The sequence below is a fragment of the Streptomyces mayteni genome (assembly GCF_054783955.1).
The window spans coordinates 1-180300 of sequence record NZ_BAAGPR010000004.1 but is presented as its reverse complement, the minus strand read 5'-3'; the positions used below and the strand labels follow the sequence as shown (position 1 = coordinate 180300).

Annotated in this window: 153 protein-coding genes, 3 pseudogenes and 1 riboswitch; of the genes and pseudogenes, 77 read left to right on the top strand and 79 right to left on the bottom strand. The window is 72.3% G+C overall.

What is annotated here, in order from left to right; translation table 11 throughout:
* Nucleotides 1–345: 345 nt before the first annotated feature.
* A complete protein-coding gene (locus tag ACYVPE_RS03585; protein WP_461031881.1) occupies nucleotides 346–1356 on the bottom strand; it encodes a stage II sporulation protein M in 1011 nt (336 codons plus the stop codon).
* A 57-nt stretch (nucleotides 1357–1413) separates the two neighbouring features.
* Here ACYVPE_RS03585 and ACYVPE_RS03580 point away from each other — a divergent pair, with 57 nt between their 5' ends.
* Complete coding sequence (locus tag ACYVPE_RS03580) at nucleotides 1414–2328, top strand: RDD family protein (RefSeq protein WP_461031880.1); 915 nt, start codon at nucleotides 1414–1416, stop codon at nucleotides 2326–2328.
* Here ACYVPE_RS03580 and ACYVPE_RS03575 read toward each other — a convergent pair.
* From ACYVPE_RS03575 to ACYVPE_RS03545, 7 genes are all read right to left on the bottom strand, one after another.
* Nucleotides 2312–2950 carry a hypothetical protein gene (locus ACYVPE_RS03575; RefSeq protein ID WP_461031879.1) on the bottom strand — a complete coding sequence of 213 codons (639 nt, stop codon included), beginning with the start codon at nucleotides 2948–2950 and terminating at the stop codon, nucleotides 2312–2314. The two genes, ACYVPE_RS03580 and ACYVPE_RS03575, sit on opposite strands and share 17 nt — an antisense overlap.
* A gap of 64 nt (nucleotides 2951–3014) precedes the next feature.
* Entirely contained in the window at nucleotides 3015–4487 is a 1473-nt protein-coding gene (gene ahcY, locus ACYVPE_RS03570) for an adenosylhomocysteinase (protein WP_461031878.1), read from the bottom strand.
* Between the two features lie 240 nt (nucleotides 4488–4727).
* Nucleotides 4728–5921 (bottom strand): mannose-6-phosphate isomerase, class I, encoded by a 1194-nt coding sequence (manA, locus tag ACYVPE_RS03565; protein WP_461031877.1) that lies wholly within the window; start codon nucleotides 5919–5921, stop codon nucleotides 4728–4730.
* Nucleotides 5922–5989: 68 nt separating this feature from the next.
* On the bottom strand, nucleotides 5990–7150 hold the full coding sequence (locus tag ACYVPE_RS03560; RefSeq protein WP_461031876.1) for an SIS domain-containing protein: 1161 nt from the start codon (nucleotides 7148–7150) through the stop codon (nucleotides 5990–5992).
* Between the two features lie 72 nt (nucleotides 7151–7222).
* Nucleotides 7223–7396, bottom strand: coding sequence for a Trm112 family protein (locus ACYVPE_RS03555; RefSeq protein ID WP_461031875.1), 174 nt, complete (start codon nucleotides 7394–7396; stop codon nucleotides 7223–7225).
* Nucleotides 7397–7537: 141 nt separating this feature from the next.
* Complete coding sequence (locus ACYVPE_RS03550) at nucleotides 7538–8896, bottom strand: phosphomannomutase/phosphoglucomutase (protein WP_461031874.1); 1359 nt, start codon at nucleotides 8894–8896, stop codon at nucleotides 7538–7540.
* A gap of 117 nt (nucleotides 8897–9013) precedes the next feature.
* Entirely contained in the window at nucleotides 9014–9472 is a 459-nt protein-coding gene (locus tag ACYVPE_RS03545) for a DUF3499 domain-containing protein (RefSeq protein WP_461031873.1), read from the bottom strand.
* Between the two features lie 115 nt (nucleotides 9473–9587).
* Here ACYVPE_RS03545 and ACYVPE_RS03540 point away from each other — a divergent pair, with 115 nt between their 5' ends.
* Nucleotides 9588–10049, top strand: a complete 462-nt coding sequence (locus tag ACYVPE_RS03540) for a metallopeptidase family protein (protein WP_461031872.1) — start codon at nucleotides 9588–9590, stop codon at nucleotides 10047–10049.
* 42 nt (nucleotides 10050–10091) lie between these two features.
* Here the strand turns inward: ACYVPE_RS03540 and ACYVPE_RS03535 are convergent, their stop codons facing one another.
* The 3 genes from ACYVPE_RS03535 to ACYVPE_RS03525 form a co-directional block, all read right to left on the bottom strand.
* Nucleotides 10092–11618: a DUF5719 family protein gene (locus ACYVPE_RS03535; RefSeq protein WP_461031871.1), complete on the bottom strand. Its 1527-nt coding sequence runs from the start codon at nucleotides 11616–11618 to the stop codon at nucleotides 10092–10094.
* Entirely contained in the window at nucleotides 11615–15214 is a 3600-nt protein-coding gene (locus tag ACYVPE_RS03530) for a glycosyltransferase family 2 protein (protein WP_461031870.1), read from the bottom strand. Before ACYVPE_RS03530 ends, ACYVPE_RS03535 begins: the two co-directional genes overlap by 4 nt.
* Before the next feature lie 126 nt (nucleotides 15215–15340).
* The gene (locus ACYVPE_RS03525; protein ID WP_132820341.1) at nucleotides 15341–15604 is read right to left on the bottom strand and encodes a WhiB family transcriptional regulator; all 264 of its coding nucleotides are present in this window, start codon (nucleotides 15602–15604) and stop codon (nucleotides 15341–15343) included.
* Nucleotides 15605–16091: 487 nt separating this feature from the next.
* On the opposite strand from ACYVPE_RS03525, the gene ACYVPE_RS03520 reads away from it, so the two are divergent.
* From ACYVPE_RS03520 to ACYVPE_RS03510, 3 genes are read left to right on the top strand one after another with little or no spacing between them, the layout of a single operon-like run.
* Complete coding sequence (locus ACYVPE_RS03520; RefSeq protein ID WP_461031869.1) at nucleotides 16092–16592, top strand: cysteine dioxygenase; 501 nt, start codon at nucleotides 16092–16094, stop codon at nucleotides 16590–16592.
* A gap of 13 nt (nucleotides 16593–16605) precedes the next feature.
* The gene (gene cofD, locus ACYVPE_RS03515; protein ID WP_461031868.1) at nucleotides 16606–17571 is read left to right on the top strand and encodes a 2-phospho-L-lactate transferase; all 966 of its coding nucleotides are present in this window, start codon (nucleotides 16606–16608) and stop codon (nucleotides 17569–17571) included.
* On the top strand, nucleotides 17568–18905 hold the full coding sequence (locus tag ACYVPE_RS03510; RefSeq protein WP_461031867.1) for a coenzyme F420-0:L-glutamate ligase: 1338 nt from the start codon (nucleotides 17568–17570) through the stop codon (nucleotides 18903–18905). Before cofD ends, ACYVPE_RS03510 begins: the two co-directional genes overlap by 4 nt.
* Nucleotides 18906–19297: 392 nt before the next feature.
* Here the strand turns inward: ACYVPE_RS03510 and ACYVPE_RS03505 are convergent, their stop codons facing one another.
* Complete coding sequence (locus ACYVPE_RS03505; protein WP_461031866.1) at nucleotides 19298–20392, bottom strand: LCP family protein; 1095 nt, start codon at nucleotides 20390–20392, stop codon at nucleotides 19298–19300.
* Between the two features lie 101 nt (nucleotides 20393–20493).
* Here ACYVPE_RS03505 and ACYVPE_RS03500 point away from each other — a divergent pair, with 101 nt between their 5' ends.
* Complete coding sequence (locus tag ACYVPE_RS03500) at nucleotides 20494–21507, top strand: glycosyltransferase family 2 protein (protein WP_461031888.1); 1014 nt, start codon at nucleotides 20494–20496, stop codon at nucleotides 21505–21507.
* Nucleotides 21508–21564: 57 nt separating this feature from the next.
* On the opposite strand, the gene ACYVPE_RS03495 is transcribed toward ACYVPE_RS03500, so the two are convergent.
* From ACYVPE_RS03495 to ACYVPE_RS03480, 4 genes are all read right to left on the bottom strand, one after another.
* Entirely contained in the window at nucleotides 21565–23199 is a 1635-nt protein-coding gene (locus ACYVPE_RS03495) for an LCP family protein (RefSeq protein ID WP_461031865.1), read from the bottom strand.
* Nucleotides 23200–23384: 185 nt separating this feature from the next.
* Nucleotides 23385–24872: an LCP family protein gene (locus ACYVPE_RS03490; protein WP_461031864.1), complete on the bottom strand. Its 1488-nt coding sequence runs from the start codon at nucleotides 24870–24872 to the stop codon at nucleotides 23385–23387.
* Between the two features lie 432 nt (nucleotides 24873–25304).
* Nucleotides 25305–26129, bottom strand: a complete 825-nt coding sequence (locus tag ACYVPE_RS03485; RefSeq protein ID WP_461031863.1) for an LCP family protein — start codon at nucleotides 26127–26129, stop codon at nucleotides 25305–25307.
* 339 nt (nucleotides 26130–26468) lie between these two features.
* Entirely contained in the window at nucleotides 26469–27221 is a 753-nt protein-coding gene (locus ACYVPE_RS03480) for a TIGR03089 family protein (RefSeq protein WP_461031862.1), read from the bottom strand.
* Nucleotides 27222–27347: 126 nt separating this feature from the next.
* Between ACYVPE_RS03480 and ACYVPE_RS03475 the strand changes: the two genes are divergently transcribed.
* Both ACYVPE_RS03475 and ACYVPE_RS03470 read left to right on the top strand, forming a co-directional pair.
* Entirely contained in the window at nucleotides 27348–28664 is a 1317-nt protein-coding gene (locus ACYVPE_RS03475) for a peptidoglycan recognition protein family protein (protein WP_461031861.1), read from the top strand.
* Between the two features lie 61 nt (nucleotides 28665–28725).
* Complete coding sequence (locus tag ACYVPE_RS03470; protein WP_461031860.1) at nucleotides 28726–29634, top strand: DNA-3-methyladenine glycosylase family protein; 909 nt, start codon at nucleotides 28726–28728, stop codon at nucleotides 29632–29634.
* A 27-nt stretch (nucleotides 29635–29661) separates the two neighbouring features.
* On the opposite strand, the gene ACYVPE_RS03465 is transcribed toward ACYVPE_RS03470, so the two are convergent.
* Nucleotides 29662–30177 (bottom strand): acyl-CoA thioesterase, encoded by a 516-nt coding sequence (locus tag ACYVPE_RS03465; RefSeq protein ID WP_461031859.1) that lies wholly within the window; start codon nucleotides 30175–30177, stop codon nucleotides 29662–29664.
* A 116-nt stretch (nucleotides 30178–30293) separates the two neighbouring features.
* Between ACYVPE_RS03465 and ACYVPE_RS03460 the strand changes: the two genes are divergently transcribed.
* Nucleotides 30294–31538 carry an LCP family protein gene (locus tag ACYVPE_RS03460; protein ID WP_461031858.1) on the top strand — a complete coding sequence of 415 codons (1245 nt, stop codon included), beginning with the start codon at nucleotides 30294–30296 and terminating at the stop codon, nucleotides 31536–31538.
* Between the two features lie 37 nt (nucleotides 31539–31575).
* Here ACYVPE_RS03460 and def read toward each other — a convergent pair whose 3' ends face one another.
* The gene (gene def / locus ACYVPE_RS03455) at nucleotides 31576–32208 is read right to left on the bottom strand and encodes a peptide deformylase (protein ID WP_461031857.1); all 633 of its coding nucleotides are present in this window, start codon (nucleotides 32206–32208) and stop codon (nucleotides 31576–31578) included.
* Between the two features lie 63 nt (nucleotides 32209–32271).
* Here def and ACYVPE_RS03450 point away from each other — a divergent pair, with 63 nt between their 5' ends.
* Both ACYVPE_RS03450 and ACYVPE_RS03445 read left to right on the top strand, forming a co-directional pair.
* On the top strand, nucleotides 32272–32793 hold the full coding sequence (locus ACYVPE_RS03450; RefSeq protein WP_461031856.1) for a winged helix-turn-helix domain-containing protein: 522 nt from the start codon (nucleotides 32272–32274) through the stop codon (nucleotides 32791–32793).
* A complete protein-coding gene (locus ACYVPE_RS03445) occupies nucleotides 32790–32999 on the top strand; it encodes a DUF6011 domain-containing protein (protein ID WP_461031855.1) in 210 nt (69 codons plus the stop codon). The genes ACYVPE_RS03450 and ACYVPE_RS03445 overlap by 4 nt, the downstream gene beginning before the upstream one ends.
* A 10-nt stretch (nucleotides 33000–33009) precedes the next feature.
* Here ACYVPE_RS03445 and ACYVPE_RS03440 read toward each other — a convergent pair whose 3' ends face one another.
* Genes ACYVPE_RS03440 through ACYVPE_RS03425 form a run of 4 tightly spaced genes read right to left on the bottom strand, consistent with a single transcriptional unit; the run spans nucleotide 33010 to nucleotide 35481 of the window.
* A complete protein-coding gene (locus ACYVPE_RS03440; RefSeq protein ID WP_461031854.1) occupies nucleotides 33010–33438 on the bottom strand; it encodes a nuclear transport factor 2 family protein in 429 nt (142 codons plus the stop codon).
* Between the two features lie 5 nt (nucleotides 33439–33443).
* A complete protein-coding gene (locus tag ACYVPE_RS03435) occupies nucleotides 33444–34151 on the bottom strand; it encodes a hypothetical protein (RefSeq protein WP_461031853.1) in 708 nt (235 codons plus the stop codon).
* Nucleotides 34152–34168: 17 nt separating this feature from the next.
* Nucleotides 34169–35032: a hypothetical protein gene (locus tag ACYVPE_RS03430; RefSeq protein ID WP_461031852.1), complete on the bottom strand. Its 864-nt coding sequence runs from the start codon at nucleotides 35030–35032 to the stop codon at nucleotides 34169–34171.
* 35 nt (nucleotides 35033–35067) lie between these two features.
* Complete coding sequence (locus ACYVPE_RS03425) at nucleotides 35068–35481, bottom strand: ATP-binding protein (RefSeq protein ID WP_461031851.1); 414 nt, start codon at nucleotides 35479–35481, stop codon at nucleotides 35068–35070.
* 185 nt (nucleotides 35482–35666) lie between these two features.
* Here ACYVPE_RS03425 and ACYVPE_RS03420 point away from each other — a divergent pair, with 185 nt between their 5' ends.
* The 5 genes from ACYVPE_RS03420 to ACYVPE_RS03400 all read left to right on the top strand — a co-directional run bounded on the left by ACYVPE_RS03420 (nucleotide 35667) and on the right by ACYVPE_RS03400 (nucleotide 38577).
* A complete protein-coding gene (locus tag ACYVPE_RS03420) occupies nucleotides 35667–36518 on the top strand; it encodes a helix-turn-helix domain-containing protein (protein WP_461031850.1) in 852 nt (283 codons plus the stop codon).
* 11 nt (nucleotides 36519–36529) lie between these two features.
* Nucleotides 36530–36721, top strand: a complete 192-nt coding sequence (locus tag ACYVPE_RS03415) for a DUF397 domain-containing protein (RefSeq protein WP_461031849.1) — start codon at nucleotides 36530–36532, stop codon at nucleotides 36719–36721.
* Between the two features lie 108 nt (nucleotides 36722–36829).
* On the top strand, nucleotides 36830–36958 hold the full coding sequence (locus ACYVPE_RS03410) for a hypothetical protein (protein ID WP_461031848.1): 129 nt from the start codon (nucleotides 36830–36832) through the stop codon (nucleotides 36956–36958).
* Nucleotides 36955–37200, top strand: coding sequence for a DUF7848 domain-containing protein (locus ACYVPE_RS03405; protein WP_461031847.1), 246 nt, complete (start codon nucleotides 36955–36957; stop codon nucleotides 37198–37200). Before ACYVPE_RS03410 ends, ACYVPE_RS03405 begins: the two co-directional genes overlap by 4 nt.
* Before the next feature lie 336 nt (nucleotides 37201–37536).
* Nucleotides 37537–38577: a methyltransferase domain-containing protein gene (locus tag ACYVPE_RS03400; protein ID WP_461031846.1), complete on the top strand. Its 1041-nt coding sequence runs from the start codon at nucleotides 37537–37539 to the stop codon at nucleotides 38575–38577.
* A 38-nt stretch (nucleotides 38578–38615) separates the two neighbouring features.
* Here the strand turns inward: ACYVPE_RS03400 and ACYVPE_RS03395 are convergent, their stop codons facing one another.
* The 6 genes and pseudogenes from ACYVPE_RS03395 to aztA all read right to left on the bottom strand — a co-directional run bounded on the left by ACYVPE_RS03395 (nucleotide 38616) and on the right by aztA (nucleotide 43071).
* Complete coding sequence (locus ACYVPE_RS03395) at nucleotides 38616–39827, bottom strand: glycosyltransferase (RefSeq protein ID WP_461031845.1); 1212 nt, start codon at nucleotides 39825–39827, stop codon at nucleotides 38616–38618.
* 121 nt (nucleotides 39828–39948) lie between these two features.
* Complete coding sequence (locus ACYVPE_RS03390; RefSeq protein WP_461031844.1) at nucleotides 39949–40359, bottom strand: hypothetical protein; 411 nt, start codon at nucleotides 40357–40359, stop codon at nucleotides 39949–39951.
* A gap of 37 nt (nucleotides 40360–40396) precedes the next feature.
* A pseudogene (locus tag ACYVPE_RS03385) lies at nucleotides 40397–40468 on the bottom strand (VOC family protein); the annotation flags it as partial.
* A 296-nt stretch (nucleotides 40469–40764) separates the two neighbouring features.
* Nucleotides 40765–41412 carry a GNAT family N-acetyltransferase gene (locus tag ACYVPE_RS03380; protein WP_461031843.1) on the bottom strand — a complete coding sequence of 216 codons (648 nt, stop codon included), beginning with the start codon at nucleotides 41410–41412 and terminating at the stop codon, nucleotides 40765–40767.
* A 79-nt stretch (nucleotides 41413–41491) separates the two neighbouring features.
* Nucleotides 41492–42241 (bottom strand): annotated as a pseudogene (locus ACYVPE_RS03375) (GH12 family glycosyl hydrolase domain-containing protein); the annotation flags it as partial.
* Nucleotides 42242–42315: 74 nt separating this feature from the next.
* Nucleotides 42316–43071 (bottom strand): zinc ABC transporter ATP-binding protein AztA, encoded by a 756-nt coding sequence (aztA, locus tag ACYVPE_RS03370; RefSeq protein WP_461031842.1) that lies wholly within the window; start codon nucleotides 43069–43071, stop codon nucleotides 42316–42318.
* Between the two features lie 71 nt (nucleotides 43072–43142).
* Here aztA and aztB point away from each other — a divergent pair, with 71 nt between their 5' ends.
* The 6 genes from aztB (at nucleotide 43143) to ACYVPE_RS03340 (ending at nucleotide 48921) form a co-directional block, all read left to right on the top strand.
* Nucleotides 43143–44018, top strand: a complete 876-nt coding sequence (aztB, locus tag ACYVPE_RS03365) for a zinc ABC transporter permease AztB (RefSeq protein WP_461031841.1) — start codon at nucleotides 43143–43145, stop codon at nucleotides 44016–44018.
* Nucleotides 44015–45244, top strand: a complete 1230-nt coding sequence (locus ACYVPE_RS03360; protein ID WP_461031840.1) for a hypothetical protein — start codon at nucleotides 44015–44017, stop codon at nucleotides 45242–45244. The genes aztB and ACYVPE_RS03360 overlap by 4 nt, the downstream gene beginning before the upstream one ends.
* A complete protein-coding gene (gene aztC / locus ACYVPE_RS03355; protein ID WP_461031839.1) occupies nucleotides 45241–46170 on the top strand; it encodes a zinc ABC transporter substrate-binding protein AztC in 930 nt (309 codons plus the stop codon). Before ACYVPE_RS03360 ends, aztC begins: the two co-directional genes overlap by 4 nt.
* Nucleotides 46171–46211: 41 nt before the next feature.
* Nucleotides 46212–47420, top strand: coding sequence for a zinc metallochaperone AztD (gene aztD, locus ACYVPE_RS03350; protein WP_461031838.1), 1209 nt, complete (start codon nucleotides 46212–46214; stop codon nucleotides 47418–47420).
* A 542-nt stretch (nucleotides 47421–47962) separates the two neighbouring features.
* A complete protein-coding gene (locus ACYVPE_RS03345; protein WP_461031837.1) occupies nucleotides 47963–48256 on the top strand; it encodes an ATP-binding protein in 294 nt (97 codons plus the stop codon).
* 14 nt (nucleotides 48257–48270) lie between these two features.
* On the top strand, nucleotides 48271–48921 hold the full coding sequence (locus ACYVPE_RS03340) for a response regulator transcription factor (RefSeq protein ID WP_461031887.1): 651 nt from the start codon (nucleotides 48271–48273) through the stop codon (nucleotides 48919–48921).
* A gap of 31 nt (nucleotides 48922–48952) precedes the next feature.
* Here ACYVPE_RS03340 and ACYVPE_RS03335 read toward each other — a convergent pair whose 3' ends face one another.
* The 3 genes from ACYVPE_RS03335 to ACYVPE_RS03325 all read right to left on the bottom strand — a co-directional run bounded on the left by ACYVPE_RS03335 (nucleotide 48953) and on the right by ACYVPE_RS03325 (nucleotide 50200).
* A complete protein-coding gene (locus ACYVPE_RS03335) occupies nucleotides 48953–49234 on the bottom strand; it encodes a hypothetical protein (RefSeq protein WP_461031836.1) in 282 nt (93 codons plus the stop codon).
* Nucleotides 49231–49488, bottom strand: coding sequence for a hypothetical protein (locus tag ACYVPE_RS03330; protein WP_461031835.1), 258 nt, complete (start codon nucleotides 49486–49488; stop codon nucleotides 49231–49233). Before ACYVPE_RS03330 ends, ACYVPE_RS03335 begins: the two co-directional genes overlap by 4 nt.
* Nucleotides 49489–49561: 73 nt before the next feature.
* Nucleotides 49562–50200: a histidine phosphatase family protein gene (locus tag ACYVPE_RS03325; protein WP_461031834.1), complete on the bottom strand. Its 639-nt coding sequence runs from the start codon at nucleotides 50198–50200 to the stop codon at nucleotides 49562–49564.
* 146 nt (nucleotides 50201–50346) lie between these two features.
* Here ACYVPE_RS03325 and ACYVPE_RS03320 point away from each other — a divergent pair, with 146 nt between their 5' ends.
* Together ACYVPE_RS03320 and ACYVPE_RS03315 are read left to right on the top strand one after the other, a co-directional pair.
* Nucleotides 50347–50946, top strand: a complete 600-nt coding sequence (locus ACYVPE_RS03320) for a TetR/AcrR family transcriptional regulator (RefSeq protein ID WP_461031833.1) — start codon at nucleotides 50347–50349, stop codon at nucleotides 50944–50946.
* Between the two features lie 26 nt (nucleotides 50947–50972).
* Nucleotides 50973–52484, top strand: coding sequence for an MFS transporter (locus tag ACYVPE_RS03315; protein WP_461031832.1), 1512 nt, complete (start codon nucleotides 50973–50975; stop codon nucleotides 52482–52484).
* 31 nt (nucleotides 52485–52515) lie between these two features.
* Here ACYVPE_RS03315 and ACYVPE_RS03310 read toward each other — a convergent pair whose 3' ends face one another.
* The 4 genes from ACYVPE_RS03310 to ACYVPE_RS03295 all read right to left on the bottom strand — a co-directional run bounded on the left by ACYVPE_RS03310 (nucleotide 52516) and on the right by ACYVPE_RS03295 (nucleotide 58356).
* Nucleotides 52516–52755 (bottom strand): hypothetical protein, encoded by a 240-nt coding sequence (locus tag ACYVPE_RS03310; protein WP_461031831.1) that lies wholly within the window; start codon nucleotides 52753–52755, stop codon nucleotides 52516–52518.
* A gap of 80 nt (nucleotides 52756–52835) precedes the next feature.
* Nucleotides 52836–54176 (bottom strand): SLC13 family permease, encoded by a 1341-nt coding sequence (locus ACYVPE_RS03305; protein WP_461031830.1) that lies wholly within the window; start codon nucleotides 54174–54176, stop codon nucleotides 52836–52838.
* A 39-nt stretch (nucleotides 54177–54215) separates the two neighbouring features.
* Nucleotides 54216–57170, bottom strand: coding sequence for an FAD-binding and (Fe-S)-binding domain-containing protein (locus ACYVPE_RS03300; protein WP_461031829.1), 2955 nt, complete (start codon nucleotides 57168–57170; stop codon nucleotides 54216–54218).
* Nucleotides 57171–57189: 19 nt separating this feature from the next.
* Entirely contained in the window at nucleotides 57190–58356 is a 1167-nt protein-coding gene (locus ACYVPE_RS03295) for a pyridoxal-phosphate-dependent aminotransferase family protein (RefSeq protein ID WP_461031828.1), read from the bottom strand.
* 119 nt (nucleotides 58357–58475) lie between these two features.
* On the opposite strand from ACYVPE_RS03295, the gene ACYVPE_RS03290 reads away from it, so the two are divergent.
* From ACYVPE_RS03290 to gcl, 4 genes are all read left to right on the top strand, one after another.
* A complete protein-coding gene (locus ACYVPE_RS03290; protein WP_461031827.1) occupies nucleotides 58476–59240 on the top strand; it encodes an IclR family transcriptional regulator in 765 nt (254 codons plus the stop codon).
* Between the two features lie 116 nt (nucleotides 59241–59356).
* Nucleotides 59357–60181, top strand: coding sequence for a hydroxypyruvate isomerase family protein (locus ACYVPE_RS03285; RefSeq protein WP_461031826.1), 825 nt, complete (start codon nucleotides 59357–59359; stop codon nucleotides 60179–60181).
* Between the two features lie 20 nt (nucleotides 60182–60201).
* Entirely contained in the window at nucleotides 60202–61080 is an 879-nt protein-coding gene (locus ACYVPE_RS03280) for a 2-hydroxy-3-oxopropionate reductase (RefSeq protein WP_461031825.1), read from the top strand.
* A 77-nt stretch (nucleotides 61081–61157) separates the two neighbouring features.
* On the top strand, nucleotides 61158–62861 hold the full coding sequence (gene gcl, locus ACYVPE_RS03275; protein WP_461031824.1) for a glyoxylate carboligase: 1704 nt from the start codon (nucleotides 61158–61160) through the stop codon (nucleotides 62859–62861).
* Nucleotides 62862–62868: 7 nt separating this feature from the next.
* Here gcl and ACYVPE_RS03270 read toward each other — a convergent pair whose 3' ends face one another.
* The 4 genes from ACYVPE_RS03270 to ACYVPE_RS03255 form a co-directional block, all read right to left on the bottom strand.
* The gene (locus tag ACYVPE_RS03270) at nucleotides 62869–65265 is read right to left on the bottom strand and encodes a phosphoketolase family protein (RefSeq protein ID WP_461031823.1); all 2397 of its coding nucleotides are present in this window, start codon (nucleotides 65263–65265) and stop codon (nucleotides 62869–62871) included.
* Nucleotides 65266–65415: 150 nt separating this feature from the next.
* Nucleotides 65416–66405, bottom strand: a complete 990-nt coding sequence (locus tag ACYVPE_RS03265) for a sugar-binding transcriptional regulator (protein ID WP_461031822.1) — start codon at nucleotides 66403–66405, stop codon at nucleotides 65416–65418.
* A gap of 39 nt (nucleotides 66406–66444) precedes the next feature.
* A complete protein-coding gene (locus ACYVPE_RS03260) occupies nucleotides 66445–67422 on the bottom strand; it encodes a transketolase family protein (RefSeq protein WP_461031821.1) in 978 nt (325 codons plus the stop codon).
* The gene (locus tag ACYVPE_RS03255; RefSeq protein WP_461031820.1) at nucleotides 67419–68300 is read right to left on the bottom strand and encodes a transketolase; all 882 of its coding nucleotides are present in this window, start codon (nucleotides 68298–68300) and stop codon (nucleotides 67419–67421) included. The genes ACYVPE_RS03260 and ACYVPE_RS03255 overlap by 4 nt, the downstream gene beginning before the upstream one ends.
* 229 nt (nucleotides 68301–68529) lie before the next feature.
* Between ACYVPE_RS03255 and ACYVPE_RS03250 the strand changes: the two genes are divergently transcribed.
* The 6 genes from ACYVPE_RS03250 to ACYVPE_RS03225 are packed head-to-tail and all read left to right on the top strand — an operon-like array spanning nucleotide 68530 to nucleotide 77907.
* Nucleotides 68530–70062: an ABC transporter substrate-binding protein gene (locus ACYVPE_RS03250; RefSeq protein ID WP_461031819.1), complete on the top strand. Its 1533-nt coding sequence runs from the start codon at nucleotides 68530–68532 to the stop codon at nucleotides 70060–70062.
* 19 nt (nucleotides 70063–70081) lie between these two features.
* The gene (locus ACYVPE_RS03245; protein ID WP_461031818.1) at nucleotides 70082–71023 is read left to right on the top strand and encodes an ABC transporter permease; all 942 of its coding nucleotides are present in this window, start codon (nucleotides 70082–70084) and stop codon (nucleotides 71021–71023) included.
* Nucleotides 71020–72813 carry an ATP-binding cassette domain-containing protein gene (locus ACYVPE_RS03240; protein ID WP_461031817.1) on the top strand — a complete coding sequence of 598 codons (1794 nt, stop codon included), beginning with the start codon at nucleotides 71020–71022 and terminating at the stop codon, nucleotides 72811–72813. Before ACYVPE_RS03245 ends, ACYVPE_RS03240 begins: the two co-directional genes overlap by 4 nt.
* The gene (locus tag ACYVPE_RS03235) at nucleotides 72810–73652 is read left to right on the top strand and encodes an ATP-binding cassette domain-containing protein (RefSeq protein WP_461031816.1); all 843 of its coding nucleotides are present in this window, start codon (nucleotides 72810–72812) and stop codon (nucleotides 73650–73652) included. The genes ACYVPE_RS03240 and ACYVPE_RS03235 overlap by 4 nt, the downstream gene beginning before the upstream one ends.
* A gap of 20 nt (nucleotides 73653–73672) precedes the next feature.
* Nucleotides 73673–75427 (top strand): DUF5605 domain-containing protein, encoded by a 1755-nt coding sequence (locus tag ACYVPE_RS03230; RefSeq protein WP_461031815.1) that lies wholly within the window; start codon nucleotides 73673–73675, stop codon nucleotides 75425–75427.
* A gap of 32 nt (nucleotides 75428–75459) precedes the next feature.
* The gene (locus tag ACYVPE_RS03225; protein WP_461031814.1) at nucleotides 75460–77907 is read left to right on the top strand and encodes a beta-glucosidase family protein; all 2448 of its coding nucleotides are present in this window, start codon (nucleotides 75460–75462) and stop codon (nucleotides 77905–77907) included.
* Nucleotides 77908–77967: 60 nt separating this feature from the next.
* On the opposite strand, the gene ACYVPE_RS03220 is transcribed toward ACYVPE_RS03225, so the two are convergent.
* The 4 genes from ACYVPE_RS03220 to ACYVPE_RS03205 form a co-directional block, all read right to left on the bottom strand.
* Nucleotides 77968–78099, bottom strand: coding sequence for a hypothetical protein (locus ACYVPE_RS03220; RefSeq protein ID WP_461031813.1), 132 nt, complete (start codon nucleotides 78097–78099; stop codon nucleotides 77968–77970).
* Entirely contained in the window at nucleotides 78089–78325 is a 237-nt protein-coding gene (locus ACYVPE_RS03215) for a hypothetical protein (RefSeq protein WP_461031812.1), read from the bottom strand. Before ACYVPE_RS03215 ends, ACYVPE_RS03220 begins: the two co-directional genes overlap by 11 nt.
* Entirely contained in the window at nucleotides 78322–78750 is a 429-nt protein-coding gene (locus ACYVPE_RS03210; RefSeq protein ID WP_461031811.1) for a hypothetical protein, read from the bottom strand. Before ACYVPE_RS03210 ends, ACYVPE_RS03215 begins: the two co-directional genes overlap by 4 nt.
* 107 nt (nucleotides 78751–78857) lie before the next feature.
* A complete protein-coding gene (locus tag ACYVPE_RS03205) occupies nucleotides 78858–80063 on the bottom strand; it encodes a helix-turn-helix domain-containing protein (RefSeq protein WP_461031810.1) in 1206 nt (401 codons plus the stop codon).
* A 200-nt stretch (nucleotides 80064–80263) separates the two neighbouring features.
* On the opposite strand from ACYVPE_RS03205, the gene ACYVPE_RS03200 reads away from it, so the two are divergent.
* Both ACYVPE_RS03200 and metE read left to right on the top strand, forming a co-directional pair.
* Nucleotides 80264–80710, top strand: coding sequence for a PPOX class F420-dependent oxidoreductase (locus ACYVPE_RS03200; protein ID WP_461031886.1), 447 nt, complete (start codon nucleotides 80264–80266; stop codon nucleotides 80708–80710).
* Nucleotides 80708–80931, top strand: a riboswitch (cobalamin riboswitch). (Overlaps the previous gene by 3 nt.)
* Nucleotides 80932–81068: 137 nt before the next feature.
* Entirely contained in the window at nucleotides 81069–83381 is a 2313-nt protein-coding gene (gene metE / locus ACYVPE_RS03195) for a 5-methyltetrahydropteroyltriglutamate--homocysteine S-methyltransferase (RefSeq protein WP_461031809.1), read from the top strand.
* A 49-nt stretch (nucleotides 83382–83430) separates the two neighbouring features.
* Here the strand turns inward: metE and ACYVPE_RS03190 are convergent, their stop codons facing one another.
* The 4 genes from ACYVPE_RS03190 to ACYVPE_RS03175 form a co-directional block, all read right to left on the bottom strand.
* Nucleotides 83431–84462 (bottom strand): ABC transporter substrate-binding protein, encoded by a 1032-nt coding sequence (locus ACYVPE_RS03190; RefSeq protein WP_461031808.1) that lies wholly within the window; start codon nucleotides 84460–84462, stop codon nucleotides 83431–83433.
* Nucleotides 84459–85280, bottom strand: coding sequence for an ABC transporter ATP-binding protein (locus ACYVPE_RS03185; RefSeq protein WP_461031807.1), 822 nt, complete (start codon nucleotides 85278–85280; stop codon nucleotides 84459–84461). The genes ACYVPE_RS03190 and ACYVPE_RS03185 overlap by 4 nt, the downstream gene beginning before the upstream one ends.
* Nucleotides 85280–86380 carry a FecCD family ABC transporter permease gene (locus tag ACYVPE_RS03180; protein WP_461031806.1) on the bottom strand — a complete coding sequence of 367 codons (1101 nt, stop codon included), beginning with the start codon at nucleotides 86378–86380 and terminating at the stop codon, nucleotides 85280–85282. Before ACYVPE_RS03180 ends, ACYVPE_RS03185 begins: the two co-directional genes overlap by 1 nt.
* 79 nt (nucleotides 86381–86459) lie before the next feature.
* Nucleotides 86460–87626 (bottom strand): MFS transporter, encoded by a 1167-nt coding sequence (locus tag ACYVPE_RS03175; protein WP_461031885.1) that lies wholly within the window; start codon nucleotides 87624–87626, stop codon nucleotides 86460–86462.
* A gap of 199 nt (nucleotides 87627–87825) precedes the next feature.
* Between ACYVPE_RS03175 and ACYVPE_RS03170 the strand changes: the two genes are divergently transcribed.
* From ACYVPE_RS03170 to ACYVPE_RS03150, 5 genes are all read left to right on the top strand, one after another.
* Entirely contained in the window at nucleotides 87826–88608 is a 783-nt protein-coding gene (locus ACYVPE_RS03170) for a class I SAM-dependent methyltransferase (protein WP_461031805.1), read from the top strand.
* Complete coding sequence (locus ACYVPE_RS03165) at nucleotides 88605–89432, top strand: Rossmann-like domain-containing protein (protein ID WP_461031804.1); 828 nt, start codon at nucleotides 88605–88607, stop codon at nucleotides 89430–89432. The genes ACYVPE_RS03170 and ACYVPE_RS03165 overlap by 4 nt, the downstream gene beginning before the upstream one ends.
* Entirely contained in the window at nucleotides 89429–90454 is a 1026-nt protein-coding gene (locus ACYVPE_RS03160; RefSeq protein WP_461031803.1) for a GHMP family kinase ATP-binding protein, read from the top strand. The genes ACYVPE_RS03165 and ACYVPE_RS03160 overlap by 4 nt, the downstream gene beginning before the upstream one ends.
* The gene (locus ACYVPE_RS03155) at nucleotides 90375–91421 is read left to right on the top strand and encodes a pyridoxal-phosphate dependent enzyme (RefSeq protein WP_461031802.1); all 1047 of its coding nucleotides are present in this window, start codon (nucleotides 90375–90377) and stop codon (nucleotides 91419–91421) included. The genes ACYVPE_RS03160 and ACYVPE_RS03155 overlap by 80 nt, the downstream gene beginning before the upstream one ends.
* Before the next feature lie 490 nt (nucleotides 91422–91911).
* The gene (locus ACYVPE_RS03150) at nucleotides 91912–96189 is read left to right on the top strand and encodes a putative Ig domain-containing protein (RefSeq protein ID WP_461031801.1); all 4278 of its coding nucleotides are present in this window, start codon (nucleotides 91912–91914) and stop codon (nucleotides 96187–96189) included.
* Nucleotides 96190–96245: 56 nt separating this feature from the next.
* Here the strand turns inward: ACYVPE_RS03150 and ACYVPE_RS03145 are convergent, their stop codons facing one another.
* Genes ACYVPE_RS03145 through ACYVPE_RS03125 form a run of 5 tightly spaced genes read right to left on the bottom strand, consistent with a single transcriptional unit; the run spans nucleotide 96246 to nucleotide 101196 of the window.
* Nucleotides 96246–97247, bottom strand: coding sequence for a glycoside hydrolase family 43 protein (locus ACYVPE_RS03145; RefSeq protein ID WP_461031800.1), 1002 nt, complete (start codon nucleotides 97245–97247; stop codon nucleotides 96246–96248).
* A complete protein-coding gene (locus ACYVPE_RS03140) occupies nucleotides 97240–98199 on the bottom strand; it encodes a family 43 glycosylhydrolase (protein ID WP_461031799.1) in 960 nt (319 codons plus the stop codon). Before ACYVPE_RS03140 ends, ACYVPE_RS03145 begins: the two co-directional genes overlap by 8 nt.
* Nucleotides 98196–99011 (bottom strand): carbohydrate ABC transporter permease, encoded by an 816-nt coding sequence (locus ACYVPE_RS03135; protein WP_461031798.1) that lies wholly within the window; start codon nucleotides 99009–99011, stop codon nucleotides 98196–98198. Before ACYVPE_RS03135 ends, ACYVPE_RS03140 begins: the two co-directional genes overlap by 4 nt.
* The gene (locus ACYVPE_RS03130) at nucleotides 99008–99964 is read right to left on the bottom strand and encodes a carbohydrate ABC transporter permease (protein WP_461031797.1); all 957 of its coding nucleotides are present in this window, start codon (nucleotides 99962–99964) and stop codon (nucleotides 99008–99010) included. The genes ACYVPE_RS03135 and ACYVPE_RS03130 overlap by 4 nt, the downstream gene beginning before the upstream one ends.
* Nucleotides 99961–101196 carry an ABC transporter substrate-binding protein gene (locus ACYVPE_RS03125; protein ID WP_461031796.1) on the bottom strand — a complete coding sequence of 412 codons (1236 nt, stop codon included), beginning with the start codon at nucleotides 101194–101196 and terminating at the stop codon, nucleotides 99961–99963. The genes ACYVPE_RS03130 and ACYVPE_RS03125 overlap by 4 nt, the downstream gene beginning before the upstream one ends.
* A gap of 622 nt (nucleotides 101197–101818) precedes the next feature.
* Between ACYVPE_RS03125 and ACYVPE_RS03120 the strand changes: the two genes are divergently transcribed.
* From ACYVPE_RS03120 to ACYVPE_RS03105, 4 genes are all read left to right on the top strand, one after another.
* Nucleotides 101819–103051, top strand: a complete 1233-nt coding sequence (locus tag ACYVPE_RS03120; protein WP_461031795.1) for an alginate lyase family protein — start codon at nucleotides 101819–101821, stop codon at nucleotides 103049–103051.
* A 203-nt stretch (nucleotides 103052–103254) separates the two neighbouring features.
* Nucleotides 103255–105690: an alpha-L-arabinofuranosidase C-terminal domain-containing protein gene (locus ACYVPE_RS03115; RefSeq protein WP_461031794.1), complete on the top strand. Its 2436-nt coding sequence runs from the start codon at nucleotides 103255–103257 to the stop codon at nucleotides 105688–105690.
* A gap of 69 nt (nucleotides 105691–105759) precedes the next feature.
* The gene (locus ACYVPE_RS03110) at nucleotides 105760–106815 is read left to right on the top strand and encodes a LacI family DNA-binding transcriptional regulator (RefSeq protein WP_461031793.1); all 1056 of its coding nucleotides are present in this window, start codon (nucleotides 105760–105762) and stop codon (nucleotides 106813–106815) included.
* Nucleotides 106816–106930: 115 nt separating this feature from the next.
* A complete protein-coding gene (locus tag ACYVPE_RS03105) occupies nucleotides 106931–110797 on the top strand; it encodes a glycoside hydrolase family 2 TIM barrel-domain containing protein (RefSeq protein ID WP_461031884.1) in 3867 nt (1288 codons plus the stop codon).
* A 25-nt stretch (nucleotides 110798–110822) separates the two neighbouring features.
* On the opposite strand, the gene ACYVPE_RS03100 is transcribed toward ACYVPE_RS03105, so the two are convergent.
* Nucleotides 110823–111893 carry a LacI family DNA-binding transcriptional regulator gene (locus tag ACYVPE_RS03100; RefSeq protein WP_461031792.1) on the bottom strand — a complete coding sequence of 357 codons (1071 nt, stop codon included), beginning with the start codon at nucleotides 111891–111893 and terminating at the stop codon, nucleotides 110823–110825.
* A gap of 95 nt (nucleotides 111894–111988) precedes the next feature.
* Nucleotides 111989–112993 carry a hydroxyacid dehydrogenase gene (locus ACYVPE_RS03095; RefSeq protein ID WP_461031791.1) on the bottom strand — a complete coding sequence of 335 codons (1005 nt, stop codon included), beginning with the start codon at nucleotides 112991–112993 and terminating at the stop codon, nucleotides 111989–111991.
* 140 nt (nucleotides 112994–113133) lie between these two features.
* Here ACYVPE_RS03095 and ACYVPE_RS03090 point away from each other — a divergent pair, with 140 nt between their 5' ends.
* From ACYVPE_RS03090 to ACYVPE_RS03070, 5 genes are all read left to right on the top strand, one after another.
* Nucleotides 113134–114156 carry a LacI family DNA-binding transcriptional regulator gene (locus ACYVPE_RS03090; RefSeq protein ID WP_461031790.1) on the top strand — a complete coding sequence of 341 codons (1023 nt, stop codon included), beginning with the start codon at nucleotides 113134–113136 and terminating at the stop codon, nucleotides 114154–114156.
* A 391-nt stretch (nucleotides 114157–114547) separates the two neighbouring features.
* The gene (locus ACYVPE_RS03085; protein ID WP_461031789.1) at nucleotides 114548–116188 is read left to right on the top strand and encodes a type 2 periplasmic-binding domain-containing protein; all 1641 of its coding nucleotides are present in this window, start codon (nucleotides 114548–114550) and stop codon (nucleotides 116186–116188) included.
* Between the two features lies 1 nt (nucleotide 116189).
* Complete coding sequence (locus ACYVPE_RS03080) at nucleotides 116190–117203, top strand: ABC transporter permease (protein WP_461031788.1); 1014 nt, start codon at nucleotides 116190–116192, stop codon at nucleotides 117201–117203.
* Entirely contained in the window at nucleotides 117203–118141 is a 939-nt protein-coding gene (locus ACYVPE_RS03075; RefSeq protein ID WP_461031787.1) for a carbohydrate ABC transporter permease, read from the top strand. The genes ACYVPE_RS03080 and ACYVPE_RS03075 overlap by 1 nt, the downstream gene beginning before the upstream one ends.
* Before the next feature lie 119 nt (nucleotides 118142–118260).
* Nucleotides 118261–121332, top strand: coding sequence for a glycoside hydrolase family 2 TIM barrel-domain containing protein (locus ACYVPE_RS03070; RefSeq protein ID WP_461031786.1), 3072 nt, complete (start codon nucleotides 118261–118263; stop codon nucleotides 121330–121332).
* Nucleotides 121333–121576: 244 nt separating this feature from the next.
* Here the strand turns inward: ACYVPE_RS03070 and ACYVPE_RS03065 are convergent, their stop codons facing one another.
* The 3 genes from ACYVPE_RS03065 to ACYVPE_RS03055 form a co-directional block, all read right to left on the bottom strand.
* Nucleotides 121577–122566, bottom strand: coding sequence for a LacI family DNA-binding transcriptional regulator (locus ACYVPE_RS03065; protein WP_461031785.1), 990 nt, complete (start codon nucleotides 122564–122566; stop codon nucleotides 121577–121579).
* A gap of 110 nt (nucleotides 122567–122676) precedes the next feature.
* Entirely contained in the window at nucleotides 122677–124020 is a 1344-nt protein-coding gene (locus ACYVPE_RS03060) for an enolase C-terminal domain-like protein (RefSeq protein WP_461031784.1), read from the bottom strand.
* A 24-nt stretch (nucleotides 124021–124044) separates the two neighbouring features.
* Complete coding sequence (locus tag ACYVPE_RS03055) at nucleotides 124045–125358, bottom strand: ABC transporter substrate-binding protein (protein ID WP_461031783.1); 1314 nt, start codon at nucleotides 125356–125358, stop codon at nucleotides 124045–124047.
* Between the two features lie 236 nt (nucleotides 125359–125594).
* On the opposite strand from ACYVPE_RS03055, the gene ACYVPE_RS03050 reads away from it, so the two are divergent.
* From ACYVPE_RS03050 to ACYVPE_RS03035, 4 genes are all read left to right on the top strand, one after another.
* Nucleotides 125595–126560, top strand: a complete 966-nt coding sequence (locus ACYVPE_RS03050) for a carbohydrate ABC transporter permease (protein ID WP_461031782.1) — start codon at nucleotides 125595–125597, stop codon at nucleotides 126558–126560.
* The gene (locus tag ACYVPE_RS03045; RefSeq protein ID WP_461031781.1) at nucleotides 126527–127432 is read left to right on the top strand and encodes a carbohydrate ABC transporter permease; all 906 of its coding nucleotides are present in this window, start codon (nucleotides 126527–126529) and stop codon (nucleotides 127430–127432) included. The genes ACYVPE_RS03050 and ACYVPE_RS03045 overlap by 34 nt, the downstream gene beginning before the upstream one ends.
* Before the next feature lie 11 nt (nucleotides 127433–127443).
* Entirely contained in the window at nucleotides 127444–128043 is a 600-nt protein-coding gene (locus ACYVPE_RS03040; RefSeq protein ID WP_461031780.1) for a DUF624 domain-containing protein, read from the top strand.
* A 303-nt stretch (nucleotides 128044–128346) separates the two neighbouring features.
* On the top strand, nucleotides 128347–128802 hold the full coding sequence (locus tag ACYVPE_RS03035; RefSeq protein ID WP_461031779.1) for a streptophobe family protein: 456 nt from the start codon (nucleotides 128347–128349) through the stop codon (nucleotides 128800–128802).
* Nucleotides 128803–128897: 95 nt separating this feature from the next.
* On the opposite strand, the gene ACYVPE_RS03030 is transcribed toward ACYVPE_RS03035, so the two are convergent.
* From ACYVPE_RS03030 to ACYVPE_RS03020, 3 genes are all read right to left on the bottom strand, one after another.
* Nucleotides 128898–130664 carry a dihydroxy-acid dehydratase gene (locus tag ACYVPE_RS03030; RefSeq protein WP_461031778.1) on the bottom strand — a complete coding sequence of 589 codons (1767 nt, stop codon included), beginning with the start codon at nucleotides 130662–130664 and terminating at the stop codon, nucleotides 128898–128900.
* 52 nt (nucleotides 130665–130716) lie between these two features.
* Nucleotides 130717–131451, bottom strand: coding sequence for an SDR family NAD(P)-dependent oxidoreductase (locus tag ACYVPE_RS03025; RefSeq protein WP_461031777.1), 735 nt, complete (start codon nucleotides 131449–131451; stop codon nucleotides 130717–130719).
* Nucleotides 131452–131631: 180 nt separating this feature from the next.
* A complete protein-coding gene (locus ACYVPE_RS03020) occupies nucleotides 131632–132378 on the bottom strand; it encodes an IclR family transcriptional regulator (protein WP_461031776.1) in 747 nt (248 codons plus the stop codon).
* Nucleotides 132379–132448: 70 nt separating this feature from the next.
* Between ACYVPE_RS03020 and ACYVPE_RS03015 the strand changes: the two genes are divergently transcribed.
* Together ACYVPE_RS03015 and ACYVPE_RS03010 are read left to right on the top strand one after the other, a co-directional pair.
* The gene (locus ACYVPE_RS03015) at nucleotides 132449–133117 is read left to right on the top strand and encodes an RraA family protein (RefSeq protein WP_461031775.1); all 669 of its coding nucleotides are present in this window, start codon (nucleotides 132449–132451) and stop codon (nucleotides 133115–133117) included.
* A gap of 1 nt (nucleotide 133118) precedes the next feature.
* The gene (locus tag ACYVPE_RS03010) at nucleotides 133119–134696 is read left to right on the top strand and encodes an alpha-amylase family glycosyl hydrolase (RefSeq protein WP_461031774.1); all 1578 of its coding nucleotides are present in this window, start codon (nucleotides 133119–133121) and stop codon (nucleotides 134694–134696) included.
* Nucleotides 134697–135149: 453 nt separating this feature from the next.
* Here the strand turns inward: ACYVPE_RS03010 and ACYVPE_RS03005 are convergent, their stop codons facing one another.
* Together ACYVPE_RS03005 and ACYVPE_RS03000 are read right to left on the bottom strand one after the other, a co-directional pair.
* On the bottom strand, nucleotides 135150–137111 hold the full coding sequence (locus ACYVPE_RS03005; protein WP_461031773.1) for a DUF2264 domain-containing protein: 1962 nt from the start codon (nucleotides 137109–137111) through the stop codon (nucleotides 135150–135152).
* Complete coding sequence (locus ACYVPE_RS03000; RefSeq protein ID WP_461031772.1) at nucleotides 137108–138091, bottom strand: hydroxyacid dehydrogenase; 984 nt, start codon at nucleotides 138089–138091, stop codon at nucleotides 137108–137110. Before ACYVPE_RS03000 ends, ACYVPE_RS03005 begins: the two co-directional genes overlap by 4 nt.
* A gap of 247 nt (nucleotides 138092–138338) precedes the next feature.
* Between ACYVPE_RS03000 and ACYVPE_RS02995 the strand changes: the two genes are divergently transcribed.
* From ACYVPE_RS02995 to ACYVPE_RS02950, 10 genes and pseudogenes are all read left to right on the top strand, one after another.
* Nucleotides 138339–139175: an AraC family transcriptional regulator gene (locus ACYVPE_RS02995; RefSeq protein ID WP_461031771.1), complete on the top strand. Its 837-nt coding sequence runs from the start codon at nucleotides 138339–138341 to the stop codon at nucleotides 139173–139175.
* 400 nt (nucleotides 139176–139575) lie between these two features.
* The gene (locus ACYVPE_RS02990) at nucleotides 139576–140430 is read left to right on the top strand and encodes an ABC transporter permease (RefSeq protein ID WP_461031883.1); all 855 of its coding nucleotides are present in this window, start codon (nucleotides 139576–139578) and stop codon (nucleotides 140428–140430) included.
* Nucleotides 140431–140486: 56 nt separating this feature from the next.
* Entirely contained in the window at nucleotides 140487–141350 is an 864-nt protein-coding gene (locus ACYVPE_RS02985; protein WP_461031882.1) for a carbohydrate ABC transporter permease, read from the top strand.
* A gap of 98 nt (nucleotides 141351–141448) precedes the next feature.
* Nucleotides 141449–143110, top strand: coding sequence for a type 2 periplasmic-binding domain-containing protein (locus ACYVPE_RS02980; protein WP_461031770.1), 1662 nt, complete (start codon nucleotides 141449–141451; stop codon nucleotides 143108–143110).
* A 173-nt stretch (nucleotides 143111–143283) separates the two neighbouring features.
* Nucleotides 143284–144123 (top strand): annotated as a pseudogene (locus ACYVPE_RS02975) (alpha-L-rhamnosidase-related protein); the annotation flags it as partial.
* Nucleotides 144051–144269, top strand: coding sequence for an alpha-L-rhamnosidase C-terminal domain-containing protein (locus ACYVPE_RS02970; RefSeq protein ID WP_461031769.1), 219 nt, complete (start codon nucleotides 144051–144053; stop codon nucleotides 144267–144269). The pseudogene ACYVPE_RS02975 and the gene ACYVPE_RS02970, both read left to right, overlap by 73 nt.
* A 522-nt stretch (nucleotides 144270–144791) precedes the next feature.
* Nucleotides 144792–146120 carry a glycoside hydrolase family 71/99 protein gene (locus tag ACYVPE_RS02965; RefSeq protein WP_461031768.1) on the top strand — a complete coding sequence of 443 codons (1329 nt, stop codon included), beginning with the start codon at nucleotides 144792–144794 and terminating at the stop codon, nucleotides 146118–146120.
* A 97-nt stretch (nucleotides 146121–146217) separates the two neighbouring features.
* The gene (locus ACYVPE_RS02960) at nucleotides 146218–147012 is read left to right on the top strand and encodes a LacI family DNA-binding transcriptional regulator (protein ID WP_461031767.1); all 795 of its coding nucleotides are present in this window, start codon (nucleotides 146218–146220) and stop codon (nucleotides 147010–147012) included.
* A gap of 211 nt (nucleotides 147013–147223) precedes the next feature.
* Nucleotides 147224–148357, top strand: coding sequence for a glycosyltransferase WbsX family protein (locus tag ACYVPE_RS02955; protein WP_461031766.1), 1134 nt, complete (start codon nucleotides 147224–147226; stop codon nucleotides 148355–148357).
* A gap of 31 nt (nucleotides 148358–148388) precedes the next feature.
* Entirely contained in the window at nucleotides 148389–148640 is a 252-nt protein-coding gene (locus ACYVPE_RS02950) for an HAD hydrolase-like protein (protein WP_461031765.1), read from the top strand.
* 65 nt (nucleotides 148641–148705) lie between these two features.
* Here ACYVPE_RS02950 and ACYVPE_RS02945 read toward each other — a convergent pair whose 3' ends face one another.
* A complete protein-coding gene (locus ACYVPE_RS02945) occupies nucleotides 148706–149425 on the bottom strand; it encodes a GntR family transcriptional regulator (RefSeq protein WP_461031764.1) in 720 nt (239 codons plus the stop codon).
* Between the two features lie 247 nt (nucleotides 149426–149672).
* Between ACYVPE_RS02945 and ACYVPE_RS02940 the strand changes: the two genes are divergently transcribed.
* The 7 genes from ACYVPE_RS02940 to ACYVPE_RS02910 all read left to right on the top strand — a co-directional run bounded on the left by ACYVPE_RS02940 (nucleotide 149673) and on the right by ACYVPE_RS02910 (nucleotide 156606).
* Complete coding sequence (locus ACYVPE_RS02940) at nucleotides 149673–150905, top strand: ABC transporter substrate-binding protein (protein WP_461031763.1); 1233 nt, start codon at nucleotides 149673–149675, stop codon at nucleotides 150903–150905.
* A gap of 181 nt (nucleotides 150906–151086) precedes the next feature.
* Nucleotides 151087–151890 (top strand): carbohydrate ABC transporter permease, encoded by an 804-nt coding sequence (locus ACYVPE_RS02935; RefSeq protein ID WP_461031762.1) that lies wholly within the window; start codon nucleotides 151087–151089, stop codon nucleotides 151888–151890.
* Complete coding sequence (locus tag ACYVPE_RS02930) at nucleotides 151887–152699, top strand: carbohydrate ABC transporter permease (RefSeq protein WP_461031761.1); 813 nt, start codon at nucleotides 151887–151889, stop codon at nucleotides 152697–152699. The genes ACYVPE_RS02935 and ACYVPE_RS02930 overlap by 4 nt, the downstream gene beginning before the upstream one ends.
* Before the next feature lie 54 nt (nucleotides 152700–152753).
* Nucleotides 152754–153560: a 6-phosphogluconolactonase gene (locus ACYVPE_RS02925; protein WP_461031760.1), complete on the top strand. Its 807-nt coding sequence runs from the start codon at nucleotides 152754–152756 to the stop codon at nucleotides 153558–153560.
* A gap of 32 nt (nucleotides 153561–153592) precedes the next feature.
* Nucleotides 153593–154894, top strand: a complete 1302-nt coding sequence (locus ACYVPE_RS02920) for a family 4 glycosyl hydrolase (protein WP_461031759.1) — start codon at nucleotides 153593–153595, stop codon at nucleotides 154892–154894.
* Nucleotides 154891–155889: an N-acetylglucosamine kinase gene (locus ACYVPE_RS02915; protein WP_461031758.1), complete on the top strand. Its 999-nt coding sequence runs from the start codon at nucleotides 154891–154893 to the stop codon at nucleotides 155887–155889. The genes ACYVPE_RS02920 and ACYVPE_RS02915 overlap by 4 nt, the downstream gene beginning before the upstream one ends.
* A 270-nt stretch (nucleotides 155890–156159) precedes the next feature.
* Complete coding sequence (locus ACYVPE_RS02910) at nucleotides 156160–156606, top strand: peptidoglycan-binding domain-containing protein (protein WP_461031757.1); 447 nt, start codon at nucleotides 156160–156162, stop codon at nucleotides 156604–156606.
* 51 nt (nucleotides 156607–156657) lie between these two features.
* Here the strand turns inward: ACYVPE_RS02910 and ACYVPE_RS02905 are convergent, their stop codons facing one another.
* From ACYVPE_RS02905 to ACYVPE_RS02865, 9 genes are all read right to left on the bottom strand, one after another.
* Complete coding sequence (locus tag ACYVPE_RS02905; protein ID WP_461031756.1) at nucleotides 156658–158043, bottom strand: MFS transporter; 1386 nt, start codon at nucleotides 158041–158043, stop codon at nucleotides 156658–156660.
* Between the two features lie 158 nt (nucleotides 158044–158201).
* Complete coding sequence (locus ACYVPE_RS02900) at nucleotides 158202–158672, bottom strand: RpiB/LacA/LacB family sugar-phosphate isomerase (protein WP_461031755.1); 471 nt, start codon at nucleotides 158670–158672, stop codon at nucleotides 158202–158204.
* Between the two features lie 2 nt (nucleotides 158673–158674).
* On the bottom strand, nucleotides 158675–159625 hold the full coding sequence (locus ACYVPE_RS02895) for a PfkB family carbohydrate kinase (protein ID WP_461031754.1): 951 nt from the start codon (nucleotides 159623–159625) through the stop codon (nucleotides 158675–158677).
* Nucleotides 159626–159680: 55 nt separating this feature from the next.
* Complete coding sequence (locus ACYVPE_RS02890; RefSeq protein ID WP_461031753.1) at nucleotides 159681–160679, bottom strand: LacI family DNA-binding transcriptional regulator; 999 nt, start codon at nucleotides 160677–160679, stop codon at nucleotides 159681–159683.
* 244 nt (nucleotides 160680–160923) lie between these two features.
* Nucleotides 160924–162171 carry a metal-dependent hydrolase family protein gene (locus ACYVPE_RS02885; RefSeq protein ID WP_461031752.1) on the bottom strand — a complete coding sequence of 416 codons (1248 nt, stop codon included), beginning with the start codon at nucleotides 162169–162171 and terminating at the stop codon, nucleotides 160924–160926.
* Nucleotides 162172–162223: 52 nt separating this feature from the next.
* Nucleotides 162224–163006: an ABC transporter ATP-binding protein gene (locus ACYVPE_RS02880; RefSeq protein WP_461031751.1), complete on the bottom strand. Its 783-nt coding sequence runs from the start codon at nucleotides 163004–163006 to the stop codon at nucleotides 162224–162226.
* Entirely contained in the window at nucleotides 163003–164718 is a 1716-nt protein-coding gene (locus ACYVPE_RS02875) for a dipeptide/oligopeptide/nickel ABC transporter permease/ATP-binding protein (protein WP_461031750.1), read from the bottom strand. Before ACYVPE_RS02875 ends, ACYVPE_RS02880 begins: the two co-directional genes overlap by 4 nt.
* Nucleotides 164708–165745 carry an ABC transporter permease gene (locus ACYVPE_RS02870; RefSeq protein ID WP_461031749.1) on the bottom strand — a complete coding sequence of 346 codons (1038 nt, stop codon included), beginning with the start codon at nucleotides 165743–165745 and terminating at the stop codon, nucleotides 164708–164710. Before ACYVPE_RS02870 ends, ACYVPE_RS02875 begins: the two co-directional genes overlap by 11 nt.
* A 15-nt stretch (nucleotides 165746–165760) precedes the next feature.
* On the bottom strand, nucleotides 165761–167320 hold the full coding sequence (locus tag ACYVPE_RS02865) for an ABC transporter substrate-binding protein (protein WP_461031748.1): 1560 nt from the start codon (nucleotides 167318–167320) through the stop codon (nucleotides 165761–165763).
* Between the two features lie 256 nt (nucleotides 167321–167576).
* Here ACYVPE_RS02865 and ACYVPE_RS02860 point away from each other — a divergent pair, with 256 nt between their 5' ends.
* Nucleotides 167577–168569, top strand: a complete 993-nt coding sequence (locus ACYVPE_RS02860) for an Lrp/AsnC family transcriptional regulator (protein WP_461031747.1) — start codon at nucleotides 167577–167579, stop codon at nucleotides 168567–168569.
* A gap of 142 nt (nucleotides 168570–168711) precedes the next feature.
* Entirely contained in the window at nucleotides 168712–169821 is a 1110-nt protein-coding gene (locus tag ACYVPE_RS02855) for a Gfo/Idh/MocA family protein (RefSeq protein ID WP_461031746.1), read from the top strand.
* A 107-nt stretch (nucleotides 169822–169928) separates the two neighbouring features.
* Here ACYVPE_RS02855 and ACYVPE_RS02850 read toward each other — a convergent pair whose 3' ends face one another.
* Genes ACYVPE_RS02850 through ACYVPE_RS02840 form a run of 3 tightly spaced genes read right to left on the bottom strand, consistent with a single transcriptional unit; the run spans nucleotide 169929 to nucleotide 173838 of the window.
* Nucleotides 169929–172013 (bottom strand): dipeptide ABC transporter ATP-binding protein, encoded by a 2085-nt coding sequence (locus ACYVPE_RS02850; RefSeq protein WP_461031745.1) that lies wholly within the window; start codon nucleotides 172011–172013, stop codon nucleotides 169929–169931.
* Nucleotides 172010–172888, bottom strand: a complete 879-nt coding sequence (locus ACYVPE_RS02845) for an ABC transporter permease (protein ID WP_461031744.1) — start codon at nucleotides 172886–172888, stop codon at nucleotides 172010–172012. Before ACYVPE_RS02845 ends, ACYVPE_RS02850 begins: the two co-directional genes overlap by 4 nt.
* A gap of 2 nt (nucleotides 172889–172890) precedes the next feature.
* Nucleotides 172891–173838, bottom strand: coding sequence for an ABC transporter permease (locus tag ACYVPE_RS02840; RefSeq protein WP_461031743.1), 948 nt, complete (start codon nucleotides 173836–173838; stop codon nucleotides 172891–172893).
* 222 nt (nucleotides 173839–174060) lie between these two features.
* Between ACYVPE_RS02840 and ACYVPE_RS02835 the strand changes: the two genes are divergently transcribed.
* Nucleotides 174061–174984, top strand: a complete 924-nt coding sequence (locus tag ACYVPE_RS02835) for a sugar phosphate isomerase/epimerase family protein (RefSeq protein WP_461031742.1) — start codon at nucleotides 174061–174063, stop codon at nucleotides 174982–174984.
* Nucleotides 174985–175034: 50 nt separating this feature from the next.
* On the opposite strand, the gene ACYVPE_RS02830 is transcribed toward ACYVPE_RS02835, so the two are convergent.
* Complete coding sequence (locus ACYVPE_RS02830) at nucleotides 175035–175967, bottom strand: NADP-dependent oxidoreductase (RefSeq protein ID WP_461031741.1); 933 nt, start codon at nucleotides 175965–175967, stop codon at nucleotides 175035–175037.
* A gap of 151 nt (nucleotides 175968–176118) precedes the next feature.
* On the opposite strand from ACYVPE_RS02830, the gene ACYVPE_RS02825 reads away from it, so the two are divergent.
* Nucleotides 176119–177672, top strand: a complete 1554-nt coding sequence (locus ACYVPE_RS02825; protein ID WP_461031740.1) for an ABC transporter substrate-binding protein — start codon at nucleotides 176119–176121, stop codon at nucleotides 177670–177672.
* A gap of 43 nt (nucleotides 177673–177715) precedes the next feature.
* Here ACYVPE_RS02825 and ACYVPE_RS02820 read toward each other — a convergent pair whose 3' ends face one another.
* Genes ACYVPE_RS02820 through ACYVPE_RS02810 form a run of 3 tightly spaced genes read right to left on the bottom strand, consistent with a single transcriptional unit; the run spans nucleotide 177716 to nucleotide 180200 of the window.
* Nucleotides 177716–178234, bottom strand: a complete 519-nt coding sequence (locus ACYVPE_RS02820) for an alpha/beta fold hydrolase (RefSeq protein WP_461031739.1) — start codon at nucleotides 178232–178234, stop codon at nucleotides 177716–177718.
* Complete coding sequence (gene dmpG, locus ACYVPE_RS02815) at nucleotides 178231–179256, bottom strand: 4-hydroxy-2-oxovalerate aldolase (RefSeq protein ID WP_461031738.1); 1026 nt, start codon at nucleotides 179254–179256, stop codon at nucleotides 178231–178233. The genes ACYVPE_RS02820 and dmpG overlap by 4 nt, the downstream gene beginning before the upstream one ends.
* Complete coding sequence (locus ACYVPE_RS02810; RefSeq protein WP_461031737.1) at nucleotides 179253–180200, bottom strand: acetaldehyde dehydrogenase (acetylating); 948 nt, start codon at nucleotides 180198–180200, stop codon at nucleotides 179253–179255. The genes dmpG and ACYVPE_RS02810 overlap by 4 nt, the downstream gene beginning before the upstream one ends.
* Between the last annotated feature and the right edge of the window lie 100 nt (nucleotides 180201–180300).

Sequence of the window (180300 nt, the reverse complement as noted above, 5' to 3'; positions counted from 1 at the left end):
TTGGATCATGGATCCAACTTCAAAAAATCTGGCATTGACTATTTGGCACGCTGTTGAGTTCTCAAGGAACGGACGCTTCCTTCGGTTCCCTCTCGGGTTCCTCCGGGCTTCCCTTCGGTGTGTCCACTACTTTAGAACCAACCCCCGCCGAATTCCAAATCCGGCCCCGGAGAAGCTGTTTCGGGCAAGCCGAAAGAGACCCTCGCGGGTAGAGCGTTCAGACGCAGTGATTGCCACATAGTGTGGCGGGATTGCTTCCATTTGCCTTCCGGACAAGCCGGCGGCTCAGTGGCAGCTCGGAGAACGTTACGCCCCGGTGGCACCCGCGTCAAGCCGAGACGGCGGTCAAGCGGCGACCGGGGCCTCAGCCGCGCGGTCGGCGGCGGCGAGGTCGCCCGTCTCACCGGCTGCCGCGGCCCGCCGGCCCACGACGAAGACGTAGGCCAGGAAGGCCACTTCCGCCAGCACCCCGATCGCGATGCGGGCCCAGGTGGGCAGCCCGGAGGGCGTGACGAAGCCCTCGATCAGCCCCGAGAGCAGCAACACGAACGCCAGGCCGATGGCCATGCCGATGGCGGTCCGCCCCTCCTGGGCCAGGGCCGAGGCCCTGGTGCGCGGGCCGGGGTCGATCACCGTCCAGCCGAGCCGCAGCCCGACGCCGGCCGCCACGAAGACCGCGGTCAGTTCGAGCAGGCCGTGGGGCAGGACCAGGCCGAGGAAGACGTCGAGCCGGTCCGCCGAGGCCATCAGTCCCACACCGGCGGCGAGGTTGAGCATGTTCTGGAGCAGCACCCACAGCACCGGCAGCCCGAGCAGCGCCCCCAGGGCCAGCGAGAGGCCGGCCACCTGGGCGTTGTTCGTCCAGACCTGCGCCGAGAAGGCGGCGGCCGGGCTGCTCGAGTAGTAGGTCTCATAGGAGCCGCCTGGCCTGGTCATCTCGCGCAGCTGCTCGGGGGCGGCCATCGCGAGCTGGACCTCGGGGTTGGCGGCGATCCACCAGCCGAACACCGCGGTCAGCAGCGTGAACACCAGCGCCGTGGGCACCCACCAGCGCCTGGTGCGGTAGCAGGCGGCGGGGAACGCGGCGGTGAAGAAGTGGAGCGCGTCCCGCCAGGTGGCCTTGCGAGTGCCGACCACCGCGCTGCGGGCCCTGGCCACCAGGTTGGTGAGGCGATTGACCAGCGCGGGGTCGGGGGCCGACGAACGGAGCTGCGAGAGCTGGGTCGCCGTCCGCTGGTAGAGCGCCACCAGTTCGTCCACCTCGGCCCCGCTGAGCCGGGCACGCCGACGGCGCAGCAGGGCTTCGAGCCGATCCCACTCGGCTCGGTGGGCCGCGGTGAACACGTCGAGGTCCATGGTCTGAAGCTTGTCAGACGTCGGTGTCAGACTGTCCAGTGGAAGGGGGAATGCCGGATGAGTCAGCTGGTGACGGGCGACGCGGTGGTGCTGGGCCTTCAGCCCGCGCGGCTGCCGAGCCGGGCGATGGCGCTCCTGCTTGATCTGGCCGTGGTCATCGGGAGCTATCTGCTGATCTCGGTGGTGTTGGTGAGCACCGTGTTGCCGCTCGGCCCGGCCACCGCGCAGGCGATCACCGTGGCGCTGCTCATGTTGGTGCTGGTGGGCGGCCCGATCGCGGTGGAGACGCTGAGCAAGGGCCGGTCGATCGGCAAGGCGGCGTTCGGGCTGCGGGTGGTGCGGGTCGACGGGGGGCCGATCCGGTTCCGGCACGCGCTGGTGCGGGGCGCGGTGGGCTTCGTGGAGATCCTGCTGACGGCGGGCACGGTGGCGTGCATCGCCTCGTTGGTCTCGGCCGAGGGGCGGCGGCTCGGGGATGTCTTCGGCGGGACGCTGGTCGTGCGGGAGCGGCTGCCGGGTTCGGCGGCGGCCTCGGCGCCGATACCCCCGCCGCCGCCGTGGCTGGCTGAGGAGTTCGCGCGGCTCGACCTGTCCAGGGTGCCGGATCCGCTGTGGCTCGCGGCGCGGCAGTTCCTGGCGCGGATGGGGCAGTTGCACCAGGGCGTCGCCTGGTCGATGGCGGCCGGGCTGGCCAACGACATGACGGCCTGGGTCGGGGCGGCGCCCCCGCCCGGGATGCCGCCGGCCGCCTATCTGGCGGCGCTGGTCGCGGAGCGGCAGCGGCGCGAGGCCGCGCGGGTCTTCGGTCAGGTCGCGGCCCAGCCGCCGACGGCCTTCCAACCGGCACCGGCACCGGTGGAGTCGGCGCCGGCGGGGATACCTGCGCAGGCCCCGGCGCCCTTCGTGGCGCGGGAGATACCCGGCGGGTCGGAGGCGGCTCCGCCGGCCGGCGGGTTCACTCCTCCGTCGTAGCCGGGCCCGGCATGCCGGGGGACGGCGGGGAGTCCAGGTCGGCGAGTTCGATCCCGGGGGCCGCGAGCACCACGTCACCTGCCAGGTGGACGGTGCCGCGCTCGCCGGTCTGCTGGTCGTCGACCTGGTAGGCGCGCACCGTGAGCGGCCCGGCGTCGGTGGCGTGCGTGTCGGTGCCGAGCAGCGTCCAGGTCTCGTCGTGGGTGCGTGGCGCGAGCACCGGCGGGGTGAGCGCCACCAGCCGGACGCGGGCGGTCGGTTCGGCCGGGGTGAGCCGCAGCAGGTGGGCGGTGGCCACCAGGAAGGCCGGTGAGGCGCCGGTGAAGGCGCGGGCGGCGGCGTTGCCCTCGGTGCCCTCCCCGCCGGTGGCGGCCAACCGCACCCAGGTGACGCCGTCCAGGGCGGCGCCGCGCACCCGCCAGTCGCCGGCGCTGAGTTCGAGGCGGATGGGGCGGCCGAGGTGGTCGAGCGTGAGGTCGACGGACTCGGCGGGCCGGCCGGCGGGGTCGTCGAGCCGGGAGACGTAGCGCCAGCCGGTGGGCCCGGGGGCGCACTGGAAGCGCTCCTCGCCGAGCGGGGTTCCGTCGGCGGGGTCGTGGCGGAGGTAGCGGCCGCGTGGCATCAGGAGGAGGGGGTGTGGAGCGGGGCGCCCGGCCGGCGTGGGGCCGGCCGGGCGCCGCTCGGGATCAGTAGCGGTAGTGCTCGGGCTTGTAGGGGCCCTCGACCGGGACGCCGATGTACTCGGCCTGCTCGGGGCGCAGCTCGGTGAGCCGGGCGCCGAGCGCGTCCAGGTGGAGGCGGGCCACCTTCTCGTCCAGCAGCTTGGGCAGGGTGTAGACGCCCGTCGGGTACTCGCTGGTCTTGGCGAAGAGCTCGATCTGGGCGATCGTCTGGTTGGCGAAGCTGTTGGACATCACGAACGACGGGTGGCCGGTCGCGTTGCCCAGGTTCAGCAGGCGGCCCTCGGAGAGCACGATGATGGTGTGCCCGTCCGGGAAGGTCCAGGTGTGGACCTGCGGCTTCACCTCGTCCTTGACGATGCCCGGGATGTCGGCGAGCCCTGCCATGTCGATCTCGTTGTCGAAGTGGCCGATGTTGCCGACGATCGCCTGGTGCTTCATCCGCGCCATGTCGGAGGCGAGGATGATGTCCTTGTTGCCGGTGGTGGTGACGAAGATGTCGGCGGTCTCCACCACGTCCTCGAGCCGGACGACCTGGTAGCCGTCCATGGCGGCCTGGAGGGCGCAGATCGGGTCGACCTCGGTGACGACGACCCGGGCGCCCTGGCCGCGGAGCGACTCGGCGCTGCCCTTGCCGACGTCGCCGTAGCCGCAGACCACGGCGGTCTTGCCACCGATGAGCACGTCGGTGCCGCGGTTGATGCCGTCGACCAGCGAGTGGCGGACCCCGTACTTGTTGTCGAACTTCGACTTGGTGACGGAGTCGTTCACGTTGATGGCCGGGAAGAGCAGGGTGCCTTCCTTGAACATCGCGTACAGGCGGTGCACGCCGGTGGTGGTCTCCTCGGTGACGCCGCGGATGTCGGCGGCGGCCTGGGTCCACTTCTGCGGGTTCTCGACCAGGGTGCGGGTCAGCAGCTCCAGGATCACCCGGTGCTCGTCGTTGCTGGCCTCGGTGGCCGGGTCGGGGACCGCGCCGGCCTTCTCGTACTCGACGCCGTCGTGCACGAGGAGGGTGGCGTCGCCGCCGTCGTCCAGGATCATGTTGGGCCCGCCGGAGGGGGCGTCGACCCAGGTCAGCGCCTGCTCGGTGCACCACCAGTACTCTTCGAGCGTCTCGCCCTTCCAGGCGAAGACGGGGATCCCGGCGGCGGCGATCGCGGCGGCCGCGTGGTCCTGGGTGGAGAAGATGTTGCAGGAGGCCCAGCGGACCTCGGCGCCGAGCGCCACCAGGGTCTCGATGAGCACCGCGGTCTGCACGGTCATGTGCAGGGAGCCGGTGATCCGGGCGCCGGCCAGCGGCTGCGCCGCGGCGTACTCCTCGCGGATCGCCATCAGGCCGGGCATCTCGTGCTCGGCGAGGGTGATCTCCTTGCGGCCGAAGGCGGCCAGCGAGAGGTCGGCGACCTTGAAGTCGTCGCCGTTCTGCGCGGTCTTCGGGGTCTGCGGGGCCTGAGCGTCGTTGGCGCTCGTCGTCATGACGGCTTGCTCCTCACGGCGGGGAGTGTTCACGGACAGGGTGCGGCGTCGGACGGCAGGCGAAAGCCCGCCCCGCCCGAGGCTTCACGGTCCGTCGGAGGGCCTTCTTACCCCTCGGCCGGGCGGCCCGCGCGGGGCGCCCGACTGCCATCAGCAGCGACGAAATGACTCCGTCGAATCTACACCGGATGGCGTCGGCGCCCCAGCGGCGGCATCGGATCCCGGCCGCGCCCGCGGGGTTCAGGGGGTGGTGGGTGCGGTGGGTGCGGTGGTGGCCCTGAACAGGGTGCCGGCCCCGGCGACGTCCACCGTCTCGTCGGCCCTGACGTAGGCCGACTGACCTGGCGCCAGCGCGAGTTGGGTGCCCTCGCGGTCCCGCAGCGTGATCCGCCCCGCGGTGCAGAGCAGGATGCTCGGCGTGCCGGCGGGCAGGGTCCTGGTGGGCGCGGCGGCGTCGAGGAGGTGCCGGCTCAGCCGGAACTCCCCGATGGGTGCCGGGTAGTTCTGGTCCGGCTCGCCGGTGGGCCGCAGCACGCCGGGGGCGCCGGCCTCGAAGCGGACGACGCGCAGCAGTTCCGGGACGTCGACGTGCTTCGGGGTGAGCCCGCAGCGCAGCACGTTGTCCGAGTTGGCCATGATCTCGACGCCGAAGCCGCTCAGGTAGGCGTGCGGCACGCCGGCGCCGAGGTAGAGGGCCTCGCCCGGCTGGAGCCGGACGTGGTTGAGGAGCAGCGCGGCGATCACGCCCGGGTCGCCAGGGTAGTGGCGGGCCATCTCGGCGTAGGAGACGTGCTCGGCCGCGGTGCCGGCGGCCAGGGCCTCGGTGGTCCTGAGGACGGTGTCCGCCATCGCGACCGGGTCGGCGGTGAGGACGGCGGTGAGCACCTCGCGCAGCGCGTCGCCCTCGGGCTTGGCGCGGAGCAGGTCGGCGTAGGGCTTGAGCTGGTCGACGCCGAGGCCGTCGAGCAGGTCGGCGGTCTCGGCGGGCGGGCGGAAGCCGCAGAGGCCGTCGAAGGGGGTGAGGGCGCAGATGAGCTCGGGCTTGTGGTTGGCGTCCCGGTAGTTGCGGTGCGGGGCGTCGACAGGGACGCCGCGGGCCTCCTCGTCCGCGAAGCCGGCGACGGCCTGGGGCAGGTCGGGGTGGACCTGGAGGGAGAGCGGGGCGTCGGCGGCGAGCAGCTTGAGCAGGAACGGCAGTCGGGGGCCGTAGGCGGTCACGGTGGCCGCGCCGAGCTCGCCCTCCGGGTCGGCGGCGACGACGTCGGCGAGCGAGGCGGGCCCCGCGCCGCGGTCCACCCGGGAGGGGGCGCCCGGGTGGGCGCCCATCCACAGCTCGGCCTGGGGTTCGCCGGTCGGCTCGGTGCCGAGCAGCGTCGGTATGGCGGTGGGCGAGCCCCAGGCGTAGGGGCGGACGGTGTTGACGAGGCGGTCCATCCGGAGTGTTTCCTGTTCGCTGAGCTGTGGGGCTGTGTGGCCGGTCGGGCCGAGGGTGGGGCGCGCGGTCAGGCGCGGGGGCCTGAGGCGAGGGCCAGGTAGACGGCCGCGAAGTCGAGTTGGGCGATCAGCTCGGCGACGACGACCAGCGGGTCCGTGGTGTCGCCCCTGGTGCCCGAGGTCTCCAACTCGCCGAAGGCCGCGCCCTGTTCGAAGGCGAGTTGGCGGGCGGCCGCGGCGGCGCCCGCCGTCTCCTCCTCGGTGCCCGGCAGCGGGCCGCGCAGCAGCAGGACGCGGGCGTGCAGCGGTGCCGGTTCGTCGACGCGGTCGCGGAAGAAGTCGTCGGGGTCGCCGGCGCCCGAGGCCAGGTTCCCGCCGAGCAGCGTGCCGTGCGCGGTGAGCGCTTCGGGGAGCGCGGCGGTGAGGGTGGGGCGGCCGGCGAGGCCGGTGAGGGTGGCGGCGGCGTGCCTGGCCGCGGCGCGGGCGACCGGGCCCTCGCTCCACAGCAGCGGCAGCGCGGCGCCGAACTCGGCGGCCAGGGTCTTGGCCGGATTGCCGTGGGTGCGGCTGGTGGGGCCGCAGCGCTCGGCGACGGCGTCCAGGCTGTCCGCCATGGTGTGCAGCGCGGCGCCGTCCGCCGGGAAGAGGCCCAGCCGGTCGCCGAGCAGCAGCAGCGGGGCGATCAGCGCCCAGCCGGGCCCGGGGGCGCCGGGATGTCCCGCGGGCTCCTGGTACGGCGCCGGGCTGTAGGGGATCGTCAGGTTGCGGCGGTGCTCGGTGGCCTCGGCGAGCGGCGAGCCGGCCGGGGTGACGGAGACGATGGCGCAGCCGCGCCGGTAGGCGGCCTCCACCAGCAGCGCGAGCCCGGGTTCCGTGCCCTCGGCCGAGGTGATCAGCAGCAGGTCGAGGGGGCCGGCCCAGCGGGGCAGCGGCCAGGTGAGGGCGCCGGGCGCGGCGAGCGCGCCGGTGGGGCGGAGCCGGGAGACGCGCAGCCCGTCCTCGGCGAGGGCGTCGAAGAGGTCGGCGACCAGCCGGGCCTCTGGCCCGGGGCCCGCGACCAGCACGGCGCCCGGGCGGCCCTCCGGGTGGAGCCCGGTCAGCTCGGACTCCTCGGCGCCGCGGACGGCGGTGCGGACGTGGGCCCCCGCGGCGGCGACGGCGCGCAGCAGGCCACGCGGGTCGGCGCGGAGCAGCTCCTCGGTGGCGTCGAGCAGCGATTCGTCGATCATGCGGGCTCTCCGATTCGTGCCCGAGACGCGCCCGAGGGCCGGGAGGGACCGCTCGGGTCGTGGCTGCGGGGCTCAGTCGGTCCTGCGGGCCTCGTCCTCGAGGAGGACGGGGATGCCGTCCTCGACGGGGTAGGCCAGGCCACAGCCGTCGCCGGTGCAGACGAGCTCCTGGTCGTCCTCGCGCAGCGACGCGTGACAGACCGGGCAGACCAGGAGGTCGAGCAGGGCGGCTTCGACGAGTGACATGGCTTCCCTCCGAGGCGGCGGCCCGCTCCAGGTCTGTTCCGGGCGGCTTCGTTCTCCGCTGATCACCCTACCCGCAGGGGTGCCGCCCCGGCACCGGGAACCCGGCCGACGGGGGGCACGTCACCGCGGTGTCCTGCCGGGTCAGGCGCGGACGATGGCCAGCACCTCGTCGCGGATCCTGTCGACGGTGGCCCGGTCGCGGGCCTCGATGTTGAGCCTGAGCAGCGGCTCGGTGTTGGAGGGCCTGAGGTTGAACCACCAGTCGGCGGCGGTGACGGTCAGGCCGTCGAGTTCGTCGAGGGTGACGTCGGAGCGGTCGGCGTAGGCGGCACGGACGGCGGCGGCCCGGCCCGGCTGGTCGTCGACGGTGGAGTTGATCTCGCCGGAGGCCGGGTAGCGGTCGTAGGCGGCGACGAGTTCGGAGAGCGGCCGGTCCTGCTCGCCGAGCGCGGCCAGCACGTGGAGCGCGGCCAGCATGCCGGTGTCGGCGTTCCAGAAGTCGCGGAAGTAGTAGTGGGCGGAGTGCTCGCCGCCGAAGATGGCGCCGGAGCGCGCCATCTCGGCCTTGATGAACGAGTGGCCGACCCGGGTGCGGACGGGGGTGCCGCCGTGTTCCCTGACCACCTCGGGCACGGACCAGGAGGTGATCAGGTTGTGGATCACGGTGCCGCCAGGGGACTTGGCCAGCTCGCGGGCGGCGACGAGGGCGGCGACGGCGGACGGCGAGACGGACTCGCCGCGCTCGTCGACGACGCAGCAGCGGTCGGCGTCGCCGTCGAAGGCGAGGCCGAGGTCGGCGCCGGTGGCCTTGACCCGGGCCTGGAGGTCGACGATGTTGGCCGGATCGATCGGGTTGGCCTCGTGGTTCGGGAAGGTGCCGTCGAGCTCGAAGTAGAGCGGGTCGACATCGAGGGGCAGGCCGGCGAGGACGGTGGGGACGGTGTGGCCGCCCATCCCGTTGCCGGCGTCGACGACGACCTTCAGGCGGCGGATGCCGCCGAGGTCGACCAGGGAGCGCAGGTGGGCCGCGTAGTCGGCGAGGACGTCCCGCTGCTCGACGCCGCCCGGCTCGGCGACGGACTCGGGCGCGCCCTCCTCGGCCCACCGCTCGACGAGCGCCCTGATGTCGGCGAGACCAGTGTCCTGGCCGACGGGCGCGGCGCCGGCGCGGCACATCTTGATGCCGTTGTAGCGCGCGGGGTTGTGACTCGCGGTGAACATCGCGCCCGGTCGGTCGAGTGCGCCGCTCGCGTAGTAGAGCTGGTCGGTGGAGCAGAGCCCGATCTCGGTGACGTTCGCGCCGCGGGCGGCGGCGCCGCGGCCGAAGGCGGCGGCGAGCCCCGGGGACGACGGCCGCATGTCGTGGCCGACGACGATGGCGTCGGCGCCGGTGATCTCGACGAACGCGGCGCCGAACAGGTTCGCGAGGCGCTCGTCCCACTGGTCGGGAACCACGCCGCGGACGTCGTACGCCTTGACGATCTGGGACAGGTCCGGCACAGCTGACCCCTTGTCTGGTGTCGGAGGTTGGCGGTGGCGCGAAGGCCCGGCGGCCGGCCTCTCGGGTCGGGTCGGCCGGACGGGGCCCGGCTCCGGCGTCAATGTACCGGGCGCCCGTTACGAGTCAGGGGGCCGGAGGATGCGCAGGTGGCCGCGGCGGGCGACCTCCATGGGGTCGGCGCCTCTCGGTGGCGGGCCCTGGGGCGGCGGGCTCCGCCTGGGCGGCGTGCGGGCGGCCTCGCGGACGGCGTCGGCCAGGGCCTCCAGGTCGTCCCCGCGGGGCCGGGCCGCGGCGGGGTCGATGGCGAGCCTGACGACCTCCCAGCCGCGCGGCGCGGTCAGCCGCTCCGAGTGCTCGGCGCACAGGTCGTAGCAGTGGGGCTCGGCATAGGTCGCGAGGGGCCCGAGGACGGCGGTGGAATCCGCGTAGACGTACGTCAGCGTCGCCACGGCGGGGCGGGCGCACGCGGTGCGCGAACAGCGACGGACGGGGCTCACGATGTTGGACCGTACCGCACTCCTGAGCGGGCCGCGACGACTCCAGGTGGCGTCACCCCGCCGTGTCGTCCTCGACATGCCCGCGCTGTGGTGATTCGTCTCAAGGTTCTGTCTTGTCCCTGGGTCGCTCCCAGGCCGTCGGACGGTCGGCGTTCTGACCGGAGGGCGTCTCGTCCTCTATGGTCGATGGTTGATGGACAAATCCAGCAGCGTCCCCCCCGCCCCCTCGGGACCGACCGGTCACCGGCATCGGGACCGGCACGGCCGTGGCATGCGCGGCCCCGTGGCTCCCCCGCAGGTGCCGTTGGCGGCCAGCCGGGCGGAGACCTTCGACTCCCTGGTGCACGACTCGGCCGAGCGGCTGCGGCGGAGGCTGCCGCAGCTCGGCTCGGTGGACTTCGCCGTGCAGGAGGTGCCCTGGTTGGACGGCGGGGGTCCGGGGCCCGACGGGGCGGACGCGGTGCCGCTCGGCGGGGTGGTCAGGGGGCGGCGCGGCCGCCCGGACCGCATCGTGGTCTACCGCCGCCCGGTGGAGTTGCGCAGCCGGGACCGCGAGGAGTGCGCCCAGCTGGTGCACGACGTGTGCGTGGAGCAGGCGGCGGAGCTGCTCGGGCTGGCCCCGGAGTCGGTGGACCCCAAGTATGGACAGGACTGAGGGGCTGGCCAGGACTGAGGCGTGCCGCCGGTCGGGCCCTGGTCAGTCGAGCAGGACGGACAGGTCCTGCCGGGTGTCGGGGACCTCGACGGCCGAGTGGTCGTCGAGGAGGGTCTGGACGGTGAAGACCCGGGCGTCCTCGTCGCCCATGGTGAGCGTTCTGGCGGCGAACAGCGGGCCGCCGCCGCTCGGTTGGACGGTGATCGCGTAGGTGCCGCCGGTGCCCTCCGGCAGCTCGGGGGTGACGGTGAGGGTGGTCGCGCCGTCCACCGTGTAGGTCTCGGTGACCGGCTCGCCGCCCTCGGTGCCGGCCGAGATGGTGACGGAGACCTCCGCGGCGTCGCCAGGCGCGGTCAGCGCGAGGGCGGTGCCCGAGGTGGTGTTGCCCGAGACGGTGGCCCGCTCCTCGACGGCCGAGGTGGCCGGGATGAACGCCATCTCGGCCGCGTCCTCCTCGCCGCCGACGACCTGGAGGGCGGCGACCACCCGGCCGGACCCTGACCCGCCGGCCGGGGTGAGCACCACGGAACTGGCCTCGCCCTGCGTCAGGTTGCCGAGGTCGAGGGCGGTCAGCTCGCCGGAGCGCAGCGAGACGGTCTCGAAGCCGGCCGGGGTGATGGTGCCGCCGGGGCCGGCCAGGCCGACCTCCAGGGTGATGTCGTCGTCGCCGGGCGCGAACGCCACCAGGCGGACGCCGGTGGCCTCGGCCGGGATGCCGGGCAGCACCACGGGGCCGTTGGCGGCGGCGGTCGAGGGCGTGAGCCAGTCGGCGCCGCGCTGGGCGTCGACGGCCTCGATCTGGGCGCCGATCCGGCCGGTGCGGGCGGTGACGAGCACGGCGAGATCGCCGACCGCCTCGTCGGTCAGGGTGGAGAGGCGGACCGGGACCGTGGTGCCGCCGGGCACCGTGAAGCCCTCGGCGTTGTCGGTCTCGACCCGGCCATCGGGGCCGAACAGCTCGATGTCGACGACGGTGGCGGCGGCGTCCGGGTTGGTGACGTGGACGTAGTCGCCGCGGCTCTCCGCGGTGCTGGCGCCGGCGAACCAGAACTCGGTGTCCGGGGTCTGGCAGGCGGTGCCGAGCAGGCCGCGGCCGTTGCCGGTCTCCACCCGGGTGGTCTGCTGCACGGTCCAGCCGGGGGCGAGGCCGGCCTCGGCGGTGCCGGTGAGCGCGGGCGCGTCGGAGTCGGTGACGGTCACGGTGACCGGGGCGCCGGCCTCCTCGAGCGGCACCACCGGGTCGGACTCGGCCGGCGGCTCCTCGTCGGAATCGTCGTCGACGACGGAGCCCGCGGAGTGCTCGGGGGCCGGCAGCAGCGCGGCGCTGCCCGCCTCGTCCTGCTCGAACCCGGGGCTGAGCGGCGGCGGGGTAAAGGCGGTGTACCAGGTGGTGGCGCCCTCGGAGGCGGTCGGCCGGGGGCAGGTGAGCGCGCTGCGCTCGACCGCCCGGGGGACGCGGGCCTCCAGGGTGGTCGGCTCGACGTCGTCGGCCGGGCGGAGCGCCGCGACGCCGGTGAGGGCCGCCAGCACCGCGATGCCGGCCAGCAGGGACATGGTCGCGCGGTTCACCGCTGGTCGCTCCCGTCACCGTAGTCGCCCGGGTAGTCATAGGGGGCGGGGTATCGCTGGTCGTAACTCTGGTCGTGGCCCCGCTCGTCCCAGCCGCCGTAGCCCGGTTGCTGCGGGATCTGCTGGCCGGTCCCCTGGTATCCGGCGGGGTCCTGGTAGTCGGGTTGCTGGTAGCCGGGTTGCTGGTAGGGCTGGCTCTGGTAGCCGGTGTCCGCCCACTGGTCCTGGCCGGCGGGCTGCGGGACGTAGGCGGGTTCCGGATCCCGCGGCCCGTCGGCCGGCTCGGCCGGCGACCCGGCCGGCGGTGCCGCATCGGCCTCGGCGGCGGCCACCCGGCGGGCGCGGCGGCCCGTCGGGGCCTCCACCGGCGGGGCCTCCTCCTCCGGCAGGTCGTCGTCCAGCTCGCGGCGCCGGCCGGGCAGCGCCAGCACGACGAGCACCAGCAGGGCGAAGCCCTGGACCCACACCCACACGGTGTGCCCGGTGGGCGTCTCGTGGACGACGGCCAGCCGGCCGCCGCCCTCCGGCAGTTCGAAGACCTGGGCCCAGCCGCCGAGGGTGACCGGGGTCAGCGGCCGGCCGTCGAGGGTGGCGACCCAGCTGTCCGAGGCGGCGTCGGCGAGGCGCAGGATGCGGCCGGCCGGGCCGTCCGGCAGGTCGGCGTGCACCTCGACGGCGCCGGCCGGGACGGCGATCGGCTCGGCGGCCTCGCCCTCCGCGGCCCCTTCGCCGTCGGGCGGCAGCACGGTGACCCGGGAGACCTCGCGGCCGACCCGCCACAGGGCGCTGCCGTCCTCCTGGCTGAGCCGCTGGAGCCCGGGGGTGGTGTCGAGGACGCGGTGCAGGCCGCGCGGCGAACCGTCCTTGACCAGCACGTAGCGGATCGCGTAGTCGGCGAGGACGGCGGTCTGGTCGGCGCCTGAGCCGGCCGCGAGGTTGCCGACCACGCGGCCCAGGTCCGTGTCGTCGCCGACGAGTTCGCCGAGCTCGGCGTCGCCGAGCCGGGCGCCCGAGCCGCGGGCGAGGGTGTAGTCGATGTGCTCGGGCAGCGCGCCGTCGGCGTCGCCGGTGCCGGCGAGGACGAGGGTGCGCGCCTGGTCGCGGGCCGAGCTCTCCTCGGCGACGAACGCCGGCACCTGCACCGGGTTGACGCGCTCCAGCGGGCCGGCGGCGCCGCCGAGGATCCAGCCGGCGGCGACCAGCAGCGGGCCGGCCGCCGAGGCGCCGGCGATGGCCACGGCGACCGGTTGGCGCCAGCCGAAGCTCTGCGCGGCGACCCGGTAGCGGGCGCCGTCCGCGCCGAGCACCGCGGCGCACAGCAGGGCCAGGCCGTAGACCAGGGTGGCGGGTCCCGCCCAGCCCTCGCCGTCCGACCAGATCGCGAAGCCGAGGCCGACCAGCGCGCCGGTCCAGGCGGCGAGGATGGCGAGCCGCCGCTCGGTGCGCAGCAGCGCGCCGAGCGCGGCGAGCACCAGGCCGATCAGCAGCCAGGTGCCCCCGGTGCCGGGGCCGCCCGGGTTGATGTTGAGCAGCTGCTGGGCGCTGGCCCGGGCGGTGGTGAACGGCAGCCCGACCTCGCGGAGGAAGTCGGACGGGCTCAGCAGCACCGACCAGGACCAGGGGCCGAGCAGTACGGCCGGGGTGAGCAGCGCCGCGGCGAGCCGCAGGCCCCGGGCGCGGCGGGCGCCTGGCTCCTGACGGGGCGGCAGGGCGACGGCCAGCGCCGCCAGCAGCACGGCCATCGGCCAGACGACGGGGGTGAAGGCGACGGCGCCGCAGAGCAGCAGCGCGCAGGCCCAGGCCGCGCGCCAGGGGCCGCGGCCGCCGCCGGCGAGGCCGGCGGCCGCCACGGCGGTGCGGGCGAGCGGCGGCAGCAGCACGGCGAGCACGGCGGTGCCGATCCGGCCGCCGGCCAGGGCGCCGGTGACGGCGGGCAGGAAGGCGTAGGCGACGCTGGCCCAGGCGCGGAGCAGCCGGGACATGACCAGCGGCCCTGAGGAGAGGTAGGCGCTGACGCCGGCCAGCGGGACGGACGCGACGAGCAGCAGCGTCATCGCGAGCCCCGGGCTGCCGAGCAGCAGGGTGGAGAGCAGCGCGAGCAGGCCGATGAAGGGCGGGGCCGAGGCGTCGCCGCCGGTGCCGACGGGCTGCCAGGTGTCCAGGTAGCGGTCCCAGAGCGCGCCGGCCTCGCCGGGCGCGGGCAGCAGGGCGCCGCCGCTGAGGGCGCCGGTGCCGAGGAGTTCGCGGCAGGCGAGCAGCGAGGCGAGGAAGAGGACCAGGAAGAGCATGGGCCCGGGGCGGCGGGCCAGCCGCCGCAGCCTGGCGAACTGCTCGATCTCCAGGGAGTCGGACTCGTCGTCGCTCGGTCCCGACTCGACGGCGCCGTGTCGGCCGCCGGAGGCGGCGGCGGGTTCCGAGCGCCCGCCGAAGTTGCTGACGACCTGTTCGACGGTGGTGCGGAGGGTGGCGCCGGCCGGCGGGAAGTAGGGGCGGAGCTCCTTGGGGTCGCTGCCCGGGTCGGTGATGGAGCGGCGGCGGCGCCTGGCGCCGAGCACCCGGCCGGGGACCAGCAGGGTGGAGAGCAGCCCGGTGACCTCGTCGAGCGCGCGTCCCGGGAGCTTGCCGACGAGGTAGCCGAGCACCCGCAGCAGGGTGCCGAGGACGAGCCGGAACAGCACCCAGGGCAGCACGGCCGCGCGGGCGTTGACGAGCAGGGCGTAGCTGGCGGCGGCCTTGTCGACGCGGTGCGGGTTGCCGCCGAGCCGGCCGCCGCAGTCGATGGCGCGGCGTTCGCGGGAGGCGGCCTCGGCGTGCCTGACGACGGCGCCAGGGGCGATCAACACCCGGTGTCCCGCGGCCTGGGCGCGCCAGCAGAGGTCGACGTCGTCGCGCATCAGCGGGAGCCGCCGGTCGAAGCCGCCGAGCCGCTCGAAGACGTCGCGCCTGACGAGCATGCCGGCGGTGGAGACGGAGAGGACGGGCCTGACCTGGTCGTGCTGGCCCTGGTCCTGTTCGCGGCGGTCGAGGCCGGTCCAGCGGCGGCCGCTGTTGGCGATGGAGACGCCGACCTCGAGGAGTTGCCTGCGGTCGTACCAGCCGCGGAGCTTGGCGCCGACGATGGTGGCGGACGGGCTGGCGTCGGCCTGGCGGAGGAGTTCGAGCAGCGCGTCGGGGGCGGGTGCCGAGTCGTCGTGCAGCAGCCAGAGCCAGTGGACCGGTTCGCCGTGCGGGAGTTCGGGCAGGTCGTAGACGTCGTTGTTCCAGCTGCGGGTGACCGGGTCCCAGGCGTTCGGCCGTTTGAGATAGGGGAGCTCGTCCGGGGTGAGCACCGGCGCGGTGCGGACCGCCTCGGCCACGGCGGCACCGAAGCCGGTGCGGCGGGCGAGGTGGAGGACGCGCTCGGCGCCGAGGGCGTCGCTGACCAGGGTGGCCGAGGAGTCGGCGCTGCCGGTGTCGGCGGCGATGACGTCCTGGACCGGGCGGTCCTGGCCGAGCAGCCCGGCAAGCACCTCGGGGAGCCAGCGTTCGCCGTCGTGTGAGACGAGCACCGCCGTGACGACGTGCTGGGGGAATTCGGGATGACTTTGCACGGACATCGAGGTGCGGACCCCGGTTCGCTGGACGGTGGTGGACGTCGCACCACACTAGCGGCTGCCGGTGCCCGGGCCCCTCGTCGTGGGGGACCGCCGTCGTGCGGCCGTCGTGCGGCCGTCAAACGGCCGTCAAACGGCGGCCTTCTTCAGGCGGCGGCGTTCACGCTCGGACAATCCGCCCCAGATTCCGAACCGTTCGTCGTTGGCCAGGGCGTATTCGAGACATTCCGAGCGGACCTCGCAGGCGAGGCAGACCTTCTTGGCCTCGCGCGTGGAGCCGCCCTTCTCGGGGAAGAAGGACTCCGGGTCGGTCTGGGCGCACAGCGCGCGCTCCTGCCAGCCGAGTTCTTCGTCCGCCTCGTCGACCAGCAGTTGCTGGAACAGCTCGGTCATATGCGCGCCCCTCGTCTTCTTTGCGTCCCCGTGATGCCGCCGTTATCGATACCGCTCGAACGACATGAGTGAAATTACAAGCGCGGGCTCTGCGCGGACAAGCCACGATCTGCCATTCACCCGATGATTCACCCTGTGGCACCACAGCCATACGGAAAGTGTTCAAATCGCCACAAATTATGCGCGTTCATCCGTCCTGCGGCGCCTGCCGCTTCTCCTTTACAAGGAGGGACGTACCGAGCGCCGGATTTGTTGCAACCGGCGTCGGTCAGCGACGTAGATCACAGCCGCATCACGGATGGGCAACGCGGCACCTGTCCGGTGTCATCCCCGCATAAACCATTCGGGGACCGGAGCGACCGGAAGTGATGAAACAATGGTCCTGGTCGCGCGTTCGGTTGACGGACGGGCGGCCCGACTCGTTCCTGTAGGGCATCCTTCGAGTCCGACTTCGATCACCGAGCTCACCGAGGCGTACCCCGACTCCATGGACAACGACAACGCGATCGCCGGCGATCCGCTGGCGATCCCGCATCTGCTGCCACCCGTTCCCGAGCACCCCAGCACCGTGGCGGAGTTCGCCGCCCTGGCCGGCGCGCTGGCCGGGGACCGCGAGTGTTGGGCGCCCCTGGTGCGGTACGACGCGGCGAGCCGCTGGTACCACCGGCTGCGCACCGGCCCCGGATACGAGGTGTGGCTGCTGAGCTGGGTGCCTGGGCAAGGCAGCGGGCTGCACGACCACGGCGAGTCGAGCGGCGTCTACACCGTGCTGGCCGGCGCGTTGACCGAGTCGACGGTGGGCCGCGGCGGGCGGGTGCTGACCCCGGGCTCGCTGCGGGTGCTGGCGCCGGGGTTCGTGCACGAGATGGTCAACGCCTCGTTGGAGCCGGCCGTCAGCCTGCACGTCTACTTCCCCGGCCTCACCCAGATGCGGATGCACCAACGGGCGCATTCCGCACCCGTGCCCCGTTCGACGGCGGCCTGCTGACAGACTGGCGGGCATGCGACGCATCGTGGTTCTGTCCGGCGGCATCGGCGGCGCCCGCTTCCTGCGCGGGCTCAAGCGGGCCGCCCCCGACGCGGACATCACCGTCATCGGCAACACCGGCGACGACATCCATCTGTTCGGCCTCAAGGTCTGTCCCGACCTCGACACCGTGATGTACACGCTGGGCGGCGGCATCCACGAGGGGCAGGGCTGGGGCCGCGCGGACGAGACCTTCACGGTCAAGGAGGAGCTGGCCGCCTACGGCGTCGGGCCCGAGTGGTTCGGCCTCGGCGACCGGGACTTCGCGACCCACATCGTCCGCACCCAGATGCTGGAGGCCGGCTATCCGCTCAGCGCGGTCACCGAGGCGCTGTGCCAGCGGTGGCAGCCGGGCGTCCGGCTGCTGCCGATGACGGACGACCGGGTCGAGACGCATGTGCTGATCGACGACGGGGTCGGCGGCCGCAAGGCGGTGCACTTCCAGGAGTACTGGGTGCGGCTGCGGGCCGCCGTCCCCGCGCACGCGGTGGTGCCGGTCGGCGCGGACCAGGCGAAGCCGGCGCCCGGCGTGCTCGAGGCCGTGGCCGCGGCCGACGTCATCGTCTTCCCGCCGTCCAACCCGGTGGTGAGCGTGGGCACCATCCTCGCGGTGCCCGGCATGCGCGAGGGCATCGCGAGCGCCGGGGTGCCGGTGGTCGGCCTCTCGCCGATCGTCGGCGACGCGCCGGTGCGCGGCATGGCGGACAAGGTGCTCGCGGCGGTCGGCGTCGAGGCCACCGCGGCGGCCGTCGCCCAGCACTACGGTTCGGGGCTGCTCGACGGCTGGCTGGTGGACACGGTGGACGCGCACGCGGTGAAGGCCGTCGAGGACGACGGCATCCGCTGCCGGGCCGTGCCGCTGATGATGACGGACCTCGACGCGGCCGCCGCCATGGCCACCGCGGCGCTGGAACTGGCCGAGGAGGTCACGGCCGCATGACGAGCGAGCTGCCGGCTCCCGCGTACTCCGTGTGGGCGGTTCCCGGCATCCCCGAGGTGGCGCCGGGCGACGAGCTGGCCAAGCTGATCGCCACGGCCGTGTCGGCCACGGCGGGGCCCACCGGGGGGCCGGCGCTGGTCGACGGCGACGTCGTCGTCGTCACCTCCAAGATCGTCAGCAAGGCCGAGGGGCGGGCCAGGCGGGCCGACGACCGCGAGGCCGCCATCGACGAGGAGGCCGTCCGGGTGGTGGCCCGCCGCGGCCGCACCAGGATCGTCGAGTCGCGGCACGGCTTCGTGATGGCTGCGGCCGGCGTGGACGCCTCCAACACCCCCGCCGGCACGGTGCTGTTGCTGCCGGAGGACCCGGACGCCTCGGCGGCCGGGATCCGGCGCGGCCTGCGCCAGCTGCTCGGCGTGGACGTCGGGGTGCTGGTCACCGACACCTTCGGCCGCCCGTGGCGCGAGGGGCAGACCGACGTGGCGATCGGCGCCGCCGGGCTCGCCGTCCTCGACGACCTGCGCGGCTCGACCGACCCGCACGGCAACGAGCTCGGCGTCACGGTCACCGCGGTCGCCGACGAACTCGCGGCCGCCGGCGAGCTGGTGAAGGGCAAGACGGCCGGGCTGCCGGTGGCGGTCGTCCGCGGCCTGGCCCACCTGGTGGGCGAGGGCCCCGCCACCGCCCGTGACCTGGTGCGGGACGCCGGCTCCGACATGTTCAGGCTCGGCACCTCGGAGGCGGTCAGGGAGGCCGTGGCGCTGCGGCGCACGGTGCGGGAGTTCACGGACGCGCCGGTCGAACCGGCCGCGGTGCGGCGCGCCGTGGCCGCCGCGGTGACGGCCCCGGCGCCGCACCACACCACGCCCTGGCGGTTCGTGCTGCTCGAGTCGGCCGAGGCGCGGCGCGGGCTGCTCGACGCGATGCGCGACGCCTGGATCGCGGACCTGCGGCGGGACGGGAAGTCCGAGGAGTCCATCGCCCGCCGGGTGCGGCGCGGCGACGTGCTGCGGGCGGCCCCTTACCTGGTGGTTCCCTGCCTGGTGGCGGACGGCGCGCACGACTACCCGGACGAGCGGCGCGCGACGGCCGAGCGGGAGATGTTCGTGGTGGCGATGGGCGCCGGCGTGCAGAACCTGCTGGTGGCGCTGGCCGGCGAGGGCCTCGGCTCGGCGTGGGTGTCGTCGACGATGTTCTGCCGCGACGTGGTACGGGCCGAGTTGGCCCTGCCGGCCGACTGGGACCCGATGGGCGCCGTGGCCATCGGCCACGCGGCCTCCCCCCCACGGCCGCGACCGCCGCGTGCGGCCGACGCCTTCGTCACGACCCGCTAGCCGGGCGGCTCCGCCGGCCTGGCCATGCTGGCGGCTGCGCCGCCGCGGGGTTGACCCCACCCACCCGCCCTAGTCCGCGCGCTGTCGCCTGGCGGCGGAGCCGCCGCCGGGCCGAAAGCTCGGCCGTCGGCGACCGCAACTCCGGGCCGAAGGCCAGGCCAGGCCGGCGGCTTCGCCGCCAGTTTGACCCCACCCACCCGCCCTTTTCGCGCTCCGCGCGGTGGCCTGCCGGGCCCGGCCTTTCGCGACCGCGCCTCCGGGCCGAAGGCCCGGGCGTCGGGCGTCACGTCCGCGCGGAGCGCGGAGGAAAGGGCTAGTGGGGGCACCTCCCAGCCGCCAGGCTGGGGGAGGGTGGGGCCAAAACCCCGGCGGCGAAGCCGCCGGGGGCCGGGTCAGCAGTTGGCCGGCTTCGGGTTGGGGGTGGCGGAAGCCGCGGCCGTCGGTGAGGGGGCCGCCGTGGGGTCGTCGGTGCGGAGGGCGGTGAAGAGGCGGTCGCTCTCCGGGCGGTCCCAGAGGACCGTGGAGCCGAGGCCGTCGACCTCGCGGTTCTGGTCGGCGACCGGGACCGAGGTGAACGTGACGTTCGACGTGTCGAAGTCCCGCATCAGGCCGGCCAGTTGCAGCATCTCCTCGGCCCCGAAGCCCGGGTCGGCGGCGACCGAGCCGAGGAGGGCGTCGACCGTGCGCCCCAGCCTGGTCGGGTTGAGCAGCACGCCGTCGTCGATCACCCGGTCGAAGAAGGCCGCGAGGAAGTCCTGCTGACGTGCCATCCGGTCCACGTCGGAGCCGCCGTCGACGTGCCGGGCGCGGACGTAGGAGAGGGCGCCTGCGCCGTCGAGGACGGTGCGGCCGGCGGGGATGTCGAGCCCTGCGCTCTCGTCCCGCATCGGCTCGGCCGTGCACACGGCGACGCCGCCGACCTCGTCGACGGCGCCCGCGAAGCCGGCGAAGCCGACCTCCAGGTAGTGGTCGACGCGCAGTCCGGTCAGCGCCTCCACGGTGCGCACCATCAGCGGCGGGCCGCCGTGCGAGAGCGCCGCGTTGAGCTTGTCCGGGTGGGCGTCGTGGTGCCCGTCCGCGAGGACCAGGTCGTGGCCCGGCAGCTTGGCGTAGCTGTCGCGCGGCAGGCTCACCACCGTCATCCGGTCGCGGGACTCGGAGAGATGGAGCAGCATCACGGCGTCGGCGCAGTAGCAGCCGACGTCGCCCACCTGGTAGCGGCCGCGTTCCGCCTCGGTCAGGCCCTCGCGGGAGTCGGTGCCGATCAGCAGGATGTTGAGGCCGCGACCGGCGTCGGGGCGGTCGGCGAGGCCGTCGAACGGGTCGACGCGGCGTACCCCCTTGGCGGCCGAGTCGACCACGGCGTGGCCGACGCCGCTGGTCAGCAGGGTCAGGGCGGCGAGCCCGCCGGCGAGCCGCAGGCCCCAGCGGCGAGCAAGGCCTCGGCGGCGGTCGAGACGTGACGTCGTGGTGCTGGTGGTGGGCATCCGGGCACCTCCCGCGCCCAAGGTATGTCCATACGATCTTCGACCCGGGGCCGGCGCGCTTCGGGGTCCCCCGTTCGCGGTAACGTGAGCCGGTGACCAGCATTCCGACCCCCGCCGTGTCCGTCATCATGCCGGTGCTCAACGAGGAGCGGCATCTGCGCAGCTCGGTCCGGCACATTCTCGAGCAGGAGTACCCGGGCGAGATCGAGGTCGTGATCGCCCTCGGCCCCTCGACCGACCGCACCGACGAGATCGCCGCCGAACTGGTCGCGGCCGACGAGCGGGTGCGCACGGTCCCCAACCCGACCGGCCGGACGCCGGCCGGGCTCAACGCGGCGATCGAGGCGTCCTCGCACCCGGTGGTGGTGCGGGTGGACGGCCACGGGATGCTGTCCCCCGGCTATATCGCGACCGCGGTGCGGCTGCTCCACGAGACGGGCGCGGCCAACGTCGGCGGCATCATGCACGCCGAGGGCGAGAACGACTGGGAGCACGCGGTGGCCGCCGCGATGACCTCGCGGATCGGCGTCGGGAACGCCGCCTTCCACACCGGTGGCGCGGCCGGCGAGGCCGAGACCGTCTACCTGGGCGTGTTCCGCCGCGAGGTGCTCGAGCGGCAGGGCGGCTACAACGTGGAGTTCATCAGGGCCCAGGACTGGGAGCTCAACTACCGCATCAGGCAGGCCGGCGGGCTCGTCTGGTTCTCGCCCGAGCTGCTGGTGTCCTACCGGCCACGGCCCTCGGTGGCGGCGCTGGCCAAGCAGTACCGCAACTACGGCCGTTGGCGGCACGTGGTGGCCCGCTACCACTCCGGCTCCATCAACCCGCGCTATCTCGCGCCGCCGGTGGCGCTGGTGGCGATCGCCGCCGGCCTGGTGGTGGGCGTGGTGCTGACGCCGTGGGGCCTGCTGGTCCCCGGCGGCTACCTGGCCGCGATCACGCTGGGCTCGCTGCCGGCCGGCAAGGGGCTCGGCCTCGGCGCGCGGCTCCGGATCCCGCTGGCGCTCGCCACCATGCACCTCTCCTGGGGCTGGGGATTCCTCACCAGCCCGAGGAAGCTGGCCCGGCAGGTCATCGCCTCCCGCCGGGAGCCCGTCGCCGCCGAGCAGCCCTGACCGCGGTCCTGGTAGCCGGACCGGGACGCGCCGCGCCCCGGCCGGCGGCCCGCGCGGCTACCAGGTGTAGGCGGGGTTGACCGACATGCAGTCCTTGTCGTCGCCGAAGAGGATGGCCTCGTCGTCGACGGCCTGCTCCTCCTCGCCCGTGCCCGTCTCGCCGCCGGTCTCCTCCTGGGACGGCTCCGGGTAGTCGGCGCCCTCGCGCCAGTCGTTGCCCACGATCAGGGTGATCCCCGCGGCGCTCGGCGATATCCGGACCGCGGAGTGCGGCAGGCCCATGGCCTCGGCCACCGCCTCCGCGTTGGCCTGCTGCGCGTTCGTCGGGTAGAGCACCATGGAGTCGGGCTGCGGCTCAGAGCCGAGATCGGTCGTCGCGCCCGTGTACCCGCGGGCCACGAGCTCCTCGGTGATGTCGCTGGCCCGGCCGTCCGCCGGCGCCTCGCCGGTGGTCACGTCGCCGGTGCCGTTCCGTACCAGGACGGCGACGTCCGCCGCCGGATCCGGGGTGGACTCGGGGGTGGCGGGCTCGTCGGTCTCCGCGGCGTCCGACGCCCCGTCCTCGTCCTCGGCGGGCCGCGCCTCCTGGTCGTCCAGCGGGATGTCGTCCCTGACCAGCGCGAACAGCGCTTCCGCCTCGGCCGGGTCGGGGACCACCGTGACGTCCGGGTTCTCCGGGTCGGGCAGCCACGGCATGGTGATGCTGTTGATCCGGTCGCCAGGCACCGAGCGCAGGTCCTCGCCGAGGCCGTAGAGGTCCTGGACGCTGGCGAGGTCGTTGTCGACGGTCAGCGCGTTGGTGGCGGCCTCGGCCAGGTCCATCAGCTCGCCCGGGTTGGTCAGCGAGGTGCTGCCCTGGAGCTCGTCGGCCATGTTGCTCAGGTACATCTGCTGGCCCCTGGTGCGGCCGACGTCGCCGCCGTCGCCGAACGCGTGCCTGGTGCGCAACCACTGGAGCGCCTGCTCGCCCTCCACGACGTTGTCGCCGGCCGGCAGCCGCAGGTGCGACTCCGGGTCGTCGACATTGGCGTCCACGCAGACCGGGACGCCGCCGACGGCGTCGGCCATGCTGACCACGCCCTCGAAGTCCAGCATCATGAAGTGGTCGATCGGGATGCCGGTCATCTCCTCCCAGGCGGCGACGGTGCAGCCGGGGCCGCCGTGGCCGAGGGAGGCGTTGATCCGGTCGTAGCTCTCGGGGTAGACCTCGCCGGTCTCCGGGTCGGTGCACTCCGGAATGGTGATCATGGTGTCGCGCGGCACGCTGATCAGCGTGATGTTGCTGCGGTCGGCCGAGGCGTGCATCAGCAGCTGCACGTCGGCGCGCTCACCGCCCTCGCTGCCGCCGCCGAGCTCCTGGTTGGCGCCCTCACGGGAGTCGGAGCCGAGCAGCAGGATGTTGAGCGGAACCTGACCGTCCGCGTTGGGCGTGGCGCGGTCCAGGCGGTTGCCGCCCAGGTTCAGGTCGTCCGACTCGATGTTGCCGTTGAGGTGCTCGATGTAGAAGTAGACGGCGCCGGCCGCGGCCAGCACCAGGAACGCGAGCGAACCCGAGGTCCAGAGCAGGACCCGCCGCCAGCGCGGCTTGGGCTTCTTCCGGCCGCGACGCGCCTCGGCGCGCCCGCCGCCTCCGGCGGCCGAAGCCGGCTCGGCCGGTTCGATCGGCTCGGCCGGTTCGGTCGGCTCCGTCACGCGGGGCAGCGGAACCGTGCCGTCGGGGAGGCCCCGCTCGGCGGAACCTCCACCCTCGCCTTCCCCGCGTATACCACTCCTCCGCACGGGATCCCCCACTTCCACTTCCACTGTGATCGGCTCCGCCCGGCCCAGGCGGAGGTCATTCCGTCGGGGCCGGGCGGAGCCAGGTTAAACAGGCGCAGTCAACTTGCGCAGACGCTCTCGTCGTCCGCGGTGATGCTGTCGACGTCGTCCGGCAGCTCCGCCGGAATCTCGATGGGCTCGCCCGGGCCGCGGAAGTCGTTCCCGAGGACCAGCATCATGGGCGTGTCGCCCCGGTCCTCGTCGACCTGCTGGAGCGCCGAGTCCGGGAGGCCCATGACCTCGGCGAGCGTGGCGGCCTGGCCAGCCTGGTCGGCACCGTACTCCAGGGTCGTCGTGTCCTGCGACTCGGGGGCGTTGCTCTTGTTGGTGCTCAGCGGCATGCCCTGGACGTTCTGCAGCCACTCCAGGGTCTGTTGGGCCGCGCCGATCACGTCGCCGCCGTTGTAGACGTCGACCCTGACCTCGGCCGCCGGCACGGGCTCGGCCGCCGCCTCCTCGGCGGCTGCCTCCTCCTCGGCGGCCTGGTTCGGGTCGATGTCCTCCTGGATCATCCGGAAGATCGGCGCGGCGCGCCCCTCGTCCAGGACGACGGTGGCGCGGGCGTCCTCCGGCTCGTCCGGGTTGTCGACCACCGGCACGGTCACGAAGTTCATGTCGGACATCGGGACCCGGCCGACGTCCTCGGCGAGCAGCCGCAGGTCGTTGACGTTGGAGATCTCGTCGTCGACGGTGAGCGCCCGGGTGGCGGCGTCGGCGAGGTCGAGCAGCCTGGTGGGGCTGGAGAGGATGCCGCCGTCGGTGATCTGCCGGGCCATCGAGGCCACGAACTGCTGCTGGAGCTTGATCCGGTCCAGGTCGCCGCCGTTGCCCACGCCGTAGCGGGTGCGGACAAAGGACAGCGCCTCCTCGCCCTCCACGGTGTGCTCGCCGGCCGCCAGGTCGAGCCCGGACTTCGGGTCGTCGATGGGCTCCTCGAGGCAGATCGGCACGCCGCCGACCGCCGACGACAGGTCCTTGACGGCGTTGAAGTCGGCCATGATCAGGTGGTTGATGGTGACGCCCGTCATCTCCTGGACGGAGTTGACGACGCAGCTCGGGTCGCGGCCCAGGGCCCCCATCGACTGGTTGAACCGCACGCCCTCGGAGGCGGGGATGGTCTCCGTCGTGCCGTCCTCGGCGGTGACCTCGCACTCGGGGATGTCAGTGATCATGTCGCGGGGGATGCTCAGCCCGGTGGCGTGCTCGCGGTTGGCCGAGAAGTGCATCAGGATCGTGGTGTCGTTGCCCTCGCTGGCCTCGCCACCGTAGGAGTCGTTGCCGTCGCCGGTGCGGCTGTCGGTGCCGATGAACAGGATGTTCACCGGGTCGCCGTCGCCGTAGTCGGCGGAGACGCCGGCATCCACCCGCGTCAGGTTGCCGTTCAGCCGCTCCCACAGGTACCAGGCGCCGAGCGAGGCGATCAGCACCAGCATCGCGACGGTGCCGCCGAGCCAGGTCAGCACCCGCCTGGTGCGGCTGCGCTTCTTCTTGACGTTCTTGCCGCGGCGCCGGTTGACCGGGGCGCGGCGATCACGCTGCCCTGGCACCGGCTTGTCGCCCGCGTTGGGCGGGGCGCTGCCGCCCGGCGCGGGCGCCGGGGCGCGACGCTGCCGTGGCGGAGTGTTACGCGCGGTGCGTGCGCCCCCCTCGGCCGCCGACCCGACGTCGCCGGTCGGGCGTTGGCCCCGACCGCCGGCACCGCCGGGCCGCCCGGGCTGCCTGGCGCCCGGCAGGCGCAGCTCGTAGTTACCGGTGTCTGGGTTCAGTACCCACTGATCCGCGGGGTCGACATCGCCCGCTCCCCCACGTCCCTGCGCGTCCACGTCTCCGTGCGCCCTCCGTGTGCCTGCTCGAGGATCAGACGGCACACACTAGCCGCCAGGTTCCGCGCGCAGCGATGGCGGTGACGCATTCCACCCCCGTCAGCGACGCCAATCCTCCTGCTCCTCCCTCTTTCTGGGGTTTTATCGCCTTGCTCTTTACCCGCACATGGTGTTCGCCGCCGCGTCATCCGGCGCCGCGAGGGGCGGTCCGCCGTCGTCGGCGGAGACCGGCCGGTCCTCGCGCAGCCGCGTGAACAGGGCTTCCGCGTCGGCCTCGACGAGCGCGGTGCGATCACCCGTTTCCGTGGGAACGGTGAGGAATCGGAGCGCGTCGCGCGGTACCGAGCGAATCTCGCGCAGGAGGTCGTACAGCTCGCGAAGGGAGTTGAGCTCCGTGTCGGATGTGATGGATGAGGTCAGGGCGTCAAGCACTGGCAAAAGTTTGGCGGGGTTGAGCAGCACCCCGCTGCTGACGAGCTTTCTGCCCAGTGCGTCGAGCGTGCAGGGCTCGATTCCGCCGAGGGCGTCGGCGACCCGGCCGACCACGGCGTAGTCGACGATGAGGTGGTGGTCGACCCGGATGCCGGTGAGCCCTTCGAGGGTGCGGATCAGGCAGGCCGCGCCGCCGCTGGCGTAGGCGGTGTCGAGGGTGCCGCGCCGGGCGGCGAGCCTGGTGCCCTCCGGGCCCGCGCAGCGCGGCACGGCGACGCCGAGCGCGCGCGGCAGCGCGACGGCGGTGCCGCTGCTCCGGTCGCCGGCCAGGTGGAAGAGGAGCACGGTGTCGGGGCTGCGCTCACCGGTGCCGATGACCAGGATGTTCTCGGCCTCGCTGCCGGGCGCGCGGGTCGGCCGCTCCGCACGGTGCCGCTCCAGCTCGTCCGCGGTGGTGACGTCCGTGACGATGTTGCCGTCGAGGCCGCGGAGGTAGCACCAGCCGGCGGTGGCCGAGCCGAGCACCAGCAGGGCCACGGCGGCCGCCACCCAGCGCAGCCTGATCCGGCGGAGGAACCGGCGGCGGAGGAACCGGCCGCGGAGGAATCGGCCGCGCGGGACCCGGCCGCGAAGGATCCCGCCGCGCCGAAGCCGGCCCCACCGTGACCCGGTCCACCGTGACCCGGTCCACCGTGACCCGGTCCACCGTGACCTGGCCCACCAGGATCCGGCCCACCAGGACCTGACGCGCCCGACCCAGCGGCGAACGAGGCCCGGCGGCTCCGGTGGGAGCTCCGGGCCTGGGGCGCGGTCGGGCGCGCGGTAGGCGGGCTGTCTCGGCACCCTCATGGTGACGATCCTGCGGGCGCCGGCCCCGGCCGGCCACCGTCAGTGCGCGAAGTGGGTGACGCGCTCACTCTCCCGGCGCGCGGCGAGGGCGGCGACGTCGAGGCGGTCGGTGTTCCGGCACAGCACCACCGAGCCGCCGACGGCCAGTGGGGCGTAGAGGCCGGCCGCGAGGCCGGCCCAACTGTCGTAGCCGGCGAGCGACATCAGCCGGTCGCCAGGGCCGAGGCCGCGCTCCGCGGCGTCGGTGCGGGCGGCCGCGAGCAGTTCGCCGCCGGTGAGGGCGCGGCCCTCGACCAGCAGCGCCGGGTCGTCGGGGCCCGGCGGGTCGTAGGCGGCGAAGGTGTCGGGGTGGCCCGGCACCTCGACCGCGTAGTCGGCGAACCCCTCGGGTGGCTGCGGGAAGCGGCCGCCCAGCGGGCGCAGCGCCAGCGCGATCCGCTCGCCCCGGCAGGCCCTGGCGTCGTCGAGCCGGTCAGGCCCCGCGACCACCGCGTCGGCCTCGGCCGGGTCGCCGTCCACCTCGACGACGACGCCGACGGCGGCGCAGGCCAGCAGCCAGACGGCGGTCTGCCAGTGGGCGGGGAGCAGCAGCGCGAGCCGTTCGCCGCGGCCGACGGCCAGCTGGTCCTGGAGCAGCCCGCCGGTCTTGGCCACCCAGTTGGCGAGGGTGGCCGCGGACAGCTCGACCCGCTCCCCGGTGGCGTCGTCGTAGTAGGTCAGCAGCGGCCGGCCGGGGTCGGCGGCGAGCGCGGAACGCAGCAGGTCGGCGGGGGTGCGGTCGGCGGTGTTCACGGCGCCAGCGTAGTCCGGCCGCGACGGGGCCAGGGTCGCCGGCGGGCCCGCGGACGACCGCGCTCCGCATTCACCCCATAACTCCCTGAATGGACAGATTCGACCGAGTATGCACAAGATCATTTCATGCGTGCACTGCTTGCCTCCCTGCTCGGAACCGCCTGCTCGGCCGCCCTGTTGACCGCCCCCGCCCTCGCCACCGGGCAGCCCACGGACCATGCCCCCGCGCTGCCCCCGACCGGCGGACTCCAGTCGATGCCCCTCGCGCCGATCCAGGACCCGGAACCCGCCCCACCGCCCGCCGCCACGACCGACGACCCGAACGCCGCCGACGCCCAGGGCCTGCCGGCCACCGACACCGAGCCGTTCTCGCTGCTCGGCGTCGTCTGGCAGGACGCCACCGCCGCGCTCGACGGCGAGGTGCTGGTCCGCACCAGGGCCGCCGACACCGGCGACTGGTCCGACTGGCGGCAGCTCGACGCCCACCCCGAGCACGCCCCCGACCCCGGCTCCGCCGAGGCGGCGGGCGCCGAGCTGCGCGGCGGCACCGCGCCGCTCTGGGTCGGCCCCTCGGACGGCGTCCAGGTCCGGGTGCTGCCCGCGGCCGAGCCGCCCGACGACGGCACCGCACCCGACGCCCCCACCGACGGCACCGCCACCGACAGCACCGCCACAGACGACGGCGCCAACGGCGAGTCCGTGACCCACAAGCTGCCCGCCGGGCTGCGCCTCGAACTGATCGACCCCGGCACCCCCACCACGGGCGCCAGGCCGCTCCCCGAGGCCAGGCCCCTGCCCGCCGCCCCGCGGCCGCACGGCGCGACCCTCGCCGCCGCCGACCACACCGCGCCCCGGCCCAGCATCGTGAGCCGCGCCGGCTGGGGCGCCGACGAGTCGCTGCGGGAGGACGAGTTCCTCTACACCGACACGGTCAAGACCCTCTTCGTGCACCACACGGCCGGCGGCAACGACTACGCCTGCTCCGACTCGCCGGCGCTGATCCGCGGCATCTACCGCTACCACGTGGAGAGCCAGGGCTGGCGGGACATCGGCTACAACTTCCTCGTCGACCGCTGCGGCACCATCTACGAGGGCCGGGCGGGCGGCGTCGCCGAGCCGGTTCAGGGCGCCCACACCCTGGGCTTCAACCACAACAGCTCGGGCGTCGCGCTCCTCGGCAGCCACTCGGACACCGCGCCGAGCAGCCAGGCCCGCGACGCGCTCGCCAGGCTCACCGCCTGGAAACTCGGCCTGCACGACGGCGACCCGACCGGCACCAGCAACCGCGAGAGCACCGGCGGCAAGTGGCCGGCCGGCACCATCGTGGAGCTGGACAACGTGTCGGGGCACCGCGACGCCTACGCCACCGACTGCCCGGGCGACCAGCTCTACGACCAGTTGCCCACCCTCCGCACCACCGCCGCCGAGTTCCAGGGCAGATAGGCCGCGACGGGGTGGACGCCCCGCGCCGGCCGCGCCGACCCCGTCGCGTAGCCTGCCGGTCGTGCCGCACCGCGACTGGCTCCCGCCCACCCCCTACGACCTGCGCCGCAGCCTGCTCGTGCTGCGGCGCGGGCCGTACGACCCGGCGTTCCGAGCCGCCTCAGACGGCACGCTGTGGCGGGCCACCCGCACCCCCATGGGCCCGGCCACCCTGCGCCTCGCCGCCGGCGACCCGGCCGTTGGCTGCACCGCCTGGGGCCCGGGCGCCGACTGGGCCCTCGACTCCCTGCCCGCGCTGCTCGGCGCCGACGACGACCCCGCCGCGTTCGTCCCGCACCACCCACTGGTCGCCGAGTCGCTGCGCCGGCACCGCGGCGTCCGGCTGGCCCGTACCGGGCTGGTCTTCGAGGCGCTGGTCCCCTCGATCCTCGAGCAGCGGGTCACCACCGAGGAGGCGTACCGCGCCTGGCGCCTGCTGCTGCGCCGCTTCGGCGAGCCGGCCCCAGGGCCAGGCGCCGAGCTCGACATGTTCGTGCCGCCCGAGCCGGGGACGTACCGGATGATCCCGTCCTGGGAGTGGCACCTGGCCGGCGTGGACCCCAAGCGCTCGGCCGCGGTGGTACGGGCCGCGCGGGTGGCCCGCCGGATGGAGGAGGCGGCCGCGATGCCGCTGCCCGAGGCACTGGCCCGGCTCCAGGCCGTCCCCGGCATCGGCCCGTGGACCGCGGCCGAGACGTTGCAGCGCAGCAACGGGGACCCGGACGCCGTCACGGTCGGCGATCTGCACCTGCCGGGGACCGTCGGCTACGCGTTGGCCGGCGAGCGGGAGGCGGACGACGAGCGGATGCTCGAACTGCTCGCCCCCTACACCGGCCAGCGGCACCGCGCGGCCCGGCTGATCCTGCTCACCGGCGTCGCCCCGCCGCGCCGCGCCCCGCGCCAGCGCCACGCCCGCATCGCCCGCCTGTGACCCCCGGCGGCATCCACCGACCGACGTTCAGCCGGTCCGCTCCTGCCCGGCCCGCAGCTCCTGGATCTCGCGGCGGCGCGCAAGCCGGTGGGTGCGGCGGATCTGGGCCTCCTGGTACCGGCCGCGGTCCCGGTCGGTCTCCGGGATCACCGCCGGCACGGGGCGCGGCTTGCCGTTCTCGTCGACGCCGGTGAACACCAGATAGGCGGTGGCCACCCGGGTCGCCGGCCCCGACTCGTTCCACCGCTCCGCCATCACCCGCACCCCGATCTCCATCGAGGTGCGCCCGGTCCAGTTGACCTGGGCGTGCACCTGGACGAGGTCGCCCACCCGCACCGGTTCGAGGAAGACCATCTCGTCCATCGAGGCCGTGACGGCCGGGCCGCCCGAGTGCCGGCCGGCCACCGCCCCGGCCGCGTCGTCGACGAGCTTCATGACCACGCCACCATGCACGGTGCCCAGCAGGTTGACGTCGTTCGGCGACATGATGTGGGAGAGCGTGGTGCGGGAGGCCGCGGTCGGCTTCCCGGGAAGATCAGTCATATCCTCAGCCTAGACAGCGTCTGGTCAGGCACCCAGTGCGACCGATTGCATCAGATCTGCCACAGTCCGCACCCCACCTCCCGCGGGTCATCCCCGGCCAGGCAGACTGCTGTGTTATGAGCGACTGGCCCAACGGATGGACCGACGACGAGCAGCAACGGAACCGCCGCCCCTCGCCCGAGGGCGCACGGGTCATGCCGCACGTCCAGAGACCCCCGCGCCAGCGCTCGCCGCAGCATGACGCGTACCAGCCGGCCGGCCCTGGGCCCGGCTACGACGCGGACTACAACGAGGGCCAGATCTACCGGGGCGCCGGCCAGGGGCAGGGTCCCCCGCCGCCCACCCCGCCCTACGACGACGAGTACGGCCGGACTCCGCCGCGCCGCCCCCGCTGGGGCCGCCGCATCGGCTACACCGCGCTGGCCCTGGTGCTTGTGCTGGTGACGGTCGGCACCGCCACCTACTTCTGGGCGGACGGCAAGCTGCGGCGCGAGGTCGACCTGTCGGTCGTCGAGGACCGCCCGGAGGCCGGCGAGGGCACCAACTACCTGATCGTCGGTTCCGACAGCCGCGAGGGCCTGTCCGAGGAGCAGCAGCAGGAGCTGCACACCGGCAGCGTCGAGGGCAAGCGCACCGACTCGATGATGCTGCTGCACGTCGGCAGCAACGGCAGCACCATGATCTCCCTGCCCCGCGACTCCTGGGTGACGATCCCCGAGTTCACCGGCTCCGAGTCAGGCAACCGGATCCCCGAGCAGACGCAGAAGCTGAACGCCTCCTACTCCATCGAGGGCCCCTGGCTGCTGGCCCGCACCATCGAGTACAACCTGGACATCCGCATCGACCACTACGTCGAGATCGGCTTCGCCGGCTTCGCCAACGTGGTGGACTCGCTGGGCGGCGTCGAGATGTGCCTCGACGAGCCGATCGAGGACCGGAACTCCGGCGCGAACTTCGAGGCCGGCTGCCAGCGAATGAACGGCGCCGAGTCGCTGGCCTTCAACCGCCAGCGCTACCAGGAGGCCGAGGGCGACCTGGGCCGCACCAAGAACCAGCAGAACTTCCTCGGCACCCTCGCCGACCAGGCCGCCTCGCCTTCCACGCTGCTGAACCCGTTCCGGCTCTTCCCGGTGGCCAACGCCTCACTCGACTCGCTGATCGTCGACGAGGACATGTCGCTCTGGGACCTGCGCTCCATGTTCTGGGGCATGCGGGGCGCCAACCGGATGAACATCCCGGTCGCCGACCCCGGCTTCCAGACGCCGGACGGCCAGTCGGCGGTGCTGTGGGACATGGAGCAGACGACGGCCCTGATGAACCAGATCCGCAACGACGAGGAGGTCCCGGCCGGCCAGGAGTGACCGGCCGCGTCCCCTTTCCGCTCCTCTTCTCCTCAGTTCACCCGCTGGCCCGTCGCCCGGCTCGTGCCGCGCGGCGGGCCAGCACCTCGTCGTGCAGGGCGGCCATCTCGCGCAGCGCCGCCCGACGGTCCCTGGCCGCCAGCCGGTCCAGGTAGAGGCGGCCGTACAGGTGGTCGGTCTCGTGCTGGAGGCAGCGCGCGAAGTAGCCGCGCCCCTCGATGACCAGCGGCCGTCCTTCGAGGTCGACGCCCCGCACCACGGCGTGGTCGGGCCGAGCCAGCGGCACGTAGGGCCCCGGCACGGACAGGCATCCCTCGGGCTCCTCGAGCAGCGTGCGCCGCTCGGCCGGCTCCTCGTCGAGCACCGGGTTGGCGATGTGCCCGACGTGCCGCACCCCCCAGTCGTCGGTCATGTCCCAGACGAAGAGCCGCAGGTCGACGCCGACCTGGTTGGCGGCGAGCCCGGCGCCCTCCGCCACGTCGAGCGTGGCGAACATGTCGTCGACCAGCCGCGCCAGTTCGGGTGAGCCGAACTCGGTGACGTCCCGGCAGGGCCGGTGCAGCACCTCCTCGCCGACCACCGTGATCCGCCGCACGGACCCGCGCACCGCCTCGGGGGCCGGTCTGGGGTACGCGTCGACGGGCTCCCCCTGGACCAACACAGCAGCCATGACAACGTCCTCCTGGGCTCCCGGACTTGACCCGACGCTTTGCAAAGTACCAGACTTTGCAAAGTGACCGAAGAAGACGAGACCACGGCCCCTCCTCCTCTCACCGAACACCCCGTGCGCCGGGCGCTGCTCGACCTGTTGGCCGAGCTCGGCACCGTCACCTCGACCGAGGCGGCGCGGCGACTCGGCCACAGCTCGGGGCTCTGCTCGTTCCATCTGCGGCAGTTGGCCAGGCACGGCCTGATCGAGGAGGCCCCGCACGCCGGCGGCGGCCGGGTACGCCCCTGGCGGCTGCGGGCGCCGGCGGAGCCGGTCGACGCCGGCTTCGACGTGCTGGCCAGGGGTCTGGAGGACGAGAGCTACCAGCGGTGGCTCGCCCACCGCGAAGCCGCGCCCGAGGAGTGGCGGCGTGACGAGGCGTTCTCCGCCGTCGTCCACCTCACGCCGGCCGAACTGACCCGTTTGGCCGAGGAGTTCAGGGCGCTGCTCGCCCCCTACCAGGACCGCCGCGGCCGGCCGGCGGCCGCGGCGCCGGTCGCGGCCGTCACCCGGCTCTTCCCGCTGATCGCGCCGGAGGAGAAGTGACGGACGAGATCCTGGAGTTCCCGGGCGAGGACGACCGGGCCGACGGCCGCCCCCGCGTCACCTGCCGGCTGTGCGGCCGGCCGCTGCACGACCGCGAGGCGCGACTGTGGGGCCTCGGTCCCGACTGCCGCGCCAAGCTGGCCCTGCGTCAGGCCCCGCGCCCACCCGAACGTCCCGTCGAGCAGGACCCGTTGCCCGGCTGCTGAGTGCCGCCTGTCACGCCTCGAACGCCTGGGCCACGGCCAGGCTGTCCTCGTACACGTGGTACCTGGTGACCAGGCCGTTCTCCACGGTGAGGTGGATGGCGAACCGGGAGCGGTAGGGCCGGCCGGTGGGCTTGGCGGTCCCCCGGATCTCGCCGGTGACGACGGCGTCCCCTCCGTCCACCAGGATCCGCTCGACCACCGTGCCCGCCTCCTCGGGGACATGGTGCTCGCCGATCTGCCGGAAGTGCTCGGCGACGTCGGCGCGGGTCGACCGGGCGCGGATCCACGGGGTGGCGGCCCTGCCGTGCTCGCCCTCCGGCCAGTCAACCCGCCAGTCGACGGGCTCGGCGAACAGTTCCGCGATCCGGTCCTGGTCCCCCGCGCCGATCCGCCCGAACAACTCCTGGACGATCTCTCGGGTCGTCTCGTTCGTACTCATGCCGGTCAGGCTATGGGCCGCCGGTTCTGCCCCAGCAGGAAGCCGGTGAACACCGCGCCGGCCGGAGCCAGGGCCACGAAGAGCCAGGTCAGCCCGTGCGCGTCGGTGGTCCAGCCGTCCCACATGTCGCCGAAGTCCTCGAAGAAGAACTCCAGCGCGCCCTTCGCCCCGTCGGTCGCCTCGGAGGCCAGCACGGCGGTGGCGAAGGTCTCCCCCACCAGGATCGTGACCAGGGCACAGAAGCCGGCGAGCACGTAGAGCCCCGGCTGCCCGGGCGCGAGCCTCCCGGCCGGCAGCCCGACCAGTCCGCCGAGCAGCACGGCGAGCCAGGTGAGTTGGGCGACGTCGGGCTCGGTGCCCTCGGTAATCGCCTCCTCGATCAACGCCTCGAAGTCGACGACGGCGCCGGTGAGGAAGCCGTACACCAGGATCAGCACGATCGTGGCGCCGATGGTGAGGAAGACGGCGAGCCCCGGATTGCCGTTCCGCGGCGGCGGCGTCGGCCACCCGGCGCCCGGGCCGGGCGCCATCCCCGGCTGCGGATAGCCGTAACCGTAGCCGGGGGCCGGGGCGGGTTGCGGCGGCTGCGGGAACCCGTAGCCGGGGGCCGGGGCGGGCTGCGGCGGTTGTATCGGGTGCGCCGCCTGTGTGGGCTGGTACGGAGTCGGATCCTGATTCGGATTCGGATTCGGCTGTTGGTATGGGTTGCTCACGGCACTCTCCCCCGAACTCAGCGGTAGACGACGGCGCAGAGCAGCACCGAGTCGTCGTCGACGGTCCACCACCAGAAGTCGTCGCCCGAGGCCGAACGGCACTCCTCGCCATCGGTGTTGGCGGGCGCCGAGTAGACCGCGGTGACGTTGTAGAGCTGGCTGTAGGGCGCGGGGATGGTCCCCTCGCAGTCCACCCAGCTCATCAGGTTGGCGCTGCCGTCCGACATGCCGAGGAAGCACTGGCCGACGTCGAACTGGCGGGTCACGCAGAGGGTGACGGTCTCCAGCCCCGCGCTGTAGGAGAGGTACGACTGGCCCGGGCTCATCCCGCAGTCGGACGTGTACTCGCTGGTCTGGGACACCCAGAGCGCGGCGCCCTCGGCGTCGCAGTTGACCACCTCGGGCAGGTCGGAGGCCCAGGAGACCTCGTCCGTCATCCAGTTGTTGAGGCAGTCGCCCGAACCGACCTGCTGGAACGCCTCGAGCGTCGGGTCGGTCGGAGTGGGCTCCTCGGTCGGGATGGTGGTGTCGGTTCCCCCCGTCCCGTCCGTCGAGCCGCCGCCGTCGGCTCCGCCGATGTCGGTGCCGTCGTCGAAGTCCGGGGTCTCGAAGTCCTCGAGACCCTCCAGGTCCCCCAGGTCGCCCGGGTCACCCAGGCCACCCGGCCCGACCGGCCCCGCGGCACTGGCCCCGCCGCCTCGCGCGTCGGCGCCGGTCGCGGCGGCCAGCCCGAAGGAGGCGGCCACGGCCACCACGATGACGCCGGCCCAGATCCCGAAGCGCTTGCCGCTGTCGTTGCCCTGGTTGCCCTGGTTGCCCTGGTTGCCAGGTCCGGGCGCCGGGGGATAACCCGCACCCGGCCAGCCCTGCATACCACTCATGTTCTTCCCCCGTGTGTCCTGAACAGAACAGCAGGCTAGCAACCTCCGTCGGACCGGCGTTCGAACCAGACGGTCTTCGCCTCGGGCTCCGGAGCGCCGTGGAAGGTGACGCCCCAGGCGGCGGCGAGCATTTCGAGAAGCGCCAGGCCACGGCCACTTTGCGCCTCGTTGTCGGCAGACGAGACGCAGGGCAGCCGGCGCGGAGCGGCGTCCTGAACGGCCACCCGAACCTGGTGGGACCGGATGTCGGTACGGATGGAGAGCCGGTCCGCGGTGGTGTGTTGGTACACGTTCGTTACCGCCTCGCTGACGAGGAGGCGCGCGGTGTCGACGAGTTCGCCGTGCCCGGCGATGGTGAGCAGTTCCGCGACGTGGTTGCGGGCGAGCCGAGGCGTGTCCACGACGTTCGGCGCGGTGAGGCGGTAGGAGCGGGGGGCGATGGTGGTCATGACGGCGGTTCCTTCCCAACACGGCCGGGTGCGGGCCGGGTTCGCTTACTTACCCAACGTGAGGCCATGGAGAACCGTAGGACATCTAGGAAGACATTTGCTACTCGATCGGGAACGGTTTTGATATTCCACCCGATCGTGGAAGAGTACGGAGCGCGAGTGCGCGAACACAGGAGGGGACCACCTTGCCACCCAGGTCGACACCTACCGCCCGGCAGCGACGACTCGGCGCCGAGCTGCGCAAGATGCGCGAGCGCGCCGGCCTCAACGGCGGTGACGCGGCGGCCCTGTTGGACATGGACCGCACGCGGATCAGCAACACCGAGTCCGGCCGCTTCGGAGTGAGCGCCGAGCGGGTGCGGACGTTCGCGCGCGCCTACTCCTGCCCCGACAAGGACTACGTGGACGCGCTCGCGGCGATGGCCGAGGAGCGCGTGAAGGGCTGGTGGGAGGAGTACCGCGGTACCCTGCCGCCAGCCTGGCTCGACCTCGCGGAGCTTGAACACCACGCGAGGGCGATGCGCTCCATGCAGGTGGCCCACATTCCAGGACTGCTACAGACCGAGGAATATGCCAGGACGCTATTCGGCACAGCCGTACCGGAGTTGGCTCCGGTCGAGCTTCGCCGGCGACTCTCACACCGGATGCGACGCCGTGACATCCTGGACCGGGAGGCGCCGCCGAAATGCCTGTACCTCATCCACGAGGCCGCGCTGCGCATGCAGTTCGGTGGCCGTAAAGTCACACACAGACAACTCGAATACTTGGCGGAAGCCACAGAGCGGGACAATGTCACCATTCGCGTCATCCCCTTCTCCGCTGGAGTGTTCCCGAACATCGGAATCTTCGCCCTCTACGCCTCCGGGGCGGTAACAGCGCTGGACACGGTGCAACTTGACTCGGCGCACGGGTCGGTGCTGCTCGACGCGGAGACGCACCTGCGGAACTACCGCGCCACCTTGAATCGCATGGAAGAATTGGCCACCACCCCCAAGGAGGCACGCGATCTGATTCTGCGGATCGCACGCGATATTTGAGGAAGGCAGAGATGTCAGACAACTACTGGCAGAAGTCGTCATATTCGGCGGAGGACGCCAACTGCGTGGAGATGACCAACACGGGCGATCAACTCCGTATACGTGAGAGCGATGCACCTCGCATGGTGATCGCGACCAATGCTCCACGCCTCCGCGCACTCCTCCACAACATCAAGACGCGGCGACTCAGCGGCCTGATCTGAAACCACCTCAGGATCTCCTCACCTTCGCCGCGACACACAGTTGCGACACTCCACTCCGCAGCAATACGGTTGCCCTCTGCCATCGCGTCGAGGCGGAGGGGAGCCCCCATGAACAACACGCCGTCAGCCCCTGAGCCGGAATCCACTGCCGCCGACCGCCTCCGTGAGCGAGTTCGCCAGGTCAACGCCCAGAGTCAGACCAACCGGCTGAGCAAGAACGGCGGTGACCCCAAGTGACGCGCGCCGTCTACCGCTTCGAGGAGTGGGTCGTCGCGCTGGACGACGAGCCCGACGCCGAACCGATGGTCTTCGGCGCCCAGTGCGCGGTCTGCCTTAACGCGTCCGACTCCCTTGCCGACGAGGAGCAGGTCGCCCACTGGGTCCTCGACCACGCCGGGCAGCACCCCTCCCACCACTCCTACCGCGAGCTGATCCAGCGGCCGTTGCGGGCGTGGATGCCGAACGCCGTGAACCCCTGAGGGCCCTTGCGCCATGCATTCTCGTAATCCTACGATTACGGAGAGAGATGGCGCTCGGCATGGAAGCGAGGGGCGAGTGGGCAAGCACGAGAAGGACAAGGAGAACAGCGAGGACGGAAAGCCGTTCACGCCATGGACGCCGCCGTCCACTCCCCCACACCCCGACGGCGGTGCGCCGGGAGGCAGCGGCCAGCACCGAGACGACGACTCGGAAAAGGAATAGTGGACGCTACCGCTGACGGCGAGAGCAGGGCGAGTCCCACGAATGAGTGGGCAGCCGCCTTCCGGGCGTTGCCTCGATCGCTGTTCCTTCCCGATCTGGTGTGGCCGCATGACATGGCCACCGGCGCCAGCGTGCCGGTTCACCGGGTCAAGGATCCGGAGGCCTGGCAGCGGGCGGCCGAGGCGGATGTTCCTCTCGTCACGCAGTGGGACGACGGCGACCACGCAGGGAGCGAGCCGGGCACGGTGCCCACCAGCTCCGCTTCGATGCCTTCGGTCGTGGCCGGCATGCTCGACGACCTCGATGTCGCCCCGGGACACCGGGTGTTGGAGATCGGCACCGGCACCGGCTGGAACGCCGCCCTTCTCGCGCACCGGCTCGGCGAGGAGAACGTCACCACCGTGGAGATCGACGGAACGGTGGCCGAGGCCGCGGAGCGTGCCCTGTCCCGCGCGGGTCTCCGCCCGCGCGTACTGACAGGTGACGGGGCGCTGGGCGCGCCCGGCTCCGGGCTGTTCGACCGTGTCATCGCGACCTGCGGGGTCCGGGAGATCCCCCAGGAGTGGCTTCGGCAGGTTCGCCCCGGCGGGCTCGTCCTCATCCCGTGGGGCACCCACTACTCCAACGCCGACGCCCTGCTGCGGCTGACCGTCGGGGATGACGGCTCCGCCAGCGGCCCGTTCCTGCGGCCGGTCGAGTTCATGAAGTTGCGTGCCCAGCGCTTCACCTGGCCCACCTATCCGGCGGACGGCAGCCTGCCGGTCAGCGAGTTCACCGTCGCCGAAGCGCCGCCCGCCCATGTGGCGTGGCACCCCTTCGCCTTCGCCGCGGGGCTTCGCATGCCCGGGGCGGCACACGCCGTGCAGCCGCTGGACGACGGCCACGTGCTCTGGCTGTACAGCCTGCGTGACCAATCCTGGTCCAGCGCCGAGCGGCGCACCGCTGCCGGCGCGGTCACCCGGGTGCGGCAGGTCGGGCACCGCGGGCTCTGGGATGAGCTGTCCGCCGCCCACCGCTGGTGGACATCGGCCGGTCGGCCAGGCGTCGACCGGCTCGGCCTCACCGTGCTCGGCGGCGGAGAGGTGCGCGGGTGGCTGGACACCCCGTCCAACAGCTGGCACCTCGGGGGCGAAGCGGGCGCGACCGAGGGGTGAGCCGGCTCGGCCACGCCCCGCCCGCGCCCGGGCGGTCGTCAGCCGGCGACGAGCTTCACCAGGTCGGCGACGGCGGTCTCGATCGGGGGCAGGGTCAGCATCGCGAGCCTCGCCCAGCGGGCGCTGGTGGCGATGGCGTGGTCGGCGAGGACGTCGCGGCAGAGGGCGGCGACGGCCTCGGGGCGGGGGTCGGTGACGCGGCGGCCGAGGTCGAGTTGTTCGACGCGGCGGGCGTTGGGGTACTGGTCGCCGAACTGCGGCAGCACCACCATCGGGGTGGCGGTGCGCAGCGACTCGCGGATGCTGTTGAAGCCGCCGTGGGTGAGGAAGAGGTCGACCGACTCCAACAGCAGCGGCTGCGGCAGCCGCTCGGTGGCGTGGACGTGCGGTCCCAGCGCGACCTCCGGGTCCAGCGGGACGCCCCCGGTGGCCAGGACGACGACGCAGTCGTCGAGCAGGGCGACCGCCTCGGCCATGGCCCGCAGCGTGGCCGGCCCGTCCGGGTACGGGTCGGGCGGCGGCGCGCCCGCGGCGCGCTCGTGCGACATCGGGAGCGCGGTGCCGATGGCGGCGAACACCAGGGGCCGGTCGGTGGCGAGTTCGGCGACCCAGTCGGGGAGCGCGCCGGCCCTGGTCACGTCGAGGGTCTGCCGGTAGGCCAGGGAGGGGCCGAGGTGGCGGGAGAAGGAGAGCCCGGCCGGCACGTAGTCGACGCGCCCGTGCGGCACGACGGAGAGCGGGTCGTCGCCGGCCGGCAGGCCGAGCCGGGCGCGGGTGGCGTTGAGCGGTTCGAGGACCTCGGCGGGGTCGAGGAGGTTGGTGGTGCCCGAGGGGGTGGGCAGGTGCGGGACGCCTAGCCGCTCACCGACCAGGCAGGCGCCGAGGTCCATGCCGTCGCGCAGGATCAGGTCGGGGCGGAACTCCTCGGCGAGCGGCAGCGCGATCGCGTAGGAGTCCGCCGCCCCGCCCAGGGCCATGCCCCGGAAGATCGCCCGCATCAGGGCGGCGTGGAACCGCTCGGGATCGTCGGGCGCGGGCTCGGGAACCGCCTCCGGGTACCGCTCGACCCAGGCGGCGGGGTCGAGCGCCCCCAGGCACGGCACCACCCGGACGTCGTCCTCCCTGAACACCCCCTCGACCGCCGGGTCGGCGAGGACCAGCACCTCGTGCCGGGTGGCGAGGGCGCGGAGGAGGGGGAGTTGGGCGCGGCCGTGGGAAGGGCTGCCGATCGTCGTGCACAGGACCCGCAAGGGGGCCTCCCTGTCGCTCTCCGGTGGGCGGGCGACCACCGTGGCACGACGAGGCCGTGGCGAATCCGTTCTCCGCCGGGGATCAATCCGATCGGGGGACCCCGTCAGGAGGCGGCGGCCGTCACGGCTCGCCGATGTGCATGTCGCCGCCGGCCTGGTAGACGCGGGCGTTCCCCGAGGCGGTGGCGCGCTGGTCGACAACGGGCGCGGCGGGCGGCGCGGCCGGCTCCTCGCGCAACTCGGCGAGCAGCGTGCGCAGTTCGTCCGCCACCTCGGGGTGCTCCACCAGCAGACGCCTTATCCGGCCCTGCCACTCGGCGGCCAGCTCGGCCTCGGTGTCGGCGTCGGGTGCGGCGGTCAGCTCCTCGCGGGTGGTGTCCAGTTGGGCGGTGACGGTGGCGGCGCGGTCGGGCCTGACGCGGTGCCAGAGCGCGGCCAGGCCGTCCCTGGTGCGCTGCCAGGCGTCGGTGGCCGCCAGCGTCACGATCGTCGTCCCCGCTGTGCCGGCCAACGCGGCGATCTCCGGATCCACGGGCCTTCCCCTCTCGATGTCGGCTTTCGATGTCGGCTCAGCGCCGGTGGCTGAGCACGTTGACCACCCGACCGTTCGGGTCCCGGACGAAGAAGCGCCGGACGCCCCACCCGGTCCTTGGCCAGGAGGCTGGCCGGTGCCGTCGCGTCCTGGGAGGCCGGGGGCCATGGTGGCTCCCTCCCGGATCGGGTGCGGCACACCCACCCTAGGTCCTGTCCGGCCGGTCTTTCCGGGGCCGCGACGCCAGCTACGGCCACTCGCTGCGTTACCGAATCGCGCGAATACGGCCAAGTATGAGCTGCGATCCGGCGCCTTGCGATTGACCGCATTTGGGGGTACCTCCCAGGCCGCCAGGCCTGGGGGAGTCGCGGCCTGATCCGAAAAGACCGACCGGACAGGACCTGGCTACAGGCCGAAGAGCGGCAGGCACGGTGCGAGGCCGGCGACGGCGACCGGCGGGCGGGTGTCGGCGGTGGCCTCCCAGCCGGCGCGGGTGAGGCGGAAGCGGTGCTCGGTCACCGGCCGGTCCCGCACCACGATCCTGGCGAGGCCGTCGGGTCGGTAGCCGACCCTGCGGGAGACGGTCCCCGAGGCGACGTTGTGGCTGAACGCGCCGGAGATCGCGTCGTCCGCGCCGAGGCCGGCGAAGGCGAGGTGCAGGACGGCGTGCCGCATCTCGGTGCCGATGCCCCTGCCCTGGTGGGCCCGGCCGAGCCAGGAGCCGCTGCCGACCTCGCGGAGCGTGGCGAACTCCTTGCCGCTGAGGGCCTGGAGGCCGACCGGCCGGACCTCGTGGAAGACGACGAGGGGCAGCGACCAGTCGGCCGGGGTCCACGCCCCGAGGGTGCGCCAGTGGTGTTGGAGCACCGAGCGGGCCCGCTCGGCGGGGGGCAGGTCGGTCCAGGGGACGAGGAACGGCATCTCCTCCGGCGGGTGGACGCCCTCGGCGGCGAGCGTGCCGAGGGCGGCCAGCTCCTCCGGCTCGGGGAGGCGCAGTTCGAGCCGGGGCGTGGTCAGGCGCAGGCCGGCGAGCGGCCAGTGGTCGATCAGCATGCGCCGCATTGTGGGGCGGCGGAACGCGGCATGGCATCCGAATTCCGCCGCCCGTGGGACGGGCGCGGGTGGCCGGCTAGTTGACGGAGGCCGAGAACGACGTGACGCCGAGGCCCGTGCCGCCCTGCCAGGGCTCGAAGCCGGCCTGGACGCTGGTCAGGTACCAGGAGTTGGTGGCCATGCCGCGGCTGACGGCGACGTCCACGAAGTCCATGACGTCGAAGCTCCAGCTGCCGATCGCGGACGGCGCGACGAAGGAGATCACCCGGTTGGCTCCGTTGCTGCCCGTCCAGACCTCCCAACTGCGGCCGGCCACCGTGGTGGTGCCGGTCGGGGAGCCGATGGGCTGGATGGGTCCGACGCGGTTGAACCAGATCATGATCTCGGTCTGGTTGACGCCGTTGGTGCGCGGCGTCGGGTCGAGCCAGATGTCGTAGGACGCGTTGTACGTGGCGCCACCGACGTACGTGTACGAGATGCTGCTCGGCGCGCTGCCGATGGAGCTGAGCTGGCGCGGCAGGTTGGTGCCCGGCGAGCAGTTGGCGTAGTGGCAGCCGACGTAGATCGACGGGTACGACTTGGGCGGCCCGTCGGTGGGGACGCTGCCGTCGGCCTGGGTGAGCTGGAAGCCGCTGCCGGTGACGTTGACGCACTGGGTGGCGCCGGTGCCCCAGCGGTTGTTCTGCACGGTGTAGCGGCCCTGGATGGTGGTGGTGCCGTACTGGTCGCAGATCTGGACGTCGGCCTGGGCGGCCGGCGCCGCGGTCAGCAGGGCGCCGAGCGTGCCGAGGACGGCGAGCGTCCAGCGCGGACGCGGGCGGATTCTCATCTTGCTGCTCCCTCGATCGAGCCTGGGGGTACGGGTCGAGGAGCGCTCCCATTGCGTGTCGCCGTCGCGGGACTCTAGGGGGAACTCGGGTCGCTGACAAGCCCGTTCGACAGCTTCGACTCGGGTCGCGGCAGGCCCCACGCCTCGGCCAGCGCCTCGGGGGTGAGGACGTCGGCCGGCGGCCCGGCGGCCAGCGGACGGCCGTCGGCCAGCAGCAGGCAGTGGTCGGCGCGCAGCGCCTCGGCCAGGTCGTGGGTGGCCTGGACGACGGTGACGCCGCGTTCGGCCGCCGCCGCGAGAACGGCCGATATCCGGCGGGTGGCGGCGAGATCGACGCCGGCGGCCGGCTCGTCGAGCAGCAGCACCTCGGACTCCTGGGCCAAGCCCTGGGCGACCAGGGCCCGTTGGCGTTGACCGCCGGAGAGCTCGCCCAACTGCCGCGCGGCGAGGTCGAGGAGCCCGAGCCGGTCGAGGCAGTCGTGGACGACGGCCCGGTCGTGGCGGGTGAGCGGACGCCAGGGGCCGCGGTGGGCCCAGCGGCCCATGGCGACGGCGTCCCGGACGGTGAGCGGCAACGCGTCGGCGGCGGCGCTGCGTTGGGCCACCAGGGCGGGACGTCCCGCGTAGCGGCGGGTGACCGTGCCGGCGGCGGGGCGCAGCACGCCGGCGACGACGCCGAGCAGCGTGGACTTGCCGGCGCCGTTGGGGCCGACGACGGCGGTGCGGCGGCCGCGCGGGAGGCGGGCGGTGAGGTCGCGCAGCGCGGGCGGGCGGCGGGGGTAGCCGGCGGCGACGCCGGTGAGCAGCACCGCGTCGTGGTCGGTCGACATGACGTACCTCACTTCTCGGACTTTCCGATTAGTTGACAATCGTTTTCATTTTCATTGTAGGGTCACTGACCATGGAGTGGTTGTTCGATCCGTTCCAGGTGGCCTTCGTTCAACGGGCGCTCTGGGGCGGGGTACTGGTCTCGATGGTCTGCGCCCTCGCCGGCACCTGGGTGGTGCTGCGCGGGATGGCGTTCCTCGGCGACGCGATGTCGCACGGGATGCTGCCCGGCGTGGCGCTGGCGTCGCTGCTGGGCGGCAGCCCGCTGGTGGGCGCCGCGCTCAGCGCCGGCGCGATGGCGGCTGGCGTCACCGCGCTGGGCCGCTCGCGCCGGCTCTCGGCCGACACGGCGATCGGGCTGCTCTTCGCCGGGATGCTGGCGGCGGGCGTGATCATCGTCTCCCACTCCCAGTCGTTCGCGGTCGACCTGACCGGGCTGCTCTTCGGCGACGTGCTGGCGGTCCGGGAGCGCGAACTCGGCTACCTGGCCGTGGCGTTGGCGATCGCGGCGGTGATCGCGGCGGCGGGCCACCGGTCGTTCACGGCGCTCGCCTTCGACGAGCGCAAGGCGCGGACGCTCGGGCTGCGGCCCGGCCTCGCCCAGGCCGCGCTGCTCGGCCTGGTGACGGTGGCGATCACTGCCTCCTTCCACGTCGTCGGCACGCTGCTGGTGTTCGGGCTGCTGATCGCGCCGCCGGCCGCCGCCGCGCTGTGGGTTCGGCGGATCCCGCTGATCATGCTGGTCGCCGCGCTGCTCGGCAGCGCCGCCACGGTCGCCGGGCTGCTGATCTCCTGGCACGCCGGCACGGCGGCCGGCGCCACCATCGCCGCGGTCGCCGTCGGCTGCTTCTTCCTCTCGGCGCTCGGCTCGGCCGTCGCCGCACGCATCGCACGCACCGCACGCACCACGGACACGGAACAGACGGAACAGACGGGACGGACCTCGTGAACCTCGGCGACCTCGGACACCTCTGGATACGTGGGCGGAAACGGAGGCTGGCGCTGGCGGCCGCGCTGCCGTTGCTGCTGGCGGGCTGCGGGGGCGGCGACGACGCGAACGGCGGCGAGCCGGAAGCGACTGAGGTACCGCACGGCTATGTGGCGGGTGCCGAGGAGGCGGCCGAGCCGCAGCCGCGGCTGGTGGTGGCGGAGGCCGACACCGGCGCGGTGCGGGTCCTCGACCTGACGACCGAGGAGGTCACCGAGGTGGAAGCGGTGGCGGGCGTCAACCGGCTGACGGGCGACGGGCGTTACGGCTACCTGGCCACCGGCGACGGTGCGGTGACGGTGGTCGACGGCGGCGCCTGGACCGTCGACCACGGCGACCACGCCCACTACTACCGGGCCGAGCCGCGCACGGTCGGCGAAGTCCCGGGCGGCGGCGCGCTGCTCGGCGCGCACGCGGACGTCGTCGTCACGGCGCTCACCTACGACGACGGCTCGGTGGTGCTGCTCGACCAGGAGGCGCTCGGCGCGGGCGAGATCACCGAGGCGGCGCGGTTCGACACCGACGCCAGGGCCGCCGCCGTCCCGTTCGAGGGCCGGGTGCTGGTGCCCGGCGCGGAATCGGTCGCCGTGTACGACCGGGAGGGCACCAGGGTGGGCGCGCTCGACGAGCCGTGCCCCGAGCCGGCCGGCGCGGCGAGCACCCGCTACGGCGTGGTCCTGAGCTGCGCGGACGGCGCGCTGCTGGTGACCGTGGACGACGCGGCCGACGCCGACGACGCCGGCGGCGCGTTGGTCGGCGAGCCGGTCCGCTACCCGGAGGGCACCCAACCGGCGGACCGGGCCGGCGAGTTCGGGCTGCGGCCGGGCAGCGGCACCGTGGTCGCGCCGGCCGGCGAGGACGGCGTGTGGACGCTCGACCTCGCCGAGCGGGCCTGGACCAGGACCGGGACCGGGCCGGTCCTGGCGGCGGCCGCGCCGGGCGACGGGGCGACCGTGCTCGCGCTGCCCCGGGACGGGGCGCTCCGCGCATACGCCCTGGGCGGCGCGGAGACGGCGGCGGCCGCCCCGGTCACGGGCTCGGCGCTGGAGATCGACACCAGCCGCGCCTACCTCAACGACCCGTCGGCCGGCGTGGTCCACGAGTACGACTACGCGGACGGCCTGCGGCTCGCCCGCACCCTCGATCCGGGCGTGACCCCGGACCTGCTGGTGGAGACCGGCCGATGAGGGCCCGCATCGCCCCGGCCGTGGCGCTGGTCCTGGCGCCGCTGGCCGGCTGCGCGCCGGGCGGCGACGGCGGTGGCGGGTCCGGCGTGGTGGTGACCACCAACATCCTGGGCGACGTCACCCGGCGGATCGTCGGGGACGAGGCCGAGGTGACGGTGCTGATGGCGCCGGGCGCCGACCCGCACTCGTTCGGTGTCTCGGCCCGGCAGGCCGCCGAACTGGCCGACGCCGAGCTGCTGGTGCACAACGGTCTCGGCCTGGAGGAGGGCGTGGCCCGCCATGTGACGGCCGCCGGGGAAGCGGGCGTGACCACCCTGGCGGTGGCCGAGGAGGTCGACCCGCTGCCGTTCGGCGCCGACGTCGACGGCGAGGCGGGCGAACCCGACCCGCACTTCTGGACCGACCCGACCCGGATGCGGACGGCGGTCGAGGCGATCGCGGAGCTGGTGATCGCCGAGGTCGACGGCGTGGACGAGGCGGCGGTGCGGGCCAACGCGGAGGCGTACGACGCCGAGTTGGCCGAGCTCGACGACTGGATGACGGAGCGGTTCGCGGCCGTCCCCGACGACCGGCGGGCGTTGGTCACCAACCACCACGTCTTCGGCTACCTCGCGGACCGCTACGACTTCGACGTCGTCGGCGCCGTGATCCCCAGCGGCACGACGCTGGCCTCGCCCAGCGCCTCGGACCTGGAGTCACTGGCGACGGCGGTCGAGGCGGCCGGCGTGCCGGCGATCTTCGCGGACTCCTCGCAGCCGGACCGGCTGGCCAGGGTGCTGGCCGAGGAGGCCGGCCTGCGGGTCGAGGTGATCCCGCTGTTCTCGGAGTCGCTGACCGAGCCGGAAGGACCCGCCGGCAGCTATCTCGCGCTGATGCGCGCCAACGCGGACGCCATCGCCGACGGCCTCGCGGCCGGCCCGGCCTGACACCCCCCAACCCCCCCTTTGACAGAGAAGGAGTTCGAACCATGGCCAAGCATGCCTGGCACCGACTGCGGAGAGCCGGAGTGGCGGTCACCGCCGCCGTGGCGGCGGTGGCGTCGCTGAGCGCCTGCGGCGGCGACTCGTCCGACGACGCGCCGGACGACGCGGCCGCGGCGGAGGAGACGGCGCTGAACGTCACCGACCCGCTGGTGCTCACCTACGACGGCGGGATCTACGTCGTCGACGGCGAGACGTTCGAGGTCGCGGCCGACATCCCGCTGGAGGGCTTCAACCGGGTCAACCCGGCGGGCGACGACCGGCACGTGCTGGTGTCCACCTCGACCGGCTTCCGGGTGCTCGACGCGGTCGGCGGCCAGCTGACCGACCTGGAGTTCGCGGCCCCCGAGCCGGGCCACGTGGTGCGGCACGCCGGCCGGACCGTGCTGTTCGCGGACGGCACCGGCGAGGTGACCGGCTTCGACCCGGCCGAGCTGACCGCCGAAGAGCTGCCGGCGGCCGAGACCTACCAGGCGGCCGACGCGCACCACGGGGTGGCGATCGAGTTGTCCACGGGCGAGTTGGTGGTGACGCTCGGCACCGAGGAGGAGCGCACCGGCGTGCTGGCGCTCGACGAGAACCGGGAGGAGATCGCGCGCACCGAGGAGTGCCCCGGGGTGCACGGCGAGTCCACGGCGCTCGGCGAGGCGGTGGTGATCGGCTGCGAGGACGGCGCGGTGGTCTACCGGGACGGCGAGTTCACCAAGGTGGACAGCCCGACCGAGTACGGCCGGATGGGCAACCAGGCGGGCTCGGACGCGTCCCCGATCGTGCTGGCCGACTACAAGCAGGACCCGCGGGCCGAGTTGGAGCGGCCCGAGGAGATCGCGCTGATCGACACCGAGAACGGCACCCTGGAGCGGGTCGACCTCGGCACCAGCTACACCTTCCGCTCGCTGGCCCGCGGCCCGGAGGGCGAGGCGCTGGTGCTCGGCACCGACGGCGCGATCCAGGTGATCGACCCCGAGTCGGCCGAGGTGACGCGGACCATCCAGGTGCTGGACGAGGAGTGGACCGAACCACTGGAGTGGCAGGAGCCGCGCCCGGCACTCTTCACCCGCGACGGCACCGCCTACGTGACGGACCCGGCGACCCGCCAACTCCACGCCGTGGACCTGGCATCGGGCGAGACCACCGCCTCGGTGACGCTGGACGCGCCACCGAACGAACTCTCCGGCGTCGTCCCCGGACACTAGGCCCTGACCGGGCCGGCCCGACCGACGACCCCGTGGCCCGGGGGGCCGGGCATGTGCCCGGCCCCCCGGGCCACGCGGCGGCGGCCACCGGGCCAAGCCTGGCCCGCCCCCTCGGCCCACGGGCGGGTGCACCCGGTCCCGGCCGTGCACGGCACGGTCGGCCAGGCCGACCTCTTCGCCCCACGGCCGCCCCGACTTCAGCCGCGCGGCGGCTGGTCCGGGCCGCCCCGGGCGCGCGGACGCGGCAAAGCCGGCCGGCCCGACGCCTCCGTGGTCCCAGGCCGGGGGTGTCCCCGCCGGCCAGGAGGTCAACCGGCCGGCGGCCGGTGCGGCTCCGCCGACGGCGCCGGAGCGTCGGCGCCGGTCAGCCGGCCGACGGGCAGGCGCGGGCGCGAGGCCGCGATCGTTTCGCCGGGCCGGTGCCAGGCAACGCCCCACGGCCGGAGCCGTGCTGAGCACGGCGCCCGGGCACGGGCGAGCGGCCAGCCGGCCCCCCGGGCCACGGGCAGGTCGCCGCCGGCCGGCGGGGCGGGGCGCTGCCGGTGGTCGTCTCGCGCGAGGCGTACCGGATCGTCCAGGAGGGGCTTTCCAACGCGGCCCGGCACGCCGGCCGGGTGCCGGTCCTGCTGCGGCTGGCGGGCGACGCGAGGGAGTTGACCGTCACCGTGGAGCGGCCGGCACCGGCCCCCGCCGCGGAACCGGGTCGGGCGGGCGGCGGGCGCGGCCTGCCGGGGATCGCCGAGCTGGCGGCGCTGCCGGGCGGCGCGGCGGCGTGGGGGCCGGCGGACGGGACGTGGCGGCTGGTGGCCACGCTGCCGCTGGCGGGTCCGCGGTGACCGGCGGCGGTCGGTTGCGGATCGTCCTGGCCGACGACGAGTCGCTGGTGCGCACGGCGCTCCGGGTGATCCTGTCGGCGGAGGCGGATCTGACGGTGGTGGGCGAGGCGGCGAGCGGGGCGGAGGCCGTCTCGGTGGTCAGGCGGCTGCGCCCCGACGTGGTGCTGATGGACGTGCGGATGCCGGAGGTGGACGGCATCCGCGCCACCGAGCAGCTGCTGCGCACCATGGCGGCGCCGCCCCGGATCGTGGTGGTGACGACGTTCGAGAACGACGCGTACGTCTACGAGGCGCTGCGGGTGGGGGCGAGCGGGTTTCTGTTGAAGCGGGCCGCGGCCGAGGACCTGGTCGGGGCGGTGCGGCTGGTGGCGGGCGGCGAGTCGCTGCTCTTCCCGGCCGCGGTGCGGGAGTTGGCCAGGCGCCACGCCCCGGCGCGTCGGGCCGACGCGCCGCACGGGCGGCTGACGGAGCGTGAGGAGCAGGTGCTGCGGCTGCTGGCGGAGGGGCTGACGAACGCGGAGATCGCGGCCCGGCTCGCGGTGGGCGGGCAGACGGTCAAGACCCATGTGGCGGCGGTGCTGGCCAAGCTCGGGGCGCGGGACCGCACGCAGGCGGTGATCGCGGCGTACGAGCGCGGGTTCGTGGTTCCGGGCGGGGGCGCGTGAGCCGCGGCGCGGTGGGGCGCGCCTGGTGCGGTCAGATCGCGACGTCGGGCAGCCAGTCGACCGTCAGGATGCGGGCGATCTGGTCGCGTCTCGACTCGATCATGTACTCGAGGACGCCGTAGACCTCGTCGGCGTCCTCGATGGTGGCCCGGCGCAGCGTGTCGGCCCACGGGTAGGCGAGGGGCCAACCGGCCTGGTCGGCCTGCCACTCCAGGGTGCGGATCAGGGTGCGGAGCGCGTCCCAGGGGGCGCCCTGGTGCTTGGCGAGCTGTTCTTCGAGGTCGGGGTCGCCGTAGACGTCCCAGCGGGTCACGCAGCGTCTCCGACGCGGCGCCAGGGGCCTTCGCCGAACGCCGCCTGGGCGTACTGCTCGGCGCGGTCGGCGCGTTGGGAGAGCCGCCCGCAGGACCACCAGCGGCGCAGCACGCGGCGGCGGGCCTCGGTGTCCGGTGCCCGGTCGATCTCGTCCCGGGCGCGGTCGCGGTCGCCGAGGTCCTGCATGGCGACGATCTCCTCGGCGGACGGCATCTCGGTGGACGGCGTCTCCGTGGCGGGGCTCGAACTCATCTGGGCCTCCCTCGTGCTGCTCACCCCGCAGCGTATCGGTTCCTGGGGCGCGTCTACCCCGGTGCGCCGGGGTTCAGTCGGCTCCGGCGTCGAGATGGCGGGTGTCGCCGAGGGAGGTGAGCCGGCGGCTGCGGTAGAGGTCGTCCTCGTGCAGGGTGGTGATGCTGCCGGAGCGCACCTGGAAGATGACGTGGTCGAGGGCGTCGAGCGGCATCCGGATCCAGGACGCGACGACGAAGGTCAGGGCGAAGCCGTGGGTGACGACGATCCGGTGTTCGCCGGGGTCGCGCAGGATGTCGTCCATGGCCGCGTAGACGCGGCGGGCGACCGCCGCGTTGGGCTCGGCGCCCGGCACGCCCTCGTCGTACGTCATCCGGTCGCCGACGGCGGGCGGCGGGACGAACCGCCGGTCGAGCCAAGCCTGTGGCCTGCCCTCCGCCTCGCCGAAGGACTTCTCCCGAAGTCCCGGGTGCGGGACGGGTTTCCGGCCGAGCGCCTCGGCGATGGCGTCGGCCGTCTCGCGGGTGCGGCGCAGGTCGGAGGTGAAGACCTCGACCTCGGCGCCCTCGGGGATCCGCGCCCGCAGCTCCCGGGCGATGGCACCGGCGGCCCGGCGGCCCCGGGGCGTGAGCCGCGAGTCGTGCCAGCCGCCGACGACCTTCTCGACGTGGTGTGTCGCCTCGGGGTGGGTGACGACGTGGATCGTGCGCATGGGTGAACACCCTCCCACGAGCCCGGCACGGCGTCCGACGGGGGAACTCGATGGCGGGCCCACCCAAGATATAGAACGCTTGCGTTTCTCCCGCCCGGCCGACTACCTTTGGTACGGAACCGTTCCGTACTACAAGAGGAGGAGTGATGTCCGCCGAACCGTCGTCGTCCCCGATCCGCCGCCCGCGGATGACTCCCGAGCGGGAGCTCGAGCTCCTCACCACCACCGTCGAGGTGCTTCGGGAGGTCGGCTACGAGGCCCTGACGATGGACGCCGTCGCGGTGCGGGCGCGGTGCAGCAAGGCGACGCTGTACCGCCAGTGGCCTGGCAAGCCGCAGCTGGTGGCCGCCGCGCTCTACGCCACCCGCCCCATCGACGCGAGCGTGGTCGACACCGGCACCCTCCGCGGCGACCTGCTGGCCTTCGTCGACATGTTCGCCACGCGGGCCGAGGAGGACACCGCGCTCATCGCCGGTCTCGCCCACATCGCGCTCACCGACCCCACCCTCGGCCGGACCCTCAGGGAGACGCTGTTCGACCCCGAGCAGATCCACGTGTGGGCCTTCTTCGACCGCGCCGTCGAGCGCGGCGAACTGCCGGCCAGGCCGGCGGCGGCCGCGTTCATGCCCCAGCTGCTCTTCGCGGCGGTGCTCTCCCGCCCCCTGCTGGAGGGCCGCTACGCCGACACCGACTATCTCGCCCGTTTCATCGACGACGCCCTGCTGCCCGCCCTGCGGAACAGCTGACCCACCCACTACTGGAGCCCTCCGTCATGCCTCGCACCACCGCCGACGCCCCCGTCGGCACCGTCAAGGCCGCCCCCGCAGCCGACGCCTCGGCGGCGTCACGGCACCGCTGGTGGATCCTGGTCGTGATCGGCCTCGCCCAGCTCATGGTCGTCCTCGACGCCACCATCGTGAACATCGCGCTGCCCTCGGCCCAGCGGGAGCTCGGGTTCACCGACGGCGACCGCCAGTGGGTGGTCACCGCCTACGCCCTGGCCTTCGGCAGCCTGCTGCTCCTCGGCGGCCGCGTCGCCGACCTCTTCGGCCGCAAGATCACCTTCCTGACCGGCCTCGTCGGCTTCGCCGGCGCCTCCGCCCTCGGCGGGGCGGCCGGCAGCTTCGAGGTGCTGATCGCCGCCCGCGCCCTGCAGGGCGTCTTCGGCGCGCTCCTCGCGCCCGCCGCGCTCTCGCTGCTGACCACGACGTTCACCGACGCCAGGGAGCGCGCCAGGGCGTTCGGCGTCTACGGCGCCATCGCCGGCGCCGGCGGCGCCATCGGGCTGCTGCTCGGCGGCGTGCTGACCGAGACCCTGGACTGGCGCTGGACGCTGTACGTCAACCTGGTCTTCGCCGTCGCCGCCTTCGTCGGCGGGGCGATCCTGCTCCAGCGGGCCGCCCGGGACCGCGCCGCCACCCTGGACGTGCCGGGCACCCTGCTGGTCTCCACCGGCCTGTTCGCCGTCGTCTACGGCTTCTCCAACGCCGAGTCCCACGACTGGGGCCACGTCGCGACCTGGGGCTGCCTGCTCGCCGGCACCGTGCTGCTCGCCGTCTTCACCTGGTGGCAGACCAGGACCGCCCACCCCCTGCTGCCGCTGCGCGTACTGCTCGACCGGAACCGCGGCGCGTCCTTCCTCGCCGTGCTGATCAGCGGCGCCGGCATGTTCGGCGTCTTCCTCTTCCTCACCTACTACCTGCAGGCGAGTCTCTTCTACACGCCCATCGAGACGGGCCTGGCCTTCCTGCCCATGGTCGCGGGGCTGATGATCACCGCCACGCTCTCCACCGGCGTGCTGGTCCCCCGCTTCGGCCCCAGGCCGATCGTCCCCCTGGGCATGGGCGTCGCCGCCGCGGGCCTGGTGTGGCTGACCGGCCTCGACCTCGCCAGCACCTACGCCGCCCACGTCATGCCGCCGCTGATCGTCACCGGGCTCGGCATCGGCCTGGTCATGGCCCCGGCGATGAGCCTGGCCACCGCCGGGGTGGCCGCCGAGGACGCCGGCGTCGCCTCCGCCACCGTCAACACCATGCAGCAGATCGGCGGTTCCATCGGCACCGCCCTGCTCAACACCCTGGCCGCCGGCGCCGCCACCGACTACCTGGCCGGCAGGGACCCGCGCGACCCGGCCGTCATGGCCCAGGCCCAACTGGAGAGCTACGCCACCTCGTACTGGTGGTCAGCCGCGTTCTTCGCCGCCGGGCTCCTGGTAAGCCTGCTGCTCTACCGCCGCGGCCGGGTCGAGGAGGACCCGGACGCCGCGCCGGTGATCCACATGTGACCCCGGTCCGTCCGGCCGCGGGTGGGGTCGGTCAGCGCTGCCTGAAGACCAGGAGCAGCGCGGGCCGGGCGTCGTGCGGGTCGGACGGCACCGACTCCATCCGGTCCAGTTGCCAGCCGGCCAGCTCCACGCCCTCGATCACGTCGGACAGCCCGTCGTCGGGCCCGGGCCCCGATGTGGCCAGCGTGACGACCGTCGAGAACACCCGGTGCCCGGCGGCCTTGCGCGCCTCCGCCGCCGCGACGAACTCACGCGCCGCCTCCCGCCACATACCCGGCTCCTCCCGCTCGGCGATGCGTCAGCGTATCCGGGGCCGGCGCGGCCCGCGGGGGCGGGTGCGGTCCGCGCGGGTCAGAGCCAGCCGGGCAGCACGAAGATCCCGACCGCGAGCACGGGCGCGACCACGATCATGCTCATTCCCCAGGTCATCAGCCCTCTGAAGGTCTGGTCCCTGGCCTCCTGCGGGGAGCTGGCGACGACGAGCGCGCCGCTGGTCGAGAACGGCGAGGAGTCGACCACGGACGAGGAGATGGCGAGCGCGATGATCAGGCCGACCGCGCCGACCTGCCCGGTCTGGAGGAACGGCACCGCGAGCGGGATCAGCGCGCCGAGGATGCCGGTGGTCGAGGCGAAGGCGGAGACGCCGCCGCCGATGAGGCAGATGACGAAGGCGGCCAGCAGCGGGACCCCGATGCCGGCGACGCCGTCGCCGAGGTACGCGATGGTGCCGACGCTCTCCATCAGGCCCACGTAGGTCACCACGCCGCAGACGAGCAGCACGGTGGGCCAGGCGACGTCGGCGACGCAGCGCGTGGTGGTGTCGGGCCAGGCCAGGATCAGCACCGTGGCGATGCTGAGGGCCAGCAGGCCCACGTTGAACTCCAACGCCAGCGCGCCGACGGCGAGCAGGGCGATGCCGGCGAGCGTGGCGATCCGCTGCGCGTCGAGGGTGGTGACCTCGACGGCGGACGCGGTGCCGGTGCGGGTGGCGGTGGCGGTGGCCGTGCCGCCCGGCTCGGCCGGCGCGTCGTCGGAGTCGGTCGCCGGTTCGTCGCGCGGCGGCTCGGGTTCGGTCGCGACGCGCCGGCGCAGCAGTTGCCGGCCGCCGAAGAGGAAGAAGGCCACGACACTGAGCGCCGTGTTGAAGAGCAGGGAGCTGACCCAGAGCAGCACGGGGCTGCCGGCCAGGTCGCTGCGGTCGACGACGCCGTTGGTGACGCTGCCGTAGATGCTGATCGGCGAGAAGCCGCCCGCGCTCGCGCCGTTGATGATGAGCAGGCCCATGAGCATCGGGTTGATCCGGTAGCGGGTGGCGAAGTTGAGGCCGACCGGGGCCATCATCGCCACCGCGCCCGGCACCACGGCGCCCACCATGGTGAGCAGGGCCGTGACGACGAACATCACCCAGGGGATCAGGGCGATCCGGCCGTGCACGGCGCGCACGCCGGCGCGGATCAGCCAGTCGACCGTGCCGTTGGACCTGGCGATGGCGAAGAGCAGGGTCACGCCGACGAGGACGACGAAGAGGTCGCCGGGGAAGGCGGCGAAGACGTCCTCCTCCGACCGGTCGAGGGCGAACCTGCCGAGGAGGAAGGCGCCGAGGAAGGCGACCGCTCCCATGTTCACGGAGCGCAGGGTCGCGAGGAGGAAGATGAGGACGAGGCCGACGATGGACGTGAGTTCGATGGACATCAACGCTCCTTGACGAGAGCTCTCGCGGTCCGCGTTCCGCTACGCGTCGAGGCCGGCCAGCGCCTCGCGCACCAACTCGACCGGGTGCCAGGCGGTGCGGCCGGCGCCGTGGAAGATCTGTTGGCGGCACGAGACGCCGGTCGCGGCCACCACGGTGTCCTCGGGTTCGGCGGCGAGCGCCGGGAACAGCCGGTCCCCGCCGATGGTCAGGGATGTCCGGTAGTGCTCGGACTCGAAGCCGAAGGAGCCGGCCATCCCGCAGCAGCCGGCGTCGGTCTCGGCGACCCGGGCGCCGGGGATCCGGCGCAGCAGGGCCATGGTGGCGGCGGTGCCGACCTCGGCCTTCTGGTGGCAGTGGCCGTGGAAGAGGATCCGTCGCCCGGCGAGCCAGGAGTCGTCGCGCAGGGTGAGGCGTCCGGCGTCGATGGCCTCGACGAGGAGGTCCTCGACCTGCCTGACCCGCTCGGCGACGGCGCGGGTGGCGGTGGAGTCGGGGAGCAGCGCGGCGTGTTCGTCGCGCAGCATGAAGAGGCAGGAGGGCTCGCAGCCGACGATGGGTGAGTCGGGCGCGGTGTCCCGGTCGAGGGAGGTGACGAGCGCGGTGGCCTTCTTCTTCGCGTCGGCGAGCATCCCCTTGGACATGCTGGAGCGGCCGCAGCAGCCGCCGCCGGCGAGTTGGACTGCCCAGCCGGCGCGTTCGAGGAGTTCGACGGCCGCCCGGCCGATGCCGGGTTCGGTGTAGGTGGTGAAGGAGTCGGCGAGCCAGGTGACCGTGCCGAGCGGGGCGGCCGTCTCGGGGGCGGCCGGTCGGTGGCGGCGGAACCACCTCAGGAGGCTGACGCGTTGGAAGGTGGGCAGCGGTCGGGCGGCGGTGATGCCGAGGCGGCGGTCGAGGAGGCGTCGCAGGAGGGGGAGGCGTCCTGGCAGGTTGGAGAGCGGGGCGGTGGCGGAGCCGAGCCGGTTGAGGGTGCGGATCGCGGCGAACACCCGCGAGCGGAGCGGGGTGCCGTGGATCTCGTGGTGGTGCGCCAGCGCCTCGGCCTTTAGCGAGGCCATGTCAACGCTCATGGGGCACTCGCTCTTGCACGCCTTGCACATCAGGCAGAGGTCGAGGATCCCGTGCAGCCGCTCGTCGCCGAGCGCCGCGTGCGGGTCGGGTTCCGAGAGCGCCTTGACCAGGGCGTTGGCGCGGCCCCTGGTGGCGTCCTCCTCGTTCCTGGTGGCGATGTAGGACGGGCACATCACGCCGCCCGTCGCCTTCCGGCAGGCGCCGATGTTCATGCAGCGGTCGGCGGCCCCGCGCATGCCGCCGACCACCTCGAAGTCGAGTGTGGTGCGGAGCGGCGGGGCGGGGGGCAGCGCGTCGCGGTCGCGCAGGTTCTCGGTCATGGCGGGCGCGTCGACGATCTTGCCCGGGTTCATGACGCCGTGCGGGTCGAAGAGTCGCTTGACCCGGCGCATGGCCTCGTACAGTTCCTCGCCGAAGATCTCCCGGTTGAACTCGCTGCGGGCCAGACCGTCGCCGTGTTCGCTGGAGTTGACGCCGCCGTACTCGGTGACCAGGTCCCTGACGGCCTCGGCGACGGCGCGCATCGTCGCGACCTCCTCCGGCCTGGTGAGGTCGACGAAGGGGCGGATGTGCAGGCAGCCGACCGAGCAGTGGCCGTAGAAGCCGGCCGTCAGCCCGTGGTCGTCCAGGATCCGCTTGAACCGCGTGGTGTACTCGGCGAGTCGGGCCGGGGCGACGGCGGTGTCCTCCACGAAGGCCAGCGGGCGGCGGGTGCCCTCGCCTGCGGCCATCAGCAGGCCGAGGCTGGACTTGCGGACCTTCAGCAGCGCCTCCTGCTCGGCCGGGGTCACCGCGCGCAGCGTGTGGTAGCCGTGTCCGTTCCGCCGCCACAGCGCGTCGAGAGCATCGAGCCGCTCGGTCAGTTGGGCCTCGTCGTCGCCGGTGAAGGAGACGAAGAGCAGGGCTCCCGGGTCGCCGACGAGGATGTCGGAGAGCCCGGCGAACTCGCGTTTCTTCCGGGACAGTTCGAGGATCGTGCGGTCCATCAGCTCGACCTGGTGCGGCCGCTGGCCCAACGCGTCGGTGGTGGCGGAGACGGCGGCGGGGGCGTCGGCGAAGTGGCCGACGGCGTAGACGGTGCGGGCGGGTCTGGGCACCAGGTCGACCAGGGCGTGGGTGGCGATCACCAGCGTGCCCTCGGAGCCGACCACGAACCTGGCCGGGTCGAACGGGTTCTCCGGGCCGAAGTCCAGCAGCCGGTCGAGCCGGTAGCCGCAGGCACGCCGCCAGAACGGCGGCATGCGGGACCTGATCGTCTCCTCGTTGGCGCGGACGAGTTCGGCGAGCTCCCGGTGGATCCGGCCCTCCAGCGTCGGCGCCGCCGCCCGGCGGGCCCGCTCGGCCTCGTCGACGGGTTCGAACCTGGCGCGTGAGCCGTCGGAGAGCACGACGTCGAGGGCGCGCACGTGGTCGATCGTCATGCCGTACGTGAGGGAGCCGCTGCCCGCCGAGTTGTTGCCGATCATCCCGCCGATGGTGGCCCGGTTGCTGGTGGAGGTGTCGGGGCCGAACATCAGCCCGTGCGCGGCCGCGGCCCGGTTGAGCTGGTCCTGCACGACGCCGACCTCGACCAGGGCGGTGCGGGCCACCGGGTCGATCTCCAGGATCCGGTTCAGGTGCCGGGACAGGTCGAGCACCAGCCCTGGGCCGACGGTCTGTCCCGCCAGGCTGGTGCCGGCGCCCCTGGGCACGATCGGCACGCCGAGTTCGGCGGCGGCCCGCACCGCGGCGGCGACGTCGTCGGCGTGGCGGGGGAACGCCACCCCGAGCGGGGTGATCGCGTACATGCTGGCGTCGCGGGAGAAGAGGTGGCGGCTGTAGTCGTCGAAGGCGACCTCGCCTTCGAGCGTGGCGCGCAGCGCCCGTTCGAGGCGGGCGCCGGCATCGGGGCGGGTGGCGGAGGCGTCGGTGGTGGGGATGGTCATGGCGGTCCTTGCTCCCTTCTCACGCGGTGCGCAGGACGTCGAGGGCGGCCTGGAGGCCGGTGGGTTCGACGGCGACGCCGGCCAGTTCGAGCCCGAGCTGGACGCCGGCGAGGGTGCCGGCGAGCGTCAGGTCGTTGAGGTCGCCGAGGTGTCCGATCCGGAACACCCGGCCGGCGAGCCTGCCGAGGCCGGTGCCGAGCGACATGTCGAAGCGGTCGAGGACGATGCGGCGGACCAGGTCGGCGTCGTGTTCCGCGGGCAGCAGCACGGCGGTGAGGGAGCCCGAGTACTCGCGCGGGTCGGCGCACAGCACCTCGAGGCCCCAGCCGCGGACGGCGGCCCTGGTGGCCGTGGCGTGGCGGGCGTGGCGCGCGAACACCCGGGGCAGGCCCTCCGCTTCGAGCAGGGTCAGCGCCTCCCGCAGGCCGTAGAGCAGGTTGGTGGGCGGGGTGTAGGGGTAGAAGCCGCGTTCGTTGGCCTCGACGACGGGGGCCCAGTCCCAGTACGACCTGGGCAGCCGCGCCGTGCGGGCGGCGGCGAGCGCCTTGGCGCTGATCGCGTTGAAGCCGAGGCCGGGCGGGAGCATCAGCCCCTTCTGCGAGCAGCTGACGGTGACGTCGACGCCCCACTCGTCGTGCCGGTAGTCGAGGGAGGCCAGCGAGGAGATCGTGTCCACCAGCAGGAGCGCGGGGTGGTCGGCCGCGTCGATGGCGGCCCTGATCTCGGGCACCCGGCTGGTGGCCCCGGTCGAGGTCTCGTTGTGCACGACCATGACCGCGGCGATGCCGTGCTCCCGGTCGGCGGCGAGACGTTCGGCGACGGCGGCCGGGTCGACGCCGCGCCGCCAGTCGCCGGGGACGAAGTCGACGACCAGGCCGAGGTCCTCGGCCATCTCCCGCCAGAGGGTGGCGAAGTGGCCGGTCTCGAAGGCCAGCACCCGGTCACCGGGTGAGAGCGTGTTGACCAGGGCCGCCTCCCAGGCCCCGGTGCCCGACGACGGGTAGACGACGACCGGCCCCGTGGTGCCGAACACCGCCCGGAGGCGGGGCAGCAGATCGAGCGTGAACGCGGCGAACCCGGGTCCGCGGTGGTCGATCGTGGGTTGTGCGATGGCCCGCAACACGCGGTCCGGGACGTTGGTCGGTCCGGGGATCTGTAGGAAGTGACGTCCGCTGTGCGCGGTCATTCACCCAACCTCTCTCCTGTGCCAGAGGGCCGCGCCACCAGGGCTGTGCCGTGAGGTGGTACGCTGTGCCGCCACGAAGCACGGGGAGGCTAGGGGCCCGTCAGGGGGGAGTCAAGGGAATGCGCAACGTCCTGAACACACTGCGGGTACTCGAGGAGGTCGCCGCGCGACAGCCGATCGGCGTCGGCGAGTTGGCCCGCGCGCTCGACATGCCCAAGAGCTCGGTGCAGCGGGCGCTGGTCACCCTGAACGAGGCCGGCTGGATCCGCCCCGCGGCCGGGGAGCAGCGGCGGTGGGTGGTGACCACCAAGGCCCTCTCGGTCGGCGGGCGCGCCAGCGGGGAACTCGGCCTGCGCGACGCGGCGGTGCCGGTGATGGAGGGCCTGCGCCGGCGCACCGAGGAGACGATCCACCTGGTCGTCCCCGAGCAGGACCGGGTCGTCCTGATCGAGCGCCTGGAGACGTCCAACCCGCTGCGCATCAGCATGGCGCTCGGGCACGCGCTGCCACTGCACGCCTCCGCCAACGGCAAGGCGGTCCTCGCCAACGGCGGCCCCGAGCTCCTGGACCGGCTGCTGGCCGACGAGTTGCCGCGCTACACGGAGCACACGATCGTCGATCCCGACCGGCTGCGCGCCGAGTTGGCGCTGGTCAGGGAGCGGGGCTACGCCCTCAACCACGGGGAGTGGCGGACCGACGTCGGCTCGGTCGCCGCCGCCGTCCTCGAGGCGCCCGGGCGGCCGATCGCCAGCCTCAGCGTGAACATTCCGATGAGCCGTCTGACGAGGGAGAACGAGCCGGTCTACGGCGCCGCGGTGAGCCGGGCGGCCAGGGAGATCGGCGCCCGGCTCGGCTACGGAGCGGCGTCGCCGGACGCCGGCTGACGGCCCGCCATCTCGCGGTGGCGGGGCGTTGACCGATGGTCGGAGGTGTCGATAGCCTTCGAGGCGTTCCGATTTCGCGAAATCCGTTTTCCACATAGCGAAATGTTCGAGGTGTCGTGGTGGATCCCGCCCGGTTTGAGGTCAACCTCTCGATCCTGTTCACCGAACTGCCCCTGCTCGACCGCCCCGCGGCGGCCAGGGCCGCCGGGTTCGACGCCGTGGAGTTCTGGTGGCCGTTCCCCGAGGCGGTGCCCGCCGACCGCGACGTGGACCGGTTCACCCGGGCCGTCTCCGATGCCGGAGTCTCCCTGGTCGGCCTGAACTTCTTCGCCGGTGACATGCCGGCCGGCGAGCGCGGCGTGCTGTCCGACCCGGGCCGTGCCGGCGAGTTCGCCGACAACGTCGACGTGGTCGTCGGCATCGGCGAGCGGCTCGGCTGCCGCGCCTTCAACGCCCTCCACGGCAACCGGATCGACGGCGTCGCGCAGGACAGGCAGGACGAGGCCGCCACGGAGAGCCTGGTCCACGCGGCGAGGGCGGCCGCGCGGATCGGCGGCACGGTGCTGGTCGAGCCGGTCAGCGGCGTGCCCGCCTATCCCCTGAAGACCGCGGCCGACGCCCTCGCCGTGATCGACCGGGCGCGCGCGGCGGGCGGCGTGGACAACCTGCGGCTGCTGTTCGACCTGTACCACCTGACGGTCAACGGCGACGACCTCGACGCCGTGCTCGACCGGCACGCGGCCGCCATCGGCCACGTGCAGATCGCCGACGCGCCGGGCCGCAACGAACCGGGTACCGGCGACCTCGACTTCACCCACTACTTCGCCAGGCTCGACGCGGTCGGCTACACCGGCCACATCGGCCTCGAGTACAAACCGAGCGGAGCCAGCGCCGACAGTTTCGGCTGGATGTCAGCCGGATCGGGCGCTGAGCGCGCGTGAGCACGGAGGTACCGCACACCATGAGCAGGATCGGATTCGTCGGGCTGGGCATCATGGGCGGCCCGATGGCGGCCAACCTGGTCAAGTCCGGTCACCAGGTCACCGGTTACAACCGAAGCCAGGCCAGGATCGACCGGCTGGTGGCCAACGGGGGCGTCGGGGCGTCGAGCGTCGCGGAGGCCGTCCGCGGCGCCGAGATCGTCTTCACCATGCTGCCCGACTCCCCCGACGTCGAGGCCGTGGTGCTCGGCGAGGACGGCGTGCTGGCCCACGCCGCGCCCGGCACGCTGCTCGTCGACTGCAGCACCATCAGGCCCGACGTCGCGCGCCGGGTCGCCGAGGCCGCGGCGGAGCGGGGCGTGCGCGCGCTCGACGCGCCGGTCAGCGGCGGCGAGCCCAAGGCCGTCGACGGCACCCTGTCCATCATGGTCGGCGGCGAGGCCGAGGCGTTCGCCGCGGCCCGCGAGGTGCTCGGCGCGGTCGGCACCACCGTCGTGCACGTCGGCGCCTCCGGCGCGGGACAGACCGTCAAGGCGGCCAACCAGCTCGTCGTCGCCGGCACCATCGGCCTGGTCGCCGAGGCGCTGGTGTTCCTGGAGGCGCACGGGGTGGACACCGAGGCCGGCCTCACCGTGCTCGGCGGCGGGCTGGCCGGGAGCACCGTGCTCGACGCCAAGGGCCACAAGATGCGGGAGCGCGAGTTCGCCCCCGGCTTCCGGCTCGAACTGCACCACAAGGACCTGGGGATCGTGCAGGGCGCGGCCCGCGAGGCCGGCCTGTCGATCCCGCTCGGCGGGCTGGTCGCCCAGCTGGTCGCCGCGGCCGTCGCGCAGGGCGACGGCGCGCTCGACCACTCCGCGCTGCTGCGGCAGATCACCCGGCTCAACGGCCGCGACTGACCCGCCGGCCAGCGCCCGCCCCCGGCCCACCCCGTGCCCGACCAGTGCCCGATCCGCGCCCGAGAGGAAGTCACACCATGGCCAGAGTTCCCGTCATGCGGGCCGTCGTCGACGTGCTCGCCTCCGAAGGCGTCGACGTGGCCTTCGGCTGCCCGGGAGCGGCGATCCTGCCGCTCTACGCGGAGCTGGAGAAGAGCGACATCAGGCATCTGATCGTCCGCCACGAGGAGGGCGCCACCCACATGGCCGACGGGTGGGCCCGCACCAACGGCCGGGTCGGGGTGGCCATCGGCACCTCGGGCCCGGCCGGCACCAACATGATCACCGGCCTCTACACGGCCCAGGCCGACTCCATCCCGATCCTCTGCGTCACCGGCCAGGCGGTCTCGGGCAAGTTGCACCAGGAGGCGTTCCAGGCGGTCGACATCGTGGCGATCGCGGGGCCCGTCACCAAGTGGGCGGTCCAGGTCAAGGAGGCCGCGCAGGCCCCGTGGATCTTCCGCGAGGCGTTCCGGATCGCCCGCTCGGGCCGTCCTGGCCCGGTGCTGATCGACCTGCCGCTCGACGTGCAGCGGCAGGAGATCGAGTGGGACCCGGAGCTCGACGCCCCGCTGCCGGTGCCGCGCGTCGAGCCGCACCCGCCGCGGGTGGAGCGGGCGCTCGACATGCTGCTCGCGGCCGAACGCCCACTGATCCTGGCCGGCGGCGGCGTGATCCTCGGCGAGGCCCACGAGCCGCTGCGCGAGCTGGCCGAACTGCTCGGCGTCCCGGTGCAGACCACCCTGATGGGCAAGGGCTCCTTCCCCGAGGACCACGCGCTGTTCGCCGGCATGACCGGCATCCAGACCAGCCAGCGCTACGGCAACCAGTCGTTCCTGGAGTCCGATCTGGTGCTGGCCCTCGGCGCCAGGTTCGGCGACCGGCACACCGGCGCGCTCGACGTCTACCGGGGCGAGCGCAGGTTCATCCACGTCGACATCGAACCCACCCAGATCGGCCGGGTGTTCGGCCCCGACCTGGGCATCGTCTCGGACACCCGGCTCTTCCTCGACGCGCTGCTCGACGCCGCCCGCGAGCGCGGCGCGCGCGGGGACCTCGCCGCCTGGGTCGCCAGGGTCGGCGAGCTCAGGGAGACCCTGACCAGGCCGGACGACTACGACACCGTGCCGATCAAGGCGCCCCGGGTGTACCGGGAGATCAACGCGATCTTCCCGCCCGAGGCCTACTTCGTCACGGCGATCGGCCTCTACCAGATCTGGGGCGGCCAGTTCCAGCGCGCCCATCTGCCCAGGCACTACCAGGTGTGCGGCCAGGCGGGGCCGCTCGGCTGGGAGATACCGGCGGCGATCGGCGTGAAGTCCGCCGTGCCCGACGCCGAGGTGGTGGCGGTGGTCGGCGACTACTCGTTCCAGTTCCTGGTCGAGGAGTTGGCGGTGGCCGCCCAGTACGACGTCCCGTTCGTGATCATCATGCTGAACAACGAGTACCTGGGCCTGATCCGGCAGGCCGAGGCCGACGCGTTCGGCATGGAGACCGAGGTCGACATCCACTACGACGAGTACGGCACGGACAACGTGCGGATCATGGAGGCGTACGGCTGCCGCGGCCGCCGCGTCCACGAGCCCGGCGACCTCGCAGGCACCATCGGGTGGGCCCGCCGCGAGGCGGCCGCCACCCGCCGCCCGGTGCTGGTGGAGGTGATGATCGAGCGGGAGGCCACCACCGCCCGCGGTCTCCGGATCGACGCGATGACGGAACCCGAGCCGGTCCCCCACGCCTGACCGGCGCTCAGCCGGGCCAGGTCCAGCCGGCGACCTCGGGCAGGTCGGTGCCGTGCGCGCGGATCCAGTCGTGGTGCCGGTGGTGGGCGTCGGCCATCAGCTGCCGCACCGCCCCGGCCCGCACCGCGAGGCCGGGCACCCGGTCGAGCACGTCCATGACGAGCCGGTAGCGGTCGATGCCGTTGCGGACCGCCATGTCGAAGTGCGTGGTGGTGGTGCCCTCCTCCGTGTAGCCGCGTACGTGGAGGTGCGGGTGGACGGCGCGCCGGTAGGCCAGCCGGTGGATGAGCCACGGGTAGCCGTGGTAGCCGAAGATGACCGGCCGGTCGCGGGTGAACACGGCGTCGAACTCGTGGTCCGACATGCCGTGCGGGTGCTGCTCTGCCGGCATCAGGCGGGCGATGTCGACCACGTTGACGACCCGCACGGCGAGGTCGGGCAGGTGCCGGCGCAGCAGCGAGGCCGCCGCCAGCACCTCCAGGGTGGGGACGTCCCCCGCGCAGGCCAGGACGACGTCCGGCTCCTCGCCGAGGCGTTCGGTGCCGGCCCACTCCCAGAGCCCGGCGCCGCGGGCGCAGTGCGCGCGGGCGGCGTCGAGGCCGAGCCAGTCGAAGGTGGCGTCCTTGCCGGCGACGACCACGTTGACGTAGTCGCGGCTGTGCAGCACGTGTTCGGCGACGGCGAGCAGCGTGTTGGTATCCGGGGGCAGGTAGACCCGCACCACCTCGGGGCTCTTGCTGAGGATGTGGTCGACGAAGCCGGGGTCCTGGTGGGAGAAGCCGTTGTGGTCCTGCCGCCACACGTGCGAGGTGAGCAGGTAGGTGAGCGAGGCGATGGGCGCGCGCCACTCCACCCGGCGGGCGGCGCGCAGCCACTTGATGTGCTGGTTGGCCATGGAGCCGACGATGTGGGCGAACGCCTCGTAGCAGGAGAAGAGGCCGTGCCGGCCGGTGAGCAGGTAGCCCTCGAGCCAGCCCTGGCAGGTGTGCTCGGAGAGGATCTCCATCACCCGGCCGTCGCGGGCCAGGTGCTCGTCGGTGGGCAGGGTCTCGGCCTGCCACGCCTTTCCGGTGGCCCGGTAGACGGCCGCCAGCCGGTTGGAAGCGGTCTCGTCGGGCCCGACCAGCCGGAAGTCGCGGCGCTCCGCGGTGGCTTCGAGCACCTGCTCGACGAGGCCGCCGAGCACCCTGGTGGGCTCGTGCGCGGTGGCGCCAGGCGTGTCGACGGTGACGGCGTGCCGTTCCAGCGGCGGAACCGGCAGGGTGCGCAGCAGCAGCCCGCCGTTGGCGTGCGGGTTGGCGCCGAGCCGCCGGTCGCCGCGCGGGGTGTGCGCGAGCACCCGCTCCCGGGGGCGGCCGTCGGCGTCGAACAGCTCCCGCGGCCGGTAGGAGCGCAGCCACTCCTCCAGCTGCCGCAGATGGGCGGGGTTCTCCCTGACGTGCGCGAGTGGCACCTGGTGGGCGCGCCAGGTGCCCTCGACCGGCAGCCCGTCGACCTCGGCGGGGCCGGTCCAGCCCTTGGGGGTGCGCAGCACGATCAGCGGCCAGCGGGGGCGCTCGCCGGACGCTTCCCCGGCCCTGGCGGCGCGTTGGAGGTGGGCGATCCGGTCGAGTGCGGTGTCCATGGCGCGGGCCAGCAGCCGGTGCACGGTCGCCGGTTCCTCGCCGGTGACGTGGAGCGGGTGGTGGCCGAGGCCGCGCAGCAGGTCGTCGAGTTCGGCCTCGGGGATCCTGGCCAGCACCGCGGGGTTGGCGATCTTGTAGCCGTTGAGGTGCAGGATGGGCAGCACGGCGCCGTCGTGCACCGGGTCGAGGAACTTGGTGGAGTGCCAGGCCGCGGCCAGCGGGCCGGTCTCCGCCTCGCCGTCGCCGACCACGCAGGCGACCAGGAGGTTCGGATTGTCCAGCGCCGCGCCGTAGGCGTGGGCGAGCGAGTAGCCGAGTTCGCCGCCCTCGTGGAGGGACCCTGGGGTGTCGGGCGCGGCGTGGCTCGGCACGCCGCCAGGGAAGGAGAACTGGTGGAACAGCCGGGCCATGCCGGCCGCGTCACGCGTGACGTCCGGGTAGGCGTCCGCGTAGCTGCCGTCCAGCCAGGAGCCCGCCAGCACGGCGGGCCCGCCGTGTCCCGGGCCCCAGACGCAGACGGCGTCCAGGTCGCGCGCCGAGATGGCCCGGTTGAGGTGGGTGTACACCAGGTTGAGTCCCGGCGAGGTGCCCCAGTGCCCGAGCAGCCGGGGCTTGACGTGCTCGGGGAGCAGCGGTTCGGCGAGCAGCGGGTTGGCCAGCAGGTAGATCTGGCCGACCGTCAGGTAGTTGGCCGCGCGCCAGTGGGCGTCCAGGGCGGCGAGCTCGTCGGCGTCGAGGTCGCGGGGGTGGCCGGGTGCGCCGAGCGGGGTGTCCTGCATGCCGGTCTCCACCTCCGGGGAGGCACGCCGAGGGGGCGCGTCGACGGTAACGACCGCTGAATGCTGCACCGCCGCCCCCGCGTTCGGGCGCCGCCACAGCTGCGGGCCACCCGAACAGGCCGCCAGGGCCGTCCCGATGGCTGCTCGGGGTCAGGGCTCGTCGAGCAGGCGGCGGGCCGTGGTGATGTCGGTGACGAGGGCGGTGATCCAGCGGCCGCGCACCGCCGCGCGCACCGCGGTGTACTTGCGCTCCCAGCCGGCCACGGCGATCCGGCGCGGTACGGTGCGCAGCTGGTCGACGGGGATGCCGATGGTGCGTTCGCCGAGGCCGGCGTCGACGTGGACGCCGTCCTCGTCGAAGAACCGCTGGCAGATGTCGCCCACCGCGCCCAGGTCGCGGAGCCGCGCGATGTCCTCCTCGGTCACCGCGTTGCCGCTGAGCCGGAGCAGCGGCGAGGGCTCAAGGCTGCCGATGCCCACCAGGACGGCGGTCAGCTGCTGCCACGCCTGGCTGACCTCGCGCACCGCGGGATCGTTGAGCAGCGAGAGCCGGGCCTCCATCGAGCCGACCATGCCGGGGGCGCGGACGAACAGCGGGGTGGCGCCGGTGACCTCGGCGAGCCCGGCGGTGAGGCGGGTGGCCTGGACCTGGCCCTGGGGGTCGCCGGCGCCGCCCATCAGCTGGACCACCTTGGTGGCGCCCGGCGACCTGGCCGGCTGCATGGACTCGACGGCGGCGAGCAGGGTCTCGCTCCAGGTGGAGATGCCGATCAGGTCGCCGGGGTGGAAGGCCGTCTCCAGGTAGCTGGCGGCGGCGGAGCCGAGGGCCCGCAGCAGGGTGCCGGGGTGGCCCGGCAGGTCGTCCCCCTCGACGACCACGACGTCCGTCAGCCGGTAGCGCTCGGCGAGCGCGTCCTCCAGGTCGCTGTGGATGCCTGGCGGCGCCACCACCACGGTCCTGACCACGCCGAGCTCGGTCGCGGAGCGCAGCAGCCTGGACACCCTGGCCTGGGAGAGGCCGAGGGTGCCGGCGATCTCCGCCTGCCGCATCCCGCGCTCGTGGTACATCCGGGCCACGCGCACGATCACGCGCAGTCGGTCCACGGAATCCGGGTCGGTGAGGTCTGGGCGCTTGGGCACACCCCGCACCCTACGCGGGGCGCGCGAGCCGCGCGGTCGTCACGAGTCCGCTGAGGGCAGCCCGAGCACGTCCCGCGCGGCGCGGTGAATGCCGTCGGCGGTGAGCCCGAAGTGTTCGAGCAGCCGCTCCGCACTGCCGGTGGGCGCGAAGCCGGTGACGCCGAGCAGCCGCAGCGGAGTGGGGGCCCGCTGGCCGGTGAGCGAGGCGACGGCGGCGCCGAGGCCGCCGCTGAGCGTGGCCTCCTCGGCGACGACGATGCCGCGGGTCTCCGTTGCGGCCCGCAGCACCTCGGCCTCGTCCAGGGGGTCGACGAACGGGGTGTTGAGGACGCGGGCCGAGACGCCCTCGGCGGCCAGTCGCTCCGCGGCGGCGAGGGCCCGCGGGACCAGGGTGCCGACGGCCACCAGCGTGACGTCGGTGCCATCCCGCAGCACCAGCGCCCGGCCGGGCGCGAACGGCGCGCCGGCGGGGACCACGTCGGGCACCCTGAACCGCGGGATCCGCAGATAGCTCGGGCCCTCGTGGGCGTGGGCCCAGCGGACGGCGGCCCTGGTCTGCGCGCGGTCGGTGGGCACGACGACGGAGAGGTCGGCGACGGCCCGCAGCCAGGACAGGTCCTCGATCGAGTGGTGGGTGGGGCCCAGCTCGCCGTAGGCCATGCCGGGGCTCTGCCCGCACAGGACGACCTTGAGCCCGCTGTAGGCGACGTCGGCCTTGATCTGCTCCAGGGCGCGGCCGGTGAGGAAGGGGCCGGCGGCCGAGACGAAGGGGACGAACCCGGCGTTGGCCAGCCCGGCGCCGACGCCGACCATGTTCTGCTCGGCGATGCCGACGTTGATCAGCCGGTCGGGGAACTCCTCGCGGAAGGCCGCCAGGTTGCTTGAACCGACCGAGTCGTTGCAGACGACGACCACCCGGTCGTCCTCGCGGGCCAGGGCGGCCAGCTCCGCGGCGAAGGTCCCCCGGCAGTCGTACGCCGGGGCGTCGGCGAGCGGCGGGGCGATGGTCTCGGTCACCTGCTGAGCTCCTTCACGGCGGCGCGGACCTGGTCCTGGTCGGGCACCTTGTGGTGCCACTCGGCGCGGTCCTCGATGAACGACACGCCCTTGCCCTTGACGGTGTGGGCGACGAGGGCGACGGGGCGCCCGGTGGTGGAGGGGGCGAGGGCGGCGCGCAGCGCGGCGTGGTCGTGGCCGTCCACCTCGCGCGCCTCCCAGCCGAAGGCGGTCCACCGGTCCGTCAGCGGGTCGAGGCCGACGGTGTCCTCGGTGCGGGCGCCCTGCTGGAGCCGGTTGCGGTCGACGACGGCGGTGAGCGAGCCGAGCCCGAAGTGGCCGGCGGCCATCGCGGCCTCCCAGTTGCTGCCCTCCTGGAGTTCGCCATCGCCGAGGACGACGAAGGTGCGGCTGGCGTCGCCGCGCAGCCGGGCGCCGAGGGCGGCGCCGACGGCCACCGGGAGGCCGTGGCCGAGTGGGCCGGTGTTGGTCTCCACGCCGGGGACCTTGCGGCGGTTGGGGTGTCCGTTCAGGTCGGAGTGCGGGGCGGCGAAGCCGGCCAGCTCGGCCCGCGGGAAGAAGCCGCAGTGCGCGAGGGTCGCGTAGAGGGCGGCGGCGCTGTGCCCCTTGCTGAGGATGAACCGGTCGCGGGCGGGCGCGTCCAGGTGCTCGGGGTCCACGTCGAGGACGGCGCCGAAGAGCGTCACCAGGATGTCGGTGACGGAGAAGTCGCCGCCGATGTGCCCCATGCCGGCCCGGTCGATCATCTCCAGCACCTGGAGGCGGACTTCGGTGGACATGGCCCGCAGCCGGAGCGCGGCCAGGTCGGGCCGCTCGGCGCGGATGGTCCGCCGCAGCTCGCGGTAGCGCGCCGCCGTGGGGGGATCAGAGCACAGCATGTGAATATCCATTCAATCTCTGATGTTTATTACCCCCGATAGTGCGGCGCGCCCCGGAACATCGTCAAGCCCAAGCCGTTCCGAACCCTTGAGTAAATATTCAATCCCCGAATAGTCTTGCGACCCACCGATGCTCGACCTACGATCCGTGCCACCGTCCAGCACCGGCACATATCACCCGGCCTGTGACAGAAAATTACGATGACGTAATAAGCCGAGGAGTCACCTTATGCGTTCTTTGCGACGAACGCGCAGCGCGATCGGCATGGTCGCCGCCGTCGGGCTGATGTTGACGGGTTGCGCCGGCTACGTCGGGCAGGGCCGGGGCTCGGCCGACGACCTCGTGCTGGGCAGCACGGTGGTCCCGGCCTCCTTCGACCCCGCCCAGGCCGGGGACGCCAACTACGTGCCCTACTTCCAGGCCGCCTACGACACCCTGCTGCTGCGCGAACCCGACGGAGACCTGGCGCCGATGCTGGCCACGGAGTGGTCGTACGACGACAGCAGGACCGTGCTCTCGATGACGCTCCGGGACGACGTGACGTTCAGCGACGGCGTCGAGTTCGACGCCGAGGTGGCCAAGCAGAACCTGGAGCGCTTCCGGGACGGCACCGGCCCGCTCGGCCACTACCTGGGCCTCCTGGAGGAGGCCAGGGTGGTGGACCCGACCCACATAGAACTGCGCCTGAGCGCGCCCGACCCGTCGCTCCTCGTCCACCTCGGGGACGCGGCCGGGCTGATGGCCTCCCCCGCCGCGTTCGACTCGCAGGACCTGGCCACGGTGCCCGCCGGCTCCGGGCCCTACGTGATGGACACGTCGGCGACGGTCCAGGGGTCCTCGTACGTCTTCACCCGCCGTGACGACTACTGGAACCCGGACCTCCAGCACTACGAGAAGCTGACCTTCGACGTCTTCCCCGACGAGACCGGACTGCTCAACGCCCTGAAGACCGGCCAGATCGACGCGGGCAACCTGAGCAACCGCAACAACGTCAACGAGGCGGAGCGGACCGGTCTTGAGATCGTCAGGCCCGACGTCCACGTGTCCTGGGTCGGCCTGATCATCTTCGACCGCGACGGCTCGGTGATACCGGCCCTCGGCGACGAGCGGGTCCGCCGGGCGATCAACCACGCCTTCGACGGGCCGCGCATCCTCGACGCGCTGTACGACGGGCAGGGCGCCCGCACCCAGCAGATCTTCAGCGAGGCGTCGCCCGCCTACGACCCCGCGCTCAACGACACCTACGACTACGACCCCGAGCTGGCCCGCGAGTTGATGGCCGAGGCCGGCTACGCGGACGGCTTCGACATCACCATGCCGACGAGCGCGTTCTTCGACCAGCCGACGCTCCAGATCATCCGGCAGTCGCTCGCCGAGATCGGCGTCCGCGTCACCTACGAGGACGCCGGCCAGGACCTGATCAGCCGGATGCTCGCCGGCGACTACCCGATGAGCTTCATGTTCCTCGGCGCCCCCGTCGACTGGACGCTCGTCAACTCCTATCTGGCGCCCGAGTCCGCCTGGAACCCGTTCGGCGCCCAGGACCCCGAGCTCAGCGCGCTGATCGACGCCGTGCCCGCGGCCAACGACGCCGAACAGGCCGAGCTCTTCGGCGAGATCAACCGGTACCTGGTGGACAACGCCTGGTTCGCCCCCTGGTTCTGGATCGACGAGACCTACGCGGTCAACGACGGCACGGACGTGGTGCTCCAGACGCAGCAGAACGTGCCCTCCGTCTACAACTACACGCCGTCGGCGTGACCGGGGAGGACGACAACCCATGCTCTCCTACATCGTCAGAAGACTGGCGGCCGGCGTCGTTCTGCTCTTCGTGATCAGCGGGATCGCGTACGCCACCATGTTCCTCTCCGGCGGCGACATCGCCCGCCGGCTGCTCGGCCAGATGGCCACCGAGGACCAGGTGGCGGCGAAGTCGAGCGAACTCGGCCTCGACGAGCCGCTGGTCACCCGGTACCTCGACTGGCTCGGCTCGGCGCTCGGCGGCGACTTCGGCCGCTCCTGGTTCACCGGCGAGCCGGTGGCCCAGGCGCTCGGCACCCGGCTGCCGGTCACCCTCACCCTGGTCATCGGCACCACCCTGGTGGTCGCCATCGTCTCGGTGCTGCTCGGCACGGCGGCCGCGGTGCGGCGCGGCTGGCTCGACCGCACCGTGCAGCTCCTCTCGGTGGCCGGCTACGCGCTGCCCGGCTTCTGGATCGCGCTGCTGCTCGCGCTCGTCGCCGCCGTCGAGCTCGGCTGGTTCCCCGCCACCGGCTACGTGCCGTTCTCGCTCTCGGTCGCCGGCTGGCTCTCCACCATCACGCTGCCGATCGCGGCACTCTCGATCGGCGCGGTCGCCTCGACGACCCAGCAGATCCGCGGCGCCATGATCGACGTGCTGCGCCAGGACTACATCCGCACCCTGCGCAGCCGGGGGCTGCCGCGCCACCGGGTGCTGCTCCGCCACGCACTGCGCAACGCGAGCGGGCCCGGGCTCACCGTGCTCGCCCTGCAGTTCGTCGGGCTGATGGGCGGGGCCGTCTTCGTGGAGCAGATCTTCGCCCTGCCGGGCATCGGGCTGCTCGCGGTCAACGCCACCACCCGGGGCGACATCCCCATGGTGATGGGCGTCGTCGTCGTAACGGTCGTCCTCGTGACCGTCGTCAACCTGCTCATCGACATCGCGGTGGGCTACCTCAACCCGAAGGCGCGGATCCGATGACCATCGAAGCTCCCGCGACCCCCGCCGTCGCCACCGACCGTCCCGTCGAACGACGCGGGCTGACCGCGCGGGTCCTCAGAAACCCCCTGGGCGCCGTGGCCGCGGCCGTGCTGCTGCTCATCGTGCTCAGCGCGGCCCTCGCCTCCCTGCTGACCGCCCACGGCCCGAACGACTCGTCCCTGGCCGACGTCCTCGCGCCGATGTCGGCCGACCATCCGCTCGGCGGCGACAGCGCCGGCCGCGACCTGCTCTCCCGGCTGCTCCACGGCGGCCAGCTCAGCCTGCTCGGCGGGGCGTTCGCGCTGGCCGTCGCGCTGGCCGTCGGCGTGCCCTCCGGGCTGATCGCCGGCTACTACGGCGGCTGGGTCGACGGCGTCTCCGGCTGGCTGACCAACCTGGTGATGGCGCTGCCAGGCGTGATGGTGCTGCTGGCGGTCAGGGCCGCGGTCGGTCCCTCGATCTGGATCTCGATGGGCGTCTTCGGGGTGCTGCTCGCGCCCTCGTTCCACCGCCTGGTGCGGTCCTCCGTGGTGTCGGTGCGCAACGAGCTCTACGTCGACGCGGCGCGGGTCGCCGGCCTCTCCGACCGCCGGATCATCGCGCGGCACGTGCTGCGCGCCGTCCGCGGGCCGATCGTCATCCAGTCCGCCATGGTGGCCAGCCTGGCCATCGCCATCCAGGCCGGCCTCGAGTTCCTGGGGCTCGGCGACCTCACCAGGCCGAGCTGGGGCATGATCCTCAACGAGGGCTTCCAGAACATCTACCGGGCGCCCGGCATCCTGCTCTGGTCGGGGCTGCTGCTCAGCCTCACCAGCGCCTCCCTGGTGCTGCTCGGCAACGCGGTGCGGGACGCCCTCCAGGGCGGGGACCAGGTCGCCACCCCACGGCGGACCGCGCCGGCCCCCGCACCCGCCGCCGAGCCCGCGTCGGAACTCGTGGCGCCGGCCGCGGAGTCCGCGCTGCTCGCGGTCGACCGGCTCTCCGTCGGCTACGGCGACGGCCACGGCGGCTGGCGGCCGGTGCTGCACGGCGTCTCGCTCGACGTGTCCCGCGGCGAGGTGCTCGGCCTGGTCGGCGAGTCGGGGTCAGGCAAGACCCAGACCGCCCTTTCGGTGCTCGGCCTGCTGCCCGAGGGCGGCGCCGTCCTCTCCGGCGCCATCCGGTTCGACGGCGTCGACCTGGCGACCGCGCCCCACCGCACCCGCGAGGCGCTGCTCGGCACCCGGATCGCCTATGTGCCGCAGGAGCCGATGAGCAACCTCGACCCCTCGTTCACCGTCGGCGACCAGCTGGTCGAGCCGCTGCGGACCCGGCTCGGCCTGTCCAGGGCCGCCGCCCGCGACCGCGCGCTCGACCTGCTCGCCAGGGTGGGGATCCCCGACCCGCGCCGCGCGTTCGGCGCCTACCCGCACCAGATATCCGGCGGCATGGCGCAGCGGGTGCTCATCGCCGGCGCCGTGTCGTGCGAGCCCGACCTGCTCATCGCCGACGAGCCCACCACCGCCCTCGACGTCACCGTGCAGGCCGAGATCCTGGACCTGATCCGGGGCCTCCAGCAGGAGCACGAGATGGCGCTGCTCCTCGTGACGCACAACCTCGGCGTGGTCGCGGACGTGTGCGACCGGGTCGCGGTGATGCGCGAGGGGCGGCTCGTCGAGGTGGCGGCCGTCCGGGAGATCTTCGCGAACCCCCGGCACCCCTACACCCGGCAACTCCTCGGCGCCACCCTCGAGGGGGCGCCACCCCGGGCCGCCTACCGGGCGCCCACGACCACGGAGGTCACGGCATGACATCGCCACTGCTCGCCGTCGAGGCTGTGCTCGCCGTCGAAGACCTGGTCGTCGACTTCCCCGTGCGGGGCTGGCGCAGCGCGCCGTTCCGGGCCCTCAAGGGCGTCGGCCTCGACGTGCGGCCGGGCGAGACCGTCGGGCTCGTCGGGGAGTCGGGTTCCGGGAAGACCACGCTGGGCCGGGCCGTGCTGGGGCTCGCCCCCGTCACGTCCGGCACGATCCGCTTCGACGGCCGGGACATCACCCGGGCGGGCCGGGCCGAGCGCCGGGCCCTCGCCTCCGACATCCAGGTCGTCTTCCAGGACCCCTACACGTCGCTCAACCCCTCCATGCGGATCGCCGAGATCCTCGCCGAGCCGCTGAGCGTGCGCGGCGTCTCGGCGCGGGACGCCGCCAGGCGGGTGCGCGAACTGCTGGAGCGGGTCAGGCTGCCGAGCGACGCCGGGGACCGGCTGCCCCGCGAGTTCAGCGGCGGCCAACGGCAACGGATCGCGATCGCCAGGGCGTTGGCGCTCGGGCCCCGGCTGATCGTGTGCGACGAGCCGGTCTCGGCGCTCGACCTCTCCACCCAGGCGCACGTGCTCGACCTGTTCGTCGAGATCCAGGAGAGCACCGGCGTCGCCTACCTGTTCGTGTCGCACGACCTGAGCGTGGTCCGGCACATCAGCCACCGGGTCGCGGTGCTCTACCACGGCGAGATCGTCGAGACCGGTCCCGGCGCCGAGGTCACCTCGGCCCCCACCCACCCCTACACCCAGCGGCTGCTGCTGGCCTCGCCGGTCCCCGACCCGGCCGCCCAGGAGCGGCGCCGGGCCGAGCGGCACCGGCTCTCGGCCTGAGACAGGAGATGCGACAGAGCATGTTCACGCCCACGTCCAAGATCTCGGCCGTGCTGGAGAACGCGGCCGCGCGCGCCGTCCTCGCCAGGTACCTGCCGGGCGTCGTCAACTCGCCGATGCTCGACCAGATCCGGGGGATGCCGGTCGGCGTGGTGGTCGAGCACGACACCGCGGCCACCGCCGATCCCGCCCTGGTCGAGCGGCTCTTCGCGGAGCTGGCCGCCGTCGAGGACCACGGCGCCGGCGACCCGCGCCCCGAGGAGCCGCCGATCGCGCCCGACCCGGCGTACGAGGGCGCCGAGGTGCCGCGCGGCTCCGCCACGGCGCGGCACCCGGCCGGCTGCGCCCAGTGGGACGCGTTCGAGATCGAGATCGACGGGCCGGCGCACGGCAACCCGTTCGTCGACGTCGAGTTGACCGCGACGTTCGCCGACGGGGAGCGCGAACTCCGGGTCGGCGGCTTCTACGACGGCGACGGCACCTACCGGATCCGGTTCATGCCGGACCGCGCCGCGTCCTGGACGTTCACCATCTCGTCCACCGCCCGCTCCCTCGACGGCCTCACCGGCCGCTTCACCAGCGGCCCGGCCGCCCCCGGCCAGCACGGCCCGGTGCGCGTCGACGGGTTCCACTTCGCGCACGCGGACGGCACCCGCCACCTGCCGATCGGCACCACCGCCTACGCGTGGACCCACCAGCCTGAGCGGCTGCGCGCCGCGACCCGCCGCGCCCTGGCGGCCAGCGCCTTCACCAAGGTGCGGATGTGCGTGCTGCCGAAGGCGTACCTCTACAACACGGAGGAGCCCGAGCTCTATCCGTTCCCCGGCTCGGTGGCCGAGGGATGGGACACCACCCGGTTCGACCCGCGGTTCTTCCGCCGGTTCGAGGACGAGGTGCGCGCCCTGCGGGAGTCGGGGATCGAGGCCGACGTCATCCTCTTCCACCCCTATGACCGCTGGGGCTTCGCCGACCTCGGCAGGGCCGCCGACGACCGCTTCGTCCGCTATGTGGTGCGGCGGCTCGCGGCGTTCTCCAACGTGTGGTGGGCGATGGCCAACGAGTACGACCTGGTGCGGAGCAAGACCGAGGACGACTGGGAACGCCTTGCCGCCCTGGTCGGCGCGGAGGACCCGGCGGGACACCTCACCTCGATCCACAACTGCTTCGGCTTCTACGACCACGGCAGGACCTGGGTGACGCACGCCAGCGTCCAGCGCGTCGACGTCTACCGCACCGCCGAGAACACCGACGAGTGGCGGGAGCGGTGGGGCAAGCCCGTGGTGGTCGACGAGTGCGGCTACGAGGGCGACATCGACCAGGGCTGGGGCAACATCACCGGCGAGGAGATGGTGCGGCGGTTCTGGGAGGGCGCGGTCCGCGGCGGGTACGTGGGGCACGGCGAGACGTACCTCAACGACGCCGAGGAGCTGTGGTGGTCGAAGGGCGGCGAGCTCGTCGGCGACAGCCCGGCCCGCATCGCGTTCCTGGCGGACGTCGTCGCCGGGTCGCCCACCGGCGTCCTCGATCCGCTGCCCTCCGAGTGGGACGCCCCGCGCGGCGGCGTCGCCGGCGCCTACGAGCTGATCTACCTCGGCTTCAACCGCCCCCGCTTCCGCAACGTCGTGCTGCCGGCCGGCGGCCGGTTCGCGGTCGACGTGCTCGACACCTGGGGCATGACGGTCGACCGCGTCGCCGACGCGGCGAGCGGCAGCCTGCGCGTCGAGCTGCCCGGCCGGCAGTTCATGGCCGTCCGCGTCACGCGCGTCGGCGACTGACCACGTAACCCGCGATCCTGGAGAGGACCCCCATGCCCACCCCCCTCGACCTCGACTCCCCGGAACTGCGCCGGCTGGTCGCCGAGTTGTCCCTGGAGACCAAGGTCAGGCTGCTGACCGGCCGGGACTTCTGGACGACCTGGCCGGTCGAGGAGATCGGCCTGCGCCGGATCGTGATGTCCGACGGCCCCTCGGGGGTGCGGGGCGAGGTCTGGGACGAGCGGTCGCCCTCGCTCAACCTGCCGTCGGCGACCGCGCTCTCCTCCTCCTGGGACCCGGACATCGCCTACCACTACGGCGCGGTCCTCGCGGCCGAGGCCCGCCGCAAGGGGGTGGACGTGGTCCTCGGCCCGACGATCAACCTGCACCGGTCCCCGCTGGGCGGCCGGCACTTCGAGGCGTTCAGCGAGGACCCGGTCCTCACCGCCGACCTGGCCGCCGCCTTCGTCCGCGGCCTCCAGGACCACGGCGTGGCCGCCACGCCCAAGCACTACGTCGCCAACGACTACGAGACCGAGCGGTTCACGGCGAGCACCGAGGTCTCGGAGCGGGCGCTGCGCGAGCTCTACCTCCTCGCCTTCGAGAAGGCCGTGGTGGAGGCGCGGGCCTGGTCGGTGATGTCGGCGTACAACGCGATCAACGGCGTCACCGCGACCGAACACGAACTGCTGGCCACCCCGCTGAAGTCCGAGTGGGGCTTCGACGGCGTGGTCGTCAGCGACTGGACGGCGGTCCGCTCGCTGGCGTCGGCCGAGGCCGAACAGGACCTGGTCATGCCGGGCCCGAAAGGACCCTGGGGCCCGGCCCTGGTGGCGGCGGTCCGCGACGGGCGGATCGACGAGGCCGTCGTCGACCGCAAGGTGCGGCGCATCCTCCTCCTCGCCGCCCGCGTCGGCGCGCTCGACGGCTTCGAGCCCGCCACGCCGCCGCCGGCGGTGGACGGCGTGGCCTTCGCCCGGCGGGCCGCCGCCGAGGGCACGGTGCTCCTCGCCAACGACGGCGTCCTCCCCCTGGACTCCGCCCGGCTGCGGCGGGTGGCGGTCATCGGCCAGAACGCCCGGCACGCCCGCACCCAGGGCGGCGGCTCGGCGACCGTGCTGCCGGAGCGGGTGGTCAGCCCGCTCGACGGCCTGCGCGCCGCCCTGCCGGACGCGGAACTCACCCACACCCTCGGCGCCGTCGCCCAACACGGGCTGGCCGAGCTGCCGTTGGAGCGGATCGTCAACCCGGCGACCGGCGGGCCCGGCATGCTCGTCCGCTTCCTCGACGCCGCCGGGGCGGAACTCTTCCGCGAGGACCGCCGCTCCACCGCGCTGGTCTACTTCGGCGGCGACGCCCCCGTCGCGACCGCCGCCACCGTCGAACTCACCCTCGGCTGGACCCCCGAGGCCACCGAGACGGTGCGCCTCGGCTTCGCCTCCGTCGGCACCGGACGGATCTCCGTCGACGGCGAACCGCTCCACGAGGGCACCGGCGTCGCCGTCGGGACGGACCTCGGCGCCGCCCTGCTGGCCCCGCCCTCGGTCACCGCCCCGGTCGCCACCGTCGCCGGCACCCCGCTCTCGGTGCGCGTCGCCTTCGACCTGACCTCGCGGGACGCCAGCATGGGCGGCACCTTCGGCATCACCCTCGGCACCGAGCCGGCCGACACCGCCCCCCAGGCACTGATCGCCGAGGCCGCGGGCGCGGCCGCCGAGGCCGACGTCGCCATCGTCGTCGTCGGCACCAACTCCCAGGTCGAGTCGGAGGGCTTCGACCGCGCCGACCTGCTGCTCCCCGGCCGGCAGGACGACCTGGTCCGCGCGGTGGCCGCCACCGGCACCCCCACCGTGGTGGTCGTCAACGCCGGCTCCCCGGTGCTGATGCCGTGGCGGGACGACGTCGCGGCGCTGCTCGTCGGCTACTTCGGCGGCCAGGAGATGGGCAACGCGCTCGCCGACGTCCTCCTCGGCCACGCCGAGCCGGGCGGCCGGCTCCCCACCACCTGGCCGGCCAGCGCCGAGGAGGTGCCGGTCCTCGACACCACCCCCGCCGACGGCGTGCTCCGCTACGACGAGGGCATCCACATCGGCTACCGCGCCTGGCTCAGGGCCGGCACCGAGCCGGCCTTCCCCTTCGGCGCCGGCCTCGGCTACACCAGCTGGCGCCTCGCCGACCCGACCGTCACCCCCGACGCCGAGCACCACACTGTTCGCCTCACCGCGACCAACACCGGCGCCAGGCCCGGCAAGCAGGTCGTCCAGGTCTACCTCGCCCGCCCGGACTCCACCGTCGACCGCCCGGTGCGCTGGCTCGCCGCCCACACCGTCGTCCACGCCGAGGCCGGCGAGACCGTCCCCCTCGCGATCCCGCTCCCCCGCCGCGCCTTCGCCGACTGGCGACCGGACGGCTGGTCCTACGAACCCGGCGCCTACGAGGTGCTGATCGGCACCTCGGTCACCGAACTCCCCCTGCGGGCCGCCGTCCACCTCGACGGCTGATCCTGTGACGGTAGGCCCACTTCCCCGGGCGTTTCGCGTACCTACCGTCGCAGTGTGCGGTCACCCGGTCAGTGCCATCTGGAGCAGCACGGCGCACAGGTAGCCGGCGACCCAGCCGAGGGCGAGCAGGTACCCGACCGTCGCCAGGGGAATGCGGCGTGGTCGGCGGTGACGGGCGCGATCACGGGGCATCGGCCAGCGCCTTCTCGACGGCGGCCAGGACACACGGCTCGCAGACGTACAGGTCGTAGGTCCAGCCCTCGGTGTCGCGGACGGTGCCGAGCCTGAAGTAGCTGCGCGGGAAAAGCACCTCGGCGCACCAGGCGCACACCAGCCCCTGGAGCTGCCACCGGTTCAGCTCGGCGAGGGCGGGTACCGGCAGCGGCACGGCGGCCTCGCCCTCGGCCAGCGCGCTCACCGCGCGGCCGCCTTCCCCGGGCGCCAACAGCAGTCGACCGCGTGGTCGTCGTCAGCCACGATGCCGTGGTTGCAGTAGCCGCAGGTCACCGGCTCACTGTGGCTGACGGGCCCTTCACGGCCCGTCATGACAACGAACCACTCGGGCTCGGCCAGCTCGGGGGCCGGCGCGAGCAACGTCGCCTCCAGCGCCGCACGCAACGCGCCGGCGTCGGTGAGACACCCGCCGCGCGGCGGCACCAGCCAGCACACGACGCCGTGTTCCTGGACCTCCACCACCGGACCAGTGCGTGTGTCCAGCCGACCCAGCACATAGACGGAGGCCAGACTCGGCACCTGCACCACGTCGAACCAACGCCCAGCCGGTAACGTCCGGGCGCCACAACGCGCGGGCCGGATCCAGTCGGGCAGCGATGCGGTCGCCATGATCGGCTCCTGTGACAGTTCATGTGCTGACCGTCACAGCGTTACCGAAGCGGCAAGCCCTGCTGTTCCCCGAACTGGGAACACCAGGGGGTGTCCTCGGAGGGCTCCTACATCCCCACCCACGCCGCCAGCGACGTCAACGTGCCCGGGACCCTTCGGGACCGGCGCACGAGCACGCCCACCGTCTCCCTCATCAGCGGGTGATATCGCGCCTGCTGCGGTGCTGCCTCCCGAGCCTTGAACAGCTCCTTCTGCGCGGCCTCAGCGCGCCCCATCTGTGAGTACGCACGGGCCAGCTCGATGTGATACCGGCCGACTCGCATGCGCGGGTGATCCGCTGGAAACCGCACCTTACGCGCGGACTTCATCGCCTCGCCGAGCTTCCCCAGCTCCACGGCGGTGGCGACCTCGAAGTGCCGCACGCTGGTCAGTCCGAACGACGCCCAGTACACCAGTGGCACATCCCTGCCGACGCGCTCGGCAACCGACCGGGCCTCTTTCATCCGCTCCTTCACGTCCTCGACGTTCTTCGCCTGCGCCGTGGCGATGGCTCCGGCCAGGTGGAGGCTTCCGGACACGGCGAGCGCGGGGACCGAGCCAGGTTCGTCGTGTTGTTCCACCAACTGGTGGGCGCGGTCGAGGACTCGCAGCGCCATCGGGTTGTCGCCGCGACGCAGCAGCATGCTGGAGCGGCGTTGGAGCCGGAGGGCCAGTAGCAGCGGGTCCTGGGCCTGATCACCCATGTAGCCCATGCGTTCGAGGGCGATCGCGGCGAGGTGGTGGAAGCCGAGGCGGTACGCGAACTCGTAGGCCACCCAGTAGCACCACGCGAGCTGGGTGGCGGCGCGGCGTCGCTCCGCTCCCTCCGGCAAACCGCTGATGATGGTGGTGAGTTCGGCAAGCAGGCCGGGCAGTCGCTCGCCGGTCCGGGTGTACTCGGTCGCGCAGGCCGCCTTGCACAGGCCGTCGACTTCCGCGGCGACCTGCGGCAGCGGGCGCGGTTGAATGCTGAGATCGGGGCCGAGGTCGTACATGTCGAGGGAGTAGGCGAGTGGCGCGATCATGCGGTCGAGTTGGTCTTGCCGCATCTCCTCGACGTAGGGCTGGCCGTTGAGCACGGCAACATCTACTTCGAGCGCGCGGGCGATAGCGGCTACGACACCGGGAGTCGCGGGCGAGAGGCCGGCCTCAATCTTCGCGATCGTGCTTCGGGCGACGAACGCCCGTTGAGCCAAGCCCACTTGCGTGAGATGACGTAGCTTCCGGTAGTCGGCGATCCGCGCGCCGGTGTGATCGTCGGCAGCATGTGGCATGCTGAACTCCGTTCTGAACTTAGGCATTCAGGACGGTACCCCCGTCAGCTTGGGGGGGAACAGCGAACGGCCTCGTCAAGACGCTTGGCGGAGCCGTCGTGCTGTGCAGCTTTCACCAACCGGACTCGACGGTGGTGTTGGTATGGGATAGGGGGCGCCGTGGCGTTTCGTGATGATCCCGACGGTGACCAGTTTTCGCGCTGCGCACGTTTCGTCGAGATGGCTCCGCGACGTCGACGCCGGTGTGGCTGGCACCTGCTGGCCGCCATTGGTACGGGTACACGCCCGTTCGCTCGTGGAAGGTTGGACGGATCCGTCGCAATCCTCGGGTCGAGATCGCACCTTCGACGTTCGATGGAACGCCGATGGGACCGTGGCGGCCCGGGGTGGCACGGGTGCTGTCCGGGGGTGAGTTGCGCACCGCCAAGCGGGCGATGACCGCAAAATACGGCAATAAGTTTCGCGTGCTCGTGATCACCACTCTGTTCGGCAGTCCTAGGAAGCACGGCGGACGGGCGGTAGGGCTGGAGAACAGTCTCGACGAGGGTGGCACGGCCGGCGTTGAGTTCGGGCCGCCCGATAAGCGAGGGCGTGGGCGTCTTCCGGATGACGGACGGGGCGCGGCGGAGGGCCGGCCGGCACCGTAGGCTGTTCCCGCAGCTGGTTCGCCCCGTCCGCCAGGCGGGAGGCGTCGCAAGAGGGAACCCGGTGGGAATCCGGGACTGCCCCGCAGCGGTGAGTGGGAACGACCGCCGTCATACGCACTGGGCCCGACGAACGGGGCCTGGGAAGCGACGGCCAGTAGGTGTCCTCCGGTCAGGAGGGCGGGCCCGCGAGTCCGAAGACCTGCCAACTGCCCGCACACGGACCACCCGTGCGCGGACATCCCGGTGACCCCGAGGGCGGGTCGGCGTAGACACGGGGCGTGCCGTCCCGTCTCTCACCCCTTCGCGTTCTCGTCCCGTCGCCGGGATCTCAGGGATTCGTCTCGCGAAGGAGATCTCCATGAGTAGCAAGCACGCGGCAGCACGGGCCACCGTGTACGGCTACCCCCGCCAGGGACAGGGCCGGGAGTTGAAGAAGGCGATCGAGGGCTACTGGCAGGGCCGCGTCACCGCCGACGCCCTCCTGGCCACCGCCGCCGAACTGCGCCGCGCCAACTGGCGGCAGCTGGCCGAGGCCGGCGTCGACGAGGTACCGACCGGCGACTTCTCGTTCTACGACCACGTCCTGGACACCTCCGTCATGGTCGGCGCCATCCCCGACCGGCACCGCGAAGCCGTCGCCGCCGACCAGCTGGACGGGTACTTCGCCATGGCGCGCGGCACCCAGGACGTCGCGCCGCTGGAGATGACCAAGTGGTTCGACACCAACTACCACTATCTGGTGCCCGAGTTGGGCCCGGACACAGTGTTCGCCGCCGACTCCGCCAAGCAGGTGGGCGAGCTCGGGGAGGCCCTGGCCCTCGGTCTGACGGCCCGCCCCGTGCTCGTCGGCCCCGTCACCTACCTGCTGCTCGCCAAGCCGGCGCCCGGCGCGCCGGCGGACTTCGAGCCGCTGGCGCTGCTCGACCGCCTGCTGCCGGTGTACGCCGAGGTGTTGGCCGACCTGCGGGCGGCCGGCGCGGAGTGGGTGCAGCTCGACGAGCCGGCGCTGGTCCAGGACCGCACCCCGGACGAACTGGCCGCGGCGGCCCGCGCCTACCGCGCGCTCGGCACCCTGGCCGACCGGCCCAGGGTGCTGGTCGCCTCCTACTTCGACCGGCTCGGCGACGCCCTGCCGGTGCTGGCCAAGGCACCGGTCGACGGGCTCGCCCTGGACTTCACCGGCGCCGCCGCGGCCAACCTGGAAGCGCTGGCGGCCGCCGGCGGGCTGCCCGGCAGGCGGCTGGTCGCGGGAGTGGTCGACGGCCGCAACATCTGGATCAACGACCTGGCGAAGTCGCTCACCACCCTCGGCACCCTGCTCGGCCTGGCCGACCGGGTCGACGTCGCCGCCTCCTGCTCCCTCCTCCACGTCCCGCTGGACGCGGCGGCCGAGCGGGACATCGCCCCGGGGATCGTGCGGTGGCTGGCCTTCGCCCGGCAGAAGTCCGCCGAGGTCGTCACCCTCGCCAGGGGCCTGGCCCACGGCACCGACACCATCGCGGCCGAACTCGCCGCCAACCGCGCCGATCTGGCGTCCAGGGCCGGCTCCCCCATCACCCACGACCCGGCCGTCCGGGCCCGCGCCGGCGCGGTGACCGAGGCCGACGCGCGCCGCCCCGAGCCCTATCCGGAGCGGGCCGCCGCCCAGCGCGCCCACCTCGGCCTGCCGCTGCTGCCGACCACGACCATCGGCTCCTTCCCGCAGACCGGCGAACTGCGCGCGGCCCGCGCCGACCTGCGCGCCGGCCACCTCGACACCGCCGGCTACGAGGAGCGCATCGAGGCCGAGATCCGGGAGGTGGTCTCCTTCCAGGAGCGGGCCGGTCTCGACGTGCTGGTGCACGGCGAAGCCGAACGCAACGACATGGTGCAGTACTTCGCCGAGCGGCTCACCGGCTACCTCGCCACCCGGCACGGCTGGGTGCAGTCGTACGGCACCCGCTACGTCCGGCCGCCGATCCTGGCCGGCGACATCTCCCGCCCCGAGCCGATGACGGTGCGCTGGACGACGTTCGCCCAGTCCCTCACCGAGCGGCCGGTGAAGGGCATGCTCACCGGGCCCGTGACCATGCTCGCCTGGTCGTTCGTCCGCGACGACCAGCCACTCGGCGACACCGCGCGCCAGGTGGCGCTCGCGCTGCGCGACGAGGTGACCGACCTGGAGGCGGCGGGCACCTCGGTGATCCAGGTGGACGAGCCGGCGCTGCGCGAGACGCTCCCGCTGCGGGCCGCCGACCGGGCCGGGTACCTGGCGTGGGCCACGGAGGCGTTCCGGCTCACCACCGGCGGCGTGCGTCCCGACACCCAGATCCACACCCACATGTGCTACGCCGAGTTCGGCGACGTCGTCCAGGCCATCGACGACCTCGACGCCGACGTGATCAGCCTGGAGGCCGCCCGCTCGCACATGCAGGTCGCCAGGGAGCTCGCCGCGCACGGCTACCCGCGCGAGGCGGGCCCCGGCGTCTACGACATCCACTCGCCGCGGGTGCCGAGCGCCCGGGAGGCGGCCGACCTGCTGCGCACCGGGCTGCGGGCCATCCCGGCCGAGCGGCTCTGGGTGAACCCGGACTGCGGCCTGAAGACCCGCGGTTGGGCGGAGACCCGCGCCTCCCTGGCGAACCTGGTGTCGGCGGCGCGCACCGTGCGCGGTGAGCTGTCCGCGTCCTGATCCGCCGGTCGGTCCTGGGCGGGGCGCGTCGCGTCCCGCCCCGGGACGGCTACTCGAGGCCGAGGTCGGCGGTGCGCAGGTACTCGCCGAAGCCCTCGGCGCCGTCCACGATCCGGGGGCCGCTGATCGCCTCGTTGTAGTCGAGGACGTAGAAGTTGTCCTCGCGGACCGCGGGCAGTTCCGAGGTGACGGGGGAGGTACGCAGGAACTCGATCTTCTCCTCGACGGGCTGGTCCTGGTAGTCGAGGACCACGATCACCTCCGGCTCGGCCTCGACCACCGCCTCCCAACCGACCGTGGTCCAGCGGTCCCTGAGGTCGGCGAAGACGTTCTCGCCGCCCGCGGTCTCGATGATCTCGTGGGGTGGGGCCTGGTTGCCCGAGGTGAACGGCTGGTCGGTGCCCGAGTCGTAGACGAAGACCCGGGGCCGCCGGCCGTCGGGCGCCTGGTCCGCCACGGCGGCGACCCGCTCGCGCAGCCCGGCGACGACCTCGGCCGCCCGGTCCTCGACACCGAAGATCCGGCCGAGCAGTTCCAGGTCGTGGTAGAGGCCCTCGAAGGGGGTGAACTCCGCAGGGTGGCCCGGGTAGTTGTAGCAAGTCTCGCTGTGCATGAAGCTCTGGACGCCAAGGCCGTCGAGGATCTCGGGGGTGATGCCGCGCTCCTCGCTGAACCCGGACCGCCAGCCGGCGACCACGAGGTCGGCCCGGGCGTCCACCACGAGTTCGCGGTTGAGCAGGTCGTCGCTGAGCATCTCGACGCGGGCGTACTCGTCGGCCCACGGCGACTCCTCGACCGGCGGGTTGGCCGGCGGCATGACGTAGCCGAGTACGTGCTCGGTCAGGCCGAGCGCGAACATCTTGTCCGCGCTGCCGCCCTCGTAGACGACGGCCCGCTCAGGGCGCCGGTACGCGACGTCCTCGCCGCAGCGCTCCACGGTCACGGTCTCGGCCGCCCCGGCGGAGCCGGCGCCCGCGCCCTCGTCGGCCGGCTCGACCTCGGCACCGCAGGCGGGCAACAGCAGGGTCGAGGCGGCGAGGGCCGTGACGGCGAGCCGGCCGCGTCGGATACGGGTGGTCATGGTCGTCCTTCCGGGGGGTGTTCGAGGGAGTAGAGGAGTTGGGGGGCGCCGGTCAGCGGGTGCGGGACGACGGTGGCGTCGACGCCGAACACCTCGCGGACCAGCTCGGGGGTGAGCACCTCGCGCGGCGTGCCGGCGGCGACGAGGGTGCCGCCGGCGAGGACGCCGATCCGGTCGCAGACGGCGGCGGCCAGGTTGAGGTCGTGCAGCACCACGAGCACCGTGGTCCCGGTGCGGCGCAGCAGCGAGAGGAGCCGTACCTGGTGGCGGATGTCGAGGTGGTTGGTGGGCTCGTCGAGGACCAGGACGGCGGGCTCCTGCACCAGGGCGCGGGCGGCCAGCACGCGTTGGCGTTCCCCGCCGGAGAGGGTGAGCACGCCGCGGTCGGCCAGGTGGAGGACGTCGAGGTCGGCCATGGCCCGGCGGCAGAGCTCGCGCTCGCGGGCGCCGAGCGCCTGGTTGCCGCGCAGGTGCGGGGTGCGGCCGAGGGCGACGATCTCCCAGGCGGTGAAGTCGAGTTCGGAGCCGTTCTCCTGGGTAAGGGCCGCGACGGACCTGGCGCTCTCGCGGCGGGGCAGCGCCAGCAGGTCGCGGTCGTCGAGCCGGACGGCGCCGCGGGTGGGGGCGAGCGCCCGGTAGACGCAGCGGAGGGCGGTGGACTTGCCGCTGCCGTTGGGGCCGACCAGGCCGGTGACCCGCCCGGCGCCGGCCTCCAGGGACAGGTCACGCACCAGCTCCCGGCCGTCGATGGCGACGTGCAGGCCGTCGAGCCGCAGGCGCGCCGGCGCAGGCGCCGGTCGGGGCGGGGAGTCGGTCATCAGCGGCCTCCGAACAGGTAGCCGCGGCCCCGCATGAGCGCGACGAAGACGGGCACGCCGACGAGCGCGGTGACGACGCCGAGCGGCAGTTCCCGGGGCGCGGCGAGCGTCCTGGCCACCAGGTCGGCCCAGACGACGAACACCGCGCCGAGGAGCGGCGCGAGCACCAGGACCCGGGCGTGCCTGGCGCCGACGAGGATCCGGACCAGGTGCGGCATGACCAGGCCGACGAAGCCGATCGCCCCGCTGACCGCGACCATCGCGCCGGTCATCAGGGCGGTGAGCACGAACAGCGCCCGGCGCACCGCCGCGAGGTCCACGCCCAGGCTGGCGGCGGTCTCGTCGCCGAGCGCCATGGCGTCGAGCGCGCGGGCGAAGCGGTGCAGCGCGAGGGTGCCGAGGAGGACGATCGCCGCGACCAGCGGCAGCGAGCCCCAGGTGGCGGCGCCGAAGCCGCCGAAGGTCCAGAAGAGCACGGTGTGGGTGGCCTCGCCGTCGGGCACCAGGTAGACCAGCACGCTCATCACGGCCTGGAAGCCGTAGGCGAGGGCGATCCCGGTGAGCACCAGCCGCAGCGGGGTCAGTCCCGCACGGCTGAGGGCGGCGGCGTAGACGAGGGCGGCGGCGCCCAGCGCGCCGGCGAAGGCGCCGGCGGAGAGGGCGTAGACGCCGAGCGAGGAGAAGACGCCGAAGACGGTGACGGAGACGGCGCCGACCGAGGCTCCCGAGGAGACGCCGAGCACGAACGGGTCGGCCAACGCGTTGCGCACCAGCGCCTGGACGGCGACGCCGACCACGCTCAGCCCGGCGCCCACGGTGGCCGCGAGCAGCACGCGCGGCGTGCGGACCTGCCAGATGATCTGGTACCTGGTCAGCTCGTCGGCCGGGATGGTGCCGCCGGTCAGGGCCGCCCACAGGTAGCGGGCGGTGTCGTCGGGCGGGACGACGGCGGAACCGAGCCCGATGGCGAGCACGGTCGAGGCGAGCAGGGCCGCCAGCAGGACGAGGACGGGAAGAAGGAGACCGCGGCCGGCCGCCGGAGCTCCAGGGCTGTCGGGAGGTGCGCCGACGGAGGGTGGCGAACTGCTAATGGAAACCATTTGCAAGTAGCCTGACAGCGCGTCGCCGACTCCGTCAATGGCCGGATGATCACCGTCCGGTCACGCGGCGCACCCCGCGCTACCGCCGGGAGAAGCGCCTGGCGGTGGGGACGAGGGCGGCGGCCGCCGGGGCGAGGAAGCACACCGCCGCGCAGACGCCGAGCACCGGCCCGGGACCGAACGCGGCGGCCGCGGGGGCGATCACCGCCAGGCCGAGCGGGGCGAGGCCGTAGGAGACCAGGAAGTCGAGCGAGGAGACGCGCGCCAGCAGCCGGGGCTCCACCTCGCGCTGCGTCGCGGTGAACCAGGGCACGTTGAAGAGTTCGATGCCCACGCCCGCCGCCGCGTAGGCCGCCACCACCAGGGCCGGGTGCACCGGCAGCAACAGGCCGAGCGGGGCGAACCCGTAGGCGGCCAGGCCGGCGAGCGCCACCCAGCCCGCGGACCTCGGGCGCCACCGCGCGACGACCAGGGCACCGAGCAGCGCGCCGGCCGTGTAGGCCGTGGTCGCCGCGGCCAACACTGCCTCGGCGCCGTACCGGTCGCGGCTGACCAGCGGCAGGAGCACGCCCGTCGCCGAGTATCCGGTGGTGACGACGGCGGCCAGCGCGCCGAGCCCCGCGAGGAACCAGGGGTGGCGCCTGGCCTCCCGCACCCCCTCGACGAATTCGGCGACGAAGCCGGCACGTTCACCGGACACGGGGGACGCCTCGGGGTCCCGCCGCCCGCGCGGCGGGATCGCGGCCGCCGCCAGCCACAGCGCGCCCATGCCGAGCAGCAGGACCGGGATGGCGAGGAAGGCGGCGAGCACGGCGGCCAGGGCCGGGCCGGCCAGCGTCGTCACGCGCACCGACAACGTCATGGCGGCGTTGGCCTGTTGTCGGCGCGCGGGGTCCACGACCTCGGCGGTCAGCGCATGGAAGGCCGGGCGGCAGGCGCCCTGTCCGGCGCCGATCACCACGCCCGCCAGCGCCATCACCGTCACCGACCGCCCCACGCCGGCCGCCAGCACCGGGCTGGCCAGCCCGGCGGCGAGCCCGGCCCACCACACCACCACCCGGCGCGAGTAGCGGTCCGCGAGCACTCCGCCGACGACCACGGCCCCGAGGAAGCCGGCCGTGCGGGTGGCCAGGACGAGGCCGAGGGCGGTGGGCGAGAGCGTGCCGTCCAGCACGGCGAGCCCCAGGACGAACGGCATCGCCCAGGTCGCGAGTCCCGAGGCGGTGGTTCCCGCCCACAGCCGCAGGAACGACGGGTCGCGCAGCACGGACCGCCGGTCCGCCGCGGAAGCGGCGGCGACGACGGTCGACGTGGGCGGTCCTGGCACGGTGGTGTCCCCCTCGACGACGAAGAAGTATGGGCGCCCAGCGTAGACGAAAATGACAATCATTTGTAATACTTCCCGGGGCCATCACCGGCGCCCATCGCTACCCGAGGGAGATCCCGTGCGACACCCGGCGACCGACCCCGCGTTCGTCGACCAGCTTCCCCCACCCCTGCCGGCGGATCGGATCATCGCCCTGAACCAGCCGCGGGGCGACCTCCACACCCACCGTCGGTACACCTGGCACGGCTGGACGTTCGACCTGCCACCCGGCGTCTTCCTGCCGGGCGAGACCAGCCGCATGATCCACCAGCGGATCCTCGACGGCGCCATCGAGGTACGCGGCCGGGTCTACGCCGCCATGGGCGCCGGTCTTGGCGTCGAGGCGGTCGCCGCCGGGGCGCGCGGCGCCCGCGCGGTCTACGCCCTCGACGTGCACCCGGCGAGCGTCGCCACCACTCGCGACCACTACGCGCGCCTGGTCGGCGACCGGCCGGGCACCACGTTCGTCCCTCTGGTCTCCGACGTCTTCGCGGCGCTGCCCGACGACGTCAGGATCGACGTCGTCACCTTCAACCCACCGGCCGTCAGCCGCCGGGTCAGCGACGACCCCGACGTCGTCCGCAACGTGTGCGTCGGCGCGCCGCTGCTCGCCAGGTTCTTCACCGAACTCGCCGAGCGCCGGCTGCTCGCCACGGACGGCGAGGTCTTCCTCGTCCTCTCCAACACCGCCGACCTGCGGGCCATCATCGGCCACGCGCGGTCCCTCGGCTTCCGGCCCGAGGTCTTCCACCGCCACGACTGGCGGGACGGCGTGCTCACCTACCTCTTCCGGCTCACGCCGCCCTACGCGCCCTCGCACTCGCCCTCGCCCTCGCCCTCGGAACGGGAGGCCACCGCATGAGCACCGTCCAACGCCCCGCGACGGTCGAGGAGTTGCGGGCCGCCGTGCTCGCGGGCGCGGCCGGCCCAGAGCCCGGGGCCATGGTGGCGACCAGCGTGTTCTGGCTGCACCACGGCACCCGGCTGGCCGGCGGCGACACCACCTACCTCAACCAGTACCTGCTGGTGCGCCACGGCCGCTCGTTCGGCGCCTGCGCCGTCGAGGACGGCGAGACCGACCCGTCGCTCTGCCGCGCGTACTCCGGCCGGCCACTCGCCGCGCTGCTCGCCGACGACGCCCCCCGAGCGCTGCGGCTCGCGGCGCTCGACGCCTACCTCGCCGCGGCCACGCCGCACCGGGAGACCGGCGCCGAGCCCGTCGCCCTCCCGGCCGGCACCCCCGAGGAACGCGCCAGGGCCCGCGACGCGGCCATCGCCGGACTGCTGGACATCGCCCCGGGGGCCCGCGTAGCCCTGATCGGGGTCGTCAACCCGCTGCTGGCCGCCATCAGGGACCGCGGCGGCGAGCCGTTGCCCTGCGACCTCAACCTCCGCACCACCCAGTGGGGCGAGCCCGTCACCGACTCCATGGCGGAGGTGCTGGACACCGCCGACGCCGTCGTCGCCACGGGCATGACCCTCGGCAACGGCACCTTCGACCCGATCGTGGCCCGCTGCCGGGAACGCCGACTGCCGCTCGTCGTCTACGCGCAGAGCGGCAGCGCCGTCGCCAGGGCCTTCCTCGGCGCCGGCGTCTCCGCGCTGTCCGCCGAGCCCTTTCCCTTCTCCCAGTTCAGCGCCGAGCCGACGGTGCTCTACCGGTACCGCGCCCTGGCGGCCGGGTGACGGCCGACGCCACGGGCACCGGACACGCGGTCCCGCACCACGGGGAGCTCCTCCAGGGCGTCTTCCGCGACGGCCAGGGGCGGAGCTGCCCAGGGCTCGTGACGCTGCCCATGCCGCCCGAGCTCGGACTCGGCAGCCGCGCGGAGTTCACCCGCGATCCGGCGGGCCGCCCCGAGGAGCTGACCGTCGAACCGCCCGACCGGACCAAGGCGCTGCGCGCGGCCCGCCTCACCGTGGCCGCGTGCGCCGGCCGCTCCCCCGGCACCGCCGGAGCCGGGCGGCTGCGCCTCACCGGAACCGTCCCGGTCGGCCTCGGCATGGGCTCGTCCACCAGCGACGTCATCGCCACCATCCGCGCCGTCACCGCCAGCTACCGCGTCACCTTCACCCCGCCCGAGATCGCCCGCCTCGCCGTCGCCGCCGAGAACGCCTCCGACCCCCTGATGCTGGACGACCGCCCGGTGCTCTTCGCCCAACGCGAGGGCCGGGTGCTGGAGATCCTCGGCGACGCCCTGCCCCCGGCCGTCGTGGTCGGCTGCGCCACCGGCGGCGGCCGCCCCGTCGACACCCTGTCCCTGCCCGCCGACGCCTACCGCGCCGCGGACGTCGCCGCCTTCGAACGGCTCCGCGCGCTGCTCCGCCACGCCGTCGCCGACGCCGACACCGCCCTGCTCGGGCGGGTGTGCACCGCCAGCGCCACGCGCCACCAACGCCTGCTCCCCAAGGAGGAGTTACCCGACCTGGTGGCCATCGCCGCCGAGACCGGGGCCGCCGGCGTGCAGATCGCGCACAGCGGAAACGTGGCCGGGCTGCTGTTCGCCCCCGAACTCCCGGGACTCCCCTGGCGACTCGACCGCTGCGCCCGCGCCCTCGAACGCCTCGGCGTCCCTGTGACCCACACGTTCACGACCCGTCAGACCCGCGACGAGAGAGTAAGCCACCATGTACGACCATGTCGCCGACGCGATCGGCGCCCCGGACCTGATACGCCTCGAACCAGGACTGGTCTGCCTGCGCTTTGAGACGATGAAGATCGTCTCCGCCGTCGCCGCCGTCCGCCACCTCCTCGACCGCGGCACCGTACGGCCAGGCGACACGCTGCTCGACTCGTCGAGCGGCATCTACGCCTACGCCCTGGCGCTCGCCTGCCACCGCTACGGCCTGAGGTGCCACATCGTCGGCTCCACCACGGTCGACCACACCCTCCGCACCCAACTCGCCGTCCTCGGCGCCCGGCTGGAACAGATGGCGCCGAGCGAGGACCTCAAGCTCGACCAGAGCCGCCGCGTCGCCCGGGTCGAGGAGATCCTGGCCGCCCACCCCGACTACCACTGGATGCGCCAGTACCACGACGACATCCACTACCTCGGCTACCGCGCCGTCGCCGAACAGGTCGTCAAGGAGACCGGCGACGAGTCCTTCACCCTCGTCGGCGGCGTCGGCTCCGGCGCCTCCACCGGAGCGCTCGCCGGCTACCTGCGGGAACACGCCCCCGGCACCACCCTGGTCGGCGTCCAGCCGTTCGGCAGCATCACCTTCGGCAGCGAGCACGTGGCCGACCCCGAGATCATCATCGCCGGCATCGGCAGCTCCATCCCGTTCGGCAACGTCGACCACGGCCGCTACGACGTCGTCCACTGGACGTCCTTCCGGGCGGCGCTGGCCGGCAGCATCGACCTGCTGCGGCGGCACGCCGTGTTCGCCGGCCTGTCCACCGGCGCCGCCTACCTCGCCGCCCGCTGGGAACACCACCTGGCCCCCACCCGCACCACCCCGCAGGCTCCCACCCGCACCACCCTGTTCATCGCCGCCGACACCGGACACCGCTACGCCGACTCGGTCTTCGCCCGCCACGGCGAGGCCGTCCCCCTCGACAGCCTCGCCCCCCACCAGGTCACCGCCGTCCGCGACCTGACGCTCCCCTGGTCCCGCATGCCCTGGCACGGCGCCCCCGCCCCCCGCGCGTCGCGCAGTCCACGGCGGCCGTAGGTGGCGACTGTCGCGCAGATAACGATATCTCGCTCTCTACTCGAGGCACCCTCCCGTACACCCGCAAACTTCCCTCCGTCAGACCAGTTGACGCCATCACCATGCTCGCTATGGTTAGAGAACGTTTTCTGGACGGCCTCGCCCAAGTATCGAGCCACGCCCGGTGGGCCTTTGCGGAAGAGGCATCTCAGGGGAGAGAAGCATGAGCCGCATGCATGCCGGCCGAGTCACCGCCGAGGCGGGCTCCCCCTCGGTGGCGTCGTCCGCCCGGGGCGCGGATCGTCATCCGGAGTTACCGGTGATCCGCCGTCACGCCGCGGCGTGACGAAGTGGGCGACCGCCGCGAGCCGTAGGCCGTCGCGGTATCGCCGCGTCGCCCCGGGGGCGACGCCGACGCCTCAGGACACCGGAGCCCATCCGTTCGAACACCGCTATCCGACCCTCCGGCGCGGCGAAGACGTCCGTGCCGGTGACGCGAAGGGGACCTGCGATGACGCACGTCTGGAAGCACAGACCGTCGCACCTGCTCGCACTGCTCGCGGCCCTCCTCGCCGCGCTCGGAGTCGTCGTTCCGCCGCCACAGGCAGGAGCCGCCGACCGCGAGGCTCTGCTCACCGGGAACGTCGTCGAGGTCCACGAGACGGTCAGCGACGCGGGGTTCACCCACCCCGGAGTGGGCCTGTCCGCCGAGGACCTGCGGACCGCGCAGACGCAGGTGCGCGCGGGGCAGGAGCCCTGGGCCTCGTACTTCGCGGCCATGGCCGACACCACCTTCGCGTCCACGACGTACCGCGCCTCGAACTCGAAGTCCGCCGCGGAGCCCGACGTGCCGCTCGACCCGACGTTCACGCAGGTGGGACAGCGACGCCGGGAGACCAACGACTCGTTCGGGGCCCTGACGCAGTCGCTGATGTGGGTCGTCACGGGCGACGAGACGTACCGGCGCAACGCGGTACAGGCGCTCCGCGCCTGGGCCGGCATGGATCCCGAGTCGTACGCGTACTTCCCCGACGCGCACATCCACACCGGCCACCCGCTGTACCAGTTCCTCATGGCGGCCGAGATCATCCGGGCCACCGAGCCGCTGGCCGACGACACCCCCGGGACGTCCGACGGCTACGACGTGGTGTGGAGCGCCGAGGACGACCGGAGGTTGCTCGACAACTTCGCGAACCCCGTGGTGGAGACCTTCCTCTTCTCGAACCGGAAGTGGATGAACCAGCACAACTTCGGCCTCTTCGGCCGGATCGCCACCGCGATCTACGCGGACGACGCGGACGGCTACGCGCGGGGTGTGGAGTGGTTCACCGTCAACTCGACGTACGACGGCTACGACAACGGCGCGCTCGCCCCGCAGATACCGGTCATCGCCGCGGACGACCCGGCCAACCCCTACGGCCGCGAGTTCACGCAGGTGCGGGAGATGGGCCGCGACCAGGCGCACGGCGAGTGCAACATCGACAACTTCACCGGTCTCGCGCGCATGCTGGAGGTGCAGGGCACCCGGGTCGACCCCGCGGCCGGCACCGTCTCGACCGCCAACGACGCGGTGAGCGCCTACGACTTCCTCGACCGGCGGCTGCTCCAGGGGGCCGACGCCTTCTACGGCTTCATGATGGGCGCCCGGACCCCGTGGGTCGACGAGCGCGGCGAGGGCTGGAACGGCACGATCTCCGAGGCGTACCGCGGTCGGCTGTTCAACCCCGTCAACGAGCTCTACTACGAGTACGCCTACGAGCGCGGCGTCGACGTCGAGGACGAGGCGCCGTGGCTGGCCGAACTGTCCGCGCGCATGGATGGGCCGTACTTCCACGACGGGGTGAACCGGGCCAACTTCTGGGCGCCGGGCGACAAGAACCCCGAGTACTGGGTCGCGTTCCCGGCCGAACTCGCCGGCACGGAACCGGTGCCGCTGCCGGACGACCCGGACCTGCCGTTCGACGGCCGCGCCCTGCGGCTCGACGACCGCACCGAGATCGTGACCGAGGACGACGAGACCTTCGCCCGCGCGCACGTCGACGAGCGGGGCACGGTCAGCGTCGTCAGCCGGCTCATGCACGACGGCAGGGGCGGCAACGCCGTGCTCGTGCGTACCGAAGGACCGGCCCTGCTTGAGGTGCTCGACAAGGAACCGGTGTCGGGACTCAACGGGAACGAACTGGCCCCGACGGTGCTGGCGACGGTGCGACTGCCCGACACGGGCGGCGCGTGGCGGTACGTGACGTATCCGGAGGGCGGCTCGTACGTCGCGTTCTACCGGCTCACGGGCCGGAGCGGGACCACCGTCGACCTGCGGGACGTGCTCCTCCAGGCCGACACGGCGCTGACCGCCCCGCGGTTCGCCGGGAGTGGGGGCGCCCGGTATCTGACCGCACGATCCGCCGTCGAGATCGACCTCTCCGCGACGGAGAATGGGGACGGCGCCACCTACTCGGCGTCGGGACTCCCCCGTGGTGCGGAACTCGACGCCGCCACCGGCCTCCTGACGTGGGAGCCCGCACCGCGCGACAGCGGGCGTCACGACCTCCGGATCGTCGCGGACGACGGGCAGAGCGTCGCCACCCGGTCCGTCGAGCTCGTCGTCTCCCCGAACCGGCAGGAGACCGTCCGCGCCGCGGTGGCCGACGGGACGGACCCCGAGGCCGTCCACACGACCGAGACCCGCGAACCGTACGAGGTCGCGCTCACCGCGGCACGCGAGGCGGCACGCCAAGGATCCGAGGCGGAGTTCCGTGCCGCTCTCGACGAGTTGCTGTCGAGGATCGGGGCGTTGCGGCTGCTCAACCCGACGCTGGCGGACGGCACGCTCGACTACCGCGACGGCGTCGTGACCGCGACGACGCTGGACACGGTCGGACTGAACAACCTGGCCGACGACCACAACGGAACCGGTATCGCCGATCTGCGGGTGGACTCCTTCGTCCTCGACTTCGGCACCCGGTACCGGATCGCGCCCAGCGCCTTCGGCTTCCAGGCACGCTTCACGTTCGGCAACCGGCTGCAGGGCACGAGCGTGTACGGCTCGAACGACGGCATCACGTGGGACCTGCTCACCGAGCGGGAGACCGTCAACACGAACCTGTGGGAGAACGTCGACGTCGTCGCGGAGCACGCTGGTGAGGAGTACCGCTACCTGAGACTGCGGGTGGACCACCCGGGGATCGAGACCGACCCCGCCTACCCGGGGTTGTGGTCGTTCGCCGGGTTCCGTGTCCACGGCGAGCGCTCGGAGGTCGAGGGATCCGTCACGGACGTGTCCGTGAGCTCGCCGGACGCCCTGTCAGGACGGGTCACGGCGGGCGACCGCGTCACCGTGTCCCTCTCCAGCCCGACGCCGATCGACGACGTCGTGGTGGAGGTCGGCGGGCAGCCGGTCGAGGCGACCAGCGAGGACGGCAGGTCATGGAACGGCACCGCGGAGCTCGGCGAGCTGAGCGGCGGTGGCCGCCTCGACGTCACCGTCGACCACACCACGGAAGGCGGCCGACGGGCGGCGACCATCCACGGCACGACCGACGCGACGGCGCTGTACGGGTCGGACGAACGGAGCCTCGTCGATCTCGCCGACGCCCGGGTCGTCGACGCCTCGGGCGCCGCCGACCCGACGAAGGCGGCCCAGGCGGCGCGCATGCTCGACGGGAACGCCACCACCTTCAGCGAGGTCGGGGCCGTCGGCGGAGAGCGCTACCTGGTCTGGGACTTCGGGGAGGGATCGACCGTCGCCGTCGAACGCGTCGATCTGCTGGCCCGCCTCGACAACACGGGCATGGTCAACCTCGACAACCTGGTGTTCCAGGGCTCGAACGACCTCCGGGAGTGGACGGACCTGACGGCTTCGCCCGCCAAGGTGCTCGCCTGGCAGAACCTGGCGTCACGCGACGGCGGCGCGTACCGGTACCTGCGGGTGCGGGCCGACCGGGGCATCTCGATCGCCGAGCTGCGGGTCCACGGTGACGTCCGGCTGGCCCTCGCGCCGGTCCTCGCGCGCGCCGACGCCCTCGACCTCTCCGACTACACCCGGGCCTCGCGGATCCTGTTCCCACGCGAGGTCGAGGCGGTGCGCGCCGCCGCGGCGGAGGAGGGAGCCGACGAGACCGCGCTGGCGCTGCGCCTGCTCGACGCCTGGGATCTCCTCGAGGTCGCCACGTCCTCGGCGCCGGCGGACGTCGACCCGTCCTGGGTGACGGCGAGCACCGGGACCGCGGACGGCGCGTCCGACGCCGCGGCGAACGGCTGGCGGATGTTCGACGGCGACCCGGCGACGTACACCGACACGACCACGAGGGCCTGCACGGTGACCGTGCTCCCGACGGACGGCAGCGTGTTCGAGGTCGAGACCGTGCGCTACCACCCCCGTTCGGGGGCGGTCTCGCGCGCGACCGGGATGCCGGTCGAGGGCTCGAACGACGGCGGGGCCACGTGGACCGCCCTCGCGAACACCGGAGTTCCCGTCGCGGGCTGGAACACCGTCCCGCTGGCATCCCCGGTCCGGTACGGAGCTCTGCGGATCAGCGGTGGCAACGGCTACTGCAACGTCGCCGAGCTCCGGTTCGTCGTGCGGACGGTCGACGGTTCGGCCCTCGACCTGTACCTGACCGAGAGCGCGGACCTGGCCGAGGCGGACTGGACCGCCGCGTCCTGGGAGACGCTCGTCACCGCCCGGCTCGCGGCGCGGGCGGTGGCGGACGACAGGGGCGCGGACCAGGGACAGGTCGACGAGGCGGCCGACGCGCTGTCCGAGGCGATCACCGCGCTCGTCAGGGCCTGACGCGGGTCGCGGCTCCGACCGGGGTGCCGGTCGGAGCCGCGACGGAGGGCGGCCGCTCAGCCGGGAAAGGCCGAGCGCAGGACCTGCCATTGATCGCCCGTCAGCGGCAGGACGGCGCCGTGCTTGGTGTTCGGAGGCATGTGGAACTCGTCGGGCGGGATGGGCTCCCAGCGTCCGCTGTCGAGGTCCGTCGTCGTCAGCCCGACGTACCCCTGGGGCCGCCGCGCGAACTGGTCGACGAACAGGTACCACCGCTCGTGGTGGTTGTCCTTGAAGATCAGCGGAGCCTCGACATGCGCGTACAGGGTGTCCGCGATGCGGGTGGCGGTGGTCCGGAACCGGTCGGAGAAGAAGTCGGGACCCGATTGCTGGAAGAGCCGGATCGAGTCGGGTCCGAACGAGTTCTCCTTGGAGAACCGGTGGACGGTGCCGCCGTCGACGTGGATGGTCGTGTCGATGACGTCGGTGCCCAGGTCGATGAGGACCGACGCCGGGCCGACACCGCGGAAGTCGGGCGTGCGCGCGACCAGCACCCGACTGTAGCCGTCGCCCTCGTGCTCCGGGTCGTCCTCGGCGAAGAGCCGGGAGGACCAGTAGAGGAGGAAGTCGCCCCGTTCCGGGTCGTAGGTCGCCTCGGGTGCCCAGGCCATCCCCGCGTTGGGCGGGGCGACCTCCAGCAGCCACGGTTCCGACCAGCGGACGAGGTCCCGCGAGCGCCACACGACGATGGAGCGGCTGCCGGTACGGGTCCACGCCTCCCAGCCGCGCTGGTCACCGCCGTAGACCCGCAGGTCGGTGGCCATGAGGAAGTACGCGTCGGCGCCCCGCACCAGGTGGACGTCCCGGACCCCGCTGGTGCCGAGTCGCGAGGTCAGCACCGGTTCGCCCCCGTTGAGCCGGGTCCAGGACCGTGGGTCGTCGCCGTCGCTGAGCGAGAAGTGGATCCGCTCGCCGTCGCCGTCGGGGGCCTCGACGTGGTGGACCAGCAGGTATCCGTACCGGGTCTCGCTCGTGGCGTCTTCCGCCGCTCGGAGCCGGCCACGGGCGGGCTCACCCACGACGCGCCCGGCGCAGATCGAGGCGGGTCGGGCCGTCCCGGTCGCAGACGAGGCGGCCGTCGACCACGCGCAGGGTCGCGACCTGCACGTCCGTGTGCCGCCCGGCCGGCTCGGGGCGGTGGGTGAAGTAGAAGATCCAGCCGACCTCCTCGGCCGCGCCGTCGTCCTCGAACCCGACGACGACGTCGGCGTGCTGCCCGTTGGCGCCGTCGAAGGGGCGACGGCCGGGGGTGTCGAGGATGAGCCCCTGGCGCTCCCAGCCGGCCAGGTCGGTCGAGCGGTGGACGCCCAGGCCGCGCCACTCGTCGGTGACCATCCAGTACCAGCCGCCGAGTTCGAAGACGTTCGGCCCCTCGTGCGGCGGGTCCCCGACGACGCGGCGGGCGGCGCTCCAGGCCGTCAGGTCGGGGGAGTCCGCGGCCCAGGTGGTGGAACCGTCGGCCTCGTCCTTGAACCACATCCGGTAGCCGCCGTCGGGCAGCGGGTGGACGCAGGCGTCGATGACGCGGTCGGACGACAGCGGCACCACGCCCAGGTCGTGCCAGACCTCCAGGTCGTCCGAGACCAGGTGCCGGATGGTGCGGGGATGCCCCGCCCAGGTCGACGGCACGCCCCGGATGTGACTGAGGAACATGTGGTAGCGCCCCTCGGCGTGGACGACCTCGGGCGCCCACAGCGTGTTCCGGCCCGGATGGGGGTCGAGTCCGGCGACCGCGCCGAGGTAGTTCCAGGTCAGGCCGCCGTCGACCGATCCGGCCACGCCGATGTCCGTGCCGTGCACCCAGCGGACACCGGGGCCGTCGTCGTGTGCCCGCCGCTGGGTGTAGAACATCCGCCAGGAGCCGTCCGGCGCCTCGATCACGGTCGGGTCGGCGGGCGCGTCGTACAGCGGGTCGGTGTAGAGCGGGGCGCCCGGCTGCCGGGATCCGCTGGTGGTCGCGTTGTCGCTCATCCCTTGACTCCCCCGGCGAGCAGTCCGCTGACGATGTGGCGTTGGGTGACCAGGAAGAAGACCACCATCGGGGCCAGGACGACGACGGACAGCGTCATGAACGCCGGCCAGTCGGTGGTGAACTCCCCCACGGCGTTGTAGACCTGCAGCACGATGGTGCGCTTCTCGGGCGAGGACAGGACGACGTTGGGCAGGATGAAGTCGTTCCACACCCACATCGTCTGGAAGATGCCGACGGTGACCAGGATCGGCCTGATCAGCGGCAGCACGATCCGCCAGAAGATCTGGAAGACGCCGGCGCCGTCGATCCGGGCGGCCTCGATGATCTCGAACGGCAGCGTGCGGATGTAGCCCTGGATCAGGAAGAAGCAGAAGATCGAGCCGCCGGCGTACAGGAAGACGAGCCCGTTGAGGGTGTCCACGAGTTCCGCGTCCACGAGCGTCCGGTACAGCGGGATCAGCGTGGCCTGCCCGGGCACCACGAACGCCAGCAACAACAGCACTCCGAAGATCCGGTTGAACAGCGTCGCGCGGAGGATCATGCCGTAGGCCGCGGTGGCGCCGACGAACAGTTGGACGGCTATCGCCCCGGCGGTGACGTAGAGCGTGTTGCCGAAGCTCTGCGCCAGCGGGACCTGGTCGAACACCGCCAGGTAGTTGTCCAGGTGGAGGGAGGTGGGTGGGGCGAGCGGGGAACCCACCATCTCTTCCTGGGTCTTGAAGGTGTTGACGACGATGTAGTAGAGCGGCATCCCGACCAGACAGGCAAGACCGATCACGAAGACGCTCAACAGCGGGCGACGGCGACTCACGACACCCTCCTCTCGATCCGCCGGGAGACGAGCAACTGGCTGAAGGAGAGCGCCGCGACGGCGAGCGTGAACAGCACGGCCAGTGCCGACGCCATGCCGTACTGGCCCTGGCCGACGCCGTTGACGATGATCGACTGGGTGATCGTCTGCGTCGCGAAGCCTGGTCCGCCGTTGGTCAGCGTGTAGGGCAGGTCGAACACCTTCAGCCCGTTGGTCATGAGCAGGAACTGGCTGATCACCATGGCCGGCGTCAGCAGCGGCAGGGTGATGTGGCGGAACCGCTGCCAGGCGTCGGCGCCGTCGATGGTGGCGACCTCGTAGTACGAGGGCGGAATGGACTGCAGGTAGGCCAGGTACAGCACGGCGTGCCAGCCCGCACCACCCCAGACCCCGACCAGGACCACCGACAGCTTGGCCAGTGTGGCGTCCGACAGCCAGGGCACCGGCCCGAGACCGAGCGTCCCGTCGAGCACCGAGTTGAGCACCCCGGAACCCAGCGGGGACAGGATGTACCCCCACACCAGGCCCAGCACCGCCATGCTGGGGATCGCCGGGAAGAAGAACAGCGAGCGGGCGAAGTTCCGCCCGAAGAACCGTTGGTTGAGGGCCACCGCGAGGGGAATGGCGATGACGGTGGTCAGCAGCGTCGTCCCGACCGCGAACAGCAACGTGAACGACAGTCCCGCCGTCATGGACGGATCGGAGAGGATCGTCCGGTAGTTCTCCAGGCCCACGAACGTGACGTCGTCGGAGTACCCGGTGAAGTCGGTCAGGCTCCAGTAGACCGTCTGCCCGAGCGGAATGACGAACAGCACGATGAAGACCGCGGCCACCGGGACCAGGAACAGCTGGTGCGCGCCGGCCTCACGCCAGCCGCCCGACGAGTCCCCGCGACGCCGGGCCACCGGTGCGCCGGCCGCGGGGCGCAGCCGGGAGAGGGTGGCGGCGCTCATGACGCCGCGAGCTTCCGGTCCAGCGCCTGGGCGACCTCGCGCGGCGATATCTCCCCCTGCACCATGCGCTGGATCTGCGCGACGGCCTCGATGTTGAGCACGTCCTCGGCGCGCTGCCAGGAGATCTGCGGCAGGTAGAGGTTGCCGGCGCGGACGTCGTCGACGATGGGGTCGAGGGCCTCGTCCAGCGGCGGGTCGAAGTCGCTGGTGACCGTGATGGAGCCCTCGGCCTCCTGCAGCACCGCGATGCCCTCGGGGGACGCGAGGAACGACAGGAACGTCCTCGCGGCCTCGATGTTCTCCGAGTCGGGGTTGATCGCGTAGCCGGGGCTGGCCGCCCCGGACAGGTAGGGCTCGCCGCCCGCCACTCCCGGGATCGGCGCCATCCGGAAGTTCAGGTCGGGCGCGGAGTCGCGCAGCGGGGGCACCGTCCAGGGCCCGGCCGTGATCATCGCCACCCGGCCGTTGGCGAACTCCGACTGCACCTGGTCGGCGGTGATGCCGACGGTGTCCCTGGTCACCAGGCCGTCGTCGTAGAGGCGGTAGTACTGCTCGAGCAGCGGGGTCCAGTGCTCCTCGAACGTCGAGGTGCCGTCGAATATCTCGCCGTCCATCGTGTGTCCGTTGGCCGCGTCGTAGGCCCCGAGGAAGGCCGCGAGCACCCCGGGCATCGCGTCCACGGGCTCCAGGTACGGCGTGATGCCGGCGTCCTGGAGCGTGGCGCACAGGTCGAGGAACTCCTCCCAGGTCTCCGGCGGCGCCTCGGCACCGACGTCGGCGAGCAGGTCCTCGTTGTAGAGGATCCCCCCGCCCCAGGAGGACAGCGAGAGCCCGTAGACCGCGCCGTCGGCGCCGTAGGTCCGCTGGTTGAACTCCGGCACGTTGGCCAGGAACTCCTCGCCCGCGAGATCCAGCACGTGCCCGCCCTCGATGAGGTTGGTCTTGTTCTCCGCCGCGATGAGGAACACGTCGGGGGCGGTGCCGGAGAGCACCCTGGTCTGCAGGGACTGGATGTACTCCGCGACCGGAGGCGAGTAGGACACCTCGACGTCGATGTCCGGGTGGGCCTCCTCGAACGCCTCGATGACCGGCGTCATGACCTGTTCCCCGTTCCAGGACAGCAGCGACAGCGCCGTGCCGTCGCCCGCACCGCCACCCGTCCCGCAGGCGGACGCGGCCAGCCCGGTGGCCACGGCGAGTACGGCGGCGATGTTTCTCAAGTGCCTCGACATTGGGAACACTCCTTGCTCGCGGTTCGTGGCGGGGGGCGACGGTCGACGGTCCCGTCAGCTCACAGATCGGCGACGCCCCGACAGGCGTGATCGACGAGCGGCCGGCGGCCCACGCCCGTGTCGCTGTCCCCAGCCCCGCTGTTTATCGATACAAACCTGGGTGCGCAGAAACTACCTCAGCGCCGGACAAAGTCAAGAGGTGCCGCACGGATACCGGCCCTCTCCCAGACGGGGAGTCGGGGCAGGCCCGCGCCATGACGCCCCGTCCGTAAGCAATCAGCGCACGCGTCTTGACTCCCCCGACGCGACGGTGGGAGCTTTTGTATCGCTACTAGAAATCGATTGCTACGCCGAGGTCGCCGCCCGACCGAGCCGCCGCACCGGCACCACCGCGGATCGCCCGGGCCCGAGGCACCTCGCCGCCCTGCGTCGAACCCCCCACCTGCCCGGCTCCCGCGGTGCGGGACATCGGAACCGCCTTCACCGCGCACCTCCACCGACGTCGTCGGCACCACGTCGTCGGCCCCCTGGGCATCACCCCTACCTGAGCGGGACGCTGCCCGCTCGAACTGGAGACGCGCATCCCATGAGCCGCGACAACTCCCCACACCCCCCTCACGCCATGGGGCACCCACTGAACACCCGGCCGAGCCGACGGGGCACGCTGCGCGCCGTCGGCGGCCTGGCCCTCGCCGGGGCGCTGGGCGCCGCCTCGGCACGGTCCGCCGGCGCCGCCCCGACCACCTGGAACCATCCCGGCGCCCTGCACAACTCCGGCGACATCAACCGCGCCAGGGTCAGGGTGGCCGCGGGTACCGACCCCTGGCGCGCGGGCTGGCAGCGCCTGGTCGACAACCCGCACTCCTCGTCCACCTGGGCGCCCAACCCGCAGTCCGTGATCTATCGCGGCACAGGGACCTCGAACAACTACCCGATCCTCTACAACGACATCGCCGCCGCCTACCAGAACGCCCTGCGCTGGCAGATCGGCGGCACGACGGCCAACGCCGACCGCGCCGCCGCCATCTGCAACGCCTGGTCGAACACCCTGACCTCCATCCAGGGCAGCACGGACGCGATCCTGGTCGCCGGCCTCCAGGGCTGGCAGTTCGCCAACGTGGGCGAGCTGCTGCGCGGCTACCCCGGCTTCGACCTCGACGCCTTCCGGCAGATGCTGCTCAACGTCTTCTACCCGATCAACCACGGCTTCCTGCGGGACCACAACTTCACCTGCATCAGCCACTACTGGGCGAACTGGGACCTCTGCAACATGGCGTCCATCATGGCCATCGCCATCCTGTGCGAGGACGGGGCCAAGTTCGACGAGGCCGTGACCTACTTCCAGAGCGGCGCGGGCAACGGCTCCCTCGCCCACGCCGTCCCCTTCCTCCACACCGACGCCGCCGGCTACGGGCTCGGCCAGTGGCAGGAGTCGGGCCGCGACCAGGGCCACTGCGTCATGGGGGTCGGCCAGCTGGGCGCGCTCTGCGAGATGGCCTGGAACCAGGGCGTCGACCTGTACGCCTACGACAACCGGAGGTTCTTCCAGGGGGCCCAGTACGTCGCGAAGTACAACATCGGCCTCGACGTGCCCTTCACCACCTACAGCTGGGGCAGCGGCACGAACTGCGCCTACAACGAGCACACCGCGATCGCCTCCGGCGGCCGCGGGCACATCCGCCCGATCTGGGCGATGCTCCACTTCCACTACAACGGGCGCCTTGGCTGGCGCGACGAGTACCTCTCGACCATGTACGACGACTTCGTCGGGACCGAGGGCGGCGGCGGCGACTACGGCTCCACCAGCGGCGGCTTCGACCAACTGGGCTTCGGGACGCTCATGTACGCCAAGTAGCGCCAGCCGGTGGTGGCGCGAAGGACCGGCCGCACGGGTGCACCTCAGGGTGCGCCCGTGCGGTTCCGGCGAGGCCGTTCGACGCGACCCCTTGACTCCCCGGGCGCGAGGATGACAGCTTTTGTATCGCTACAAATTTTCATCCCACAGTACGCATATCCGCACGAACGTGGGCCTTCGCCGGCCGAAGGAGACGAACAACCATGGGTGAATCCGGCCCCCGCGGCGAGACGCTCGTCAAGGTGGACGCCAGGGCCGCGGGCACCGCCATCTCCCCCGACCTGTTCGGGGTGTTCTTCGAGGACCTCAACTACGCGGCGGACGGCGGCCTCTACGCCGAACTGGTGCAGAACCGATCCTTCGAGTACCGCTCCGCCGACCGGAGCGGCTGGCACGCCCTCACCGCGTGGGAGCTGCTGGAGCGGGACGGCGCCGCCGGATCGCTCACCGTCTCCACCGACGCGCCGTTGCACCCGGCCAATCCGCATCACGCGGTGCTGCGCACCATCGCCGCCGGCACCACGGGTGCGGGTGCCGGGCTGCGCAACGAGGGCTTCGACGGCATCGCCGTCCGGGCTGGCGAGTCCTACGACGTCAGTCTCTTCGCCCGCCTGTCCGACGGCGCCGGGAACCGGCTGGTGGCGCGGATCGAGAGCCGGGACGGTGGCCGGGTGCACGGCCGGGCGGAGTTGGGCCCCGTGCCCGGGCGCTGGGAGCCGCTGTCGGCGGTCATCACGTGCGGGACGACCGACCCCGACGCCAGGCTCACCGTCACGACGTCCGGGGTCGGCACCGTCCACCTCGACCTGGTCTCGCTCTTCCCGCAGGCCACCTTCCGCGGCCGGCCCGGCGGCCTGCGCGCCGACCTGGCGCGGGCCATCGCGGACCTGAAGCCGAAGTTCATGCGGTTCCCGGGCGGCTGCCTCGCCCACGGGCAGGGGCTCGGCAACATGTACCGCTGGCCGGACACCGTCGGGCCGCTGCACGAGCGCCGCCAGCAGCCCAACATCTGGCACTACCACCAGTCGATGGGCCTGGGCTACTACGAGTACTTCCAGTTCTGCGAGGACATCGGCGCCAAGCCGCTGCCCGTCGTGCCGGCCGGCGTCTGCTGCCAGAACAGCGAGGTCACCGGCCAGGCCGGCATCCCCGAGGAGGAGATGCCCGCCTACGTGGCCGAGGTGCTGGCGCTGGTCGAGTGGGCCAACGGCCCCGCCGACTCCACCTGGGGCGCGGTGCGCGCCGCCGCCGGACACCCGGAGCCGTTCGGCCTCGAGTACCTGGGGGTCGGCAACGAGGACACCATCACCGACACCTTCCGCGACCGCTTCGCCCGCATCCACGACGCGCTGCGCGAACACCACCCCGAGATCACCGTCATCGGCACCCTCGGCCCGTCCACCGCCGGCCAGGACTGGGAGCGGGGCTGGGCGTTCGCCCGCGAGCGGCGGATCCCGGTCGTCGACGAGCACTCCTACAAGTCCCCGCGCTGGCTCCTGGAGAACACCCGCCGCTTCGACACCATGGACCGCGAGGGCCCGCACCTCTACATCGGCGAGTACGGCAGCGGCCGCAACAACGGGCGCAGCGCCGTCGCCGAGGCGGCGTACATGATCGCCATGGAGCGCAACGGGGACGTCGTCCGGCTGGCCTCCTACGCTCCGCTCCTCGCCAGACGCGGCAACATCCAGTGGTTGCCCGACCTGATCTACTTCGACAACACCGACGTGTGGCCCACCCTCAACTACCACGTGCAGCGGATGCACTCGGTCAACTCCGGCGACACGGCCCTGCCCTTCACCGTCACCGGGGCCCCCGAGTCGGTGCCCGTCAGGGACGACGCCCGGGCCAGCATTCTGATCGGTACCGGCGCCGACACCCAGGCCGAGTTCACCGACGTCGCCATCGACTCCCCGGGCGGCGAACCCGTGCCGGTACCGGAGTTCGGCGCCTGGCACGCCGAGTCCGGCACATGGGTGACGGACGGCCGCGGCGGCGTCCGCCAGACGATGAGCGGGGCGCAGGCCGGGCTGCTGCTGGCGGACGCGGTGGAGGGATCGGGGTACGCCTTCTCCGTGCGGGCCAGGAAGACGGCCGGCGACGAGGGGTTCGTCCTCGGCTTCACCGGAGCGTCGCCCGATCACCGCTATCGCTGGAAGCTCGGCGGCTGGCTCAACCAGTCGACGTGGCTCGTACGCGTGGACGACGGCGTGGAGGACGATCTCGGCGACCGCGTGGCCGAGCCCGTCGAGACCGGCCGCTGGTACGACCTGCGGATCGAGGTGGCCGGTCGACACATCCGCTGCTACCGCGACGGCGAGCTGGTCCACGAGGTCGAAGACGTCCGGCCGGAGCCGGAGGTCTTCGCCGTCTCGGCCGTACGCGCCAGTTCGACCGACGGCGTGATCGTCAAGATCGCGAACGCCACGCCCACATCCGTCGTCGTCCGCGTTCGGCTGGCCGGCACCGACGACGACATCGACTTCGCACGCACCGTCCTGACGGTTCCGCCGGACGCCGCGAGCCGGTTCGGGCCGGCCCCCGCCACCCCCGTCGAGGACCGGCTGACCGGGACGGTCTGCGACATCCCACCCCACTCGTTCACCGTGCTGCGCACCCGTGGACGCGGTGCACGATGACCCGGCCCGGCCGCCCACACCGGGGCAGGCAGGGCGGGGCAAGGCACGACCATGGACGCGGGGAATAGCATGCGAGCGGGGCGCGAGGCGGGGTTCCGCAACCACAGGGCAGGGGTGAGCGTGGTAACGATCCAGGAAGTCGCGAAGGCCGCGGGGGTCTCGTCGATGACCGTTTCGAACGTCATCAACGACCATCCGAACGTGCGGAGGGAGACGCGGGCGAAGGTCCTGGAGGCCATGACCAGGCTCGGCTACCGCGTCAACGTCGCGGCCCGCAACCTGCGCAAGGGCCGCACCGGAACCATCGGCCTCGCCATCCCCGAAGTGGACAGCGCCTACTACGGGCAGTTGGCCGCCGCCATCATCACCGCGGCCGAGCGGCGTGACCTGCGGGTGAGCATCGAGCAGACCGGCGCCTCGCGGGAGAGCGAACTGGACGCCCTGTCCCTGTCCCGCAACCGGCTGTACGACGGGCTCATCCTCAGCGCGGCGGGCTTGGGGCAGGCGGACGCCGAACGGCTCAGGGTCGACCACCCGGTGGTCATCCTCGGCGACCGGATCTTCGGCGGCCCCGTGGACCACGTCGCCATGCCCAACCTCGACGCCTCCCGGGCGGCCACCCGTCACCTGCTCTCGCGTGGCTGTCGTCGCATCGCGATCATGTGCGGGGCGGTGGAGGAGGTCGACACCTCCCGGCTCCGTCTCACGGGCTACCGCCTGGCGCTGGAGGACGCGGGCGTGCCGGTCGACCCCGCCCTCGTCCAGCAGGTGGGCAGGCTGGGTATGCGCGAGGGTGCGCGACGCGTCCGGGAGATGGCGGAGAGCGGGCTCGAGTTCGACGGCGTGTTCTGCGTGACCGACGCACTGGCCATGGGGGTGCTGCGGGGCCTGGCCGACGTCGGGATACGGGTTCCCGACCAGGTGAAGGTGATCGGGTTCGACAACGTCACGAACAGCGAGTTCCTGGTGCCCTCGCTCTCCTCCATCGATCCGGACCACGACGGCATGGCCGCGCGGGCCGTCGATCTCCTGATCCAGCGCATCGAGCAGACGGAGCCCTCGACGCGTCATGCCGAGTTCGTCGGCAGCTTCTCCGTGGTGATCCGGGAGTCGACGGACGGCTGAGCCCGGTCCGCGGTCCGACACCCGCCCCGACACCACCGAACCGGCCGGTCCCGGTCCCGGTCCTCAGTTCGTTCCGCGCCGGACGGCGGCCGCACGGCCGGATAGATAACGATATCTGCCCTGCCTCTGCCCCTCCGCCGCCTCAAGCCATCGAGTCCAAGAGGTTCGTCTCATGCCCCAGTCCCCGTCCTCCGCCGCCCCGAGCACCGCCTGGGAGCCGCCGGCCAACGGCTGTCCGGAGTGGAACAACAACATCGCGATCTCCGAGGTCGGTTCGGTGCCGCCGCACACCACGCTGATGCCCTACGCGGACGTCGACCAGGCACTCGCGGCCGACCGCACTCGGTCGCCGTGGCGGCTCGACCTCGACGGCACCTGGCGGTTCGCCCACGCCGACCGCCCGGAGGACCGCGACCCCGACTTCCACCGCACCGACCTCGACGACAGCTCCTGGGACACCCTCCCGGTGCCCTCCTGCTGGCAGGTGCACGGCTACGACCGCCCGATCCACCTCAACAAGCCTTATCCCTGGTGGGGCCCCAACGGGCTCGGCGAGGAGGCCCAGCCGCCGTTCGCCCCGACCCGCCACAACCCGGTCGGCCAGTACCGCCGTTCGTTCACCGTGCCGGCCGACTGGGCCGACCGGCGGGTCTTCCTGCACTTCGAGGGCGTCAAGTCCGCCCACTACGTGTGGATCAACGGCGTACGCGTGGGCTACCGCGAGGACTCCTACACCCCCGCCGAGTACGACATCACCCCCCACCTCACCGAGGGCACCAACCAGATCGCCGTCGAGGTCTACCGCTACTCCACCGGCGACTGGCTGGAAGACCAGGACATGATCCGGCTGAGCGGCATCTTCCGCTCGGTCCACCTGTTCGCCACCCCCGTCGTCCACCTGCGGGACTTCACGCTCGACACCCCACTGAGCGACGACCACACCGCCGCCGAACTGTCCGTCACCGCCGCCGTCCGCGCCTACGCCGAGGACGCCGCCACCGGCCACTACACCGTCGAGACCCAGCTGTACGACGCCGACAGCAACCCCGTCTGGTCACGCCCCCTCAGCGCGACCGCCGACCTGGCCGCCGCCCCGGCCGGCGAGGACGTCACCGTCCAGGCCGCCAGGGCCGTGCCCCGGCCCCGGCTCTGGTCCGCCGAACACCCGAACCTCTACACCGCCGTGCTCCAGCTCCGCGACCCCGCCGGCCGGGTGATCGAGACGCTGTCGCACCGGGTCGGCCTGCGTGAGTTCGCGCTCAGGGACGGGCTGATGCGGATCAACGGCCGGCCCGTCTCCCTCCGTGGCGTCAACCGGCACGAGATGCACCCCGAGCGCGGCATGTCGCTCACCCGCGCCGACCTGGAGCGGGACATCCGGGTGATCAAGCGGATGAACATCAACTCCGTGCGCACCTCGCACTACCCGAACAACCCGCTGTGGCTGGAACTGGCGGACGAGTACGGCCTGTACGTCGTGGACGAGGCGAACCTGGAGACCCACGGCGTCAACGACCAGTACCCCGGCGACCATCCGGAGTGGACCGAGGCGTGCCTGTTCCGCGCCCGGAACATGGTGCACCGCGACAGGAACCACGCCTCCGTGGTCATCTGGTCCTTGGGCAACGAGTCCGGTGTCGGCTCCACCTTCGACGCCATGCACGACTGGATCCACGCCACCGACCCCACCCGCGTCATCCAGTACGAGTGGGACAACCGCCCCGAGGTCAGCGACATCCGGTCACAGATGTACGCCCGCCCCTGGGAGGTGGAGGAGCGGGCCCTGGACACCGCCGACCGCCGGCCCTTCGTCCTCATCGAGTACTCCCACGCGATGGGCAACTCCAGCGGCAACCTCAGGAAGTACTGGGACGTCATCCGCCGCCACGACGTGCTCCAGGGCGGCTGGATCTGGGACTTCGCCGATCAGGCGCTGCGCTGGCCAACGCCCTCCCGCAAGCGGCTCACGGAGACCGGCCCCGGCGCCCTGACCGGTGAACTGGCCACGGCGGCCGGCTTCACGGCCGGGAAGGGCCTCAGCGGAGGCGTCTTCTTCCCCCACGACTCCTCCCTCGACATCACCGGCTCGCTCACCCTGGAGGCCTGGATCACCCCGGGCCCACCCTTCGGGTACCAGCGCATCCTCGCGAAGGGCGACACCCAGTACGCGCTCGGACTCGCGGACCGGAGCCTGGAGTTCCTCATCCACGCGGGCGGCCGGTCGATCGCCGCCGCCGCCCCGCTGCCCGAGGGCTGGACCGGCACCGAGCACCACGTGGCGGGCGTCTTCGACGCGGCCGCCGGCACACTGACGCTGCATCTGGACGGCCGCGTCGCCGCGACCCGGAGCACCACCGAGCGCCCCACCGGCAACACCACCCCTCTCACGTTCGGTACCAACGCCGACAACCCCCTCCACGACTACAGCGGCACCATCCGGCGGGTCGCCGTGCACGCCCGCGCCCTGTCGCCCGGGGAACTCGCCTCCGCCGGTCGTGGCCCGGGCGACGACGGCGTACGGCTCTGGTTCGACGCGGCCACGGCCGGCTACGCCGAGGAGGAGGCGGCCGAGCGGACGTTCCTCGCCTACGGCGGCGACTGGGGCGACATCCCACACGACGGCAACGGCTCCGGCAACGGTGTCGTGACCGCCGACCGTGGCCACACCGGCAAGGCGGCCGAGGTCAAGCGGGTCTACCAGGCGATCCAGGTGACGGCCCCCGACGGCGACGCCGCCACCGGGCGGCTCACCGTCACCAACGAGTACCTGTTCACCAACCTCCGCGAACTCCACGGCACCTGGTCCCTGGTCGCCGACGGGCAGGAGGTGCGGAGCGGGCAACTGACCGCCGCCGACCTCGACATCGCCCCACTGTCCGCCAAGGAGATCACCGTCCCCTGCCCGCTGCCGGCCGACCCGGCACCCGGCGCCGAGTACTTCCTCGAACTGTCCTTCACCACCAGGGAGGCCACGGCGTGGGCGGACGCCGGCTTCGAGGTCGCCGCGGCCCAACTCCCCGTCGACTTCGGCGGCCCGGCCGTGACACCGCGGCCGCTGGAGGCCGTCCCCGCGCTGCGCCACGAGGAAGGCGAGGCGGCGGTGACGGTGGTCGGCGAGGACTTCTCCGTCACCGTCGACAAGGCCACCGGCGTCATCACCTCCTACCAGGCCGGCGGCGCCCAGCTCGCGGTCTCGGGACCGGCGCCGAACTTCTGGCGGGCGCCCACCGACAACGACCGCGGCAACGGCCAGCCCAGCCGGAACGCCACCTGGCGCGGCGCGGGCGCCGGGCGGACGGTGACGGACGTCCGGGTCCGCGCGCTGCGCGACCGGGCCGTGAAGATCACCGTCAGCGGCACCCTGCCCACCACCGTGGAGTCCGCCTACACCACCACCTACACCGTGTTCGGCAACGCCGAGATCCGGGTCGACAACACCCTGCGCCCCGGCGCCGCCAGCCTCCCCTACCTCCCCGAAGTCGGCACGCTGTTCCTGCTCCCCGGCCGGCTCGGGCACCTGCACTACTACGGCCGCGGCCCCGAGGAGAACCACTGGGACCGCAACACCGGGACCGACGTCGGCCGTTACTCCGGCACCGTCACCAACCAGTGGACGCCCTACCTACGCCCCCAGGAGAACGGGAACAAGACGGACGTGCGATGGGTGGCGCTCACCGACGACACCGGCGCCGGCCTCCTCGTCTCGGGCGAACCGCTGCTGGAGTTCAACGCCTCCCACCACACGCCCGAGGACCTCTCCGTCGGGGTACGCCACGACTACCAGCTCGTCCCACGGGAGGAGGTGGTGCTGCGGGTGAACCACCGCCAGATGGGCGTCGGCGGCGACGACAGCTGGTCCACCCACACGCACGACGAGTTCAAGCTGTTCGCCGACCGGGAGTACGCCTACACCTACCGGCTGCGGCCGCTCGCCGACGTCCGCGACGCCACGGCGGCCGCCCGCCGCCCGACGGCGAGTTGAGCGACCGCTTCCCACCACCACGAGATCATCGCGGTCCGACGGACTCCCTGACCACGACATGCGTGCCGAGCAGGGCGTGCTGCTGGCCCCGGTCCGGGCGGTCGCGACGGGCGAGGGCGAGCCGGACCGCCACCCGGCCCAACTCCTCGTAGGGGACGTGCACCGTGGTCAGCTGCGGCCGCAGGTCCGCGGCGGGAGACACGTCGTCGTACCCGGCCAGGGAGACGTCCTCGGGAACGGCGAGGCCGTGCTCGGTGAGCGCCTGTAGCGCACCGGCGGCGACCGCGTCGGTGACGGCGAACACGGCGGTGAAGTCGAGCCCGGCGGCGAGGCGCTCGCGCATCACGGCACGTGCCGCCGCGCGGTCGAACGGCGCGGGCGTCACCAGCTCGGGTGCGGCTTCGACGGCGAAGTCCGCTAGTGCTCTGCGGTAGCCCGCCAGCCGCCCCGCGGCGGTGGTGGTCTCGGCGTCGCCGCCGAAGAAGAGGACGCGCCGGTGCCCGAAGCCGAGGAGGCGGCTGGTCATGGCGTACGCGCCGGCCTCGTTCTCGTACTCCACCACGGTGGCCGGCATGTCCTCCCCCAGGGACGGGCGGCCACACAGCACGAGCCGGGACCCGGCCTGGTCCAGGGACTCGGCGAGGGCGCGCATCCGCACTCGGTACCCCTCGTCGTCGCGAACACCACCGATCAGGATGATGGCTTCGGCGCCCTGCTCCCGCATCAGCCGCACGGCCTCGAGTTCGCGATCCGGGTGACCGCCCGTGGTACAGATCAGGGACAGGCGGCCCTGCCGCGCCGCCTCCTGTTCGATCCCGTGGGCGACCTCGGCGAACGAGGGGCCACGGACGTCGTTGAGGATGAAGGCGACCGCGTTGATCGCGTGCCCGCGCAGCGCCCGGGCGTGCGTGTTGGCGACGTAGTCGAGCTCGCGCAGGGCCCTTTCGACCCGGCGCCTGGTGCTGGCCGCCACCGGGTAGTTCCCGGCGATGACCCGCGAGACGGTGGGTACCGAGACGCCCGCCCGCTCGGCGACGTCCTTGAGCGTGGCACGCCCGTTGCCCGCCTGCCGCCCTCGGCCGGTGTCTGTCGTCACGTGCCCAGTCTAGTTTTCCGCCCGCGCCCCCGGGTCGCCCGCGGGGCGGGCTCCACCCCGGGGGCGGCCGGGCGCCGCGGACAGGGCCCGCAGGGCTACGCGGCGCGGTCGAGTTCGGCCTGCTGGACGCGGTACCGGAGGGGGCGCCCCGCGACCAGCAGCTCCAGTTCCTCGACGGCCGTGCGGCCGAGCCGGCGCAGCTCGTTGCCCTGCGAACCGGCGATGTGCGGCGTCAGCAGGACGTTGGGCAGGTCGTAGAGCGGCGACGACGGTGGCAGCGGTTCGGGCTCGGTGACGTCGAGGATCGCGCGCAGCCTGCCGCTGACCAGTTCCTCGGTGAGCGCGTCGTGGTCGACCAGGCTGCCCCGCGAGGTGTTGAGCAGCACCGCCCCGTCCCTCATGGACGCCAGCGCGGCGCGGTCGACCATGTGGTGCGTCCCGGGCACCGCGGGGGCGTGCACGCTGACGATGTCGCTGTTCCGGAACAGCTCGGCCAGGCGGGCCGTGCGCACCCCGAGTCGCGCGGCCTCGGCCTCGTCGACGTACGGGTCGTAGAGCACGGTGTCGAAGTCGAACGGGCGCAGCAGCTCGATCAGCCGCCGACCCACGCGGGAGGCGCCGATCAGCCCCACCCGGCGCCCGACGTTGCCGACGTGCGGATGGACCTCCCCGAGGACGAAGCCGCGGGTCGCGCGGTACCGCTCCCGCAGGTCGAAGACTCCCTTGCCGGCCAGCAGGATCATGCCAAGGGCGTACTCGGCGACGGGCAGGGCGTTGGCGTCGGCCGCCGAGGAGACGACCAGGCCGCGGTCCCATCCCAGGCCCGGGATCAGGTACTTGACGGACCCGCCGGTGTGCAGGACGGTGCGGAGCCGCGGGGCCGCCTCCAGCAGTTCGGGGGTGAGCGGGGGGCAGCCCCAACCGCTGATGAGCACGTCCGCGGTCGCGAGCCGGGAGCGGGCGTCCGGGGATCGTGGGTCGGCCAGGACGACCGGATCGATGTCGGCGACCGCGGTGAGGCGGCGCATCAGGTCCTGCGGGAAGAGGAGCGGCAGGTGGTGCGGATTCAGGGCGAACAGCACCGAGGGACGCTCTGACATGGGAGAAGTCCCTCCAGATACGATAGAAATCGTTCTCTACGCTACGGTCAGAGGGCAGGACGGTCAACACCCCGGCGTCTCGAGGCGAGCGCCGGAGGACGCCGGCCGCGCCCACGCCGGAGGCCGTTAGCATGAGCGCCGTGCCCACAGGTGAGACGCAGCCGGCGGTTCCGGAGGATCGGGTCACGATCAACGACGTGGCACGGCTCGCCGGCGTCTCGCGGCAGACCGTGACGCGCGCCATGAACGACATGTCCGGGATCAGCGCCGAGACGAAGGCCCGGGTCCTGCGCGCCGCGGCCCGCCTGGAGTACCGGCCCAACCGGGCGGCCCGGGCCATGGTCCGCGGTCCCGGCACCACGCTCGGCCTGGTGATCCGCTCGCTGTGGAACCCGTTCTTCGCGGAGATCGCGGAGAGCGTGATCGACGCGGTCCACGCACGCCAGTGGAACCTCCACCTCAGCTATGTCGGGTCGAACGGCCGCGACGCGCTGTCGGTGGTGCGGGACATGGCTCCCGAGGTGGACGCGATCGTCGGCTATCTTCCGCCCGACATCTCTCGCGAGTTGCCCTCCTTCACGGGCCCGCTCATCCAGCTCGACGCCTCCGAGTCCACCGGCCAGGACGCCGGGTTCCGCTTCGACCTGACCCACGACCTGGGGCTCGTCGTCCAACGCTTCGTCGACAGTGGACGGCGCAGGGTCGCGATGATCGACGGCAGCGTGCACGGCGGACCCAGCGTCCGCGCGCCGATCTTCACCGAACTCGCCCGCGAGGCCGGCGTGCTGGACGCCCGGGTGGGCGTCACGCTGACCGACGAGTCCCCCGAGGGCGCCAGCGCGGCGGTGCGCGAGATGCTCGACCGTTCGCCCGACGTGGACGGCCTGTTCGTCTTCAACGACGTCATGGCCCTGGGCGTGATGCACGAACTCACGCGTCACGGCCTGACGATCCCCGACGACATCGCCGTGATCGCGATGGACGGCATCCGGCTGGGCGCCTACAGCTCTCCGCCGTTGACCACCGTCGACCTGGACCCGCGGGGCCTGGGCCACGCGGCCGTCGCGGCGGTCGGGGACGTGCTGGCCGGCGACGCGCCCCGGAGGGGCCGGGGCGCGCAGTGGCAGCGGCGCCACGAACTGCTGCTGCGCCAGTCCGGCTGACGCCCTGACGGGCCGGGTCCCGCCCCGCTGACGAGAGAACCGTTCTCCCTGGACGGTCCCGTCGTCGTGCCGCCGGACGGCGCGTCGTCACGCACCGACCGCTCCCGCCCACGGCGCCGTCCGTCGCCCTCCGGGCAGAACCGTGATCGTTCACGAACATGCACCGGCTCCGCTGAACAGATCGCCGTGAACGCTCACGCACACCTCTTGACCCGCCTCTCGTTCCCTCCCTAGTCTGCGGCTGGCATCGAGCCGTATTCCCTTGCCATTCCTCGGCATTCACGGCACCTCTCGACGGGCTGACGGCTTCCGTACGCGGCGTCGTGCACGTTCACGCACGCCGGCACGCGGCGGTCCGCGACTGATCGAGGATGATCGGAGATCCCACGCCATGACCCAGCTCTCGCGCCGCAACTTCCTCGGTGGACTCGGCATGACCCTCGGCGCGGTCGCGCTCGCCGGCCCGCTCACCGCGTGCGGCGGTGGCGGAGGCGCCTCGCGCGGCACCGCAGCGTTCGACATCCCCACGTTCGGAGAACCGCGCCCGCCGGCTCTCGACCCGGCGTTCACCGCCTCCCACGAGGCGATGCGCGACGTCTACGTCGGCCAGCCGGCCGAGTACTTCCGCGGCTACGACGGGACGCCCCTGTCGGGCGGCGAGATCTCCACGTTCCAGCTCACCTGGGGGAATCCACCGAGCGACGTCTCCGGCGACCCCTACTGGCAGGAGCTCAACCGCCGGCTGGGCGGAACCATCGAGACCACGTTCGTGCCCGCCGCCCAGTACGGGGACAAGCTTGCCACCACCCTGGCCTCGGGCAGCGTTCCCGACCTGGTGTTCGTCGACGACAACAGCCCGGTGGCCCTCCAGGGCATCCGTGACGGGGCGTTCGCCGACCTGAGCGAGACCCTGTCGGGCGACAACGTGCTGGAGTGGCCCAACCTCGCGGCCAGGCGCGAGGATGTGTGGCGCTCGTCGCTGCGCGACGGCCGGATCGTGACGATCCCCAGCCCGGTGCATCCCCTGTCGTTCTTCCCGCTCCTGCGGCTGGACATCGTCGAGCAGGTGGGCGGCAACGCGGAACCCGCCAACGCCGACGAGCTGTTCGAGCTGCTGGCCCAGGTGGCCACGGTGCGCGACGCGCACGGGCTCCCGGTGCACGGCATCGCCCTCTACGACGACCCGCTCCAGACCGTCGTCGAGGCGATGTACCGCGTCGGCTGCGACTGGCAGCTGGACGACTCGGGAGCCTTCGTCCACAAGATCGAGACCGAGGCGTACCGCGAATCGCTGGCGTTCCTCGCGCGGTGCTGGGAGGCCGGCGTCTTCAATCCCGACGCGCTGAGCGGCACCGTGCCGGAGGGGCCGTTCAGCAACGCGGTGTTCGCGCCGTCGGCCTGGTCCAACTCGGTCGGCGGCCCTGGCATCCACACGGCCGAGCGCGACACGGAGGGGATCCGGCTCGGCTTCCTGGAGCTGAGGGGCTTCGACGGCGGGGACTGCGTGTGGGAGCGGAACCTGCCGCACGGCCGCTCCATCGCCGTCTCCTCCCGGGCGGCGGAGGACACCGACCGGCTGCGGGAGATCCTCAACGTCCTCGACTACCTCAGCGCTCCCTGGGGCAGCGAGGAGCGGCTGTTCATCGACTCCGGCATCGAGGGCGAGCACTGGGAGATGCGGGACGGGGTGGTCACCCCGACCAACCCGCCCAGCACGCAGTACACCTGGGTCGCCTCGGGCGACGCCGTCTACAACCTCGCCGCGCTCTCCGAGCCGTGGGCCGAGGGCTTCCACGCGGTCGCCTCCCGCCAGGCCGAGCAGTCCGTACCGAAGGACACGCTGGGCCTGACCTCGGGGACCCTGGCCAGCAGAGGCGTCCAGCTGAACGCGTCCCTGCTCGACCAGCAGAACGCCGTCGTCTCCGGACGCGCCTCGCTGTCGGACTTCGACGGCTTCGTCCGCACCTGGCTCGACCAGGGGGGCGAGCAGATCCGCCGCGAGTACGACGAGGCCAGGGAAGCGCGGGGCTGAGATGACGACCCGACGGTCAACCGTCCCCGCGCCGCGCCGGACCCCGAAGGCCGACGGCCACGAGGACCACGAGGAGCGCGAGGAGCCGACACCGCCCCCCGTCGAGATCCGCGGGATCTCCCTGTGGACCCGGATCAAGCGGGAACGCGTCACCTACACGTTCATCCTTCCCGGCCTGGCGTTCTTCGTCCTGTTCGTCTACGTGCCCCTGCTGGGCAACGTCGTGGCGTTCATGGACTTCTCGCCCTTCCTCGGCCTGGAGGACTCCCCATGGGTGGGGTTCGACAACTTCCGTGCCCTGCTGGACGATCCCGAGCTGCGGGACGCGCTCGTCAACACGCTGACGATCTCGCTGCTGCTCATCGTCTTCGCCTTCCCGGCCCCGCTCGCCCTGGCGCTCCTGCTGAACAGCCTGCTGTCCAGCCGGGTCAAGCGGATCGTGCAGACGGTCGTCTACCTGCCGCACTTCCTGTCCTGGGTGATCGTCATCTCGTTGTGCCAGCAACTGCTGGGGGGCAACGGCTTCGTCTCGTCCCTCGTGCAGGACCTCGGCGGCGAGCCGTTCAACGCCATGACCGATCCGGACACCTTCTACGCGCTGGTGGTGTCCCAGTCGATCTGGAAGGACGTCGGATGGGGCACGATCATCTTCTTCGCGGCGATCGCCGCCGTGCCCCGTGACCGGTACGAGGCCGCGGCGGTGGACGGCGCGAGTTCCTGGCGGCGCACCTGGCACATCACGTTGCCGGCGCTGCTGCCCGTCACCACCCTGCTGCTGATCCTCCAGATCGGCAACGTGCTGACCGTGGGCTTCGAGCAGTTGTTGCTCCAGCAGCCCGCCGTCGGCGCGGACGCGGCGCAGGTCCTGGACACCTTCGTCTACTACCGCGGCGTGGCCGGCGGCCAGTGGGGCGTCTCGGCGGCGGCCGGCCTCCTCAAAGGCGTCATCGCCACGATCCTGATCATCTCGGCCAACCGTGTGGCCAAGCGCCTCGGAGGGAGTGGCATCTTCTGATGGCCGGCACCACCGCACCGTCCGTGATGGACCGCAGGCGGCGACGCGCCGCGGACGGGGACGACCTCCCGCCCTGGATGCGCAAGACCTCGAAACCCGTCTCCGCGCTCAAGGGCGTGGTCATCACCGGCATCTGCCTGGTGATGCTGTACCCCATCGTCTACGTCATCGTCATGAGCCTGGCCTCGCCCCGGCAGGCACGCCAGGGGGTGCTGTTCCCCACCGAGTTCTCCCTCGACGCCTACCGGGCGATCTTCTCCGGCGGCGTGGTCACCCAGGGCCTGTGGGTGTCGTTCGTGGTCACCGCCACCGGGACGGTACTGGCGCTGACGATGACCTCGACCCTGGCCTGGGGGCTCACCAGGACCAGGGACGTGCCCGGCGCGCGCGCCGTTCTCGTGCTGGTGCTCGCCAGCATGTTCTTCGGGGCCGGCATCATCCCCAACTACCTGCTCATCAAGCAGCTGGGGCTGCTGAACTCGCTGTGGGCACTGGTCCTGCCGGGGTTGATCACCGCCTTCAACCTGGTGGTGATGCGCAACTTCTTCATGGAGTTGCCCAGGGAGCTGATGGAGTCCGCGCGCATCGACGGCGCGGGCGAGTGGCGCATCTTCCTGCGGATCGTGCTGCCCCTGTCCCGTCCCATCCTCGCGGTGATGGGCCTGTTCTACGCCGTCGGCTTCTGGAACTCGTACTTCAACGCCCTCATCTACCTCAACGACCCCGACAAGTGGCCCATCCAGGTCGTGCTCCAGCAGTACGTCATCGCCGCCTCCCCGATCCCCGGGATGACGCCGAACCCGGACGTGCCGCCACCGCCGGCGATCACCCTGCAGATGGCGATCATCGTCGCGGCCACGCTGCCCATCCTGATCGTGTACCCGTTCGTCCAGCGGTACTTCACCTCCGGCGTCCTGACCGGCGCCATCAAGGGCTGACCCGGCGTCACCTCGCCCGCCGGGGGCGCGTCCCAACCCATCGCGCGCCCCTGGCGGGCCCCGCCCCCTCGCGTTCGCACCGCGGCCACGATGCCGCCCGCTCCAGGAGAGACCCCCTGATGACGACCCCCGCCGTTCCCCTCCGGCCCGCCGCGGATCTGGACACGGCCTCCTATGTGACGTCCTTCTCCCCCTGCTCCGGCACGCTGCCCCCGCGGGCCAGGCTCCAGAGCGACGCGCCGGCCCTGGACCTGGCGGGCGAATGGGCGTTCCGCCTGGTGCCCGGGGTGCGGGACCTCACGGCCGGCTTCCAGGACCCGCGGTTCGACGACTCCGCCTGGGACCGTCTTACCGTGCCCTCCCACTGGCAGCTCGCCGGTCTCCGCGCGCCCGACGGCGAACTCCTGGAGACGGGCAAGGCCCGCTTCGGCCTGCCCGCCTACACCAACCAGCAGTACCCCTTCCCGCTCGACCCGCCGTACGTTCCGGACGACAACCCCACGGGCGAGTACCGCAGGAGCTTCGAACTGCCGTCGGCCCTGCGGGACGTGGCCGGACGGGTGGTCCTGCGCTTCGAAGGGGTGGACTCCGCCTTCGCCGTGTGGTGCAACGGGATTCCGCTCGGCCACGCCACCGGCAGCCGGCTGCCGAGCGAGTTCGACGTCACCGACGCGCTCGTGCCGGGGGACAACGTGATCGCGGTGCGGGTCCACCAGTGGTCGGCCGCCAGCTACCTGGAGGACCAGGACATGTGGTGGCTCTCGGGGATCTTCCGCTCCGTGGGGCTGCTGGCCCGTCCCGCGTCCGGCGTCGAGGACCTGTTCGTCCACGCCGGCTTCGACCACGTCACGGGCGACGGCACGCTCCGGGTCGACACCCCGGGCCCGGCCCGCGTCCACATCCCGGAACTCGGCGTCGAGGCCGGCACCAACGAACAGCTGACCGTGCCCGACGTGCAGCCCTGGAGCGCGGAGGAGCCGCGCCTGTACGAGGCCACGGTGTCCACCGACGCCGAACGCGTGACGGTCCGGATCGGCTTCCGCACCGTCACCGTCGAGGACGGCCTCATCCTCGTCAACGGGCGGAACATCCGCTTCCGCGGCGTCAACCGCCACGAGTGGCACCCGGACACCGGCCGCGCCCTCGACCTGGAGACCATGCGCGAGGACGTGCTGCTGATGAAGCGGCACAACATCAACGCCGTCCGCACCAGCCACTACCCGCCCGACCCCCGCTTCCTCGACCTGTGCGACGAACACGGCCTGTGGGTCGTCGACGAGTGCGATCTGGAGACCCACGGCTTCCTGCTCGCCGACTGGCGCGGAAACCCGAGCGACGACCCGCGCTGGGCCGACGCCCTGCTCGACCGGATGCGCCGGACCGTGGAGCGGGACAAGAACCGCCCCAGCGTGATCGTCTGGTCGCTGGGCAACGAGAGCGGCGAAGGCGGGAACCTGCGCGCCATGGCCGCCTGGACGCGCTCGCGCGACCCGGAACGGCTCATCCACTACGAGGGCGACTACGACCACGGCCACGCCGATGTCTACAGCCAGATGTACGCCCACCCCGAGACGGTGGACCGCGTCGGTCGGCACGCCGAGGACCGCACCCGGGACCCCGCCCTGGACGCGCACCGCCGCTCCCTGCCCCACCTGCTGTGCGAGTACGCCCACGCCATGGGCAACGGTCCCGGCGGGCTCGCCGAGTACGAGGAACTCTTCGACCGCCACCCCCGGCTGCACGGCGGGTTCGTCTGGGAGTGGATCGACCACGGCATCAGGCGCCGTGCCGGCGCCGGCCCCAACCCCGGCGAGGAGTACTTCGCCTACGGCGGCGACTTCGACGAGGAGGTCCACGACGGCAACTTCGTCGCCGACGGCCTGCTGTTCCCCGACCGGACCCCGTCGCCCGGTCTCGTCGAGTACAAGAAGGTGATCGAGCCCCTGCGGCTGCGGATCACCGGCGAGGGACGGGACGCGCTGTCGCTGGCCGCCCGCAGCCGCTACGACCACGCCACGACCACGCACCTCGCCTACCGATGGGAACTGGCGGCGAACGGCCGGGGCCTCGCCACGGGCGCGCTCGACCTGCCCGCTCTGGCGCCCGGCCAGACGGCGACCGCCGACCTGCTGCCGCTCCTGGCCCACGTCCGCCGGGAGGCACCCCGGGGGGCCGAGGTCTGGCTCACCGTCAGCGCCCGGCTGGCGGAGGACCAGTCGTGGGCCCCGGCCGGACACGAGGTGGCCTGGGCACAGCACCGACTGGCCGCCCTGGAGCGGCCGGCACCGCCGACGCTGGTGCCCGACGCGTCCCCGGCCGTCGACGCGACGCCCACCGGCTTCTCGCTCGGCACGGCGCGCTTCGACCGGAACGGCACCCTCCGCTCCCTGGGCCCACTGCCGGTCGTCGGCCCCCGCCTCGACGTCTGGCGGGCCCCGACCGACAACGACAGAGCCGCGCACGGCGACGACGCGAGCCGCGCCTGGCGGGCGCTCGGCCTGGACCGCGCGCACGACCGCCTGGTCGAGGCGACGACACGCGACGACGCGCTGGTGGTGACCGTCCGCACCGGCGCCGCGGCCACCGACGCCGGCCTGCTCACCACGTTCACCTGGACCGCGCTCGATCCCGCGAGGCTGCGGCTCGACGTCCAGGTCGCCCCGGAGGGGTGGTTCGTCCGCCACGGCGCCCCGGCGTTGTCCGGCACCGCCGTGCCACTCCCCAGGGTCGGGCTGCGTCTTGGGCTGCCGGCGGAGATCGCCGAGGTCACGTGGTTCGGTCTCGGCCCCGGCGAGTCCTACCCGGACACCCGGCAGGCCGCCCGGGTGGGCGAGTTCTCCACGACCGTGCCGGCCCTCCAGACGCCGTACGTGATGCCGCAGGAGAACGGCGCCCGCCGCGACGTGCGGTACGCCCGGCTCACCGACGCCCGGGGTGCCGGTCTCGAGGTCACCGGCCTGCCCACCTTCCACCTCACGGCGCGCCCCTGGACCAGCGAGAGCCTGGACGCCGCGCGCCACCCCACGGACCTCACTCCTGACCGGCACGTCTGGGTCAACCTGGACGCCGCCCACCACGGCATCGGCAGCCAGTCCTGCGGACCCGGCGTACTCCCGGTCCACCGACTCCACGCTCGCGCGTTCCGGTTCGCGCTGACCCTGCGCGCCATCGAACCCGACACCCGGGGCTGACCGCCACCCGCCGGGCCGCCCGCCCGTACGTCGCGGACCGAGGCGGGTCCTGCTCTCCCCCGCCGCCCGGAGGACGGCCTGGTCGATGCCCGCCTCCGCCTCCGGGGCCAGGGCGGGATCGACGACCAGTGCCTCGGTCACACCGTGCGGACCTGTCCGGGCGGCGACGGCGCGCCGGGCGGTCGGCGATGTACGCGACGGACCTCCCCGTCCTCATCTCGCCTTCGAGGAATCTCGTCCCGGGTCAGCGGGGCTCGGCGCTGATCGTGGCTGTTGAGTCGCGTACCACCAGATGGGTCGGGAGCACCCGTTCCATGGCTTTCGTGCCTTCGGCGGCGGGTGTGTCGAGGATACGGACCAGCAGGTCGACAGCCGCGCGTGCCGCGTGTGCCTTGGGCACGGAGACGGTGGTGAGGGGAGGTGCGGCCATCCCGGCCATGGCGATGTCGTCGCAGCCCACCACGCTCATCTCGTCCGGCACTCGCACGCCGCGAACGGTGAACCGGCTGATCAGTCCGAACGCGACGATGTCGTCGAAGGCCACGACCGCGGTGGCTCCGCTGGCCAGCACGACGTCCGCGGCGCCGGCCATCCCGCCGTCGAAGTGCGGGGCCACGCTGCCCACCCTGACGATCTCGATCTCGCCGGACTCGGCCATCGCCTCAATGCCCGCGGCCCGTTCCTGGGCCGCCCAGGAGCTGCGCGGGCCGCCGACATAGGCGATCTTCCGGTGCCCCAGCGCGTGCAGGTGCCTGAGCGCGTCGGTCATGCCCTCGGCCACGTCGGCCGTGACGCTGGCGAAGCCCGGTTCCCTGCGGTGCAGCAGGACGATCAGCTTGTCAGTGAGTTCGCCCAGGGACCGCAGCTCCTCGCTGGTCAGGTGCGGGGCGCACAGCACGATGCCGTCGACCTGCGGGGCCAGGGTGCGGATCGCGTCCAGTTCGAGGCCCTCGTCGCGCTCGGCGTCGTAGACGAACACCGCGCGGCCGAGCCCGCGGGCGCGTGCCTGCACGCCTTTGCAGAGCTCGGCGAAGAACGGGTTGAGCAGGTCGGGCACGATCAGGCCCAGGTAGCCCGTGCGTCCGGTGATCAGGCCGCGTGCGGCACGGTTGGGTTGGTAGCCGAGCCGGTCGGCGGCGGCCCGCACCCGTTCCAGGGTGGCCGGACTGACCTTCTCGCCGTGTGCCAGTGCTCGTGACACCGTGGATGGGGAGACCCCCGATGCCTTCGCCACGTCTCGAATCGTCGCCTGCACAGTCCGAAGGTTGGCACCCTTGCTCACGGTCGTCAATCAAGATCGTGAGCCGGTGAACGCGCCGGGTGGCGAAGGCCGCGCTCGGTTCGTCACCAGCGAGGGAGTGTCGGGTCGAAGTCCGGTTCGACGCTCTTCCGGTATCTCTTGTCATCGCGATGTTCGCGTCCCAGTTCCAGGTAGACGGCGTGCAGGCGCTCCAGCGCGGAGCCGTCGAGTTCCACGCCGAGCCCCGGGCCGCTGGGGACCGGCACGGCCCCGTCGACGAAGGACAGGGCACCGGGGCGTACCACGTCGTGCGCGGCGTTCCACGGGTAGTGGGTGTCGCTGGCGTGACCGAGGCCCTTTGTGGCGGCGGCGGCATGGGTCATCGCGGCGAGGCTGATGCCCAGGTGCGAGTTGGAGTGCATGGACAGGCCCCAGCCGATGGCCCCGCACACGTCCCCGAGCGCGACGGTGCGCCGCAGGCCGCCCCAGATGTGGTGGTCGGCCAGCACGATGCGCACGGCGCCGTGCCGGAGGGCGGGCCCCACGGTGTCCAGGGAGTCCACGCACATGTTGGTGGCGAGCGGGATCGTCGTGCCGGCGGAGACGGCGGCCATGTCCGTGACGCCGGCCACCGGGTCCTCCAGGTACTCGAGGACGCCCTCGAGTTCACCGACCACCGCGAGTGCCGTGCGCCGGGTCCAGGCGGCGTTCGGATCGATGCGGAGCGGGTGGTCGGGGAAGGCGGCCCGCAGGGCGCGCAGGGCCGCGATCTCCTCGTCCGGGGGCATGACCCCGCCCTTGAGTTTCAGTGAGCGGAAGCCGTAGTGGTCGACCATGCGTCGGGCCTGGAGGACGATGCCGGCCGGGTCCAGCGCTTCGCCCCACTCGTCCGCGACGGCGGGGGCGCCGTTCCTGGCCGGGTGTTCGGCCCACTTGTAGAAGAGGTAGCCGCTGTACGGCACGGCGTCGCGGACCCTGCCTCCCAGGAGGTCGACGACGGGCCGGCCGGTGAGCCGTCCCTGGGCGTCCAGGCAGGCCACCTCGAGCGCGGCCTGGACGCGCCGCACGTCGAAGGCCGGTGCGGGGACGGGCGCCGGGCCGCGTGACTCGGGTGGGGCGGTGCGATCCGACCAACGTCGCCACAACGCGTCCGGGCCGTAGTCGACGTCGGTGACACGGCCGGCGAGCAGGTCACCGGCGAGGCGCTCCACGGCACGCGTCTGGAAGACGTCGATCCCGGCCAGGTGGTCACCGACGAGCCGGAGCCAGTCCAACTGCCAGGCGTGTCCGGCGCACTCGCCGAGGCCGGTGACCTCGCCGCCGCGCCCGTCGTCCACGACGAGTTCGACGACCGCCCGCAGGACGTGTGGCTCGTGGACGCCGTCGGCGTTGAGCAGCGGGGGATCGGGGATGGCGATGGGGGTGACCCGCAGTTCCCGGATGATCATGTGTGGTGGCCTCTCGGGTGGGTGTCAGCCCTGGGGGACGGTGGAGTGGAACTTGTCGACCATCTCGGTCGCGGCCTCCCGCACGGTCTGCTCGCCGAAGATCAGCCCCTGGTAGACCCGCTCGAACTCCAGCTTGTCCTCGTCGGAACCGGGCGGCGGCAGGTAGGGGGTCCCGAAGTCCTGCTGGAAGGCGAGGACGTACTCGTAGACGCTGCGGTCGCCGCCGCTGAGTTCGGGCGCGAGCCGGTCGAGGTTCGCCCGGCCCGCCGGGAGGCCGCGGACGACGCCGAGGGCGTCCGCCGCCTCCGGGTCGTTGAGCAGGAAGTCGAGCAGGAGGGCGACCTCCCGTTTGTGGGCGCTGCGCTGCTGGACGCACATCGCGCCGGGGAGCGCCGTCAGCCCGAGGGGCGCCCCGGAGGACATGGTGGGGAAGGGCAGCAGGGCGACGTCGCCGAGCGCCGCGGCGTAGTGGGTGGCGCCGGAGGTGATGTTCCACTCGGCCGTCGACAGTTCGCGCAGCAGCGGGGAGCTCTCCGTGGAGCCGTCGTAGGAGGTGGTGATGTGCGGCGCGGTGAGGACGGACGCGTCCCGCAGCCGTGCGGTGAGTTCCCAGAACTCGGTGAGGTCGGCCGTGGTGAAGCCGGGCTCTCCGTCGGCGTCGTAGATGGACTTGCCGCGCTGTACCAGCCAGATGTTGAAGGTCTCGGTGTAGCCGCCGAAGTCGGTCAGCGGGTAGCGGTCGGGCAACGCCCGGCGTAGGGCCGGCCCCACGTCGTCGAGGAGGTCGTCCCAGGTCCAGCCGCGCCTCGGCAGTTCCACGCCGGCCGCCTGCCAGACGGCGGGGTCGGCGAAGATCGCCTGGGTGGCGAGGCCCGTCGGCACCGCGTAGAGCGTGCCGTCGACCCGGTTGCTCGCGACGTACGTGTCGGCCACCCCGTCGAGGGAGAGGTCGGTGAACTCGGGGGACTCCAGGTCCGCGAGCAGCCCTCGGTCCGCGTACGACCGGAGCTGGTAGTAGTCCATCTGCAGCACGTCGGGGCCCGAGCCGGCCGCCACCTGGGTCGCCAACCGTTGGAAGTAGGCGTCGTAGGACGTGAACGAGGTGTCCACCCGGATCGTGGGGTACCGCCGCTCGAAGAGGCGCACGGCCTCGTCGGTGGCCAGGTTGCGGGTGTCGGACCCCCACCACTGGAAGTCGAGCGTCACCGTGCCGTCGGCCGACGCCCGGCCGCATCCCGCGGTGGCCGCACCCAGACCGAGTGCGCCGAGCGCGGTGAGCAGTTGGCGTCGCGAGGGCGAGGGCGAGGGCGAGGCTGGGGTACGGCGTGTCACGGACATCGCGGCCCTTCACTAGGCGGCTCGGGAGGGCGGCGAAAGGCGATGCAAACGCTACCACTCTGTTTCACACGGCCCGGAAGCTATGCTCTGCAACCGCCTACAGTCAATGCCGAATTCCGAACTATCAGGAGAAACTTCGGTGGAGCATGCCTCTTGTCAGCGGCGAGAGCGCATGCAACCGTTGCCACCGCATTTCATGCCAGCCCGTCATCCTCACCGTGGAGGGAAGCACCACGATGGCCCAGGCGACCGCACCGCTCCGCCGCTTGCCACCCCCGCGCGGCGACACCACAGACCCGCCACGCCCGGCTCGACGCCGCCGCTCGCAGGCCCTCTCGGCGCACGTCTTCCTCGCACCCTGGCTGATCGGCGCCGTCGTGCTGACCCTCGGCCCGATGCTCGCGTCGCTCTACCTGTCGTTCACCGACTACGACCTGTTCTCCACCCCGAACTGGGTGGGCCTGGCCAACTACCGCTACATGCTGGAGGACGACCGGTTCCTCAACTCGGCGCTTGTCACCCTCCAGTACGTGCTGATCGCCGCGCCGCTCAAGCTGGCCGCGGCACTCGCCGTGGCCCTGCTGCTGAACCGGGAACGACGTGGCGTCGGCCTCTACCGGGCCGCCTTCTACGCCCCGTCACTGCTCGGGGCCAGCGTCAGCGTCGCCCTCGTGTGGCGGTCGCTCTTCGCCACCGGCGGGTTCACCGACCGGTCGCTGTCCTTCTTCGGGCTCGAGGTCGGCGGGTTCACCGACAACCCGGACTACGCCCTCTACCCGCTGATCACGCTGACGGTCTGGCAGTTCGGCGCGCCCATGGTGATCTTCCTCGCCGGGCTGAAGCAGATCCCCGGGGAGCTGTACGAGGCCGCCTCCCTCGACGGCGCGAGCCGGCTGCGCACCTTCTTCTCCATCACGCTGCCGATGCTGACCCCGGTGCTCTTCTTCAACCTGGTCCTGGAGATCATCCACTCCTTCCAGTCCTTCACCTCGGCGTTCGTGGTCAGCGGAGGCTCCGGAGGCCCGTCGGACTCGACGCTGTTGTACTCGCTGTACCTGTACCAACAGGCGTTCACCAACTTCCACATGGGATACGCCTCCGCCATGGCATGGGTGCTGCTCGCCGCCATCGCGCTGGTCACGTTCCTCGTCTTCCGCAGCTCCCGCCGATGGGTCTTCTACGCGCAGGAGGGAGCGTCGTGACGACCTCCGCCCCACCCGCCGCCCGCCGGGCGTCCACCGCACCGCCGCTGCGTGCCGCGCTCTGGCACGTCGTCTGCGTCGCGCTCGGCCTCGTGCTGCTCTATCCGGTGCTCTGGCTGGTCACCGCGTCGGTGAAGTCCGGATCCGAGATCATCTCCAACCTCAGTCCGATCCCCGAGGTCTTCACGCCCGGCAACTACACCGAGGCCATCGACGGGATCAGCGGCGTCACCCTGTGGCGGCTGTTCGGGAACTCCCTGCTCGTCTCCGTCGGCGCGGTGGTCGGGAACGTACTCTCCTGTTCGCTGGCCGCCTACGCCTTCGCGCGGCTGAGGTTCCGTGGCAGCGGGCTCTACTTCGCGTTCATGATCGGCACGCTGATGCTGCCCCTGCACGTCCTGCTGATCCCGCAGTACATCATCTTCCAGAAGCTCGGCATGGTCGGCACCTACCTGCCGCTGATCCTGCCGAAGTTCCTGGCCACCGAGGCGTTCTTCGTCTTCCTGATCGTCCAGTTCATACGCTCACTGCCCAGGGAACTCGACGAGGCGGCGCTGCTCGACGGCTGCGGTCCGTACCGCACCTTCTGGCACGTGATCCTTCCGCTGCTCAAGCCGGCGCTGGTGACCACGACGATCTTCTCGTTCATCTGGAGCTGGAACGACTTCCTCTCCCAGCTGATGTACCTCGCCGACCCGCAGACCTTCACGCTCCAACTGGGCCTGCGCCTCTTCGTCGACCAGTCCGGCAGCTCCGCGTTCGGCCCGATGTTCGCGATGTCCGTGCTCACCCTCGTACCCGTGCTGCTGTTCTTCCTGGCCTTCCAACGACTGCTGGTCGAGGGCGCGCAGACCTCAGGACTGAAGGGATAGGTGGCCGGCGGATGCGTCGCCCCTGGTTCGCCCACTTCGCCGACACCCTGCTCCTCGGCGTCCTCCTGCTGCTCGCCTCACTCCCCCTCATCACCGCCTACCCGGCGCTGGTGGCCGGCTGCGCCGTCCTGCGCGAGCGCGCCCTCGGGGGACAGGGGGTGACGGCGCGCCACTTCCTGTCCGCGTTCCGTCGGGTACTCCGCTCCGGGCCGGCGGTCCTGCTGGTGCCCACCGGGGCGCTGTCGCTGCTGTGGTTGGACGCGCTCGTCCTCGACGCCCACGGACCGGGCGGCGACCTGCCCTTCGCCCTCGCCGCGGCGGCGCTCGTGGCCCTGGGCCTGCGGTGCGCCGCCGCCTGGCGGGACGGCGCGCCCTGGCGCGACGTCCTCGCGGAGGTGTTCAGGTCGGTGCCCACCCAGCCGCTCGCCCTGGTCCTGCTGGCCGGATCCGCCGTCGCCGCGGCGGTCCTGCTGACCATGTCGCCCGTGCTGCTGCTGGTCGTCCTCGGCCCACTCGTCCTCGCCGCGACGGCCACGGACACCTGGCGCCCACTCCCCTCCGCAGCAGCCCGCCCGGGTTCCACCAGAGCACAACCGCGTCCGGGCAGCTGACTTCGGACCGTGTTCTGGGAAGTTCCTGGGAAACGGACCGGTGCCCGGGTCGTGCGTGCCTCGTGACCTGCGTCGCGGTGCCGGGGCTCTCAGGAATCTCCCAGAACCTCTGCGGAACCTGGCGCGTGGCGCCGCCAGGCTGTGCGGGCCGGTGGCACTCGGCGTCGTACCGCCCCCGAGTACGGCGCCGGCTGCCTCACCGCGAAGGAAGCGGAGTGCTCCCACATGTCTGCCGTCACGTCCCGTGCCCGTGCCCGTGCCACGTCCGGTTCCCGTCCACGGTCCGGGCACGACAGACCCGGCGTGCCCGTGCGTCTCGGGCCGATCGGCCCGTGGCCGAACGCCCTGGAGGGCGCGGCGGCCGCGCTGTGCGCGGTGGGCGCCATGGCGGCCGTGTCCGCCCTGGCGCTGCTTCTGCTGGATGCCGGGTCGGTCGGATCGTTGTGGCCGCTGACGCTGACGGTGACGGCGATGGCCGTGGGCGGCTCGGTGCGCGCGGGCTCCGACGGGTCAGGGGATGCGGGGTCCGCGGACGCGGGTCTTGGCGCGCTGTTCGGTGGTGGCGGCCTGAGCCCGTCGTTGAGCGGCGCCGTCCAGGTCGTGCCCCTCGGTGTGACGTTGGTCGGTGCCGTCGTCCTGTGGTTCGGGTTCTCCCGGCGGTTGCGGTCGCGGCGGTTCGACGCGGGGGAGCTGGCGGCGCGGGCGGCCGGCGCGGGCCCGGAGGCCAGCGGCCCTCTTGCAGGACCGCGAAAAACATAACGGGGACGAACTCCGAATGCCCCTCTGGGGAGGGCCCCTGCTCGTGCCGGAGCTCGCGCACAGCGACCGCGTCTGGCCGCACTCCGGAGCAGGGGTCACCAGCCGCCGTGCCAGCCGCTGAGGAGCCCGGTCGGCAGGTTGGTGTCCGCCGGGGCGCGGGGGTCGCCCCGGAGGAAGTCGAAGTCGCAGCCCTGGTCGGCCTGGGTGACGCGCTCCGCGTACAGCCGTTGATAGCCGCGCGCCGTGTGGTGAGCGGTTGGCGAAGCGGCGGTGGCCTGACGGCGGGCCAGCTCGGCCGACGGGATGTCGATGTCCAGGCGCCGCGCATCGGTGTCGAGCGTGACGGGGTCGCCGGTGCGAAGCAGGCCGATCGGGCCGCCGGCCTTGGCCTCGGGGGCGACGTGCAGGACGACCGTGCCGAAGGCGGTGCCGCTCATCCGGGCGTCGCTGATACGCACCATGTCGCGGACTCCGCGGCGCAACAGCTTCTCAGGGATCGGCAGTTGTCCCCACTCGGGCATGCCGGGGCCACCGATGGGGCCGACGTTGCGCAGGACGAGCACCGTGTCCTCGGTGACGTCGAGTGCGGGGTCGTCGATGCGGTGGGACAGCTCACCGACGCTGTCGAAGACCAGGGCCGGGCCGCGGTGCCGGAGCAGGCTCGGGTCGGCGGCCGAGGTCTTGATGATCGCGCCGTCGGGCGCGAGGGTACCGCGCAGCACGGCGAGGCTGCCGGTGGGCCCGAAGGGGGCGTCGAGGGAGGCGATGACCTCACCGGTGTCCGTACTGGTGTCCGTGCGCCGCTCCGGAAGAGTGTCCCTGAGCGCGGCTCCCCCGACCCCGACCGCGTCGACGTGCAGCAGGGGCGCCAGCGCGGCGAGCAGCGCGGGGACGCCACCGGCTTCGTGGAGGTCGGCGAACAACCGCGTGCCGCTTGGCCTGATGTCGGCGATGCGCGGGGTGACGGCGGAGATCTCGTCGAACCGCTGGAGGGTGAGCGGTACGCCGGCTCGGCCGGCGAGGGCGAGCAGATGGATGACGGCGTTGGTGGAACCCCCGAACGCCATCAGCACGGTGATGGCGTTGTCGAAGGCCTGGGCGGTGAGGATGCGGGAGGGGCGCAGGTCGTCGTGGGCGAGTTGGACGGCCCGCCGGCCGGCGGCCTCTGCGGCGGCGTGGCGGCGGGCGTCGGTGGCGGGGATGGTCGCGCTGCCTGGCAGGCTCATGCCGAGCGCCTCGGTGACGGCGGCCATGGTGGCGGCGGTGCCGAGTTCGGGGCAGTGGCCGGCAGAGGGCATGGCGGCGGCCTCGAGCTCGTCGAACTCGGTGCGGGACATCCGCCCGGCGCGCAGCTCGTTCACGTAGGCCCACAGGTCCGTGCCCACGCCGAGCTCCCGGCCCCGGAACCGGGCGGGGTTGGCGGGGCCACCGGTCACGGAGATCGTGGGCACGTCGGCGCTGGCCGCGCCCATCAGCTGGGCCGGGACGGTCTTGTCGCAGCCGCCGAGCAGCACGACGGCGTCGAAGGGGTAGCCGCGGATGCTCTCCTCGACGTCCATGGCCATCAGGTTGCGGAAGAGCATGGCGGTGGGCTTGAGCAGGTTCTCGCCCAGGCTCATGGTGGGGAATTCCAGGGGCAGGCCGCCGGCCTGGAGGACGCCGCGCCGGACAGCGTCGGCGAGGCCGCGGAAGTGCAGGTTGCAGCTGACCAGTTCCGACCAGGAATTGCAGATTCCGATGACGGGCCGTCCGTCGAGTGCGGCGCGGCTGATGCCGGCGGCGGTGAGGGAGGCGCGGTGCAGGAAGCCGGGCAGGTCCGCTCCGGCGAACCAGTGGTCGCTGCGTCGGGCGCCGAGTGTCACGGTGACGTCGCTCCTGTCGGTCGTGGGATGGTTCGGTGCACGGCCTGGCGCGTCAGTAGATGCGGGCCAGCAGGCCGCCGTCGACCACCAGATCGGTGCCGGTGACGTAGTCGGCGTCGTCGGAGGCCAGGAAGAGGGCGGCGCCCGCGATGTCCGCGGGCGCGGCGAGACGGCCCAACGGGTAGCGTGCCTCGATGTCGGCGCGGGCCGCGTCCGGGTCGGGCTGATGGGCGAAGTACTCCCGCACCATCTCGGTGTCGACGTCGCCCGGGCAGATGGTGTTGCAGCGGATGTTGTCCCGGCCGTGGGCGGCGGCGACGGAGCGGCACAGTGCCCGCAGCGCGCCCTTGGTCGCGCCGTACATCGGCAGATCCGGGTCGCCGGTGATGCCGAGCAACGAGGCGGTCAGGATGATGGATCCGCCGCCGGCCGAGCGCATGGCCGGTACGACGGCTCGGATGGCCTCGGCCACCGCACGCTGGTTGACGGCGTACATCTGGTCCCAGTGCGCCGGCTCGGTGCTCTCGAGGCCACCCATCACCTGGACGGCGGCGTTGGCGTGCAGGACGTCGACGCGCCCGAGGGACGCCAGGGCGACGTCGATCATCTCCTGGGCCTCGGTGACGTCGGCGGCGTGAGCATGGGCAGTGGCCCCGGTGGCGGTGATACCGGCGACCGTGTCGGCCAGGGCCTCGCCGTCGCGGTCGACGCAGAAGACCGCGGCGCCCTCCTCGGCGAAGCGCTGGGCGACGGCCCGGCCGATGCCGCGCGCCGCGCCGGTTATCACGGCGGTCCTGCCCCGCAGTCGTCCACGTGGTCGCCCGATGCCCACCCGAGATCCTCCCGTTTCACTGAGCGAGACAACCGCGTCCCGCTGGCCAAATCATGGAAGCACCGCCCTCGGGCCGGATCAAGAGCGGCAACCGCCTCGCGAGGCAGGGGTGTTGCGGCAGATGAGACAGTGGGCTCAGCGGTCCGCGCGCAGTTGCGCCGAGACGCGGTCACACCAGGCGCGCACCGCCGCGCCGACGACCGCCCGCTCCGCCGTGGGCAGTCGCACCTCGACCGCGGACACGGAGATGGCGCCAACCGGCTTTCCCGAGCGGTCGACTATGGCCGCGGCCAGGCACACGCCCCCCACTTCCGACTCGCCGTTGTCCACCGCGTATCCGGCCCTGCGCGCCGCCGCGACATCGGCGCGCAACGCCTCCAGGGTGAGTCGGGTCTCGCTGGTGAGGCGTGCGTAGGGTTCGCCGCCGAGCAGCGCCGGCCACTCGGCCTCGGGCAGTTCGGCGAGCACCGCCTTGCCGATGGCGGTGGCGTGCGGCGGCACCACGTCCCCGATCTCGGTGGTCAGGCGGATGGCGTGCACGGCCGGGAGGTAGTCGGCCCAGGTGATGACGGAACGCCTGACCGCCGCCAGATTGACCGTCTCGCCGGTGCGCGTCCGCAGGTCGAGCAGGGCGGGCGCGGCAAGGGTCAGCAGCGAGGTGCTGTCCGCGAGCGCGGCCAACTCGCCGACCGCCGGGCCGATCCGGTAGGTCCGGGAGTCCCTGAGGTGCTCGATGAAGCCGCGCGTCTGGAGCGTGGCCAGCAGCCGGTGCGCGGTCGCCCGGGACACCCCGAGCTCGGAGGCGATGACGGCGAGTCGTTCCTCGCCCCGATCGGCGATCAACCTCAGGGCGTCCAGGGCGCGTTCAAGCGAAGCTGACATGACCCGCAGTGTATCGGTAGGCGAAACAGCAATGTTTGACGGGACGAGACCGCAGGTCGACACTGCCGCAATGACGGATGAGAATCCCCCTGCCCACCCGCCGGAGCTCCTGACCGAGCCCTCCAGCGCCCTGGTCTCGGACGCCCTCGACCTCCTCGGACTGCGCGACCAGTGCCTCGTTCCCGACATCACTCCGCTGCACCCCGGGCACACCCTGGTCGGCCGGGCCTTCCCACTGCTGGCCCGCCCGGCCGACGCCCCCGAACCCTCCTCGCCGTACGAGGGCTTGCTGCGCGCCGTGGACGCCACGGAGGTCGGCGATGTCGTCGTCTTCGCCACGGGGAACTCCACGGCGGCCGGCGTCTGGGGAGAGTTGGTCACGGCCGCCTGTCGGACGCGCGGCGTCGTGGGTGCTCTCACCGATGGTCTGGTGCGCGACGCACGGCAGTTGGCGGCGGGGGACTTCCCGGTCTTCAGCCGGGGAACGGTCCCCTACGACAGCAAGGGCCGGCTCGACGTCGTGGCGCACGGCACGCCGGTGGACATCGGCGGCGTGCGGGTAAGGCCAGGCGACCTGGTGGTGGCGGACGTCGACGGGGTCGTCATCGTGCCCAGGGAGCGGGTACCCGAGGTGGCCGCGGCCGTTCGCGACAAGCGGGCGGCCGAGGGGGCGTTCCGCGCCGCCGTGCTGTCCGGCGTCTCGATGCGCGATGCCTTCCGCACGCACGGGGTGCTGTGACATGACGAACTGGTGGCGGTCCGCCGTGATCTACCACATATATCCGCGGTCGTTCCAGGACAGCGACGGCGACGGGGTCGGCGACCTCCCAGGGGTGATCGCGCGGCTGCCGTACCTGGCCGAGCTCGGCGTGGACGCCGTCTGGCTCTCGCCGTTCTTCACCTCGCCGCAGCGGGATTTCGGGTACGACATCACCGACCACACCGACGTGGACCCCCTGTTCGGCACGCTCGCCGACGCCGACGCGCTGATCGCCGAGGCGCACCGCCTCGGGCTGCGCGTCCTGTTCGACTTCGTGCCCAACCACACCTCCGTCGACCACTCCTGGTTCAGGCGGTCGCGGGGCTCACGCGTGGACGAGTCGCGCGACTGGTACCTCTGGCGCGATCCCGCGCCCGACGGTGGTCCGCCCAACAACTGGCGTGCGGTCACGGGCGGTTCGGCCTGGACCTGGGAGGAGACCACCGGCCAGTACTACCTGCACTCCTTCCTGCCCTGTCAGCCCGACCTCAACTGGCGCAACCCGCGGGTACGCGAGGCGATGCACGACGTGATGCGGTTCTGGCTGGATCGCGGCGTCGACGGTTTCCGCGTCGACATGGTCGACTACCTCGTGAAGGACCGGCACTTCCGGGACGAACCGACGGACGCCGAGGGCGGCTACCGGCCGGCCACCGCCCGCTACCAGCTCAACCAGCCGGAGATCCTGCCCCTGTTGCGGGAGTTCCGGCAGATCGTGGACGCGTACCCGGGGCGGGTGCTGCTCGGTGAGCTGGAGTACGGCCTCAGTCCCGAACAGCTCAGCGGCTACTACGGCGACGACGACATGCTCCACCTCCCCTTCAACTTCTGGCTGCTGTTCCTGCCCTGGGAGGCGGACGAACTACGCCGGTTCGTCACCGCCTACGACGGCACGCTCCCCGCACACGCCTGGCCCAACTGGGTGCTCGGCAGCCACGACGTCTCCCGACCCGCCAGCCGGCTCGGCCCCGAGCGGACCCGAGCGGCCCTGCTGCTCCTCCTCACCCTGCGCGGCACGCCGGTGCTGTACTACGGGGACGAACTCGGCATGGAGGACGTGCCGGTCCCGGCAGAACGGGTTCAGGACCCGTGGGAGGCCGTCCAACCAGGGCAGGGGCGCGATCCCGCACGCACCCCGATGCCGTGGACCACCGAGCCGAACGGCGGCTTCTGCCCGCCGCGCGCCCGCCCCTGGCTACCACTCGGCGACCGGTACACGGAGTACAGCGTCGAACGGCAGGACGCGGACCCGGCCTCGATGCTGGCCTTCGTCCGCGAACTGCTCGCCCTCCGCCGAGCCAGCGCGGCGCTCTCCCGAGGCCGCTGGGTCCCGGACGGCTCCCCGCAGGAGTGGGTACTGGCGTTCACCAGAGAGTTCGGGGACGAGCGGGTGCGCGTGCTGATCAATCTCGGCCCCCGGTCGGCGACCGTCCCCTTGGACAGCGCCGGGTACTCGGTGCTGCTCTCCTCCTCCCCGGCCCGTGACCGGCGGGCCACGGTCACCGACCTGGTACTCGGGCCCCACGAGGGCTGCGTCCTCGGCGCGGCGGCCCGATAGCAGCGCCACCCCCGGCCACCGTGCCGGCTGGCTCAGCGCGTTTCATTTCCCGCTCGCAAGAGCGGCGTTTCGGCGGGTCACAGGGCCGTTGTTGCGCCGGCAGATTCACGGTCTCCCCGCTACGAGCCCCTGACCAGGTGCTTTCCGGCTCTTGGCGCCCGCTGTCCCACAAATACCCCACAGGAGCGATCCGAAGGACGGCGGCGACGTCACGGGAGTGAGAGGCGACAGCGCTGATCCAGTCTTCGGACGCCACTCCTCCTGCGTCGTGGGGACTGCGACACGGCCCACTGGTTCCAACCCTCGGTCGTCCGGAAGGGCGGCCGCCACGTGGAACGCCTCGGGGATGGACTTGCGGGAGACTCGTTGCCCACACCCACGGCCACCGTCCGGGCCAGCCCGTTCATGCTCTCCGTCCCGCAGCGCCACTCGGCCCCCGTGCCCGCTGCCTGGTCAGGTGGGCAACAGGAACTCCGAGGGCGCGCCGTCATGCCAGGAGACGACGACCCGATGCCCCTTCCCGGCGACGCTTTCGACCGTGACCTCCGGGGCCGGCTCGTTGGTGGGCCGGCGAGTCAGGGTGACGAGGGAAGCGACGACGTCGCCAACCGCTACGGCCCGCGTGGCGAGCCACGGCACGGCGGTGTACTCACCGAGGGGGCTGGTTCCGCGTTCGACGGAGACGTCGGCCTCGGCCAGTCCGCGAAGGCCGCGAATGACGGAGCGAAGATCGGCACTCGCCGCCTCCGCGAACAGGTGCGAGGAGCCCGCGCCCGAGTGTGCCCGAGGCGGCTCGGAGGAGGCCACGGGCCAGCCTCCGACACGTAGCCTCACGGCCGATGTCGCGCCGTCCACCCGCGCCAGGCGCACCTCGAAGCCGCCGCGGACCACGGAAGCGACGGTGAGGACCGGACCAGATGTCACGGTGCCGGTCGGGCCCGCTTGGAAGTCGGGAGGGGTGTCGTCCTTCACGTCTATCCAGCGCACGGGCCCCTGCGAGGCGGCGACGAGCACACCGCCCGCCAGTTCCCGGGTGAACAGGGTGCGGAACCCGCTTCGGTGGCTGGCCCTGCCGGCCGCGTCGAGCAGTACCACGGCGTTGTCGACGGGATCGGCGACCGATGGCCCCGTCATCGCGGGCACGGTCGCGGTGGAGTAACCGAGTCGGGCATACAGTGGGGAATCGGCGCAGGTCGCTCCGGGCCGCGCCGCGTCCGTGCCGTGGTTGAGTACGGTGACGATTCCGTCCTCCTGCCGTGCGGACACCAGCCAGCCGGGGGCCTCGATCACGCGAGCGATGTCACCGGTCTCGACGGGGAGCGGCCGTTCCGGGTCGGCCCATACGGGATGGTCCTGCGGCAGGAGCAGGCCCAACATGCCTTTCGCCGCCCAGTAGGGTGACCCCGGCCCTGAATAGGACTGGCGCATCCGCGGCCAGGGGCCGTGCCACCCCAGGCTGAGCAGGCCGTCCGGCTTGAACGCGCCGTGCTCTGCGAAGTGCGAGACGATGCCGCTGGCCGCGCGGCGCAGCGAACCCGGCGGATGCTGCCCCGCATCGGTGAGTGCCGCCATCCACAGTGGGGCCGCGGCGGCGAAGCGGTAGGTGAGGCTGCGGCCCTGCAACAGCGGGGATCCGTCCGCGCCGATCAGTCGAAGCACGTCGTCGGTGTAGCGGCCCAGATCAGCCGCCCACTGCGCACGCAGTTCCGACGGGCACAGGGATCCGGTGACGTCGAACAGCCGAGTCCACAACAACGGGTACACGTGCAGAGCCCAGCCGTTGTAATGGTCGAAGCCGCGGCCGTGACCGTCGGCCAGCCAGCCGTCGGCCCGCCGCAGCGACTCGTGAACGGCGAGGCTCTCCTCGATCTCCGTGACCGACCAGGGGCCCCCGACCTCGCGGAGGAACGACTGCACGATGACCCGGAACCACACCCAGTTGCTCTGCGGATACCACTGTCCGATCACGGCGGACAGCCAGTCGACGGTCCGCTCGCGGACGCGTTCGTCCAGCCGGTCCCAGAGCCATGGCCGGGTCAACTGAAGGATCAGCGCGATCGAAGCGGCTTCCACCTTCGCCTGGTTCAGCTCGTCGTCGGGACGCGGCCAGGCCTCCGGGGAGGACGGGTTCGTCCCCGCCGCGAGACCACGGGCGTACCTGTCGAGGAGGTTCCCGGGATCGGCGCCGTCACGGCCGGCCACGAGGAATCCCGCGATCAGAAAGGTGCGAGCGAACCCCTCGAGTCCGTCGGAGACCGCGCCGGCGACGCTGGTCGGACCCGGAAGGTCGATCCTGGCACCCGTCGGCGAGCGGTAGGGGTCGACCGCCGCGAGCATGTGGTCCGCCAACGCCTCCCAGTGGTCCCGCGTCAGTCCGGTGTACGGAGAGTGTATGAAGTCGAGTGGACTTGTCATGCTTGTACCGCCAAGCTCTGTCGGGTGACGGGGCTCAATGGGGTCAAGCCGGCGGCATAGCGCTCGAGCTCGGTGAGTGCCGCGCCGGTCATGAGGCGGGTCTCTGCCCCCTGTGCCCCCGCGACGTGCGGGGTCAGCAGGACGTTGGGAAGGTCGTAGAGCGGGGAGCTCGCGGGCAGCGGCTCGGGATCGGTGACATCGAGGACGGCGTCCAGCCGCCCCGACGCACAGGCACGTTCGAGCGCCAGCGTGTCCACCAGCGCCCCGCGAGCCGTGTTGATCAACGTGGCGCCTGACCGAAGGCTCGCCAGTTCGGATTCGCCGATCATGTGGCGAGTCTCGGGCAGGGCGGGTGCGTGCAGTGACAGGACGTCCGCGCGCGGCAACGCATCGGCCAGGTCCACGAGTTCGGCACCCGCCGCACTCACCTCAGCGGGGTCCGCGTACGGATCCACGACGAGAATCGGGCCGTCGTGCGGCGTCCGCAGCAGGGCGACCGCACGTCGTCCGATGCGGGAGAAGCCGACGATCACGACCGTGCGGTGGTAGCCGCTCAGCTTGCCCCGGCGGTCACGGTAGGTCCAGTCCTGGCGGTACCGGCGAGCGTCCTGCGCCAGGAACGGGACTTTCTTCAGGGCCCACAGCACCGCGGCCACCGTGTACCGGGCGACCGGCTCGGCGTTGGCGGCAGCAGCGGTGGTGACCAGGATCCCGCGTGCGAACACCGGATCACCCACGTGCCCCCGGACGCTGCCCGCGGCGTGGAGGACGGCGCGCAGACGCGGCGCGGCCCGCAGCACGTCCTCGTCGAGCGGCGGGCACCCCCAGGAGGTGATCAGGACCTCCACCTCGGCGAGACGAGTCCGGACGCCAGGGGAACTCAACTCCTCGGCCGCCAGCGGCTCGGCAACCGACGCGGCAGCGCGAAGACGCGTCAGCTCGGGTTCGCCGAACTGCAGTCGCAACGTGTCGCGCCCCATCACCAGCAGAGTCTCCGGACTGCCTCTGGGCCGCTCACGAGGAACCGGAACCTGGCACGGGATCGAGTGCTGTTGTTCTCTCACAGAGGCGATGTTATTTAAGGTGGCCCGGACGTAATGCTGGGCTGGATTGTGGGAGAGTGGGAGAAAATTGGCTCGCGAACCGAGATACCGATATGAGCGGGCGGCGGTGTTCTGCCCGGACGGACTCCCTGTCTGGGCTGATCGCCACGAGCTCCCGGCCGACGTGGCCGCGCACGATCACGACTACCTGGAGATCGCACTCGTCACCCAGGGCAACGGGCTTCACATCGCAGCTGACGGCGACCATCCCATCCGTCCGGGAAGCGCCGTCGTGATCCCGCCGAACCAGTGGCACGCCTACCGGGAGTGTGAGGACCTGGTGGTCTTCGACTGCTTCGTCGCCCCGGAGCTGGTCCACAGCACGTTGACTTTCCTCGACTTCGAGTTGCCGCTGATGGAGGCACTGCATTCCTCGAACCTCCTGCTGCCGCTGCGAGTGCAAGTCGGTTCGGGCGAACTGGGCTCGGTCACCGAGGAACTGCGCAGCATCAGCGACCGTACTTCCGCACGACGTTCGCACGTCAAGGTCATCGCGCACCTCCTGATATACCTCGACATCCTGAACCACTTCTGGGTCGCCGACGATTCCGCACCGCGCCGCCGACGCGCCACGCTCCATCCCGCGGTGTCCCGCGCCGTACAGGCCATGGAGCACGACCCCGGGTACGCGTGGACACTCACGGAACTCGGCGCCCTGACCGCAACGGAACGCACGTACCTCATCCGGTTGTTCCAACGCGATCTCGGCGCGCCGCCGATCGCCTACCTCAATCGACTCAGAGAACAGGCCGCGGCCCAGCTTCTCGTCCAAACCGACCAGCCGGTGGCCCGGATCGGCGCGCAACTCGGCTGGGAGGACGCCGGCTACTTCGCACGCCGATTCAAGGCCGCCTACGGGCTCACCCCCTCGGCCTACCGGAGGCGCGCCCTGACGGGCCAGGGCCGGGACCACCTCCCGGCATCCGCCGAATCCGGCTTGCCGAGCAGCGTCGACGACTGACCTGCTCCGTGTGCGCGGCGACCGCCGGCTCGCAAAGGTTCACCCGACAGTCGCCGCCAATGCGCTGAGCGCCACCTTGCCATCCAGCAGGGCGGGGCAACTTTGTCCGACTGTTGCCCAATACTAGCCATGGTGGCTCCCAACTTCGGACAACTAGTGTCGCGATCGTGACTGAGCAGCGTTACTCCCATGAGGGCATTCCCCAAAAATATCGCCATTCGGGATCGCGGGCATGAGCGGGCCTGACATCAAGATTGCGGTTAACGGCCCGCCAGACCGCGACACTTCGCAACGTGAGCCTCGAAGAGATGCCCGTGACGGCGGTTCCCTCGTGCAACCGACGCGACCTCGGCCAACAAAACTCAGTCGCCTGCGACGTGATCGGTTGTTCATCCTCCTGATGCTTCCAGGGATCGCCTATTTCCTGGTCTTCCATTACGGAGTGCTGTTCGGAAACGTCATCGCCTTCAAGGACTACATACCCTTCGAGGGGTTCTGGGGCAGCGCCTGGGTCGGCGTCGAAAACTTCAGCGATCTGTTCGGTGACCCCGGCTTCTGGCAGGCCGCCCTCAACACGGTCGAAATCGCCGTCCTGCAGTTGGTCTTCTACTTCCCAGCCCCGCTTGCGCTGGCCCTGCTCCTCCACAGCCTCACATCGAACACGCTCCGCAGGGTCGTGCAGTCGGTGGTGTACCTGCCGCACTTCATGTCCTGGGTGATCGTGGTCGCGATGGCCCAGCAGATGCTCGGCGCCACGGGCTTGTTCAATTCCATGCTCTCGGGGGCCGGGCTCCACACGGTCGACATCATCGGCAACCCGGAGTTGTTCAAGCCGCTGACGGTGCTACAGGTCATCTGGAAGGACTGCGGCTGGGGAACGATCATCTTCCTCGCCGCACTGACCCAGGTCGACGACCAGCTCTACGAGGCCTCGGCCCTCGACGGGGCCGGCCCCTGGCGGAGGTTCTGGCACGTCACCCTGCCATCCATCCGGCCCATCGTCATCCTGCTGCTCATCATGCGGATCGGGGACATCCTGTCCGTCGGCTTCGAGCAGATCCTGCTACAGCGCACGACCGTGGGCCCCGAGGCCGCCGAGATCATCGACACCTTCGTGTACTACAAGGGCATCATCGGCGGCGACTTCAGCTATGGCGTCGCGGCCGGCCTCTTCAAGGGAGTGGTGGGGGTCATTCTCGTCTTCGCCGCCAACAGGCTCGCGCACCGCCTCGGGGAACAGGGGGTCTACAAGTGAGTCGCCAGACCCGTCAGAAGAGCCGCGGGCCGGCCGAACACGTCCGCCCGGTCTGGATGGAGAAGCCACGCAAGGCCACGCTCGCCGCGAAGGGAATCGCCCTGGCGGTGATCGTCGTGCTGGTCCTGGTGCCGTTCCTGGTGGTCGTCGCCACCTCGCTGTCGTCCACCGAGTCCGTTGTGCAGAACGGCGGTTGGGTCCTCTGGCCCACGGACCCGTCCCTCGAGGCGTACCGGCAGATCTTCAACGGCGGCATCGTGACCCACGCGCTGGCTGTGAGCGTGGGGGTCACCGTGGTCGGGACGGCCGCCAGCATGGTGTGTACGGTCATGCTGGCCTACGCGCTCGCCCGGCTCAGGGTCTTCGGCGGCAAGCCGGTACTCCTGCTCGTGCTCTTCACCTTCCTCTTCCCGCCCGGGATGATCCCGACCTATCTGATGGTCCAGAACCTCGGGCTCCTGGACAACTACGCCGCACTGATCGCCCCCGTCCTGATCAGCGTCTTCAACCTGGTGGTCCTGCGCGGGTTCTTCCAGTCCATCCCGGAGGAACTCTACGAGGCGGCACGACTGGATGGCGCGGGTAATCTCAGGATCCTGGTCACCGTGGTGCTGCCGCTGTCCAAGGCGGCGCTCGCCATCGTCTCCCTTTTCTATGCCGTCTCCTACTGGAACTCCTGGTTCCAGGCCTCGATCTACCTGGACGCGGAACACTGGCCGCTTCAACAGGTGCTCCGCACCTACGTCCTGAGCGGCGCCCAGATCGCCAACTCCAACGGCGCCGGTGACGCGGCGATGGCCGCCCCGCAGACCATTCAGATGGCCGTCCTGGTCGTGGCCACCGTGCCGATCCTGCTCGTTTATCCATTCCTCCAGAAGTACTTCACCAGTGGCGTACTCACCGGCGCCATCAAGAGCTGAACCCGGGCCGCCCCACCTTTCTCCTGAAACCGATCAGCGACGGCTGAACGCTGGGACCGCACGCCCCGAACCCCTCATCCCGAAGGGAATGTACGACCATGCCCTCCTTTTCCCGGCGCTCCTTGCTGCGCTCCGTCGGTATCGCGTCCGCGGCGATCGCCGCACCCCCGCTGCTGACTGCCTGCGGCAGTTCCGGCACGTCCCGCAGCGCCGCCAACAGTGGGACGGAGCTGGCGCCCTGGCCGACCTATGTGCGCAGGGACGGCGTCGCGCCCGACCTCGAGGGCGATGCCGCCACGGGAATCCAGGACGCCTACCTGACGTACCCGTCCCAGCTCACCAAGGGCACCTCCGAGCCCCCGGGTGACGGCTCCACGCTCAGGGTCATGACCATCAGTTACGGCACTGCCCCGACACCGCGCGGCCAGAACGAGTACTGGCAGGCCATGGAGAGGGCGCTCGGGGTGGAGATCGACTTCACCCCGGTTCCGGCCTCGGACTTCCCGGCAAGGATGGCCACCCTCATGGCCAGCAACGACCTGCCCGACATCCTGAATCTCGGGGCCGGGGCCAACTTGCCCCATGAGGCGACCTTCGTCCTCAGAATGATGGCCGACATCTCGGAGTTCGTGTCCGGCGACGCCATCAGGGACTACCCCAACCTCGCCAACATCCCCACCGCCTCCTGGCAGGCGGTGGGCCGATTCCACGGGGGCATCCACGGCGTGCCCATCCATCGCGCCAGGCCGAGCGTGGTGTTGTGGATCAACGGCACCGCCTTCGAGGAGCAGGGCTTCCGAGCCGACGACAGCGGCTACAGCCGTGACGACTTCACCCGCCTCCTTCAGGATCTGACCCAGGGCAGGAAGTACGGCATGGGCGCGTCGAAGGACAACGGGCTCAACTGGTTCGGTGCGCACGCCCAATTCCACGGAGTGCCGAACACCTGGTCGCTCTCGGATGGCGAGTTCACCAGTTACTACGAGAGCCCTCATTTCAAGGAGACGCTCGCCTACCTGAACACCCTGTGGAGGGGCGAGCAGTACTACCCGGACTCCGTCGCGACGTCCACCGTCGACCTGAAGACTCAGTTCTACAACGGCACAGTGCAGTCCTACACCGACGGTTTCGGCGCTCTCCCGACCACGCTCAGCCAGGTACACGACTTCCAGGCGACACCGATGATCTCCTACGCCCCGGACGGCGTCGCCCCGACGCCCTGGGCGGCTCCTGGCTACGCCGGTTACACCGTCGTCAACAGAAACCTGTCGCAGTCGAAGATCAGGATGATCCTCAGGGTGCTGGACTTCCTCGCCTCGCCGTTCGGCACCGAGGAGTACGAGTTGCTCATGTACGGCGTGGAGGGCACGCACTTCACGTACGACTCGAACGGGGACCCGACACCAACCGAGCGTGGCAGGACCGAGAACGTCGTCAACCTGCCGTTCTATTACCTGTGCGCCGCCCCGCAGGTGTTGTACGTGCCCAATGCCTCCGAGGGTGTCAGGACCGCCTATGAGTGGCAGCGCCGGACGTGCCCCGAGTTGATCGACAATCCGGCGACCGGCCTGCGTTCCGACACCCTGAGCACCGCTGGCGCCACCCTCGGCCAGGCCATGGACGACGCGATCGTCGGCGTCATCACCGGCCGACAGCCGGTCAACTCGTGGGACGAGGCCGTCAGCAGGTGGAAGTCCGACGGCGGCGACGCGATGGCCGCGGAGTACGAGTCGGAACACGCGGCGGACACGAGTGGGTGATCCGGGGCCTGGTCGGCGACGGGGAAGAACGACAGGAGACCACGTGGACCACGGAAGCGAGTTCATTCGCCTAGGTACCCCGAGGGCCGAGCACCACCAGGAGCCGCTGGGCATCGGGGAAACGCGTCCGCGCCTGTCGTGGAAACTCCTGGAACGGACATGCCGCGAACCGGCACATTCCCTATTTCGTCCCCTCGATCCCCGCACCCCCTCTCACACCAGAGACGCTCACGCCGGCGGCTGCCTGGGGGGATGTCGCGACCCTCACGCCATGGGAGTTGTACCAGCACTACGGCGACGTGGAGGTGCTGCGGGCGCAGTACCCCAGCGCGAAGGCATGGGTCGACTGCGTGACGGCCCACGCTGGTGACGATCACCTGTGGGATACGGGGTTTCAGTTCGGCGACTGGCTCGACCCGTCAGCCCCGCCGGACGACCCGACCGCCAACAAGGCCGATCCCGCGCTGATAGCCACCGCCTACCACGCACGTTCCGCCGCGGTCCTCGCCGAGACGGCGCGCACCCTGGATCGTTCCGAAGACCATCAGCGCTATGAGCGGCTCGCCCGTGACATCGCGGACGCGTTCACCAGGCGGTGGATCCTTCCCTCCGGGCTGCTCGACAACGACGCCCAATCCTCCTACGCGCTCGCTCTCCGCTTCGATCTCTTTCCCACTGCCGCACAGCGCGTCACCGCGGGCCGGCGCCTCGCGGAGCTGGTGCGGGAGGCCGACCTCCACATCGCCACCGGATTCGTCGGCACCCCGATCATCTGTGACGCCCTCACCGACACCGGGCATCTCGACACCGCGTACGCCCTGCTCCTCAAACAGAGCTGCCCATCCTGGCTGTATCCGGTCACGCAGGGTGCGACGACGATCTGGGAACGCTGGGACAGCCTGCTCCCCGCCCTGGCGGCGGCCTCACCCACGCGGCCGGGGTGCGGGAAACGCCCTACGGGCGGGCCGAGGTCAGCTGGCGACGCGGGGCGGACGGTTTCTCCCTCGCCGTGACCGTGCCCACCGGGGTCACCGCCACCGTGTGTCTCCCGGGCCAGGCTCCGAGGACTGTGGAATCGGGACGTCATCATTGGCACATCCCGCCCCTGGCGCTGGAAAACATCGTCCCACGATCGGGCAATCACGTCCCAGGCCTGTGAGGACCGCCGCCGCTATCGTTCCCCACACCGAATTACCTGCGGTTCACATCGTCGTCGACGATCTGGAACAAACCGCGATTCATTCGGTTCGCTCACCGTAACGGGCTCGCGAATACATGCGCGCGTCATACACATCGCAGGAGGTAGCCAATGACGGGAAGGGAAGCACATGGGGGCGCGGCCGAGGGGATCGGACGAAGGGCGGTCCTCAGAGGCGCGTCAGCCGTGGCGGGCGGAGTCGTGTGGGGTACGCCCGGCGTCGCGGCAGCGGCGGGCCAGCAGGGAAGACGCGCGGACAGAACACTGGTCGGGGCCATTCGCTGGGACGCGTGGACCGGCCCGGACTGGACGGTGGGAAGCAATGTCAACCGAAGCCTTTCCCCGGAGGAATACCATTTCCGCCTGCCGTTCTACGCGGACATCACCATCCCCCGGCGCACGCTGATCAGCCAGGACTTCGACAGAGAGGCCATCGGGGCACGCCCGGCCCGGTGGAGCGTCTCCGCGCCGTCCGGTTCCGCGGTGTCCGTCACGCAGGTGCCGGGCCGCGAGGGCAGGAGCGTGCTCCTGCACGACGCCTCAGGAACGGCGGCCATCACGATGTCGCGGACCTTCGCCTCCCAGGAGCGAGCGGTCACCGTGGAGTGGCAGTGGAAGGAGAGCCAGGCCGGCCGGCGGTCGGGAGCGAAGTTGGGCAACGGCGCCGCGGTGGTCGTCGACATCGCGACCAGGGACGAGTCCGGCACCAAGCAACTCGTCTACCGCACCGCCGACGGCACGTGGAGCGTCATCCAGACCATCGGCGACGACACGTGGTACACGGTCAAGGTCACAGCGGATCCGGCCCCTCCGGCCGGAGAGGCACCATGGGTCGACATCTTCGTCGACGGCATCCGTAAGGTGATGCACGTCCCCTTCCGTACTGCCACGACGGCGCTCGACACGCTGACCTTCTCCACCGACGCGAACAGCACCGGGGACCTCCATGTCGACGGAGTCAGCGTCAAGATCACCGAGTCCGTCAACTGTGACGCGACCACCCAGGAGATAATGGATCGCGAGATCCGGTACGCCAGGGCCGCCGGAATCGACTACTGGGCCTTCGTCTACTATCCGCAGCAGCCGCTGGCGCGGGCCAGAGAGCTCTACCTGGCGAGCACCCACCGGAACGACGTCAAGTGGTGCGCCATTCTGGACGGCAACTTCATCGGAAACTACTCCGCGAACCTTCCGCATCTGGTGTCCCGTTTCGGCGACCCGAACTACCAGAAGGTGCTGGGTGGCCGCCCGCTCGTGTACTTCTTCAACGTCGTGCCGGCCAGCATGGTCAACGCCATGCGGTCCGCCTCCGCGCAAGCGGGATGGCAGGACCCGTACATCGTGGTGATGGCCTGGACCCCGGAATCCGCCGCGGAAGCGAGGGCCACGACGGGCGCGGACGCGGTGAGCCGCTACGCGACCGGCGGCACGAACGGACAGCCCTACGCGGACCTCGCCACCAGCGAGAGCGGCCTGTGGCCGCAGTATGCCCAGGCGGCGGACTACGTCGTACCGACGGTTTCCACCGGCTGGGACAAACGCCCTCGTTTCGACTACCCCATCCCGCACTACTCGGGTTTCAGGGAAGAGTGGGTTCAACAGGCGACGCCGCGGCAGATCGCGGACCACCTCCGAGACGCCGTCGTGTGGTGCGGCACGAACCCGGCCAGCGTGCCGGCCAACACCGTCCTGGTCTACGCCTGGAACGAGTTCGACGAGGGCGGCTGGATCTGCCCGACGCTCTTCGAGATGAGGGGCGCGGGGAAGCCCCTGCGCCTGGACGCCATCTCCAAGGTGCCGCGAGGCGTGTAGCCGGTCCGTCGGCTGTCGTGCGGCTCGCCCGCACGGCACGGGAGCTGGGCGTGCCCCCGCATGAGAGGGAGTCGTGGCGCGAAGTAAGGCGAGCGGGTTGTCAGCCGTTGCACATCTGGCCGGGGTGTCGACCGCCACGGTCTCGAACGTCCTGAACCGTCCTGAGATCGTGGCCGAGTCCACGCGTCAGCGTGTCTTCGCGGCCATCCGCGAACTCGACTTCGTGCCGAGCAGCAACGCCGCCGCTCTGCGACGCGGCACGAGCCGGATGATGGGTCTGGTGGTGCCGGACATCACGAACCCGTTCTACTCGGCGATCGCGGCCGGCGTCGCCCGTGAGGGGTGTTCCGTGGCCGTCGACGACGTACTCGGAGGGCTGCTCGCCGTGCGGCACCTGCTCATATCGCGGGGACCCCACCTCGTACTGGTCAACGGCCCTCGCACGAGCACGCAGTGCGAGAACCGACGAGCCGGCGCCCGCGAGGCCCTCGACCAGCACGGCATCGCCCCGGACACCATGGTCGAGTTCTCCGTCGACGAGATGACCACCGCGGCGGGCCACGAGATCGGGTGCCGACTCGCCTCGGACCGCGTCACGGACGGTGTGTTCTGCGCCAATGACCAACTGGCCGTCGGCGTGATCCGCGGCATGGTGGAGAACGGCGTCCGAGTCCCCGACGATGTCGCCGTGGTCGGCTACGGCGATCTCGCGCTCGCGTCGGAGGGGCCCCTCGGGCTGACAACCGTGGCGCAACCGACAGAGCTCCTCGGCCGAACAGCGGTGGAGGCACTCATCCGAGAAACAGCGGACCAGGAGTCGCCGTCTTCCGCGCACCAGCACTCCGCGACCCTGTTCCGACCCTCGCTGGTCATCAGGGACTCGGCCCCCTGAGGTGAATCATCACGCCTCCGGGATTCGGTGGCCACAAGCCGGTGAGCGCTCGCCGCAGGCCCCCCGCGATGGCAGGTCAACTTTCTCCTGCTTTTACCCAATCGAGGCTGGTGGTGTGCCTGTTTCCCTTCGCTAGGGTCACAGTCGTGACCAGGAAACAACACTCATCCCATGGTTATCGGGCCGGTTCGCGTCGATGGATGTGTTGCGCGTGAGTGAGCGTGAGGTGACGATAGCGGCGTACTATTTCCCGAACTTCCATGTCGACCAGCGAAACGAGAAATGGCATGGGGAGGGGTGGACCGAGTGGGAGTTGGTGAAACACGCCACGCCCAGGTTCGAGGGACATTGGCAGCCGCGTGTCCCGCTCCACGGATACGAGGACGAAGCCGATTCGGCCGTGATGGAGCGCAAGATGGCCATGGCCACCGGCCACGGTGTCGACGCGTTCATCTTCGACTGGTACTGGTACAGCGGTCGCCCGTACCTGGAGCGCCCGCTCGAGACGGCATTCATGCCGAACGCGACAGCCCACGACATGAAGTTCGCCGTCATGTGGGCGAATCATGACTGGACCAACATTCATCCGTGGAAGACCCCGGCACGGGCTCCGCTTCTGGAGTCGGGCAGCGTCGACGCCGCTCAGTTCGAGGCCGCGACAGACTACCTGCTGGCACGGTATTTCAGCCATCCGGGGTATCTACGGCTTGATGGCCGGCCTTATCTCTCGCTCTACGACCTGCCGACTCTTCTGGAGGGGCTCGGCGGAATCAACCGGACGAAGGCCGCGTTGGACGGCCTTCGCAGGCGCGCCACCCGGGCTGGGTACCGTGGCATCCACCTGAACGCCATCTCCCGGGATCAGCCCGTACTTCCCCAGGACGGAATCGCGCTGAACGAGGCGACTGTCGTGAGTCGTCTCGGCCTCGACAGTGTGACCTCCTACGTCTGGGCGCACCACCACCCGATGCCCACGCTCCCCACCCCGTACGCCGATGTCCTGGCGCGGGCCGAGCAGGGGTGGGAGAGGCTCGCGGCCAGGTTCGACCAGCCGTACTTCCCCAATGTGACGGTGGGTTGGGACCCCTCACCCCGCACCGTCCAGTCCGACCGCTACAACCCCGGCCTCGGCTATCCCCACACCAACGTCCTCTCGGAGTGCACTCCGGAGCACTTCGGACGGGCGCTGGAGATGGCGCGCGCGTTCGTCGAGAGGACCGGGGCTCCGCTGCTGACCCTCAACGCGTGGAACGAATGGACCGAGGGCACCTACCTCGAGCCGGACACCGTCCACGGGTACGGGCATCTGGAGCAGATCCGCCGGGTGTTCGGAACCCGTCGCTGACCGGTCGTGAACCCCGCTCGCGATGGGGCTGGTGTCGGTTGACACCGGCCCCATGCGGTGGGTGCAGGGGGCAGACAGCGCCGCACACATCGCCGTCGTCGGCGACACCAGCAACGACCTCCTGGCCGGGACGTGTGCCGGCGCCGGGATCGTCGCCGGAGTCCTCACCGGAGCGCACCGCCGCGAGCAACTCCGACACGCCCCGCACACCCACATCCTCGACAGCGTCGACGGCCTCATCCCCCTCGTCGACGCGTTCGGCGCCAGCGGAGAGCTGGGCTGATCGCGGTCGCGATCGACCGGGCGCACGACGATCTTCCGGTGGCGACCGGTCGGACCGCGAAGGGGCTACTCGGTTCGGTAGAGGTCGGCCTCGAAGCGGTATGCGTCGCCTCGATAGACGTTGCGCCCCAGGAGTATCGGCCTGCCGGCGCGGTCGTAGGCGACTTCCCGGCCGATGAGCACCGGTCTGCCGACGGAGATGGTGAGAAGTGCCGCGATCTCTGCGGTGGCCACGTCCGCCTGTACGGAGTACGCGCTGCGGTAGACGGTCACCGCGCACAGCTGCTCGAGCGCGCTGTACAGGGACCGGTCGGTCAGGTCCTCGGCCAGCAGCGACGCGCCCCACGTCATCGGTAACACGTTCGTGTCCACGCAGATGGGTGTGGAGTTCATGCCACGGAGGCGCTTGAGCGACAGCACCTCCGTGCCAGGTGGGATGCCGAGGCGATCGGCCTCGTCGATGGTCGCCGATCGCGCGGTCTGATCGAGGACCTTCGCCGTGGCTCGGAGGCCGCGCAGGCTGGCCATCTCGGTGAAGCTCTGCAGCGTGCTCGGCGGCTCACCGACCGTGGGGCTGGGGACGAACCATCCACGTTGCGGTGAACGAGCCACCCGGCCTTCCCTTTCGAGCCGGTTGAGCGCGACGCGCAGAGTGCTCCTGCTGACCAGGAGCTGTTCTGCGAGCTGGCGCTCTCCCGGCAGCCGCGCGCCCGGTGGGTAGATGCCGCGATTGATCGAATCGCCGAGCATGCGGGCGACGCGGACGGCGATCGTTGGCGTCCTCATGTCCAAGACCGTACCAGTCTCCACCGTGGGCCAAAACTGGTTCGAATACTGGTCCAACTGGACTGCCTCTCGTTACGGTTGCAGCCGCTCGGTCCTCGGCCGAGGGGACGACGAGTCAAAGGAGACTTGGGTGAAGAGGCAGTTTCTCGGAGCGATGGCTCTCGGCTTGGGTGTGGCGACGACGGCGACCTCGTGCGCGCCGGGTGGCTCGACCGCCGCGAACGAATCCCGTGAGGTCTCCAGCGACGTGTCAGGAGAGAACATCACGCTCCGCATGCTCGATTTCTGGCAGGGCGCGGAAGGCGAGTGGGCCGACGCCGTCATCGCCGCGTTCGAGGCCGAGCATCCGAACATCACCGTCGAGCGGACCACCCAGGACTGGAACCAGGTGATCAGTACGCTGAACCTGCGTCTCGCCGACTCGGACGGTCCTGACATCGCGCTGGTCAACAACGGCTGGCAGTCGATGGGAACGCTGGCGGAGGCCGGCCGCATCCTCGATCTCGACGACTACGCGGAGCTGTACGGGTGGGAGAGCGATTTTCCGTCCACCATCCTGCGGCAGGAGCAGTTCACCCCTGACGGAAGCGAGATGGGCACCGGCTCGATCTACGCGACACCGGCCGCCCGCTCGTCGCTCATCGGCCTCTACTACAACACGGAAATCCTCGACCAGCTCGGCATCCCGGTGCCGACGACCCTCGCGGAGTTCGAGGAGGCCTGCGCGGAGATCGCCGCCGACGGACAGGTACCGATCGCCTACGGTTCCCTGGACAAGGGCCCCGCAACGGCCATCCTGCTCGCGGTGCAGAATCTCTTCGGCTCCGCCGAGGACATCGGCGACTTCGTCTACTCCACCGGCACGCCACCCATCACCTCCACGGGGCTCACCGAGGCGGCGACGACCGTGCGGGAGTGGGCGGACGCGGGATGGTTCACGCCGAACCACGAAGGTGTGCAGCACCAGGACGCGATCGATCACTTCCTGAGCGGCGAGGGAGCGTTCCGTTTCGAGTACACCGGCTCACTCGGTTTCTCGACGGAGCAGCGACAGACGTACGGATACACCCAGCTCCCCCAGGTCGACGGCGGTCAGATCGTCGGGACCGGGTCGACCGCGGGCAATCTGGCGATATCCGCGCGCTCCGACCACCCCGACGCCGCCGCGGCCTTCCTCGACTTCATGGCGAGCGAGGCGGCCGCGCAGATCTCCGTCGACCACGGCTACCTGCCCCTGCTCCACACGGATCTGGACGCGCCGGACGACAACCCGGAGTTCCGCACGGAGGTCGAGGCACAGCAGCGGCTCGAAGCGGACAACGGGTACGTGCCGTACTTCGACTGGGCCACCCCCACGATGCTCGACACGCTCGGCGGCGAAACGCAACGACTGCTGGCCGGCCAGATCACGCCGGAGCAGCTGACCGACGCCGGGCAGGACGACTACGACGCGTTCCAGGGGCAGCGGGGGGAGGGCTGATCGCATGACCTCGCACTCTCGACAGGCGACGCGACCAGCGGCGGAATCGTCCGCCGTCCCGCGGATCCCGCGACCGACCACGCCGCGGCCCACCCGAAGGGCCCGGATCTCCGCGCGCGCCCGGAGGCGACGGTGGGTCGGCCTCGGGTTCGCGGCTCCCGCCCTCCTCGCCTACGGCTTCGTGGTTCTCGTCCCGCTCGCGCAGAGCCTCAACTACTCGCTCTACCGATGGGACGGGGTGACGGAGGCCCACTTCGTGGGGCTGGGCAACTACACGGCGTTCTTCGGCGACTCCGAGCTGATCGCCTCGCTGGGGCACGTCCTGGTGTTGCTGGTGTTCTTCGCCCTCGTGCCGATCGCGCTCGGGCTGCTCTCCGCCGCGCTCCTCGGGCGCGGGAAGCTGCGTGGCGCCGGGGTCTACCGGTGGTTGCTGTTCCTGCCGCAGGTGCTCACGACGGTCGTGGTCGCCGTGATCTGGAAACGCGTCTACGGACCGGACGGCCCGCTCAACAGTGCCCTGCGCGCGGTCGGCCTCGGTGATCTCGCGCGCAGTTGGCTCGGGGACTTCACCTGGGCGCTGCCCGCGCTCGGTGTGATCGGCACCTGGACCGCTCTGGGGCTGTGCATGGTGCTGTTCATCGCCGGAGTCGCGGCGATTCCGAAAGAACTCTACGAACAGGCTCGCCTCGACGGTGCCGGTCCGGTACGGGAGTTCTTCGCCATCACGTTGCCCGGCCTGAAGGGACACCTGGCGATCGCGTTGACCCTGACCGTCACCGGGGCGTTGCGTGCCTTCGACCTGGTGTGGGTGACGACGCAGGGCGGGCCGGGAACGTCGACCACCACTCCGGCACTGCTGCTCTACCGCAAGGCGTTTCTGAACCCGGACGTGGGGATGGCGGCCGCGATCGGCGTGGTGCTGGCGCTCGTCTGCCTGGTGGTGGCCCTGATCATCAACCGCCTCTCCGGGGAGAAGAACGCATGATCTCGCGCGGCGAACGCTTTCTGAACCACGCCATCCTCGTCGTCGTCTCGCTCCTCGTGCTCTTCCCCGTGGTCTGGTTCCTCTTCACCGCGCTCAGCCCGAGCCGCGGCGGCCAGATCGATCTGCTGCACCCGCAGTGGGACAACTTCGCCACGGCATGGACCACGGGCGGTTTCGGCAAGGCCATGATCGGCTCCGCGGTGATCACCGTGGGCGCGGTGCTCGGACAAACTCTTGTCGCCGTCCTCTCCGGGTTCGCTTTCGGGGTGCTCGGCGTCGCCGGGCAGCGCATCCTCTTTCCCCTCGTTCTGTTCGGCCTGATGGTCTCCGCCGAGATCTTCATCATTCCGCTGTACCACACGTTCCAGTCCCTGGGGCTGACGAATTCCTGGCTCGGACTGATCCTCATCCATATCGGCATGGGAGTTCCCTTCGGCACGTTCTGGATGCGTGCGACCTTCCGCGCCATTCCCGTGTCGCTGATCGAGGCGGCCGAGATCGACGGCGCGCGGACGTGGCGCATCCTCTGGCAGGTGTTGCTGCCGATGTCCCGCCCGGCCGTGTTGACGCTCGCGCTGTTGTCGACCATGTGGACCTGGAACGACCTCTTCCTCTCCCTCGTCTTCATCGCCGATCCGGAGATCCAGCCGGCCCCCCTGGCACTGGGCGTCTTCCAGGGGCAGCACACGATCGACGTGAACCTTCTGGCCGCCGGCTCGCTGATCGTCGCGCTACCGGTACTGGTGCTCTACGCCTTTTTCCAACGCCATTTCATCCGTGGCGTGCTCGACGGCGCGCTCAAGGAGTGACGCGCCAGCACAGTTTTTCCGCCCCGCCCCCCTGTGAAGAAGGAGTTCGCGCGCATGCGCGTGTCGCCGGAAGTTTACGATTCGCCTGATCAGGTCGGCCGTTTCGCGGCCGAGATGATCGCTGACGGCATTCGGTTGGCCGGGGAAGCCGGTCGGCCCTTCGTGCTCGGCTGTCCGAGCGGGCGCAGCCCGATGGGCACATACCGGCAACTGGCCGGGCTGGTGGCGGAGCGCGACCTCGATCTTCGCCGGGTGATCATCGCCCTGATGGACGAGTACGTCCTCCACGACGGCGACGACGTGCGCCTCATCGACGCCGATCTGCCGCACAGCTGCGTCGGGTTCGGCCGTCGTCACATCCTCGAGCCACTCAACGCCGCGGCACTGCCGAACGCCGGCATCCCGGAGAGCAACCTCTGGTTTCCCGATCCGAGGAGGGAACCCGGGGAGTACGACCGTGCTCTCGCCGCAGCCGGCGGCATCGACCTCTTCCTCCTCGCGTCCGGGGCCTCCGACGGACACATCGCGCTCAATCCGGCCGGGTCCGCCGCCGACAGCCGCACCCGGGTGGTCGAGCTCGGCGAGGGCACGCGCCGGGACAACCTCGCGACGTTTCCCACGCTACGCGGCCTCGACGAGGTCCCCCGGCACGGCGTGACGGTCGGCATCGCGACCATCCGGGACCTCGCCCGCGCCGTCGTCATGATCGCCACCGGCGCACACAAGCAGACGACGGTGCGGCGCCTGGCCGCCGCCGAGGGCTACGAGCCGGACTGGCCGGCCACCGTGCTCAGCGACTGCGCCTCCCCCCGATTCCTCACCGACCGGGAAGCGGCCGCGCTGCTGCCGGCCGCGTCCTGAACCACCTCCACCACGAAAGGCACGCCCACCCCATGGCACGCATCAAGCTCGCATATCTCGGCGGCGGTTCCTCCCGCGCGGCCGGAACGATGGCGTCGTTGCTCTGGCACGGCGAGGAGTTCGCCGGCTCCGAGCTCGTCCTGATCGACCTCGACCCGGACCACCTGGAGGTCGTCCGCGCCATCACCGAACGGATGATCAAGGTCCAGGGCCTCGACCTCACGGTCACCGCCACCACCGACCGCCGGGCAGGGCTGCGCGACGTCGACGCCGTCCTCTCCAGCTTCCGCCCCGGTGGATTCGCCGCCCGAGCCCTCGACGAGCGCATCCCGATCAAGCACGGGGTCATCGGGCAGGAGACCCAGGGCCCCGGCGGCTTCTTCATGTCGCTGCGCTCGGTCAACGTCCTCAAGGGCGTCGTCGACGACCTCAACGCCGTCGCCCCGCAGGCGAAGATCTTCAACTACACCAACCCGGTGAACATCGTCTCCCAGGCCGTCAGCCAGTACAGCGACGTCGAGATCGTCTCGATGTGCGAGGGACCGATGGTGTTCCCGCCCGTCGTGCTCAAGGCCGCCGGGCTCGACCCGGAGCGGGCCCAGGTGACCATGGCCGGCGTGAACCACAACTGCTGGAGCACCGAGCACCTCTACGACGGCCAGGACGTCATGCCCCTCCTCGAAAGGGCCTGGGAGGAACGCAGGGACGACCCGACCCTGGACGCGAACTCACGCCGCGCGCTCCACCTCGCCGTGACCATGGGATCGATCCCGTCCGACTACTTCAACTACTACTACTTCCGCGAGGAACTCCTGCGCGAACAGCAGGGCGCCGCCAAGACCCGGTCGGAGATCATCATGGACTCCGTCCCCGGCTACTGGGAGCACTACCGCGAACAGGCCGGCGCCGCGGCGCCCGAACTGGATCCCGCGCGCTCCCGCGGCGGCATCCACGAGCTCGAGCTCGCGATCGACGTGATGAGCGCCCACTACAACGACACCGGCGCCCTGCTCCCGGTGAACCTCCCGAACGCCGGCGGCGCACTGCCCGGGTTCGAGGAGACCACCGTGGTCGAGGTCTGGTGCACCGTCGACAGGAAGGGCTTCCACATCCGCCCGCAGAAGCCCCTTCCGCACTCCGTCCTCGGCATCACCCAGCAGCTCGCCGAGTACCAGATCCTCGCCGCCAAGGCCGGCTGGGAAGGCACCCGCAAGGACGGCGTCCAGGCTCTGTTGGCCAACCCGCTGGTCGCCAACCTCAAGGTCGCGGAAGAGCTCTACGACGAGATGGCCGTCGCGCACACCGCCCACCTCCCGGAGCGACTGCTGCCGTGAACGACCTCTTCCTCGGCGTCGACGCCGGCAACACCAAGACCATCGCCGCCGTCTCCGACCGGCACGGCAACATCCTGGGCTGGGCACGCGGCGGCCTGGGCGACATCTATGGCGTCGACGCCCCGGAAGAGGCAACGACCGAGGTCCTGCTCCTCGTCGACCAGGCCGTCTCCGCCGCACGGCGCGCCTTCCCCGAAGGGGGTGCGCGCATCGCGGCCGGCGCGTTCCGGCTCGCCGGCGTCGACTGGCCGGAGGACGCGGAGCTCTGGAACGGCGTCCTCCGTTCCCGGCTCGGCCCGGAGGTATCCCTCTCGATCAAGAACGACGGATTCGCTCTCCTCCGATACGGCGACCCCGACGGCGTCGGAGTCGCCGTGTCCCTCGGCACCGGCGCCGCGATCGCCGGGCGTGGCAGGCACGGCGAGGAGTTCGCGATGTCGTGGTGGCTGCAACACCCACTCGGCGCGGCCGGACTCGTCGACGAGGCGCTCCGCGCGATCTACCTCGCCGAGCTGGGCATGGCCGCGAAAACCAGCCTCTCCCGGTCGCTCCCGCGCTTCTACGACGCGGCCTCCGTGGAGGACCTGCTCCACGCCTTCACCAGGAGGGAGAACGCCGGGGGGTCACATCTGCACAGGTCCACGGCCGTGCGCACCGTACTGCACGAGGCGGAAGCCGGCGACCCCGTCGCGATCGCCCTCGTCCACGAGCAGGCCGAACGCGTGATCCACTACATCAGCTCGTGCGCGAGACGCGTGGGCCTGCTGCCAGGCGACGGGTTCACCGTCACACTGGGCGGCTCGGTGGCCGCGGCCGACAACGTGCTCCGTGCGGCGATCCCGCGACGTCTCGCCGCGGCGCATCCACAAGCCCGCGTCGTGACGGAACACGCCGAGCCGATACTCGGAGCGGTCCTCGACGCCCTCGCGGAAGGCGGCGTCGCACCCACCGCCGCTGTGCGCGACGCCGTCACCCGATGGCGACCCGATCGCTGAACGTGGCGCCGCAGCGTCCGCGGCCACGGCCGCGCCCATCCGGAATTTCGGGATCGGCATCGTCGAGACCGGGGACGAGAGCCTCTGTGCCTGAGCTCCTCCTACCTTCCATGCGGGGGTCTTAGAACGTTTTCTGCTTTCGCACCCCGCTATTCCTGTTTTTTCGGCACGGGGCTCGGGACCACCTGCCGGCGACCGTCTCCTTCCACGCCCACTCGACCGTCACATCCCGAGACGAGGAGGCAAAAGTACGAACCATCACCGCCATCGGTGAACCGCACCTTCCGCCGACGGCCCGATGTCCCCGCTGCCAACGCCACCTCCGACGACCAGCCCGCCCGCACCGCGCGACGTCGCGCGGTGCTGGTCACGGGGGGCATGGTGGCGCTCACCTCGCCGGCGCAGGCCGGGAGCGCGCCGGGCGGCGGAGTCCAGGCGGCGGTCTCCGGCGCGGGGGGTGACGTGTCGATCTCGGCCGGCTGCGGCTACAGCGGCGGCCACCCGGTGCTCTCGTACGGTTCCAGGGGCTCGGCCGTCTCGCACGCGCAGTGCCTGCTGCGCGGGTGGGGGTGGAACATCGCCCAGGACGGGATCTTCGGTCCCGGCACCCAGGACGCCGTCATGGCCGCCCAGGACGCGTGCGGCATCGCCGTCGACGGCGTCCGACGAGGCGCCGAACCCCAGGTGAGGCCACTGGTGCCAGCGCGCTCACGCTGACGCTGCCCGGCAACGACACCACGTTGCCGGGCAGCCGCGTTCCGCCGGGCGTCAGCGACCGGGTCGCGGGGCGGCCTCGTCGTGCCGGGGCGCGGGCCGGTCCGCGGTCGCGCCCGGGTCCGGGTCCGGGTCCGGCTCGGACGCCGCCGCGGCGGCGCGTTGCGCCGGGCCCCAGGTCTCGCGGGTGGTCAGGACCCCGAGGAGACCGACGGCGGACACGGCGACGTAGAGGCCGGCCGGGCCCCACCAGTCGAAGGCGTCGGCCAGCAGTACCGCGGCGAACGGGGCGAAGCCGGCGACCGAGGCGGCGGTCTGGTAGCCGAGCGACGCGCCCGACGTCCGCGTCCCGGTGCGGAACAGCTCGGCGAACCAGGCGGCCTGGGTGCCCGTCAGGGCGGCGTGGATGACGCCGATGGCGATGAGGAAGGTCAACAGGATCGGCACCGCGGAGCCGGTGTTCGCCATCATGTACATGGGGACGCCGAAGGCCACGGCGAGCAGACAGCCGGCCAGATAGACGATGCGGCGGCCCACCCGGTCGGTCAGCGCGCCGGACAGGACGGTGGTGCCCACGGCCAGCAGGCTGGCCACCACGACGCCGGTCAGCGCGATCGCCCGGTCGTCCTCGTTGCGGTCGGTGATGTAGGAGAGCAGGTAGGTGGCGGTCAGGTAGTAGGCGCAGGACTCCACGACCCGCAGGGCGATGATGCGGAGGATGTTCCGCCAGTCGTCGCGCAACACCGTCAGCAGCGGGTTGTGCACCGTGTCGCCCCCGGCCTTGGCGGCCTCGAACTCGGGGGACTCGTTGAGCTTCATCCGCACCACGAGTCCGACGACGATCAGCAGCGAGCTGGCCAGGAACGGCAGCCGCCAGGCCAGGTCGCCGTCGATCGAGGCGGAGAGCAGGAAGGCGATGTTGGCGAGGGCGATGCCGAGCGGGTTCCCGGCCTGGGGTATCGCCGAGTAGAGGCCGCGGCGCCTGGGTGGCGCGTGCTCGAAGGTCATCATCACCGCGCCGCCCCACTCGGCGCCGAACGCGAGGCCCTGCACGCAGCGGATGATCACCAGCAGGACCGGGGCCAGGACGCCGACCTGGTGGTAGGTGGGGAGCAGGCCGATGAGCACGGTGGCCACGCCCATGACGAGCAGGGCGCCGACGAGCACCGGCTTGCGGCCGTGCCGGTCGCCCAGGTAGCCGCCGAGCGCGCCGCCGACGGGGCGCATCAGGAAGCCGACGCCGAGCGTGGCGAAGGCGAGCAGGGTTCCGACCACCGGGTCGGAGTCGGGGAAGAAGGCGTCGCCGAAGTAGAGGGCGGAGGCGGTGCCGTAGGCGACGAAGTCGTAGTTCTCGACGCAGGTGCCGGCGGCGGACGCGAACGCCGTCTTCAGACGGCCGTCCGGCTTGCCGGGAGCGGGGGTCGTGCGGTGCGCGCTCATGCAGGGTCTCCTTTGATCACGCTGTGCGCGGGGGACGGTCGGAGGGAGTTCCCGTGGGGACGGGGGATCGTGTCCGGGGTGGGAGGGGGCGACGGCCCTGGGGAGTCGGGGAACGGGCCGCCGGCGCAGTGGACGAGGGACGGGGAAGCGGCGGCCGGTCAGCCGCGGTCGGCGAGTTCGCGGGCCGAGCGGAGCTCCAGTTCGTGGAGCTTGGCGACCCTGCGCACCGTGTCCTCGTCGTTGTCGAACCTCGCGGCCAGGAACGCCTCGAGGACCTCGGTGGCGGTGGCCGGGCCCACCAGCCACGCCCCGATGGCGATCGCGTTGGCGTCGTCGTGCTCCACGGCCTGGTGGGCCGAGTACACGTCGTGGCCGAGTCCGCACCTGATGCCGGCGATCTTGTTCGCCGCCATCAGGGCGCCGGCGCCGGTGCCACAGACCAGCACCGCCCGGTCGGCGGCGCCCCTGCGGACCTCGTCGCAGGTGGCGAACGTGACGTCGGGGAAGTCCACCGGCTCCTCGCTGGTGGCGCCGCGGTCGATCACCTCGTGGCCGAGGCGGAGGAGGACGCCGCGGACGTGCTCCTTGAGCAGCATCCCGGCGTGGTCGTTGCCCAGTGCGATGCGCATGGTCACTCCTTGCTGGTGAGAGGGGAGGCGTGGCGGGTCCGCCGGACCTCGCCCAGGTCGGGGATGGACGCCATGGCGCCGTGCCGGGTGACGGCGAGCGCGGCCGCGGCGGCGGCCCGGCGCAGCGCCGCGGGCAGGTCGTCCGTGCCGTCGGCGAGCGCGGCGGCGAGATAGCCGGTGAAGGTGTCGCCGGCGGCGGTGGTGTCGACGGCCGACACGGGGACGGCCGGGACCCGCAGCACGGGGGCCGGCCCGCCGGCCGGCGCGGCCAGGGCTCCTTCCGCGCCCATCGTGCACACCACGAGCGCGTCCAACTCCCGGGCCAGGGCCGGCACCCGCTCCTCGGCCGACCGCTCGGCGACGCCGAGGAGGCGTGCGACGGCGCGTGCCTCGGGGTCGTTGACCACCAGCACGTCGAGGTCGGCGAGGTCGAGGAGGCGCAGGTCGACGGGCGCGGGCGCGGCGTTGAGCACCACGGTGGCGCCCCCGGCCCGGGCCAGGCGGGCGGCGTGGGCCACCGAAGCGGGCGGGATCTCCAGTTGCAGCAGCACGACGTCGCCGGGCGCGACGGTGGCCAGGCCGGCGTCGATGTCCCGCTCGTCGAGCTCGGAGTTGGCGCCCGGCGTCACGACGATGCGGTTGCCGCCGCCCGGTTCGAGCAGCACCACGGCGAGCCCGGTGTGCGCGCCGGCCGCCACGCGGACGGCCGTCGTGCGCACGCCCGCCTCGGCCAACGCCCGCCGCACCAGGCGCCCGTGCGCGTCGTCGCCGGTCACCCCGACCATCGCGGTGGGCGCCCCGGCGCGGGCGGCGGCCACCGCCTGGTTGCCGCCCTTGCCGCCGGCGGTCAGCCGCATCCCCGCGCCGAGCACGGTCTCGCCGCGCTCGGGGAAGGCGGTCAACTCCAGCAGCTGGTCGGCGTTGAGGCTTCCGATGACGTGCACAGAGGGCATGGGTCTTTCCGGTCGTTCGTGGGGCGGGACGGTCGGGACGGTGGGGCGCCCGGGCTCAGTCGGCGGGCCGGCCGGTGGAGGACTGGCGGACGACGAGCCGCATCGGCAGCGTCTCGGAGGTGACGGCACCGCCGTCCATGACGTCGAGGAGCAGTCGCATCGCCCGCTCGCCGAGCGCCCGCGCGTCCTGGGCCACCACCGTGAGCGGGGGGTCGAGTTCACGGAACCACTCGATGTCGTCGAAGGCGACCAACGCGACGTCGGAGCCGATGCGGCGTCCCTGTCTGCGCACCTCGCCGAGCGCGCCGATGGCCATCAGGCTGTCCGCGGCGAGCAGCGCGGTGGGGGGCCGCCTGCCGGTGAGCAGCCGCGCGGTCGCGGCGGCGCCGCTGGCGCTGCGGAAGTCGCCGGCGGTGACCAGCTCCGGGTCCTCGTCCAGGCCGTGCCGGGCGACGGCGGCGAGGTAGGCGTCGTGCCTGGCCCGGCCGGTGGAGACGGCCGCGGGGCCGCCGATGTAGCCGACGCGGGTGTGCCCGAGCTCGGCGAGGTGTGCCACGGCCAGCTCGATGCCCTGGGCGTTGTCGGAGGTGACGCTCGGCACGTCGAAGCCGTCGACCGTGCGGTCCACGAACACCAGCGGCGTGCGGGCCTGTTCGACCGCGCGCAGGTTGCCGCCGCCCTCCCCCTGCGGCGCGACGATGATCCCGTCGACGCGCTGGGTGAGGAACGCCTCCAGGTAGGTGTCCTGTTGCGCGGTGTCCTCGTTGGCGTTGGCCAGCAGCGTCACGTACGAGGAGGCGAGCGCGGCCTGTTCCGCGCCGTGCGCGATATCGGCGAAGAACGGGTTGCGCACGTCGGAGACCAGCAGCCCCACCGCGTGGCTGCGGGTCGACCGCAGGGCGCGGGCCCGCGCGTCCGGGCGGTAGCCCAGCTTCTCGGCCGCGGCCCGCACCCGCTCGCGGGCGGCCGGCGACGTGGCCGAGTTCCCCGAGAGCACCCGTGAGGCCGTCCCCACGGACACGCCGGCGAGCGCCGCCACGTCCTTGATCGTCACCGAGCCGTCCATGAGGGGCCTTTCGCAGCGGACACCGAACCGAAAGTCGCGTGGAAACGATTCCATGGAATCGTTTCCACGCGACTATGCGGCAGCGCCGGCTCCCCCGTCAAGGGGCGTGGCACGACGAGATGTTCCCGCGGCGGGAGGAGGGGAGAGCGCCCCCTCTCCCGATTCGCCCCGGCCCCTTACCGAGGGCGGACGGTCCGAGGACCGGGCCGGCAGTGGGTTCGGCCTCGCACCGTCACCTCGTGGTGAGGCCGGCGAGGTCCTTGCGGATCACGCCGGACTGGGCGACGACCAGGATGTTGGCCGGGTCGCCGAGGCCGGTGATGTCGGCGAGCGGGTCGACGGCGCTGACGACGAAGTCGGCGAGCTTGCCGGGCTCCAGGGTGCCGAGGTCGTCGGCGGCGCCGAGGAGTTCGGCCGCCGTCGCGGTGCCGGCGACGATGGCGTCGGCCGGCGCCATGCCGAGCTCGACGAGGAAGCCGAGCTCCAGCAGGTTGCGGCCGTGGGGCACGACCCCCGCGTCGGTGCCCATGGCGATCCTGGCGCCGCGTTCGATGGCGTGGGCGATGTTGGTCTTCGTGATGCCCGACCAGCGCACCTTCTTCTCGTAGTGGTAGGGCTGCATCGCCTTCTTGTCGATGCCGACGAAGACCGTCGAGAGCGTCGGCACCAGGAAGACGCCGCGCTCGGCGGCCAGGTCGAGGGCCATGTCGTCGATGCCGTAGCCGTGTTCGACGCTGGTGACGCCGCCGAGGATGGCGGCGTGGATCCCGGCCAGCCCCTGCGCGTGGGCGGCGACCGGGCGGCCGCCGTGCCGGGCGGCCTCGTCGACGACGGCACGTACCTCCTCCACGCGCAGGCCCTCGTCGTCGGGGGTGTCGTGGGGGGAGCCCATGCCGCCCGTGGTGCAGATCTTGATCACGTCGGCGCCGGAACGGATCGCGTCCCGGGTGGCCCGGCGCGCCTCGTCCGGGGTGTCGGCCAGGTAGGCGCCGCCCTGGTGCAGTTGCAGGTGGCCACCGTCGAAGTGGTGGAAGTCGCCGTGGCCGCCGGTGTGGCTGATGGCGTTCACGGCGATCTTCAGCCGGGGGCCGGTGATCAGGCCGTCGGCGAGGGCCTGGCGGATGCCGCGGGTGGCGCCGGCCAGGTCGCGGACGGTGGTGACGCCGGCGTCCAGGGTGGCGCGCAGCCGCTCGGCGGTCTCGTACGCGACGTAGGCCGGGTCGGTGGTGAGCTCGTGGAACGGGCCCTGGGGCAGGCTGAGTTTGACGTGGACGTGGGTGTCGATGAAGCCGGGCAGCAGGGTGCGTCCGGCGAGGTCGATCTCGCGCGCGCCGGGCGAGGCGGGCGCCGCGGCGGCCTCCCCGGCGTGGACGACGCGGCCTTCGGCGTCGGTGACCAGCACGGCGTTCGCGATCGGGGCGGCTCCTGGCCGGCCGGTGATGAGACGGGCGTTGACCAGGCGGAGCGGCTCGGTGGGCATCGGTGGGGTGTTCCTTCCGGACGTGACGGGTGGGGGTGAGGGTGGTCGGGGGTCAGTCGAGGGAGAAGCCGGGTGACGCCGGGTCGGCGTCGAGCAGGGCGCGGGTGTAGTCCGCGGCCGGGGACGCGTAGACGCGGGCCGCCGGCCCGTTCTCGACGAGTTCGCCGTGGTAGAGCACCGCCACCTCGTCGGACACCTGCCGCACCACGGCGAGGTTGTGCGAGATGAAGACCAGGGTGAGGCGCAGCTCGTGCCGTAGTTCGTCGAGCAGGGCGAGGATCTCGGCCTGGACGGAGACGTCGAGGGCGGAGGTGATCTCGTCGGCGATGACGAGGCTGGGTCGGATCAGCAGGCCGCGCGCGATGGCGATGCGCTGGCGCTGGCCGCCGGAGAACTCGTGCGGGTAGCGGTCGATGGCGTCGGCCGGCATGCGCACGCGCTCCAGCCATTCGGTGATGGTGGCGCGGTGCCTGCGCAGGGCGGCGCGCCGGGGGTCGATCGCCTCGGCGAGCGCCTCGCCGACGGTGCGCCGGGGGTCGAGCGAGGAGTACGGGTCCTGGGGGATGAGTTGGACGCGGCGGCGCAGGGCGGTGCGGGCCCGGCCGCGGGCGCTGCCGACGTCGGTGCCGTCGACGGTGATCGAGCCGGAGTGTGGGCGCAGGCCGCCGACGATCGCCTTGGCGAGGGTGGACTTGCCCGAGCCCGACTCCCCCACCAGGCCGAGGGTGTGTCCCCTGGTCAGGCTGAGGCTGACGTCGCGCACGGCGTGGGTGGTGGCGGGGCCGTGGCCGTAGGTGATGTCGAGGTTCTGGACGCGGAGCAGGGTGTCGGTCATGGTGCGGACTCCCCGGCGGTGGAAGCGGTGACGGTGGCGACGGTGGGCGTGGCGGCGAGGAGCCGTCGGGTGTAGGGGTGTTCGGCGGACTCGGTGGTGAGGTTCGCGGCGGTGGTCTGCTCGACGATGCGGCCCTCGGTCATCACCAGCACCCGGTCGCACAGCGCCCGCACCACGGCGAGGTCGTGCGAGATGAAGAGGATGGCGGTGCCGAACTCGCGGTTGATCCGCTTGAGTTCCCGCAGGATCTCGGCCTGGACCGTGACGTCGAGCGCGGTGGTGGGCTCGTCGGCGATGAGCAGCTTGGGCGTGGTCGCGATCGCCGAGGCGATCATGGCGCGTTGGCGCATGCCGCCGGAGAGCTCGTGGGGGTGCTGGCGGAGGCGGAGTTCCGGCTTGGTCATCCGGACCGCGCGCAGCGCGTCGAGGATCCGGGCGCGGGCCTCGTCGCGGTCGGCGCGGGCGTGGGTGCGCAGTACCTCGGTGAGCTGGGTGCCGAGGCGGAGGGCCGGGTTGAAGGTGGTGCCCGGGTCCTGGTAGACGAGGCCCATGGCGAGGGCCAGGTCGCGGGGTGCCACGCGGCCGAGCAGGTCGAGGTCGCCGAGCCTCAGCCGCGTGGCCCCGGCGGTGAGCCCGTCGGGCAGCAGCCGGGCCAGGGTCATGGCGGTGAGGGACTTGCCGGATCCCGACTCGCCGACGAGGCCGACGATCTCGCCGGGGGCGATGCGCAGCGAGACGTGGTCGACGAGGGCGCGTCCCGTGGCGTCGGTGATGACGAGGTCGTCGACCTCGACCAGGGCCGTGGCGTCCTCGGGGTCCCGCGGGGTGCCGGCGCGGGTCAGCGTGGCGGTGTGGTTCCTGGCGCCGGTGCGGGGGTCGGCGGCGGCGGCCAGGCCGTCGCCGATCAGGGTGGCGGCGACGCCGGTGAGCACGATGAGCAGGGTCGGAGCCGCCATCTGCCAGGGGCGGCCGGCGAGCAGGGACGGCAGGGCCTCGTTGAGGAGCTTGCCGTAGTCGTAGTCGGGCGACTGGACGCCGAGGCCGACGAAGGACAGGGCGGAGAGTGCGGTGAGCGCCTGGGCGAAGGCCGAGGCGGTGAGGACGAGCAGCGGCTCGGCCATGTTGGGGAGGATGTGCCGGGTGGCGATCCGGTGGCCGGGAACGCCCATCAGCCGGGCGGTGCCGACGAAGTCGCGCCGGGAGATCTGGGCGGCGAGGTTGGCGGTGAGGCGCGCGAAGTAGGGGATGCCGGCCAGGCCGATGGCGACGATGGCGGAGCGGGTGCCGGGTTCCAGGATCGCGGCGACGACCAGCGCCAGGAGGAGGGTGGGGAAGGCGACGAGCGCGTCGATGGCGCGCAGCCCGAGGGTCCGTGGTCGCCGCGGGGCCAGCCACACCGCCGTGCCGATGACGAGGCCGCCGACGACGGAGAGGGCCGTGGCGCCGATGGTCATGAGCAGGGTGAGGCGGGTGGCGACGAGGCTGCGGGCCAGCATGTCGTGGCCTGCGGCGTCGGTGCCCGCCCAGTGGGCGGCCGAGGGCTGGGCCGCGCTGTCGCCCAGCTCGGTGGCGCGCTCGGCGAGCAGCATCGGGGCGAGGACGCCGGTCGCGACGACGGCGGCCATCAGCGCGAGTCCGATGACGAGCCCCGGGGTCCAGGTGAAGCGCCGTGCTGTCGGCGTGGCGGGGGCGGTGACCGTCTCAGTCGCCATGAGCGCCTCCGAGGTTGCGGGAGTCGGCGAGCGCGAGCAGCACGTCGACGACGAGGTGGACGAGGGCGGCGATCATGCCGATGACCAGGACCATGCCCTGGATGACCGGATAGTCCCGGTCGAGGATCGCCTTGATGATGCCGGAGCCGAGGCCGGGCAGCGCGAACACGTTCTCGATGATCAGCGCGCCGCCGAGCATGCTGGAGAGGATGAGCCCGCTGAGGGTGAGGGTGGTGGTGAGCAGGTTGGGCAGCGCGTACTTGAGGTGGAGGGTGCCGGGCTTCAGGCGCCAGCCGCGCGCGGTGCGGATGTGGTCCTGCCCGAGCACCACGGCGGTCTCGCGGCGTACCACGCGGGAGATGGTGCAGGCCGGGCCGACGGCCAGGGCGATGACGGGGAGGACCAGGGAGAGGTTGGGGTCGCCCGGGGAGTAGGCGGGCGGCAGGAGCGGCAGGACGCCGATGCCGGTGGCGAACAGGACGACCAGGAAGGTCGCCATGAGGTAGCCGGGGACGGAGTCGAGGAAGCCGGTGAGCGCGCCGAAGGCGGTGTCGAGCCAGCGGCGGTGGCCGCCGCGGGTGGCGATGGCCACGGCCATCCCCACGGGCACGGCGACGAGCAGGACGACGAGGATGGCGTAGAAGGCGACCAGCGCGGTGAACGGCAGCCGGTTGCCGATGATGGTCTCGACCGGCTGCCGGTACTGGAAGGAGTCGCCGAGGTCGCCCGTGAGGGCGCCGCCCGCGTAGTCGAGGAACTGGGCGAGCACCGGGCGGTCGAGTCCCAGTCCGGTGCGGAGCGCGGCGAGGTCCTCGCTGGTGGCGTCGGGCCCCGCGATGGCCACCGCCGGGTCGCCCGGGATGAGCTGCACGATGAGGAACGACAGCACCAGGAGGACGAGGAAGACGGCGGCCAGGCCGATCAGGCGCTGGAGGGCGAAGGCCAGCCAGGGGCGGGCGCCCGTCCGGCCGGCGCGGCGGGAGGCGGCGTCGGGGACCGGTGCGACGGATGGTGCGGTGGTGGTCATGGCGCGGGCTCCGGGTCAGCCGACGATGCGGATCGTCGCGGGGTCGATGTAGTCGCCGAGTGCGCGGATCGAGACGCCGTCCGCGGCGACGGAGGCCTCGGCGAGGCCGGTGAGCGGAGCGGCGTCCACCCGTTGCAGGAAGGAGTCCTGGGCCCGTTGCAGCGCCTCGCAGCGCGCGCCGTGGTCGGTGGTGCTCATCGCTTCGCGCAGCGCGGTGTAGCCCTCCTCGTTGACGGCGCCGGTCTTGTTGCGCCCGCCGTCCTCGGTGGGCGGCCCCATGACGCGCAGCAGCGAGGAGGGGAGGGAGCCGACGACGTTGAAGTCGGCCTGGATGGTGACGTCCCAGTCGCCGCCTCCGCCGCTGGTGATCTCCGACCACTGCGCGTTGTCGAGGTTGCGCAGTTCGACGTCGGCCCCGGCGTTGCGCAGCACCTCGGCCGCGTACTCGTTGCCCTGGTCGACGCCGATCGTGCCGACGAAGCGGATGGTGACGCCGTCGAGCACCTCGCCGGCCGCCTCCGGGTCGTGTCCTGGCAGCAGGGCGGTGTCGGTGTTGGCGCACGGCAGTGCGGAGGAACCGACGGACGTGAGGACCTGGCCGCGCCCGTTGGTGGCCACCTGGGTGAACGCCTCGGGGTCCAGGGCCTGGGCGACGGCGCGCCGCAGTTCCGTGGCGTCGGCGAAGACCGATCCGGCGCGTTCGTTGAACAGCAGGTAGGTGCCGAGCGCGTTGACCATGTCGACCGAGAAGGAGTCGTTGTTCTCGAACCTGCCGATGTTCTCGTCGGGGAAGCTGGCGACGTCGAGCGCGCCGGAGAGCAGCTGGGTGGCCCTGGTGGACGGGTCGGCGTAGGGGGTGAACACCAGGGTGGCGGGGGCGGTGCCGGCCAGGGGTTCGGCGAAGTCGGGCCAGGCGTCGTACTCCTCGCGCAGCGCGAACTCGTAGGAGACGGCGGGTGTGGCGCGCGCCAGGGTGTACGGGCCGGAGAAGGCGCCCTCGATGGTGCCGGCGGCAAGGCCCTCCGGGTCGGCGAGGCCGGCCGGGCAGACGATGCCGGTCTGCGGGAGGGAGAGTCCGGTGGGCAGGTCGGCCCAGTCCTCGGTGAGTTCGACGGTGACGGTGCCGGCGCCGTCGTCCGGGGTGAAGCTGGCCTCGCCGCGCCCCATGGCGAGGGTGCGGCCGGGGGACGCGGTGTCCGGATCGGCGAAGCGGGCCAGGGAGTCGGCGACGACGGTCGGGGTGACGGGTGTGCCGTCGGAGCAGGTGGCGCCCGGGCGGATGGTGAAGACGAACTCGCCCGCGGAGACGGCCTCCCAGTCGGTGGCGAGACCGCCGGCGAGACCGTCGTCGTCGCGGCGGGTGAGGGTGTCGTAGAGGAGCCGGTCGGCGGTGTAGTCGTCGCTGGCGGAGCCGAGCGCGGGATCGAAGGTGGACGGGTCGGTGCCGAGGGCGGCGTTGACGGTGTCGGTGGCGGAGCCGTCGGCGCCGCGCGCGGACAGGCAGCCGGTCAACGGGGCCAGGGCGACCAGGAGCGCCACCGCGGCGAGCGGTGGTCGAGGGCGCGTACTTCGCATGAAGGGCCTCCGGGGCGGATCTGACAAGCGTCAGGGAGCGGGAGGGGGTGGAGCGGTGGCCGGCGTCGTCGGCGGTGTGGCGTGTGGGGCGCACCGGGCGGAGATTGGTCCGGGGGGCGGCCCGTGGTCGGGTGCGTCGCGTCGGTGGCGATGCCCGCGAGAGGCAGTGTGCCGATGGGTGCCGCGTTTTCGCTATTTTCTGCGGCGGTTCGCATGAAAATTGCGATATGGCCATCTGCTGTGCATGATTCCAGCCATGTTCGATGCCATGGACTTCGCGATCATCAACGCGCTGCAGATCAACCCGCGCGTCTCCTGGGCGCGGCTCGGGCAGATTCTGACCATCGCGCCCTCCACCCTGTCCCGCCGGTGGAGCCGGGTGACGCGCGAGCGCCGGGTCTGGTCGAGCTGTTTCCACGCGGTCAACGAGCAGCTGCGCGACCTGGCGACGGCGGTGGTCGAGATCGGCTGCCTGCCGGGGCGCCGGGAGAGCGTGATCGAGCTGCTGTCCGGGCACCCGCCGGTGGTGAGCGTCCACTGCACCTCGGGCGGCCGCGACCTGGTGCTCACGGTCAGCCTGCCGACCCGGATCGCCGTGGACCGCTACGTGGACGAGGTCATCGCGCGGGTCCCCGGCGTACGGCAGTTGGAGACCAGCTACTTCCGAAGGGTCTTCAAGCCGGGCTCCGACTGGCGTCCACACGCCCTCACGGCCGCCCAGGCGCGGGCGGTGGCCGAGACGCTGCCGACCGCCACGAGCGACCCGCGGCCCAACGCCTTCCTGCTCGAGTTGGTGGCCCTGATCGGCGACGAGGTGCGCCGCCCCATCTCCGAGCTGCGACCGCGCGTCGGCCGCTCCCTCTCCGCGGTGTCCAGGGGCGTGGACGCGCTGCTGGTGGCGAGCTGGGTGAACTGGCGCATCGACTTCAGCCACGAACTCGGGGGCTGGGAGGAGCTCATGCTCTGGTTCGACGTGCCGCAGAGCGAGCTGGACGACGTCGCGGCCGCACTGCGCCGCTTCCCGCAGCTGCGGTGGTGCTCCAGCATGACGGGCGCGTCGAACCTGATCGCGACGGTGTGCGTGCGCGACCTGGTCGAGTTGGACGAGATCGAGGGCGCGCTGGCCGAGCGGTTCCCCAGGGCGCGCGTCACGGACCGGTGCGTGGTGCCGCGGATCGCGAAGCGGATGGGGCACGTGATCGGGTACGACGGCCGGCTGGAGCGGTACGTGCCGTTCACCGTCGGGTAGGCCCGACGGCGCCTCGTTCCCTGGGTTCTGCTCAGCGGACCGCTTCCCTCGTGCGGGCCTGGCGGCGCGACCTAGGGTGCTCAGCGTTCGAGCGAGCGCCCTCCAGGGGCACCGCCGACGCGTCGCCACCCGGAGAGGAACCATGGGCACAGCCAAGCCTTCGCATCGGATCGGCATCCTCGGCAGCGGCAACATCTTCGGCCGGTACGTCACCGGCCTGCGGCGCTACCCGGAACTCCGGATCGTGCGCGTGGGCGACGTCGACGTGGCACGGGCGAAACAGGCCGCGGTCGAGCACTCGATCCCGGCCTGGGGCGACGACGCGGAGCTGTACGCGGACGAGTCGGTCGACATCGTCGTCAACCTCACGCCGCCGGTGCACCACGCCCGCACCATCGTCAGGGCGCTGGAGGCCGGTAAGCACGTCTACGTGGAGAAGCCGCTCGCCACCACGGTCGAGGAGGGCAGGGCCGTCCTCGCGGCGGCCGCCGGGAGCGGGGCGATACTCGGCTCGGCGCCCGACACCTTCCTCGGCAGCGCCAGCCAGACGGCGCGCCGGGCCCTCGACGCCGGGCTGATCGGCGCGCCCGTCGGCGCCTCGGCGTTCATCAGCCACAGCAAGGCCGAGACCTGGCACCCGGACCCACGCTTCCTGTTCCAGCCGGGCGGCGGCCCGGTGATGGACATGGGCCCCTACTACGTCGCGATCCTGGTGAACCTCCTCGGCCCGATCCGGCACGTCACCGGCGCGAGCCGGATCGGCGCGCCGACGCGGAGGGTGACCTCCCCCGACCGGTCCTTCGACTCCATCGAGGTCACGGTCCCGACGCACGCCTCGGCGGTGTTCACCTTCGCCTCCGGGGCCATCGGGACGACGCTGATGAGCTTCGACGTCTGGGACACGGACCTGCCAAGGATCGAGGTCTACGGCACGGAGGGCACGCTCTCGCTCCCCAACCCCAACAACTTCGACGGCGACGTGCGGCTGCGGCGGCACGGCGACGCCGAGTGGACGGTGCTCGAACCGGCCGTCGAGCTGTTCGGCGCCGTCGACACCCGCGAACAGCACCGTCGCGGCCTCGGCGTGCGTGACCTCGCCGACGCCGTGGAGGGCGGCCCGCACCGCGCGAACTCCGCCTTCGCCTTCCACGTGTTGGAGACCCTCTGCGCGATCGGGACGGCCTCCGACGAGAGCCGGGTCGTGGCGCTGGAGAGCACCTGCGACCGCCCCGCTCCCCGGTACTCCGCCTGACGTCACCGCCACCGACATCGCCACCGCCGAACACGGAACCGCTCCAGCCGCGACCGCCTGGAGCGGTTCCGTGCTTCAGCCGCGACCGCCTGGAGCGGTTCCGTGCTTCAGCCGAGCTCGCCGGCGAAGTGGCAGGCGACCAGCCCGTCGCCGGCCGGCCTCGGCTCGGGGGCGACGTCGACGCAGACCGTGCGCTCCTGGCGGGTGAGCGGCCCGATCGGGCACCGGGTCCTGAACCGGCACCCGGACGGCGGGTTCGCGGGGCTCGGCAGATCCCCGTGCAGGACGACGCGCTCCCGCTCGCGCTCGGCGAGGCTGGGCACCGGCGACGAGGAGAGCAGCGCCGCCGTGTAGGGGTGGCGGGGGTTCTCGTACACGCTGGCCGCGCTGCCCGTCTCCACGATCCGGCCGAGGTACATCACCGCCACCCGGTCGCTGAGGTGGCGGACGACCGAGAGGTCGTGGGCGATGAAGAGGTAGCCGAGGTCGAGCTCCCGCCGCAGTTCCTCCAGCAGGTTGATGATCTGGGCCTGGATCGACATGTCGAGCGCCGAGACGGGTTCGTCGAGGATCAGCACCTTCGGTTCGCGGGCGAGCGCCCTGGCGATGCCGATCCGCTGTCGCTGGCCGCCGGAGAACGCGCTCGGATAGCGGTCGAGGTGCTCCAGGCGAAGTCCCACCCGCTCCATGAGGGTTCGCGCCTCCGCCTCCAGGGCGGCGCCGCGCAGACCGCGCAGCGACAGCGCCTCCGCGAGCGACTGGCGGATCGTGCGCCGCGGGTTCAGCGAGGCGTAGGGGTCCTGGAAGACGTACTGCACCGACGACCTGACGCGGTCGAGCGCGTCGCCCGCCATGGCCGTCACGTCGTGTCCCTCGACCAGGACGGAGCCGCCGGCGACGGGCGTGATCCCGACGACGGCCCGCGACAGGGTGGACTTGCCGCAGCCGCTCTCCCCGACCAGGCCGAGCGTCTCGCCGGCGCGCACCGTCAGGCTGACCGAGTCGACGGCGTACACCGGGGCGTCCCGGCGGAGGAGGCCCCGGCGGCGGGACCCGACGTCGACCCGCAGGTCGCGGACCTCGAGGACCGGCACGGGCGCGGCGGGTGCCTGGGCGACGACCTCGGTCACGGTCACCCGCGCGGCGACCCGCTCCCGGGCGTCGTCGGCGGCCGGTCCGAGCTCGGTGCCGCGGTGCGCCACGAGGCACGCGGAGAGCTGGCCCCGGTCGCCGACCTGGAGCAACTCGGGCGTCGATTCCCGGCAGGCGTCCTCCACGTAACGGCAGCGCGGGGCGAAGGCGCAGCCCTCGGGGAGCGCGGCGGGGTCGGGCGGCGATCCGGGGATGGCGGGCAGCGGCCGGCCGACGTGGTCGTCGTCGAGGCGGGGCATCGCCGCGAGCAGCGCCGCGGTGTAGGGGTGCCTGGGATGTTCGAGCACCTGCTCCACGGTCCCCTGCTCGACCATGCGGCCGCCGTACATCACGGCGACGCGGGTGCACATCTCGGCGACCACGCCCATGTCGTGGGTGATGATCGCGATGGCGAGGCCGAGTTCGGCGCGCAGCCTGAGGAGCAGCCGCAGGATCTGCGCCTGGATGGTGACGTCGAGTGCCGTGGTCGGCTCGTCGGCGATCAGCAGCACGGGGTCGTTGGCGAGCGCGATGGCGATGACCACGCGCTGCCGCATGCCGCCGGAGAACTGGTGGGGGTAGTGGTCGATCCTGGTCGCCGCGTCGGGGATACCGACCTGGTCGAGCAGGTCGAGGGCCCGGCGGCGGGCGGCCCGCCGGTCGGCGCCGTGCAGCGTCAGGGCCTCGACGATCTGGTCGCCGATCCGCATGACCGGGTTGAGCACCGCCTGCGGATCCTGGAACACCATGGCGACGGCGCTGCCCCTGCGGCGCCTCATCTCACGCTCCGGGAGGGGCAGCAGGTCCTCGCCCGCGAACTCCACGGAGCCGCCGACCACCCGCCCCGGTGGGCGGACCATCCGCATGATCGAGCGGGCGGTGACGGACTTGCCGGAGCCCGACTCGCCCACGATGCCCAGGACGTCGCCCGGGTGCACGTCGAAGCTGACGCCGTTGACGGCCCTGACGCGTCCCTGTCCGGTGCGGAACTCCGTCCTGAGGTCGCGCACCCGCAGCAGCGGCGGGCCGGGATCGGTGGGTCGGGTGGTCGGGGGTGTCATCGGTTCACCGCCTCGTTGAGGGCGTCCGCGATCATGCTGAACGCCACGGCGAGCAGGAGCAGGACCAGGGCTGGTCCGATCACTTGGGTCGGCGACTGCGTGACGAACCGCAGGCCGGTGTTGAGCAGGACCCCGAGCGAGGGGGTGGGCGGCTCGACGCCGAGCCCCACGATGCTCAGGCCGGCCTCGATGTACACGCCGATGACCATCCAGACGGAGCCGTTCACCACGATCGCGTCCATCGCGTTGGGGATGACGTGCCGGGTGAGCAGGCTCCAGCGGGACACCCCGAGGACGCGGGCGGCCAGGACGTACTCCCGCGACTGCTGTTCGAGCCACGCGGCGCGCGCCAGGCGGCCCGCCGTGGGGATGCCGGCGATCAGGATCGTCAGGAACAGCGAGAGCCAGCCGGGGCCGATCACGGCGACCAGGCAGATGCCGAGCAGCAGGCTGGGGAAGCCGATGATGACGTCGAGCAGGCGTTGGATGGCGACGCCGAGGCGCTCCGAGAACACGCCGGCGAGCCCGAGCAGCATGCCGATCGCCATGCTGAGGGGGACGGCGAGAAGGATGAGGCTGAGGTCGATCCGCAGCCCGTAGAGGCTGCGGGCGAGGATGTCGCGCCCGAACTCGTCGAGGCCGAAGGGGTGCGCGCCCGACATGCCGGTCAGGGCCTCGCGGCCCTGGCTGTTGTGGCCTTCGGGGAAGAGCACGGGGGCCAGCAGGGCGCCGAGCAGCAGGACGCCGAGGAGGGCGAGCCCCGTGAGTCCCCTGGCCGTGCGGAACGCCGAGAGGTAGCGCGCGACGGTGGGGTTGAGCCGGCGGGTGCGGGCCGGCGCGTCGATGTCGGTGGTCGTCACCTGGATCTCCGCCATGTCTAGGCCCCCAGCCGGATTCGGGGATCGAGGGCGGCGAGGACGATCTCGGTGAGGAGCTGGCACAGCACCGCCACCAGGACGGCGCCGAGGATCAGCACCTGGAGGACGGTGAAGTCGCGGTCCTGGACGCTGGAGACGGCGAGTTGTCCCAGGCCGTTCCGCGCGAAGATCGCCTCGATGATCACGGCGCCCGCCAGCACGTTCCCCATCTGCAGGCCCACGGCGACGACCCCGGTCCCGAGGCTGTTGCGGAGGACGTGGCGGAAGGTGATGTGGCGCGCCGACGCGCCCTTGCTGAGGGCCAGGTCCACGAACTCGGCGTTCCGCGTGGCCCGCATCTCGGTCTGGATGAAGCGGGCCACGACGGCGGCCGGCCCCAGGGCGAGCGCGAGGGCGGGAAGGATCAGGTACTGGAAGCCGAAGACGGGGTCGTCGAGGAAGCTCACCTCGCCGCTGACCGGCAGCCATCGGTTGAGGATGCCGAACACGAGGATGAAGCCGAGCCCGATGAGGAACGACGGCACCGCCACGAACAGGCTGTTGGTGAAGTCGAGTGCCGTGCGCGCCCAGCCGGCGCGGGCCGAGCCCGCCAGGGTGCCGAGGGTGGCGCCGACGAGCACGACGAGGATCGTGGAGAGGAGGGCGAGTTGCACGGTGCTGCCGATCCGGTCGCCGATCAGGCTGGCCACGCTCCGCTGGAGCAGGAAGGACTCCCCCAGGTCCCCGCGGAGGAGACCGGAGATCCAGTCCCCGTACTGCACGACGGGCGACCTCTCGAGGCCGAGTTCCCGGCGGATCGCCTCGATGTTCTCGGGGGTGGGATCGTCGCCGGCCAGTACCACGGCGACGTCGCCCGGCGCGAGCCGGGGCAGGGCGAAGGCGATGATCGAGCTGGCGAACAGGACGAAGACCACCGAAGGGGCCCTGCTCAGCAGGAACCTGGTCATCGCTCACCACCTCCCGCGGCGCCGACGACCTGTCGTCGGCGCTACGAACGACCTCGTGGGCATGGGGAATCTCCTCGGGCAGTCGGCTTGGGGTTGGCAATGAACCACAGGACGGACGCCCGTACCCCGGTGAGGGTCCGCCTACCGAAACGGGATCGTGCCCGGCCGGCACGACCCGCTCCTACGATGCTCCGACCTGCTCGCCGCCCCGAAGGGACAGCCATGTCCGACCAGACCCCGCAAGCGCTCCCGGCGTCGCGCGTCGCCCTCAACCCGATCCACTGGATGGCCACGGACGACGGCTGGCTCGACCCGTCGCTGGCCCCCGAGCGCGCGAAGCTGCTGGCCCTGGTCAAACAGGCCGGCTTCGGATCCGTCATGGCCGAGGTGCCGGCCGACTGGTCGGTGGCGCGGTACCGGGACGTCCTGGAGCAGGTGGGGCTGGCGCCGGCGCCCGGCTACTTCGTCTGCCGCTCCACCGGACTCGACGGCACGGAGGCCGAGGTACTCGCCGACGCGGCGCGGGTCGCGCGGCTCCACGCGGAACTCGGGCTCTCCGACGTCGGCCTGGGCATGGGCATGAAGAAGGGCTCTCCCCGGGTGCTCCACCCCGCTCAGGGGTACGAGGGCGACGCGGGCCGGCTCACCGCCCTGACGGGACTGATCCGGCGGATCTCCGAGGTGATGCGGGCGGAGGGGGTCAGGCCCGCGCTCCACCCGCACGTCGGGACCTGGATCGAGACGGAGGCGGAGTCCCGTACCGTGCTGGACGCCCTGGGCCCCGACGAGTTGGGCTTCCTCCCGGACACCGGGCACCTGGCCTGGGCGGGGATCGACGTGCGGGGCATCATCGCCGACCACGCCGAGCGGGTGCCCTTCGTGCACGTGAAGGACTGCCTGCTGAGCGTCGCGGAGCGGGGCCGGAGCGAGGACTGGGACTACCAGCGGACGGTGTGCGAGGGCCTGTGGGCCGAGCCGGGCCGCGGCGAGCTGCCGCTGACCGACATCCTCGCGGCCCTGCCGAACGCCTTCGACGGGTGGCTGATGGTCGAGGTCGACCGCCCGGCCGTCGCCGACCCGTTCGAGTGCGCCATCGTGTCGGCGGAGTGGATGAACGCGCGCTACGGCGCCGGCGCCGCCGGCTGAGCACGGCGCGGTGAGCGTCGGTCGGGCCCAACGTCACGGACCCGACCGACTCAGCGGCCCCCGGCGACGTCGATCACCACCTTGCCCGACACGTGGCCGGCCGCCACGAGCGCGAGCGCCTCCGGCGCCTCGGCGAACGTGAACACCCGCCGCACGCCCGGGTCGAGCCGCCCGCCGGCGGCGAGTTCGGCCAGCGCCCGCAGCGTCGCCGTGTCGCCGGTGTTCACGAGCGGGCGGACGCCGAACCGGGTGGCCGCGGGCTCCTCGGTCACGCCGAGCACCCGCGTCCGGTCGGTGAGGACGCCAGCGGCGCCGAGGAGCGCGTCGCCGCCCACCAGGTCGAGGACGGCGTCGGCGCCGGCCGGGAGCAGTTCCCGCAGCCGGGGCCCGACGTCGTCCTCGTCGTAGGCGACGGCCGTGGCGCCGAGGGACTCGACGAACGCGCGCTTGGCCGCGCTCGCGGTGCCCACCACCGTGGTGCCCGCCATGGTCGCCAGCTGGGTGGCCAGCGTGCCGACTCCCCCACCGGCGCCGAGGATCAGCAGCGTGCCGCCGGAGGCGGGGCTGAGCCCCGCGAGGCTGCCGTGGGCGGTGCCCCCGGCGATCGGCAGCGCCGCCGCGTCGGTGAACGAGAGGCCGGCCGGGACGCGCGCGGCCCGCGCCGTCGGCAGCAGCGCCAGCTCCGCGTACCCGCCGCTGCCGCCGACCGTGCCGCCGAAGACCTGGTCGCCGACCGCGAGCTCGGACACCCCGGGGCCGGTCCGCACCACCACTCCCGCCGCCTCGCGCCCGAGCACCGCGGGCAGCACCAGCGGCAGGAAACCGCGGTGCATGCCGGCGCGCACCTTCCAGTCGACGGGATTGACGCCCGCGGCGTGGACCCTGACGAGCACCTCGCCCCGGGCGGGGGCTGGCACCGTCACGTCGAGGAACCGCTGGACGTCGGGGCCGCCGTAGTCGGTGAAGCAGTAAGCGAGGGACATGGCGCCGACGTTAGCCACCGGTCGGCCGATTCTCCCGGGCCGGCGGACCGGTCAGCGAAACGGGACGGGAGTGCCGGCGGCCGCTCGGCTCTAGCTTGAGCGACCACACCCCCACACCACCGCTCGTTCCCCGACTACCCGAGGAGTTTCGATGTCACTGAAGAAGAGAGCCTGGTGGCGTCGGCCGGCACTCGCCGCCACGGCCGCGGCGATGCTGGTGTCCGCCGGCTGCGGTGCCGCCACCCAGGGCCCGGGGCCCGCCGGCGCGACGGGCGACAGCGGCACGCTGGTCGTCGCCCAGGCGTACGACGTGGACCCGGGCTCGTTCCTCAAGACGGCGATCGGCAACATCGTGGCGGAGTACGCGGTCTTCGAGACGCTGACGCTCATCGACCCCGAGACCACCGAGCCGCGGGGCGTCCTGGCCGAGTCCTGGGAGCTGGCTCCCGACGCGACCGCCATGACGCTCACGCTCCGCGACGACGTGACGTTCCACAGCGGCCGGCAGCTGACCGCGGCCGATGTCGTCTTCACCCTGGAGCAGGCGCGGGACCCGTCGAACGGGGCGGCGAACCAGTCGATCGCCGGCCAGATCTCCGGGATACGCACCGACGGCGACTTCGGGCTCGAACTCGACTTCGCCCAGCCGCTGCCGAACGTCTTCGACCTGTTCGAGACGCTGCCGATCCTCAACGAGGACGCCTACGCCGACTACGCCGCCGGCCGGAACGTCGACGGCACGGGGCGCTTCACCTGGGAGTCCTGGACCCCGGGCGGCGAGATCGTGCTCAGCAGGTACGCCGAGCACCGCGACGCGGAGAACACCAGCCTGGACGGCATCCAGATCGACGTGATCACCGACCCCACGGCGCTGACGTCCGCGATCCGCAGCGGCCGCGCCCAGTACGCCGTGGGCATGTCCCCGGGAGACGCGCGCAGCCTGGCCGAGCAGCCCGGATTCGAGCTGGTCGCCACCGGCGGCGCCGCGTTCCCGCTCGCCTTCGACGTGACCAGGGCGCCGTTCGACGACCCGGCGGCGCGGCAGGCCGTCCAGTACGCGATCGACCGCGAACGCATCGTGGAGCAGGTCGAGGGTGGCCACGCCGAGCCCGCGAGCGTGCCGTGGCGGTCGTCCACCGTCGGGTACGACGAGGCGCAGGCCGGGCACTACTCCTACCGCCGGGACCTGGCCGAGGAGATGCTGGCCGAGGCCGGCGTGGCGCCTGGCACCTCCTTCGAGGTCACCATGGGCGACACCCCCGAGGCGACGGGCATCTTCCAGATCGTCCAGAACAACCTGGCGGACGTCGGCCTGAACGCCGAGCCGGTGATCCTCAACGGGCCCGACTACGAGGAGCGGCTCGCGACCCGGAGCTTCGACACGCCGGTCGTCCTGATGCAGGCGAGCAACGGTCTTTCGCCGGCGAGCGCCGTCGTGAGCCGTCCCGAACTCGTGCCGGACGGCAACGTCTCCGGGTTCGGTACCTCGGACTACGACGCGCTCGTGGAGGCGGTGACCAGTGCCAGCGAGACGGCGGAACGGGAGCGGGCGCTGCGCGATTTCAACGACTACTTCATCGAGGAGGCGTTCGCGGTGCCGCTCATCACCCGGCCCACCCTCTCCGTGCGAACCGACGCGGTGAACGACATCACGGCGACCCAGATGGGCTTCCTCTACGTCGCCGAGGCGTCCCTCTCCGACTGACCCTGGGCGGCACGGGTCCCGGCCGCCCGACGGCGGCCGGGGCTCAGCCCCGCGCCACCCAGTCCGACACGACGCGGGCGAACTCCCCTGGCTTCTGTTCCGGGGCCGGCACATGGCCGCCGGAGAGCAGCCGGGTGGGGCAGCCGAGCGCGGCGGCCAGCCTCCCCAGGGACGGCAGCGCGTGGTGGTCCCCCGGGGCGCAGACCGCGAGAGTGCGGGCGGTCACCTGCGGCAGCCGGTCCTCCATCCGGTAGCGCCGCACCGCCTCGTGGCCCTCCGTCACCTGGTCGAGCACCGTGAGGGCGTCGACCAGCGCGCCGGCGGCGTCCGCGTAGCGTTCGATCGAGTGCGGCCTGGCAGGCCTGGCGGACGCATCGAAGCCCAGGGTGTCCATGGCGATGGCCCGGTGCGCGGCGCCGACGAGCGGCAGCACGTCCAGGAACTCGGTCCAGGAGCACGGGGTCTGGTGCAGCATCAGCACCGGCTCGCCGGTGCCGCACTCGGCGTAGTGCAACTGCCCGAAGGGGCTCGGGACATAGCCCCGCCACGGCAGGTGGGTCATGCCCGGTCCGCCGCCCCGGCCGTCAGGTCGAGCGCGATGTCCGTGATCATGTCCTCCTGGCCGCCGACCAGGCCGCGCCTGCCGACCTCGACGAGGATGGCGCGGGTGTCGAGGCCGTGGCGCGCCGCCGCGGCCTCGGCGTGGCGCAGGAAGCTGGAGTAGGCGCCGGCGTAGCCGAGGCTGAGGGTCTCGCGGTCGACCCGCACGGGGCGGTCCTGGAGCGGGCGGACCAGGTCGTCGGCGGCGTCCATCAGGGGGAACAGCGCGCAGCCGTGCTGCCAGCCCGTCAGCTCGGCCACCGCGACGAACGCCTCGAGCGGGCAGTTGCCGGCGCCCGCGCCCTGGCCGGCCAGCGAGGCGTCGACGCGGACGGCGCCGCTCTCGACGGCGACCACGCTGTTGGCCACCCCGAGGCCGAGGTTGTGGTGGGCGTGGATGCCGAGTTCGGTGTCGGGCGAGAGCACGTCGCGGTAGGCGCGGAAACGCTCCCGCACGCCGTCCATCGTCAACCGGCCGCCGGAGTCGGTGACATAGACGCAGTGGGCGCCGTAGGACTCCATCAGCTTCGCTTGGCGGGCGAGTTCGGCCGGCTCGGCCATGTGGGACATCATCAGGAATCCGGCCACGTCCATGTCGAGCTCGCGGGCCGCCGCGATGTGCTGGGCGGCGACGTCGGCCTCGGTGCAGTGGGTGGCGACGCGCACGGAGCGGATGCCGAGGGAGTGCGCCTGGCGCAGGTCGCGCACGGTGCCGATGCCGGGCAGCAGCAGCGTGGTGGGGACGGCCAGCCGCACGGCGTCGGTGACGGCCTCGATCCACTCCCAGTCGGTGTGGGCGCCGACGCCGTAGGTGACGCTCGATCCCGACAGGCCGTCGCCGTGCGCGATCTCCACGGCGCGCACCCCGGCCGCGTCCAGGGCGGCGGCGATGGTGCGGGCCTGCTCGACGGTGTAGCGGTGCCGCACGGCGTGCATGCCGTCGCGGAGGGTGACGTCCTGGATGTAGAGGGCGTTCTGGTTCACCTCGTCGCCTCCTCACGGGAGCGGTGGGCGGCCAGGCGCTCCGCGGTGCGCAGCGCGGCCGAGGTCATGATGTCGAGATTGCCGGCGTAGGCGGGCAGGTAGTGGGCCGCGCCCTCGACCTGGAGGAACACCGACACCTTCAGGGGCGCGCGTCCGGGCGGCGCGAGCGACCGCAGCGGGTCGTCGACGGCGATCGGGTCGAACTGCACGCGCTGCTTCAGCCGGTAGCCGGGCACGTAGGCGCGCACCCGCTCGACCATCTCCTCGATCGAGGCGGTGACCGCGGCCTCGTCGCACTCGGCGACCAGGCAGTGCACGGTGTCGCGCATGACCAGCGGCGGCTCCGCCGGGTTGAGGACGATGATCGCCTTGCCCCGGGCGGCGCCGCCGACCGTCTCGATGGCCGAGGCGGTGGTCTCGGTGAACTCGTCGATGTTGGCCCGGGTGCCGGGGCCCGCCGAGCGGGAGGCGATGGAGGCGACGATCTCCGCGTAGTGCACGGGGGTCACCGCGGAGACGGCGGCCACGATCGGGATGGTGGCCTGGCCGCCGCAGGTGACCATGTTGACGTTCCGGCTGTCCAGCTGGGCGTCGAGGTTGACCGGCGGCACCACGTAGGGCCCGACGGCGGCCGGGGTGAGGTCGACCACGGTGCGGCCGAGGCCGCGCAGCACCTCGTCGTGCCGGCGGTGGGCGCCGGCCGAGGTGGCGTCGAAGACCAGGGAGACGTCCGCGAACTCGTCGAGGGCGACGAGCCCCTGGACGCCCTCGTGGGTGGTGGTCACGCCGAGGCGGCGGGCGCGGGCGAGACCGTCGGACGCCGGGTCGATGCCGGCCATGGCGGCCATCTCGAGCCGCTCGGACAGCCGGAGCACCTTGATCATGAGGTCGGTGCCGATGTTGCCCGAGCCGATGACGGCGACCCGGGTGCGGGTGCTGTTCACGGTTTCCATACCTTTCTTCATGTGGGTTTGAGCTGGTCCTTCGTAAGATCAGCGGACCCGGGGACCCTGGGGGTGGCTGTCATGGTTTAGCCGATGTTGT

Coding starts and splice junctions, on each gene's coding strand:
- ACYVPE_RS03585 (WP_461031881.1), bottom strand. CDS start 1,356: ATGGACCTCGACGTGTTCACCGCGGCCCACCGAGCCGAGTGGGATCGG.
- ACYVPE_RS03580 (WP_461031880.1), top strand. CDS start 1,414: ATGAGTCAGCTGGTGACGGGCGACGCGGTGGTGCTGGGCCTTCAGCCC.
- ACYVPE_RS03575 (WP_461031879.1), bottom strand. CDS start 2,950: ATGCCACGCGGCCGCTACCTCCGCCACGACCCCGCCGACGGAACCCCG.
- ahcY (WP_461031878.1), bottom strand. CDS start 4,487: ATGACGACGAGCGCCAACGACGCTCAGGCCCCGCAGACCCCGAAGACC.
- manA (WP_461031877.1), bottom strand. CDS start 5,921: ATGGACCGCCTCGTCAACACCGTCCGCCCCTACGCCTGGGGCTCGCCC.
- ACYVPE_RS03560 (WP_461031876.1), bottom strand. CDS start 7,150: ATGATCGACGAATCGCTGCTCGACGCCACCGAGGAGCTGCTCCGCGCC.
- ACYVPE_RS03555 (WP_461031875.1), bottom strand. CDS start 7,396: ATGTCACTCGTCGAAGCCGCCCTGCTCGACCTCCTGGTCTGCCCGGTC.
- ACYVPE_RS03545 (WP_461031873.1), bottom strand. CDS start 9,472: ATGTCGAGGACGACACGGCGGGGTGACGCCACCTGGAGTCGTCGCGGC.
- ACYVPE_RS03540 (WP_461031872.1), top strand. CDS start 9,588: ATGGACAAATCCAGCAGCGTCCCCCCCGCCCCCTCGGGACCGACCGGT.
- ACYVPE_RS03530 (WP_461031870.1), bottom strand. CDS start 15,214: ATGTCCGTGCAAAGTCATCCCGAATTCCCCCAGCACGTCGTCACGGCG.
- ACYVPE_RS03525 (WP_132820341.1), bottom strand. CDS start 15,604: ATGACCGAGCTGTTCCAGCAACTGCTGGTCGACGAGGCGGACGAAGAA.
- ACYVPE_RS03520 (WP_461031869.1), top strand. CDS start 16,092: ATGGACAACGACAACGCGATCGCCGGCGATCCGCTGGCGATCCCGCAT.
- cofD (WP_461031868.1), top strand. CDS start 16,606: ATGCGACGCATCGTGGTTCTGTCCGGCGGCATCGGCGGCGCCCGCTTC.
- ACYVPE_RS03510 (WP_461031867.1), top strand. CDS start 17,568: ATGACGAGCGAGCTGCCGGCTCCCGCGTACTCCGTGTGGGCGGTTCCC.
- ACYVPE_RS03505 (WP_461031866.1), bottom strand. CDS start 20,392: ATGCCCACCACCAGCACCACGACGTCACGTCTCGACCGCCGCCGAGGC.
- ACYVPE_RS03475 (WP_461031861.1), top strand. CDS start 27,348: ATGCGTGCACTGCTTGCCTCCCTGCTCGGAACCGCCTGCTCGGCCGCC.
- ACYVPE_RS03465 (WP_461031859.1), bottom strand. CDS start 30,177: ATGACTGATCTTCCCGGGAAGCCGACCGCGGCCTCCCGCACCACGCTC.
- ACYVPE_RS03460 (WP_461031858.1), top strand. CDS start 30,294: ATGAGCGACTGGCCCAACGGATGGACCGACGACGAGCAGCAACGGAAC.
- def (WP_461031857.1), bottom strand. CDS start 32,208: ATGGCTGCTGTGTTGGTCCAGGGGGAGCCCGTCGACGCGTACCCCAGA.
- ACYVPE_RS03440 (WP_461031854.1), bottom strand. CDS start 33,438: ATGAGTACGAACGAGACGACCCGAGAGATCGTCCAGGAGTTGTTCGGG.
- ACYVPE_RS03430 (WP_461031852.1), bottom strand. CDS start 35,032: ATGAGTGGTATGCAGGGCTGGCCGGGTGCGGGTTATCCCCCGGCGCCC.
- ACYVPE_RS03425 (WP_461031851.1), bottom strand. CDS start 35,481: ATGACCACCATCGCCCCCCGCTCCTACCGCCTCACCGCGCCGAACGTC.
- ACYVPE_RS03415 (WP_461031849.1), top strand. CDS start 36,530: ATGTCAGACAACTACTGGCAGAAGTCGTCATATTCGGCGGAGGACGCC.
- ACYVPE_RS03410 (WP_461031848.1), top strand. CDS start 36,830: ATGAACAACACGCCGTCAGCCCCTGAGCCGGAATCCACTGCCGCCGAC.
- ACYVPE_RS03400 (WP_461031846.1), top strand. CDS start 37,537: ATGGCCACCGGCGCCAGCGTGCCGGTTCACCGGGTCAAGGATCCGGAG.
- ACYVPE_RS03380 (WP_461031843.1), bottom strand. CDS start 41,412: ATGCTGATCGACCACTGGCCGCTCGCCGGCCTGCGCCTGACCACGCCC.
- aztA (WP_461031842.1), bottom strand. CDS start 43,071: ATGTCGACCGACCACGACGCGGTGCTGCTCACCGGCGTCGCCGCCGGC.
- aztB (WP_461031841.1), top strand. CDS start 43,143: ATGGAGTGGTTGTTCGATCCGTTCCAGGTGGCCTTCGTTCAACGGGCG.
- aztC (WP_461031839.1), top strand. CDS start 45,241: ATGAGGGCCCGCATCGCCCCGGCCGTGGCGCTGGTCCTGGCGCCGCTG.
- aztD (WP_461031838.1), top strand. CDS start 46,212: ATGGCCAAGCATGCCTGGCACCGACTGCGGAGAGCCGGAGTGGCGGTC.
- ACYVPE_RS03330 (WP_461031835.1), bottom strand. CDS start 49,488: ATGAGTTCGAGCCCCGCCACGGAGACGCCGTCCACCGAGATGCCGTCC.
- ACYVPE_RS03325 (WP_461031834.1), bottom strand. CDS start 50,200: ATGCGCACGATCCACGTCGTCACCCACCCCGAGGCGACACACCACGTC.
- ACYVPE_RS03320 (WP_461031833.1), top strand. CDS start 50,347: ATGTCCGCCGAACCGTCGTCGTCCCCGATCCGCCGCCCGCGGATGACT.
- ACYVPE_RS03315 (WP_461031832.1), top strand. CDS start 50,973: ATGCCTCGCACCACCGCCGACGCCCCCGTCGGCACCGTCAAGGCCGCC.
- ACYVPE_RS03310 (WP_461031831.1), bottom strand. CDS start 52,755: ATGTGGCGGGAGGCGGCGCGTGAGTTCGTCGCGGCGGCGGAGGCGCGC.
- ACYVPE_RS03305 (WP_461031830.1), bottom strand. CDS start 54,176: ATGTCCATCGAACTCACGTCCATCGTCGGCCTCGTCCTCATCTTCCTC.
- ACYVPE_RS03300 (WP_461031829.1), bottom strand. CDS start 57,170: ATGACCATCCCCACCACCGACGCCTCCGCCACCCGCCCCGATGCCGGC.
- ACYVPE_RS03295 (WP_461031828.1), bottom strand. CDS start 58,356: ATGACCGCGCACAGCGGACGTCACTTCCTACAGATCCCCGGACCGACC.
- ACYVPE_RS03290 (WP_461031827.1), top strand. CDS start 58,476: ATGCGCAACGTCCTGAACACACTGCGGGTACTCGAGGAGGTCGCCGCG.
- ACYVPE_RS03280 (WP_461031825.1), top strand. CDS start 60,202: ATGAGCAGGATCGGATTCGTCGGGCTGGGCATCATGGGCGGCCCGATG.
- gcl (WP_461031824.1), top strand. CDS start 61,158: ATGGCCAGAGTTCCCGTCATGCGGGCCGTCGTCGACGTGCTCGCCTCC.
- ACYVPE_RS03270 (WP_461031823.1), bottom strand. CDS start 65,265: ATGCAGGACACCCCGCTCGGCGCACCCGGCCACCCCCGCGACCTCGAC.
- ACYVPE_RS03255 (WP_461031820.1), bottom strand. CDS start 68,300: ATGCTGTGCTCTGATCCCCCCACGGCGGCGCGCTACCGCGAGCTGCGG.
- ACYVPE_RS03250 (WP_461031819.1), top strand. CDS start 68,530: ATGCGTTCTTTGCGACGAACGCGCAGCGCGATCGGCATGGTCGCCGCC.
- ACYVPE_RS03245 (WP_461031818.1), top strand. CDS start 70,082: ATGCTCTCCTACATCGTCAGAAGACTGGCGGCCGGCGTCGTTCTGCTC.
- ACYVPE_RS03240 (WP_461031817.1), top strand. CDS start 71,020: ATGACCATCGAAGCTCCCGCGACCCCCGCCGTCGCCACCGACCGTCCC.
- ACYVPE_RS03235 (WP_461031816.1), top strand. CDS start 72,810: ATGACATCGCCACTGCTCGCCGTCGAGGCTGTGCTCGCCGTCGAAGAC.
- ACYVPE_RS03230 (WP_461031815.1), top strand. CDS start 73,673: ATGTTCACGCCCACGTCCAAGATCTCGGCCGTGCTGGAGAACGCGGCC.
- ACYVPE_RS03225 (WP_461031814.1), top strand. CDS start 75,460: ATGCCCACCCCCCTCGACCTCGACTCCCCGGAACTGCGCCGGCTGGTC.
- ACYVPE_RS03220 (WP_461031813.1), bottom strand. CDS start 78,099: ATGCCCCGTGATCGCGCCCGTCACCGCCGACCACGCCGCATTCCCCTG.
- ACYVPE_RS03210 (WP_461031811.1), bottom strand. CDS start 78,750: ATGGCGACCGCATCGCTGCCCGACTGGATCCGGCCCGCGCGTTGTGGC.
- ACYVPE_RS03205 (WP_461031810.1), bottom strand. CDS start 80,063: ATGCCACATGCTGCCGACGATCACACCGGCGCGCGGATCGCCGACTAC.
- metE (WP_461031809.1), top strand. CDS start 81,069: ATGAGTAGCAAGCACGCGGCAGCACGGGCCACCGTGTACGGCTACCCC.
- ACYVPE_RS03190 (WP_461031808.1), bottom strand. CDS start 84,462: ATGACCACCCGTATCCGACGCGGCCGGCTCGCCGTCACGGCCCTCGCC.
- ACYVPE_RS03185 (WP_461031807.1), bottom strand. CDS start 85,280: ATGACCGACTCCCCGCCCCGACCGGCGCCTGCGCCGGCGCGCCTGCGG.
- ACYVPE_RS03180 (WP_461031806.1), bottom strand. CDS start 86,380: ATGGTTTCCATTAGCAGTTCGCCACCCTCCGTCGGCGCACCTCCCGAC.
- ACYVPE_RS03165 (WP_461031804.1), top strand. CDS start 88,605: ATGAGCACCGTCCAACGCCCCGCGACGGTCGAGGAGTTGCGGGCCGCC.
- ACYVPE_RS03155 (WP_461031802.1), top strand. CDS start 90,375: ATGTACGACCATGTCGCCGACGCGATCGGCGCCCCGGACCTGATACGC.
- ACYVPE_RS03150 (WP_461031801.1), top strand. CDS start 91,912: ATGACGCACGTCTGGAAGCACAGACCGTCGCACCTGCTCGCACTGCTC.
- ACYVPE_RS03140 (WP_461031799.1), bottom strand. CDS start 98,199: ATGAGCGACAACGCGACCACCAGCGGATCCCGGCAGCCGGGCGCCCCG.
- ACYVPE_RS03130 (WP_461031797.1), bottom strand. CDS start 99,964: ATGAGCGCCGCCACCCTCTCCCGGCTGCGCCCCGCGGCCGGCGCACCG.
- ACYVPE_RS03125 (WP_461031796.1), bottom strand. CDS start 101,196: ATGTCGAGGCACTTGAGAAACATCGCCGCCGTACTCGCCGTGGCCACC.
- ACYVPE_RS03120 (WP_461031795.1), top strand. CDS start 101,819: ATGGGGCACCCACTGAACACCCGGCCGAGCCGACGGGGCACGCTGCGC.
- ACYVPE_RS03115 (WP_461031794.1), top strand. CDS start 103,255: ATGGGTGAATCCGGCCCCCGCGGCGAGACGCTCGTCAAGGTGGACGCC.
- ACYVPE_RS03110 (WP_461031793.1), top strand. CDS start 105,760: ATGCGAGCGGGGCGCGAGGCGGGGTTCCGCAACCACAGGGCAGGGGTG.
- ACYVPE_RS03095 (WP_461031791.1), bottom strand. CDS start 112,993: ATGTCAGAGCGTCCCTCGGTGCTGTTCGCCCTGAATCCGCACCACCTG.
- ACYVPE_RS03085 (WP_461031789.1), top strand. CDS start 114,548: ATGACCCAGCTCTCGCGCCGCAACTTCCTCGGTGGACTCGGCATGACC.
- ACYVPE_RS03080 (WP_461031788.1), top strand. CDS start 116,190: ATGACGACCCGACGGTCAACCGTCCCCGCGCCGCGCCGGACCCCGAAG.
- ACYVPE_RS03075 (WP_461031787.1), top strand. CDS start 117,203: ATGGCCGGCACCACCGCACCGTCCGTGATGGACCGCAGGCGGCGACGC.
- ACYVPE_RS03070 (WP_461031786.1), top strand. CDS start 118,261: ATGACGACCCCCGCCGTTCCCCTCCGGCCCGCCGCGGATCTGGACACG.
- ACYVPE_RS03060 (WP_461031784.1), bottom strand. CDS start 124,020: ATGATCATCCGGGAACTGCGGGTCACCCCCATCGCCATCCCCGATCCC.
- ACYVPE_RS03055 (WP_461031783.1), bottom strand. CDS start 125,358: ATGTCCGTGACACGCCGTACCCCAGCCTCGCCCTCGCCCTCGCCCTCG.
- ACYVPE_RS03050 (WP_461031782.1), top strand. CDS start 125,595: ATGGCCCAGGCGACCGCACCGCTCCGCCGCTTGCCACCCCCGCGCGGC.
- ACYVPE_RS03045 (WP_461031781.1), top strand. CDS start 126,527: ATGGGTCTTCTACGCGCAGGAGGGAGCGTCGTGACGACCTCCGCCCCA.
- ACYVPE_RS03040 (WP_461031780.1), top strand. CDS start 127,444: ATGCGTCGCCCCTGGTTCGCCCACTTCGCCGACACCCTGCTCCTCGGC.
- ACYVPE_RS03020 (WP_461031776.1), bottom strand. CDS start 132,378: ATGTCAGCTTCGCTTGAACGCGCCCTGGACGCCCTGAGGTTGATCGCC.
- ACYVPE_RS03015 (WP_461031775.1), top strand. CDS start 132,449: ATGACGGATGAGAATCCCCCTGCCCACCCGCCGGAGCTCCTGACCGAG.
- ACYVPE_RS03010 (WP_461031774.1), top strand. CDS start 133,119: ATGACGAACTGGTGGCGGTCCGCCGTGATCTACCACATATATCCGCGG.
- ACYVPE_RS03005 (WP_461031773.1), bottom strand. CDS start 137,111: ATGACAAGTCCACTCGACTTCATACACTCTCCGTACACCGGACTGACG.
- ACYVPE_RS03000 (WP_461031772.1), bottom strand. CDS start 138,091: ATGGGGCGCGACACGTTGCGACTGCAGTTCGGCGAACCCGAGCTGACG.
- ACYVPE_RS02990 (WP_461031883.1), top strand. CDS start 139,576: ATGCTTCCAGGGATCGCCTATTTCCTGGTCTTCCATTACGGAGTGCTG.
- ACYVPE_RS02985 (WP_461031882.1), top strand. CDS start 140,487: ATGGAGAAGCCACGCAAGGCCACGCTCGCCGCGAAGGGAATCGCCCTG.
- ACYVPE_RS02980 (WP_461031770.1), top strand. CDS start 141,449: ATGCCCTCCTTTTCCCGGCGCTCCTTGCTGCGCTCCGTCGGTATCGCG.
- ACYVPE_RS02945 (WP_461031764.1), bottom strand. CDS start 149,425: ATGAGGACGCCAACGATCGCCGTCCGCGTCGCCCGCATGCTCGGCGAT.
- ACYVPE_RS02930 (WP_461031761.1), top strand. CDS start 151,887: ATGATCTCGCGCGGCGAACGCTTTCTGAACCACGCCATCCTCGTCGTC.
- ACYVPE_RS02925 (WP_461031760.1), top strand. CDS start 152,754: ATGCGCGTGTCGCCGGAAGTTTACGATTCGCCTGATCAGGTCGGCCGT.
- ACYVPE_RS02920 (WP_461031759.1), top strand. CDS start 153,593: ATGGCACGCATCAAGCTCGCATATCTCGGCGGCGGTTCCTCCCGCGCG.
- ACYVPE_RS02905 (WP_461031756.1), bottom strand. CDS start 158,043: ATGAGCGCGCACCGCACGACCCCCGCTCCCGGCAAGCCGGACGGCCGT.
- ACYVPE_RS02900 (WP_461031755.1), bottom strand. CDS start 158,672: ATGCGCATCGCACTGGGCAACGACCACGCCGGGATGCTGCTCAAGGAG.
- ACYVPE_RS02895 (WP_461031754.1), bottom strand. CDS start 159,625: ATGCCCTCTGTGCACGTCATCGGAAGCCTCAACGCCGACCAGCTGCTG.
- ACYVPE_RS02885 (WP_461031752.1), bottom strand. CDS start 162,171: ATGCCCACCGAGCCGCTCCGCCTGGTCAACGCCCGTCTCATCACCGGC.
- ACYVPE_RS02880 (WP_461031751.1), bottom strand. CDS start 163,006: ATGACCGACACCCTGCTCCGCGTCCAGAACCTCGACATCACCTACGGC.
- ACYVPE_RS02875 (WP_461031750.1), bottom strand. CDS start 164,718: ATGGCGACTGAGACGGTCACCGCCCCCGCCACGCCGACAGCACGGCGC.
- ACYVPE_RS02870 (WP_461031749.1), bottom strand. CDS start 165,745: ATGACCACCACCGCACCATCCGTCGCACCGGTCCCCGACGCCGCCTCC.
- ACYVPE_RS02865 (WP_461031748.1), bottom strand. CDS start 167,320: ATGCGAAGTACGCGCCCTCGACCACCGCTCGCCGCGGTGGCGCTCCTG.
- ACYVPE_RS02860 (WP_461031747.1), top strand. CDS start 167,577: ATGTTCGATGCCATGGACTTCGCGATCATCAACGCGCTGCAGATCAAC.
- ACYVPE_RS02855 (WP_461031746.1), top strand. CDS start 168,712: ATGGGCACAGCCAAGCCTTCGCATCGGATCGGCATCCTCGGCAGCGGC.
- ACYVPE_RS02850 (WP_461031745.1), bottom strand. CDS start 172,013: ATGACACCCCCGACCACCCGACCCACCGATCCCGGCCCGCCGCTGCTG.
- ACYVPE_RS02845 (WP_461031744.1), bottom strand. CDS start 172,888: ATGGCGGAGATCCAGGTGACGACCACCGACATCGACGCGCCGGCCCGC.
- ACYVPE_RS02840 (WP_461031743.1), bottom strand. CDS start 173,838: ATGACCAGGTTCCTGCTGAGCAGGGCCCCTTCGGTGGTCTTCGTCCTG.
- ACYVPE_RS02835 (WP_461031742.1), top strand. CDS start 174,061: ATGTCCGACCAGACCCCGCAAGCGCTCCCGGCGTCGCGCGTCGCCCTC.
- ACYVPE_RS02830 (WP_461031741.1), bottom strand. CDS start 175,967: ATGTCCCTCGCTTACTGCTTCACCGACTACGGCGGCCCCGACGTCCAG.
- ACYVPE_RS02825 (WP_461031740.1), top strand. CDS start 176,119: ATGTCACTGAAGAAGAGAGCCTGGTGGCGTCGGCCGGCACTCGCCGCC.
- ACYVPE_RS02820 (WP_461031739.1), bottom strand. CDS start 178,234: ATGACCCACCTGCCGTGGCGGGGCTATGTCCCGAGCCCCTTCGGGCAG.